At 70.5% G+C, this 227727-nt stretch carries 222 protein-coding genes, 10 tRNA genes, 1 other RNA gene and 1 pseudogene (2 of these 234 running past the window's edge); 155 read left to right on the top strand and 79 right to left on the bottom strand.

All coding sequences use genetic code 11. The features are described from left to right. The 8 genes in view from dnaJ to AYL44_RS05430 are tightly spaced (at most 46 nt apart) and all read left to right on the top strand, a layout consistent with a single transcriptional unit that may run on beyond the window. Positions 1-289, top strand: partial view of a molecular chaperone DnaJ gene (gene dnaJ / locus AYL44_RS05465; RefSeq protein WP_064002187.1) — the final stretch only. 827 nt of this gene lie to the left of the window's left edge; the window shows 289 of its 1116 coding nt (coding positions 828-1116); the start codon falls outside the window, past its left edge; it ends in the stop codon at positions 287-289. 2 nt (positions 290-291) lie between these two features. Then, a complete protein-coding gene (locus tag AYL44_RS05460) occupies positions 292-1029 on the top strand; it encodes a 16S rRNA (uracil(1498)-N(3))-methyltransferase (protein WP_064002186.1) in 738 nt (245 codons plus the stop codon). Positions 1030-1073: 44 nt separating this feature from the next. Continuing rightward, positions 1074-1421: an HIT domain-containing protein gene (locus AYL44_RS05455; RefSeq protein WP_064002185.1), complete on the top strand. Its 348-nt coding sequence runs from the start codon at positions 1074-1076 to the stop codon at positions 1419-1421. A gap of 46 nt (positions 1422-1467) precedes the next feature. Then, a complete protein-coding gene (locus tag AYL44_RS05450; RefSeq protein WP_231872748.1) occupies positions 1468-2496 on the top strand; it encodes a PhoH family protein in 1029 nt (342 codons plus the stop codon). Further along, on the top strand, positions 2493-2960 hold the full coding sequence (gene ybeY / locus AYL44_RS05445; RefSeq protein WP_064002183.1) for an rRNA maturation RNase YbeY: 468 nt from the start codon (positions 2493-2495) through the stop codon (positions 2958-2960). The genes AYL44_RS05450 and ybeY overlap by 4 nt, the downstream gene beginning before the upstream one ends. Beyond that, positions 2957-4279 carry a hemolysin family protein gene (locus AYL44_RS05440; RefSeq protein WP_064002182.1) on the top strand — a complete coding sequence of 441 codons (1323 nt, stop codon included), beginning with the start codon at positions 2957-2959 and terminating at the stop codon, positions 4277-4279. Before ybeY ends, AYL44_RS05440 begins: the two co-directional genes overlap by 4 nt. After that, positions 4276-5172: a GTPase Era gene (gene era / locus AYL44_RS05435; protein ID WP_082886099.1), complete on the top strand. Its 897-nt coding sequence runs from the start codon at positions 4276-4278 to the stop codon at positions 5170-5172. The genes AYL44_RS05440 and era overlap by 4 nt, the downstream gene beginning before the upstream one ends. Before the next feature lie 38 nt (positions 5173-5210). Next, entirely contained in the window at positions 5211-6140 is a 930-nt protein-coding gene (locus tag AYL44_RS05430; RefSeq protein WP_064002181.1) for a quinone oxidoreductase family protein, read from the top strand. 16 nt (positions 6141-6156) lie between these two features. On the opposite strand, the gene AYL44_RS05425 is transcribed toward AYL44_RS05430, so the two are convergent. Then, positions 6157-6783, bottom strand: coding sequence for a hypothetical protein (locus tag AYL44_RS05425; RefSeq protein ID WP_064002180.1), 627 nt, complete (start codon positions 6781-6783; stop codon positions 6157-6159). 185 nt (positions 6784-6968) lie between these two features. On the opposite strand from AYL44_RS05425, the gene leuA reads away from it, so the two are divergent. Then, positions 6969-8729 carry a 2-isopropylmalate synthase gene (gene leuA / locus AYL44_RS05420; RefSeq protein ID WP_064002179.1) on the top strand — a complete coding sequence of 587 codons (1761 nt, stop codon included), beginning with the start codon at positions 6969-6971 and terminating at the stop codon, positions 8727-8729. A 28-nt stretch (positions 8730-8757) separates the two neighbouring features. On the opposite strand, the gene AYL44_RS05415 is transcribed toward leuA, so the two are convergent. Beyond that, entirely contained in the window at positions 8758-9444 is a 687-nt protein-coding gene (locus AYL44_RS05415; RefSeq protein ID WP_064002178.1) for a trimeric intracellular cation channel family protein, read from the bottom strand. A gap of 35 nt (positions 9445-9479) precedes the next feature. On the opposite strand from AYL44_RS05415, the gene recO reads away from it, so the two are divergent. Both recO and AYL44_RS05405 read left to right on the top strand, forming a co-directional pair. Further along, positions 9480-10208 (top strand): DNA repair protein RecO, encoded by a 729-nt coding sequence (recO, locus tag AYL44_RS05410; RefSeq protein WP_064002177.1) that lies wholly within the window; start codon positions 9480-9482, stop codon positions 10206-10208. Continuing rightward, the gene (locus AYL44_RS05405; RefSeq protein WP_064002176.1) at positions 10205-11011 is read left to right on the top strand and encodes an isoprenyl transferase; all 807 of its coding nucleotides are present in this window, start codon (positions 10205-10207) and stop codon (positions 11009-11011) included. The genes recO and AYL44_RS05405 overlap by 4 nt, the downstream gene beginning before the upstream one ends. 2 nt (positions 11012-11013) lie before the next feature. Here AYL44_RS05405 and AYL44_RS05400 read toward each other — a convergent pair whose 3' ends face one another. Next, positions 11014-11580 (bottom strand): hypothetical protein, encoded by a 567-nt coding sequence (locus AYL44_RS05400; RefSeq protein ID WP_064002175.1) that lies wholly within the window; start codon positions 11578-11580, stop codon positions 11014-11016. A 59-nt stretch (positions 11581-11639) separates the two neighbouring features. On the opposite strand from AYL44_RS05400, the gene AYL44_RS05395 reads away from it, so the two are divergent. After that, a complete protein-coding gene (locus AYL44_RS05395) occupies positions 11640-12317 on the top strand; it encodes a DsbA family oxidoreductase (protein WP_064002174.1) in 678 nt (225 codons plus the stop codon). Here AYL44_RS05395 and AYL44_RS05390 read toward each other — a convergent pair whose 3' ends face one another. Next, complete coding sequence (locus AYL44_RS05390) at positions 12318-12812, bottom strand: glutathione peroxidase (RefSeq protein WP_064002173.1); 495 nt, start codon at positions 12810-12812, stop codon at positions 12318-12320. It lies immediately after the preceding gene. Positions 12813-12875: 63 nt separating this feature from the next. Between AYL44_RS05390 and dusB the strand changes: the two genes are divergently transcribed. Genes dusB through dnaG form a run of 3 tightly spaced genes read left to right on the top strand, consistent with a single transcriptional unit; the run spans position 12876 to position 17258 of the window. Continuing rightward, positions 12876-14036 carry a tRNA dihydrouridine synthase DusB gene (gene dusB, locus AYL44_RS05385; protein WP_064002172.1) on the top strand — a complete coding sequence of 387 codons (1161 nt, stop codon included), beginning with the start codon at positions 12876-12878 and terminating at the stop codon, positions 14034-14036. Then, positions 14008-15405 carry a deoxyguanosinetriphosphate triphosphohydrolase gene (locus tag AYL44_RS05380; RefSeq protein ID WP_231872747.1) on the top strand — a complete coding sequence of 466 codons (1398 nt, stop codon included), beginning with the start codon at positions 14008-14010 and terminating at the stop codon, positions 15403-15405. The genes dusB and AYL44_RS05380 overlap by 29 nt, the downstream gene beginning before the upstream one ends. Further along, positions 15405-17258: a DNA primase gene (gene dnaG, locus AYL44_RS05375; protein ID WP_064002170.1), complete on the top strand. Its 1854-nt coding sequence runs from the start codon at positions 15405-15407 to the stop codon at positions 17256-17258. The genes AYL44_RS05380 and dnaG overlap by 1 nt, the downstream gene beginning before the upstream one ends. A gap of 117 nt (positions 17259-17375) precedes the next feature. On the opposite strand, the pseudogene AYL44_RS05370 reads toward dnaG, so the two are convergent. After that, a pseudogene (locus tag AYL44_RS05370) lies at positions 17376-18735 on the bottom strand (DUF222 domain-containing protein). Between the two features lie 277 nt (positions 18736-19012). Between AYL44_RS05370 and AYL44_RS05365 the strand changes: the two are divergent. From AYL44_RS05365 to AYL44_RS05355, 3 genes are all read left to right on the top strand, one after another. Next, positions 19013-19780, top strand: coding sequence for an ATP-binding cassette domain-containing protein (locus AYL44_RS05365; protein ID WP_197471585.1), 768 nt, complete (start codon positions 19013-19015; stop codon positions 19778-19780). Positions 19781-19841: 61 nt separating this feature from the next. Further along, positions 19842-19917, top strand: a tRNA-Asn gene (locus AYL44_RS05360). Positions 19918-20039: 122 nt separating this feature from the next. Continuing rightward, complete coding sequence (locus tag AYL44_RS05355; protein ID WP_064002168.1) at positions 20040-20276, top strand: hypothetical protein; 237 nt, start codon at positions 20040-20042, stop codon at positions 20274-20276. 3 nt (positions 20277-20279) lie between these two features. Here AYL44_RS05355 and AYL44_RS05350 read toward each other — a convergent pair whose 3' ends face one another. Continuing rightward, positions 20280-21035 carry a DeoR/GlpR family DNA-binding transcription regulator gene (locus tag AYL44_RS05350; protein ID WP_064002167.1) on the bottom strand — a complete coding sequence of 252 codons (756 nt, stop codon included), beginning with the start codon at positions 21033-21035 and terminating at the stop codon, positions 20280-20282. 45 nt (positions 21036-21080) lie between these two features. On the opposite strand from AYL44_RS05350, the gene AYL44_RS05345 reads away from it, so the two are divergent. Further along, a complete protein-coding gene (locus tag AYL44_RS05345) occupies positions 21081-21473 on the top strand; it encodes a DUF4406 domain-containing protein (protein ID WP_197471584.1) in 393 nt (130 codons plus the stop codon). A gap of 35 nt (positions 21474-21508) precedes the next feature. Here AYL44_RS05345 and AYL44_RS05340 read toward each other — a convergent pair whose 3' ends face one another. The 3 genes from AYL44_RS05340 to def all read right to left on the bottom strand — a co-directional run bounded on the left by AYL44_RS05340 (position 21509) and on the right by def (position 22846). Next, complete coding sequence (locus tag AYL44_RS05340) at positions 21509-21775, bottom strand: hypothetical protein (protein ID WP_082886098.1); 267 nt, start codon at positions 21773-21775, stop codon at positions 21509-21511. A 100-nt stretch (positions 21776-21875) separates the two neighbouring features. Beyond that, entirely contained in the window at positions 21876-22265 is a 390-nt protein-coding gene (locus AYL44_RS05335) for an ester cyclase (protein ID WP_064002165.1), read from the bottom strand. Positions 22266-22279: 14 nt separating this feature from the next. Next, positions 22280-22846, bottom strand: coding sequence for a peptide deformylase (gene def / locus AYL44_RS05330; RefSeq protein WP_082886097.1), 567 nt, complete (start codon positions 22844-22846; stop codon positions 22280-22282). Between the two features lie 41 nt (positions 22847-22887). On the opposite strand from def, the gene AYL44_RS05325 reads away from it, so the two are divergent. Together AYL44_RS05325 and AYL44_RS05320 are read left to right on the top strand one after the other, a co-directional pair. Next, positions 22888-23967 carry a DMT family transporter gene (locus AYL44_RS05325; RefSeq protein WP_064002163.1) on the top strand — a complete coding sequence of 360 codons (1080 nt, stop codon included), beginning with the start codon at positions 22888-22890 and terminating at the stop codon, positions 23965-23967. Between the two features lie 14 nt (positions 23968-23981). Then, positions 23982-24055 (top strand) — tRNA-Ile (locus AYL44_RS05320). Here the strand turns inward: AYL44_RS05320 and AYL44_RS05315 are convergent. The 3 genes from AYL44_RS05315 to AYL44_RS05305 are packed head-to-tail and all read right to left on the bottom strand — an operon-like array spanning position 24053 to position 24929. Then, positions 24053-24286 carry a hypothetical protein gene (locus AYL44_RS05315; protein ID WP_157532569.1) on the bottom strand — a complete coding sequence of 78 codons (234 nt, stop codon included), beginning with the start codon at positions 24284-24286 and terminating at the stop codon, positions 24053-24055. The two genes, AYL44_RS05320 and AYL44_RS05315, sit on opposite strands and share 3 nt — an antisense overlap. 41 nt (positions 24287-24327) lie before the next feature. Then, positions 24328-24741, bottom strand: a complete 414-nt coding sequence (locus AYL44_RS05310) for a hypothetical protein (protein WP_064002161.1) — start codon at positions 24739-24741, stop codon at positions 24328-24330. Further along, positions 24741-24929, bottom strand: a complete 189-nt coding sequence (locus AYL44_RS05305) for a hypothetical protein (RefSeq protein ID WP_064002160.1) — start codon at positions 24927-24929, stop codon at positions 24741-24743. Before AYL44_RS05305 ends, AYL44_RS05310 begins: the two co-directional genes overlap by 1 nt. 200 nt (positions 24930-25129) lie before the next feature. Between AYL44_RS05305 and AYL44_RS05300 the strand changes: the two genes are divergently transcribed. After that, entirely contained in the window at positions 25130-25633 is a 504-nt protein-coding gene (locus tag AYL44_RS05300; RefSeq protein ID WP_064002159.1) for a DUF3145 domain-containing protein, read from the top strand. Between the two features lie 170 nt (positions 25634-25803). Here the strand turns inward: AYL44_RS05300 and AYL44_RS05295 are convergent, their stop codons facing one another. From AYL44_RS05295 to AYL44_RS05260, 8 genes are all read right to left on the bottom strand, one after another. Then, entirely contained in the window at positions 25804-27042 is a 1239-nt protein-coding gene (locus AYL44_RS05295; RefSeq protein ID WP_064002158.1) for a beta-ketoacyl-[acyl-carrier-protein] synthase family protein, read from the bottom strand. A gap of 50 nt (positions 27043-27092) precedes the next feature. Then, positions 27093-27341 carry an acyl carrier protein gene (locus AYL44_RS05290; RefSeq protein ID WP_036308817.1) on the bottom strand — a complete coding sequence of 83 codons (249 nt, stop codon included), beginning with the start codon at positions 27339-27341 and terminating at the stop codon, positions 27093-27095. Positions 27342-27411: 70 nt separating this feature from the next. Further along, positions 27412-28413, bottom strand: coding sequence for a beta-ketoacyl-ACP synthase III (locus tag AYL44_RS05285; protein WP_064002157.1), 1002 nt, complete (start codon positions 28411-28413; stop codon positions 27412-27414). Then, complete coding sequence (locus tag AYL44_RS05280; RefSeq protein WP_064002156.1) at positions 28410-29327, bottom strand: ACP S-malonyltransferase; 918 nt, start codon at positions 29325-29327, stop codon at positions 28410-28412. Before AYL44_RS05280 ends, AYL44_RS05285 begins: the two co-directional genes overlap by 4 nt. 85 nt (positions 29328-29412) lie before the next feature. Then, complete coding sequence (locus tag AYL44_RS05275; protein ID WP_064002155.1) at positions 29413-30615, bottom strand: PucR family transcriptional regulator; 1203 nt, start codon at positions 30613-30615, stop codon at positions 29413-29415. A gap of 8 nt (positions 30616-30623) precedes the next feature. Beyond that, on the bottom strand, positions 30624-33350 hold the full coding sequence (gene aceE, locus AYL44_RS05270) for a pyruvate dehydrogenase (acetyl-transferring), homodimeric type (protein WP_064002154.1): 2727 nt from the start codon (positions 33348-33350) through the stop codon (positions 30624-30626). Between the two features lie 165 nt (positions 33351-33515). Next, positions 33516-33588, bottom strand: a tRNA-Val gene (locus AYL44_RS05265). Positions 33589-33633: 45 nt separating this feature from the next. Then, complete coding sequence (locus AYL44_RS05260; protein WP_064002153.1) at positions 33634-35115, bottom strand: amino acid permease; 1482 nt, start codon at positions 35113-35115, stop codon at positions 33634-33636. A 106-nt stretch (positions 35116-35221) separates the two neighbouring features. On the opposite strand from AYL44_RS05260, the gene AYL44_RS05255 reads away from it, so the two are divergent. From AYL44_RS05255 to rnpB, 3 genes are all read left to right on the top strand, one after another. Then, positions 35222-35953: a zinc ribbon domain-containing protein gene (locus AYL44_RS05255; RefSeq protein ID WP_064002152.1), complete on the top strand. Its 732-nt coding sequence runs from the start codon at positions 35222-35224 to the stop codon at positions 35951-35953. Beyond that, positions 35950-37674, top strand: coding sequence for a bifunctional 3'-5' exonuclease/DNA polymerase (locus AYL44_RS05250; RefSeq protein WP_419865915.1), 1725 nt, complete (start codon positions 35950-35952; stop codon positions 37672-37674). The genes AYL44_RS05255 and AYL44_RS05250 overlap by 4 nt, the downstream gene beginning before the upstream one ends. Positions 37675-37705: 31 nt before the next feature. Continuing rightward, positions 37706-38070, top strand: an RNA gene (gene rnpB / locus AYL44_RS05245) — RNase P RNA component class A. 16 nt (positions 38071-38086) lie between these two features. Here the strand turns inward: rnpB and ppgK are convergent. After that, positions 38087-38908 carry a polyphosphate--glucose phosphotransferase gene (gene ppgK, locus AYL44_RS05240; protein WP_064002150.1) on the bottom strand — a complete coding sequence of 274 codons (822 nt, stop codon included), beginning with the start codon at positions 38906-38908 and terminating at the stop codon, positions 38087-38089. A 92-nt stretch (positions 38909-39000) separates the two neighbouring features. Between ppgK and AYL44_RS05235 the strand changes: the two genes are divergently transcribed. From AYL44_RS05235 to AYL44_RS05215, 5 genes are all read left to right on the top strand, one after another. Next, positions 39001-39183 (top strand): hypothetical protein, encoded by a 183-nt coding sequence (locus tag AYL44_RS05235; protein WP_064002149.1) that lies wholly within the window; start codon positions 39001-39003, stop codon positions 39181-39183. A gap of 78 nt (positions 39184-39261) precedes the next feature. Continuing rightward, positions 39262-40599, top strand: coding sequence for a type I glutamate--ammonia ligase (glnA, locus tag AYL44_RS05230; protein ID WP_064002148.1), 1338 nt, complete (start codon positions 39262-39264; stop codon positions 40597-40599). Between the two features lie 4 nt (positions 40600-40603). Further along, positions 40604-43585: a bifunctional [glutamine synthetase] adenylyltransferase/[glutamine synthetase]-adenylyl-L-tyrosine phosphorylase gene (locus tag AYL44_RS05225; RefSeq protein ID WP_064002147.1), complete on the top strand. Its 2982-nt coding sequence runs from the start codon at positions 40604-40606 to the stop codon at positions 43583-43585. A 27-nt stretch (positions 43586-43612) separates the two neighbouring features. Continuing rightward, entirely contained in the window at positions 43613-44521 is a 909-nt protein-coding gene (locus AYL44_RS05220; protein ID WP_064002146.1) for a DUF808 domain-containing protein, read from the top strand. A gap of 48 nt (positions 44522-44569) precedes the next feature. Next, positions 44570-44836: a hypothetical protein gene (locus tag AYL44_RS05215; protein ID WP_064002145.1), complete on the top strand. Its 267-nt coding sequence runs from the start codon at positions 44570-44572 to the stop codon at positions 44834-44836. 64 nt (positions 44837-44900) lie between these two features. Here AYL44_RS05215 and glnA (AYL44_RS05210) read toward each other — a convergent pair whose 3' ends face one another. Then, positions 44901-46325 (bottom strand): type I glutamate--ammonia ligase, encoded by a 1425-nt coding sequence (gene glnA / locus AYL44_RS05210; RefSeq protein WP_064002144.1) that lies wholly within the window; start codon positions 46323-46325, stop codon positions 44901-44903. Positions 46326-46456: 131 nt separating this feature from the next. Here glnA (AYL44_RS05210) and AYL44_RS05205 point away from each other — a divergent pair, with 131 nt between their 5' ends. Beyond that, positions 46457-46885 (top strand): RDD family protein, encoded by a 429-nt coding sequence (locus AYL44_RS05205; protein ID WP_064002143.1) that lies wholly within the window; start codon positions 46457-46459, stop codon positions 46883-46885. A gap of 9 nt (positions 46886-46894) precedes the next feature. Here the strand turns inward: AYL44_RS05205 and AYL44_RS05200 are convergent, their stop codons facing one another. After that, a complete protein-coding gene (locus AYL44_RS05200) occupies positions 46895-47605 on the bottom strand; it encodes a DUF4191 domain-containing protein (protein WP_064002142.1) in 711 nt (236 codons plus the stop codon). 117 nt (positions 47606-47722) lie between these two features. Between AYL44_RS05200 and AYL44_RS14525 the strand changes: the two genes are divergently transcribed. Continuing rightward, entirely contained in the window at positions 47723-48997 is a 1275-nt protein-coding gene (locus AYL44_RS14525; protein WP_064002141.1) for a hypothetical protein, read from the top strand. Between the two features lie 14 nt (positions 48998-49011). Here AYL44_RS14525 and sucB read toward each other — a convergent pair whose 3' ends face one another. The 3 genes from sucB to AYL44_RS05180 form a co-directional block, all read right to left on the bottom strand. Continuing rightward, complete coding sequence (sucB, locus tag AYL44_RS05190) at positions 49012-50778, bottom strand: 2-oxoglutarate dehydrogenase, E2 component, dihydrolipoamide succinyltransferase (protein ID WP_064002140.1); 1767 nt, start codon at positions 50776-50778, stop codon at positions 49012-49014. 63 nt (positions 50779-50841) lie between these two features. Further along, positions 50842-52212: a dihydrolipoyl dehydrogenase gene (lpdA, locus tag AYL44_RS05185; RefSeq protein WP_064002139.1), complete on the bottom strand. Its 1371-nt coding sequence runs from the start codon at positions 52210-52212 to the stop codon at positions 50842-50844. Continuing rightward, a complete protein-coding gene (locus AYL44_RS05180) occupies positions 52209-53681 on the bottom strand; it encodes a leucyl aminopeptidase (protein ID WP_064002138.1) in 1473 nt (490 codons plus the stop codon). Before AYL44_RS05180 ends, lpdA begins: the two co-directional genes overlap by 4 nt. An 86-nt stretch (positions 53682-53767) precedes the next feature. Between AYL44_RS05180 and AYL44_RS05175 the strand changes: the two genes are divergently transcribed. The 5 genes from AYL44_RS05175 (at position 53768) to AYL44_RS05155 (ending at position 59003) form a co-directional block, all read left to right on the top strand. Continuing rightward, positions 53768-54697 carry a proteasome assembly chaperone family protein gene (locus AYL44_RS05175; protein ID WP_064002137.1) on the top strand — a complete coding sequence of 310 codons (930 nt, stop codon included), beginning with the start codon at positions 53768-53770 and terminating at the stop codon, positions 54695-54697. Between the two features lie 222 nt (positions 54698-54919). After that, the gene (locus AYL44_RS05170) at positions 54920-56239 is read left to right on the top strand and encodes an RNA polymerase sigma factor (protein WP_064002136.1); all 1320 of its coding nucleotides are present in this window, start codon (positions 54920-54922) and stop codon (positions 56237-56239) included. Next, the gene (locus tag AYL44_RS05165) at positions 56236-56940 is read left to right on the top strand and encodes a coenzyme F420-0:L-glutamate ligase (RefSeq protein WP_064002135.1); all 705 of its coding nucleotides are present in this window, start codon (positions 56236-56238) and stop codon (positions 56938-56940) included. Before AYL44_RS05170 ends, AYL44_RS05165 begins: the two co-directional genes overlap by 4 nt. 2 nt (positions 56941-56942) lie before the next feature. Next, positions 56943-57965: a sugar-transfer associated ATP-grasp domain-containing protein gene (locus tag AYL44_RS05160; protein WP_064002134.1), complete on the top strand. Its 1023-nt coding sequence runs from the start codon at positions 56943-56945 to the stop codon at positions 57963-57965. Positions 57966-57989: 24 nt separating this feature from the next. After that, positions 57990-59003: a sugar-transfer associated ATP-grasp domain-containing protein gene (locus AYL44_RS05155; RefSeq protein ID WP_064002133.1), complete on the top strand. Its 1014-nt coding sequence runs from the start codon at positions 57990-57992 to the stop codon at positions 59001-59003. Positions 59004-59064: 61 nt separating this feature from the next. On the opposite strand, the gene AYL44_RS05150 is transcribed toward AYL44_RS05155, so the two are convergent. After that, positions 59065-59286, bottom strand: coding sequence for a DUF7455 domain-containing protein (locus tag AYL44_RS05150; RefSeq protein ID WP_018186680.1), 222 nt, complete (start codon positions 59284-59286; stop codon positions 59065-59067). A 194-nt stretch (positions 59287-59480) separates the two neighbouring features. Between AYL44_RS05150 and AYL44_RS05145 the strand changes: the two genes are divergently transcribed. Beyond that, positions 59481-61553 (top strand): DNA gyrase/topoisomerase IV subunit B, encoded by a 2073-nt coding sequence (locus AYL44_RS05145; protein WP_064002132.1) that lies wholly within the window; start codon positions 59481-59483, stop codon positions 61551-61553. Between the two features lie 31 nt (positions 61554-61584). Continuing rightward, a complete protein-coding gene (locus AYL44_RS05140; RefSeq protein ID WP_064002487.1) occupies positions 61585-61833 on the top strand; it encodes a DUF4287 domain-containing protein in 249 nt (82 codons plus the stop codon). Between the two features lie 30 nt (positions 61834-61863). On the opposite strand, the gene AYL44_RS05135 is transcribed toward AYL44_RS05140, so the two are convergent. From AYL44_RS05135 to AYL44_RS05125, 3 genes are read right to left on the bottom strand one after another with little or no spacing between them, the layout of a single operon-like run. After that, positions 61864-62505: a DUF4166 domain-containing protein gene (locus tag AYL44_RS05135; protein ID WP_231872731.1), complete on the bottom strand. Its 642-nt coding sequence runs from the start codon at positions 62503-62505 to the stop codon at positions 61864-61866. Next, the gene (locus tag AYL44_RS05130; RefSeq protein WP_231872730.1) at positions 62502-63110 is read right to left on the bottom strand and encodes an SRPBCC family protein; all 609 of its coding nucleotides are present in this window, start codon (positions 63108-63110) and stop codon (positions 62502-62504) included. Before AYL44_RS05130 ends, AYL44_RS05135 begins: the two co-directional genes overlap by 4 nt. Before the next feature lie 11 nt (positions 63111-63121). Next, positions 63122-65575, bottom strand: coding sequence for a DNA gyrase/topoisomerase IV subunit A (locus AYL44_RS05125; RefSeq protein WP_064002131.1), 2454 nt, complete (start codon positions 65573-65575; stop codon positions 63122-63124). Positions 65576-65650: 75 nt separating this feature from the next. On the opposite strand from AYL44_RS05125, the gene AYL44_RS05120 reads away from it, so the two are divergent. Beyond that, positions 65651-66781 (top strand): alkaline phosphatase family protein, encoded by a 1131-nt coding sequence (locus AYL44_RS05120; protein WP_064002130.1) that lies wholly within the window; start codon positions 65651-65653, stop codon positions 66779-66781. A 3-nt stretch (positions 66782-66784) separates the two neighbouring features. Here the strand turns inward: AYL44_RS05120 and sepH are convergent, their stop codons facing one another. Next, the gene (gene sepH, locus AYL44_RS05115; protein ID WP_064002129.1) at positions 66785-67807 is read right to left on the bottom strand and encodes a septation protein SepH; all 1023 of its coding nucleotides are present in this window, start codon (positions 67805-67807) and stop codon (positions 66785-66787) included. A gap of 218 nt (positions 67808-68025) precedes the next feature. Between sepH and AYL44_RS05110 the strand changes: the two genes are divergently transcribed. Continuing rightward, complete coding sequence (locus AYL44_RS05110; protein WP_018186686.1) at positions 68026-68319, top strand: DUF4193 domain-containing protein; 294 nt, start codon at positions 68026-68028, stop codon at positions 68317-68319. A gap of 20 nt (positions 68320-68339) precedes the next feature. Here the strand turns inward: AYL44_RS05110 and AYL44_RS05105 are convergent, their stop codons facing one another. Further along, positions 68340-68810, bottom strand: a complete 471-nt coding sequence (locus tag AYL44_RS05105) for a DUF3093 domain-containing protein (RefSeq protein ID WP_064002128.1) — start codon at positions 68808-68810, stop codon at positions 68340-68342. A gap of 12 nt (positions 68811-68822) precedes the next feature. Between AYL44_RS05105 and dut the strand changes: the two genes are divergently transcribed. From dut to pepN (AYL44_RS05070), 7 genes are all read left to right on the top strand, one after another. After that, on the top strand, positions 68823-69272 hold the full coding sequence (gene dut, locus AYL44_RS05100; RefSeq protein ID WP_197471582.1) for a dUTP diphosphatase: 450 nt from the start codon (positions 68823-68825) through the stop codon (positions 69270-69272). Further along, positions 69269-69853, top strand: coding sequence for a DUF3710 domain-containing protein (locus AYL44_RS05095; protein WP_064002126.1), 585 nt, complete (start codon positions 69269-69271; stop codon positions 69851-69853). Before dut ends, AYL44_RS05095 begins: the two co-directional genes overlap by 4 nt. Then, positions 69850-70629: a DUF3159 domain-containing protein gene (locus AYL44_RS05090; RefSeq protein ID WP_064002125.1), complete on the top strand. Its 780-nt coding sequence runs from the start codon at positions 69850-69852 to the stop codon at positions 70627-70629. The genes AYL44_RS05095 and AYL44_RS05090 overlap by 4 nt, the downstream gene beginning before the upstream one ends. A gap of 42 nt (positions 70630-70671) precedes the next feature. Next, a complete protein-coding gene (locus AYL44_RS05085; protein WP_064002124.1) occupies positions 70672-71313 on the top strand; it encodes an LON peptidase substrate-binding domain-containing protein in 642 nt (213 codons plus the stop codon). Positions 71314-71463: 150 nt separating this feature from the next. Beyond that, entirely contained in the window at positions 71464-74328 is a 2865-nt protein-coding gene (locus AYL44_RS05080) for an aconitate hydratase (protein WP_064002123.1), read from the top strand. Between the two features lie 74 nt (positions 74329-74402). Then, entirely contained in the window at positions 74403-76370 is a 1968-nt protein-coding gene (gene dxs, locus AYL44_RS05075) for a 1-deoxy-D-xylulose-5-phosphate synthase (protein ID WP_064002122.1), read from the top strand. Between the two features lie 28 nt (positions 76371-76398). Continuing rightward, the gene (pepN, locus tag AYL44_RS05070; RefSeq protein ID WP_064002121.1) at positions 76399-78921 is read left to right on the top strand and encodes an aminopeptidase N; all 2523 of its coding nucleotides are present in this window, start codon (positions 76399-76401) and stop codon (positions 78919-78921) included. 57 nt (positions 78922-78978) lie between these two features. Here pepN (AYL44_RS05070) and AYL44_RS05065 read toward each other — a convergent pair whose 3' ends face one another. The 4 genes from AYL44_RS05065 to AYL44_RS05050 all read right to left on the bottom strand — a co-directional run bounded on the left by AYL44_RS05065 (position 78979) and on the right by AYL44_RS05050 (position 84180). Continuing rightward, positions 78979-81120, bottom strand: coding sequence for a 3-hydroxyacyl-CoA dehydrogenase NAD-binding domain-containing protein (locus tag AYL44_RS05065; RefSeq protein ID WP_064002120.1), 2142 nt, complete (start codon positions 81118-81120; stop codon positions 78979-78981). Between the two features lie 11 nt (positions 81121-81131). Next, positions 81132-82337 carry a thiolase family protein gene (locus tag AYL44_RS05060; RefSeq protein ID WP_064002119.1) on the bottom strand — a complete coding sequence of 402 codons (1206 nt, stop codon included), beginning with the start codon at positions 82335-82337 and terminating at the stop codon, positions 81132-81134. Positions 82338-82409: 72 nt separating this feature from the next. Beyond that, positions 82410-83606, bottom strand: a complete 1197-nt coding sequence (locus tag AYL44_RS05055; RefSeq protein ID WP_064002118.1) for a ribonuclease D — start codon at positions 83604-83606, stop codon at positions 82410-82412. Then, positions 83599-84180: a DUF3000 domain-containing protein gene (locus AYL44_RS05050; protein ID WP_064002117.1), complete on the bottom strand. Its 582-nt coding sequence runs from the start codon at positions 84178-84180 to the stop codon at positions 83599-83601. The genes AYL44_RS05055 and AYL44_RS05050 overlap by 8 nt, the downstream gene beginning before the upstream one ends. A 25-nt stretch (positions 84181-84205) precedes the next feature. On the opposite strand from AYL44_RS05050, the gene AYL44_RS05045 reads away from it, so the two are divergent. After that, on the top strand, positions 84206-85426 hold the full coding sequence (locus tag AYL44_RS05045) for an alpha/beta hydrolase family protein (protein WP_064002116.1): 1221 nt from the start codon (positions 84206-84208) through the stop codon (positions 85424-85426). Here AYL44_RS05045 and AYL44_RS05040 read toward each other — a convergent pair. Further along, positions 85398-86102, bottom strand: a complete 705-nt coding sequence (locus AYL44_RS05040; RefSeq protein ID WP_231872729.1) for a dihydrofolate reductase family protein — start codon at positions 86100-86102, stop codon at positions 85398-85400. The genes AYL44_RS05045 and AYL44_RS05040 overlap by 29 nt on opposite strands. A gap of 64 nt (positions 86103-86166) precedes the next feature. Between AYL44_RS05040 and zapE the strand changes: the two genes are divergently transcribed. The 4 genes from zapE to AYL44_RS05020 all read left to right on the top strand — a co-directional run bounded on the left by zapE (position 86167) and on the right by AYL44_RS05020 (position 90078). Then, the gene (gene zapE / locus AYL44_RS05035; RefSeq protein ID WP_064002115.1) at positions 86167-87198 is read left to right on the top strand and encodes a cell division protein ZapE; all 1032 of its coding nucleotides are present in this window, start codon (positions 86167-86169) and stop codon (positions 87196-87198) included. 195 nt (positions 87199-87393) lie between these two features. Further along, entirely contained in the window at positions 87394-88611 is a 1218-nt protein-coding gene (locus AYL44_RS05030; protein ID WP_064002114.1) for an ammonium transporter, read from the top strand. Positions 88612-88873: 262 nt separating this feature from the next. Continuing rightward, the gene (locus tag AYL44_RS05025; RefSeq protein WP_331709478.1) at positions 88874-89329 is read left to right on the top strand and encodes a DUF6098 family protein; all 456 of its coding nucleotides are present in this window, start codon (positions 88874-88876) and stop codon (positions 89327-89329) included. Positions 89330-89400: 71 nt separating this feature from the next. Then, on the top strand, positions 89401-90078 hold the full coding sequence (locus tag AYL44_RS05020) for an MBL fold metallo-hydrolase (protein WP_269454685.1): 678 nt from the start codon (positions 89401-89403) through the stop codon (positions 90076-90078). A gap of 52 nt (positions 90079-90130) precedes the next feature. On the opposite strand, the gene AYL44_RS05015 is transcribed toward AYL44_RS05020, so the two are convergent. Continuing rightward, positions 90131-90203 (bottom strand) — tRNA-Val (locus tag AYL44_RS05015). 160 nt (positions 90204-90363) lie between these two features. On the opposite strand from AYL44_RS05015, the gene AYL44_RS05010 reads away from it, so the two are divergent. The 3 genes from AYL44_RS05010 (at position 90364) to AYL44_RS05000 (ending at position 90660) form a co-directional block, all read left to right on the top strand. Further along, a tRNA-Gly gene (locus AYL44_RS05010) sits at positions 90364-90435 on the top strand. A gap of 55 nt (positions 90436-90490) precedes the next feature. Beyond that, positions 90491-90564 (top strand) — tRNA-Cys (locus tag AYL44_RS05005). A gap of 24 nt (positions 90565-90588) precedes the next feature. Beyond that, positions 90589-90660: transfer RNA gene (locus tag AYL44_RS05000), tRNA-Val, on the top strand. Positions 90661-90750: 90 nt separating this feature from the next. Here the strand turns inward: AYL44_RS05000 and AYL44_RS04995 are convergent. Beyond that, complete coding sequence (locus AYL44_RS04995; protein WP_064002112.1) at positions 90751-91065, bottom strand: hypothetical protein; 315 nt, start codon at positions 91063-91065, stop codon at positions 90751-90753. A gap of 136 nt (positions 91066-91201) precedes the next feature. On the opposite strand from AYL44_RS04995, the gene AYL44_RS04990 reads away from it, so the two are divergent. Continuing rightward, a complete protein-coding gene (locus AYL44_RS04990) occupies positions 91202-91552 on the top strand; it encodes a YnfA family protein (RefSeq protein ID WP_064002111.1) in 351 nt (116 codons plus the stop codon). Between the two features lie 18 nt (positions 91553-91570). On the opposite strand, the gene AYL44_RS04985 is transcribed toward AYL44_RS04990, so the two are convergent. After that, entirely contained in the window at positions 91571-92614 is a 1044-nt protein-coding gene (locus AYL44_RS04985; RefSeq protein ID WP_064002110.1) for an NAD(P)-dependent alcohol dehydrogenase, read from the bottom strand. Between the two features lie 76 nt (positions 92615-92690). Here AYL44_RS04985 and AYL44_RS04980 point away from each other — a divergent pair, with 76 nt between their 5' ends. Together AYL44_RS04980 and AYL44_RS04975 are read left to right on the top strand one after the other, a co-directional pair. Then, a complete protein-coding gene (locus tag AYL44_RS04980) occupies positions 92691-93203 on the top strand; it encodes a glycine cleavage system protein R (protein WP_064002109.1) in 513 nt (170 codons plus the stop codon). A 1-nt stretch (position 93204) separates the two neighbouring features. Then, positions 93205-93861 (top strand): DNA alkylation repair protein, encoded by a 657-nt coding sequence (locus AYL44_RS04975; RefSeq protein ID WP_064002108.1) that lies wholly within the window; start codon positions 93205-93207, stop codon positions 93859-93861. Between the two features lie 2 nt (positions 93862-93863). Here AYL44_RS04975 and AYL44_RS04970 read toward each other — a convergent pair whose 3' ends face one another. After that, entirely contained in the window at positions 93864-95030 is a 1167-nt protein-coding gene (locus AYL44_RS04970) for an SLC13 family permease (protein ID WP_064002107.1), read from the bottom strand. A gap of 155 nt (positions 95031-95185) precedes the next feature. Here AYL44_RS04970 and thrS point away from each other — a divergent pair, with 155 nt between their 5' ends. Further along, a complete protein-coding gene (gene thrS, locus AYL44_RS04965) occupies positions 95186-97195 on the top strand; it encodes a threonine--tRNA ligase (RefSeq protein WP_064002106.1) in 2010 nt (669 codons plus the stop codon). Further along, entirely contained in the window at positions 97192-97743 is a 552-nt protein-coding gene (locus AYL44_RS04960; RefSeq protein WP_064002105.1) for an HIT family protein, read from the top strand. The genes thrS and AYL44_RS04960 overlap by 4 nt, the downstream gene beginning before the upstream one ends. Before the next feature lie 21 nt (positions 97744-97764). On the opposite strand, the gene pdxY is transcribed toward AYL44_RS04960, so the two are convergent. Both pdxY and AYL44_RS04950 read right to left on the bottom strand, forming a co-directional pair. Beyond that, positions 97765-98616, bottom strand: a complete 852-nt coding sequence (pdxY, locus tag AYL44_RS04955) for a pyridoxal kinase PdxY (protein ID WP_064002104.1) — start codon at positions 98614-98616, stop codon at positions 97765-97767. Next, positions 98613-99965 (bottom strand): aminotransferase class I/II-fold pyridoxal phosphate-dependent enzyme, encoded by a 1353-nt coding sequence (locus AYL44_RS04950; protein WP_064002103.1) that lies wholly within the window; start codon positions 99963-99965, stop codon positions 98613-98615. The genes pdxY and AYL44_RS04950 overlap by 4 nt, the downstream gene beginning before the upstream one ends. A 39-nt stretch (positions 99966-100004) precedes the next feature. Here AYL44_RS04950 and pdxS point away from each other — a divergent pair, with 39 nt between their 5' ends. The 10 genes from pdxS (at position 100005) to AYL44_RS04900 (ending at position 110225) form a co-directional block, all read left to right on the top strand. Continuing rightward, a complete protein-coding gene (gene pdxS / locus AYL44_RS04945; RefSeq protein WP_064002102.1) occupies positions 100005-100895 on the top strand; it encodes a pyridoxal 5'-phosphate synthase lyase subunit PdxS in 891 nt (296 codons plus the stop codon). Next, positions 100889-101482, top strand: a complete 594-nt coding sequence (pdxT, locus tag AYL44_RS04940; RefSeq protein ID WP_064002101.1) for a pyridoxal 5'-phosphate synthase glutaminase subunit PdxT — start codon at positions 100889-100891, stop codon at positions 101480-101482. Before pdxS ends, pdxT begins: the two co-directional genes overlap by 7 nt. Positions 101483-101540: 58 nt before the next feature. Next, positions 101541-102305 carry a YebC/PmpR family DNA-binding transcriptional regulator gene (locus tag AYL44_RS04935; protein WP_064002100.1) on the top strand — a complete coding sequence of 255 codons (765 nt, stop codon included), beginning with the start codon at positions 101541-101543 and terminating at the stop codon, positions 102303-102305. Between the two features lie 53 nt (positions 102306-102358). Then, positions 102359-102922: a crossover junction endodeoxyribonuclease RuvC gene (gene ruvC, locus AYL44_RS04930; RefSeq protein ID WP_064002099.1), complete on the top strand. Its 564-nt coding sequence runs from the start codon at positions 102359-102361 to the stop codon at positions 102920-102922. A gap of 61 nt (positions 102923-102983) precedes the next feature. Next, positions 102984-103595, top strand: a complete 612-nt coding sequence (ruvA, locus tag AYL44_RS04925; protein ID WP_064002098.1) for a Holliday junction branch migration protein RuvA — start codon at positions 102984-102986, stop codon at positions 103593-103595. Beyond that, positions 103588-104619, top strand: a complete 1032-nt coding sequence (gene ruvB, locus AYL44_RS04920) for a Holliday junction branch migration DNA helicase RuvB (RefSeq protein ID WP_064002097.1) — start codon at positions 103588-103590, stop codon at positions 104617-104619. The genes ruvA and ruvB overlap by 8 nt, the downstream gene beginning before the upstream one ends. Positions 104620-104695: 76 nt before the next feature. Beyond that, positions 104696-105145, top strand: coding sequence for a preprotein translocase subunit YajC (locus AYL44_RS04915; protein ID WP_064002096.1), 450 nt, complete (start codon positions 104696-104698; stop codon positions 105143-105145). 38 nt (positions 105146-105183) lie between these two features. Continuing rightward, positions 105184-106899 carry a protein translocase subunit SecD gene (secD, locus tag AYL44_RS04910; RefSeq protein WP_064002095.1) on the top strand — a complete coding sequence of 572 codons (1716 nt, stop codon included), beginning with the start codon at positions 105184-105186 and terminating at the stop codon, positions 106897-106899. Further along, entirely contained in the window at positions 106899-107888 is a 990-nt protein-coding gene (secF, locus tag AYL44_RS04905; protein ID WP_064002094.1) for a protein translocase subunit SecF, read from the top strand. Before secD ends, secF begins: the two co-directional genes overlap by 1 nt. Positions 107889-107957: 69 nt before the next feature. After that, positions 107958-110225, top strand: a complete 2268-nt coding sequence (locus AYL44_RS04900) for a RelA/SpoT family protein (RefSeq protein WP_064002093.1) — start codon at positions 107958-107960, stop codon at positions 110223-110225. On the opposite strand, the gene AYL44_RS04895 is transcribed toward AYL44_RS04900, so the two are convergent. The 3 genes from AYL44_RS04895 to AYL44_RS04885 form a co-directional block, all read right to left on the bottom strand. Beyond that, a complete protein-coding gene (locus AYL44_RS04895) occupies positions 110204-110773 on the bottom strand; it encodes a type IV toxin-antitoxin system AbiEi family antitoxin (RefSeq protein WP_231872726.1) in 570 nt (189 codons plus the stop codon). The two genes, AYL44_RS04900 and AYL44_RS04895, sit on opposite strands and share 22 nt — an antisense overlap. Before the next feature lie 75 nt (positions 110774-110848). Then, positions 110849-112102, bottom strand: a complete 1254-nt coding sequence (locus AYL44_RS04890; RefSeq protein ID WP_064002091.1) for a DUF349 domain-containing protein — start codon at positions 112100-112102, stop codon at positions 110849-110851. Positions 112103-112169: 67 nt separating this feature from the next. Next, positions 112170-112496: a hypothetical protein gene (locus AYL44_RS04885; protein WP_064002484.1), complete on the bottom strand. Its 327-nt coding sequence runs from the start codon at positions 112494-112496 to the stop codon at positions 112170-112172. 129 nt (positions 112497-112625) lie between these two features. On the opposite strand from AYL44_RS04885, the gene AYL44_RS04880 reads away from it, so the two are divergent. The 15 genes from AYL44_RS04880 (at position 112626) to nusB (ending at position 126290) form a co-directional block, all read left to right on the top strand. After that, on the top strand, positions 112626-113945 hold the full coding sequence (locus AYL44_RS04880) for a replication-associated recombination protein A (RefSeq protein WP_082886096.1): 1320 nt from the start codon (positions 112626-112628) through the stop codon (positions 113943-113945). After that, positions 113938-114840, top strand: a complete 903-nt coding sequence (locus AYL44_RS04875) for a tetratricopeptide repeat protein (protein WP_231872725.1) — start codon at positions 113938-113940, stop codon at positions 114838-114840. Before AYL44_RS04880 ends, AYL44_RS04875 begins: the two co-directional genes overlap by 8 nt. A 166-nt stretch (positions 114841-115006) precedes the next feature. Further along, positions 115007-115636 (top strand): 30S ribosomal protein S4, encoded by a 630-nt coding sequence (gene rpsD, locus AYL44_RS04870; RefSeq protein ID WP_082886095.1) that lies wholly within the window; start codon positions 115007-115009, stop codon positions 115634-115636. 75 nt (positions 115637-115711) lie between these two features. Continuing rightward, complete coding sequence (locus tag AYL44_RS04865; protein ID WP_064002089.1) at positions 115712-116008, top strand: hypothetical protein; 297 nt, start codon at positions 115712-115714, stop codon at positions 116006-116008. 68 nt (positions 116009-116076) lie between these two features. Then, the gene (alaS, locus tag AYL44_RS04860; RefSeq protein ID WP_064002088.1) at positions 116077-118743 is read left to right on the top strand and encodes an alanine--tRNA ligase; all 2667 of its coding nucleotides are present in this window, start codon (positions 116077-116079) and stop codon (positions 118741-118743) included. Further along, complete coding sequence (gene ruvX / locus AYL44_RS04855) at positions 118740-119192, top strand: Holliday junction resolvase RuvX (RefSeq protein ID WP_064002087.1); 453 nt, start codon at positions 118740-118742, stop codon at positions 119190-119192. The genes alaS and ruvX overlap by 4 nt, the downstream gene beginning before the upstream one ends. 20 nt (positions 119193-119212) lie before the next feature. Next, positions 119213-120571 carry an endolytic transglycosylase MltG gene (gene mltG / locus AYL44_RS04850; RefSeq protein ID WP_064002086.1) on the top strand — a complete coding sequence of 453 codons (1359 nt, stop codon included), beginning with the start codon at positions 119213-119215 and terminating at the stop codon, positions 120569-120571. Beyond that, positions 120571-121401, top strand: a complete 831-nt coding sequence (locus AYL44_RS04845; protein ID WP_064002085.1) for a shikimate dehydrogenase family protein — start codon at positions 120571-120573, stop codon at positions 121399-121401. The genes mltG and AYL44_RS04845 overlap by 1 nt, the downstream gene beginning before the upstream one ends. 4 nt (positions 121402-121405) lie before the next feature. Next, positions 121406-122632, top strand: coding sequence for a chorismate synthase (gene aroC, locus AYL44_RS04840; protein ID WP_064002084.1), 1227 nt, complete (start codon positions 121406-121408; stop codon positions 122630-122632). Continuing rightward, the gene (locus AYL44_RS04835; protein ID WP_064002083.1) at positions 122619-123164 is read left to right on the top strand and encodes a shikimate kinase; all 546 of its coding nucleotides are present in this window, start codon (positions 122619-122621) and stop codon (positions 123162-123164) included. The genes aroC and AYL44_RS04835 overlap by 14 nt, the downstream gene beginning before the upstream one ends. Next, on the top strand, positions 123161-124240 hold the full coding sequence (gene aroB / locus AYL44_RS04830) for a 3-dehydroquinate synthase (protein WP_064002082.1): 1080 nt from the start codon (positions 123161-123163) through the stop codon (positions 124238-124240). The genes AYL44_RS04835 and aroB overlap by 4 nt, the downstream gene beginning before the upstream one ends. Beyond that, positions 124237-124770, top strand: a complete 534-nt coding sequence (locus tag AYL44_RS04825; RefSeq protein WP_064002081.1) for a GNAT family N-acetyltransferase — start codon at positions 124237-124239, stop codon at positions 124768-124770. The genes aroB and AYL44_RS04825 overlap by 4 nt, the downstream gene beginning before the upstream one ends. 9 nt (positions 124771-124779) lie before the next feature. Next, positions 124780-125223 (top strand): type II 3-dehydroquinate dehydratase, encoded by a 444-nt coding sequence (locus AYL44_RS04820; RefSeq protein ID WP_064002080.1) that lies wholly within the window; start codon positions 124780-124782, stop codon positions 125221-125223. A 91-nt stretch (positions 125224-125314) separates the two neighbouring features. Beyond that, complete coding sequence (gene efp, locus AYL44_RS04815; protein WP_064002079.1) at positions 125315-125875, top strand: elongation factor P; 561 nt, start codon at positions 125315-125317, stop codon at positions 125873-125875. A 7-nt stretch (positions 125876-125882) separates the two neighbouring features. After that, positions 125883-126290 carry a transcription antitermination factor NusB gene (nusB, locus tag AYL44_RS04810; RefSeq protein ID WP_064002078.1) on the top strand — a complete coding sequence of 136 codons (408 nt, stop codon included), beginning with the start codon at positions 125883-125885 and terminating at the stop codon, positions 126288-126290. A 115-nt stretch (positions 126291-126405) separates the two neighbouring features. On the opposite strand, the gene AYL44_RS04805 is transcribed toward nusB, so the two are convergent. Both AYL44_RS04805 and AYL44_RS04800 read right to left on the bottom strand, forming a co-directional pair. Further along, a complete protein-coding gene (locus tag AYL44_RS04805) occupies positions 126406-127218 on the bottom strand; it encodes an endonuclease domain-containing protein (protein ID WP_064002077.1) in 813 nt (270 codons plus the stop codon). A gap of 166 nt (positions 127219-127384) precedes the next feature. Next, a complete protein-coding gene (locus AYL44_RS04800; RefSeq protein ID WP_064002076.1) occupies positions 127385-127903 on the bottom strand; it encodes a hypothetical protein in 519 nt (172 codons plus the stop codon). Positions 127904-128011: 108 nt separating this feature from the next. Here AYL44_RS04800 and pyrR point away from each other — a divergent pair, with 108 nt between their 5' ends. The 34 genes from pyrR to AYL44_RS04630 all read left to right on the top strand — a co-directional run bounded on the left by pyrR (position 128012) and on the right by AYL44_RS04630 (position 165905). Next, the gene (pyrR, locus tag AYL44_RS04795; protein WP_064002075.1) at positions 128012-128542 is read left to right on the top strand and encodes a bifunctional pyr operon transcriptional regulator/uracil phosphoribosyltransferase PyrR; all 531 of its coding nucleotides are present in this window, start codon (positions 128012-128014) and stop codon (positions 128540-128542) included. Further along, entirely contained in the window at positions 128539-129510 is a 972-nt protein-coding gene (locus AYL44_RS04790) for an aspartate carbamoyltransferase catalytic subunit (RefSeq protein WP_064002074.1), read from the top strand. The genes pyrR and AYL44_RS04790 overlap by 4 nt, the downstream gene beginning before the upstream one ends. Beyond that, positions 129507-130811, top strand: a complete 1305-nt coding sequence (locus tag AYL44_RS04785; RefSeq protein WP_064002073.1) for a dihydroorotase — start codon at positions 129507-129509, stop codon at positions 130809-130811. Before AYL44_RS04790 ends, AYL44_RS04785 begins: the two co-directional genes overlap by 4 nt. Next, positions 130808-131341 (top strand): hypothetical protein, encoded by a 534-nt coding sequence (locus tag AYL44_RS04780; protein ID WP_064002072.1) that lies wholly within the window; start codon positions 130808-130810, stop codon positions 131339-131341. The genes AYL44_RS04785 and AYL44_RS04780 overlap by 4 nt, the downstream gene beginning before the upstream one ends. Then, positions 131338-132501 carry a glutamine-hydrolyzing carbamoyl-phosphate synthase small subunit gene (gene carA, locus AYL44_RS04775; RefSeq protein WP_064002071.1) on the top strand — a complete coding sequence of 388 codons (1164 nt, stop codon included), beginning with the start codon at positions 131338-131340 and terminating at the stop codon, positions 132499-132501. The genes AYL44_RS04780 and carA overlap by 4 nt, the downstream gene beginning before the upstream one ends. After that, entirely contained in the window at positions 132494-135781 is a 3288-nt protein-coding gene (gene carB / locus AYL44_RS04770) for a carbamoyl-phosphate synthase large subunit (protein ID WP_064002070.1), read from the top strand. The genes carA and carB overlap by 8 nt, the downstream gene beginning before the upstream one ends. Continuing rightward, positions 135778-136641, top strand: a complete 864-nt coding sequence (pyrF, locus tag AYL44_RS04765; RefSeq protein WP_064002069.1) for an orotidine-5'-phosphate decarboxylase — start codon at positions 135778-135780, stop codon at positions 136639-136641. The genes carB and pyrF overlap by 4 nt, the downstream gene beginning before the upstream one ends. Beyond that, positions 136634-137530, top strand: coding sequence for a guanylate kinase (gene gmk, locus AYL44_RS04760; RefSeq protein ID WP_064002068.1), 897 nt, complete (start codon positions 136634-136636; stop codon positions 137528-137530). The genes pyrF and gmk overlap by 8 nt, the downstream gene beginning before the upstream one ends. A gap of 76 nt (positions 137531-137606) precedes the next feature. Beyond that, positions 137607-138446 carry an ABC transporter ATP-binding protein gene (locus AYL44_RS04755; protein WP_064002067.1) on the top strand — a complete coding sequence of 280 codons (840 nt, stop codon included), beginning with the start codon at positions 137607-137609 and terminating at the stop codon, positions 138444-138446. Then, a complete protein-coding gene (locus tag AYL44_RS04750) occupies positions 138443-139465 on the top strand; it encodes an aliphatic sulfonate ABC transporter substrate-binding protein (RefSeq protein ID WP_064002066.1) in 1023 nt (340 codons plus the stop codon). The genes AYL44_RS04755 and AYL44_RS04750 overlap by 4 nt, the downstream gene beginning before the upstream one ends. 2 nt (positions 139466-139467) lie before the next feature. Then, positions 139468-140292 (top strand): ABC transporter permease, encoded by an 825-nt coding sequence (locus tag AYL44_RS04745; RefSeq protein WP_064002065.1) that lies wholly within the window; start codon positions 139468-139470, stop codon positions 140290-140292. Then, positions 140289-142307: an acetate--CoA ligase gene (acs, locus tag AYL44_RS04740; RefSeq protein ID WP_064002064.1), complete on the top strand. Its 2019-nt coding sequence runs from the start codon at positions 140289-140291 to the stop codon at positions 142305-142307. The genes AYL44_RS04745 and acs overlap by 4 nt, the downstream gene beginning before the upstream one ends. 25 nt (positions 142308-142332) lie before the next feature. Continuing rightward, a complete protein-coding gene (locus tag AYL44_RS04735) occupies positions 142333-143670 on the top strand; it encodes an O-acetylhomoserine aminocarboxypropyltransferase/cysteine synthase family protein (RefSeq protein ID WP_064002063.1) in 1338 nt (445 codons plus the stop codon). Continuing rightward, positions 143667-144206 (top strand): CoA-binding protein, encoded by a 540-nt coding sequence (locus AYL44_RS04730; RefSeq protein ID WP_064002062.1) that lies wholly within the window; start codon positions 143667-143669, stop codon positions 144204-144206. Before AYL44_RS04735 ends, AYL44_RS04730 begins: the two co-directional genes overlap by 4 nt. Before the next feature lie 108 nt (positions 144207-144314). Beyond that, complete coding sequence (rpoZ, locus tag AYL44_RS04725; protein WP_064002061.1) at positions 144315-144569, top strand: DNA-directed RNA polymerase subunit omega; 255 nt, start codon at positions 144315-144317, stop codon at positions 144567-144569. 116 nt (positions 144570-144685) lie between these two features. Continuing rightward, positions 144686-145879, top strand: coding sequence for a methionine adenosyltransferase (gene metK, locus AYL44_RS04720; RefSeq protein WP_064002060.1), 1194 nt, complete (start codon positions 144686-144688; stop codon positions 145877-145879). Positions 145880-145883: 4 nt separating this feature from the next. Further along, the gene (locus AYL44_RS04715; protein ID WP_064002059.1) at positions 145884-147833 is read left to right on the top strand and encodes a hypothetical protein; all 1950 of its coding nucleotides are present in this window, start codon (positions 145884-145886) and stop codon (positions 147831-147833) included. An 8-nt stretch (positions 147834-147841) separates the two neighbouring features. Continuing rightward, a complete protein-coding gene (fmt, locus tag AYL44_RS04710; protein ID WP_064002058.1) occupies positions 147842-148774 on the top strand; it encodes a methionyl-tRNA formyltransferase in 933 nt (310 codons plus the stop codon). After that, complete coding sequence (locus AYL44_RS04705) at positions 148771-150126, top strand: RsmB/NOP family class I SAM-dependent RNA methyltransferase (RefSeq protein ID WP_064002057.1); 1356 nt, start codon at positions 148771-148773, stop codon at positions 150124-150126. The genes fmt and AYL44_RS04705 overlap by 4 nt, the downstream gene beginning before the upstream one ends. A gap of 24 nt (positions 150127-150150) precedes the next feature. Continuing rightward, positions 150151-150834, top strand: a complete 684-nt coding sequence (gene rpe / locus AYL44_RS04700; RefSeq protein ID WP_064002056.1) for a ribulose-phosphate 3-epimerase — start codon at positions 150151-150153, stop codon at positions 150832-150834. 52 nt (positions 150835-150886) lie between these two features. Beyond that, positions 150887-151150: a phosphoribosyl-ATP diphosphatase gene (locus AYL44_RS04695; protein ID WP_064002055.1), complete on the top strand. Its 264-nt coding sequence runs from the start codon at positions 150887-150889 to the stop codon at positions 151148-151150. A 46-nt stretch (positions 151151-151196) separates the two neighbouring features. Continuing rightward, entirely contained in the window at positions 151197-152039 is an 843-nt protein-coding gene (gene hisG / locus AYL44_RS04690; protein WP_064002054.1) for an ATP phosphoribosyltransferase, read from the top strand. 1 nt (position 152040) lies between these two features. Beyond that, entirely contained in the window at positions 152041-152805 is a 765-nt protein-coding gene (gene hisF / locus AYL44_RS04685; RefSeq protein ID WP_064002053.1) for an imidazole glycerol phosphate synthase subunit HisF, read from the top strand. Next, complete coding sequence (gene hisI / locus AYL44_RS04680) at positions 152802-153161, top strand: phosphoribosyl-AMP cyclohydrolase (RefSeq protein ID WP_064002052.1); 360 nt, start codon at positions 152802-152804, stop codon at positions 153159-153161. The genes hisF and hisI overlap by 4 nt, the downstream gene beginning before the upstream one ends. Further along, positions 153158-153748, top strand: a complete 591-nt coding sequence (locus tag AYL44_RS04675; RefSeq protein ID WP_064002051.1) for a Trp biosynthesis-associated membrane protein — start codon at positions 153158-153160, stop codon at positions 153746-153748. The genes hisI and AYL44_RS04675 overlap by 4 nt, the downstream gene beginning before the upstream one ends. Positions 153749-153834: 86 nt before the next feature. After that, positions 153835-154062: a DUF6704 family protein gene (locus AYL44_RS04670; protein WP_064002050.1), complete on the top strand. Its 228-nt coding sequence runs from the start codon at positions 153835-153837 to the stop codon at positions 154060-154062. Between the two features lies 1 nt (position 154063). Continuing rightward, positions 154064-154840: an indole-3-glycerol phosphate synthase TrpC gene (trpC, locus tag AYL44_RS04665; RefSeq protein ID WP_064002049.1), complete on the top strand. Its 777-nt coding sequence runs from the start codon at positions 154064-154066 to the stop codon at positions 154838-154840. Continuing rightward, positions 154837-156096, top strand: a complete 1260-nt coding sequence (trpB, locus tag AYL44_RS04660; RefSeq protein WP_064002048.1) for a tryptophan synthase subunit beta — start codon at positions 154837-154839, stop codon at positions 156094-156096. The genes trpC and trpB overlap by 4 nt, the downstream gene beginning before the upstream one ends. After that, a complete protein-coding gene (trpA, locus tag AYL44_RS04655; RefSeq protein ID WP_064002047.1) occupies positions 156093-156893 on the top strand; it encodes a tryptophan synthase subunit alpha in 801 nt (266 codons plus the stop codon). Before trpB ends, trpA begins: the two co-directional genes overlap by 4 nt. Positions 156894-156903: 10 nt before the next feature. Then, positions 156904-157875, top strand: a complete 972-nt coding sequence (gene lgt / locus AYL44_RS04650; protein ID WP_064002482.1) for a prolipoprotein diacylglyceryl transferase — start codon at positions 156904-156906, stop codon at positions 157873-157875. 53 nt (positions 157876-157928) lie between these two features. Continuing rightward, positions 157929-162533, top strand: a complete 4605-nt coding sequence (gltB, locus tag AYL44_RS04645; RefSeq protein ID WP_064002046.1) for a glutamate synthase large subunit — start codon at positions 157929-157931, stop codon at positions 162531-162533. After that, on the top strand, positions 162526-163992 hold the full coding sequence (locus AYL44_RS04640) for a glutamate synthase subunit beta (RefSeq protein ID WP_064002045.1): 1467 nt from the start codon (positions 162526-162528) through the stop codon (positions 163990-163992). Before gltB ends, AYL44_RS04640 begins: the two co-directional genes overlap by 8 nt. A 49-nt stretch (positions 163993-164041) precedes the next feature. Then, on the top strand, positions 164042-165490 hold the full coding sequence (gene pyk, locus AYL44_RS04635; RefSeq protein WP_064002044.1) for a pyruvate kinase: 1449 nt from the start codon (positions 164042-164044) through the stop codon (positions 165488-165490). 148 nt (positions 165491-165638) lie between these two features. After that, positions 165639-165905 (top strand): GlsB/YeaQ/YmgE family stress response membrane protein, encoded by a 267-nt coding sequence (locus tag AYL44_RS04630; RefSeq protein ID WP_064002043.1) that lies wholly within the window; start codon positions 165639-165641, stop codon positions 165903-165905. 49 nt (positions 165906-165954) lie between these two features. Here the strand turns inward: AYL44_RS04630 and AYL44_RS04625 are convergent. Further along, positions 165955-166040, bottom strand: a tRNA-Leu gene (locus AYL44_RS04625). 57 nt (positions 166041-166097) lie between these two features. On the opposite strand from AYL44_RS04625, the gene AYL44_RS04620 reads away from it, so the two are divergent. Both AYL44_RS04620 and AYL44_RS04615 read left to right on the top strand, forming a co-directional pair. Further along, positions 166098-166721, top strand: coding sequence for an ANTAR domain-containing response regulator (locus tag AYL44_RS04620; protein WP_064002042.1), 624 nt, complete (start codon positions 166098-166100; stop codon positions 166719-166721). A gap of 10 nt (positions 166722-166731) precedes the next feature. Beyond that, positions 166732-167244, top strand: coding sequence for a GNAT family N-acetyltransferase (locus AYL44_RS04615; RefSeq protein ID WP_064002041.1), 513 nt, complete (start codon positions 166732-166734; stop codon positions 167242-167244). A gap of 6 nt (positions 167245-167250) precedes the next feature. Here AYL44_RS04615 and AYL44_RS04610 read toward each other — a convergent pair whose 3' ends face one another. Continuing rightward, the gene (locus AYL44_RS04610) at positions 167251-167697 is read right to left on the bottom strand and encodes a PaaI family thioesterase (protein ID WP_064002040.1); all 447 of its coding nucleotides are present in this window, start codon (positions 167695-167697) and stop codon (positions 167251-167253) included. Between the two features lie 83 nt (positions 167698-167780). Between AYL44_RS04610 and polA the strand changes: the two genes are divergently transcribed. The 6 genes from polA to AYL44_RS04580 all read left to right on the top strand — a co-directional run bounded on the left by polA (position 167781) and on the right by AYL44_RS04580 (position 175745). Beyond that, entirely contained in the window at positions 167781-170408 is a 2628-nt protein-coding gene (gene polA, locus AYL44_RS04605; protein ID WP_064002039.1) for a DNA polymerase I, read from the top strand. 31 nt (positions 170409-170439) lie between these two features. Further along, entirely contained in the window at positions 170440-172116 is a 1677-nt protein-coding gene (locus AYL44_RS04600; RefSeq protein ID WP_064002038.1) for a DUF885 domain-containing protein, read from the top strand. A gap of 82 nt (positions 172117-172198) precedes the next feature. Further along, positions 172199-173230 (top strand): LLM class flavin-dependent oxidoreductase, encoded by a 1032-nt coding sequence (locus tag AYL44_RS04595; protein WP_064002037.1) that lies wholly within the window; start codon positions 172199-172201, stop codon positions 173228-173230. A 35-nt stretch (positions 173231-173265) separates the two neighbouring features. Then, positions 173266-174615 (top strand): MFS transporter, encoded by a 1350-nt coding sequence (locus AYL44_RS04590; protein ID WP_064002036.1) that lies wholly within the window; start codon positions 173266-173268, stop codon positions 174613-174615. A 20-nt stretch (positions 174616-174635) separates the two neighbouring features. Further along, entirely contained in the window at positions 174636-175397 is a 762-nt protein-coding gene (locus AYL44_RS04585) for an SGNH/GDSL hydrolase family protein (protein WP_064002035.1), read from the top strand. A 90-nt stretch (positions 175398-175487) separates the two neighbouring features. After that, positions 175488-175745 carry a DUF6458 family protein gene (locus tag AYL44_RS04580; protein ID WP_064002034.1) on the top strand — a complete coding sequence of 86 codons (258 nt, stop codon included), beginning with the start codon at positions 175488-175490 and terminating at the stop codon, positions 175743-175745. Positions 175746-175803: 58 nt separating this feature from the next. On the opposite strand, the gene AYL44_RS04575 is transcribed toward AYL44_RS04580, so the two are convergent. After that, a complete protein-coding gene (locus AYL44_RS04575; protein WP_231872724.1) occupies positions 175804-177117 on the bottom strand; it encodes an MFS transporter in 1314 nt (437 codons plus the stop codon). Positions 177118-177183: 66 nt separating this feature from the next. Here AYL44_RS04575 and AYL44_RS04570 point away from each other — a divergent pair, with 66 nt between their 5' ends. Further along, on the top strand, positions 177184-177486 hold the full coding sequence (locus AYL44_RS04570) for a DUF427 domain-containing protein (protein ID WP_064002032.1): 303 nt from the start codon (positions 177184-177186) through the stop codon (positions 177484-177486). Positions 177487-177498: 12 nt separating this feature from the next. Here AYL44_RS04570 and AYL44_RS04565 read toward each other — a convergent pair whose 3' ends face one another. Then, a complete protein-coding gene (locus tag AYL44_RS04565) occupies positions 177499-179199 on the bottom strand; it encodes a glycoside hydrolase family 35 protein (protein ID WP_064002031.1) in 1701 nt (566 codons plus the stop codon). A gap of 92 nt (positions 179200-179291) precedes the next feature. Between AYL44_RS04565 and AYL44_RS04560 the strand changes: the two genes are divergently transcribed. From AYL44_RS04560 to AYL44_RS04545, 4 genes are read left to right on the top strand one after another with little or no spacing between them, the layout of a single operon-like run. Further along, the gene (locus AYL44_RS04560; protein WP_064002030.1) at positions 179292-180392 is read left to right on the top strand and encodes a substrate-binding domain-containing protein; all 1101 of its coding nucleotides are present in this window, start codon (positions 179292-179294) and stop codon (positions 180390-180392) included. Next, the gene (locus tag AYL44_RS04555) at positions 180389-182431 is read left to right on the top strand and encodes a TIM-barrel domain-containing protein (RefSeq protein WP_064002029.1); all 2043 of its coding nucleotides are present in this window, start codon (positions 180389-180391) and stop codon (positions 182429-182431) included. The genes AYL44_RS04560 and AYL44_RS04555 overlap by 4 nt, the downstream gene beginning before the upstream one ends. Positions 182432-182474: 43 nt before the next feature. Continuing rightward, positions 182475-183944 (top strand): alpha-N-arabinofuranosidase, encoded by a 1470-nt coding sequence (locus AYL44_RS04550; protein WP_064002028.1) that lies wholly within the window; start codon positions 182475-182477, stop codon positions 183942-183944. Then, on the top strand, positions 183941-186202 hold the full coding sequence (locus AYL44_RS04545) for a beta-L-arabinofuranosidase domain-containing protein (protein ID WP_064002027.1): 2262 nt from the start codon (positions 183941-183943) through the stop codon (positions 186200-186202). The genes AYL44_RS04550 and AYL44_RS04545 overlap by 4 nt, the downstream gene beginning before the upstream one ends. An 18-nt stretch (positions 186203-186220) precedes the next feature. On the opposite strand, the gene AYL44_RS04540 is transcribed toward AYL44_RS04545, so the two are convergent. The 5 genes from AYL44_RS04540 to AYL44_RS04520 all read right to left on the bottom strand — a co-directional run bounded on the left by AYL44_RS04540 (position 186221) and on the right by AYL44_RS04520 (position 191962). Then, the gene (locus AYL44_RS04540; RefSeq protein WP_064002026.1) at positions 186221-187531 is read right to left on the bottom strand and encodes a glycoside hydrolase family 27 protein; all 1311 of its coding nucleotides are present in this window, start codon (positions 187529-187531) and stop codon (positions 186221-186223) included. An 18-nt stretch (positions 187532-187549) separates the two neighbouring features. Continuing rightward, positions 187550-188833, bottom strand: a complete 1284-nt coding sequence (locus AYL44_RS04535; RefSeq protein WP_064002025.1) for an ROK family transcriptional regulator — start codon at positions 188831-188833, stop codon at positions 187550-187552. Positions 188834-188865: 32 nt separating this feature from the next. Further along, a complete protein-coding gene (locus AYL44_RS04530; RefSeq protein ID WP_064002024.1) occupies positions 188866-189714 on the bottom strand; it encodes a carbohydrate ABC transporter permease in 849 nt (282 codons plus the stop codon). Then, on the bottom strand, positions 189711-190649 hold the full coding sequence (locus tag AYL44_RS04525; RefSeq protein WP_197471581.1) for a carbohydrate ABC transporter permease: 939 nt from the start codon (positions 190647-190649) through the stop codon (positions 189711-189713). The genes AYL44_RS04530 and AYL44_RS04525 overlap by 4 nt, the downstream gene beginning before the upstream one ends. A gap of 65 nt (positions 190650-190714) precedes the next feature. After that, on the bottom strand, positions 190715-191962 hold the full coding sequence (locus tag AYL44_RS04520) for an ABC transporter substrate-binding protein (protein WP_064002023.1): 1248 nt from the start codon (positions 191960-191962) through the stop codon (positions 190715-190717). A gap of 192 nt (positions 191963-192154) precedes the next feature. Between AYL44_RS04520 and AYL44_RS04515 the strand changes: the two genes are divergently transcribed. Further along, on the top strand, positions 192155-193381 hold the full coding sequence (locus tag AYL44_RS04515) for an ROK family transcriptional regulator (protein ID WP_231872723.1): 1227 nt from the start codon (positions 192155-192157) through the stop codon (positions 193379-193381). A gap of 122 nt (positions 193382-193503) precedes the next feature. On the opposite strand, the gene AYL44_RS04510 is transcribed toward AYL44_RS04515, so the two are convergent. From AYL44_RS04510 to AYL44_RS04500, 3 genes are read right to left on the bottom strand one after another with little or no spacing between them, the layout of a single operon-like run. Continuing rightward, positions 193504-194556, bottom strand: coding sequence for a hypothetical protein (locus tag AYL44_RS04510; protein ID WP_064002022.1), 1053 nt, complete (start codon positions 194554-194556; stop codon positions 193504-193506). Beyond that, positions 194549-194776 (bottom strand): helix-turn-helix domain-containing protein, encoded by a 228-nt coding sequence (locus tag AYL44_RS04505; protein ID WP_064002021.1) that lies wholly within the window; start codon positions 194774-194776, stop codon positions 194549-194551. Before AYL44_RS04505 ends, AYL44_RS04510 begins: the two co-directional genes overlap by 8 nt. Continuing rightward, complete coding sequence (locus AYL44_RS04500; RefSeq protein WP_064002479.1) at positions 194776-195240, bottom strand: DUF2975 domain-containing protein; 465 nt, start codon at positions 195238-195240, stop codon at positions 194776-194778. The genes AYL44_RS04505 and AYL44_RS04500 overlap by 1 nt, the downstream gene beginning before the upstream one ends. Positions 195241-195325: 85 nt before the next feature. Between AYL44_RS04500 and AYL44_RS04495 the strand changes: the two genes are divergently transcribed. After that, entirely contained in the window at positions 195326-196258 is a 933-nt protein-coding gene (locus AYL44_RS04495) for an AEC family transporter (RefSeq protein ID WP_064002020.1), read from the top strand. 13 nt (positions 196259-196271) lie between these two features. On the opposite strand, the gene AYL44_RS04490 is transcribed toward AYL44_RS04495, so the two are convergent. Next, positions 196272-197033: an SDR family oxidoreductase gene (locus AYL44_RS04490; protein WP_064002019.1), complete on the bottom strand. Its 762-nt coding sequence runs from the start codon at positions 197031-197033 to the stop codon at positions 196272-196274. Positions 197034-197169: 136 nt separating this feature from the next. Between AYL44_RS04490 and AYL44_RS04485 the strand changes: the two genes are divergently transcribed. The 4 genes from AYL44_RS04485 (at position 197170) to AYL44_RS04470 (ending at position 199832) form a co-directional block, all read left to right on the top strand. Further along, positions 197170-197640, top strand: coding sequence for an NfeD family protein (locus tag AYL44_RS04485; protein ID WP_064002018.1), 471 nt, complete (start codon positions 197170-197172; stop codon positions 197638-197640). Beyond that, positions 197637-198581, top strand: a complete 945-nt coding sequence (locus AYL44_RS04480; RefSeq protein WP_064002017.1) for an SPFH domain-containing protein — start codon at positions 197637-197639, stop codon at positions 198579-198581. Before AYL44_RS04485 ends, AYL44_RS04480 begins: the two co-directional genes overlap by 4 nt. Next, complete coding sequence (locus AYL44_RS04475; RefSeq protein ID WP_064002016.1) at positions 198578-199351, top strand: glycerophosphodiester phosphodiesterase family protein; 774 nt, start codon at positions 198578-198580, stop codon at positions 199349-199351. The genes AYL44_RS04480 and AYL44_RS04475 overlap by 4 nt, the downstream gene beginning before the upstream one ends. 109 nt (positions 199352-199460) lie before the next feature. Then, a complete protein-coding gene (locus AYL44_RS04470) occupies positions 199461-199832 on the top strand; it encodes an RNA polymerase-binding protein RbpA (RefSeq protein ID WP_064002015.1) in 372 nt (123 codons plus the stop codon). A gap of 3 nt (positions 199833-199835) precedes the next feature. On the opposite strand, the gene lnt is transcribed toward AYL44_RS04470, so the two are convergent. From lnt to AYL44_RS04440, 6 genes are read right to left on the bottom strand one after another with little or no spacing between them, the layout of a single operon-like run. Further along, on the bottom strand, positions 199836-201389 hold the full coding sequence (lnt, locus tag AYL44_RS04465; RefSeq protein ID WP_064002014.1) for an apolipoprotein N-acyltransferase: 1554 nt from the start codon (positions 201387-201389) through the stop codon (positions 199836-199838). A gap of 47 nt (positions 201390-201436) precedes the next feature. Beyond that, the gene (locus tag AYL44_RS04460) at positions 201437-201967 is read right to left on the bottom strand and encodes a gamma carbonic anhydrase family protein (RefSeq protein ID WP_064002013.1); all 531 of its coding nucleotides are present in this window, start codon (positions 201965-201967) and stop codon (positions 201437-201439) included. A 10-nt stretch (positions 201968-201977) separates the two neighbouring features. Then, a complete protein-coding gene (locus AYL44_RS04455; protein WP_064002012.1) occupies positions 201978-203480 on the bottom strand; it encodes an amidohydrolase in 1503 nt (500 codons plus the stop codon). Further along, positions 203477-204121 (bottom strand): FMN-binding negative transcriptional regulator, encoded by a 645-nt coding sequence (locus AYL44_RS04450; protein WP_064002011.1) that lies wholly within the window; start codon positions 204119-204121, stop codon positions 203477-203479. The genes AYL44_RS04455 and AYL44_RS04450 overlap by 4 nt, the downstream gene beginning before the upstream one ends. A gap of 22 nt (positions 204122-204143) precedes the next feature. Further along, on the bottom strand, positions 204144-205136 hold the full coding sequence (locus tag AYL44_RS04445; protein ID WP_064002010.1) for an Fpg/Nei family DNA glycosylase: 993 nt from the start codon (positions 205134-205136) through the stop codon (positions 204144-204146). Next, positions 205136-205672, bottom strand: a complete 537-nt coding sequence (locus AYL44_RS04440) for a ribose-5-phosphate isomerase (RefSeq protein WP_064002009.1) — start codon at positions 205670-205672, stop codon at positions 205136-205138. The genes AYL44_RS04445 and AYL44_RS04440 overlap by 1 nt, the downstream gene beginning before the upstream one ends. Before the next feature lie 124 nt (positions 205673-205796). On the opposite strand from AYL44_RS04440, the gene pepN (AYL44_RS04435) reads away from it, so the two are divergent. The 7 genes from pepN (AYL44_RS04435) (at position 205797) to AYL44_RS04405 (ending at position 213653) form a co-directional block, all read left to right on the top strand. Beyond that, positions 205797-208346: an aminopeptidase N gene (gene pepN / locus AYL44_RS04435; protein WP_064002008.1), complete on the top strand. Its 2550-nt coding sequence runs from the start codon at positions 205797-205799 to the stop codon at positions 208344-208346. A gap of 106 nt (positions 208347-208452) precedes the next feature. Beyond that, the gene (locus AYL44_RS04430) at positions 208453-209367 is read left to right on the top strand and encodes an ABC transporter ATP-binding protein (protein ID WP_064002007.1); all 915 of its coding nucleotides are present in this window, start codon (positions 208453-208455) and stop codon (positions 209365-209367) included. Next, positions 209364-210182 carry an ABC transporter permease gene (locus tag AYL44_RS04425; protein ID WP_064002006.1) on the top strand — a complete coding sequence of 273 codons (819 nt, stop codon included), beginning with the start codon at positions 209364-209366 and terminating at the stop codon, positions 210180-210182. The genes AYL44_RS04430 and AYL44_RS04425 overlap by 4 nt, the downstream gene beginning before the upstream one ends. Before the next feature lie 9 nt (positions 210183-210191). After that, positions 210192-211439 carry a sensor histidine kinase gene (locus tag AYL44_RS04420; RefSeq protein ID WP_231872722.1) on the top strand — a complete coding sequence of 416 codons (1248 nt, stop codon included), beginning with the start codon at positions 210192-210194 and terminating at the stop codon, positions 211437-211439. Then, positions 211436-212098, top strand: coding sequence for a response regulator (locus tag AYL44_RS04415; protein WP_064002005.1), 663 nt, complete (start codon positions 211436-211438; stop codon positions 212096-212098). The genes AYL44_RS04420 and AYL44_RS04415 overlap by 4 nt, the downstream gene beginning before the upstream one ends. A gap of 44 nt (positions 212099-212142) precedes the next feature. Continuing rightward, positions 212143-213207, top strand: a complete 1065-nt coding sequence (locus AYL44_RS04410) for a mechanosensitive ion channel family protein (protein ID WP_064002004.1) — start codon at positions 212143-212145, stop codon at positions 213205-213207. Further along, a complete protein-coding gene (locus tag AYL44_RS04405) occupies positions 213204-213653 on the top strand; it encodes a globin (RefSeq protein WP_064002003.1) in 450 nt (149 codons plus the stop codon). Before AYL44_RS04410 ends, AYL44_RS04405 begins: the two co-directional genes overlap by 4 nt. A gap of 13 nt (positions 213654-213666) precedes the next feature. Here AYL44_RS04405 and AYL44_RS04400 read toward each other — a convergent pair whose 3' ends face one another. After that, on the bottom strand, positions 213667-214341 hold the full coding sequence (locus AYL44_RS04400; protein WP_064002002.1) for a hypothetical protein: 675 nt from the start codon (positions 214339-214341) through the stop codon (positions 213667-213669). 53 nt (positions 214342-214394) lie between these two features. Between AYL44_RS04400 and AYL44_RS04395 the strand changes: the two genes are divergently transcribed. Continuing rightward, a complete protein-coding gene (locus AYL44_RS04395) occupies positions 214395-215267 on the top strand; it encodes an acyl-CoA thioesterase (RefSeq protein WP_064002001.1) in 873 nt (290 codons plus the stop codon). A gap of 6 nt (positions 215268-215273) precedes the next feature. Here the strand turns inward: AYL44_RS04395 and AYL44_RS04390 are convergent, their stop codons facing one another. The 5 genes from AYL44_RS04390 to msrA all read right to left on the bottom strand — a co-directional run bounded on the left by AYL44_RS04390 (position 215274) and on the right by msrA (position 219185). Further along, positions 215274-215753 carry an acyl-CoA thioesterase gene (locus AYL44_RS04390; protein ID WP_064002000.1) on the bottom strand — a complete coding sequence of 160 codons (480 nt, stop codon included), beginning with the start codon at positions 215751-215753 and terminating at the stop codon, positions 215274-215276. Then, entirely contained in the window at positions 215746-217425 is a 1680-nt protein-coding gene (gene ettA / locus AYL44_RS04385) for an energy-dependent translational throttle protein EttA (protein ID WP_064001999.1), read from the bottom strand. Before ettA ends, AYL44_RS04390 begins: the two co-directional genes overlap by 8 nt. 50 nt (positions 217426-217475) lie before the next feature. Continuing rightward, complete coding sequence (locus AYL44_RS14770) at positions 217476-217973, bottom strand: DUF6993 domain-containing protein (RefSeq protein ID WP_231872721.1); 498 nt, start codon at positions 217971-217973, stop codon at positions 217476-217478. A 45-nt stretch (positions 217974-218018) separates the two neighbouring features. Beyond that, complete coding sequence (locus tag AYL44_RS04375) at positions 218019-218492, bottom strand: single-stranded DNA-binding protein (RefSeq protein WP_064001998.1); 474 nt, start codon at positions 218490-218492, stop codon at positions 218019-218021. 168 nt (positions 218493-218660) lie between these two features. Further along, positions 218661-219185 (bottom strand): peptide-methionine (S)-S-oxide reductase MsrA, encoded by a 525-nt coding sequence (msrA, locus tag AYL44_RS04370; RefSeq protein ID WP_064001997.1) that lies wholly within the window; start codon positions 219183-219185, stop codon positions 218661-218663. Between the two features lie 122 nt (positions 219186-219307). On the opposite strand from msrA, the gene AYL44_RS04365 reads away from it, so the two are divergent. Then, entirely contained in the window at positions 219308-219553 is a 246-nt protein-coding gene (locus AYL44_RS04365) for a hypothetical protein (protein ID WP_064001996.1), read from the top strand. Positions 219554-219560: 7 nt separating this feature from the next. Here AYL44_RS04365 and AYL44_RS04360 read toward each other — a convergent pair whose 3' ends face one another. Beyond that, positions 219561-220985, bottom strand: coding sequence for a PLP-dependent aminotransferase family protein (locus AYL44_RS04360; protein WP_064001995.1), 1425 nt, complete (start codon positions 220983-220985; stop codon positions 219561-219563). Between the two features lie 60 nt (positions 220986-221045). Between AYL44_RS04360 and AYL44_RS04355 the strand changes: the two genes are divergently transcribed. The 7 genes from AYL44_RS04355 to AYL44_RS04325 all read left to right on the top strand — a co-directional run bounded on the left by AYL44_RS04355 (position 221046) and on the right by AYL44_RS04325 (position 223683). Continuing rightward, positions 221046-221654 carry a YczE/YyaS/YitT family protein gene (locus tag AYL44_RS04355; RefSeq protein ID WP_064001994.1) on the top strand — a complete coding sequence of 203 codons (609 nt, stop codon included), beginning with the start codon at positions 221046-221048 and terminating at the stop codon, positions 221652-221654. A 27-nt stretch (positions 221655-221681) separates the two neighbouring features. Continuing rightward, positions 221682-221754: transfer RNA gene (locus AYL44_RS04350), tRNA-Arg, on the top strand. 45 nt (positions 221755-221799) lie between these two features. Then, positions 221800-222420, top strand: coding sequence for an oligoribonuclease (gene orn / locus AYL44_RS04345; RefSeq protein ID WP_082886092.1), 621 nt, complete (start codon positions 221800-221802; stop codon positions 222418-222420). A gap of 34 nt (positions 222421-222454) precedes the next feature. Further along, positions 222455-222530: transfer RNA gene (locus tag AYL44_RS04340), tRNA-His, on the top strand. A 34-nt stretch (positions 222531-222564) separates the two neighbouring features. Continuing rightward, complete coding sequence (locus AYL44_RS04335) at positions 222565-222906, top strand: metallopeptidase family protein (RefSeq protein WP_064002475.1); 342 nt, start codon at positions 222565-222567, stop codon at positions 222904-222906. Position 222907: 1 nt separating this feature from the next. Continuing rightward, positions 222908-223198 carry an ATP-dependent Clp protease adapter ClpS gene (gene clpS / locus AYL44_RS04330; RefSeq protein WP_064001993.1) on the top strand — a complete coding sequence of 97 codons (291 nt, stop codon included), beginning with the start codon at positions 222908-222910 and terminating at the stop codon, positions 223196-223198. Further along, on the top strand, positions 223195-223683 hold the full coding sequence (locus AYL44_RS04325) for a DUF2017 family protein (RefSeq protein ID WP_064001992.1): 489 nt from the start codon (positions 223195-223197) through the stop codon (positions 223681-223683). Before clpS ends, AYL44_RS04325 begins: the two co-directional genes overlap by 4 nt. Positions 223684-223690: 7 nt before the next feature. Here AYL44_RS04325 and AYL44_RS14765 read toward each other — a convergent pair whose 3' ends face one another. The 5 genes from AYL44_RS14765 to gatA all read right to left on the bottom strand — a co-directional run. After that, positions 223691-224266: an aminobenzoate synthetase gene (locus tag AYL44_RS14765; RefSeq protein ID WP_064001991.1), complete on the bottom strand. Its 576-nt coding sequence runs from the start codon at positions 224264-224266 to the stop codon at positions 223691-223693. Next, positions 224250-224567 carry a hypothetical protein gene (locus tag AYL44_RS14760; RefSeq protein WP_064002474.1) on the bottom strand — a complete coding sequence of 106 codons (318 nt, stop codon included), beginning with the start codon at positions 224565-224567 and terminating at the stop codon, positions 224250-224252. Before AYL44_RS14760 ends, AYL44_RS14765 begins: the two co-directional genes overlap by 17 nt. A gap of 57 nt (positions 224568-224624) precedes the next feature. Continuing rightward, entirely contained in the window at positions 224625-225881 is a 1257-nt protein-coding gene (gene dinB / locus AYL44_RS04310) for a DNA polymerase IV (protein WP_064001990.1), read from the bottom strand. A gap of 65 nt (positions 225882-225946) precedes the next feature. Next, positions 225947-227461, bottom strand: coding sequence for an Asp-tRNA(Asn)/Glu-tRNA(Gln) amidotransferase subunit GatB (gatB, locus tag AYL44_RS04305; RefSeq protein WP_064001989.1), 1515 nt, complete (start codon positions 227459-227461; stop codon positions 225947-225949). After that, positions 227461-227727: the end of an Asp-tRNA(Asn)/Glu-tRNA(Gln) amidotransferase subunit GatA gene (gene gatA, locus AYL44_RS04300; RefSeq protein WP_064001988.1), read on the bottom strand. 1245 nt of this gene lie beyond the right edge of the window; 267 of the gene's 1512 nt are visible here — the last part of the coding sequence; the start codon falls outside the window, past its right edge; it ends in the stop codon at positions 227461-227463. Before gatA ends, gatB begins: the two co-directional genes overlap by 1 nt.

Raw genomic sequence — 227727 nt, 5'->3', positions numbered from 1 at the left:
CACGAGCGTCACGATCGACTCGCTCGACGGCCCCGTCGACCTCGAGATCCGCCAGGGTGTCCAGGCGGGCGACGAGCTGACCATCCGCGGGCGCGGCATCACCCCGCTCCGCGGCGAGCAGCGCGGCGACCTCCGCGTCGCCGTGCAGGTGGTCACCCCGTCGCACCTCGATCCCAAGTCGCGGGCCCTCGTGCAGGAGCTCGCCAAGCGCACGCGCCCCGCGCCGCCGCACCTCGCCGAGTTCCACCCGGGCCTGTTCTCCAAGCTCCGCGGCAAGTTCAAGCGCTGACCGTGGCCCTGCACTTCCTGATCGAGGATGCCGGTGGCGCCCGCCCGGGCGACGTCGTCCGGCTGACGGGGTCCGAAGCGCACCACGCGGCCGCCGTGCGCCGCATCCGGGTCGGGGAGGGGGTGACCGTGGGCGACGGCCGTGGCCTCTGGCTCACCGGCGCCGTCGCCTCGGTCGCACCGAAGGAGGTCGTCGTCGAGGTCGTCGAGCGGCGGGAGCACCCGGCGCCGTCGCCGCGCACGGTGCTCGTGCAGGCGCTCGCGAAGGGCGATCGCGACGAGCTCGCGGTGCAGGCCGCGACCGAACTCGGCGTCGACGCGATCCTCCCGTGGCAGGCCGCCCGGTCCGTCTCGCGGTGGGACGGCGCGAAGGTCGCCAAGGGCGTCGCGCGCTGGGAGTCGATCGCGCGCGAGGCGGCCAAGCAGGCCCACCGTGCCTGGCTGCCCGAGGTGGCCGACCCGGTCACGACGCGGCAGCTCGCTGCGCACGCGGAGTCGGCACGGATGCTGGTGCTCGAACCCACGGCATCCGCTCCGCTCTCGGGGGTCGACCTCGACGCCGCCGACACCCGCGACGTGCTGCTCGTCGTCGGTCCGGAGGGCGGGATCTCGCCCGACGAGCTCGACGCGCTGCAGGCCGCCGGCGCGACCCTCGTGCGGCTCGGCGACACGGTCCTGCGAACCTCGACCGCCGGTCCCGCAGCGCTCGCGCTGGTCAACCGGGCGCTCGGCCGCTGGTGAGTCGGCACCGGCCAACGCCGGGAGCCGCTGACTAGACTGGGGGGATGAGCGAGTCGTCGGTGTTCACCCGCATCCTCCGGGGTGAGATCCCCTCCGAGATCATCGCGGAGACCGAGAACGCGTTCGCGATCCGAGACATCGCCCCGCAGGCTCCCGTGCACCTGCTCGTGATCCCCAAGAGCGAGCAGTACCGCGACGTCGTCGAGCTCGCCGCGGGCGACCCCGCCCTGCTCGCCGAGCTGGTGGGGCTCGCGAACAGCCTGGCCGCCGAGCACGCCGACGGCGACTTCCGCCTGATCTTCAACACCGGCCCCGGCGCCGGTCAGACCGTCTTCCACGTCCACGCCCACGTGCTGGGCGGCGGGCTCAGCGAAGGGAGCCTCGGTGGCTGACAGCACCGAACCCACCGTCGACCGCATCTACGCGGACGGCGTCGCGATGGTGCAGCTGCTGGGTCCTCAGGACCGCCTGCTGCGCACCGTCGAACGCGAACACCCCGACGTGCAAGTGCACGTCCGCGGCAACGAGATCACGCTCACCGGCGAGGGCGACGCCGTGGCGCGCGCCCGCGAACTCGTCGACGAGCTCATCGGCATGGCGCGGGCGGGGCAAGGCCTCGACCCGAGCGACGTCACCCAGTCGAGCCGCATCCTGCGGGACAACGGCGGGATGCGTCCCTCCGAGGTCCTCGGCGAAGCAATCCTCTCCTCGCGCGGCAAGGTCATCCGTCCGAAGACGCTCGGCCAGAAGGAGTACGTCGACGCGATCGAGGAGAACACGATCGTCTTCGGCATCGGCCCCGCCGGCACCGGTAAGACCTACCTCGCGATGGCCAAGGCCGTCCAGGCGCTGCAGCGCAAGGAGGTCAGCCGCATCATCCTGACCCGTCCCGCCGTCGAGGCGGGGGAGCGCCTCGGATTCCTGCCGGGCACGCTGACCGACAAGATCGACCCGTACCTGCGGCCGCTCTACGACGCGTTGAACGAGATGATGGACCCCGAGCTCGTCCCGAAGCTCATGGCGTCGGGAACGATCGAGGTCGCCCCCCTCGCCTACATGCGCGGGCGCACCCTGAACGACTCCTTCGTCGTCCTCGACGAGGCGCAGAACACGACGCCCGAGCAGATGAAGATGTTCCTCACCCGTCTCGGGTTCGGCACGCGAATGGTCGTCACGGGCGACATCACGCAGGTCGACCTGCCGCAGGGCGCGTCGGGCCTCCGGCTCGTCACGCGGGTGCTCAAGGACATCGACGACATCCACTTCGCGCGCCTGACGAGCGACGACGTCGTGCGCCACACCCTGGTGGGCCGCATCGTCGACGCCTACAGCGCGTACGACGAGGAGAAGCTCGCCGCACGCCGTGAGCGCGACGAGGCGAGCGAGTTCGCGAACCGCGCCGAGCGCCGCGCGGGCCTGCGGCCCGCCGGACCCCGCGACCGACAGCCCAAACGAGGACGATCATGACCATCGAGATCACCAACGAGTCCGGTGTGGAGGTCGACGAGACCGTCCTGCTACGCCTCACCGAGCACAACTTCGCCGAACTGCACGTCAGCCCCGACGCGGACGTCGCGATCCTCCTCGTCGACGAGGGTGCGATGGAGGCGCTGCACGTGCAGTGGATGGACGAGCCCGGTCCGACCGACGTGCTGAGCTTCCCCATGGACGAGCTGCGCCCCGGGACCGAGGAGGCGCCCACTCCTCCCGGGCTCCTCGGCGACATCGTGCTGTGCCCGCAGGTCGCCGAGACCCAGGCGCAGGCGGCGAAGCACTCCACGATGGACGAGCTCATCCTCCTGACGACCCACGGACTGCTCCATTTGCTCGGCTTCGACCACGCCGAGCCCGAGGAGGAGCGCGAGATGTTCGGACTCCAGAAGGAGCTCATCGGCGCGTTCCACTCGAGCGAGCGCCGCCGGCGCGCATGACCGAGATCCTCCTCCTCGTCGCGGCGGGCCTGCTCGTCGCGCTCGGCGGGCTGATGGCCTCGCTCGAGGCCGCGCTCGACGTGACGGGTCGCGCCGACCTCGCCGACCTCGCCGACGAGGCGCGCTCGGGAACGGCCCTGCGGCGGATCGCTGCCGACCCCGACGCCCACCGCACGGCGGTCGTGTTCATCCGCATCCTCGTCGAGACGGCGGCCGCGGTGCTCGTGACGGTCGCGTTCACGCTGATCTTCGACAACATCTGGTGGGCGATGCTCGCCGCCGTCGTCCTCATGACGATCGCCTCCTTCGTCCTCGTCGGCGCCTCGCCGCGCGCCGTCGGGCGTCAGCACGCCAAGGGCTTCCTGCGGTTCTGCGCCCCGCTCATCCGCGGCGCGCGCATCGTGCTCGGACCCCTCGCGCACCTCCTCGTCCTCGTAGGGGACCGGCTGACCCCCGGCATCCACCGGGGTGCTTCGTTCGCCTCCGAGGAGCAGCTCCTCAGCATGGTCGACGAGGCCGCGTCGCAGGACCTCATCGAGGCGGACGACCGCGACCTGATCCACTCCGTGTTCGACTTCACCGATCGGTTCGTGCGCGCCGTCATGGTGCCGCGCACCGACATGGTGACGATGGATGCCGCGGCCACGACGCAGCAGGCGATGACGCTCTTCCTCGACAAGGGCGTCTCGCGCATCCCGATCGCCGACGGCGAGGCCGACGACATCACCGGTGTCGTGTACCTGAAGGACCTCGTCCAGTTCGCCTACCGCGACGAGACCGCGTGGCGCGGCGTGCCGGTCGCGCAGATCGCCCGGCCGGCGGTCTTCGTGCCCGAGTCGATGCGCGCCGAGACGCTGCTGCAGCAGATGAAGCGCGAAGCCGTGCACGTCTGCCTCGTCGTCGACGAATACGGCGGGGTGTCGGGTCTCGTGACCCTCGAAGACCTCATCGAGGAGCTCGTCGGGGAGATCGCCGACGAGTACGACCTGCGCACGAGCGAGGTCACGGACCTCGGCGACGGCCGTTTCCGCGTGAGCACCCGCCTGGGGCTCGACGAGGTCGGCGACCTCTTCGGCATCGAGCTCGAGGACGACGACGTCGACTCGATCGGCGGCCTGTTCGGCAAGGCGCTCGGCAGCGTCCCGGTGCCCGGCGCCCGCGTCGAGCACAGCGGCCTGATCCTGACCGGCGGCACCTCCCTCGGTCGCGGCCGCGGTCTCGCCACCGTGTTCGTCGAGCGCGCCGAGAGCCTGGAGGCCGCCGAGAGCGCCTTCGCACCCACCACCGGAGAGATCCGCGTCTCGCGGGGATCGGAGTGACCGTGACCGACCGTTCCGGTTTCGTGACGTTCGTCGGACGCCCCAACGTGGGCAAGTCGACGCTGACCAACGCCCTCGTCGGCGAGAAGGTCGCGATCACGAGCGACAAGCCGCAGACGACCCGCAAGGCGATCCGCGGCATCCTGAACCGCCCGAGCGGACAGCTCGTCATCGTCGACACCCCCGGCATCCACAAGCCGCGGACGCTGCTGGGCCAGCGCCTCAACGACCTCGTCGAGCAGGTGCTCGGCGACGTCGACGCCATCGGATTCCTCGTGCCGGCCACCGAGAAAGTGGGACCCGGCGACCGGCGGATCGCGGCATCCCTCGACGGATACGGTCGCGCGAAGAAGGTGGCCATCGTCACGAAGGTCGACATCGCGACCCGCGAGGAGATCACCGAGCGCCTCATGGAGGTCGACGCGCTGCGCGAGGACTGGGCCGCCGTCATCCCGCTCTCGGCCGTCACCGACGACCAGCTCGACGTGCTCGCCGACGAGCTGCTGAAGCTCATGCCCGAGGGCCCCGCGCTCTACCCCGAGGGGGTCGTCACCGACGAGAGCGTCGAGGACCGGATCGCCGAGATCATCCGCGAGGCGGCGCTCGACGGCGTCCGCGACGAGCTGCCCCACTCCATCGCCGTGACGGTCGAGGACATCCGGGCGCGCGAGGACAGTGATCTGACCGACGTGTACGCGAACATCGTCGTCGAGCGCGACAGTCAGAAGGCCATCATCATCGGCCGGGGCGGGTCCCGTCTGAAGGACGTCGGGGCGCGGTCGCGAGCGGGCATCGAGCCGCTCGTCGGAGGCCGCGTGTTCCTGTCGCTGCGCGTCCGGGTGGCCAAGGAGTGGCAGCGCGACCCCAAGCAACTGGGGCGCCTCGGATTCTGACCGGCGACGGAGCCGGCAGCTCACGGAAGGACGACGGCATGGCACAGGCATGGTTCGCGACGGGGCCTGAGGGTCTGTCGCAGTGGGAGCTCCGCGAGGTCGAGGTGCCGGCACCGGGCCCCGGCGAGGTGACGATCCGGGTCCACGCCGCCGGGATGAACCCCGCGGATGTGAAGTACCCCACTCGTCCGGGCGCGTCGTTCCCCTTCCCGATCGGGTACGAGGTGTCCGGCGAGATCACCGCGCTCGGTGCCGACACGCGGATCGGCTCGGGCGCGGCGACGGTCGGCGACGAGGTGCTCGCGTTCCGCGTGAGCGGCGGGTACGCGACCGAGCTGACGGTCCCCGCCGAGAAAGTCTTCGCGAAGCCGTCGAACCTCACGCATCCCGAAGCCGCGAACCTGCTCCTGGCCGGTGCGACGGCCGCCGAGCTGCTCGAGCTGAGCGGTGCGCGAAGCGGCGACACGGTGCTGTTCCACGCCGCCTCCGGCGCGGTCGGAGTGAGCTTCCTGCAGCAGGCGGCGATCCGCGGTGTCCGCGTGGTCGGGACGGCGAGCGAGCGGAACGCCGACGTCGTGCGGCGCTACGGCGGCATCCCGATCGCGTACGGCCCGGGCCTCGTCGACCGGGCGAAGGATGCCGCGGCCGGCGCCTCCTTCGTCGCGTCGCTCGACGGGGTGGGGACCGACGAGGCGATTGAGGCCTCGCTCACGCTCGTCGAGGACCGGACCCGCATCATCACGATCGTCCGTCGCGACCTCGAGTCCGAGGGCATCGTCGCGATCGGTGGCATGCTGCGCGCGAGCGCGGCCTTCCGAGACGCCGTCCGCGGCGAGCTCGTCGACCTCGCGCAGCGCGGACTGCTCGAGGTGCCGGTCGCCCGCACCTTCCCGTTCGCCGACGCGGTCGAGGCGGCGCGCTTCCTCATGGAGGGGCACCCGGGCGGCAAGCTCGCGTTGCTGCCGTGACGGAGAGCGACGCCGCTCAGTCGACGGAGCGCAGCGCGGACCGGATGATCACCTTTCCCGGACCGAAGTCCTCGTCCGCGGCGCGCTGCCAGGTCCCGTCGTCCCAGACGACGTCGACGTACACCCAGCCGTCCTGGTCGTACGAACCGAGGTAGCCCGAGCCGAGGGCATCGGGCACGATCGACTGGATCGCCGCCGCATCCTGAGCGGACGCGGCGCCCGCCTTCCCGCCGGTCGGGTCGGGCCGGGCGATCGGGTCGAACAGGGCGAGGGGGACGGGTGCGTCGCGGATGGTGAAGCTCTCGCCGTCGTAGACACCGCGCACGGCGTACGTCCCCCAGGTCGAGCCGCCGGCAGAGGCCGCGTCCGTGAGGCCCTCCCAGGACCATCCGATCAGGGGGATGCCGCTGCACTGCGGCGGCGCGGACTCGGCGACGGCACCCAGGCACAGCGTCGCCGTCGTCCCGTCGTCGAGGACGGTGCCCTGGGCGAGCACCTCGCCGGTCGGGTCCTCCGGTGTCAGCGCGGCGAGCGCGGCTCCGGGAGGCGCAGCGGAGCCACCCGCATCAGCCGCGGCGGCGCAGGAGGTGAGCAGCAGGGTGGCGCCGGCGAGCAGGACGGCGGCGGATCGGCGGAGCGTCATACCGGGAGAGTGTCGGGGCCGCGGCATCCGTCTCGGATGTCGGCGCTTCGGATCGGGGTGTAACGTGTCGGTATGCGCTTCTGCGGCCTCCTTCTTCGTCGCCGCGACGAGTCCTCGATCTAGGACCAACTCGTCGCGGAGGTTGTCGTGGGTCCGCACCAGTGACGAGAGAAGAAGCACCCATCATGCGAAACACCCAGAAGCCCTCCGGCGCCCCGATCCACAAGTACCGCCCGTTCCACGAGCAGATCCGCGTCGAACTGCCCGATCGCACGTGGCCGGGCAGACGCATCGAGGTCGCACCCCGGTGGTGCGCCGTCGACCTGCGCGACGGCAACCAGGCGCTCATCGACCCGATGAGCCCCGAGCGCAAGCGGATCATGTTCGAGCTGCTCGTGAAGATGGGCTACAAGGAGATCGAGGTCGGCTTCCCGAGCGCGAGCCAGACCGACTTCGACTTCGTGCGCCAGCTGATCGAAGAGGACCTCATCCCCGAGGACGTCACGATCCAGGTGCTGACGCAGGCCCGCGACCACCTCATCAAGCGCACGTACGAGTCGATCGCCGGTGCCAAGCAGGCGATCGTCCACCTGTACAACTCCACGAGCGTGCTGCAGCGCGAGGTCGTCTTCCGCACCGACCAGCAGGGCATCATCGACATCGCCCTCGAGGGTGCGCGCCTGTGCCGCGAGTACGAGAAGACGATCCCCGAGACGACCGTCTACTACGAGTACTCGCCCGAGAGCTACACCGGCACCGAGCTCGAGTTCGCCGTCGACGTCTGCAACCAGGTCATCGAGGTCTTCGAGCCGACCCCTGAGCGCAAGGTCATCATCAACCTGCCGGCGACCGTCGAGATGGCGACGCCCAACGTCTACGCCGACTCGATCGAGTGGATGAGCCGGCACCTGGCCCACCGCGAGAACGTCATCCTGTCGCTGCACCCTCACAATGACCGCGGCACCGCGATCGCCGCGGCGGAGCTCGGCTACATGGCCGGGGCCGATCGCATCGAGGGATGCCTCTTCGGCAACGGCGAGCGCACGGGCAACGTCGACCTGGTCGCCCTGGGGATCAACCTGCTGACGCAGGGCATCGACCCGCAGATCGACTTCAGCGACATCGACCACGTCAAGCGCACCGCCGAGTACTGCAACCAGCTGCCCGTGCCCGAGCGGAGCCCCTGGGCGGGCGACCTGGTCTTCACCGCGTTCAGCGGGTCGCACCAGGACGCCATCAAGAAAGGCTTCGAGGCGATGGAGGCGCGTGCCCAGGCGGCGGGCGTCTCGGTCGACGAGATCGAGTGGGCCGTGCCGTACCTGCCGATCGACCCGAAGGACCTGGGACGCTCCTACGAGGCCGTCATCCGGGTCAACTCGCAGTCCGGCAAGGGCGGTGTCGCCTACCTGCTGAAGACCGACCACGCGCTCGACCTGCCGCGCAAGCTGCAGATCGAGTTCTCGGGGGTCGTGCAGGCGAAGACGGATGCCGAGGGCGGCGAGGTCTCGAGCGGTCAGATCTGGTCGATCTTCTCCGACGAGTACCTGCCCGCTGCCGCCGCCGACGAGAAGTGGGGTCGCTTCGAACTGCTGTCGACCCGTACGCAGAGCGACATGTCCGGGGAGGTCGCGCTCGAGGTGACGCTCCGCGACGGCGAGGAGCGCGTCTCGGCGACGGGCGCCGGCAACGGTCCCATCGCGGCGTTCCTGAAGGTGCTGGGCGAGCGCGGTTTCGAGATCTCCCTCTACGACTACGTCGAGCACACCCTGGGCGCCGGCGGCGACGCCCACGCGGCCGCGTACGTCGAGCTGCAGGTCGGTGACCAGCGCCTTTGGGGCGTCGGCATCGACGGCGACATCTCGACGGCGAGCCTGAAGGCGGTCGTCTCGGCGGTCAACCGGGCGATCCGCAGCCGCGTGTCCGAGAGCGAGCTCGCGGGCGTCTGATTCCCGCGCGGTCGCCGTCGGGACCCGATCACGGTCTGATGATCGGGATCGTCGAGGTCTCGACGGCGACTTTGCGCCGGTACAGCGCGCGCTGCTCCGGCAGGGAGATGTCGAACGCGACGGCGAGGACCCGGATGACGGCGGTCACCGCGATGCAGGTGATCGCCGCCGGCACCGCCGCGACGCCGACGACGTCGAGGACGGCCAGGACGGCGCATCCCACCGCCGCAGCGACGGCGTAGAGCGAGCCGACGTGCATCATCGCAACGGGGAGACCCATGAACACGTCGCGCAGCAGGCCGCCGCCGACCGCCGCGCACGCGCCGACGAAGACGGACGGGATGAGGGGGAGCCCGAGCGCCAACGCCTTGGTCGTCCCCAGCGCGCCGAACATGCCGATCGCGACGGCGTCGAGCGCCACGATGACGGCGTTGAGCCGCCGGAAGAGGTTCGCCAGCAGCATCCCGACGAGGGCCGCGGCGGTGACGGTGATGAGGTACCCGTCGCTCTGGAGGGCGACGGGGGTCGTGTTCAGGAGCAGATCGCGGATCATGCCGCCGCCGAGACCCATCACGACGCCGATGATCGCGACCCCGAGCAGGTCGAGTCGGCGCTGACCCTGGAACCCCGAGGCGAACAGGGCGCCCTGTACGCCGCCGAGCCCGACGGCGGTGAGGTCGGCCCAGAGGGGGATGAGGAACTGCGGCTCGGTCACGCCTTCATTGTGCCCGGTCACGGGATAATCGAGGGGTGCCCACTTACCGCGACGAGGTCGTGGTCCTTCGCACCCACAAGCTGGGCGAGGCGGACCGCATCGTGACGATGCTCAGCCGTCGTCACGGCAAGGTGCGCGCCGTCGCGAAGGGTGTCCGGCGGACGTCGTCGAAGTTCGGCGCCCGGCTCGAGCCGTTCATGGTCGCCGACGTCCAGATGTACAAGGGCCGCTCGCTCGACATCGTGCAGCAGGCCGAGTCCCTGGGCGCCTACGGTGCGGACATCGCGACCGATTACGACCGGTACACCGCGGCATCCGCCATGTCCGAGACCGCCGACCGGCTCAACGAGGCCGAGACGACGCCGCAGCAGTACCTGCTCCTCGTCGGCGGGCTCCGCGCCCTCGCCCGCGGCGACCACGCCCCGCGGTCGGTGCTCGACTCGTACCTCCTGAGGGTCATGTCGCTCTCGGGGTGGGCGCCGTCCCTGCGGGAGTGTGCGCGGTGCGGTGCTCCGGGGCCGCACGAGTGGTTCGTCGCGCAGCTGGGCGGCATCGTCTGCTCCGCGTGCGCGCCCACCGGTGCTCCGCGGGTGAGTGTCGAGACCGGCGATCTGCTGCGGGCGCTGCTGGCGGGGGAGTGGGATGTGGTGGATGCCGCCTCGTCCGGCGCCACCGCGGCATCCTCCGGCCTCATCGCCGCCTACGCACAGTGGCACACCGAGCGCGGCATCCGTTCCCTGTCCCACCTGGAGGCGCCTCGGTGAGTCCCAAGCCGTACACGCATCGCGACGCGGTGCCCTATCGACCGCTAGACTGGACCGGGCTGTACCCGCCGGAATTCCCGAAGGGGGCGGTGCCGGCTCACGTCGCGATCGTCATGGACGGCAACGGCCGGTGGGCGAACCGCCGCGGGCTGACCCGGATCGAAGGGCATCGCGCGGGCGAGGAGGTGCTGCTCGACGTCGTCGCCGGGGCGATCCAGGCGGGCGTCAAACACCTCAGCGTCTACGCCTTCTCCACGGAGAACTGGGCGCGCTCGCCCGAAGAGGTGCGCTTCCTCATGGGGTACAACCGCGACGTGCTGCACCGGCGACGGGACCAGCTCAACGAGTGGAACGTCCGCATCCGCTGGGCCGGACGCAAGCCGCGGCTGTGGGGCTCGGTCATCAAGGAACTGCAGTACGCCGAGCAGCTGACGTCCGGCAACACCGGCCTGACGCTGACGATGTGCATCAACTACGGCGGGCGGCTGGAGATCATCGACGCGATGCGGGCGATGGGTGAGGAGATCGCCCGCGGAAAGCTGAAGCCCTCGGCCATCACCGAGAAGACGCTCCGGCGGCACTTGTACGTCTCCGACATGCCCGACGTCGACCTCTTCGTGCGGTCGAGCGGTGAGCAGCGGACGTCCAACTTCCTGCTGTGGGAGGCGGCGTACGCCGAGATGGTGTTCCTCGACACGCTGTGGCCCGACTTCTCGCGGACCGACCTGTGGGGAGCGATCGAGCTCTATCTGTCGCGCGACCGCCGCTTCGGCGGGGCCAAGGACGCCCCGACGTCCACCTGAGGTCAGTCCGCGGCGCGCGCGGCGGGTCCCGCGAGCCAGCGCTCGACCTCCCGCGGATGGCGGAGGCGTACGACGGGCACGTCGTACTCGGCGGCGACCCGCGGCATCCGTTCCCGCCAGGTGCCGTGCGTGCGCATCTCCCACCGCAGGATGTGGTCGGGGTCGCGGAGGACCGTCCACAGGGGAGGCTCGACGTTCCCGTTCCACAGGGGCTGCCGCAGGATGCTGCGCCGCAGGGTGCGTCGCACCAGCCGGGCGCGCGCGATGCGACGGGGGAGGTCGAGCCACACCGCGAGGTCGGCGCGCTCGCCGAGCACCTGCCCGCCGCCCGCGCTGAAGTAGTTCCACTCCGACACCCACCGCTCACCGGCGGCGACGTGGCGCACGTCGTCGAGGAACTCGGGCCGGGGCGTCCAGCCCGGTCCGTGGAAGAGCGAGTCGAGCTCGGTGTACTCGAGATGCCATAGGTCCGCGAGCCGTCGCGCGAGGGTGGACTTGCCCACCCCCGTGGTGCCCGCGATCACGACGCGACGGGGCGGAGCCGGCAGCGGGTCGTCGGCGGAGAGCATCCCGCCAGCCTAGGACGGCGGCGGGAATAGATGCGAGTGCCGGGCGCGTTGCAGGCGATGTGACGGATGCCATCAAGATCGACGTGTGGAGTGACATCGCCTGCCCCTGGTGCTACATCGGCAAGCGCAACCTCGAGACGGGGCTCGCGGCGACGGCGGACGACGCCGACGCCCCCCGCGTGGAGGTGACGTTCCACTCGTACGAGCTGTCCCCGGACACCCCCGTCGACTTCGACGGGAACGAGGTCGACTTCCTGTCGCAGCACAAGGGCATGACACCCGAGCAGGTCAAGCCGATGCTCGACCGGGTGACGGGTGTCGCCGCCGAGGCGGGCCTCGAGTACCGGTTCGACCTGCTGAAGCACACGAACACGGTGAAGGCGCACGAGCTGCTCCACTTCGCGAAGGAGCAGGGTCTCCAGAAGGAGATGACCGAGCGGCTCATGTCGGCCTACTTCACCGAGGGCCGTCACGTCGGTCGCATCGACGACCTCGTGGAGCTCGCCGTCGAGGCGGGACTCGACCGGGAGGCCGCGCGCGACGCGCTGGAGTCCGGCCGCTACCTCGAGGCGGTGCGGGCCGACCAGGCGCAGGCGCAGGCCTACGGCATCCAGGGTGTGCCGTTCTTCGTCATCGACGGCAAGTACGGCGTCAGCGGGGCGCAGCCCGCCGAGGCGTTCGCGCAGATCGCACGTCAGGTGTGGTCCGAGCGCGCGGAGGCGTCGGCCGCGAGCTGATCAGGCCAGCGCGTCCTCGATCGCCGCGATCACCTCGGGCTCGTTCGGCTTGGTCTGCGGACGGAAGCGGTGCAGCTCGCCGTCCCGCGTCACGAGGAACTTCTCGAAGTTCCACATGACGGGGCCCTTCGCGCGCTCCGCGTTCGGGGTCTTCTTCAGCGCCTTGTAGAGCGGAGCGGCGTGCGAGCCGTTCACCCGGATCTTGTCCATGATGGGGAACGTGATGCCCCAGTTGACGGCGCAGTAGTCGAGGATCTCCTCCATCGATCCGGGCTCCTGCCCCATGAACTGGTTGCACGGGAACCCGATGACCTGCAGGCCGCGCTCGCCGTACGTCTTCTGCAGCTCCTCGAGCTGCTCGTACTGCGGGGCCAACCCGCACTTCGACGCGACGTTGACGATGAGGAACGCCTTGTCGCCGAAGTCGCCCAGCGTCGCCTCCTTCCCGTCGGCCGTGGTGAACGGGATGTCGCGGAGGGAGGGGGTTTCGGTCATGTCTCCACGATAGGACGCGCGCCGATCCCGCAAGCGCTCGCCGTCTGGGAGAATGGGAAGGATATGTCCTCGACCCTCGCACCCCCCGCGCCCCTGCGTATCGGGCCGATCACCCTCGACGCTCCCGTCGTCCTCGCACCCATGGCCGGCATCACCAACACGGCCTTCCGTCGCCTGTGCCGCGAGTACGGTGCGGGCCTCTACGTGAGCGAGATGATCACGACGCGCGCTCTGGTCGAGCGCAACGCCACGACGATGCGGCTCATCCGCCACCACGAGTCCGAGACCCCCCGGTCGATCCAGCTGTACGGCGTCGACCCGGCGACCGTCGAGGCCGCGGTCCGGATCATCGTCGAGGAGGATCACGCCGACCACGTCGATCTGAACTTCGGATGCCCCGTCCCCAAGGTGACCCGCAAGGGCGGCGGTGCGGCGCTGCCGTGGAAGACCGAGCTGTTCCGCGAGATCGTCGAACGCGCCGCGAAGGCCGCCGGCGACATCCCGTTGACCGTCAAGATGCGCAAGGGCATCGACTCCGACCACCTGACCTACCTCGAGGCCGGCCGGATCGCCGAAGGCGCCGGCGTCGCCGCCGTCGCGCTGCACGCGCGGACGGCATCGGAGTTCTACTCGGGCCACGCGGACTGGTCAGCGATCGCGAAGTTGAAGGAGACGGTCACGAGCGTCCCCGTGCTCGGCAACGGCGACATCTGGTCGGCGGAGGACGCCCGCCGGATGATGGCCGAGACCGGTTGCGACGGTGTCGTCGTCGGACGCGGATGCCTCGGCCGCCCCTGGCTCTTCGGTGACCTCGCGCGCGAACTCGGCACCGGCCACACCGCTCCGCCCGTCGATGCGACCCTCGGGTTCGTCGCGGCCGCGTTCCGTCGCCACGCGGAGCTGCTGGTCGAGTTCTTCGAGGACGAGGACCGCGGCTGCCGCGACATCCGCAAGCACGTCGCCTGGTACTTCAAGGGCTACCCCGTCGGGGGTGACCTCCGGGCTCGTCTCGCGACCGCGTCGAGCCTCGCGGAGATCGACGAGCTGCTCGCGACGCTCGACCTCGACGCGCCGTACCCCGGCGCCGCCGCGGAGGGTCAGCGCGGGCGTGCGGGCACGCCGAAGCGGCCGGCCCTGCCCGACGGGTGGCTCGACTCGCGCGAGATCGGACACGCGGCATCCACCGCCCTTGCGGATGCGGAGCTCGACACCAGTGGCGGCTGAGTCGGTGGTCGGCGCGAGCGTGGGCATCGCCGCCGGACGTCCCACAGGCTACGACGACCACGACGCCGAGCGTTTCCACGCGGAGAAGCACCGTTCCCTGCGCGACGGGTTCGCCCGTGACCGTGCCCGGGTGCTGCACTCCGCGGCGTTCCGGCGGCTCGCGGCCAAGACGCAGGTGCTGAGCCCCGCGAGCCCCGACGACTTCGCGCGCAACCGCCTCACGCACTCGCTCGAGGTCGCGCAGGTGGGACGCGAGCTCGCGATCGCGTTGGAGCTCTCGCCCGACGTGGTCGACACGGCGTGCCTGAGTCATGACCTCGGGCATCCGCCTTTCGGGCACAACGGCGAGCGGGCGCTCAACGAGTGGGCCGAGGACATCGGCGGGTTCGAGGGCAATGCGCAGTCGCTGCGCATCCTCGCCCGTCTCGAGCCGAAGGTCGTCGACGACGACGGCGAGAGCTTCGGGCTGAACCTCACCCGCGCGAGCCTCGACGCGACCTGCAAGTACCCGTGGACGGCGGATCACGCGATCCCGGATCCCGGAGGACGCCAGAAATTCGGTGTGTACGCCGAGGACGAGGCGATCTTCCGGTGGATGCGGCAGGGCGCGCCCGGCCGCGTGCGGTGCATCGAGGCCGAGGTCATGGACCTCTCCGACGACATCGCCTACTCGGTGCACGACTTCGAGGACGCCGTCCTGAACGGTTACCTCGATCCCCGCCGACTCGCGGATGCCCGGGAGCGCGAGGCGCTGCTGACGGCGATCCAGTCGTGGGTCGGGCTCGGGTTCAGCCGAGATGAACTCGCCGATGCGCTGTACCGACTCGTGCGACTGCCCGAGTGGATGACCGACTTCGACGGCACGCGGGCGTCGGTGGCCCGGCTGAAGAACCTCACGTCCGACTTCATCGGGCGCTTCGCTCGTGCCGCGACGGCGGCGACGCGCGAGCACTACGACACGCCCGCGCTGACCCGCTACCGCGGACGGATGATCGTGCCGCGGGTCATCGAGGCCGAGATGGCGGTGCTGAAGGGCACGATCGGGGCGTTCGTCGTGTCGATCGACGGTCGTAAGGGGCTCTACAAGGAGCAGCGTCGGGTGCTGAAGCGCCTCGCGTCGGCTCTGCTGGAGCGTCCGGAGCACCTCGATCGGGTGCACGCGGTGGACTTCGCGGCGGCATCGAGCGATGTCGAACGCAAGCGCGTCGTGGTCGATCAGGTGGCGACGCTCACCGACCGTTTCGCGATCGAGTGGCACTCGGCTCTGGTCGGGCCCGTGGACCTGCGCGAACTCGGCCTCTGGCCAGCGGGGTCTCGGGTCGTCGCGAACGCGAGCTTCGCCCTTCCCGAGCCGATCGAAGGTCTCTGATGGCCCGCATCCGGCAGTCCGACGTCGACGAGGTGAAGGCTCGGACGAACATCGCGGACATCGTGGGGGAGCGGGTCGCGCTGAAGTCGGCGGGTGTGGGATCCCTCAAGGGACTCTGCCCGTTCCACGATGAGCGCAGTCCGAGCTTCAACGTGCGGCCGCAGGCGGGGTACTACCACTGCTTCGGATGCGGGGAGTCGGGCGACGTCTACTCGTTCCTGCGCGCGATGGACCACCTGTCGTTCACCGAGGCGGTCGAGCGTCTCGCGGGCCGTATCGGATACCAGCTGCACTACGAGGACGGCGGGGCCGCTCCCGAGACCGGCGGTCGGACGCGGCTGTACCAGGCGAACACGGCCGCGGCCGAGTACTTCCGGGGGCAGCTCGCGACGGCGGAGGCCGACGCGGGTCGCCGGTTCCTCGGCGAACGGGGATTCGATGCCGGCGCCGCCGCGCACTTCGGTGTCGGTTACGCGCCGAAGGGCTGGAACAACATGCGGGACGCCCTGCGCGCGCAGGGCTTCACCGACGAGGAGTTGGCAACGGCGGGGCTCGTGTCGCAGGGGCAGCGCGGCGTGTACGACCGGTTCCGCGGACGGGTGGTGTGGCCGATCCGCGACCTCACGGGCCAGACGATCGGGTTCGGCGCGCGGAAGCTGTACGAGGACGATCAGGGCCCCAAGTACCTGAACACGCCCGAGACGCCGATCTACAAGAAGGCGCAGGTTCTCTACGGTCTCGACCTCGCGAAGAAGGACGTCTCCCGCTCGCACCGTGTCGTCGTCGTGGAGGGGTACACCGACGTGATGGCGTGCCACCTCGCCGGGGTGACGACGGCGATCGCGACGTGCGGCACCGCGTTCGGGTCGGACCACATCACGGTGCTGCGCCGGGTGATGGGTGACGACAGTGCCTCTGGCGAGGTGATCTTCACGTTCGATCCGGATGCGGCGGGGCAGAAAGCGGCGTTGCGGGCGTTCTCGGAGGAGAAGCGGTTCGCGGCGCAGACGTACGTGGCGGTCGCGCCGGACGGTCTCGATCCGTGCGATCTGCGGCTCAATCGCGGCGACGGCGCCGTGCGGGCGTTGATGGATGCGAAGGCGCCGATGTTCGAGTTCGTCATCGACCAGAAGCTGGCCGGGTTCGATCTCGGGAGCGTCGAGGGCCGGGTCGGCGCGTTGCGCGCGGCCGCTCCGATCGTCGCGGAGATCCGCGACCCGTCGCTGCGACCGGGGTACACGCGGGTGCTGGCGCGCAAGCTCGGGATGGACCTCGGTGAGGTCACTCCGGCGGTGGAGCGCGCGGCGCGCGGGTCGCGCAGCCCGCGGGAGCCGGAGGCCGCTCCGGTCGAGAGGTCCTCGGATGGAGCGGCTCCGTCGTTGCGGGTGACGGTGGCGAGCCTTCCGCGGACGGCGAGCGTGACCCTCGAGCGGGATGCGCTGATGGGTGTGCTGCAGTACGGGCACGTCATCGACCGGGACGAGGTGGATGCCGCGCTGCAGATCCCGATGGAGCACCCCGCGCTCGACGCGGTGCGCCAGGCGGTCGCCGCTCAGCCGGATCGGTCTCGTGTCGGGTGGTCGACGGCTGCCGTGGATGCGACGCGGGAGCCGTATCGCGGGCTCGCTGCGGAGTTGTTGACGGCGTCGTTCCCGGCGCTGACGGAGGTGGAGGCGACGACGTCGGCGCGTGCGCTGTGCCGTCGGCTTCGGCTGCGGGCGATGGATCGGGAGAAGGCGGAGCTGCTCGGCGCCGTCCAGCGCGTGCCGGCGGACTCCGAGGAGGGTCGCGCGGTTCGGGTCGCGCTGCGGGACCTCGACCAGCGGCGCCGGACGCTTGCTGATCTCGTCTGACGCTTTGTGTTGCCGCGCAGGAAACGCGGGATGGTGGGATGCAGGATGCGCTCTCACCGACACGTCACCCTCAGGCGTGTTCGCTGGGCGCGACGCGCTCTGATTGCCGCGTGATGCTCAGAAGGGTGCGGGTTCCGCTGGTGCGGGTGGCGGTGATGGTGGTGCGGCAGGGGTGAACGCGACGGCCGGTGTCGGTGCGTCTTCTCTGTAGGTCCTGCCGAGGGGTGAGGTCCATTCCAGGACTCCACCCGTGAGTTGTCGCACTCTCCACGCGGTGAATTGCTTCATGGAGTGATGCCGTTGGCACAGATGAGCCAAGTTGGTNNCGGCATCCGGGGAACCGGCAGTGCTGGTCACGGGCTTGCAGGAACCGTCGCATCCCGGACGGTACCCGGTATGAGTCGGCGGAGACCGTGACACCGGTGGTGGGGTCGTGGAACAGGCGCTCCCAGGTATGGGTGCCGCCGGCGAGGGTGCGCGCCGTCGCGGGGTCGATGGGGGAGCGCCCGGCGAGGTCGCAGGGCCCGTCGTCTTCTCCGGTGAGCGTCGCGGCGGGGATGAGCACTTGCACGCGCGCGCGGATCGCGCCCAGCGGCCCGGCGGTGGTGTCGCGGGTGTCATTGAGCGCTGGGGTTCCCGCGAGGAGCAGGTCGGCGAACACATCCGCTCGGACCTGGTCGATGGAGCGCTGGTCGGTGGCGACGATGGCGGCGGCATCTTCGTTGTCGTTGTCGTTGTCGTTGTCGTTGTCGTTGTCGCTGTGCGTCGCGGCGGCTTCCCCGAACGCGACACCAGCCCCGCCGCACGCGGCGGCCCGCTCGTCGCGGGTGTCGATGATCGCGCGCGCCTGCTGCGTGAGCCGGTCGTGGATCCCTTCGGCGATCACCGTCGGGACGGTTGCGACCACGTCGGACATTCCGTCTCGTCCCGGCACGATCCGGACGCACCGCCCAGCGGCAGCCTCCTCGTGCCGTTCCGCGAACGAGCGCGGGTGCATCCGGTGGGCGAGGATCTCCAACTCGCCTCGCACCCGGTTGGGGGTGTCGCGCTCGCACCGTGAGATCGCGACCTGTTCGAACTCGAACCACATCTCTGCGGGCAGACTTGTCCCGGTCTCGACGATCGCGATCGCGTGCCCGCGGATAATCCGCCCTTGCTCCCACGCTTCCACGGTCGTCGGGAAGCCTTCGACCAGAGTCCGCGCCTCACCGATCCGGCGTTGGACGGTCCGATCGGTCACGCGCATGACCCCGCCGACCTCGGCCGCGATCGATCGCAGGGCCATGTCGTGGACCTGCACACGCGCGTTGCGCTGAGCGGTCTGCGCCTCCGCCAACCGCCCTGCATCGGCCAGCGCCCGAAGCTCCCGGATCTGCACGCGCGCCAACTCGACGGCCACATCCCCGACATCAGCGACGATGCCCGCCAAGGCGGCGAGATAGTCCTCGCCACCGGGGGTTTCCGCCGCATCCGTCATACCTGCACTCTGCCAGGGACCTCCGACATCCACCCCGGTGAAACAGGCTCAGAACACGCGTTATGCACACCCCGAGAATGAGAGTCCTCTCATCCTCGTCAGCCGGGCGCGAGCGAATGTCGCGACACCTCACGCCCCCACGCTCGAATGCGTGCGCGGATCACGACGACGACGACACCCCGTGCCCCCCAACCCCCCCGGAACAACGCACCGGACCCGCCGCCCCCGCACCGCCCCGGACTGGCGCCCGCGTCGCCGACGCATGAGGATGGAACGCATGCCTCGAGTGACCGAACCGGATGCCGCCATCTACTGCTCCGACCTGTCGATCGCTCGTGTCTCCGCAGATACGCGTGTCATCGACGGGGTGTCTCTGCGGGTCGCGCCGGGCGAGGTCGTCGCGGTGATGGGCGCGACGGGTTCCGGCAAGTCGAGTCTCGCCTCCTGTCTCGCGGGGGCGGACCACCGCGACCTGCGCATCGTCGGCGGGGTCGGGGAGGTCGCCGGCATCTCCCTTCGTGCACGGGGTCGCGCTCGGCGGGTCCTGACCTATCGCACTGGGCACCTGCGTCAAGGCGCGAACTCGGATCTTCCGGCGCGGCTCACCATCTCGGAGATCGTCGCGGAACCGATCACCGCCCGCGATCGCAAGGTCAACGAGCGCGCCCTCGCGCTGCGGGTCGCCTCGCTGCTCGACGAGTTGCAGCTCCCCATCGGGGCGTCGGAGAAGTACCCCTACGAGCTGAGCTCCGGCATGCGTCAACGCGTCGCGATCGCGCGCAGCCTCGTGCTCGATCCCACGGTCCTCATCGCGGACGAGCCCTATGCGAACCTCGATGTCGACGTCCGGCCCGCCGTCCTCGACGCTCTCCGGCGACGTGTCGACGACGGGATGGCTCTGCTCGTCGTCACGAACGAGCGCGAGCTCGTGGCCGACCTCGAGGCCCAGGTCCTCGTCCTGCGCGCCGGCCACCCGATCGGTGTCGGCCCCACCCTGGACGACGTGCTCTGGACCCCCGACGAAGCGACACGAATCGGCGGCTGATGTCACGAGCACCCCTCGGGCTTTGCTACGATTGTGTGGTTGCCCGGTCGCGGGTGACTGATCCTCGGTAGCTCAATTGGCAGAGCAATCGGCTGTTAACCGATAGGTTCTTGGTTCGAGTCCAAGCCGGGGAGCCATTGAACGAAACCCCCGGTCCCGCCGGGGGTTTCCGCTTTCCCGGTGACGGATGCCGGGCGCGGCATCCGCTCTTCCGAGATGTTTGCTTGCGCGAGGCCCGCAGCGGCCCCATCCTGGAGCCATGAACACCGTCGTCGGAGACTGGAAGGCGTGGAGCTGGGGCGAACGCGCGGGCGTGATCGTCCTCGCCGCCTCCGTGATCCTGCTGGTCTGGGCCGCTTTCCAGTACGGCGCCGGGCACGACGTCGCCTTCTTCGCCCTCTTCGGCGCGCTCGTCGCGGGCATCACCGGGCTCGGCGTCCACGTCGCGTCGCGCGAAGCCCGGTTTCGCAGGCGGGCGCCCTCGCACGAGCGCTGACCCTCAGCGCAGGACGCTGACCCCGCGCCGTTCGAGAGCGGACAGCGTCGTGGCGCCGGCAGCATCCTCCGCGTCGACGATCACCCCGTCGACCGCATCCCACGTCAAAACCCGATACCGCGACGCGGCCCCGATCTTCTCCGCACTGCCGAGGACGAACGTCTCCGCCGCACGACTCGCGAGCGTGCGCTTCATCGCGGCCTCGTCGGCGTCGCCGGTGGTGAGACCGGCGTCCTCGTGGACACCCGTGACGCCGAGCAGGAACCGGTCCGCGGAAACGGTCATCGCCGCCTCCACGGCGGCGGCGCCCGAGGCGACCGCCGAGTGCTTGAACAGGCGGCCCCCGAGGATGATGACCTCGGCCGCGTGGTGCAGCAGCGCGGCCGCCACGGTGGGGCTGTGCGTGATGATCGTGCACTCGCGTCCGAGGTCGAGGGCGCGCACGGCCGCGAGCGCAGTCGTTCCACCGTCGAGGATGACGGTGCTGCCCGGTTCGATCAGCTGGGCCGCGCGCCGCGCGACGCGAGTCTTGCTGTCGGTCGCGACGGTTTCGCGCACCCCGTAGTCCGCGACGGCGGGGGATGCGGGAAGGGCGCCGCCGTACACCCGGACGGCCAGGCCGGCGGCATCCAGTTCGCGGAGATCGCGGCGGATGCTGTCCTCGGAGAGCCCCAGTTCCGCGGCGAGCTCCTTCGCGACGATGCGGCCGTCCGAGCGGAGTCGGTCGAGTAGCAACTGCTTGCGGGTGGCGGCGAGCATTCGCGATCCTTCACGTTTGTGCATGTTTGTGCTTATTCTATCAGCATGACTCCCTCCGACGCACCTCGCCCCCTCCTGATCCTCATCGCCGGCCCGTACGCCTCGGGTACGAACGGGGACCCCGACCTCATGCGGCGCAATCTCGAGCGCCTCGAGCAGGCCGCCTGGCCGATCTTCCGAGCGGGCCACATCCCGATGATCGGGGAGTGGGTGGCGCTGCCCATTCTGCGCAGCGCCGGCGCCGAGGGTCCGCACGATCCCCTGGCCGCGCAGGTCATGTACCCGACGGCCGAGCGACTGCTGCAGCACTGCGACGCCGTGCTGCGCCTTCCGGGCGAGTCCCGAGGCGCAGACCAGGACGTGGCGATCGCGCGGGAGCGCGGCCTCCCGGTGTACACCTCCCTCGCCGAGGTGCCGGGCGTCGCCGTCGCGACCTGACGATGGGGAGCGCGGCGATCACGCCGGGCCTGACCTCACTCGTCGCGGAGCACAGCGCCCGACCACACCCAGCACCGGCGCTCCTGATCGCCCACCCGGAATCGGATCGCCGCGGCCCGGTCGGTCCACATGCACAGATCCGCATCGACGAGCACCGGCTCGGTGCCGAAGCGCACCCACGCCTGCACCCGGGCGGGGCGCGGATCGGTCGTCACGGGCCTGCGGTCCAGATCCAGCTCCTCTTTCGTGAGGGACTGCAGGATGCCGCGCGACGCCACCCGCTGCAGGATGCGGTCGTCCATCCGCGCATCGACGCTCGCCGCGTACCGCCTGTTCGCACCCAACCGGCATCCCTCTCTCCGGCCGACTCCGCGATCGTACGCAGAGCGGCGGACATCGGTGTCAGTCGGTGAGTTGGGCCTGCATGGCCTCGTCGCCCGATCCGGTCACGGCGACCACGCGTCCTGCCGTGATGCGCAGGAACAGGAACTCGGCGACGTTCACGTGTCGGCGCGTCGGCGGGATGCCGCGCCACACCCCGGTGTGAGTTCCGCCGGCGCGCAGGTGCGCGGCGATCCGATCGTCCTCGGCGACCACCTGGATCGTCTTCCACCGCCAGTCCGGGAAGCCGTGGAACAGATCGGCCAGGTCATCGATCCAGGCATCCGCTCCGGCGGGCAGGTGGGCGCGCCGGACACTCGGATCGACAAGATCCCGGATCGCCGCCAGATCGTGCCGGTTGCAGGTGTCGACGAAGTCGCCGAACCACCCGTGCAGCTCCCACGGCTCCATGGCGGGACGGCCGGTCAGGCGTCGAGGTCGTCGACGCCCGGCATCCAGCTCTGTCCGGGCTTGCCCCAGCCGCGCTTGCGGGCGATCTTCTGGGTGGTCTTCCAGTCGGAATCCGACAGGCGGTCGATGTAGAGGATGCCGTTGAGGTGGTCGAACTCGTGCTGCATGATGCGTGCGCGCCAGCCCTCGACCCGGATCTCGACCGGTGCCCCGTCGAGGTCCGTGCCCGTCACCAGGACCGCGTCGGCCCGGCGCAGGGGGAACCGTTCGCCCGGGAAGGACAGGCACCCCTCGGACTCGTCGTCGGGGTCGGGGGAGCCGGGCTCGGGAGGCGTCATCCAGAGTTCCGGATTGATCAGGACGCCCCGCCACGGCTGCCCGTCGTCGTCCTGATACGAGTACGTGTAGATGCGGAGCCCGACACCGACCTGGGGGGCGGCGAGGCCGACACCCGGTGCCGTGTCCATCGTCTCGAACATGTCGGCGACGAGCGTGCGGATGTCGTCGGTCACCTCGTCGACGGGAGCGGCGACGGAATGGAGGACGGGATCGCCCATGATGCGAATCGGAAGTACGGCCACGTCAGAAGCCTAACGAGGCTCGCGCCCGGTATCGTCGAGGCGTGATTCTCCCCGGGACGCCGATCGACGACCTCACCGACGAACTCGTCGGCGTCTTCGGGAACCCGGCGATCCTCATCGGCATCCCGCTCGCGATCATCGGCGCGGTGTTCATGTCGTTCGGGGCGCAGTACCAGCACCGCGGCGTGCAGAAGGTCGAGCAGCTCACCGCGCAGGCGGGCGTCTCCGGCCTGACCGGCGGTCAGCTGCTGCGGCTGCTGCGTCGACCGTCGTGGGTCCTCGGGACCGTCATGCTGGGCCTCGCGATCCTCTGCCAGCTCGCGGCACTGTCCTTCGCGCCGCTGATCCTCGTACAGCCGATCGGTGCGATCTCTCTCGTCATCACCACGCTGCTCAACGCAAGGGTCAGCGGTCACAAGCCGACGCGACGCTCGATCACCTCGATCGCCCTGTGCGTCGGCGGCATCTTCATCTTCGTGACGGTCGCCGCGCTGTACGCGACCGAGCGCCCGATCAGCGACCCGCAGCTGCTGACGGTCCTCTGGATCCTCCTCGGCGTCGTCGTCGTGCTGGGCGTCCTGTGGGTGACCCTCCGCAAGCGGATGCGGGCCCTTTTCTACATCGTCGCGGCCGGCATCGTCTACGGCTTCGTCGCGACCCTCGCGAAGGTCGTCATCAACCGCATCGCCAACGGCGACTTCGAGTGGCTGACGGTCCTGTGCATCGTCGCGCTGCTCGCCGGAACGGCGATGGGTGCCTACTTCGTCCAGACGGCGTACTCGTCGGGCCCCCCGGATCTCGTCATCGCCGGGCTCACGGTGATCGACCCGATCGTCGCGATCGTCATCGGGCTCGCCGTCCTCGACGAGGCGAGCGGTGCGCCGTTCTGGGCGTACATCGGATTCACCGTGGCGGGCGCTCTGGCGATCGTCGGCGTCTTCCAGCTCGCTCGGTACCACCCGCAGGTGATCAGCGACAGCCAGGAGATCCCGATCTCCCGCGGCAGCACCGAGTTCACCGACGGCAAGAAGCCCACGACGGGATCGATCCGGATCACGGAGACCGTCGCGAAGGTCTGGCCGGATCCGCCCGTCAAGGACGAGGAACGACCGAAACGATAGGCTCGTCCTCACAGGGGGCGGTGGCCAAGCTGGTCAAGGCAGCGGGCTCATAACCCGACGATCGTGGGTTCAAGTCCCACCCGCCCTACCGATCACCGCGTTGCACCGCGTCGTAGGACGGCTGACGCAGCGCCTGAAACCACGCGGGCATCCGTGCGCCGGGGATGAGGCGACGACCGGCATCCGCCCTCATCGCGTCCGGATTGTCGGCTGTCCGAAGGTCGACCAGGGCGAACGGATGCCACGGCCCCGTGGGTGTCGCATGCGAGAGCTCCACCCACCACGCCGTCCGACGCAGCGTGCGGTGCAGCTCGGACATCCGCGCGGGTAGACGCGGCCCGAGCGAGCGCGCACGCACCATCACGCGGCCCTGATCTGATCGCTTTCGTACGGCACGAGTGTGCCGTACACGCTCGGCGACGGTCGCAAGCGCAGCAGGAGGGTGAATCTGAGCGGCACGCCGGACCCGGTCGAGGCGAACTCGATGTCGGCCGGTCCCTCGGGCGTCTGCACGCGCAGCGCGAGCCCGATGACGTCGGGCAGCGGCGCCGGGAGTCCGATCGAGCGCGAGAGGCGCCCCTCGAGCGGCTGGCGTTCCCCGGCGGCGGGGTCGTCGATCCAACGGATGCCGGAGCGGGTGTTCCGAGGCATCCAGTGCACCGAGCCGGTCAACGGCAATCCGCGGGGATGGATCGGGCGTGGATGCCGCACCCGTTGCACGCCGAGGAACACGAGGGCGAGTGCGCGGCCGACGACCGCGGATCCTCGCCCCATCAGGGATGCGTGATCGACGGTCCCTGGGGGAAGGGGTCGTCCTCGTCGTCCGACAGGCCGTCGTCCGACACCTCGTCGCCGGCTCGGGCCGCGTCGGCCTTGACCTCGTCGCTCGCGGCGTCGGTCGGCGGCGCGTCGTCGGCGTGGGCGTCGTCGGCGTCGCGGTGGTGAGGGGTGTTCTCGCTCATGATCTTCCTTCCGTCGTGCGGCCACTGTGCCTCTGCACAGGGCAGCGTCCTACGGGGTTGACGGATGACCGGAGCCGTGAGTGTTACACGGTTGTGATTCGACGTCGACGTAGGCGATAATGGCGGCACAACCGGATATCCGGCCAGCACTCTCCATCAGGTCGTAGGGGAAGACGTACCTGAACGAAACGGAGAGATCGATGGCCACACCTCAGGCGCGCGGAGTGATCTTCATCCACTCCGCGCCACGCGCGCTGTGCCCCCACCTCGAGTGGGCGGCCGGGCGTGCCCTCGGGCACGCCGTCAACTTCGAGTGGGCGGACCAGCCCGTCCTCGACGGCAGCCGACGCGCGGAGTTCTACTGGGAGGGACCCGCCGGCACCGGCGCCGCCCTCGCGACCGCCATGCGCGGGTGGGAGCACCTGCGTTACGAGGTGAGCGAGGACCCGACGCCGCGCAGCGACGGCGGCCGGTGGCTGCACACGCCGAGCCTCGGCATCCACTATGCCCAGACGGACTCGGCTGGCAACGTCGTCATCGGCGAGGACCGCCTTCGGTACGCCATGGAGATCGCGGCCGGCGACATCACCGAACTCCAGCGAGAGCTCGACGTCGCGCTCGGCGTCGCCTGGGACGACGAACTCGAGCCGTTCCGTCACGCCAGCGACGACGCACCGGTCGTCTGGCTGCACAAGGTCGGCTGAGACGACCCGTCCCGAGCGGACACTCCACGATCGGACAGGTCTTCAGGCGGGGCAGGAGAGCCTCGACCGGCTTCGGACGGCTTCCCGGAGACCGGGGCGGCCTCGGCCCCGCCTGGATAGAACGACAGACGCCCCCGGTGGCTTCCCGGGGGCGTCTGTCGTGTGTCGGATCAGACCGAGCGGAACGCGACGACGGCGTTGTGACCGCCGAAGCCGAACGAGTTGCTGATGGCCAGCTGGTCACCGTCGCCGAGCGGCACCGCGTCGCCGGACAGGCGGAACGGCACGGCCGGGTCCGGCTCGGTGATGTTGATCGTCGGGGGAGCGACACGGTCGCGCAGGGCGAGCACCGTGAACATCGCCTCGAGGGCGCCCGTACCGCCCAGCAGGTGGCCCGTGGAGGCCTTCGTAGCCGAGACCGGCATCTCCTCGACACGGTCGCCGAAGACGGACTTCAGTGCGACGTATTCGTTCGGGTCGCCGACCGGGGTGGAGGTCGCGTGCGCGTTGACGTGGGTCACGTCGTCCGGCGCGGCATCCGCCATCTCCAGAGCGAGACGGACGGCGCGCGCGGCGCCGGTGCCCTCGGGGTCGTTGGCGGTGATGTGGTACGAATCCGCCGTCACGCCGCCGCCGACGAGCTCGGCGTAGATCTTGGCGCCGCGCGCCTTCGCGTGCTCCTCGGTCTCGAGGATCAGTACGGCCGCCCCCTCGCCCATGACGAAGCCGTCGCGGTCGATGCTGCCGGGACGGGATGCCGTCTCGGGGGAGTCGTTGCGTCGCGAGAGCGCCTGCATCGAGGCGAACGACGCGATCGTGATGGGGTGGATCGCCGATTCGGTACCGCCGGCGATCACGACGTCGGCGAGGCCCGCGCGCATGTGCTCGAGGGCGTTGACGATCGACTCGGTGCTCGACGCGCAGGCGCTCGCGAAGGTGCGGGCGTAGGCGCGGGCACCGAAGTGCAGCGACAGGTTGCCCGCCGCCGCGTTGGGCATGAGCATGGGTACCGTCATCGGCATGACGCGACGCGGCCCCTTCTCGCGCAGGGTGTCCCAGGCATCGAGGAGCGTCCACACGCCGCCGATGCCCGTGGCGAACTCGACGCCGAGGCGCTCAGGGTCGACCTCGGGCGAACCCGCGTCCTCCCAGGCCTCCTTGGCGGCGACCATCGCGAGCTGCGACGACGGGTCGAGCCGCTTGGCGACGGGGCGTTCCAGCACCGTCTCGGGGCGCACCTTCGCCTCGGCGGCGAACGTGACGGGCAGCTGGTACTGCTCGACCCACTCGTGCTCGAGGGTGCGCGCGCCGGACTCTCCGGCGAGGAGGGCGTCCCAGCTCTCGCCGGCGGTTCCGCCGATGGGGGAGGTCGCACCGATGCCGGTGACGAAGATTCGCTTGTTGCTCATGGTTCCCTCGTGCTGCTCCGGTGGGGGCGAACCCCCACCGGACGCGCGGATCAGGCCTGGTTGGACGAGATGTAGGTGACGGCGTCGCCGACGGTCTTGAGGTTCTTGACCTCGTCGTCGGGGATGGTGACGCCGAACTTCTCCTCGGCGTTGACGACGATCGTCATCATCGAGATCGAGTCGATGTCGAGGTCGTCGGTGAACGACTTCTCGAGGGCGACCTCGTCGGACGAGATTCCGGTCTCGTCGGTGATGAGCTCGGCCAGGCCGGCGAGGACCTCGTCGTTGGTGAATGCCATGGGATTTCTCCTTCTGTGGGAATCGGGCCCAGCCGGGCCGGTAGTCAGTTTAGGTGGGGGAGTGCCGTCGTCACGGGAGGACGACGACCTGGGCGCCGAACACGAGTCCGGCTCCGAATCCGATCTGCAGGGCGAGGCCGCCGCTGAGTTCGGGGTGCTCTTCGAGCAGACGGTGCGTCGCCAGCGGGATGGATGCCGCGGAGGTGTTGCCCGTCGTCTCGATGTCTCGACCGATCACGACGGACTCGGGCAGCTTCAGCTGCTTGGCGAACTCGTCGATGATGCGCATGTTGGCCTGGTGCGGCACGAAGGCGGCCAGGTCGTCGGGGGTGATCCCGGCGGCTTCGATGGCCTGCCGTGCGACCTTGACCATCTCCCACACGGCCCAGCGGAACACCGTCGGCCCCTCCTGGCGGAGGGTGGGCCAGGGGGCGAGGCCGTCGCGGAACTCCGTCAGCGTGTGGTTCATGCCCACGGCATCCGCCTTCGAGCCGTCCGAGCCCCAGATGGTCGGACCGATGCCCGGAGTCTCACTCGGTCCGACGACGACCGCGCCCGCGCCGTCGCCCAGGAGGAACGAGATGGAGCGGTCGGTGGGGTCCACGACGTCGCTGAGCTTCTCGGTACCGATGACGAGCGCGTAGTGGGCGGCGCCGGCGCGGATGAGGGCATCGGCCTGGGCGACCCCGTAGGCGAACCCGGCGCAGGCGGCGTTGAGGTCGTAGGCGGCCGCCGGGTTCGCGCCCACGCGGTCGGCGACGATCGCCGAGACCGACGGCGTCTGCTTCGGGTTCGAGATCGTCGCGACGATGACGGCGTCGATCCTGTCGGCCGGGATGCCGGAGCGTTCGATCGCTTCGGCGGCGGCGTCAGCGGCGAGATCGATCGCCGAGGTGTCGGCATCCGCCCTCACACGGGTGATGATGCCGGTGCGCTGACGGATCCACTCGTCGCTGGAGTCGATCGGTTCGATCAGGTCCTCGTTGGGGACGGCGTTCTGACCGCGCGCCGCACCGTAGGAGTAGATGCGGGTGTGGGCGGCGCCGGTCGGCTGGATCAGCTGGGGGGTCATGCGTTCTCTCCGGTCAGGAGGGCGTTCGCGGCGGCGAGGTCCTCGGGCGTCTTCACCGCAACAGACGGTACGCCGCGCAGCCCGCGCTTGGCGAGTCCGACGAGCGTGCCCGCCGGTGCGAGCTCGATGATCCCGGTGACGCCGTTGTCGGCGAACGAAGCCATGCACAGATCCCAGCGGACGGGGTTCGCGACCTGCGCGACGAGCAGATCCAGCGCGGCGCGGCCGTCGGTGACGGTGCCGCCGTCGCGGTTGCTCCACAGCGTGAGGGAGGGATCGGATGCCGAGACGTCGGCCGCAGCCGACCGCAGCGTCTCGACGGCCGGCGCCATGTACCGCGTGTGGAAGGCACCGGCGACCTGCAGCGGGATGACGCGGCTGCCGCGCGGCGCTTCGGCGGCTAGTTCCGCGAGGGCGGGCAGCGCGCCGGCGGCGACGATCTGACCGCCGCCGTTGTAGTTGGCGGGGGTGAGGTCGAGCTCCTCGAGGCGGCCGAGCACCGTGGCCTCGTCTCCTCCGACGACGGCGCTCATGCCGGTCTCCTCGAGCGCGGCGGCCCCGGCCATCGCGCGGCCGCGGATGCCCACGAGGCGCATACCGTCCTCCTCGGTGAGGACGCCGGCGGCGACGAGCGCCGCGATCTCGCCCACGGAGTGTCCGGCGACACCGTCCGGCCGGTGACCGGCAGCGACGAGCGCGCGCCAGGAGAGCAGGCTCGCGGCGACGATGAGGGGCTGGGCGACCTTGGTGTCGCGGATGCGGTCGGCATCCCACTCGGTTCCGGCGGCGACGAGGTCGACCTCGGCGAACGCGGAGTACTGCTCGAGCAGCTCGCGGGTGCCTTCGGTGTCGAGCCACGGGGTGAGGAACCCGGGGGTCTGCGAACCCTGGCCCGGGAAGACGGCGATGATCACGGTTTCCATCCTTGCAAGTTCGAGTCGGACGTGCTGTCGGTCGGCGCACAACAAAGTGCGGATCGTTTGTCTGTGTCGTACAGGATCAGCCGCGGCGCGTCGGGCGCCGGCGGGTCACCTCGGCGCCGATCGAGCCGAGGATCAGCGCCGTCTGGAGGATGAGCGCCTCGCGGGGACCGGTGGCATCCCAACCGATCACGTCCGACACCCGCTTCAGGCGGTACCGCACCGTGTTGGGGTGGACGAAGAGCTCGCGGGCCGTCGCTTCGAGCGAGCGACCATTGTCGAGGTAGCTCCAGAGGGTCGTCACGAGGTCCGTCGAGTGCGCCTGCAGCGGTCGGTAGATCTTGTCGATGAGGGTGGCCTTCGCGAGGGGGTCACCGGCGAGGGCGCGTTCGGGCAGCAGGTCGTCGGCGTCAACCGGCCGCGGCGCGTGACGCCAGGACTTCGCCACCGCGAAGCCGGCGAGGGCGGCACGCGCGCTGATGCCGGCATCCAACAGGGCGGGCGCCGTCGGGCCCAGCACGAGATGACCGCTCCCGAACCCCGGCTCGAGACGCGTCGCGATCTCGGTGAACGGGAGCTCCTCGGCATCCTCCCGGCCCGTCTGGTCGGCCCGCCCGATGACGAGCACGAGGCGCGAACCCTGCACTCCGATGAGGACGTCGACGCCGAGCTTGCGGGCCGTCCGACGCACCTGGTCGACGTCCAGTTGAGGCGGTGTCGTCCCCACCAGGACGGCGACCTCGCCGTGACCGTGCCAGCCCAGCGCCGCGATGCGGCTCGGCAGCTCCTCGTCGGCCTCGCCCGTCAGGATCGAGTCGACGACGAGGGCTTCGAGGCGGGCGTCCCACAGTCCGCGCGCCTCGGCCGCGCGGGCGTAGACGTCCGCAGCGGCGAAGGCGACTTCGCGCGAGTACAGCAGGATGCTCTCGCGCAGTCCGTTGCCCCGTCCGGCGACCCGCTCCTCGGTCGTCTCGACCGTCACCTTGATGAGCTGGAGCGTCTGGGTGAGGCTGATGCTCCGGAGCAACTCGCGCGGCGCCGACGCGAAGACGTCGGCCGCGATCCAGGGCGTCGAGTTCGGGTCGTCGTACCAGTCGACGAACGACGAGATGCCCGACTGGGCGACGAGACCGACGGCCGACCGCCGCCCGGGGGGCATCTCGGCGTACCACGGCAGGGACTCTTCGAGCCTGCGCAGAGTGGTGGTCGCGAGATCACCCGAGATGCGACGGAGCCACGCCAGTGTCTCCGCCTTCTCCTGGGCGGTCGGCCGTTCGGTCATCGCGCGGGTCAGGCTTCGCCGCCCGCGTTGCCGGAGGTGCCGGCGTTGACGTCGTGCAGACGGTACTTCTCGATCGCCTGAGCCGACAGGCCGCGGTCGACGACGCCGTCCTCGGCCAGGGCCTGCAACGTGCGCACGACGATCGACGGGCCGTCGATCTTGAACTGGCGACGGGCCGCGGCGCGCGTGTCGGAGAAGCCGAAGCCGTCGGCGCCGAGCGTCGCGTACCGGCGGGGGATCCACTGGCGGATCTGGTCCTGCACGGCGTGCATGAAGTCGCTGACGGCGACGATCGGACCTTCGGAGTCGCGCAGCTTCTCGGTGACGTAGGCCGTCTTGGGCTCTTCGGTCGGGTGCAGGAAGTTGTGCTCGTCCGCCGCCAGACCGTCACGACGCAGTTCGGTCCAGCTGGTGACCGACCAGACGTCGGCGCTCACGCCCCAGTCCTTCTGCAGCAGCTCCTGCGCCTCGAGCGCCCACGGCAGACCCACGCCCGAGGCGAGGATCTGGGCACGGTGGCCCTCACCCGACCCGGTCGCGACGCGGTGGATGCCGCGGATGATGCCGTCGACGTCGACATCCTCCGGCTCCTTCGGCTGGACGATCGGCTCGTTGTAGACCGTGATGTAGTACATGACGTTCGGGTCCTCGTGCTCCCCGCCGTACATGCGCTCGAGTCCCGACTGCACGATGTGCGCGATCTCGTAGCCGTAGGCCGGGTCGTAGGAGACCGTCGCCGGGTTGGTCGAGGCGAGCAGGTGCGAGTGGCCGTCGGCGTGCTGGAGGCCCTCACCGGTCAGGGTGGTCCGTCCGGCGGTGGCGCCGATGATGAAGCCGCGCGCCATCTGGTCGCCCGCCGCCCACTGGGCGTCGCCCGTGCGCTGGAAGCCGAACATCGAGTAGAAGACGTAGACCGGGATGAGCGGTTCGCCGTGCGTCGCGTAGGAGGTGCCGACACCCGTGAAGGCGGCGAGGGCGCCGGCCTCGTTGATGCCGACGTGCATGATCTGACCCTGCGGGCTCTCCTTGTAGGCCAGGAGCAGCTCGCGGTCGACGGACGTGTAGTTCTGCCCGTTCGGGTTGTAGATCTTCGCGGTCGGGAAGTAGGCGTCCATACCGAACGTGCGCGCCTCGTCGGGGATGATCGGCACGATGCGGTGGCCGAAGTCCTTCGTCCGCAGCAGGTCCTTGAGCAGGCGGACGAACGCCATCGTGGTGGCGACCTCCTGCGTGCCCGAGCCCTTCTTCGGCAGCGCGTAGACGCTGTCGTCGGGGAGGCTGATCGCGGTGTGCGTGCTGCGACGCTGCGGGAGCGTCCCGCCCAGTGCGCGACGACGCTCGACCATGTACTCGATGGTCTCGTCGCCCTCACCCGGGTGGTAGTACGGCGGCTCGTACGGGTTCTCCTCCAGCTGCGCGTCCGTCAGCGGGATGTGCATCTGGTCGCGGAAGAGCTTGAGGTCGTCGAGGGTCATCTTCTTCATCTGGTGCGTCGCGTTGCGCCCCTCGAAGTGCGGACCGAGGCCGTATCCCTTGACCGTCTTGGCGAGGATGACGGTGGGCTGGCCCTTGTGCTCGACGGCGGCCTTGTACGCCGCGAAGACCTTGCGGTAGTCGTGCCCGCCGCGCTTGAGGTTCCAGATCTGTTCGTCGGAGTAGTCCTTGACGAGGGCGGCGGCGCGCTCGTCGCGGCCGAAGAAGTGCTCGCGGACGTACGCGCCGTTCTCGGCCTTGTACGTCTGGAAGTCACCGTCGGGGGTGCTGTTCATGAGGTTCAGCAGCGCGCCGTCGGTGTCGCGGGAGAGCAGGTCGTCCCACTCGCGGCCCCAGACGACCTTGATGACGTTCCAGCCGGCGCCGCGGAAGAAGCTCTCGAGCTCCTGCACGATCTTGCCGTTGCCGCGCACCGGGCCGTCGAGCCGCTGCAGGTTGCAGTTGACGACGAAGGTGAGGTTGTCGAGGCCCTCGTTCGCCGCGACCTGCAGCTGACCGCGGCTCTCGACCTCGTCCATCTCGCCGTCGCCGAGGAAGGCCCAGACGTGCGAGTCGGAGAGGTCCTTGATCCCGCGGTTGGTGAGGTACTTGTTCGTCATCGCCTGGTAGATGGCGTTGATCGGGCCGAGACCCATCGACACGGTCGGGAACTGCCAGTAGTCGGGCATGAGGCGCGGGTGCGGGTACGACGGCAGACCGTGGGGGGCAGCGGATGCCTCCTGGCGGAAGCCGTCGAGCTGCTGGCTCGTGAGACCGCCCTCGAGGAAGGAGCGGGCGTACATGCCGGGGGAGGCGTGGCCCTGGAAGAAGACCTGGTCGCCCCCGCTCTCGTGGTCTGGGCCGCGGAAGAAGTGGTTGAAACCGACTTCGTAGAGGGCCGCCGACGAGGCGTAGGTCGAGATGTGGCCGCCGACGCCGATGCCGGGACGCTGGGCGCGGTGCACCGTCAGCGCGGCGTTCCAGCGAATCCAGCGGCGGTAGCGACGCTCGATCTCTTCGTCACCGGGGAACTCGGGCTCGCTGTCTGCCGGGATCGTGTTGATGTAGTCCGTGGTGGGGACCTGCGGGACATTCAGGTGCAGTTCGCGCGAGCTCTGCAGCAGGCTCAGCATGATCTCGCGGCCGCGGCCGGCGCCCCGGGCGTCGACGAGCTGGCGCAGGGATTCCTGCCACTCCGACGTCTCTTCCGGGTCGCTGTCCTGCGGGCCCTGCGAGTACGGATCCTGATCGTTGACAGTCACAAGAGGCCTTTCGTCGCCTGGCAGATCGTGCCAGGAAGGAGGGTTCGAGCGAGGGCGCGCTTGTTCGCCGCGCACAACTCGCTTGTCCTCAGCCTACCCATTGCGCCCGGCGGCGTTCGCCGTTCGAGACGGCGAGATGAGACAGCGGAGGGCGGATGCCGGGAGTGGGCCCTGCCGGGATCGAACCGACGACATCCACGGTGTAAACGTGGCGCTCTACCAGCTGAGCTAAAGGCCCTGACGGACCGAGTCTACGGGCGGGAGCCGCAGGCCCGGTGCGCCGTCACCGCGCGGTGGGTGCGGTGTAGAGGTCGCCGCCCTTCGCCAGCCGCGAGTGCCGGCGCGAGTACGCGAAGTAGATGACGAAGCCGAGCGCGAGCCAGATGAGGAAGCGCAGCCAGGTCTCGACCGTGAGGTTCAGCATCAGGTAGATGCAGACGACGGCCGACAGGGCGGGCAGCCACGGGTTCAGCGGCACGCGGAACCCGCGCGGCAGGTCGGGGCGACGGCGTCGCAGCACGATGACCCCGACGGAGACGAGGACGAACGCCGACAGCGTGCCGATGTTGACCATCTCCTCCAGCACGCCGACCGGGGTGAGCCCGGCGACCACGGCGACGATGGCCGTCACGATGATCGAGATCACCCACGGGGTCCGGAAGCGGGGGTGCACCTTCGCGAGTCCGCGGGGCAGGAGCGCGTCGCGCGACATCGCGAAGATGATGCGGGTCGCGCCGATCATGAGCGTCAGGACGACCGTCGTGAGCCCGGCGACGGCGCCGGCGGAGATAACGGTGGCCATCCAGGTCTGGCCGTGGAAGGCGAAGGCGTTCGCGAGCGCGGCGGCCGGGTCGAGGTCCTGGTACGGCACCATGCCGGTGACGACGAGGGCGACGGCCCCGTACAGGATCGTGCAGATGACGAGCGAGGCGATGATGCCGATCGGGAGGTCGCGCTGCGGGCGCTTGGTCTCCTCGGCCGTCGTGGCGACGACGTCGAACCCGATGTAGGCGAAGAAGACGAGCGCGGCGCCGGCGAAGATCCCGCCCACGCCGAAGGCGGTCGGCTCGATGCCGGAGAAGAACTGCAGGAGGGGCTGCGTGAGCCCCGACGCCGTCTCGCGCGGCGCGGCATCCGGGATGAAGGGGGAGTAGTTCGCGGGGTTCACGAACAGGAGACCGGCGATGATCACGAAGAGGACGATGAAGAGCTTGACCGCGACGAGGACGAGGTTGACGCGCAGGGATTCCCGGATGCCGAGGGTGATGAGCACGCCCAGAACGACGACGAGCAGCACGGCCATCACGTCGACGGTCCCGCCGTAGCCGATGGCCGCGGGGATCGGTGCGCCGAGCTGTTCCATCAGCGACCCGAGGTAGGCGCTCCACCCCTGCGCCACGACGCTCGCTCCGAGGAACATCTCGAGGATGAGGTCCCACCCGATGATCCAGGCGAAGAGCTCGCCGAGGGAGGCGTAGGAGAAGGTGTACGCGGATCCCGACACCGGGACGGTCGAGGCGAACTCGGCGTAGCACATGGCGGCCAGCCCGCACGCGATGGCCGCGACGACGAAGCTGATGACGATCGCGGGCCCGGCGACCTCGTGCGCGGCGCGCCCGGTCAGGGTGAAGATGCCGGCGCCGATGACGACACCGACGCCGAAGACGGTGAGATCGAGCGCGGACAGCGACTTCTTGAGCCGGAACTCCGGCTCCTCGGTGTCGGCGATCGACTGTTCGACCGTCTTGGTGCGCAGCATGCTCATGCTGATCTCCTCCCGCGCGATTCCGGCACGTCATGCTAGTGCGTCGCGGCATCCCGCTCGTAGCCGACGCCCCGGCGGCCCGTCGGCCGAGGGTAGGTTGGAGGGCGTGAAAGCCAGCTTCGCCGACCAGCGCCGCCTCCTCGATCTCGCCGACGCGGACCTCGCCGCGCAGCAGGCGGAGCACGCTCGCCGCAACCCCGCGCAGGCCGCCCGCGTGAAGGAGCTGCTCGCCGAGCGCGCGACGCACTCGGCCGAGCTCACCCGTCGACTCGGAGCCCGTGACGACGCGAAGGCGGAGCTCGCCCGCATCCAGTCCGACGTCGCCGTCGTCGACGCCCGGACCGCCCGCGACAACGAGCGGCTCGCGTCGACGTCGAGCGCGAAGGACGCGCAGGGGCTCGAGCACGAGATCGCCTCGCTCGCCAAGCGCAAGTCCGACCTCGAGGACGCCGAGCTCGAGGTCATGGAGCGCCTCGAGGAGGCGGAGGCTGCGGTCGCCGCCCAGGAGGCGCTCATCGCCTCGGTCAACGAGGAGGGTGCCCGCCTGAGCGCCGAGGCCAAGGAGGTCGTGGCCGACGCGACCGCCCGCCACGAGGCCGCCACGCGTGACCGCGCCGCGATCGCGGCGAGCCTGCCGGCCGACCTGGTCGCGATGTACGACCGCCTCGCGGCCCGGGGCGTCGGCGCCGGTCTCCTGCAGCACCGCACCTGCGGCGGGTGCCGCATGGTGCTGTCGGGGACCGACCTGAACACCGTCCGCGCGGCGGCCGAGGACGACGTCGTCACGTGTCCCGAGTGCGGCTGCATCCTCGTCCGCGGCGAGGACTCCGGGCTCTGACCGTCCCGGGCGCCTCCGCCGGGGACGCCGTCCCCTGGATCGTGGTGGGGGCCATCGGCGACGGTGTCGCCCTCGTCCCCGTCGCCGCCGACGGATCACGCGGCGACACGACCCACCTCGACAGGCGCGACTTCGCCGAGCGGGTGCGGCGCACGGAGGGCACCACCCGCTGGGTGTGGAGCGACACGACCGCGTGGTACCCGGCCCTCCTCGCGGGAGGCGTCCGCGTCGCGCGGTGTCACGACCTGCGCCTCGCGCACGCGATCCTGCGCGACAGCGCCCGTGCGGTGGCAGCGGACCGCCTGCGCTCCGCGAGGGAGTGGGATGCCGCGGCATCCGTCGTCGATGACGGACCGAGCGCGCTCTTCGACATCGATCCGGGCACGCGCGAGGTGCCCCACGACCTGGACTCGGCCCTGGCGGAGTTCGGACGACAGCGCGAGGTGATCGCCGCGAGCGCGGCGGGGCTGCGCCTGCTGGTGGCCGCGGAGTCGGTGGGTGCCCTCGTCGCGACCGAGATGCACGCGGCGGGCGTTCCCTGGGACGCGGAGGTGCACGACGGGATCCTGACCGGGATGCTGGGGTCCCGGGAACCCGCCGGGCGTCTGCCGGCGCGCATCGAGGCGCTCGGCGCCGAGGTCCGTGCGCTCCTCGGCGACCCCGGTGTCAGCATCGACTCGCAGCCGAAGCTCCTGCGCGCGCTGCACCGCGTGGGGGTCGCGGCGGCGTCGACCAGCAAGTGGGAGCTGCGCGAGTACGACCATCCGGTGATCGCGCCACTGCTCGAGTACAAGCGCCTCATGCGGCTGTTCACCGCGAACGGGTGGGCCTGGCGCGACGAGTGGGCACCCGACGGCCGGTTTCGCCCGGTGTACGTGCCGGGCGGCGTGGTCACGGGACGGTGGGCGTCGTCCGGCGGAGGTGCGCTGCAGATGCCGCGTCAGCTGCGCCCCGCGGTGCGGGCCGACCCCGGATGGTCGCTCGTGGTTGCCGACGTGGCGCAGCTCGAACCGCGGGTGCTCGCCGCGATGTCGCGGGATGCCGCCTTGGCCGACAGTGCGAGGGACACGGACCTCTACGAGGGCATCGTCTCGCGCGGCGTCGTGAGCACCCGGTCCGAGGCGAAGTTCGCGTTGCTCGGCGCGATGTACGGCGCGACGACGGGGGACAGCGGACGACTCGTGCCGGCGTTGCGCCGTGCCTACCCGCGCGCGATGGGGCTCGTCGACGACGCTGCTCGCGTCGGCGAGGAAGGCGGTGTCGTCTCGACGTGGCTCGGGCGCTCCAGTCCACCGCCGTCGCCGGGGTGGCGGGCTCTGCAGAGGAGCGCGGGCGATCCCGATGCGACTGAGGCGGACCGGACCCGTGCCCGCCGCGCCGCCCGTGACCGTGGGCGCTTCACGCGCAACTTCGTCGTGCAGGGGACGGCGGCGGAATGGGCCCTCGCGTGGCTGGGCGACCTGCGTGCGCGCCTCGCGGCGCTGCCGCTCGTCGACGAGGCGGATGCCGCGCCGCGGTCGGGTCCGATCCACGCACGGCAGGCGCACCTGGCCTTCTTCCTGCACGACGAGGTCATCGTCCACACGCCCGCCGCGCACGCGGCGCTCGCGGCCGAGGCGGTGTCGCTCGCGGCCGACGCGGCCACGCGCCTGCTCTTCGGCGACATCCCGTTGGACTTCCGCCTCGACCTGCAGGTGCGGGTCGACGCCGCGAAGGAGTGACCGGCCGGCCGGATAGACTCGACCCCGCGAATGGGTCGGCTGGACGGTCGCGTGGCGCGAGAGCGCACCGAGGAACGTCCGGGCTCCACAGGGCAGGGCGGTGGGTAACACCCACCCGGAGTGATCCGCGAGACAGTGCCACAGAGAGCAGACCGCCCCGGTTCCGACCGGGGTAAGGGTGAAAGGGTGGTGTAAGAGACCACCGGGGTCGTGGTGACACGACCCGCACGGTAAACCTCGCCCGGAGCAAGGTCAGACAGGGGATGCCGACGCGGCCCGCTGAGTCCCCGGGTAGACCGCTGGAGCGGCACGGCAACGTGTCGCCGAGAGAGATGACCGTCCACGGGGTCCGCGAGGACCCCCGGACAGAACCCGGCGTACAGGCCGGCCCATTCGCCCCCCGGACGACGCGTCAGCGCGCGGTGGTGTCAGCCAGGTCGCCGCCCTGCTCGGCCGGCACGTCCTCACGCTCGCCCGCGAGAGCGAGCGCTGCCGCGCCGATGATGCCCGCGTTGTTGCGGTGCACGGCGGGGACGATCTCCGTCTTCAGATCGAGCAGCGGCAGGAACTTGTCGGCGTGCTTCGAGACGCCGCCGCCGACGACGAACAGGTCGGGCGTGAACAGGAACTCGAGGTGGCTGTAGTACTGCTGCAGACGGCCGGCCCAGGCATCCCATTCGAGTTCCTCGCGCTCCATCGCCGAGTAGGCGGCGAAGTGCTCGAAGTCCTTCTTGTGACCGGGGCGGTGCAGGTGCCCGAGCTCGGTGTTCGGCACCAGGACGCCCTTGTAGATCATCGCGGTGCCGATGCCGGTGCCGAGGGTCGTCAGCAGGACGAGGCCGTTGCGGTCCTTCGCGGCGCCGTAGCGCATCTCGGCGACGCCGGCGACGTCCGCGTCGTTGGCGAAGTGGATCTGGCGGCCGAGTCCCTTCTCGAAGAACGCCTCGGCCTCGAAGTCGATCCACGTGTCGGCGACGTTCGCGGCGGACAGGGTGCGGCCGTTCTTCACGATCGCCGGGAACGCGACGCCCAGGGGGACGTCGGCGTCGGTCACCTCGAGCTTCTCGAGCACCTCGCGCACGGCCGTGAGCACGTCGTCGGGTTCGGCGCCCTTGGGCGTCGGGACCTTGATCCGGTCGGTGAGGAGCGTTCCTTGCGAGAGGTCGACGAGGGCACCCTTGATGCCCGTCCCTCCGATGTCGATGCCGACGGCGGTGGTGGCGGTCCCAGTCATGCCTCCGAGCCTACTGCGACCGCGCGATGTGAATAGTAGGATGCCGGGCGCCGCCTTCGTAGGATGAAGCAGACGAGGCCGAGGAGGACCCCATGAGCGACGCCGACAAGTACTGGTACAACCTGAAGACGGGCGAGGTGCAGCAGGGGTTCGAGGTGCCGTCGGCCGATCGGGCCGGCCCGTTCGACACCGCCGAAGAGGCGGCGCGCGCTCCCGAGATCATGCGCGAACGCTCCCGCGCGTGGGCGGCGGAGGACGCGGCCGAAGACGACTGAGGCGCGCCCGCGTCGCGTGAGTGCGGCGCCGTGGCGGACCGATAGTCTTGCAGTCGGCTCGGCACCGGGAAGGATGCGATGGACAAGCAGCGTGACTTCGTTCTGAGGACGATCGAGGAACGGGGGGTCAAGTTCATCCGGTTGTGGTTCACCGATGTGACCGGAACCCTCAAGTCGGTCGCGATCGCTCCCGCCGAGGTGGAGGGCGCCTTCGCGGAGGGACTCGGCTTCGACGGGTCCGCGATCGAGGGTCTGACCCGTTCCTACGAGTCCGACCTGCTGGCCCACCCGGACCCCTCCACGTTCCAGACCCTGCCCTGGCGCGGCGAGATCGACCCGACGGCGCGCATGTTCTGCGACATCACGACCCCCGACGGGCAGCCCGCGGTCGCCGATCCGCGCAACGTGCTCAAGCGCGCCCTCGCCAAGGCGGGGGACGCCGGCTTCACGTTCTACACGCACCCCGAGATCGAGTTCTACCTGCTCAAGTCGTCGTCCTTCGGTCCCGAGGGACCCGAGCCGGTCGACTCGGCGGGCTACTTCGACAACGTCCCCGGCGGCACGGCGCACGACTTCCGCCGCCGCTCCGTGCGGATGCTCGAGGACCTCGGCATCTCCGTCGAGTTCAGCCACCACGAGGGCGGCCCGGGTCAGAACGAGATCGACCTCCGGTACGCCGACGCGCTGGCGACGGCCGACAACATCATGACGTTCCGCACGGTCGTGAAGGAGGTGGCGATCGAGCAGGGCGTCTACGCGACCTTCATGCCGAAGCCCCTCAGCGGCAAGCCGGGCAGCGGCATGCACACGCACATGTCCCTGTTCGAGGGCGACATGAACGCGTTCTACGAGGAGGGCGCGCAGTACCAGCTCTCCAAGACCGGCCGCCAGTTCATCGCCGGCCTCCTGCGCCACGCGAACGAGATCTCGGCCGTCACGAACCAGTTCGTAAACTCCTACAAGCGCCTCTGGGGCGGGGACGAGGCCCCGAGCTTCATCTGCTGGGGCCACAACAACCGCTCCGCGCTGGTGCGGGTGCCGATGTACAAGCCCAACAAGGGCCAGTCGACGCGCGTCGAGTACCGCGCGCTGGACTCCGCCGCCAACCCCTACCTCGCGTACGCACTCATGCTCGCCGCCGGCCTCAAGGGCATCGAGGAGGAGTACGAGCTCCCGCCCGAGGCCGAGGACAACGTGTGGTCGTTGACAGATGCCGAGCGCCGGGCCCTCGGCTACGGTCCGCTTCCCTCGAGCCTCGACCACGCCCTGGAGTACATGGAGGAGTCCGAGCTCGTCGCCGAGACCCTCGGCGAGCAGGTGTTCAACTACGTGCTGCTGAACAAGCGCCGCGAGTGGCAGGAGTACCGGTCGCAGGTCACCCCGTTCGAGCTGCAGAAGAACCTCGAGATGCTCTGAGGCGATGGCCTCCACCGAGCGACGCGCAGCACTCACCGACCTGGCCCGTGCGGGCTTCTCCGACCTCGAGGCATCCTCCGACGCCCTCGACGAGCTGAGCTCCCTCACCGGGATCGACCGCGGCCACCTCGTCGAGAGCGCCCAGCGAGCGGCGGATCCCGACGGCGCGGTGCAGGCGTGCGTGCGGATCGGCCGACGCGATGCCGCCGCCCTGCGCACCGCCATGGACGACGCGGGCGCGGTGCTGTGGTCGCTGCTCGGTGCCTCGTCGGGGTTCGCGGACTTCTTCCTCCGCCACCCCGAGGAGCTCACCCACCTCGTCGGGGCCGGTCGCATGCTCCCCTCGCCGCAGGCGATGCGGGAGGGTCTGCTCGAGGCGATCGGAGCGGATGCCGACGGTTTCGCGTCGGCATCCGATGAATCCGCGTGGGTCGCCCTGCGCGTCCGCTACCGGCGGATCGTCGCCCTCATCGCGGCGTACGATCTCGCCGCGGACGACGCGACCGACGTCCTGCCCGAGGTCGCGGCCGCCCTCGCCGACGCCGCCGGCGCCGCCCTCGACGCCTCGCTGTGCGCGGCGCGGACGCGCGCAGCGGTCGCGATGTTCCCGCGCGAGCAGGTGGCGGCGACGCGGCTGGCCGTCATCGGGATGGGCAAGACCGGGGCCCGCGAACTGAACTACGTGAGCGACGTCGACGTGATCTTCGTCGCGGGTGTCGTCGACGGCGCCGACCTGGCGGAGGGGCGCGCGATCGACATCGCGACCCGTCTGGCCACCCTCACGATGCGCGGCATCTCGGACGTCGAGATCGAACCGCCCCTGTGGGAGGTCGACGCCAACCTGCGCCCGGAGGGCAAGCAGGGTGCGCTCGTGCGGACTCTCGATTCGCACCTTTCCTACTACGCCCGGTGGGCGAAGAGCTGGGAGTTCCAGGCCCTCCTCAAGGCGCGCCCGCTCGCGGGCGACCTGGCGCTGGGGGAGGAGTACTGCGCGGCCGTGCAGCCGCAGGTGTGGACGAGCAGCGCGCGCGAGAACTTCGTCGACAGCGTGCAGCGGATGCGCGAACGCGTGACGGATCACATCCCCGCCGACGAGGTCGCGCGGCAGTTGAAGCTCGGGCCGGGCGGCATCCGCGACATCGAGTTCACGGTTCAGCTGCTGCAACTGGTCCACGGTCTCGCCGACGAGGGGATCCGGCAGCAGAGCACGCTCGGGGCCCTCGTCGCGCTCGTCGGGGAGGGGTACATCGGACGGACGGATGCCGCGGCCTTCGGCCAGCACTACCGCACCCTCCGGGTCATAGAGCACCGACTGCAGCTGCGCCGCCTGCAGCGCACGCACCTCATGCCGACCACGGACGACGAGCTGCGCGTCCTGGCGCGGGCCACGGGCCTCGCCGCCGACGCGGCGGGCATCGGTGCGGTCTGGGAGCGGATCAAGCAGCAGGTACGCGAGATCCACATCCGTCTGTTCTATCGCCCGCTGCTGTCGGCCGTGGCGGCCCTCCCGGCCGAGGAGCAGGGGGCGCTGTCGTCCACGCAGGCGCACGATCGTCTCGCGGCCATCGGCTTCCGCGATCCCGCCGGCACACTCCGCCACATCGGCGCACTGACGAGCGGCCTCAGCCGCAAGGCCACCATCCAACGGCACCTCATGCCGGTGATGATCCGGTGGTTCGCCGACGGCGTCGACCCCGACTACGGGATGGTCTCGTTCCGCCGCATCAGCGAACGCCTCGGCGACACGCCGTGGTTTCTCCGCATGCTCCGGGACTCTTCGGGCGCGGCCGAACGTCTCACCCACGTGCTCTCCGGCTCCCGCTACGCCGCCGACCTCATGGAGTGGATCCCCGAGGCGGTCGCGTGGCTGGATTCGTCCGAACAGCTGCGCCCGAGGTCCGGGTTCGCCCTGCAGCAGGAGGCTCGCGCCATCCAGGCTCGTCACGAGTCGATCGGTGACGCGATGCGGTCGGTCCGTGCGTTGCGGCGCCGGGAACTGCTGCGTCTCGCCCTCGGCGGCCTGCTCGGCGAGTTGACGATGGCCGAGCTCGCCGACGGTCTCACCTCCATCAGCGAGGTGACGATCCAGGCGACGCTGCGGGCCGTCTGGCGGGAGGTCGTGCCCCCCGAGGACGACTCGCTCGATTTCGCGGTGATCGCGATGGGGCGCTTCGGCGGCGGCGAGTTGGGCTTCGGGTCGGATGCCGACGTCATGTTCGTCTACGACCCCAACGGTGTGCCGCCTCAGCGCGCCCACGATCTCGCGCTGAAGATCGTGCAGGGTCTGCGCACGCATTCCGAGGACCACCGCGCCCCGTTCGACCTCGACGCGGGGCTGCGGCCCGAGGGTCGGAACGGACCCATGGCGCGCTCGATCGACGCCTACGCCGAGTACTACCGGCGCTGGTCCCTGTCGTGGGAGGCGCAGGCCCTGCTGCGGGCGAGGGGCGTCGCCGGCAGCGTCAAGCTGATCGCGCGGTTCATGGCGTTGGCGGACGAGGTCCGTTATCCGCTCGATCCCGACCCGCAAGGACTGCGCGAGATCAAACGCATCAAGGCGCGCGTCGAGAACGAGCGGCTGCCGCAGGGGGCCGACCGGTCGCGTCACCTGAAGCTCGGCCCCGGCGGACTCAGCGACGTCGAATGGCTCGTGCAGTTGCTGCAGTTGCAGCATGCCGCGCAGGTCGAGGGTCTTCGCACGACTTCCACGACACAGGCACTCGCGGCGGCGCAGGGCGCCGGATTGATCCCGGATGCCGCAGCCGAGCGACTCTCCTCCGCCTGGTGGCTCGCGAGTCGCCTCCGATCGGCGAATACGCTCCTGTCCGGCCAGACGAGCGACGTGCTGCCGAGCGACCGTGGCAAACTCGACGGGATCGGCCGCCTCCTGGAGTACGAACCGCGCTCCGCCACGCAGGTGGAGGAGGATTGGCTGCGGACCGCGCGGCGAGCCCGTCGTGCCTTCGAGAATCTCTTCTACGGCTGAGCGCCGACCCACCGAAAGGCTTCACCCATGTCCGTTGGACTGCTGGCCGTCGTTGACGACATCCTGAGCGCCGCCCTGAAGGCATCGTCCAAGACTGCGGGCGTCGTCATCGACGACGCCGCGGTGACCCCGCAGTACGTGCAGGGTGTGACCCCGGCCCGTGAACTGCCGATCGTCGGCAAGATCGCCCTCGGCTCGCTGATCAACAAGTTCCTGATCATCATCCCGATCGCCCTCGTCCTGACCGCGTTCGCGCCGTGGGTGCTGCCCTACCTCCTGATCCTGGGCGGCGCCTTCCTCTGCTTCGAGGGTGCGGAGAAGGTCCTCGAGTGGTTCGGGTTCCACCTCCACGCGGAGGAGGAGGCGGAGCGCGATGAGAAGAAGCTCGTGCTGGGCGCCGTCCGCACCGACCTCATCCTCTCGAGCGAGATCATGCTCATCTCGCTGGACAGCCTGGAGGAGGGGCTCGGGATCTGGCAGACCCTCGCCATCCTCGCCGTCATCGGATTCATGATGACGCTGCTCGTCTACGGGGCCGTCGCCTTGCTCGTGAAGATCGACGACATCGGTCTGCGGATGGCGAAGAGCCCGGTCAAGCGCGTCCGCCACAACGGCGCCCGCATCGTGCGGTCCATGCCCGCGGTGTTCCGCGGGATCAGCATCCTGGGGACCGTGGCGATGCTGTGGGTCGGTGGACACCTCGTCCTCGAGAACGTGGGCAAGGTCGGATGGCACTGGACGACCGACCTCCTGCACGGCGTCGAGCACCTGCTCGAGGCTGCCGGTCCGGTCGTGGTCTGGGTCGGCGAGACGCTGGTCTCCGCGATCGCCGGCCTTCTCCTCGGCCTCGTGATCGTCGGGGTGATCATGCTCGTCGGCCGGCTCCGCGGAGGCCACAAGGAGCACCGCGGCAGTTCGTCCGCCTCCGTTCACTGACCTGTCAAGGGGTCCGGCGGCTGCCGTGCGGGGCCGTACCGTCCAGTCATGACCAACGATCAGAACTCCGCTCCGGTCGAGCCCACCGAGGCCACCGACACCGCCCACTCGCAGGACGACCAGATCGATCACGACACCGCGTACAGCCCCGGTAGCGAGACCGAGACGCAGCAGAAGCAGGACGAGCACGTCTCCGACGAGGTCGCGGGCGACATCGACGAGGATCAGGTCCAGGTCGCGCCGGGCACCGGGGGACCCGACGACGTCGGCGAGGTCGAGGTCGACCCCAAGGACATCAACCTCCCCGGGTTCTGACCCGACGACCGCAGACGCGAAAGGCCCGCCGGCGCGATGCCGGCGGGCCTTCACAGTCGGGAGATCAGACCCCGAAGTACAGCTCGTACTCGAACGGGTGCGGACGCGCCGCGATCGGCGTGATCTCGTTCTCGATCTTGTACTCGATCCACGTCTCGATGAGCTCGGGCGTGAACACGTTGCCCCGCGTCAGGAACTCGTTGTCGGCGCGCAGCGCCTCGAGCGAGTCGAGGAGCGAGTTCGGGACCTGCGGGATGTTCTTGGCCTCCTCAGGGGGAAGCTCGTACAGGTCCTTGTCGACCGGCTCGTGCGGCTCGATGCGGTTGATGATGCCGTCGAGGCCGGCCATCATCTGCGCGGCGAAGGCGAGGTACGGGTTACCGGAGGCATCCGGTGCGCGGAACTCGATGCGCTTGGCCTTCGGGTTCGACCCGGTGATCGGGATGCGGATGGCCGCCGAGCGGTTGCCGGCCGAGTAGACCAGGTTGACCGGCGCCTCGTAGCCCTTGACCAGTCGCTTGTACGAGTTGATCGTCGGGTTGGTGAACGCGAGGACCGCGGGGGCGTGCGCCAGCAGACCGCCGATGTACCAGCGAGCGGTGTCCGACAGCCCGCCGTAGCCCTTCTCGTCGTAGAAGAGCGGCTTGCCGTCGAGCCACAGCGACTGGTGCGTGTGCATGCCGGAGCCGTTGTCGCCGAAGAGCGGCTTGGGCATGAAGGTCGCGACCTTGCCCCACTGCTCGCAGGTGTTCTTGACGATGTACTTGAACTTCAGGATGTCGTCCGCCGAGTGCACCATGGTGTCGAAGCGGTAGTTGATCTCCTGCTGGCCGCCGGTGCCCACCTCGTGGTGCGAGCGCTCGAGGACGAAACCGGCCTCGATCAGCTTCAGCGTGATGTCGTCACGCAGGTCGGCGGTCTTGTCGACCGGGCTGACCGGGAAGTATCCGCCCTTGTACGGCGTCTTGTTGGCGAGGTTGCCGCCCTCTTCGGCGCGGCCGGTGTTCCAGGCGCCCTCCTCGGAGTCGACGGAGTAGAAGCTCGAGTTCTGCTTCACCTCGTAGCGGACGTCGTCGAAGATGTAGAACTCCGCCTCGGGGGCGAAGAACGCGGTGTCGGCGATGCCGGTCGACGCGAGGTACTTCTCCGCCTTCTTGGCGACCTGACGCGGGTCCTTGTGGTAGATCTCGCCGGTGCGCGGGTTGTAGATGTCGAAGATCATGACGAGCGTCTTCGCCTCGCGGAACTGGTCGAGGTAGGCCGTCGTGACATCCGGGATGAGCTGCATGTCCGACTCGTGGATGTTCGCGAAGCCGCGGATCGAGGAGCCGTCGAAGAGCTGGCCGACCGTGAAGAACTCCTCGTCGACGGTCGAGGCCGGGATGTTGAAGTGCTGCTGCACACCAGGGAGGTCCGTGAAACGGATGTCGAGGAACTTGACGTCCTCGTCCTTGATGAACGCGAGCACCTCGGAAGAATCTTTGAACATGGAGTCTCCAAGATCGGGTGCGTTGTCGTCGCCCGTCGGATCAGGCGCTCCTCGAACCTATCGGGGTGCAGTTGCCCGGCAGTGTCCCCGATGTTTCGAAGATGTTACGCGGTCCGGATTACGCTGAGACGGTGTCATCGACCCTGCCCGACTACCCCGGCGAACGGCTCGGACGTCCCGCCACCGGCCGCGGCAGCATCGGCCGGCCCGGCCGGCGCATCGGCGCCCTGTTCATCGACTATGCGGCGGCGACGGTGCTGGCGACGGCGTTCTTCGGATACGACCAGTTCGCCCTGCCCGAGAAGGCCGGCTGGACGTTGTTCGCGCCGATGATCGTGTTCGCCGCCCTCCAGATCCTGTTCGTCCCCACGATCGGCGGGAGTCCGGGTCACCGGATCCTCGGGATGCGGGTGGAGCTGGCGCGCGGCGGATGGCCCGGCCTCTGGCGTCCCATCGTCCGCACGGCACTGCTCGTCGTCGTGCTGCCCGCAGTGATCTGGGACGCCGACCAGCGTGGCCTCCACGACAAGGCGGTCGGAACCGTCCTCGTCCGCGGCTGACGCGGCGGCTTACCGGGGTCGCGGAGCGCGGGCGCGCGTCGGGTCGATGCCCTTGGGGATCGGCAGCGACGTCACCGACTGCGACACCGAGTCGATGCGCTTGACGACGGCCGCGAGGGTGGCGCGATCGACGGTCTTGGGCAGCGCCTTGATGGTCTTGGCGAGCTTGGAGATGTGGACGTCGCCCTCGCCCTCGCCGACGTAGAGGACCTCGATGTTGATGCCCGAGGCGACCCGCGCGACCTTCTTGCGCTCGTCGTTCACGAGGCGCGTCAGTCGCCCACGCGCACCCTCTCCGATGATGACGACCCCGCCGCGACCGACGGCCCGGTAGACGGCGTCCTGCGTCCGCGGGTTGACACCCACGGGCATGTCGGACGTCACCCAGCTCCGACCGAGACCGGTCGAGAGGATGTGCCCGGTGGCACCCGGCATCCCATCGAGCTTCTTGTACATGACCCGCGTCGACAGGCGCGTCAGCAGGATCATCGCGAAGAGGAAGCCCATGAGCAGGCCGCTGACACCCCAGAGGATGACGCTCCAGATCTCCACCGGCGGCACGAGGAAGCCGAGGCCGACGCCCAGGGCGACACCGAGGAGCAGGGCACCGATCAAGGCCCACGGCAACCACCGGAACTCGCTCCGGGTGAACGTGTACAGCGAGCGGATCTGGGAGAAGAATCCGGGGCGCTTCTCAGGTGCGGTACTGCGGGATGCCATGTGCTCAGCCTACCTTCGCGGCCCGCGGACTTCTTCACACGTCGTCGGGCGCGGGCGGCTGTCCACAGGTCGTCGGGGCGCAGCCGATGATGGTGGGCGCGGGCGGAGGGTGGAGGAATGGAACCCGTCGCTCTGGACATCCCGCCGGCGCTGCGCGAGCTCACCGCGGCCGAGGCCCCGTTCGCCGGGGTACTGCGCGCCGGTGACCCGCCGACCGTGTGGGTGGACGCCGCTGCCTTCGGCGCCTCGCCCGCGTGGGCGGCGCACGGGGCCGAGCACCTCCTCGCCCCGATGGACGCCGCGGGGACGCCGGAAGGTCCCCGTTTCGTCCTGCCGCACTGTCCCGTCAGGCTCGACGAGGTGCTGACGGACGGCTCGCTCCCGCCGGGTGTCCTCGTCACGCTGGCGGTCAGCGCCCTCCGAGGCGCACGCGAGGCGGACGGACTCGGTGCCGAGGTCGGGCGATGGTGGGTCACCACCGAGGGCAGACCCGTCCTCGCGTTGACCGGCACGCTCGCCTGGCGCGAGGACACCGTCGACCTCCTCCGGCGGGTGGATGCCGCGGACCCGGCGCTGCAGCGAGCACTCGAGAGCGCCGCGGCGGCGATCGGCGACCCCCGGCTCCTGCGCCGAGAGGGCGAGGCGATCGAAGGCGCGTTGTTCGCCGCGGCCGATCCCGAACCGCTTCCGACGGAACGGCGCGAGGACGGGCACCTGCCCAAGAGACGCGAACGCGCCGTGGCTCCGCCGCACGGGAGTGGGAGCGTCGCCGGCACCGTGCGGGCCCTGCTCGCGCGCTTGGTGGACGTGGGGGTCGCCGAGCGGGTCGCGCGCGCGTGGGCCGCGGTCGTCCGTCGCACCCGTGCGACGCCGCGCGTGGGTGATCGGCACGCAGACCGGCCCACGGGGGGACGCCGCCGTGTCCTCCTCGTCGCGGCAGCCGTGGCCACGGCGGTCATCGTCGGGGGCGCCCTGTGGCCGTCAGGGGAGGGGGAGCGCCCGGCAACGGTGGTCGGCGGGTCCGCTGATCCGACGCGCGCGGCGGCGCCGTCGGCATCCGCCTCTCCGGTGCGCGACGAGAATCCTGCGACGGCGGACGCCGCCCGGTCCGATGAGGGGCCGGCGGAGATCGTCGACGCGGCTCGCGGCCTAGTGGACGCGCTGGCTGCCTGTGGTGACGCCGCCTGTCTCGAAAAGCTCTGGGAGGAGCCCGGATCGGCCCGACCGATCGACGCCGCGGGTGGGGACTACGCGGTGGAGGTGGTCGACGAGTACGGCGGTGCCGCGGCCGTCCGGATCGTGACGGCCGAGGTGACCCAGGTGCTCGTCATGGTGCGGGAGGAAAAGCGATGGCTGGTCCGCGAGGTGTACGACCTCGCGGACCAGCCATGATCCCGCTGGGGGTGTCAGACGCCGAGCTGACCCTCGAACTGCGCCGCCTCAAGGCGAGCCTTCACCGCGCTGAGGAAGCGCGCGGCGTCGGCACCGTCGATGACGCGGTGGTCGTAGGACAGCGCCAGGTAGACGTAGGAGCGGACGCTGATCGCGTCCTTCCCGTCGACCGAGACGACTCCGGGACGCTTCACGACGACGCCCGTGCCCAGGATGGCCGACTGCGGCAGGAACACCACGGGGGTGTCGAACAGTGCGCCACGCGAACCGGTGTTGGTGAGCGTGAACGTGCCGCCGGCCAGCTCGTCGGGCTTCAGCTTGTTGTTGCGCGTCCGGTCGGCGAGGTCGGCGATCTCGTGCGCGATCTGTGCGATGTTCTTGTCGCCCGCGTCACGCAGGACGGGCGTCAGCAGACCCCGCTCGGTGTCGACCGCGATCGAGAGGTTCTCGCTCGCGGGGTAGACGATCTGGTCGCCGTCGACGGTCGCGTTGATGATCGGGAACGCCTTGAGGGCTTCGGCGGCCGCCAGCGCGAAGAACGGCAGGAACGACAGCTTGTCGCCGGTCTTCTCGAGGAACGAGTTCTTCACCGAGTCTCGGTAGTTCGCGAGCTTCGTGACGTCGACCTCGACGACCGTCGTCAGCTGAGCGGTCTGCTGCATCGACTCGACGGCACGGCTGGCGAGCACCTTGCGCAGACGCGACATCGCCTGGGTGGTGCCGCGCAGCGGCGAGACCTCCACGGCGGCGGGCGCCGGCGCGGCGGCAGCGACCGGTGCGGACTCGGCCTTGGGGGCCTCGGCGGCCTTGAGGACGTCCTCCTTGCGGATGCGTCCACCGACGCCGCTGCCACGCACGTTCGACAGGTCGACGCCGTGCTGCTGGGCGAGCTTGCGCACGAGAGGAGTCACGTAGGTGACGCCCTCGTCGTCCGACGCCGACTCGGCCGGCGCCGGTGCGGCCGGAGCGGGCTGCTCGGCCTTGGGCTGCTCAGCCTTCGGCTCCTCGGCCTTCGGCTCCTCGGCCTTGGGCTGTTCGGCGGCGGGCGCCTCGCTCTGCGGCGCCGGGGCCTCGGGGGCCTTCTCCTCGGCGGGTGCCGCGGGGGCCGATTCGGCGGGAGCCGCGGCGGCGCCGGATCCGACGCGGGCCAGGACGGCGCCGACCTCGACGGTCTCGTCCTCCTGGACCAGGATCTCGGTCAGCGTGCCGGCGATGGGCGAGGGGATCTCGGTGTCGACCTTGTCGGTCGAGATCTCGAGGAGGGGCTCGTCGACCGCGACGTCGTCGCCGACCTGCTTGAGCCAGCGGGTGACGGTGCCCTCGGTGACGCTCTCACCGAGCTCGGGGAGGACGACGTCCTTCGCGTCGGCGGATGCCGCCGGTGCCGGCGCGGACTCGGCGGGAGCCTCCTGCGGGGCGGGCTCGGCGGGTGCGGACTGCTCAGGCGCGGACTGCTCAGGTGCGGACTCGGCCGGAGCGGACTCGGCGGGCTCGGACTCGGCCGGCGCGGACTCGGCGGGCTCGGACTCGGCCGGCGCGGACGAGCCGTCACCGATCTTCGCGAGCACGGCGCCGATCTCGACGGTCTCGTCCTCCTGCACGAGGATCTCCTCGATGACGCCGCTGACGGGCGAGGGGATCTCGGTGTCGACCTTGTCGGTCGAGATCTCCAGGAGTCCTTCATCGGCCTGGACGGAATCACCGACCTTCTTGAGCCAGCGGGTGACCGTTCCCTCGGTGACGCTCTCACCGAGCGCGGGGAGGACCACGGATGTGCTCATGACTGTGTCTCCTTCAAGAAAGTGCGATGTGCTGTCTAGCTTAGTGTCGCCCGTGCGACGGGGTCAGACGGTATGGAGGGGCTTGCCCGCGAGAGCGAGAAACGCCTCGCCGAGGGCTTCGCTCTGGGTCGGATGCGCGTGGATGAAGGGTGCGATGTCCTCGGGGTGGGCTTCCCATCCGATCGCGAGCTGCCCCTCGGTGATGAGCTCGCCGACGCGGTCGCCGACGAGGTGCACGCCCACGACGGGGCCGTCCACGATGCGGACGACCTTGGCGAAGCCCGCGGTCCCGAGGATCTCGCTCTTCGCATTGCCGGCGAGGTTGAACTCGTAGGCCGCGACGCGATCCCCGTGCGCGGCGCGCGCCTGCTCCTCGGTGAGGCCGACCGAGGCGACCTCCGGGTGGGAGTACGAGACGCGCGGGATGGTCGATTCGGGGACGGCGACCGGCGCGAGACCGGCGATCCGCTCCGCCACGAAGATGCCCTGCTGGAAGCTGCGGTGCGCGAGCTGGAGTCCGGGGACGATGTCGCCCACGGCCCACACGTGGGGGACCGAGGTCTGCAGGTCGTCGCCCACGACGACGAACCCTCGGTCGCGGGTGACACCCGCCTCGTCGAGACCCAGGCCGTCGGTGACGGGACCCCGTCCGACCGCCACGAGGACGTAGTCCGCCTCGACGACGGCTCCGTCCGAGAGCGTGACGGCCACGCCGTCCTCGCGCTGCGAGACGCCCTCGCAGCGGGTCGAGAGGGCGGTCCGGATGCCGCGCTTGCGGTACGCGCGTTCGAGGGCCTTGCTCGATGCGGCATCCTCTGCCGGGAGCAGTCGGTCGAGGGCCTCGACGATGAGGACGTCGACGCCGAGCGAACGCCACGCGCTCGCGAACTCGACTCCGATGACCCCGCCGCCCAGGACGACCACCGAGCCGGGGACGGTGTCGAGCGTCAGCGCGGTCTCGCTCGTGAGCACCCGTCCGCCGACCTCGATCCCCGGGAGCGACCTCGTCTGCGAGCCCGTCGCGAGGATGACATCCGCACCCGCGTACTCGTCCTCGCCGACGATCACGGACCGGTCCGCGCTCAGCCGGCCCTCGCCCGCGACCACGGTGATGCCGCGCGTGGACAGCAGGCTCTGCAGGCCGCGGTACTTCTTGGCGACGATGCCTTCGCGGTAAGCGGTCATCCGCGCCGGATCGAACCCCGTCAGCGAGGCGTCGACGCCGACCGCGGCGGCTTCCCGCACGTGGTCAGCGATCTCCGCGGTGTGGAGGAGCGCCTTGGTCGGCACGCAGCCGCGGTGCAGGCAGGTTCCCCCGACCTTGTCCTTCTCGATGAGGGCGACCTTCTTGCCCAGCTCGCTCGCGCGGATCGCGGCGGCGTACCCGCCGCTGCCGCCGCCCAGGACGACGACGTCGAACTCGTGGCGGCTCATCGGATCTCCGCTTCGAGGAAGGCGAGCAGCGAACGGACCGTCGCCGCCGTGGGTCCCTTGTCGGTCGGGCCGAAGGGCGAGGCCTTGTTCTCGCCGCTGCCCGCGATGTCGAGGTGCACCCACGGGATGCGGGGGGCGTCGGCATCCTCTCCCGTGCGTCCGACGAAGCGGCGCAGGAAGAGCCCGGCGAACATCGTGCCGCCCGCCGGGTCGCCGACCTTGGCGTTGCGGAGGTCCGCGATGGGGGAGTCGAGTTCGTCCTCCATGTGGTCGGGGAGCGGCAGCTGCCATGCGGCCTCACCGGCGGATGCGGCCGCCTCGAGGTAGCGCGCCACGGTCGCGTCGTCGCCCATGACCCCCGTGTGGCGGTTGCCGAGCGCGACGATCACGGCACCCGTGAGCGTCGCGACGTCGACGATGACATCGGGTCGCGTCCGGCTCGCCGCGACAAGCCCGTCGGCGAGGACGAGGCGACCCTCGGCATCCGTGTTGAGGACCTCGACACTCGTGCCGTCGAGCATCCGCAGGACGTCGCCGGGGCGGGTCGCGCGCCCGGAGGGCATGTTGTCGGCGATGCACAGCCACGCGGTCACCGCGATCGGCAGTTCGCGCTGCGCGGCGGCGCGCACCACGGCGAGCGCGGTCGCCGCTCCCGCCATGTCGAACTTCATTCCGACCATGGATGCCGGTGGCTTCAGCGACAGTCCCCCGGTGTCGAACGTGATCCCCTTGCCCACCAGGGCGATGTGGCGGTCGGCGTCCGCGGGGGAGTAGGTCAGGCGGACGAGGCGCGGCGGACGGTCGGACCCCTTGCCGACGCCCAGGATGCCGCCGTAGCCCTGCGCCGCGAGCTCGGTCTCGTCGAGCACCTCGACGTCGACGGGGAGCCCCGCGACGGCCTCGATGGCGCGCTCGGCCAGATCGGCGGGTCCGAGCCACTCCGCGGGGACGTTGACGAGGTCCTTCACGAGGGCGACGGCGGACCCGGTGACGTCGACCGCGCGCAGCTCCTGCGGGTCGACGTCGGCCGACAGGTGCAGGACGACGTGCGAGGCGCGGGTCTTCCCGGGCTCGGAGGACTTGTACCCCTCGAAGCGGTATCCGCCGAGCACCGCCCCTTCGGCTGCGGCGCGCCAGTGCGCTTCGGCGTGCGGGAGGGCGACGGCGAGCCGGGCGAACCCCGTCGTCGTGCGCACGGCGGCACCGACGGCATCCCGGATCGCCTCGGCCGACGGCGCGGAGCCGGTCCCCACGACGAAGAGGGGGACCGCGGTGGAGGCGGGGGCGAAGACCCGGGTCGTGGTCCCGGGGGTGCCGCTGAACCCGATGCCGCGGAGGACCTCCTCGACACCCGGCCAGTCCGCGAGGACCGACGCCGCGTCGTCGAGCGGCGGGAGGGCGAGGATGATCGCGTCGGCACCGCCGTCGCGTGCAGGAGAAGTGGACACGGTCAGCTCGGGGTACGGCATGGACTCCATCCTATGGACGGGGGCGTTCGCTCAGAGCGGGACGGGTGGCGCGCCGCCTGCTTCGGGCGTGCTCCTACAGTGGAGACATGCCCCTGTCTGGTCCCCTCTACGAGCGCATCACGACGGCGCCGCCCGTGCCCGCGGGCCTTCCGCTGGTCGTCGCGTTGACCGGCTTCACGGATGCCGGTTCCGCGGTCACCCGCGTCGTCGACCACCTGCACACCGAGCTCGACCCGCAACCGGTCATCACCTTCAACCCGGACGTGCTGTTCGACTACCGTGCCCGCCGGCCGCTCATCACCTTCAACGGCGACCACCTCGAGGACTACCAGCCTCCCCGCCTCGACCTCGCGCTGGTCCACGACTCGCTGGGTCAGCCCTTCGTCCTGCTGTCCGGCTACGAGCCCGACTTCGCCTGGGAGGCCTTCGTCGACACCGTCGTCGGACTCGCCGAGGGGCTCCAGGTCCGGTCGGTCACCTGGGTGCACGCGATCCCGATGCCGGTGCCCCACACGCGGCCGCTGGGGACGACGGTCAGCGGCAACCGCGCCGACCTCACCGAGGCGCACTCCGTGTGGAAGCCCCGCACCCAGGTCCCCTCGACCGCCGGGCACCTCCTCGAGTACCGGCTCTCGGACGCCGGTGTCTCGGTGTCCGGGTTCGCCCTGCTGGTGCCGCACTACCTCGCGGAGACGGACTTCCCCGCGGCGGCGATCGCCGCGCTCGACAGCGTCTCCGTCGCGACCGGTCTCGTCTTCGACAGCGACACCCTCCGCGAGGAGAACCGGGAGTACCTCGAGAAGGTGGATGACCAGGTCGCGGCCAGTGAGGAACTGACGGCCATGCTCGGCAACCTCGAGAATCGTTACGACGCCTACATGGCGGGCTCGACGCAGGCCCAGCCGATCATCCACACCGGCGATCTGCCGTCCGCCGACGAGCTGGCCGCCGAGCTCGAGCGGTTCCTCGCGAACCGTCCCTCCGGCGACGACGACCGGCGCCCCGGGCTCGGCTGAGTCGCACTCCGCGCCGCCGTGACAGCATCCCGCCGGGGAATGCGCACAAGGTATTCGGTGTTGACACGGGTACGTCCTTCATGCATCCGAGACGTATGAGAGAATGGACGAAATGACCCGTTGTCGGGCCCGTGGAGTCGCTTCCGTGCGAGTCCGGCGGACTTGACAAGGGTCTTACTAGTGTCCGAAACCCGGCGGAGTGCCGTCGGTGAAAGGCGAAACGTGACTTCGAGCACGAGGACCACCCGTACACGCGCGGCCGACACGGTCGACGACGCCGAAGCGGTCGAGCCCGAGGCGGCGACCACCCCGGCGAAGAAGGCTCCGGCTCGCAAGGCCGCGGCGAAGAAGCCGGCCGCGACGAAGGCGTCCCCGGCCAAGGCACGCGCCAAGAAGGCAGCCGACGACGAGGACGAGGACGAAGAAGTCGACGAGGTCGAGATCGACGTCGACGCCGCCGACGACGCTTCGGACGACGACACGAAGAAGGATGCCGAGAAGGCGGACGGCGAGGACGAGGACGAGCCCGCGAAGCCTGCCTTCACCGAGCCGCTCCCGACGGGCGCGATCGTCATCTCGTCCTCGGACGACGACGAGGTCCCGGTCTACTCGACGCAGATCACCGGTGCGACCGCCGACCCGGTCAAGGACTACCTGAAGCAGATCGGTAAGGTCCCGCTCCTCAACGCGGCCGAAGAGGTCGAGCTCGCGATGCGGATCGAGGCGGGCCTGTTCGCCGAGGAGAAGCTCTCGCACATGACGGCGGCCGAGAAGTCGTCGCAGCTGGGTCTCGACCTGCAGTGGGTCGCCCGTGACGGGCAGCGCGCCAAGAGCCACCTGCTCGGCGCGAACCTGCGACTGGTCGTCTCGTTGGCCAAGCGCTACACCGGTCGCGGCATGCAGTTCCTGGACCTCATCCAGGAGGGCAACCTCGGCCTCATCCGTGCCGTCGAGAAGTTCGACTACACCAAGGGCTTCAAGTTCTCGACCTACGCCACCTGGTGGATCCGTCAGGCGATCACCCGCGCGATGGCCGACCAGGCGCGCACGATCCGCATCCCCGTCCACATGGTCGAGGTCATCAACAAGCTGGCCCGCGTGCAGCGGCAGATGCTGCAGGACCTGGGTCGCGAGCCCACGCCCGAGGAGCTCAGCCGCGAGCTCGACATGACGCCCGAGAAGGTCATCGAGGTCCAGAAGTACGGCCGCGAGCCCATCTCGCTCCACACGCCCCTCGGTGAGGACGGCGACAGCGAGTTCGGTGACCTCATCGAGGACACCGAGGCCGTGGTCCCCGCCGACGCCGTCGGGTTCACGATGCTGCAGCGTCAGCTGGAGTCCCTGCTCGACTCACTCAGTGAGCGCGAGGCGGGTGTCATCCGGATGCGGTTCGGCCTCGGCGACGGTCAGCCCAAGACGCTCGACCAGATCGGCGACACGTTCGGCGTCACGCGTGAGCGGATCCGTCAGATCGAGTCCAAGACGATGGCGAAGCTGCGGCACCCGTCGCGGTCGCAGTCGCTCCGGGACTACCTCGAATGAGCGGCGCCGCGAACGAGGGTAAGGAGCTCACGCGAGCGGTCGACGGCGCGACGTACGCCCGGATCCCGATCCGGACGCACGTCGTCATGCCGGGCGAGGACATCGACGAGATCGTCGCGACCTACGCCTCGCCCGAGCTGCAGCCCGGTGATCTGCTGTTCGTGACGGAGAAGATCGTCGCGATCACGCAGGGCAGGTCGTACCTCGTCGAGGACATCGCGCCGCGCCCGCTCGCCCGCTTCCTCTCGCGCTACGTCGTCAAGACGAAGTACGGCATCGGCCTGGGCATGCCCGAGACGATGGAGATGGCGCTGCGCGAATGCGGGACGCCCCGCATCCTGTTCGCCGCCGGCGTTGCCGCGATCACGAAGCTGTTCGGACGACGCGGTGACTTCTACCGGATCGCCGGCGACAAGGCGCGGTCGATCGACGGCCCGACTCCGCACACGATCCCGCCGTACAACAAGGCGGTCGTGCTCGGTCCGAAGGAGCCGGCCGCCGTGGCCGCGCGCCTGAAGTCCCGTCTCGGCGGCGCGTTCGAGGTGGCGGTCGTCGACATCAACGACATCGGTGGCAACATCCTCGGGTCGACGCTCGACAAGGCGGGGGAGCAGCGGCTCGTCCGCATCCTCTCGGACAACCCGCTCGGTCAGGGACACCAGTCCACGCCGCTCGGCATCATCCGTCCGTCGAAGGGTTGACCGTGGGCGCCGTCAACAGGCTCTACCGCCGTGCCCGCTTCTTCGTGCGCCGGGTGGTCAACTTCGACACCGAGCGCGTCCTGCAGTTCGCGCGCCAGTCGGCGCGGCTGTCGAAGGCGCCGCTGTGGTGGGTCGTCGCCGACATGGCGTGGTGCTCGGTCCGCTACGAGACGACGTTCGAGAACTACTCGGAGTGGGACTTCCGCATCCTCAAGGGTCGTGAACGCAAGACGTACATGACCGACCCCAAGTCGTTCCACCTCTCGCGACGCCTGAACGACAACGCGCAGCGGGCGATCTTCGATGACAAGCTCCAGTTCGCCACCCGTTTCGGGCCCGAGTTGGGTCGTGAGTGGCTCGACCTCGGTGAGTCGGATGCCGCGGCCTTCGCCGCCTTCGTCGCCCGTCACCCGCGCATCATCGCCAAGAACCCCGGCGGCGTGGGCGGCAACGGGATCACGCTCGTCGACTCCGCCGACATCGATGACGTCGACGCCTTCCGCGAGCGACTGCTCGCCGACGGTCAGACGCTCGTCGAAGAGGTGCTCGTGCAGCATCCCGACATGGCGGCGCTGTACCCCGGGAGCGTCAACTCGCTCCGGATGGTGTCCTATCTCGATCCCGACGGCGAGGTGCACGTCCTCGCGGGTGTGCTGAAGATCGGCAACGGCGGCGTCATCGACAACTTCAGCAACGGCGGCATGTACACGATGCTCGACGAGCAGGGTCGTGCCCTCCACGCCGCCAGCGACGAGGAGGGGCGCCCCTTCGCCGAGCACCCCGCGACGGGAACACCCATCACCGGGTTCCAGGTGCCGCTCTACGACGAGGTTCTCGAGCTCGTCGACCGGCTCGCGCGTCGCGTGCCTGCCTTCCCGTACATCGGGTGGGACATCGCCATCACGCCCGACGGCCCCGTCGTCATCGAGGGCAACCACAACTCCGGCGTCTTCCAGTCGAAGCCCTCGGTCTCCGGCATCCGTCGCGGTCTGCTGCCCCGCTACCGCGCTGCGATGCGCTTCTGACCGACCCCAACCGAAGGGACCGACATGCGCCGCATCCGCGTCCGCCTGCAGTACCTGATCCGTCGCGCACGCAAGCTCCGCCCGGGCAACCTCGTCGAGTTCGCGCGGACCGTCCAGCGGGTGTCGAAGGCGCCGCTGCCGGTGATCATCGCGGACATGCTGTGGTGCTCGGTGCGCTACGACATGGCTTTCCGCGACTACGCGGTGTGGGACATCCGACTCCTGAACGCGCGTGAGCGGAAGACGTGGATGACGCATCCGAAATCCTTCCGGATCACGAAGATGTACAACACGCCCGAGGGGCGCTCGAAGCTCGAGGACAAGCGCCGGTTCGCCCGCGAGTACGCCGATCTGCTCGGTCGCGAGACGATCGATCTGCGGGACGTCGACGACGCGCAGCTGGCGGCGTTCCTCTCCCGGCACCCGCGTGTGCTGGCCAAGCCCAACGAGGGTCACGGCGGCGGGGGGATCGAGCTCCACGAGGTCGGCCCCGACGTCGACCCCGCGCGGTTCCGGGCCGAGGTGACCGCCCAGGGCCAGACGGTGCTCGACGAGTTCATCGTGCAGCACCCCGAGATGTCGGCGCTGTACCCGGACGCGGTCAACACCGTCCGGCTCATCACGTTCCTCGACAAAGACGACCGTGTGCACCTGCTGGCGGCCGTGCTGCGCATCGGCAACGGCGACGTCATCGACAACTTCGCCTCGGGCGGGATGTTCACGATGCTCGACGACGAGGGCGTCGCGCTGTACCCCGGTGTCGACAAGAACAGCAACGTCTACCGCGAGCACCCCGTGACGGGAACGCCGATCGTCGGATTCCGGGTGCCGCTCTACAGCGAGGTCCTCGATCTGGTCGCCGCCCTCGCCCGTCGGACGCCCGAGGCGCCCTACGCGGGGTGGGACATCGCGATCACCGCGAACGGTCCCGTCGTCATCGAGGGCAACCACAACTCCAGCGTCTTCCAGCCGAAGCCGTCGGCGTCGGGTGTGCGGACGGGCCTCCTCCCGGTGTACCAGGCTGCCGTCGGCTTCTGACCGGCAACGCGAAAGCCCCCTGCATCGCAGGGGGCTTTCGTCGTGATCGGGATGCCGCGGCTCAGACCGACTCGGTCAGGCGGGCGGTCTCGTCGTGCCACGAGGTGGCGACGGCGCGGAGTTTCTCTTCGTACTTGCGGCCGTGGTGGGCGCAGAACAGGAGTTCGCTCCCGTTGACCTCGGCGGCGATGTAGGCCTGGGCTCCGCAGGAGTCGCAGCGATCCATCGCCGTCAGGCGGTGTTCGAGGACGGCTCCGGGCTCGGTGGTGGTCGACGTGCTCATGTCAGGTGCCTCCTCGTACTGCTCAAGACGGGTGAACTGTCACGCAATACAACCACGCCGATGTTGCGGGTATGCCGCCATTGCATGACATTTCGCTGTGCGCGTACGGTATGCGCCCCCTGTGCGTGTCGACCTCATGACGGCGTGTGTGTCGGTCGGCGTCGTGTCGGGGGTGCCGCATACGATGGGAGATCGTGACAGCCGAGTATTCCGCCCATCATCTCCAGGTCCTGGAAGGGCTCGAGGCCGTGCGCAAACGGCCCGGTATGTACATCGGCTCGACCGACTCCCGCGGACTCATGCACTGCCTGTGGGAGATCATCGACAACTCGGTCGACGAAGCCCTCGGCGGACACGGCGACCGCATCGAGATCATCCTGCACGCCGACGGCAGCGTCGAGGTCCGTGACCGGGCGCGCGGCATCCCGGTGGACGTCGAACCGCGCACCGGCCTGACGGGTGTCGAGGTCGTCTTCACCAAGCTGCACGCGGGTGGCAAGTTCGGCGGTGGGTCGTACGCGGCATCCGGTGGTCTCCACGGTGTCGGTGCGTCCGTCGTCAACGCGCTCTCGGAGCGGCTCGACGTCGAGGTCGACCGGGCGGGCAAGACGTACGCCATGTCGTTCCACCGGGGTGAGCCCGGCATCTTCGAGGGCGATTCCCCGTCGTCCGGCTTCCGCCCGTTCGAGAAGTCGAGCGAGCTGCGCGTCGTCGGTAAGGCGGCCAAGGGCGTCACCGGCACCCGCATCCGCTATTGGGCCGATCGTCAGATCTTCACAAAGGACGCAGCGTTCGATCTCAGCGAGCTGGAGCAGCGCGCCCGCCAGACGGCCTTCCTCGTGCCGGGGCTCGAGATCGTGATCGTCGACCAGCGCGCCGCGGAAACCATCGAGACGAGCTACCGCTTCGACGGCGGCATCTCGGAGTTCGCCGACTTCCTCGCACCGGATGCCCCGATCACCGACACCTGGCGTCTCACCGGCACGGGCACGTTCACCGAGACCGTTCCCATCTTGCAGCCGTCGGGTGCGATGGTGCCGACCGATGTGCAGCGCGAGTGCGAGGTCGACATCGCGCTGCGGTGGGGGACGGGCTACGAGACGGTCACCCGCTCGTTCGTGAACATCATCGCGACGCCGAAGGGCGGCACGCACCAGCAGGGCTTCGAGCAGGGCCTCATGAAGACGCTGCGCGGGCAGATCGAGTCGAATGCCCGCAAGCTCAAGGTCGGTGCGAACGACAAGATCGAGAAGGACGACATCCTCGCGGGACTGTCGGCGGTGCTGACCGTCCGCCTGCCGGAGCCCCAGTTCGAGGGCCAGACGAAGGAGATCCTGGGCACGCCGGCCGTCCGCAACATCGTCACGTCGGTGGTCTCGAAAGAGCTCGCCGCCAAGTTCGCCTCGACGAAGCGGGACGACAAGGCGCAGACCGCCCTGCTGCTCGAGAAGGTCGTCTCCGAGATGAAGGCGCGCATCTCGGCGCGCACGCACAAGGAGACCCAGCGCCGGAAGAACGCGCTCGAGTCGTCCTCGCTGCCGACGAAGCTCGCCGACTGCCGGACGAACGACGTCGCCGAGTCGGAACTGTTCATCGTCGAGGGGGACTCAGCCCTCGGGACGGCCAAGCACGCCCGCAACAGCGAGTATCAGGCGCTGCTGCCGATCCGCGGCAAGATCCTCAACGTCCAGAAGGCGTCGATCAGCGACATGCTCTCGAACGCCGAGTGCGCCGCGATCATCCAGGTGATCGGTGCCGGTTCGGGCCGCTCCTTCGACCTCGAGGCCGCCCGCTACGGCAAGATCATCCTGATGAGCGACGCCGACGTCGACGGCGCACACATCCGCACGCTGTTGCTCACCCTCTTCTTCCGGTACATGCGGCCCCTCATCGAAGAGGGTCGGGTGTACGCCGCCGTGCCGCCGCTGCACCGCGTCGTCGTCATGAACCCCGGCTCCAAGCCCAACGAGACGATCTATACCTACAGCGAGCAGGAACTGCACACGCTGCTTGCGAAGCTGACAAAGTCGGGCAAGCGGTGGCAGGAGCCGGTGCAGCGCTACAAGGGCCTCGGCGAGATGGACGCGGACCAGCTCGCGACGACGACGATGGACCGCGCGGGACGCACTCTCCGCCGCGTGCGGGTGCAGGACGCCGAAGTCGCCTCCACCGTCTTCGAGCTGCTCATGGGATCCGAGGTGGCGCCCCGCCGGGACTTCATCGTCACCTCGAGCGAACGGCTCGACCGCGAGCGGATCGACGCCTGACCCAGACTTCCGTCGGGTCTACTCTGTGCGCATGACCTCCCACCGCGTCGTCGCTCCCATGATCGGCCCCGGCGACAAGCCGAAGGGGCCGGCGTCGTACTTCCCGAGCATCGAGAAGACGTATGGGCAGCCCATGCAGCACTGGCTCGACCTCGCGGCCGACGCGCTCGACACGAGGACGCACATGGAGACGGTGGGGCTCCTCAAGGAGGAGCACGGCCTCGGCCACGGCCACGCGAACGCGATCGTCGCCTACGTCAAGGCGAAACTGACCGCCTGACTCAGAGGCGCCGCTCGTGGCGACGCGGCTTCAGATGAGCCGGGGCGTCGGATGCCGGCATCCACTCGCACGTAAAGGACCCTCGGTAGCCGAAAAGAGGTACCCGAAGCGGTCGTTGTCGACGCGAAGGTCGACGTGGAACCGTCCGTCGGTCTCGTCGAACCGCTCGCGGAGAGTCGCGCGGCCGCTGAACAGCATCGGGAAGCGGAAGGCGACCGGCCCCTCGTAGAAGCGCTGCGCGCCGCTGCGCAGGAGGAGTGACCCGTCGGGCTCCGCCGACACGTCGAGGTCCACCGCGAGGTGCTGGTGGGTCCCCAGGTAGTCGACGATCCCGTCGTGCCCTGCCACCATCGTCGCGTCGAAGCGGCGCCTCCTGCCGCGGACCCGGTACTCGCGCACGAAGGTGACCGTCTCCCGTCCGTACGGATCGAGGTAGGGGTAGTTGGCGATGGTGAAGGGGACGTCGGCGCCCACGTCGGGGACGAGGATGTTGCGGAGGCGCCCGATCTGCAGGAACGGCACCGTCCACCACGGGCCGCGCGTGATCTGCGTCATGACCCCGCGTCCCACGCAAGCCATGCCGCCCGTCAGTCCGACGTCGAAACGACGCTGGAGCTGCGGTTGCAGGCGATCGAAGTCCGCTCCCATGGCGGTGCGGAAGAGCGAGGTCATGTCGGCTCCCGAAGGTCGGCGAGGGTGGCGGGGGCGTCGTCGAGCGCGTGCCGGCCGGCGGGTCGACGACCGCACCGCGCCGCGCGAGGTCGGTCCGCGCGCCACCAGGCGAGGACGGCGACGAGGCCCCAGCGCTCCGGGGCGACCCCCGTCTCTGCCCAGATGCGCAGCCGGTCGAAGCTCCATGCCGTGGCCCAACCGAGAAGCGGACGCACGAAGACGTCGGCGGGGCCCCACCCGGGGTCGTAGTCGTACCCCGTCACGAATCGCACCCGGCCGTCGGGGAGGGGGATGTAGCGCCAGTACCCCCGTCCCCGGCGGATCGGTGAGAGCCGATCGGTGGTCGAGAAACGCAGCGCCGACGTCCGGGTGCCGTCGGGCCGCAGGCGCTCACCCAGGCTGACACCCGTGCCCCGCACCGTGTGGAGCGGCGTCCGGCGTTCGTACGTGAACCGCTGCCTCCCGGACGCGTCGGTGTCCGTCGGCTGGATCCGCGAGAATCGGACGTCCCAGCGCGGGTGCAGCTCGGGGTTCTGGGTGAGCGCCCAGAGGTGCTCCATCGTCGCGGCGATGTCGATCTCCACATGGATGCCGCGCCGAGCCACGCCGTGCCGTCTCAGGAGACCGCGGTGCCGATGGCGCCGATGACGGCGTCGAGGGCCTGGCCGGAGGCGTCGCGTTTCGCTCCCGGTTCGGGCAGCTGCCGGACCGAGCCGTCCGCGCCCACGGCGCGGGGGGCATCGCCCACCCAGGCGAGGATGAGCGCGTCCTCGCCGCGCAGGAATCGCTGCGCGCGCACGCCACCGGTCGCACGCCCCTTGGCGGGGAACTCGGTGAAGGCGGAGACCTTCGCGGATCCGGCATCCGTCCCCGGCAGGGCCGCGGTGGATCCGGCGACGGTCGCGACGACGGTGTCGTCGGTCGCGGCTACGGCGGTGAACGCGATCACACGGGCGTCGCCTGCCAGACGGATGCCGGCCATGCCGCCCGCCGAGCGGCCCTGGGGACGCACGGCCGCGGCATCGAACCGCAGCAGCTGGGCATCGGTCGTGACGAAGACGAGTTCGGTCCCGTCCGCCGCGAGCGCCGCCCCGACGACGGTGTCGCCCGGCTTGAGCGCGATGATCTCGACGTCCGGCTTGCCGGCCGGGAGCTCGGTCGCCGCGACACGCTTGACGACGCCCTGCGCCGTGCCCAGCGCGATCGGCGCGTCGGCCGTCAACGGGACGAGGGCGAGCACATGCTCCTTCGCGCCCAACCCGAGGTACTGCGCGGCGCGTGTGCCGGCCGCCAGCTGCACCGAGTTCGCCGGGACCGAGGGGAGGTCGACCGGGGTGAACCGGACGAGGCGTCCGAGCGTGGTCACCGCGCCCAGGTCGCCGCGGGTCGTCGTGTCGACCGCCGACCGGATGGCATCGTGCTTGGATCGGCGGGCCGGCGGCACGATGCCGCCTCCCGGTGCGTCGGGCACCAGCTCGGCGCGCACCATGCGACCGGTCGCAGACAGGAAGACGCGGCAGGGGGCGTCGGCGATCTGCAGATCGGCGGGGGCAGCGGCGCGGCCGCGCGGGGTGACCGGTCCGCCGTTCATGAGCAGGGTGCGGCGGGGCGTGCCGAAGGCCTCGGCCGCGGCATCCAACTCCTTCGCGACCTGACGGCGCAGGAGCACGTCGCTGGCCAGCAGCTCCTCCAGTGCGGCGATGTCGGCCTTCAGGGTGTCGCGCTCGCTCTCGAGCTCGACACGCGAGAACTTCGTCAGCCGGCGCAGGCGCAGTTCGAGGATGTACTCGGCCTGCGGCTGCGAGAGGTCGAACACGTCCATGAGTCGTGTGCGGGCCTGGTCGCTGTCGTCCGAGGTGCGGATCACCTGGATGACCTCGTCGATGTCGAGGATCGCGATGAGGAGGCCCTCGACGAGGTGGAGGCGTTCCTGCTTGCGAGCGAGCCGGTAGCGGCTGCGCCGCGTGACGACCTGGATGCGGTGGTCCAGATACACCCGCAGGAGGTCCTTCAGCCCGAGCGTCTGCGGCTGACCCGCGACGAGGGCGACGTTGTTGATGCCGAACGAGTCCTCAAGCGGAGTCAGGCGGTACAGCTGCTCGAGCACGGCGTTCGGGTCGAAGCCCGTCTTGATGCTGATCACGAGCCGCAGACCGTTGTTGCGGTCGGTGAGGTCGGTCAGGTCCGAGATGCCGGTGAGCTTCTTCGCGGTGACGGCGTCGCGGATCTTTTCCATCACCCGCTCGGGGCCGACCATGTAGGGGAGCTCGGTGACGACGATGCCGGTGCGGCGCGGGCCGAGCGATTCGATCGACGTCTTCGCGCGGGTGCGGAAGGAGCCGCGACCGGTCTCGTACGCCTCCTTGATGCCGTCGAGTCCGACGATGACGCCGCCGCCGGGGAGGTCCGGACCCGGCACGAACTCCATGAGCTCGTCGAGGGTCGCGTCGGGGTGCTCGAGCAGGTGGACAGCGGCCGAGACGACCTCGATGAGGTTGTGCGGCGCCATGTTGGTCGCCATGCCGACGGCGATGCCGGTCGCCCCATTGACGAGGAGGTTCGGGAAGGCGGCCGACAGCACCTCGGGCTGCTGGAACTGGCCGTCGTAGTTCGGGATGAAGTCGACGACGTCCTCGTCGAGGTTCTCCGTGAGTGCGAGGGCGGATGCCGCGAGTCGGACCTCCGTGTACCGCGCCGCAGCGGGACCGTCGTCGAGCGAGCCGAAGTTGCCGTGGCCGTCGACGAGCGGGACGCGGAGGGCGAAGTCCTGGGCGAGGCGGACGAGCGCGTCGTAGATCGCCGAATCGCCGTGCGGGTGGAGCTTGCCCATGACGTCGCCGACGACGCGCGCGCTCTTGACGTGGCCTCGGTCGGGGCGCAGCCCCATCTCCGACATCTGGAACAGGATGCGGCGCTGCACCGGCTTCAGGCCGTCCCGCGCATCGGGCAGGGCACGGGAGTAGATGACCGAGTACGCGTACTCCAGGAAGGACCCCTGCATCTCGTCGGCGAGATCGACGTCCTCGATGCGTTCAACGGCGGGAGGGGGAGGGGGAGTGCGCGATGCCATGGCCTCGATCGGTCTTCGGGAGATGCTGCCAGGGGTCAGGACGGCAGCGTTGCGCCGTGTGGAAGACTGACCCGGATGACTGCCAGCCTACCCGCGGACCCGCCCACGGCCCGGAGCCTCACCGGTGTCGTGCCGCAGATCCTGGCCTCGCTACAGGGGCGCGGCGAGTGGTTCGCGCCGGCACGATCGGCGATCGTCGTCATGGTCGACGGACTCGGTCGATCGAACCTCACCGCCCGCGCCGGGTACGCCCGATTCCTCGCCGGACGCATGACGAAGAAGGATGCCGCGCGCACCGTCTTCCCCGCGACGACGGCGGCGGCGCTCACGAGCCTGCTCACCGGGGAGTCGCCGGGCCGGCACGGCCTCGTCGGTTACCGCGTGCGGGTGCCGGGCACCGACCTGGCACCGAATCAGCTCAAGGGCTGGGAGACCGACGGTCTCGATCCGCTCACGTGGCAGCGCTGCGCGCCGATCCTCGAACGCGAGACCGCAGCCGGGCGACCCTGCTTCGTCGTCTCGTCGCCGCGGTACGCCGCGACCGGGTTCACCCGCGCGCTGCAGCGCGGCGCGGAGTTCATCGGGGCCACGACCATAGCGGAGCGCATGGAGCGCTCCGCGGATCTCGCGTTGCGGCATCCTGGCGCCCTCGTCTACACCTACATCCCCGAGCTCGACACGATCGCGCACGCGCGCGGGTGGGAGAGCGACGAATGGTCGGCCGCGCTGGAGACCGTCGACGCGGCGGCGCGCGATCTCGACACGGCGATGGGCGCCCACGCGGGTGCCGTCGTCACGGCCGACCACGGGGTGGTCGACGTCCCGCGGCACCGTCACCTGCTCCTGCAGGACGGCGATCCGCTGGTGGACGACGTCCGCATCGTGGGCGGCGAGCCGCGCATGCTCCACCTCTACACGGAGGAGGGACGCGCGGACGACGTCCTCCGGCGTTGGCACGAGGCCGAGTCCGGAAGGTCCTGGGTGCTGTCGCGCGACGAGGCGGTCGCGGCGGGCCTGTTCGGCGAGATCGTGGACGCGGAGGTGCTCCCTCGCATCGGCGACGTCCTGGTGGCCGCCCGCTCAGCGGTCGCGTACTACGACGACAGGGAGCCGGACAAGCGGCCGCAAAGCATGATCGGGCAACACGGATCCCTCACCGATCAGGAGCGCGTCGTCCCCATGGTGCGGCTGGGGTCGTTCGCCTGACGCTCAGCCGTCCTCGGTGCGGGCGCCGAAGACGATCTCGTCCCACGACGGCATCGACGTGCGTCCGCGGCGGCGCGTCTGCTCGGCCGGAACCTCGCTCGCCTCGGTCTCGGTGGGTGCCGGCTCGTCCGGGGTGGGCTCCTCGGGCGTCTCGAGCGCGTCGAACAGGGCGACCGGGCTCGACGACCGCTGTTCGGCCTGCTCCGTCGGCATCGGCTCGCGCTGTCCGCGGCGGCGGCGGAGCGCCTCGAGGAGGTCGGCCGTCTCCGCGGAGGTCACCGGGGCGTCCGGGGCACGCTTGATCGCGGCCTGCTGGACAGCCGCCGAGGAGGAGGGGCGATCGTCGGTCGCTTCGGCCGCGCCGTCGGGGGCGACGAGCCCGCGGGGACCGAACGATCCGCTGTCGAACCGTGAGGCATCCTTCTGCGGAGCGGTGTCGAGGGCGCGCAGGCGAGGGATGAGGCCCTCCGGGAGGGAGCCTTGCCGGGAGAGCTGCGTCGCGTCGGAGTTCTGGGGTGCGAGCGAGGATCGGCGGGGGTCGAACGACCACCGCGCGTCGTGCTCGACCTCGCCGACGGTGAACTCGAGCTTCACGGTCCAGCCGTTCTGGTCCTTCCAGCTCGTCCACCGTTCGCCGGTCGCGCCCGCCTCGGCGAGCTTCGCGCGCACGGCGTTGCCGAACGTGGGCTGCGCCCCGGGGTCGAGCTCGCCGCCGATCAGCACGGTCACGGCGAGGGCCTGGTCGACGACGTGCTCGCGCTCGGCGAGGACGGGCCCTTCGAAACGCTGGACGTCCTCGACGCGGACTCCGAGCAGCTGGGCGACGTCCTCAGCCGACATCCCGGCACGGATGTGCGCCTGGATGTCGCGGGGGTTGGGGCGGGCGAGTCGAGGTTCGGCGTCGCGCTGCAGGCGGCGCAACTGCGTGCGCAGCGCCTCGTCGACGGCGAGCGAGAAGCGGTCACCGGCGTCGGTCGCGAGCATGAGGCGACCGTCCTCGGTGCCGATCACTTTGAGCTGTTCCATGCGGACGTCCTCCAGATCCAGCGTGTGCGCCCATGGTGTCACGGCGGGCGCCCGGCGACGGGAATATCCGGGGCGTGCCGCGAGTTTGCGGTGAGGCCCCTCCGAAAGGCGGCGGCGACCCGGCGGCCCATTTGCGATTCACGGGTGCGTGATGCAAACTATGGCCGCCCGAACGGGCCGCACCCACTGCAACACCCCGAAAGTTGAGACGTTCTCGCATGGCCACGGATTACGACGCCCCCCGCAAGACCGAAGACGACAGCGAGTCGATCGAGGCTCTGAAGGAACGCGTCCCGGACAAGATGTCCGGCTCGGTCGACGTCGAGGACTCCGACAACCCGAGCGGTTTCGAACTGCCCGGCGCCGACCTCTCCGACGTCGACCTCGACGTCGTCGTCCTGCCTCCGCAGGAGGACGAGTTCACCTGTGTCGAGTGCTTCCTCGTGAAGCACCGCACCCAGATCGACCACCAGACCTCCATCGGTGCCATCTGCACCGAGTGCGCGGCCTGACCGGCCCCGACCTCCAGGTCTCAGCGACCCCGCTGCGCGCGGGTGATCATCGCCGCCACCCTCTCGGGGGTGCGGGACGAGAACACCCACCGCGCCGTGGGGTCGTCCTCGTCTGCGACGGGAACGCGGACGACACCGTCGATGCCTCCGCGCAGGAGGTGCCAGTCGTCGCGGCGGAGGTCGCTGCCGCGGGCGGCCCGCGCGGCCTCGCCGGCGAGGATCTCGGGCTCGCCGAGGTCGCTGACGGCGATGTGCGCGCGGCCCACGCGGAGCTCGCCGTCGCTCACCGAGACGACCGGAGCGCCGGCGATGAGTGCCGAGACGAGGCCCACGCCGACGGCCAGACCGACCACGAGCGCGAGGGTCGTGTCGATCGGCGCGAAGGTCACCGCGGCCATCGGCGCGCACACCGCGGCACTGACCAGCAGCCACAGCGACGGGCTCAGCCGCTCGCGGTACGAGGGGGGAGCGGAGCGGTCGGTGTTGTGCATTAGCCTCGGGGGGTGATGGATACCGTGGACGTTCCCATTATCTCGGCTCAGGTCCCCGTCTACGCGCACCCGGGCGACGCGGGTGCCGACCTCGTCGCCACGGAGCGGGTCCGACTCGCCCCCGGGCAGCGCGCCCTGATCGGCACCGGCGTGCGCATCGCGTTGCCCGAAGGCTACGTCGCCTTCGTCGTGCCGCGCAGCGGTCTCGCGGCGAAGCACGGCATCACGGTGGTCAACTCCCCGGGCACGGTGGATGCCGGCTACCGCGGCGAGATCAAGGTCACGCTGTTGAACACGGATGCCGCAGAGGCGTTCGACGTCGCGCCCGGCGACCGCATCGCCCAACTCATCGTCATGCCCGTCTCGCGGGCGACCTTCCTCCCCGTCGACGCGCTTCCCGACAGTGTGCGCGGCGACGGGGGATTCGGATCCACCGGCTACACGACAGGACAACCCGCATGAGCGACGAGCTCGCCCCCAAGTCGGCACCGAGCGATCGTGCCAGCAACGGTCCCTTCGACGAGGCGGAGGCCAACCCCGTCCGTCCGTACATCGATCTCGGCGGCGTGAAGGTGCTGCCCCGCGAGGGCCTGAACCTGCGTCTCGAGGTCGAGGAGCAGACCAAGCGCATCGTGGCCGTCGGCCTCGATTACGCAGGCTCTACGCTGCAGGTCCAGCCCTTCGCCGCGCCGCGCTCGAGCGGCCTGTGGGAGGAGACGCGTGAGCAGATCCGACAGCAGGTGCGCCAGCAGGGCGGTCGTGTCGAGGAGCGCGAGGGTCCGCTCGGTCCCGAGCTGCTCGCCGAGGTCCCCGTCGCGGGAGCCGACGGCGCGGCCGGCAAGCGTCTCGCCCGGTTCGTGGGTGTCGACGGTCCCCGGTGGTTCCTGCGCGGCGTCATCGGCGGAGCCGCCGCGAGCGACATCGACGCTGCGGCGCAGGTCGAGGACCTCTTCCGATCGATCGTCGTGGTGCGGGGAGCGACCCCCATGCCGCCGCGCGACCTGATCCCGCTGAAGATGCCCGCCTCTCCCGGCAGCGCATGACCGCGTCGCAGGACCAGGGCGGATCCGACGAGCCCTCGACGCCCCGCCCCGACCTCGTCCCCCCGGCCGCATCCGAGGGTGCGACGGCGTCCGAGCTGCTCGGGCAGGCCCTGGGCGGTGCGGCGAAGCGGGCCGGACTGGATCCGGCCGAGGATGCGACGACCGGTCACGTCGTCTGGCGGGCGATGGGGGGATGGCGCGGCATCGCCGAATCCGTCCTCCCCGGTCTCGTCTTCGTCGTCCTCTTCACCGTCACCGGGCAGGACCTCGTCCTCTCGCTCGTGGCGTCGGTGGGACTCGCGGCCGTGTTCACGATCATCCGGCTCCTCCAGCGGTCGCCGGCCGCCGCCGCCTTCGGCGGTCTCGTCGCGACGGGTGTCGCCGCCGCGCTCGCGCTGTTCACCGGTCGCGGCGAGGACAACTTCGTCCCCGGGCTGATCACGAACGCCGCGTACGGCACCGGTCTGCTGATCTCGGCACTGATCGGCTGGTCGCTCATCGGGCTCGCCGTCGGCTTCCTCATGAACGAGGGCACCGCGTGGCGCGCCGACCGACGCAAGCGTCGTGCCTTCTTCTGGCTCACGATCGCGTGGGCGGCGCTGTTCTACGTCCGGCTGGCCGTGCAGCTCCCGTTGTACCTCGCGGGAGAGGTCGCAGCACTCGGCACGCTCAAACTCGTCATGGGTCTTCCGCTGTTCGCCCCGATGGTCGCCGTGACATGGCTCGCGGTCCGGGCGCTGTACCCGCCGCGTGTCCCGCGCCTCGACGAGAGCTGAGGAACCACCCCACCGGCGCCGCCGGGCTGATTGACTGAGCCCATGGACGCCGTGCCGATGTTCCCGCTGGGAAGCGTGCTGCTCCCGCACACGCCGCTCGCGCTGCGCGTCTTCGAGCCGCGGTACCTCACGATGATCGGGCGGCTGCTCGATGCCGACGACCCGTCGTTCGGGGTGGTCCTGATCGAGCGCGGATTCGAGGCCGGGGGCGGCGACGAGCGCGCGATGCTCGGAACCCTGGCGCGCATCGTCCGGGTCGAGGCGGGCGCGGAGGACCTGTTCGTGATCGCGGTGGGAGGGGAGCGGATCGCCGTCGACAGGTGGGGTGAGGACGACCCGCATCCCGTGGCGGACGTGTCACCGGTCGCGCCGCTCGCCTGGGACGAGGACGTCCTGCCGCTGCGCCGTGAGGTAGAGCGCGTCGTGCGTCGTGTCGCAACGTTGGCTGCGGTCCTCGACGAAGCGCGGTGGGACCCGGATGCCGAGGTGGCCGACGATCCCGTCGTCTCGACGTGGCAGCTGGCCGCCATGGCCCCGCTGGGGGAGTACGACCGGTTCCGCCTGCTGAGTTCCACGAGCGTCGCGAATCTGCTCGAACGGCTGCGCGGGATGTGCCTCGAGGAGGAACCAGTCCTCATCGCCCGGATCGCGGATGCCGCCGACACGGACGACGAGGACGTCTGACACACGTGTCGGACGCGTCCGTGAGGTATCTTGATATCAAGATAAATTTCGCCCGTCACGGTAAGGCAGACCTCACTAGCCGCCGGGACCGGGCGGGGCGAAGATGGGAGGGCCGGCTCACGCCGCGCCCGCCGACGAAGGAGAGCACACGTGTCCACTGTTGACAGCTTCGGTGCGAAGAGCACACTCACGGTCGGCGACACCGACTACGAGATCTTCCGCATCGACACCGTTCCCGGCTACGAGAAGCTTCCGTACAGCCTCAAGATCCTCCTCGAGAACCTGCTCCGCACCGAAGACGGTGCGAACGTCACGAAGGAGCAGATCGAGGCTCTCGGGAACTGGCAGCCCGACGCCGAGCCGAACACCGAGATCCAGTTCACGCCCGCGCGCGTCGTGATGCAGGACTTCACCGGTGTCCCGTGCATCGTCGACCTCGCCACGATGCGCGAGGCCGTGACCGCCCTCGGCGGCGACCCCAACAAGATCAATCCGCTCTCGCCCGCCGAGATGGTCATCGACCACTCGGTCATCGCCGACCTCTTCGGCAGCGAGAACGCCCTCGAGCGCAACGTCGAGATCGAGTACGAGCGCAACGGCGAGCGGTACCAGTTCCTCCGCTGGGGCCAGACCGCCTTCGACGACTTCAAGGTCGTCCCGCCCGGCACCGGCATCGTCCACCAGGTCAACATCGAGCACCTGGCCAAGGTCGTCTACGACCGCACCGTCGACGGTGTGCTGCGCGCCTACCCCGACACCTGTGTCGGCACCGACTCGCACACCACGATGGTCAACGGCCTGGGCGTGCTCGGCTGGGGTGTCGGCGGTATCGAGGCCGAGGCCGCGATGCTCGGCCAGCCCGTCTCCATGCTGATCCCGCGCGTCGTGGGCTTCAAGCTGACCGGTGAGATCCCCGCCGGCGTGACCGCCACGGACGTCGTCCTCACGATCACCGACATGCTCCGCAAGCACGGCGTCGTCGGCAAGTTCGTCGAGTTCTACGGCGAGGGCGTCGCCCAGGTGCCGCTCGCCAACCGTGCCACCATCGGCAACATGAGCCCCGAGTTCGGCTCGACCGCCGCCATGTTCCCCGTCGACGACGTCACGCTCGACTACCTGCGTCTGACCGGTCGCGACGAGCAGACCGTCGCGCTCGTCGAGGCGTACGCGAAGGCTCAGTCGCTCTGGCACGACCCGGCGCGCGACCTCAGCTTCAGCGAGTTCATGGAGCTCGACCTCTCCACGGTCGTCCCCTCCATCGCCGGCCCGAAGCGCCCGCAGGACCGCATCCTGCTCTCCGAGGCGAAAAGCCAGTTCGAGAAGGACATCCTCAGCTACGCGGATGCCGCCGAGGAGGACTCCGTCGAGATCGAGGGCACGTTCCCGGCCTCCGACCCCGGTACCGCCCCGGGTGTCGAGCACGAGACGGTTTCGGCCGAGGGCGTCTCGCACCAGCACGACCACGAGCACGTCCCCTCGATGATCTCGAGCGGTGCCCGCCACGCGGCATCCAAGCCGGTCAAGGTCACGACGCCCGACGGGCAGTCCTACCTCCTCGACAACGGCGCGGTGACCCTCGCGGCCATCACCTCGTGCACGAACACGTCGAACCCGTCGGTCATGATCGCGGCGGGCCTGCTCGCCAAGAAGGCCACCGACAAGGGCCTGAAGCGCAAGCCGTGGGTCAAGACGACGCTCGGCCCCGGCTCGAAGGTCGTCACGGACTACTACGAGAAGTCCGGGCTCGACAAGGCGCTCGAGGCGCTCGACTTCTACACCGTGGGTTACGGCTGCACGATCTGCATCGGCAACTCGGGCCCGCTCATCGACGAGGTCTCGGCGGCCATCAACGAGAACGACCTGGCCGTCACCGCGGTGCTCTCGGGCAACCGCAACTTCGAGGGTCGCATCAGCCCCGACGTGAAGATGAACTACCTCGCGTCGCCGCCCCTGGTCGTCGCCTACGCCCTCGCCGGGTCGATGAACTTCGACTTCGAGACCGACGCCCTCGGAAAGGACGCGGACGGCAACGACGTGTTCCTGAAGGACATCTGGCCCTCGCCCGACGAGGTGCAGGAGGTCATCGACCACTCGATCTCCCGCGAGCAGTTCATCAAGCAGTACTCGACCGTCTTCGACGGCGACGAGCGCTGGAAGAATCTGCCCACGCCCACCGGTCCCGTCTTCGAATGGGACGAGGACTCGACGTACGTCCGCAAGGCGCCGTACTTCGACGGCATGGAGCGCACCCCCGCACCGGTCACCGACATCTCCGGCGCGCGCGTCATGGCGACCCTCGGCGACTCGGTGACGACCGACCACATCAGCCCGGCCGGGAACATCAAGGCGGGCACCCCCGCCGCCCAGTACCTGACCGAGCACGGGGTCGCGCAGAAGGACTTCAACTCCTACGGCTCGCGCCGCGGGAACCACGAGGTCATGATCCGCGGCACTTTCGCCAACATCCGCCTGAAGAACGAGCTCGTGGCCGCCGTCAACGACGGCAAGGTCGTCGAGGGTGGATTCACCCGCGACTTCACGCAGCCGGGCGGCCCGCAGTCGTACATCTACGACGCGAGTCAGAACTACCAGGCGCAGGGCTCGCCGCTCGTCGTCTTCGGCGGCAAGGAGTACGGCTCGGGCTCGTCGCGCGACTGGGCGGCCAAGGGCACCAGCCTGCTGGGCGTCAAGGCGGTCATCACCGAGAGCTTCGAGCGCATCCACCGCTCGAACCTCATCGGCATGGGTGTCGTGCCGCTCCAGTTCCCCGAGGGGGAGAGCTGGAAATCGCTCGGCCTCGACGGCACCGAGATCGTCTCGATCACGGGTCTCGAGCAGCTCAACGAGGGCGTCACCCCGAAGACGGTGAAGGTCGTCGCCGAGCCCAGCGAGTTCTCGCCCGAGGGCAAGCAGACGATCGAGTTCGACGCGGTCGTCCGTATCGACACCCCTGGTGAGGCCGACTACTACCGCAACGGCGGCATCCTGCAGTACGTGCTGCGTTCGCTCGTCTGAGGTCCGTTGTCAAGAGGACCCCGGCTCCGCGTGGAGTCGGGGTCCTCTCGCGTACGGCCACGTAGACTCTGGACATGAGTCTTCTCGAGGGAATTACCGGTCCACGTGACCTCGACCGATTCTCGAGCGAGGAGCTCCACATCCTCGCCGACGAGATCCGGACCTTCCTCGTCGAGAACGTCTCCCGCACCGGCGGTCACCTCGGCCCGAACCTGGGCGTCGTCGAGCTCACGATCGCGCTCCACCGAGTGTTCGACTCGCCGAACGACCCGATCATCTTCGACACGGGGCACCAGTCCTACGTCCACAAGCTGCTCACCGGGCGACAGGACTTCTCGAAGCTCCGCTCCCGCGGCGGTCTCGCCGGCTACCCGCAGCGGTCGGAGAGCCCGCACGACGTCGTCGAGTCCTCGCACGCGTCGAGCTCGCTCAGCTGGGCCGACGGCGTCTCGCGTGCCCTCACCCGCACCGGGCGCAAGGACCGTCACGTCGTCGCCGTCGTCGGTGACGGATCGCTGACGGGCGGGATGACGTGGGAGGCGCTCAACAACATCTCCGACGACAACGACCGCAACCTCGTCATCGTCGTCAACGACAACGGCCGGTCGTACGCGCCGACCATCGGTGGCATGGCCCGCTACCTCAACCGCGTGCGCACCGCCGACAGCTACCAGACGCTGCGTCGCAGCTCCGCGCACGTCTCGCGCCTGTTCGGCCCGATCGGGCGCGCCGTCTACCGCGGTGTGCGCGGCGGCACGCACGGGTTCCTCTCCCGGTTCACGAACAACATCGCGCTCTACTCCAACCTCGACATCAAGTACCTCGGTCCCGTCGACGGGCATGACCTCGACGCGATGGAGGAGACCCTCCGCCTCGCGAAGGAGTACGGCGCCCCCGTCATCGTGCACGCGATCACCGACAAGGGGCGCGGCTTCGAGCCGGCTCGGCGCGACGAGGCCGACCAGTTCCACGCGGTCGGCAAAATCGACCCCGTCACGGGTGAGCCCATCGGAGCATCGGATGCCGCGGCGTGGACCGACGTGTTCGCGGACGCCCTCGTCGACGCCGGCGACCGGCGCGAGGACATCATCGCGATGACCGCCGCGATGCTCCGCCCGACCGGTCTGCAGCCGTTCGCCCAGCGGTTCCCCGACCGCGTGTACGACGTGGGCATCGCCGAGCAGCACGCCGTCGCCTCGGCCGCCGGACTCGCCTTCGGCGGACTCCACCCCGTCGTCGCGATCTACGCGACCTTCATGAACCGCGCGTTCGACCAGGTCATGATGGACGTCGCCCTCCACAAGGCGGGCGTCACCTTCGTCCTCGACCGCTCGGGTGTCACCGGCCCCGACGGCCCCAGCCACCACGGCATCTGGGACCTCGCCATGCTGCAGCTCGTCCCCGGCATCCGTCTGGCGGCACCCCGCGACGGCGAGCGGCTGCGCGAACTGTTCGACGAGGCCATCATGGTCGAGGACGCCCCGACCGTCGTGCGCTTCCCGAAGGGGTCCGTACCCGACGCCCTCGAGGCGATCGAGCGGCTCGAGGACGGTACCGACGTCCTGTACCGCAGCGGTGCGGAGGACGTGCTCCTCGTCGGCATCGGACCCATGGCCCACCTCGCCGTCGACGTCGCCGGACGTCTGCGCGCGCAGGGGATCGGGTCGACCGTCGTGGATCCTCGATGGGCCGTGCCCATCCGCCCCGCGATCGTCGACCTGGCGGCATCCCACCGCCTCGTGATCACGATCGAGGACGGCATCCGCGTCGGCGGCGTCGGCACCCGCGTCCGGCAGGTGCTGCGCGAGGCCGGTGTGTCGACCGCGGTCGATGAGCTGGGGCTCCCCGACGAGTTCATCGACCACGCCAGTCGCGAGCAGATCCTCGCGGATGCGGGGCTCACGGCACCGAAGATCGCGCAGGACGTGGTCGCTCAGGTCCTCGGCACCCGCGTGCCGATCGCCCGGCAATCGACCGACGAGGCGGTGTGGTCCTCGCAGGACGTCGAACTGCGCGGCCCCGCCGACTCCGCTTCGGACTGACGTCGCGCCTGCGTGACAGCATGGAGGGATGCAGACACCGCAGCATCCCGGCGATGAGAACCTGAGTCGAGAGGATGCCGCGGCCCGCGCATCCGTCGTCACGGTCGAGGCGATCGAGGTCGACCTCGACGTGCGATCGGCGTCCGACCCGGCGCGCGAGGACTTCGAGACGCAGAGCATCCTCCGCTTCGACGCGGCGACCTCCGAGACGTGGGTGGACTTCCTGGGCGCGTCGGTCGACGAGGTGGAGATCAACGGGGAGACCCGAGCGGTCGATTGGGACGGCGCCCGCATTCGGCTGACGGGCCTGGCCGAACGCAACACGGTGCGGATCCGCGCGCGCGGCCGGTACAGCCGGTCGGGTGAGGGTCTGCACCGCTTCACCGACCCGGTCGACGGCGCGGTGTACCTCTACACGCAGTACGAGCCGGCCGACAGCCGCCGGGTTTACCCCTGCTTCGAGCAGCCCGATCTGAAGGCGCGGTGGACCTTCCACGTCACGGCCGCGGGCGACGGTGTCGTCCTCTCCGGCGGTGCGGAGACCGGGCGCACCGACGTCGACGGCGGCGTGCGGGTCTCGTTCGCCGAGACGCCGCCGCTCTCGAGCTACGTCACCGCGGTCGCGGTGGGCCCGTATCACCGTGTGGACGGTGTGTGGCGAGGCGAACGCCAGAGCGTCGACCTCGGGGTGCTTTGTCGTGCCTCGCTCGTGGAGCACCTCGACGCGGACGAGATCCTCGACATCACCCGTCGCGGTCTGGACTTCTTCACGAGCGCGTTCGACCAGGACTACCCGTGGGGCAAGTACGACCAGATCTTCGTCCCGGAGTACAACCTCGGCGCGATGGAGAACCCCGGACTGGTGACCTTCACCGAGGCGTACGTCTTCCGGGGAGCGGCGACGGCGGCGCAGCGCGAGGCCAGGTCGAACACGATCCTGCACGAGATGGCCCACATGTGGTTCGGCGACCTCGTGACGATGCGGTGGTGGGACGACCTGTGGCTCAAGGAGTCGTTCGCCGACTTCATGGGGACCCACGCCAACGTCGCGACGGGGCTCCACCCGGATGCCTGGGTCACCTTCGCGAGCCGGCGGAAGGGCTGGGCGTACGTGCAGGACCAGCTGCCGACGACGCATCCGATCGTCGCCGACATCCCCGATCTCGAGGCGGCCAAGCTCAACTTCGACGGGATCACCTACGCCAAGGGCGCCTCAGTCCTCAAGCAGCTCGTGGGCTTCGTCGGCGAGGAGGCGTTCTTCCGCGGAGTGCGCCGCTACTTCGCGGCGCACGCCTACGGCAACACGACGCTGGAGGACCTCCTGGCGGCTCTCGAAGAGGCCTCGGGCCGCGACCTGCGGTCGTGGAGTGCCGCGTGGCTCGAGACGACGGGTCTGCCCACCCTCACGACCGAGCGCGCCCCCCTCGCGGTCGCGCAGGACGTCGCCAGGCCCCATGCCGTCCGCGTCGCGCTCTGGGACGACGAGGGCGGGCGGCTCGTGGCCCGCGGCGACGTCGCCGTCGACCTGTTCGAGGAGCGGACGGTCGTGACCGCCCCCGTCCTGCCCGACGCCGCGTTGGTCGTGGCGAACGTGGATGACCGGTCGTACGCGAAGGTGCGGCTCGACGACCGGTCGCTCGCCGCAGTCCAGGAGGGTCTGTCGACCATGCCGGATGCGGTCGCGCGGGGCGTCGTGTGGGCTGCACTGTGGAACGCCGTCCGGGACGGCGAGCTCGCGGCATCCGTGTATCTCGCCATCGCGGCGCGGCATGCGCCGCAGGAACCGCACCCCGCCCTGCTCGCGGACGTCCTCGCCCACGCGGCCTTCGCGGTCCGCCACTACGTCCCGGACGCCGTCCGTCCCGCGGCGGCGGACGCCTGGCTCGACACCGCCGGGGCCGCGATGGACGCCGCGGCCCCCGGTTCGGACGCGCAGCTCATCTGGGCGCGTGCCGTCGGGGCGGCCGCTGAGCTGTCGGACGGTCGCGCCGAGCTGATGACGGCGATCCTCGACGGGCGGGCCCCGGCTCCCGAGGGACTCGCGCTCGACCCCGACCTGCGCTGGGGGTGGGTGTTCGGACTCGCCGCCTCGGGCCGGGCGGACGCGACACGGATCGAGGAAGAGGCGGCGCGGGATGCCACGTCGTCGGGCCGCACGGCGCGTCTGGCCGCTCTCGCGGCTCGGCCCGAGGCATCCGTCCGTGCCGATGCGTGGCGCGCGGCGTGGGACGACCCGACCCTGACGAACGATCACCTGGACGCGGTCATCCGGGGCGTCCGGGCGGGCGCGAGCCGTCCACTCGTCGCGGCGTTCGACGACGACTACTTCGTCCGGATCCTGCCGGTCTGGCGCTCGCGCAGCATCGAGATCGCGTCGCGTCTCGTGCGGGGGCTGTTCCCCGCCACGGAGGACACCGCGGCGGTCGACGCGTGGCTGGCCGAACATCTGGACGCGCCGGGCTCGCTCCGCCGCATCGTCGTCGAGGAGCGCGACCACCTGGCGCGCGACCTGCGGGTCCGTGCGGCCCAGGCGGTGCTCGAGGCACGCTGACACAGGGGAAGCGGCCCCGGGGATCCACCCCGGGGCCGCTCCCGTCCTGCCGTCCGATCAGGCGATGCCGCGGATCGGCGGGTGGTGGAACGTGTCGCCGAACACCCGCTCGCTGGCGCCCTCCCGGTCGAGGTACGGCGTGGCGCCGCCGTCGATGAAGGGCCACCCCGCACCGAGGATGAGGCAGAGGTCGATGTCCTCGACCTCGGGCACGACGCCCTCGTCGAGCATCAGCTTGATCTCCTGCGCGAGGCCGTCCTGCACCCGGCGGAGGATCTCCTCAGCGGATGCCGGCGTCGACCCGGTCGCCTTCTTCGCGACCTTCTCCGCGGCCTTCGTGAAGCCGGTCACCCGGCCCCCCTTGTCCTTCTCGACCACCGCGTCGAGCGCGGCGAGCTCGTGGAAGTTCTCGTTCGCGTAGAAGCGGTCGGGGAAGGCGCGCACCATCGTGTCCTGCACGTGCGCGGCGACCTTCCAGCCGACGAGGTCGATGAGCTGGAACGGCCCCATGGGCAGGCCCAGCGGAGCGAACGCCTTCTCGACGTCGGCGACCGGGGTGCCCTCGTAGACGGCGCGGGCCGCCTCGCCCATGACCTTGGCGAGCAGGCGGTTGACGACGAAGCCGGGCGCATCGGCGGTCAGGACCGCGTTCTTGCCGAGGCCCTTCGCGACGACGAACGCGGTCGACAGGGCGGCATCCGAGGTCTGCGGCGTCTTCACGACCTCGATGAGCGGCATGACCGCGACCGGGTTGAAGAAGTGGAAGCCGACGAGCCGCTCGGGGTGCGCGAGCTTCGCGCCGATCTCCTCGACCGACAGCGAGGACGTGTTCGTCGCGAGGATCGCGTCCTCGGCCACCACGGCCTCGATCTCGGCGAACACGGCCTGCTTGACGCCGACCTCCTCGAAGACGGCTTCGATGACGAAGTCGCAGTCCGCGTAAGCGGACTTGTCCGTCGTCCCGGTCACGAGGGCGCGCAGCTTGTTGGCGGTGTCGCCGTCGAGCCGGCCCTTCGCCTCGAGCTTGCCGATCTCGTCGTGGATGTACGCGACACCCTTGTCGACGCGCGCCTGGTCGAGGTCCGTGATGAGCACGGGCACCTGCAGCTTGCGCACGAACAGCAGCGCGAACTGGCTGGCCATGAGTCCCGCACCGATGACGCCGACCTTCGTGACCTTCTTCGCGAGAGCCTTGTCGGGCGCACCGACCGGCCGCTTCGCGCGCTTCTGCACGAGGTCGAACGCGTACATGGATGCCGCGAACTGGTCGCCCGTGACGAGCGAGGCGAGCGCCTCGTCCTCCCGCGCGAAGCCCTCGGCCTTGGTGCCGCTCTTGGCCTTGTCGAGCAGGTCCAGAGCCACGTACGGCGACCGGGGCACTGTTCCGATCTTCGACTCGAGCATGCCGCGGGCCATCTTGATCGCGATGGGCCACTTGGTGAGGCGCTCGATCTTGCCGGGGGCGTTCTTACGCTCGACCTTGACGGCGCCGGTGAGGACGTCGTCGGCCCAGCGCAGCGACGATTCGAGGTAGCTCGAGGCGGGGAAGATCGCGTCCATGATGCCGAGTTCGTACGCCTGCTGCGGCTTAAGCACCCGGTTCTGCTTCAGCGGGTTCGAGATGACGACCTCGAGGGCGTTCTCGATGCCGATGAGGTTCGGCAGCAGGTACGCGCCGCCCCAGCCGGGGATGATCCCGAGGAAGACCTCCGGGAGGGCGATCGCCGCAGCCGAGGCATCCACCGTCCGGTAGGTCGAGTTCAGCGCGATCTCGAGGCCGCCGCCGAGCGCGAGCCCGTTCACGAACGCGAACGAGGGCACGCCGAGGTCAGACAGCTTGCCGAGCACGTGATGGCCGAGCTGGGCGATGAGTCGCGCGTTCTCCACCGAACCGACGTTGCTGACCTCGCTGAGGTCGGCGCCGGCGGCCAGGATGTACTGCTTGCCGGTGATGCCGACGGCGTCGATCTCGCCCGCGGCCGCGCGCGCCGCCAGGGTGTCGAGCGTTGCGCCGAGCTCGGTGAGCGTCGCCGGGCCCAGCGTGTTGGGGCGGGTGTGGTCGCGGCCGTTGTCGAGCGTGATGAGGGCGAGGACCTTGCCGCTGGCGAGCGTGATGTCGCGGACGGGGGAGTGGGTCACGACCTCGCTGTCGGAGAGGGCGAGAAGGGGCGAGAAGTCGATCCGGTCGTAGTTCGTCATGGTCGGCTGCCTCACTTCTTCTTCTTGCCGTTGTAGTGCGGGTTCTCCCAGATGACGGAGCCTCCCTGTCCGAGGCCGACGCACATCGCGGTGAGGCCGTAACGGACGTCGGGTCGCTCCGCGAAGTGCGCCGCCAGCTGGATCATGAGGCGGACACCGGATGCCGCCAGCGGGTGCCCGAGCGCGATCGCGCCGCCCCAGGGGTTCACGCGCGGATCGTCGTCGGCGATGCCGAAGTGGTCGAGCAGCGAGATGACCTGCACGGCGAAGGCCTCGTTCAGCTCGAACAGGCCGATGTCGTCGATCGTGAGGCCCGCCTTCTTCAGGGCCTTCTCGGTCGAGGGGATCGGGCCGATGCCCATGATCTCGGGCTGGACGCCCGCGAAGGCGAACGAGACCATCCGCATCTTCGGGGTGAGCCCCAGTTCCTTGACCGCGCCGCCGCCGGCGAGCAGCGACATGGTCGCGCCGTCGGTGAGGGGGGAGGATGTGCCGGCCGTCACGCGACCGTGCGGGCGGAACGGCGTCTTGAGGGCGGCGAGGTCCGCCATCGTCGTCTGCGGACGACGGCCCTCATCCTCGGTCGCCAGTCCCCACGCGCCTTCGGCATCCTTCACCGCGACGGGCACGAGGTCGGGCTGGAACTTGCCGGCTTCGTAGGCGGCCTGGGCCTTGTGCTGGCTCAGCATGCCGAACCGGTCGGAGCGCTCCTTCGTGAGCTGCGGGAACCGGTCGAAGATGCGCTCCGCCGTGACTCCCATGTTGAGGGCGCCGGGATCGACCATCTTCTCGGCGACGAACCGCGGGTTGGGGTCGGCGTTGCCGCCGATCGGGTAGTGCCCCATGTGCTCCACACCGCCCGCGAGCGCGACGTCGTACATGCCGACGCCGATCGCCCCGGCCATCGTGGTGACGCTCGTCATGGCGCCCGCGCACATCCGGTCGATGGCGAAGCCGGGGACCGTCTGCGGAAGCCCCGCGAGGATCGCCACCGACCGCCCCAGGGTCAGCCCCTGCTCGCCGGTCTGGCTCGTCGCGGCGATCGCGACGTCGTCGACGCGCTCAGCCGGGACGTCGGGGTTCCGTTCCATGAGGCCGATCGTCGCCTTGACGGCGAGGTCGTCGGCGCGCGTGTTCCAATACATGCCCTTTTCGCCCGCACGCCCGAACGGGGTGCGCATTCCGTCGACGAAATAGACGTCCGAAAGCTCGGCCACACTGCCTCCAATGATTGGGTTCCCACCCAGCCTAAGGAGGCCGCGATACCGCGAAAATCGGTTGGGTCGAACCTACGAAGCGGTCTCGGATGCCGCGTCGGGCACCTGCACGGAATCGACAAAGGCCGTGGCGATCACCTGTGCAGTCTGTGCAATCTGCCACGGGCGCGCGCCCAGTTCGCCGAGGGCGTCGCCGATCGACTCGGCCGTCACCTCGGCCGGCGGATGCCAGGCCACGCGGCGGAGCAGGTCGGGCGTCAGGAGGTTCTCCGTCGGCATCCCCAGCTCTTCGGCGCGCGCCTCCACGAGAGGCCGGGCGGCCTTCAGGCGCGCGTCCGCCGCGGGGTTGCGGTCGGCCCATGCGCGAGGCGGCGGCATTCCGTCACCCGGGCCGCGCTCGGCGGGCAGGGCGGGATCGGCGCGCCCCGCCTCGATGGCCGCCCACCAGCGGTCCAGCTGGCTGCGGCTCGCGCGTCCCGTGAACTCCTTCACGCGGGCGAGGTCCTGCTTGGTCGCGGGGTCCGCGATGACGGCCGCGACGAGCGAGCGGTCGGGCACGAGCCGGCCCGGAGAGACATCCTCTTCGCGGGCGTAGTCCTCGCGGGCCTGCCACAGCGCTCGGGCGACGGCGAGAGCGCGGCGACCGCGCACCGTGTGGAGCCCGCTCAGCCGGCGCCACGGCTCTTCCCGCGGCGGCTTGGGCGCGCGGGTGCGGACTGCCTCGAACTCCTCCTCGGCGAAGGCGGTCTTGCCCTGTTCGTCGAGTTCGGTCGCCAGGGCGTCGCGGACGTCGATCAGGTGCAGCACGTCCAGCGCGGCGTACTCGAGCCAGCCCTGGGGGAGCGGCCGCGTCGACCAGTCCGCGGCCGAGTGCGCCTTGGCCAGAGTGATGCCGAGCGTGTCCTCGACGACGGCGCCCAGACCCACCCGATCGTGACCGAGCAGTCGGGCGGCGAGTTCGGTGTCGAAGATGCGGGGCGGCTCGAGTCCGGCCTCGCGCAGCGACGGCAGGTCCTGGCTGGCCGCGTGCAGCACCCACTCCTCGTCGCCGATCGCCGCCTGCAGGGCGGAGAGGTCACCGATCGCGGGCGGGTCGAACAGGAACACCTCGCTGCCGCGCCGGTAGACCTGGATGAGGTAGGCGCGTTGCGAGTAGCGGAAGCCCGACGCCCGCTCGACGTCGACGGCCACGGGGCCGTGACCGGCCGCCAGGCGCGACGCTGCGGCCGCCGCCGCATCCAGATCGGCGATGACCTCGTATTCAGCCACGTGTACTCCGCTGTCCGCCGAACACGGCGATGTTCTCCGAACCCGGGGGGAGCCCTGCCAACATGCAGACCAGCTCGCCCCAGGCGTCCATGTGACCGGTCGGATCCCCGTCGGGGGACCACGACGCGCGGAGTTCGATCTGCGCACCGTCGCCCTCGGCGGCCAGCGTCCCGAAACCCTTCGAGAGGGTCTTGGTCGCTGTGCCGGATGCCGCGTGGAACGTCGCTCCACGCGCTGCGAGGGCATCGATCAGCCATGACCAGGCTACGTCGGCCAGCAGAGGATCGGTGCCGATCTCGGGTTCGAGAGGGGCCTGCGCGAAGCAGACGATCCGCCAGGGGCCGCCCCAGGCATCCGGTTCGGAGGCGTCGTGGAGGATGACGATCCGGCCCGTCCCGTAGGGGGATTCGCCGTCGTCGTCCGGACGCACATCGCCCGCGAAGGCGATGGCCTCGGGGGCGAGGGATGCCGGTGCGGCGATCTCGCGCACGACGAAGTCCTCGCGGAAGTGCAGGGCGCGCAACGCGTCGCTCACAGCGAGGAACTCCGGCGTCCCGGTCGGGGGTTCGGTCACGGCGACAGACTAGAGTGAGGGCACCATGAAGGCTTCCAGGCGCGCCGTCCCCGACGCGGCCCGACCCGGGACCGTTCCCACGATGCGCAGTGCCGTCGTCGCGCTCACCACCGCGCTCGTCAGTACGACGGGACTGCTGGCGCTCCTCGCCGGTCGCGTCGCGCGTCGCGTCGTGACGCTCTCCGCGCGAGTGCCGGACACGACCCTCGTCGACGTCGACGTCGCCGCGCAGACCATCACGCTCTCGCGCTCGGCGGACACCGTCCTGCCGGGGCGCTACGGCCTGTTCACCACCGGGACGCAGAGCTACATCAAGCTCGGCACCGTGCTCGCCGCGGGGACGGACACCGTCACCCGGAAGCTCCTCACCCAGATCGACGAGTCGGATCGCCTCGACGCCGCCGCCGCCTTCAGCGGGTGGTACTTCTCCGATCCCGCCGAACTCCACCTCCCGTTCGAGGAGGTCTCGGTCAGCACCTCGCTCGGGTCGTGCCCCGCGTGGGTGTTCCCCGCGGAGGGCGGGAGCGACGTGTGGGCGGTGCACATCCACGGACGCGGTACGACGCGCGCGGAGACCCTGCGTGCCGTGCCGGTCTTCCATGCCGCGGGGATCACCTCGATGCTCACCTCCTACCGCAACGACGCGGACGCCCCGCGCAGTCGCGGGGGGAGTTCGGCACTGGGCGCGACCGAGTGGCGCGACGTCGACCGTGCGATCGGATACGCCCGCCGGGCCGGGGCGCGGCGCATCATCCTCATGGGGTGGTCGATGGGCGGCGCGATCGCGCTGCAGCTGGCGGCGGGATCCGCCCACCGCGACCTCATCGCCGGTGTCATCCTCGACTCGCCCGTCGTCGACTGGCGCCGCGTGCTGACGCATCACGCCGACCTCACCCGCATCCCGCGCCCGCTGACGCATCTCGCCCTCGAGGCGCTGACCCGCCCGTGGGCGTCGTCGCTGACGGGGGCGGGCGACCCGATCCCGTGGGACCGTCTGGACGTTCTCGCCCGGGCGGACGAGCTCGTCGCACCGATCCTGATCCTGCACAGCGCGGCGGACGACTTCGTGCCGCCGGCGGCCTCCCGTGCGCTGCGGGATCGACGTCCCGACCTCGTCACGCTCGACGAGTTCGAGGGGGCCCGGCACACGAAGCTGTGGAACTACGACGAGGAGCGCTGGACCTCGGGCATCCGCGACTGGCTGTCGGCGCGGGGCCTCACCGGCGACGCAGACGCAGGTAACTGAATCCGTCGTCGTCGACGAGCACGCCCGCGGGTGTCGTGTCGACGGCGTCCGCCAGCGGCAGGAACGGTCCGGCGCTCGGGACCAACCGGGGCGCTGCCGTGACGCAGTACTCGTCGACCACGTCGGCCGCGGCGAACTGTCCGGCCAACGACGGGCCGCCCTCGCAGACGATGCGTCGGATACCGCGGTCGGCGAGTGCGGAGAGGATGCCGGGCACCGGCATCCGTCCGTCGTCCAGCCCGACGCGGACGATGGTGACACCGGGCACGGCGCGGGGGGCCGGTGCGTCCGGGGGCAGCAGGAGGAGCACCTGGTCGTCGGGTCCGTCGGCGGCGGGTTCGAGTCGGTGCCCGGCGAGGTCACCCGCTCGCGACACGACCACGAGGCGGGAGCGACGGGGGAGGACGTACCCCTCGGCTCGCACGGTCTGCGCTCCCACGACGACGGCGTCCGCGCCCGCGCGGATGACGCCCAGGATCGCGCGGTCGGCGCGGTTCGTGAGGGTGTCGCTCGTGCCGTCCGGGCCGACGGCCGACCCCGTCAAGGAGGTGATCATGTTGAGGCGGACCCAGGCGTCCGCGGCCGGCGCGTACCGGTCGGCCAACCATGCGCGCCCCTCGGGCGTCGCGGCATCCACCCGCTCCCCGGTCGACGGCAGCACCTCGGTCACCCACACGCCGCCATCCTCGCACGCACTGCGGGCCGCGAACGGGACTGCGCCCGGCGGCTAGGCTGGTCGGGTGCCCCTCACCTCCTCCGGAACCACGCACCTGAGCGAACGCGATCCGAAGGTGAGCGGTGCCGAGATGGTCGCCGCTCTCGTGCCGCCGCCGCAATTCGACGGGGCCACCTTCGAGACCTACCGCGCCGACGAGGCCTATCCCTCCCAGCAGGAGGCCAAGGACCTGCTCGAGGTCTTCAGCTCGGGTCGTGGGGCACCCGCCGCGCGGGGAGGGTTCTTCCGACGCGCCAAGCGCGAAGCGCCGATGAAGCCGGGCGTGTACCTCGACGGCGGCTTCGGTGTCGGCAAGACCCACCTGCTCGCCGCGATCTACCACGCGATGCCGGCACGCCGGAAGTACTTCGGCTCGTTCATCGAGTACACCGCGCTGGTCGGGGCGCTGGGCTATCAGAAGACCGTCGAACTCTTCCGCGGCGCGGACCTGCTGTGCATCGACGAGTTCGAGCTCGACGATCCGGGCGACACGATGGTGATGACGCGACTCATCGCCGAGCTCGTCCCCACCGGCACGAAGCTCGCCGCCACCTCCAACACCCCGCCGAACGCCCTCGGTGAGGGTCGGTTCGCCGCGCAGGACTTCCTGCGCGAGATCCACGCGATGGCGGAGCACTTCCAGACGATCCGGATCGACGGCACCGACTACCGGCAGCGCGCCGTCGACGGTCACGCGGTCGTCCTCGACGACTCCGCCTACGAGAGCGCGATGACGGATGCCGCGGCATCCGCTCTCGTCTCCGATGACGACTTCGGGGCGTTCATCCGACACCTCGCCTCGGTGCACCCGTCGCGGTACATCCGCCTCATCGAGGGGATCGGGACCATCGGCCTGCGGAACGTGGTCGGATTCGACGACCAGTCCGCTGCCCTGCGCTTCGTGGCGTTCGTCGACCGCGCGTACGACGCGCAGATCCCGATCCGCGCCACCGGGACTCCGCTCGATTCCGTGTTCCGCGAGGACATGCTCGCCGGCGGATACCGCAAGAAGTACCTCCGCGCCGTCTCGCGCCTGGTGGCTCTCACCCACTCGTAAGGCGCAGGACGCCTCACTCGCAGAGGCGGGAAACGTGATGTTTACCTGCTCGACCCGCTCGTAACCGGCGCGAAACACGACGCATCCCGCCGCGGAAACTCGACGGCGCCAAACTGATCGCGCCCGACAGCGATGCCTACCCGAATGAACAGGCGCGCCGGGACCGAGTTACACAACACATGAGTGAGGAACTTCATGGACAGCGGAAACCTCGCGTGGTCTGTCGCCGCGACAGCCCTCGTACTCTTCATGACGCCGGGCGTCGCGTTCTTCTACGGGGGTCTCGTCAAGGCCAAGAGCGTCGTGAGCATGATGATGCTCAGCTTCGGCGCCATGGGTCTCATCGGCGTCCTCTGGATCCTCTTCGGGTTCAACATGAGCCTCGGCGGAGGCACGTTCGCCTTCTCCGGTAACCCCTTCGCCGACTTCGGGCTCGCCGCGGCGGACAGCGACACCCTCGTCGGCGCCACGTACGGAGCCACCTTCGCGATCATCACGGTGGCCCTCATCTCGGGTGCGATCGCCGACCGCGCGAAGTTCGGCGCATGGATGATCTTCGCGGGTATCTGGGCCACGGTCGTCTACTTCCCCGTCGCGGCCTGGGTGTGGGGCGACGGCTGGATTTTCAACTGGGGTGACAACACGGGGCTGCCCGGAGTCATCGACTACGCCGGTGGTACCGCTGTCCACATCAACGCCGGTGCAGCCGCTCTCGCCCTCGCGCTGGTTCTGGGCAAGCGGGTCGGGTTCCAGAAGGGCATCCACAAGCCCCACAACGTGCCACTCGTCATGCTCGGTGCCGCGATCCTCTGGTTCGGCTGGTTCGGCTTCAACGCGGGTGCCGAGGGCACCTTCGGTCTGCTCGGCACCGACGACCAGGCCGTGGGCACCATCGTCATCAACACGCTCGGCGCCACCGCCGCCGCGATCCTGGGTTGGACTCTCGTCGAGAAGCTCAAGGACGGCAAGGCGACGTCGGTCGGCGCAGCCTCCGGTGCAGTCGCCGGTCTCGTCGCCATCACCCCCGCGTGCGCCGCTCTGGCGCCGGGATGGGCGCTCCTGCTCGGTGTCATCACCGGCGCGGTCTGTGCCCTCGCGATCGAGCTGAAGTGGAAGCTCGGCTACGACGACTCGCTCGATGTGGTCGGCGTGCACCTCGTCGGCGGTGTCATCGGCACCCTGTACCTCGGCTTCTTCGCGACCGGCACCGGCCTGTTCACCGGTGGTGACGCGGGCCAGCTGATCTCGCAGACCGTCGCCGCCTTCGTGGTCCTCATCTACTCGTTCGTGGTCGCCTTCGTCATCGGCTTCGCGATCGAGAAGACGATCGGCTTCCGGGTGAAGAACGAGGACGAGATCGCCGGCATCGACACCGTCGTCCACGGCGAAGAGGGTTACGCTCTCGTCGACTGATACGCACCACGCACCGAAAGGGCGCCGCGGACGAATCCGCGGCGCCCCTTCCGCGCGTGGGACGGTGTCTTGCGCTCGTCCCGTCTCCCGCCCCGGGTTGGCGGGAAAGCGCATGCCGGTGCTTGCCGACGCGGCCGATGGAGGATGAGAGAGGACGAGGATGTCCCGCATCCGCACGACCACCGCCTAGAGCGGCGTTCAACGAGGATCTCGGAAAGGAACTCGGTCTCGGTACGAAGACCGTCGATGCCGCGGTGGGCGCATTCTTCGCCGAGGCGGAGGTGATCCTCGCCAACTGAGGAACTGCATCGCTGGTCCGCGCCTGGCCGAACTCGCCGCACTCGTGCGTTCCTGCCCAGGCCTCCACGTGCGATGGTCCGAAGGGCCTGGGCAGGATGCGGAGCGCACGAGCATCGACGCCGAGAGCGGGCTCCGATTGCCGGGACTCTCGGTCAATCCTCCGGACGCCGAAGGCTGGTGGACCCGCCCGCTCGAGGATTGGCTCGCGCGCCAGCTGTCGCAGTATCGGCACCTGCAGGACGAGAACCCGGACCGCTTCGCGTGGATCCTGCGGGGTGAGTTCGCCGGTCGGGGTCCCGACTGTGAGCCGCTGCTTTCGAATCCCGAAGCGGTCGCGATCCTCGACGAGCAACTGCTGCAGGAAGCGGAGGACCGCCACCGCGGCGAGTTCGACGCGGGTCGGGGGCCGGAGGGATGAGGACTGCGACGCCCTGGGTCGAGGATCGTCCCGGCTTCTTCCGGATGACAGTGGCGGCCACGAACTGCTAGGTGATCCGGGATGCCGACGGCGTGACACTCGTGGACGCCGGACTGCCGGCGACGGGGAAGGTCCTCGACGCCCTCCTCGGCGACCTGGGCCTGCGACGCCGCGACATAGATGCCGTCCTCCTCACGCACGCGCACTTCGACCACGTCGGGCTCGCCCACGGACTGCGGGCGACGGGGGTCCCCGTGCGTGTTCACCCGGGGGATCGTCGGCTGGCGCGGCATCCGTACCGTTATCGTCCGTCGGTCGCTCGGATCCCGTATCTCCTCACCCACCCCGGCGGGCTTCCTGTGATCGGTCGGATGGCCGTGGCGGGCGCGCTGGCCGTGCGCGGCGTGGAGGCGGAGTCGTCAGTTCCGTCCCGCGGAGTCCTGGACGTGCCTGGCCGTCCCAGCGTTGTGCACACACCTGGTCACACCGATGGGCACTGCGCCTTCTTCTTCGCGACGCGTGGCGTCCTGCTGTCCGGCGACGCGCTCGTCACGCTGGATCCGTATACCGGCAAGCGCGGTCCGCAGATCGTCGCCAATGCGGCGACGAAGGATGCAGCGACCGCGCTGCGCTCCCTCGACGCGCTCGAGGCGACCGAGGCGGGGGTGGTGCTGACGGGTCATGGGGACCCCTGGATCTCGGGGATCGCCTCAGCTGCTCGACGGGCCCGGGCCGTCGGTCCACACTGATCCGGACAAGAGCGAAGCCCCGGTGGTCTGAGACCTGCCGGGGCTTGTTCGGTGGGCGATGCCGGACTCGAACCGACGACCTCTTCCGTGTGAAGGAAGCGCGCTACCAACTGCGCCAATCGCCCGAATGACACTCGGGCCGGTGTCCGAGCATACCGGATCGGAAGGCTCGGACCGAACCGGCGCGGGGGTGCGGGGGATGACACGCGCGGGGCGTGCTCGGTTTTGCACTGGGCCCGGAATCGTCTAATGTTTAACGAGTGCCGGAGAGATCCGGAACGAAATGCGGATGTAGCGCAGTGGTAGCGCATCACCTTGCCAAGGTGAGGGTCGCGAGTTCGAATCTCGTCATCCGCTCGAGTGTGGGGATCTTCCTCCGGGGAGATCGCGTCACGTGGGTCAAACCACACACGGTGGCGTGGCCGAGTGGCTAGGCAGCGGCCTGCAAAGCCGTCCACACGGGTTCGAATCCCGTCGCCACCTCCACTCACAACTCAACAGCCTTCACAGGCGCGATTGGCGCAGCGGTAGCGCGCTTCCCTGACACGGAAGAGGTCACTGGTTCGATCCCAGTATCGCGCACAGACAAACCCCCGGTTCTCCGGGGGTTTTTTGTTGTGCGCGGGCGGCGCTGCGCGGGCCCGAGGCGCCCCGGACCCGCGCAGTGAGGGTTCAGCCGACGGCTGCGACCTGCTCCGTCTCGGGCAGCTCGTGAAGCCCGGCGGGGGAGTTCGCGGCAGCCATCAGGCGCTCGACCCACTCGTGGTTGAGCGGGATGCGGGTGTCGCCCCGTCGGCGGAAGGCGAGACTCGACGCCCGGTTCATCCACACGGTCGTGCGGCCGGTGCCTTCACCCGCGGCGCGCGACCACGTGAAGAGGAAGGCTTCGCCGCGGCGGAGCTTGGCGTAGATGACGGCTTCGATGTGCGCGAGAGTGCGATCGTCGATGTCGAATCGTGTGGTGCTGTTGTAAACGAGGAGTCCCATGGAACCGACCCTGGTCGAGGCGTACAGAAGGGCGGAGCTGCGGTCTCCACGGTCATCCTCTCACCCGCGCGGAGCATCTCCGCGCACCTGCCGGACGTGTCATACGGTCGTCACAGGTCGCTGAGACAATGCGGACATGACCACCGCCCGGATCATCGTCCTGTTCGTCCTCGCCGCCGTCGCCGAGATCGGCGGCGCCTGGCTGATCTGGCAGGCCGTGCGGGAGAACCGCGGATGGTGGTTCGCGCTGCTCGGCATCGTCGCCCTCGGCGCCTACGGCTTCGTCGCCGCCCTGCAGCCCGACGCTCATTTCGGACGGGTGCTCGCCGCGTACGGGGGAGTGTTCGTCGCCGGATCCTTGGCTTGGGGGATCGTCGTCGACGGGTTCCGCCCCACCGTGTGGGACTACGTGGGCTCCGGCGTCGCACTGGTCGGGGCCGCGATCATCATCTTCGCGCCGGTGGTGACCGACGCCGTCGACGGATGATCGCGGCCCCGCGGCCGGTCAGGGGACGATGACCGCGCGCCCCCGCACCTTGCCGGCCGCGAGCGACTCATAGGCCTTCGGGGCGTCGTCGAGGGAGTACCGCTGCACCTCGACCGACACCTGACCCGATCGTGCGAGGTCGAGCACCTCGATCAACTCACTGCGCGATCCCCAGTAGGGGATGCGGACGGCGGCGTCGTAGGCGATGGATCCGAAGCCGATCTGGGCCGTGCCCCCGCCGATCCCGACGATGGTCACGTCGGCGTCGACGGCCGCTGCTCCGACCGCGGTGGCGATGGTCGGGTCCGCGCCGACGAAGTCGAACACCGCATTCGCACCCAGGCCGCCGGTGAGGTCGCGGATGGCGTCGACCGCGTTCTCATCGCTCAGCACGGCGTGATGCGCGCCGACCTCGCGCGCGAGCGCCAGCTTCTCGTCGTTCACGTCCAACGCGATGACCGTCGTCGCCGACACGGCACGCAGGATCTGGATCGCGACGTGCCCGAGGCCGCCCGTCCCGATCACCACGGCGGTCGTGCCAGCGCCGAGCTTCGGCAGCGAGGTCTTGATCGCGTGATACGGGGTGAGCCCGGCATCCGTCAGGGAGACGTTCTTGACGGGGTCCAGATCGCCGAGCGGAACGAGGTGACGGGCGCTGTCGACGATCATGTACTCGGCCATCGATCCGGGTGCGCCGAGGCCGGGAGGCATGATCCCTTCGGATTGCGCGTTCGTGCAGTAGTTCTCCTTGCCCTGCGCGCAGTTGCGGCAGCGCCCGCATCCCCACGGACCGTACACCGCGACGGCGTCGCCGACCTGCAGGTGCTCGACGCCCTCGCCGAGCTCTTCGACGATGCCCGCCCCCTCGTGCCCGAGGGTCAACGGCAGAGGGTACCCCGCGGCGGTGTACTCCTCCTCGCTCAGCCCCATGACGAACTCGTCCGAGTGGCAGACGCCCGCCGCGGTGACCTTGAGCAGCACCTGCCCGGGTCCGGGCGTCGGCTTCTCGATCTCGACGACCTCGGGGTGTGAACCAATGCGCGTGTACTGGAGTGCCTTCATGCGCGGCACGCTACGCCGCATGCGTCTCGCGGCGCATGCCCCTGCGCCGCGGCATCCCGACCGATAGGATCCCGCCATGGCCCACCTCGTGCTCACTGTGGTCGGCGACGACCGTCCGGGACTCGTCAACGCCCTCGCCGAGCAGGTCTCGGCCGCGGGAGGCAACTGGGAGCGCAGCGAGCTCGCCGAGTTGGCCGGCGCCTTCGCCGGCATCGTGCTCGTCTCGATCGACGACGACCGTGAGGCCGACCTCGTCACGGCGCTCGAAGGACTTGATGGGATGCTGCGCGTCACCGTCCACGGCGGACACGTGGCCTCGGTGACCGAACCCGTCGAGCGCGCGATGGAGGTCACCGTCCTCGGCAACGACCGCCCCGGGATCGTGCGCGACGTGACGGCGGCGATCGCCGCCCATGCGCTCAGTATCGACACCTTCCGCAGTCGGACGCTCGACGCGCCGATGGCGGGCGGGACCCTCTTCGAGGCGACGGTCGCGTTCCGCGTGCCGGCCGGAGGGGATGCCGCGCCGGTGACGGCCGCGCTGGAGGAGCTCGCGGGCGAGATCCAGGTGGACCTCACCGTCGCTTGACGTGCACCGCGTCGACGTGATCCGCTCCCGCCTGCGGGCCGCAGCCGACCCGTCCCGCGCGGCCGGCCAGCAGGCGTACATGAAGTCCGACCTCCCGTTCCTGGGCGTGCGGGTGCCGGAGACGCGACGGATCGCGCGGGCGGCGGTCGCGGGGGAGACCGACCCCCTGCGCATCCTCGACGACGCGCGGGAGCTGTGGGATGCGGCATCCCATCGCGAGGAGCGGTACGCGGCCATGATGCTCCTGGCCGTGCCGCCCGCCCGCGCGGACCTGCGGATCGTGCCGCTCGTCGAGCACATGGTGCGGACAGGCCGCTGGTGGGATGTCACCGACGAGCTGAGCGGCCGCGTCCGCGAACTCCTCGACGAGCATCCCCGCGACGGAGACGCCCTCGTCCGCGGGTGGTGTGTGAGCGAGGAGCTGTGGCTGCGACGCCTCGCGATCCTCAGCCAGCTCGGTCGCCGCGAGCGGACGGACCTGCGCCTGCTGACCGACGCGCTCGAGCCGAACCTCCGCGACGGCGAGTTCTTCATCCGCAAGGCCATCGGCTGGGCGTTGCGCGACGCCGCCCGGGCGTACCCGGAGTGGGTGTCCGCCTACGTGGCCGCCCACGCGCTGAGTCCGCTCAGCCGTCGCGAGGCGCTGAAGCACCTCTGAGGTCAGCGCAGCAGCAGAGGGACGGTGGCCGCGGCGACGACGAGGGGAGCCGCGACGAGACCCCACAAGATGAAGCGACGCCACGGCAAGTGCACTCCCGCCGCCACGAGCCGCTGGTGCCAGAGGAGGGTGGCCAGCGACGCCCACGGCGTGATGAGCGGACCGGCGTTCACGCCGATCAGCAGGGCGGCCAGGCGCTCCGGCGTGTCCGCCGTCGATTCGAGCAGCAGATACGCGGGAAGGTTGTCGAGCGCATTCGCGGTCACGAGCGCCGTTCCCGACATCCGCAGCAGGTCGACCGGCGCCGACCCCGATCCGGCCACGGCCGTCGCCAGTTGCCCGGACCCCCACGCCTCGAGCGCGGCGACGGCTGAGAAGAGTCCGGCGGCGAACACGAGCAGCGACCACGGCACGAGCCGCAGCCCCAGCGCCTTCGGCGAGCGCCACGCGAACAGACCGATCAGGGCGAGCGCCGCCACCGTCGCGGGGATCCACGGCTCGATCCCGCTCACGAGCAGCGGCAGCAGGGCGAGGACGATGACGGATGCCGCGACGAGCTGCACCCGGTCGCTCACCTGGGGCGGCGGGGCCGCCGTGAACGAGCCGGCCAGCGAGCGCCGGTGGATGACCCACAGGAGGGCGACGGTCACGAGGACGGCGACGGCGGCGGACGGTCCGAGCAGGAGCACGAACGAGGCCGGATCGGCGGCCCCCGGCATCCGGGCCAGGGCGAGGAGGTTCGTGAGGTTCGACACCGGCAGCAGGAGCGACGCCGTGTTCGCCAGCCACACCGTCGCGAGGGCGAACGGCAGCGGCGGCAGCCCGTTCGCCCGCGCGACGGCGATCACGACGGGGGTGAGGAGGACGGCGGTGGTGTCGAGCGACAGGAACGCGGTGGTCACGATCGCGAGGGCCACGACGAGTGCCCAGAGCAGAGCGGTGCGTCCCCGGGACATCCGGGCCAGCCACGACGCGGTGACATCGAAGACCCCGGCCTTCGCCGCAAGCTCCGCGACGACGGTGACCGCCACGACGAAGGCGAGGATCGGGAGGACACGCTCGGCCACCACGCCGAGCTCGGAGAGGGGCAGGATGCCGGTGGCGACGGCGACGATCGCGCCCACGAGCAGGACGACCCCCGCGAGAGCGAGCTTCACGGCATCCATCATCGCCCTTCCCGGCGGCCCAGTAGACTCGCATGATGCAGAACAGCCGGGTGTCCCACCTCGCCGGCACGCGAACGCCGCGGGCCTGAGCGGGCGGAGCGCGTACAGCGCTCGAAGCTGAGTCACCGTGATCCGAGCCACCTTCTGGAGATCTCCCCTTGTCTGATCCGATCGCCCCGGCGGATGTCGCCCTTCCCGCCGACGGTTTCGCCCTGTTCCCCGACCGCTCCGTCGTCGCGCTCCGCATCCGCGGCGAGCTGAAGGACCTCGCGACGGTCGTCGACTCTCTCGACGGCGTCGAGCCGGTCACCGTGTCGAGTCCCGACGGGCTGAACATCCTGCGCCACTCGACGGCCCACATCCTCGCGCAGGCCGTGCAGCGCGTCCGCCCGCAGGCGAACCTCGGGATCGGGCCGCCGATCATCGACGGCTTCTACTACGACTTCGGCGTCGAGGAGCCCTTCACCCCGGAGGACCTCAAGGCCATCAAGAAGGAGATGGAGCGCATCGTCCGCGAAGGACAGCGTTTCGTCCGCCGCGTGGTCACCGATGACGAGGCCCGCGCAGAGCTCGCTCATGAGCCGTTCAAGCTCGAGCTGATCGGGCTGAAGGGCGGGTCGCAGGAGGCGGCCGAGGGCGCGTCCGTCGAGGTGGGCGCCGGCGAACTCACCATCTACGACAACGTCACCCGCGACGGTGAGACCGCGTGGAAGGATCTCTGCCGCGGCCCCCACGTGCCGAGCACGCGTGTCGCCGGCAACGGCTGGGACCTCACCCGCGTCGCCGGGGCCTACTGGCGCGGCAGCGAGAAGAACCCGCAGTTGCAGCGCATCTACGGCACCGCTTGGCCGTCCAAGGACGAGCTGCGCGCCTACCAGCACCGCCTCGAGGAGGCCGCCAAGCGCGACCACCGAAAGCTCGGCAAGGACCTCGACCTCTTCTCCTTCCCCGAGGAGATCGGGCCCGGCCTCTCGGTGTTCCACCCCAAGGGCGGGATCATCCGGTACGAGATCGAGCGCTACATGCGCGAGAGTCTCCTCGCCAACGGATACCAGGTCGTGAACACGCCTCACATCACCAAGGGCGACCTGTTCATGACGAGCGGTCACCTGCAGTGGTACGCCGACGGCATGTACCCCCCGATGGTGCTCGACGAGGTGGTGGATGCCGACGGCCACGTCTCGCGCGAGGGCCAGGAGTACTACCTCAAGCCCATGAACTGCCCGTTCCACAACTTGATCTTCCGCTCGCGCGGACGCAGCTACCGCGAACTGCCGCTGCGACTCAGCGAGTTCGGCTCGGTCTACCGCTACGAGAAGAGCGGCACGCTCGCCGGCCTTACCCGCGTGCGGGGGATGACACAGGACGACACCCACATCTACGTGACCTCCGACCAGGTCAAGGGCGAGCTCGAGCACAGTCTCGAGTTCGTGCTGAAGACCCTGCGCGACTACGGGCTGAACGACTTCTACCTCGAGCTCTCCACGAAGGAGGAGGGCAACCCCAAGTTCATCGGCGACGACAGCCTGTGGGACGAGGCGACGAAGACCCTGCGGGAGGTCGCCGAGGGTTCCGGTCTCGAGCTCGTGCCCGACCCGGGCGGCGCCGCGTTCTACGGCCCGAAGATCTCCGTCCAGGCGCGGGACGCGATCGGACGCACCTGGCAGATGTCGACGATCCAGCTCGACTTCAACCAGCCCGAGCGGTTCGAACTCGAGTACACCGGTCCCGACGGTGAGAAGCACCGTCCGGTCATGATCCACCGTGCGCTGTTCGGCTCGATCGAGCGCTTCTTCGCGATCCTCCTCGAGCACTACGCTGGGGCCTTCCCGGTGTGGCTCGCCCCGGTCCAGGTCGTCGGCATCCCGGTGGCCGAGGAGTACGGCCCGTACCTCGACGAGATCATCGCTCGTCTGCGCGCCGCGGGCGTCCGCGCCGAGGTCGATCACTCCGACGACCGCATGCCGAAGAAGATCCGCACCCACACGACCCAGAAGGTGCCGCTCCAGCTCATCGCGGGGGAGCAGGACCGTTCGGGGGGCACGGTGTCGTTCCGTTTCCGCGACGGGTCGCAGACCAACGGCATCCCGGTGGATGAGGCGATCGACAAGATCGTCGCAGCGATCTCGGGTCGTCTTCTCGTGAACACGGCCGAGGACCTCGTATGAGCGCCCCCGACGAGGGTCGGGTGGAACCGGCATCCGCTCTCGCGGGCGTCCCGGACGAGTTCCAGCGACTGTGGACCCCGCATCGGATGGCCTACATCCAGGCGGGACCGGAACCCCTCAAGCACGACTGCCCGTTCTGCGCCGCACCCGGCAAGTCGGACGAGGAGGGGCTCATCGTCGCCCGCGGCGAGACGGCGTACGTCCTGCTGAACCTGTTCCCGTACAACTCCGGTCACCTGCTCGTGTGCCCGTACCGCCACTTCGGCTCGTACGACGAGGCGACGCCCGAAGAGGTCGCCGAGATCGGCGCGCTGACCCAGGTGGCCATGCGGGTCCTGCGGAAGGTCGCGAACTGCGACGGCTTCAACCTCGGGATGAACCAGGGCGAGGTCGCCGGTGCGGGCGTCGCCGCGCACCTGCACCAGCACGTCGTCCCCCGCTGGGCGACGGACGCGAACTTTTTCCCGATCATCGCGAAGACGAAGGCGCTTCCCCAACTGCTCGGCGAGGTCCGTCAGTCGGTGGCGGACGGCTGGCCCGTCCTCTGACGAGTCAGCCGCCCGCGGCGGTCAGCGGACCTGGGTAACCTCGAACTGCATCCGCGGGTGGGCGTACGCCTCCTGCGACTCGACGAGCTGCAGTTCGCGAGTGCCCGCGTCGTAGGTGTTCTGCAGCAGGTCGAACACGCTCGAGGTGGTCTTCGCGAGCGCGTCTGCGGCATCCCCGGTCTCGCGGAAGTGGGCGGTGAAGAGGGCGGCGGTGACGTCGCCGGACCCGTTCGCCTTCATCGGGATGTGCGGGGTCCGGACGATCCACGCGCCGTCATCCGTCACGGCGAGCATCTCGATCGTCCCTTCGGGGCGGTCGGGCCGCTCGACGCTCGTCACGAGCACGGTCGACGGTCCCATCGCACGCGCCGCGTCGACGGAGGCGAGGGTCGACTCGAGATCGCCCGGGTCCGTGCCGGTGAGGAAGCCGAGCTCGAACTGGTTTGGCGTGATCAGGTCGGCGGCGGGGACGACCCGCTCGCGGAGGAGGACCGGGATGGCGGGGGCCACGAAGCATCCGCTCTTCGCATTCCCCATGACGGGGTCGCAGGCGTAGATCGCGTTCGGGTTGGCGGCCTTGACGCGCGCGACGGCGTCGAGGATGACGTCGCCGATCCCCTCGCCGCCCTGGTAGCCCGAGAGGACGGCGTCGATCTCGCCGAATGCACCGCGTTCCTCGATGCCGGTGATGACGTCGGCGACGTCCTGCGGGCTGATGAGCGGTCCGCGCCAGGCGCCGTATCCGGTGTGGTTCGAGAAGTTCACGGTGTAGACCGGGTAGACCTCGACGCCGATGCGCTGCAGCGGGAACACGGCGGCGGAGTTTCCGACGTGGCCGTACGCGACGGCGGACTGGATGGAGAGGATCTTCACGGGGCGGTACTCGCTTCCGGTGAGGGCGCGATGGCTCGCGCCGAGGCGGCGACGTCGGCGGCCAGGCGCGCGAGGTCGGTGTCGGACAGATCGTGGACGGTCAGGCGCAGACGGTGGGTCGCCTCGGGGTCGGCGAGGACGAACTCGTCGCCGGGGCGGGCGAGCCACCCGCGACGCATGAGCTGCTCGGCCACGGCGCGGGCGGGAGCGGGGACGCGCACCCACACGCTCAGGCCGTCGCCCGCCGCGGTGGGCAGGCCGAGTCGCGTGAGCTCCGCCGCGAAGCGGTCGTTGCGTGCCCGGTAGTGGCGCGCGGCGCGTTCGACCCCGGCCAGCACGGTGTCGTCGGAGACGAGCGCCAGCACGAGACGTTGCAGCAGGTGGCTCACCCACGTGGAGCCCGGGCTCAGTCGGCGGGCCAGGCGCTCGGCGGTCTCCGGGTCGCTCGCGGTGACGGCGAGGCACATGTCGGGCCCGAGGAACTTCGACACCGAGCGGATGAGGGCCCACCGCCGATGGTCGGGCCCGATGATCGAGTGGTACGGCTCACGGGAGAGCATCGAGAAGTGGTCGTCCTCGATCACGAGGACGTAGGGATGCTGCGCCAGCACGGCGCGCAGCTGCGTCGCCCGTTCGGCGGTCAGACTCACACCGGTGGGGTTCTGCGCGCGCGGGGTGCACACGATGGCGCGCACGCCGGCGTCGAGCGCGGCGCGCAGCCCGGCGACCGTCATCCCCTGGTCGTCGACCGGGATCGGGACCGGCCGGTAACCGCCGATCCGCACTGTGCGGAGGGCCGACAGGAAGCACGGGTCCTCGAGCCCGACGGCGTCGTCGCGGGTGAGGGCGTCGGCGAAGAGGCGCTCGAGCGCGTCGACCGCGCCGCCCGTGATGGTGAGCCGCAGCTCGGCGCGTTCGGGCAGATCCTTCGCGATCCACTGAGACGCCCACACCTCGAGGTCGGGGTCGATCGTCGGTTCGCCGTAGAGGACGGGCCGACCCGCGAGGGTCGACAGCGCATGCGAGGGGTCCGGGATGAGCGCGGGGTCGGGGTTCCCCGTCGCGATGTCGCGGAGGACCGTGTCCGCGGCGAAACCCTCCTGCGGCGGGTCGGAGCGCGGCGCGACGCGGGTGCCGGCGCGGCCGGCGGTCTCGACCGCTCCCGCGGCGGCGAGGAGGCGGTACGCGGCGACGACGGTGTTGCGGTTCACCCCGACGAGGTCGGCGAGCGCGCGGACGGAGGGGAGTGCGGCGCCGGGGGCGAGGTCGCCGCGGTCGATGAGGGCACGGATGCTGTCCGCGATCTCGGCGGCGGTCTCGCCGCCGATCGTCAGGACATCGTCTGCCATGGGACGAGTCTATGTCCGTGTCATGCTAACTTTTGGCCTATGCCAACGAACACGACTGGAACCGCGCGGGTGAAGCGCGGCCTCGCCGAGATGCTCAAGGGCGGCGTCATCATGGACGTCGTCACCGCCGACCAGGCCAAGATCGCCGAGGACGCCGGCGCCGTCGCCGTCATGGCGCTCGAGCGCGTGCCCGCCGACATCCGCGCCCAGGGCGGGGTCGCCCGCATGAGCGACCCCGACCTCATCGACGACATCATCGCGTCGGTCTCCATCCCGGTGATGGCCAAGGCGCGCATCGGGCACTTCGTCGAGGCGCAGGTGCTGCAGGAGCTCGGCGTCGACTACATCGACGAGTCCGAGGTGCTCTCACCCGCCGACTACGTGAACCACATCGACAAGTGGGACTTCACCGTGCCGTTCGTCTGCGGGGCGACGAACCTCGGCGAGGCCCTGCGACGCATCACCGAGGGTGCGGCCATGATCCGCTCGAAGGGTGAGGCCGGTACCGGCGACGTGTCCGAGGCGATGAAGCACATCCGCAGGATCCGGGGTGAGATCGCCGCCCTCGCTGCGCTGCCGAAGGACGAGCTCTACGTCGCGGCCAAGGAACTGCAGGCGCCCTACGAGCTCGTCGCCGAGGTCGCCGAGACCGGCACCTTGCCCGTCGTCCTCTTCGTCGCCGGCGGTGTCGCGACACCCGCGGACGCGGCCATGATGATGCAGCTCGGAGCCGACGGCGTCTTCGTGGGCTCGGGCATCTTCAAGAGCGGCAACCCCGCCGAACGTGCCGCGGCGATCGTCAAGGCGACGACGTTCCACGACGACGCGAAGGTCATCGCCGACGTCTCGCGTGGGCTTGGTGAGGCGATGGTCGGCATCAACGTCTCCGACCTCGCCGCACCGCACCGGCTCGCCGAGCGGGGATGGTGACCGCTCCGCGCGTCGGCGTCCTCGCCCTCCAGGGCGACGTCCGCGAACACACGCGCGTGCTCGCCGAGCTCGGCGCCGACGTCGTCCCGGTCCGGCGGCCGGAGGAGCTCGCGCAGGTGCAGGGGCTCGTGCTCCCCGGGGGTGAGTCGAGTGTCATCGACAAGCTCTCCCGCGCGTTCGGGATGCGAGAGCCCATCCGTTCCGCGATCGCGGAGGGGATGCCGGTGTACGGCACCTGTGCCGGCCTCATCCTCCTCGCTGATCGCCTCGCGGACGGGATCGCCGGGCAGCAGACGTTCGGCGGCCTGGACGTGACGGTGCGCCGGAACGCGTTCGGCGGCCAGGTCGAGTCGTTCGAGACCGAGCTCTCGGTGCCGGCGGTCGGCGAGCCGCCGGTGCGCGCGACCTTCATCCGCGCCCCCGTCGTCGAAGAGGTCGGACCGGCGGCCGAGGCGATCGCCGCCCTCCCCGACGGCAGGGTCGTGGGGGTGCGCCAGGGTGCGGTCATCGGCCTCTCCTTCCACCCGGAGCTCGATGCCGAGACGCGTTTCCACGAGTTGTTCCTTGCGAGCGTGCGCGACGCGTAGCGGCCCCGTGTCGGCACGGTCGTAGACTGGACCCCGCGCTTTTTCCGAGAGGAGTCCCGTGAGCGGACATTCCAAGTGGGCCACCACGAAGCACAAGAAGGCCGTCATCGACGCGCGTCGTGCGAAGTCGTGGGCGAAGCTCATCAAGAACATCGAGGTCGCCGCCAAGCTGGGTGGCGCCGACCTGCAGGGCAACCCGACCCTCTTCGACGCCGTCCTGAAGGCGAAGAAGACCTCGGTCCCGAAGGACAACATCGACCGCGCCATCAAGCGCGGCGCCGGCATCGGCGGCGAGTCGGTCGAGTACACCTCGATCATGTACGAGGCCTACGGACCCAACGGCGTGGCGCTCATGGTCGAGTGTCTGACCGACAACAAGAACCGTGCCGCCGCGGAGGTCCGCACGGCCCTCACCCGGAACGGCGGTACCCTCGCCGATCCGGGATCGGTCGCCTACAACTTCACGCGCAAGGGCGTCATCGTCGTCTCCGGTGAGGGGACGACCGAGGACGACCTCATGATGGCGGCTCTCGAAGCCGGTGCCGAGGAGATCGAGCCGCGGGCCGAGGGCTTCGAGGTCGTCACCGAGGCATCCGATCTCGTCTCGGTGCGCACCGCGCTCACCGACGCCGGCATCGAGTACGACTCGGCCGACGTCGAGTTCGTCCCGAACCTCAAGGTCGAGATCGACGCCGACACCGCGCGCAAGATCTTCCGCCTCATCGACGCCCTCGAGGACAGCGACGACGTGCAGAACGTCTATTCCAACTTCGACCTGACGCCCGAGGTCCAGGCCGAGCTCGAAACCGACGACGAGGACTGACTCCGCAGGCGCGCCGACGAGCGGATGCCGCACCTCCCGCCTAGCGTGGGGGAGTGGCATCCGCTCTTCGCGTCCTCGGCATCGATCCGGGACTCACCCGCTGCGGCGTGGGGGTCGTCGACGTGCGCGCCGATCGGTCGGCCACGCTCGTGCACGTCGGTGTCGTCCGTTCGGCGCCCGATGCGCCGATCGAGCAGCGGCTCGCGAGCATCGCGGGCGGCATCCGCGCGGTGATCGCCGATCACGGGCCGGACGTCGTGGCCGTCGAGCGGGTCTTCGCCCAGCAGAACCGCAGCACCGTCATGGGGACGGCGCAGGCCAGCGGCATCGCGCTGCTGCTCGCCGCCGAGCACGGGCTGCCCGCCGCGACGCACACGCCGTCCGAGGTCAAGGCCGCCATCACGGGGTACGGCAACGCCGAGAAGCTGCAGGTGCAGACGATGGTCGCGCGGGTGCTGCGCCTCGACGCGCTCCCGCAGCCCGCCGACGCCGCCGACGCGCTTGCCCTCGCGCTCTGCCACGCGTGGCGTCGCGGTCCGGCCGCTGGAGGCGCCGCCGCGGAACTCACCCCGGCCCAGCGTGCGTGGGCCGCCGCCGAGAAGGCGACGCGACGCTGAGACCGCACGGCGCAGGTGTGTCGCTCGAACATAGGTCCGAAGGCTCGCCTAGGCTCGGATCATGATCTCCTCGCTGCGCGGCCGTGTGCTGCACCTCGAACCCGACTCGGTCGTCATCGACGTGCACGGGGTCGGTTACGCGGTCGCCGTCACGGCTCAGCACGCGCGGCAGCTCCACCTCGGCGACGAGGTCTTCGTGCACACCTCGATGATCGTCCGCGAGGACGCCATGCTGCTGTTCGGCTTCGAGGACCGTTCCGAACTGGACGTGTTCGGCCATCTGCTCAGCGTCTCGGGTGTCGGACCGAAGTCCGCGCTCGGGGTGCTCTCGGCCCTCACGGTCGATCAGATCGCGACCGCGGTCGCCGATGAGGACGATGCGCCCTTCCGCCGCGTCTCGGGCATCGGCCCGAAGACCGCCAAGCTGATCGTCGTGCAGCTCGCCGGCAAGCTCACCGCGCCGGCCCGGACGACGCCCGGCGTCCCCGCCGCGCAGGGTCTCGGCGTGCAACTGGCGGCGGCGCTCGTCGCGCTGGGGTGGAGCGAGCGCGTCGCGACGGAGACCGCCGAGAACGTCCTGGCCGAGGCGCCCGCGGGCGCCACCGTCCCGGCGCTGCTCAAGCTCGCCCTCGCCCATCTCGGTCCCGCACGAGCGGAGCGCACCGGTGTCTGAGGCCCGCGACCAGCGCCTTCCCGAGGACGAGGGCGAACTCGCCGTCGAAGGCGCGCTGCGCCCGGGGTCGCTCGCCGAGTTCGTCGGTCAGATGAAGGTGCGCGGGCAGCTGCAGTTGCTGTTGGATGCCGCCCGCATCCAGCAGCGTCCGGCCGACCACATCCTGCTGTCGGGCCCTCCGGGGCTCGGCAAGACCACCCTCGCGATGATCGTCGCGCACGAGAGCGAGCGTCCTCTGCGGATGTCGAGCGGTCCCGCGATCCAGCACGCCGGAGATCTCGCCGCCCTGCTGTCGAGCCTGGTGCCCGGCGAGGTCCTCTTCATCGACGAGATCCACCGGATGGCGCGCTCGGCCGAGGAGATGCTGTACCTCGCGATGGAGGACTTCCGGGTCGACATCATGGTCGGCAAGGGGGCCGGGGCCACCAGCATCCCGCTCGATCTCGCTCCCTTCACCCTCGTCGGCGCGACGACGCGGTCGGGAATGCTGCCGAACCCGCTGCGCGACCGGTTCGGCTTCACCGCCCACCTCGAGTACTATGAGCCGATCGAGCTCGAGCAGGTCATCGCCCGTTCGGCGGTGATGCTCGACGTCGACCTGCCGGCGGCATCCCGCGCCGAGATCGCGCGTCGGTCGCGCGGCACACCCCGCATCGCGAATCGGCTGCTGCGCCGGGTGCGGGACTACGTCGTGGTCCACGGCGGCTCCTCGACGCAGGCGACGACGGCGGACGTGTCCGCCGCGCTCGACCTGTACGACGTCGACGATCTGGGGCTCGACCGGCTCGACCGAGCCGTCCTCGACGCCCTCGTACGCCGCTTCCGCGGCGGTCCCGTGGGGCTCAACACCCTCGCGGTGACGGTGGGGGAGGAGGCCGACACCATCGAATCGGTCGTCGAGCCCTACCTCGTGCGCATCGGCTTCATGGGGCGCACCCCCCGCGGGCGCGTCGCGACCCCCGAGGCGTACGCGCACCTGGGCATCCTCCGCCACGACGGGGCGCTGACCCTCGATGACCTATAATCGCTGAAGGCTTCGGCCTCCCACCCTCTTCGCCGCATCGCTGCGGCGTGCCCACCCGAAAGGCGGACACCCGTTCATGTTGCTTCTCTCCCAGCAGAACACCACGCAGGCCACCGGAGGCAACTTCTTCACGGACTACGGCCTGCTCATCCTGCTGGCGGGTCTGCTCGTCTTCATGTTCATCAGCTCGCGTCGTCGCACGAAGCGGATGAAGGAGGAGCAGGAGAAGAAGGCCCTGCAGATGGTGCCCGGCGTGAAGGTGCTGCTCCAGGGCGGCCTCTACGGGACGATCGTCGAGTACGACCCGACCGACCTCTCGAAGCCTGCCCACGTCGAGCTCGCCCCGGGCATGGTCGTCGAGGTCCACAGCCAGGCGATCCTGCGCGCCGTCGAGGAGGAGGAGCCCGTCGTCGATGAGACCGAGCAGGTCCCCGGTGACGACGTGATCGTCTCCCGCGACGAGACCGATGCGGAGATCCGTCCCGTCGACGGTACGCCCGACGCGGACGACAAGCCCAAGGCCTGACCTCCCCGCTCCGGCGGCCCCTCACGAAAGTTCCCTCCGTGGCTTCATCCACTCCCGTCCGCCGCGCGTGGCGCGCTCTGATCGGACTCCTGGCCCTGACGGCCGTCCTCTTCGGTGTGAACGCCGCGGGCGTCTACCTGTTCGAGCGGAGCTCGTGGGTTCCCGAGCTCGCCCTCGACCTGCAGGGCGGCACGCAGATCATCCTGCAGGCGCAGACGGAGGAGGGGGCGCAGCCCACCGCCGACCAGATGCAGCAGGCGGTCTCGATCATCCGCCAGCGCGTGGATGCCTCGGGTGTCGGTGAGACCGACATCACCACGCAGGCGGGCAACCAGATCGTCGTCCAGCTCCCGGGCATCGCCGACGAGGAGACCCGCGACCGCATCGGCCGTTCGGCGCAGATGCAGCTGCGCGCGGTGCTCTACACCGCCGCTCCGACGAACACCTTCATCGGCGACGACGGCAAGGAGACGCCCTACCCGACCCCGGGCCCCTCGCTGAACGCGACGCCCACCCCGTCGCCGACCAACGGCAGCGACCTGTCGTGGGCGACAGAGGAGGTCCAGGCCGAGTTCCTCGCCTACGACTGCGCGAACCCCGCGAACGACGCCGCACAGGAGCCCGCCGACCAGCCGCTCATCACGTGCGACGCCGACGGGTCGGCGAAGTACCTGCTCGGACCGGTCGAACTCGACGGTTCGGCCATCTCGGACGCGACGAACGGCCTCAACTCGCAGAACGGTCAGTGGGCCGTCAACATCGTCTTCGACAGCGCCGGGACGAAGACCTTCGGCGAGATCAGCCAGCGTCTGTTCAACCTGCAGCCGCCGCAGAACCAGTTCGCCTTCGTGCTCGACGGCGAGGTCATCTCCGCCCCGTCGATGAACGCGGTCATCACCGACGGCAAGCCGCAGATCACCGGCAACTTCGACCAGGAGACCTCGAAGACCCTCGCCGATCAGCTCAAGTACGGTGCCCTGCCGCTGAGCTTCGAGGTGCAGAGTAGCAACGCGATCTCGGCGACGCTCGGTTCCCAGCAGCTGCTGATCGGCCTCGTCGCGGGCCTCATCGGCCTCGCCCTCGTCGCGGTCTACTCGCTCGTGGTCTACCGCGCGCTCGGTTCGGTCATCATCGCCTCGCTCGCCGTGATGGGCATTCTGACCTACATCACGCTCTGCATCCTCGCCTGGCGCATGGGCTTCCGCCTCTCGCTGGCCGGTGTCGCGGGCCTCATCGTGACGATCGGCTTCACCGCCGACTCGTTCATCGTCTACTTCGAGCGCATCCGAGACGAACTCCGCGACGGCAAATCGATCACGAGTGCGGTGGAGGACGGCTGGGCACGCGCCAAGCGGACGATCTACATCTCGAAGTCGATCAACATCCTCGCCGCCGTGGTGCTCTACATCCTCGCCGACGCGACCGTGAAGGGCTTCGCCTTCACGCTGGGTCTCACGACCGTCATCGACGTGCTCATCTTCGTGCTCTTCACCCACCCGGTGCTGCAGCTGCTCGCGCGCACGTCGTTCTTCGGGGGTGGGCACAAGCTGTCCGGGCTCGACCCGACCGCGCTCGGCGCGGTGTACCGCGGCCGTGCGCAGTTCCGCGCCCCGGTGGCCGCCGGCGGCAAGTCGCAATCCGAGAAGCGGTCGTCGAGGTCCCGCAGTGAGGCGGTCCGCCGCCAGACGATCGCCGAGCGCAAGCTCGCGCAGCAGAGCGGCGATACCCGCTCCGCAGGGGAGGGGGACGACTGATGCGCTCCATGAACGATTTCGGTAACGACCTGTACACGGGGAAGGTCTCCTTCCCGTTCGTCGGCCGTCGCCGGTTGTGGTTCCTCATCGCCGCGATCCTCGTGATCGGTTCGGCGCTGGTCCCCGTCTTCCGCCCCATCCAGTTCTCGATCGAGTTCACGGGCGGCTCGCAGTTCACCGTCAACGACGTGGCATCCCCGGATCAGTTGCGTGCGACCGACGCGGTGCAGTCCGTCGTCCCGGATGCCGCGACCCGCGTCACGACGGTCGGCGACGACAGCCTCCGCATCCAGACCGACCAGCTCGGCGAGCTCGAGACGCGTGAAGTGACCTCCGCCCTCGTGGAGGCGTTCGACGTCCCGGATGACAGCGTGAGCTCGTCCTTCATCGGTCCGAGCTGGGGTGAGAGCGTCACCCGGCAGTCGCTGTGGGGTCTGGCGATCTTCCTCGTGCTGACGTTCCTGATCCTGGCGCTGTACTTCCGCACGTGGAAGATGTCCGTCGCGGCGATGATCGGTCTCGTCGACGTGCTCGTCGTGACGGTCGGGGTGTACGCCCTGTTCGGGTTCGAGATCTCCCCGGCGGCCGTCATCGGCTTCCTCACGATCCTGTCGTACTCGCTGTATGACACGACGGTCGTGTTCGACAAGATCCGCGAGAACACGTTCGAAGACGGGGAGAAGTCCGGGAGGACGTTCGGCGAGTCGGTCAACCTCGCGGTGAACCAGACGCTCGTCCGCTCGATCAACACGACCGTCGTGGCAGTGCTGCCGACGGGAGCGATCCTCTTCATCGGCGCCCTGTGGCTCGGTGCGCAGACGCTCACCGACATCTCGCTCTCGATCTTCGTCGGAACGATCGTCGCGGCCTACTCCACGCTGTTTGTCGCGGCCCCGCTGTACTCGCTGCTGCGCGAGAACGAGTCCGACCTCAAGGCGCGGGATCAGCGCGTCATCGAGGCTCGTTCGGCCGCCGTCGCCGCGGTCTGACCCGGATGCGCGCGGGCGTAGGATTGTCCTCCAGTTCCACGCGCGTGCGGACAGACGGGAGGCGATCGCATGGCTGAAGCGGTCACCCCGACAGGAACCGCGACCGGGGGCCAGTCGCTGCGCCGGCTCGTACCGCGCATCTTCTCCCGCGCCCCCTCGCGGGACGCGCTCGAGGAGCTCATGCGCACGGTGCGCATGCACCACCCCAAGGGCGACATCGCGATCGTGGAGCGGGCCTACCGCACCGCCGCGAAGGCGCACGCGTCGCAGAAGCGTCAGAGCGGCGAGCCGTACATCACGCACCCCCTCGCCGTCGCGCAGATCCTCGCCGAGCTCGGCCTCGGTCCCCGCGCCATCGCGGCGGCGCTCCTGCACGACACGGTCGAGGACACCGACTACTCGCTCGACCAGTTGACGGCGGATTTCGGCGACGAGGTCGCGATGCTCGTGGACGGCGTCACGAAGCTCGACAAGGTCAAGTACGGCGATGCGGCACAGGCCGAGACCGTGCGGAAGATGATCGTCGCGATGTCGAAGGACATCCGCGTGCTCCTCATCAAGCTCGCCGACCGCCTTCACAATGCGCGCACGTGGGGCTTCGTTCCGCCCGAGAAGGCGGCCAAGAAGGCCCGCGAGACCCTCGAGATCTACGCGCCGCTGGCGCATCGCCTCGGCATCCAGACCGCGAAGAGCGAACTCGAGGACCTCTCGTTCGCGGTCCTGCACCCGAAGCTCTACGCCGAGATCGACTCGCTGGTCAAGCAGCGCACGCCGCAGCGCGAGCAGTACGTGCACACGGTCATCGACGCCGTGGAGACGGACCTACGCGATCTCCGTATCCGCGGTCGTGTCATGGGGCGGCCGAAGCAGCTCTACTCCGTGTACCAGAAGATGGTGGTCCGCGGTCGCGAGTTCGACGACATCTACGACCTCATCGGCATCCGGATCATGGTGAACACCGTCCGCGACTGCTACGCCGTGCTCGGCGCGATCCACGCGCGGTGGACCCCCATCCCCGGGCGGTTCAAGGACTACATCGCCACGCCGAAGTTCAACCTCTACCAGTCCCTGCACACGACCGTGATCGGTCCCGGCGGGCGCACGGTCGAGATCCAGATCCGCACCCACGAGATGCACCAGCAGGCCGAGTACGGTGTGGCGGCGCACTGGAAGTACAAGGAGCAGATCGCCGGCGGCAAGGCCGACTCCAAGGCCATCGACCAGGACATGGCCTGGCTGGCGCACATCTCGGACTGGCAGGCCGAGACGGCCGATCCGGGGGAGTTCCTCGACTCGCTCCGGTTCGAGATCGGTGCGAAGGAGGTCTACGTCTTCACGCCGAAGGGACGAGTCATCGGTCTTCCGGCCGGGGCGACCCCCGTCGACTTCGCGTACGCCGTCCACACCGAGATCGGCCACCGCACTATGGGCGCGAAGGTCAACGGCCGCCTCGTGCCGCTCGAGTCCGAACTCCACTCCGGCGACGTCGTCGAGGTGTTCACCTCGAAGAACCCGGATGCCGGGCCGAGCCAGGACTGGCTGGCGTTCGTCAAGAGCACCCGGGCGCGCAACAAGATCCGCGGCTGGTTCACGAAGGAGCGCCGCGACGAGGCCGTCGAGCAGGGCAAGGACGCGATCGCCCGTGCGATGCGCCGCCAGAACCTGCCGCTGCAGCGTCTGATGAGCCAGGATTCCTTCACCGCGGTGGCCCACCAGTTGCGCTACGAGGACGTCACCGCCCTCTACGCCGCGGTCGGCGAAGGACACGTCTCGACGCAGTCCGTGATCGAGAAGGTCACCGCGCTCGTGCGTTCGGAGGAGGAGGACACCTCCACCGGACCGATCGACCTTCCCGCCGTGGGACGGTCGAAGGCGCCGCGCGGCGGCGACTCCGGCGTGCTGGTGCGGGGTGCTCCCGACATCCTCGTGAAGCTCGCAAAGTGCTGCACGCCGGTGCCGGGAGACGAGATCGTCGGGTTCGTCACGCGTGGCAGCGGGGTCTCGGTCCACCGCGCGGACTGCACGAACGCGGCCGCGCTGCGCGACCAGCCCGATCGGCTGATCGAGGTGTCGTGGGCGCCGACGTCGAAGAGCGTGTTCCTCGTGCACATCCAGGTCGAGGCGCTCGACCGGTCGGGCCTGCTGAGCGACATCACGCGGGTGCTCAGCGAGCACCACGTGAACATCCTCTCGGCATCCGTTCAGACGACCAACGACCGCCTCGCCCTCAGCCGCTACGTCTTCGAGATGGGTGACACGGTGCACCTCGACCGCGTGCTGAACGCCGTCCGCCGGATCGACGCCGTGTACGACGTCTACCGGGTCACCTCGTCCTGACGCCGCCGGAGTTCGGCGGCAGCCGCCCGTTTGTGGTGGACCGGTCCGGCGGTCTCGATCCAGCTGAGCGCATCCGCGAGGAGCTCCGGGCGCCACGCCAAGACGTCGTCGACCAGCTGTGACGGCCCCGCGCCGACGACGGCGTCTCGGACGAGGTCGACGAGGGTGCGCACCGGCGTCGTCACAGCCACGCCGCTGATCGTCTCGACGTCGGAGGCGGGGAGTGCCACGTCGCGGAAGCGGATGCGGGTGTCGACGGGGACGGCGGCCCGCGTCCGGCCGGCACGCTGCAGGGTCTGGATGAGGGGCGGTTCGGGGATCGCCCCGTGCACCCACGCCGCGCTCGCGTGCGTGACGGCCCGGTGGACCCCGGCGACGCCGCGGAACGAGGCCGCGCGCAGTTCGCGCGTCTCGACGGCGTCGGCGGGCATGAACGCCTCGCCGATCTCGACGAGGTCTCCGTCCAGGCGGGCCGCGGTCAACTCGGCGGTCGACAGGCGGTCATCGGTGAAGTAGAGGAACGGCCACATGAGGGCAGTCTGCGACACCGCGCCGAGACGACGACGCCGCGGCGGGACTCTGTGGAGAATCCCGCCGGGGCGTCGGTGCTGTGTCGGAGGCGGTCAGCCGCCGAGGGCGCGCAGCCAGCCCTTGCGGGCTTCGAGGGCGTCCTTCGCCTTGGCGATCGCGGCCTTGTCCTTCGAGGCCTCGGCGGCGGCGAGCTCGTCCTCGAGCTTGGAGATGGCATCCTGGAGCTGGCTCGTCATATCGTTCTGACGCGCCTTCGTCTCGGGGTTGTTGCGCTTCCAGTCCTCGTCCTCGCGCGCCTTCAGCGCGGTCTCGACCTTGCGGAGCTGGTCGTCCAGGCCGCGCTCCGTGTCGCGCGGGAAGACCCGACCGATCTCATCCCACTGGCGCTGGATGTTGGTGAGGAGAGCGCGCGCCTTGCCGTTGTCCTTCTCCTTCGCGACGCCCGCGGCCTCGTCGAGGAGAGCGCGCTTGGCCTCGATCTTCTCCTTGGATGCCTCGACGTCGGCGTTCTCGCGTTCGATGCGCGCCCCGTAGAGCACGTCGCCGGCGGCCTTGAAGCGGGCCCACAGCGCGTCGTCGGCCTTCTTGCCCGCGCGACCGGCGGACTTCCACTGGTCGAGGAGCGTGCGGTAGGCGGCGATGCCGTCCTCACCCTGCGGCGCGAGGGCCTCGGCGCGCTCGACCAGGCGGGTCTTCGCGTCGCGGGCGGCCTTGTGCTGTTCGTCGAGGCTCGAGTAGAACTCGCGGCGGTTCTTGTCGATCACCGCGCGGGCGTCGCGGAACCGCTTCCAGAGCTGCTGACCGACGGCCTTCGGCAGGCGCGGGCCGCTGCTCTGGTGCTCCTGCCAGCGGGCGAACAGGGCGGCCACGTCCGCGGTCGTCTGCTTCCACTGGATGGAGCGGGGGTCCTTCGCGGCGATCGCCTCGATCTCGGCGACGATCGACTCGCGCTCGGCCACCGCGGCATCCACTGCGGCACGCTGAGCCTGGGCCTCCTCGGCGCTCGCCTCGGAGAGGGCGCCTTCGAGCGCCGTCACGCGGGCTTCGAGCGCGGCCAGGTCGCCGACGGCGGCGGCACCGTCCAGGCGCTCCCGGATGGTGCGTGCCGTGGAACGGAGGTCGGATGCCGAGGCGCCGCCGCGACGATGGCGCACTTCGAGGAGCGTCACCTCGGAGGCGAGGTCGGCGAACTTGCGCTCGAAGTAGGCCAGCGCCTCTTCGGGGGTGCCGTCGGGGTACTGCCCGACGACACGCCACTGCTCGCCCTCACGGACGGAAACGGTGCCGTCGTCGTCGACGCGGCCCCACGGCTGGGTCTCGGCGGATTCAGGGGTGGCGGAACTCACGGGGGTCACCTCGTCGGCGGCATGCGCCGCATGGGGGTCGGATTAGTGACTCAGCCTAGTACGGCGGTCACGGGGTCGGAGAGGGGGTCGGCGAGCCCGACGGCGTGGGGGACGGCGTCGGCGACCCGCTCGGTCCCGGGGTGGGCGTCCCGCTGGGGGAGGCGGGCGCGGTGGGTGTCGGCGCCGGCTCCGGCATGCCCGGCCCGAGCGTGTAATAGGCGACCTGCGCACCCAGCAGCGCGGCGATCAGGAGGCCGCCGGCGACGCCCGCGATCAGGTTGTCCCGGCGCCTGCGCTGGATGACGGAGGCGTGGAACCGGCGCCGCGCCTCATACAGTCGGGCTCGCTCGCGCTCCTGCGCGCTGTCGCGCCCCTTGCCCCTGCCCGCAGCCACGGTGATCCTCTCGTCGGCGCCGCGCACGCCCGCGCGGCCATCTGCAGAGTATTCAGTCCCCGGCATCCGTTCCAAACCGGAGACCCGCCGCCTCGGCACGATGTCGGCGGGGGCGGTTAGCCTGGGGGGATGGCCCAGAGTGACGCGCTTTTCCGTGGTGCGACGCCGCTGGCCGTGAGGATGCGGCCCGCATCGCTCGACGAGGTCGCAGGGCAGACGCACCTGTTGCGCCCCGGCTCTCCGCTCGTGGCTCTCGCCGACCCCGGCCGTGCGACGACCGGAGCCGTGTCGGTGATCCTCTGGGGCCCGCCCGGCACGGGCAAGACGACGCTCGCCCAGGCCATCGCGCGGACGTCGGGCCGTCGGTTCGTCGAACTGTCCGCGGTGACCGCGGGCGTGAAGGACGTGCGCGAGGTCATGCAGGAGGCGATGACCCAGCGCGACCTGTACGGGACGTCGACCATCCTGTTCCTCGACGAGATCCACCGATTCAACAAGGCGCAGCAGGACGCCCTGCTGCCCGGCGTCGAGAACGGATGGGTCATCCTCATCGCCGCGACCACGGAGAACCCCTCGTTCTCGGTGATCTCGCCGCTCCTCTCGCGCTCGCTCCTGCTCACCCTGCAGCCGCTGACGGACGCCGACCTCGGCATGCTGATCGACCGCGCCGTGACCGACGCTCGCGGACTCGCCGGGGCCGTCGAGCTTTCGGACGACGCACGTGCCGCGCTGGTCCACCTCGCCTCGGGCGACGCGCGCCGCGCCCTCACCTCGCTGGAGGCCGCCGCGGCCATGGCGGAGCCCGGGGAGGACGCCCCTGTCATCACCGCCGAGCATGTCGCCCAGGCCGTCGACCGCGCTCTCCTGCGCTACGACCGGCAGGGCGACGAGCACTACGACGTCATCAGCGCGTTCATCAAGTCGATCCGCGGTTCGGATCCGGATGCCGCCATGCACTACCTCGCCCGCATGATCGAAGCGGGGGAGGACCCGCGCTTCATCGCGCGACGGCTCGTGATCTCGGCCGCCGAGGACATCGGCCTCGCCGATCCGCAGGCGCTGCAGATCGCGGTCGCGGCCGCCGACGCCGTGGCCTTCATCGGGATGCCGGAGGGCCGCATCCCGCTCGCGGAGGCGACGGCGTACCTGGCGACGACGGCGAAGTCCAACGCGGCGTACAACGCCATCAACGCCGCGATCGCGGACGTCCGCGCGGGCGGCTTCGGGCGGGTGCCGGTGCACCTGCGCGACGCGCACTACGCGGGAGCCAAACGCCTCGGTCACGGCAAGGGCTACGTCTACCCGCACGACCTCGACGTGGGCGTCGCCACCCAGCAGTACCTCCCGGACGAGCTGCGCGGCCGACGCTATTACGAGCCGACCTCGCGCGGCGTCGAGCGTGACATCTTCGCCCGCCTCGAGAAGATCCGGAAAATCCTCGGTGACTGACTCCTGGGAGCGCCGCATCGAGGCCATCTGGGAGGGTGCGGACGACGGGAAGCCGGAGGCGCTGCGATCGGCGATGGCGGACGCCCTCGCCGGGTGCCCGGAGGACGATGCCCGGTGCCTGTTCGAGCGGGCCTCGGTCGAGGACTTCCTCGGGGAGGAGGCGGCCGCCATCCCGCTGTACCGGCGCGCGCTGGATGCGGGACTCCGCCCACCCTTCCGCAGTCAAGCGATCATCCAGCTCGCGAGTTCGCTCCGGAACGTCGGCGATGCCTCGGGGGCGATGGCGGCCCTCAAGGGGATCGATCCCGCCGACCCGCTGTCCTCGGCGGCGGCGGGATTCGAGGCCCTCGCGCTCTACGACGACGACAAGCCCGCGCGTGCCCTGCGGACCGCGCTCGACGCTCTCGCTGACCAGGTTCCCCTCTACGGTCGTGCGCTGCGCGCCTATGCGGCGGACGTCCGCACGCGCCCCCGCATCCGGGTCATCGCCGTCGCGGTGCTGATCCGCGACGGCCACGTCCTCGCCGAGGAGTACGCCGCGACGCCGGCCCGTCCCGTGTTCCTCCGCGCTCCCGGCGGAGGAGTGCAGCCGGGCGAGACCGCCGAGGCCGCCGTCCGCCGCGAGATCGCCGAGGAGCTGGGGGCGACCGTCACCGAGGCCCGCCTCGTCGGGGTGGTCGAGAACATCTTCGACAACGAGGGCCGGCCGGGGCACGAGGTCGCCTACGTCTTCGCGGTCCGGAGCCCCGAGCTGGAGGCCCACCCGCAGGGCGACCGCCTGCCCGTCCTCGACGGCGAGACCACCGTCGGGTGGTACCGCCTCGAGGACGTGTCGGAGAAATCCCTGCCGTTCTATCCGCCCGGTGCCCTCGAACTGGCACGCGGCCGGGGATGATCCGGCCCGTCTGTTAGACTTGACCGGCTCGAAACCGTGTTTTCGGGCATCCTCTTCTCTCTTTCCCACCTTTCGGCGTGCCCCGGCGTGCAGTCCGGAAGGGCGAGAGACGGCGATACGCCCGTGAGCCGTGAAAGACATGGCCACGTCATGGAAGGAAGATTTCGTGGCAACGAAGTCCCAGGACCGCCGCAAGGTGCGCCTCTCGCGCGCCCTCGGCGTCGCACTGACCCCCAAGGCCGCCCGCTACCTCGAGAAGCGTCCCTACGCTCCCGGTGAGCACGGCCGCACCAAGCGTAAGCAGGACAGCGACTACGCCGTCCGCCTCCGCGAGAAGCAGCGTCTGCGCGAGCAGTACGGCATCCGCGAGAAGCAGATGCGCAACACGTTCAACGAGGCCCGCCGCACCGAAGGGCTGACCGGTGAGAACCTCGTCGAGCTCCTCGAGATGCGTCTCGACTCGCTCGTGCTGCGTGCCGGCTTCGCCCGCACCACCGCACAGGCTCGTCAGCTCGTCGTGCACCGTCACATCCTCGTCGACGGCCAGCTCGTCGACCGCCCGTCCTTCCGCGTGAAGCCGGGCCAGACGATCCACGTCAAGCCCAAGAGCGAGGCTCTCGAGCCGTTCCAGGTCGCAGCCGCCGGCGGTCACGCCGAGGTCCTGCCCCCGGTTCCCGGCTACCTCTCGGTCGAGCTCGACAAGCTCCAGGCGCGTCTCGAGCGTCGCCCGAAGCGCGCCGAGGTCCCCGTGACCTGTGAAGTCCAGCTCGTCGTCGAGTACTACGCCGCGCGCTGAGCCAATCTCATCACCGCCAGAAGGGGCGTCGGGTTCACCCGGCGCCCCTTCTGCTTTGCACCTAACATGGATCCCATGAAGAGCGTCCTCTGGTTCCTGCTGGGCATCGCCGGCGGCTTCGTCGTCGCGCACCTGGTCAACAAGGACCCCCGAGGTCAGGAGCTGCTCTCCGAGGTCGATCTCCGGATCTCCGAGTTCACCGACCGGATGGCCGACGCCTACCGGGCGCAGGAAGCGAAGATCGACGGCATCGTCGCCGACGCGAAGGACCTCGCCGCCGACGTCGCGGACGACGTGAAGGATGCCGCTGCCGACCACGTCGACGGCGTCGCCGCCGCCGGGCGCTCGGCCGCAGCGAAGCTCGACGACTGACCACCCCCACATCTCCCGGTCGCGTCCTCGCGGATGCGACCGATCCCGCCTGCAGTTGAGGACACACGATGAAGACCGCTGAGATCGCCCGGCGCTACCTGGACTACTTCGAGAAGAAGGGGCACACGATCGTGCCCTCGGCATCCCTCGTCAGCGACGACCCGGCGCTGCTGTTCACGGTGGCGGGCATGGTCCCCTTCATCCCGTACCTGTCCGGGGACGTGCCCGCGCCCTACAAGCGCGCCGCCGACAACCAGAAGTGCATCCGCACGAACGACATCGAAGAGGTCGGCAAGACTCCTCGCCACGGCACCTTCTTCCAGATGCTCGGCAACTGGTCGTTCGGCGACTACTTCAAGGAAGGCGCGATCCGCTACGCCTGGGAGCTGCTCACGACGTCCGAGGAGGACGGCGGCCTGGGCTTCGACCCGAAGGATCTGTGGGTCACCGTCTACGAGGAGGACGACGAGGCGATCAAGCTCTGGCTCGAGCTCTCCACGCTGCCCGAGGAGCGCATCCAGCGACTCGGCAAGGACACCAACTACTGGACGACCGGTCTTCCCGGCCCGGCCGGCCCCTGCTCGGAGATCTTCTTCGACCGCGGCCCGGCCTACGGCGTCGACGGTGGTCCCGCGACCGACGACGACCGGTACGTGGAGATCTGGAACCTCGTCTTCATGCAGTACGAGATCACGAACGTCCGCTCGAAGTACGAGTTCGACATCGTGGGCGACCTCCCGGCGCAGAACATCGACACCGGCATGGGCCTCGAGCGGGTCGCCTTCATCAAGCAGGGCGTCGACAACATGTACGAGACGGACCAGGTGCGTCCCGTCCTGGACAAGGCCGTCGAGCTGTCGGGCAAGCGCTACGGCGAGAACCACGACGACGACGTGCGCTTCCGCGTGGTGGCCGACCACATCCGGTCCTCGCTCATGCTGCTCTCGGACGGAGTGACACCCGCCAACGACGGCCGCGGCTACATCCTGCGCCGTCTGATGCGCCGCGCCATCCGTTCGATGCGCCTGCTCGGCGTCGACGGTCCGACGTTCGCCGAGCTGTTCGCCGTCTCTCGCGACGCCATGAAGGAGTCGTACCCGATCGTCGAGACCGACTACGCGCGGCTGTCGCAGTACGCCCTCGCGGAGGAGGCGACGTTCCTCCGGACGCTGGCGAGCGGTTCTGAGATCCTCGACACCTCGATCGAGTCCGCGAAGTCGTCTCAGTCGACGTCGCTCAGCGGCTCGCAGGCGTTCCTGCTGCACGACACCTACGGCTTCCCGATCGACCTCACCCTCGAGATCGCCGAGGAGGCCGGGCTCACGGTCGACCGCTCCGGCTTCGACGCCCTCATGAAGGAGCAGCGCGAGCGCGCGAAGGCCGATGCGCGCTCCCGCAAGGGCCAGCTGGCCGACACGAGCGTCTACCGCGACTTCCGTGCGCTGGGCGAGACGGTCTTCACGGGGTACACCGACCTCGAGACCGAGTCCCGTGTGCTCGGCATCCTCGTCGGCGGCGCACCCGCCGACCGCGCCTCCCAGGGCCAGATCGCCGAGGTGATCCTCGCCGAGACCGCGCTCTACGCCGAGTCCGGCGGCCAGGTCGCCGACAAGGGCGTCATCGTCGGCCCGGGCTACGAGCTCGAGGTCCTCGACGTGCAGAAGCCCGTGCCGGGATTGGTGAGTCACACCGTCGAGGTGACGACGGGCGAGGTCGCCGTCGGTCACGCCGCGACGACGGTGGTGGATGCCGCCAACCGCCGCGCGGCCGCGCAGGCGCACTCGGCGACCCACCTCGTCCACGCCGCGCTCCGCGACACCCTCGGCAAGGGGGCGACGCAGGCGGGCTCGCTCAACCGCGCCGGTTACCTGCGTTTCGACTTCTCGTGGGGTCAGGCGCTCTCTCCCGAGACCCGCAGCGAGATCGAGGAGATCGCCAACAACGCGGTCCGCGACGACCTCGAGGTCACGACGCGGGTCCTCTCGCTCGACGAGGCCAAGTCGGCCGGCGCGATGGCGCTGTTCGGCGAGAAGTACGGCGACCGTGTGCGCATGGTCGACATCGGCGGACCGTGGTCGCGTGAGCTGTGCGCCGGGACGCACGTGTCCTCGAGCGCGCAGATCGGTCTCATCAACCTGGTGGGGGAGTCCTCCGTCGGTGCGTCGAACCGTCGTGTCGAGGCTCTCGTGGGTCAGGACGCCTTCCGCGAGCTCGCCGCCGAGCGCGCGATCGTGTCGCAGCTCACCTCGGGGCTGAAGATCCCCCGCGACCAGTTGCCCGCGCGCATCGCGGAACTGCAGGCGAGCCTCAAGGCGGCGGAGAAGAAGATCGCCCAGTTCGAGGCCAAGGCCCTCGGCGAGCGCGTCCCGACGCTGGCGGCATCCGCTGTCCGCGCCGGTGCGCACAGCGTCGTCGCCCAGTCCGTCGGCACCGTCGGTTCCGCCGACGACCTGCGCTCGCTCGCCCTGCAGGTGCGCGAGCGCCTCGGAACCGACGCGGCCGTCGTCGCGCTCGGCGGCGAGGTCGGCGGGCGCCCCGTCGTCATCGTCGCCACGAACGAGGCGGCCCGCGCCGCGGGCGCCAAGGCGGGCCTGCTCGCACGCTCCGCGGCGGGTGTGCTCGGCGGCGGCGGCGGTGGACGCGACGACGTCGCGCAGGGCGGCGGGACGGATGCCTCGGCACTGCCGGCGGCGTTGCAGGGCATCGTGTCGGCGCTGGAGAGCGCGACCGCGTGAGCGGGTTCCGCCGCGGGGTGCGCCTCGGGATCGACGTCGGGCGCGCCCGTGTCGGCGTGGCGCGGTGCGACCCCGACGGTCTGCTCGCCGTTCCGGTCGAGACGGTGCCGCGTGCGGAGACCTCGGTCACCCGCATCGTCGAGATCGCCCGTGAGTACGACGCGATGGAGGTGCTGGTCGGTCTGCCGATCAGTCTCGGGGGAGCGGAGACCGCCTCGACGACCGACGCCCGCGAGTTCGCGATCGCTCTGGATGCCGCGCTGGAGGTGCCCGTGCGCCTCGTCGACGAGCGTCTGAGCACCGTGTCGGCCAACGCCGTCCTCCGGCAGAACGGGCGTTCGCAGAAGTCATCTCGTAGGATTGTCGACCAGATCGCCGCGGTCGTCCTCCTCCAGCAGGCGATCGACGTCGAGAAGAGCACCGGTAACCCGGCCGGTGCGGCGCTGTAGGAAGACGCAGGAGTCCACCGATGCCCGAGACGCCTTCGCGCGACGACCATTCCGGCGCCCCCGCTGACGAGACCGCGACCACCGGCGCCCCCGTGTCCCGGCGCGCCGCGCGTCAGGTTCAGCAGGACGGGACCGGTCCCGCGACGCAGGCGTCCGCTGCGACACCGCCGTCGCGTCCGCAGGCTCCGCCGCGTGCGACGGTGTCCTCGACGGCTCCCATCGACGCTCTCTTCGAGGAGAAGGGCCTGGGTGCGCCTTCGACCGCGTCGAACCGCCACGACCGCGACCGGCGCAAGAGCCGTGTGGCGGCGTGGGGGGTCTTCGCGATCGTCCTCGCGATCCTGGGCGGTCTCGTCGCCGGCGGCTTCTACGTCTGGAACACCTACGAGGACCAGATCCGCGCCGTCATGGGATGGGAGGAGCCCAAGGACTACGACGCGGGTCTCGCCGAGGGCGAGGCGAGCGTCACGATCCTCTCTGGTCAGACGGGCGCCGACATCTCGCGTGCCCTGTTCGACGCGGGTGTCACGAAGACCTCCGACGCGTTCTACTCGTACCTCATCGACAGCGGTGAGGACCCCAACGTCCTGAAGCCGGGTGTCTACTCGCTCCAGCAGAAGATGACCTCCGAGGCGGTCTTCGCGGCCCTCCTCGACCCGGCGAACAAGCAGGAGTACACGGCGCAGCTGCGCGAGGGGCTCACCGTCGCCCAGTCGGTGCCCCGTATCGCCGAGGGCATCGGTCTACCCGTCGAGGACGTCGAGGCCGCCGTGAAGGACCCCGCCGCCTACGGCGTGAAGGCGCAGAGCCTCGAGGGGTGGCTGTTCCCCGCCACCTACACCTTCGATCCGGACGTCACGGCGACCCAGGTCATCCAGGCCATGGTCGACCGCACGGTGAAGGCCCTCGACGATGCCGGCGTCCCCGTGGATCAGCGCGAGCGGATCCTGACGGTGGCGTCGATCATCGAGAAGGAGGCCCGCAAGGAGGACGACTTCTACAAGGTCTCGCGCGTCATCGAGAACCGTCTCGACCCCGCCATCAGCGACACGAGCGGCAAGCTCCAGATGGACTCGACCGCGCAGTACCCGTTCGCGGACCGCGAGGGCGGCACGAGCTCGCGGGCCGAGGAGCTCGAGGACGACAACCCGTGGAACACCTACGTCAACACGGGCCTGCCGGTGACCCCCATCGCCAACCCCGGCGAGCTCGCGATCAAGGCCGCCCTCGAGCCGGCCGAAGGACCCTGGCAGTACTTCGTGACCGTCAACCTCGACACCGGTGAGACCGTGTTCTCGGCGACCTTCGCCGAGCACGAGAAGGCGGTCGCGCAGTACCAGAAGTGGTGCCGGGACAACCCCGACGGAGGCTGCTCCTGATGACGACCGCCCTGGAGGTCTGGGGCGATCCGATCGGGCATAGTTTGTCGCCGGCCATGCACACGGCGGCGTATGCGCTGCTGGGGTGGGACTGGACCTACGGTCGGCGGCGGGTCGACGAGGCATCCTTCGCGGATGAGCTCGCCTCGCTCGGCCCGGAGCACCGCGGCCTCTCGCTCACCATGCCCCTCAAGCACGTCGCCTACGCCGCGGCGGCGCAGCACGACGCCCGGGCGACGCTGACCGGCGCGGCGAACACTCTCGTCCGGTCCGGCTCAGGCTGGCATGCCTTCAACACGGATGCCGGGGGCATCGTCGCCGCGTTGGCGGAGGCCGGTGTCGTGGCCGCCGACCGCGCACGCATCGTCGGTGCGGGGGCGACGGCATCCGCTGCGCTCGTCGCGCTGTCGGAGATCGGCGTGCAGCAGGCGTGGATCGCGGCACGCCGTCCCGCCGCGGCCGCCTCGCTGCAGGACCTGGGGGAGCGGCTCCGGCTCCGCGTCGACGCGGTGCCGCTCGACTCCGCGACTCACGCGTCCGTGGACGTCACGATCGCGACGCTCCCCGGCGGCGTCTCGGTGGACGAGTCCGTCGCGGATCGTCTCGCCGCCGCCGGCGGCGCACTCCTCGACGTCGTCTACGGCCACTGGCCGACGGACCTGTCGCGGGCGTGGGACCGCATCGGCGCGCCCGCGCAGGGCGGGGCGGGGATGCTGCTGCACCAGGCTGTGCTGCAGATCCGCGCGTTCGCCTCGGGCGGCGTCGATCAGCCGCTGCCGCGCGAGGACGAGGTGGTGGCCGTCATGCGCCGCGCGCTCGTGGGAGACTAGAGCAATGCTCCGCGTGCTCACCGCCGGCGAATCCCACGGCCCCGAACTCGTCGCCATCATGGAGGGTCTGCCCTCCGGCGTGCCCGTCTCGCTCGACGCGATCCGCGCCGACCTCGCCCGCCGCAAGCTCGGCTACGGACGCGGCTCGCGGATGAAGTTCGAGGAGGACGAGCTGAACCTCTCCGGAGGCGTGCGGCACGGCCTGTCGCTCGGCAGCCCGATCGCCCTGCGCATCGGCAACACCGAGTGGCCGAAGTGGGTCGAGGTCATGAACCCGGAGCCGGTCGAGCTGACCGAGCGCTCGCGCGGGCGCGGCGCCGCTCTGACCCGCCCCCGTCCCGGCCACGCCGACCTCGTCGGCATGCAGAAGTACGACTTCGACGAGGCCCGCCCGATCCTCGAGCGCGCCAGCGCCCGCGAGACCGCGGCACGCGTCGCGCTCGGCGCGATCGCCCGCGGATTCCTGTCGGAGCTCGGCATCCGCCTCGTCAGCCACACCCTGTCGATCGGACCCGTGCAGGTGCCCGAGGGCTCCGCGCTCCCCGGTCCGGACGACGTCGCGACGCTCGACGCCGATCCGCTGCGCTGCTTCGACCCGCAGACCTCCGAGCGCATGGTCGCGGAGGTGGATGCCGCCAAGAAGGACGGCGACACCCTCGGCGGCATCGTCGAGGTGCTCGCCTACGGACTGCCGCCGGGGCTCGGCTCCCACGTGCACTGGGATCGCCGCCTCGACGGCAAGCTCGCCCAGGCGCTCATGAGCATCCAGGCGATCAAGGGCGTCGAGGTCGGCGACGGATTCGAGACCACGCGCCGCCGCGGATCCGCGGCCCACGACGAGCTCTTCGCAACGGCGGACGGCATCACCCGCGCGTCCGACCGCGCCGGCGGCACCGAGGGCGGCATGTCGACAGGCACCGTCCTGCGCGTGCGCGCGGGCATGAAGCCGATCGCGACGGTCCCGCACGCGCTGCGCACCGTCGACGTCGCCACCGGCGACACCGCCGCCGCGCACCACCAGCGCTCGGACGTCTGCGCGGTCCCCGCGGCCGGCGTCGTCGCCGAGGCCATGGTCGCGATCGTCCTGGCCGACGCCGTCCTCGAGAAGTTCGGCGGCGACAGCGTTCGCGAGACGCGGCGGAACCTCGAGACCTACCTCGCGGCGATCCCCGAGACGCTGAAGACGACCCCCGCGTCAGAGGCGGCGCTGCTCGCGCATGACCTCGCCTGAGCGCCAGGCGATCGTCCTCATCGGCCCCATGGGGGCCGGTAAGACGAGTGTCGGCAAGCGTGTGGCGAAGCGACTGGGCCGCGGCTTCACCGACACCGATGCCGCGATCGTCCGTCAGCACGGCCCGATCGCCGACATCTTCGCGACGCACGGCGAGGGTCACTTCCGCGTGCTCGAGCGCGACGCCGTCGCGGCGGCGCTCGAGACCGGGGGCGTCGTGTCGCTCGGCGGGGGCGCGGTGCTCGACGAGACCACCCGGCAGCGGCTGCAGGCGCACCGGGTCGCCCTCCTGACGGTCGCCCCGCGCGTCGTCGCGCGTCGGCTCGGCGAGGCGGCGACCCGGCCCTTGCTCACCGCGGGCGACGAGACCCCGATCGCCCGCTGGGAGCGCATCTACGCCGAGCGGCGTCCCGTCTACGAGGCGGTCGCCGATGCGACCTTCGACACCTCGTCGGGCCCGCTCGAGAACATCGTGACCGCCATCGCGGAGTGGGCAGCCCCCTCCGCCGACCCCTCCGGAGCACACGAATGAGCCACACCACCATCAGCGTCACGGGAGCGACGCCGTACGACATCCACGTCGGACGCGGGCTCCTCGCCGGTGTCCGCGAGCACCTCGCGCCCACGGTGAAGAAAGTGCTCGTCGTGCACACGCCGCGGCTCGGCGCGAAGGCCGCCGACCTGCGCGAGACGCTCCTCGCCGACGGCACCCTCGAGGTCCTCACGGCCGAGGTGCCCGACGCCGAGGACGGCAAGCGCATCGAGGTGGCCGCCTTCTGCTGGCAGGTCATGGGCCAGGCCGACTTCACCCGCTCGGACGCGGTCATCGGCTTCGGCGGTGGCGCGGTCACCGATCTCGCCGGGTTCGTCGCGGCATCCTGGCTGCGCGGCGTGCAGATCGTGCAGATCCCGACCACCGTCCTCGGCATGGTGGACGCCGCCGTCGGCGGCAAGACCGGGGTCAACACGGCCGAGGGGAAGAACCTCGTCGGCGCTTTCTGGGCGCCGAGGTCGGTGATCTGCGACCTCGACGTGCTCGACACCCTGCCCCGCAACGAGACCGTGGCTGGCTTCGCGGAGGTGGTCAAGGCGGGCTTCATCTGGTTCCCCGAGATCCTCGACATCGTCGAGCGCGACCCCGAGGCCGCCGTCGACCCGACGACGGCGGAGTTCCGCCGCTGCATCGAGCTCGCCATCGAGATGAAGGCGCGCGTCGTGAGCGAGGACTTCCGCGAGGCGGGCCTGCGCGAGATCCTCAACTACGGCCACACGCTCGGACACGCCATCGAGCACGCCGAGCGCTACCGCTGGCGCCACGGCGCGGCCATCTCGATCGGCATGATGTACGCCGCGGAGCTCTCACGTCTCGCCGGCCGCCTCTCCGACGAGGACGTCGCCCGGCACCGCCGCATCTTCGACCTGCTCGGGCTCCCCGTGAGCTACCGCATGGACGGGTGGCAGCACCTGCTCGGCGTCATGCAGCGGGACAAGAAGGCCCGCGGCGGGATGCTGCGCTTCATCGTCCTCGACGCGATCGGCAAGCCGACCGTCATGCAGGCGCCCGACGAGTCGATCCTGTTCGCGGCGTACCAGGAGGTCGCCGGGTGACGGATGCCGTCGTCCGGCGGGTGCGCCTGCAGGAGTGGCGGCAGGTCCGCGATCTCCGCCTGAGGGCGCTGCGCGACCCGGCCGCCCCGATCGCCTTCCTCTCCACCGCCGAGGAGGCGCTCGCCCAGGCCGACGACTTCTGGCAGCAGCGCACCGCGGATGCCGCGATGGGCGAAGACGCCGCGCAGTTCGTCGCCGTCGCGGGGGAGCGGTGGGTGGGCTCGGTGACCGTGCTGCTGCGCGCGGCGGGCTCGACCGACACCCTCGGGCGGACCGTCGACGCGCCTCAGGCCGACCTCGTCGGGGTCTTCGTCGACGCCGATCACCGCGGCCGCGGCATCCTCGACGCACTCGTGGAGGCGGCCGCGGCGTGGGCGGAGGAAGCGGGCGCCAGCGGACTGACGCTCGACGTCCACACCGACAACGCGCGGGCGCAGGCGGCCTACCGCCGGCTCGGGTTCACGCCGACGGGGCTCCGCGTCGACACCGCGGCGGGGCACGAGATCCAGATGCACCGGGCCGCCCGATAGGGTGCTGACGTGTCGACCCGCCGCCTCCTGCTCGTCAACGGACCGAACCTGAACCTGCTCGGCATCCGGGAACCCGAGGTCTACGGCACCGAGACGCTCGCCGACGTCGAGGCTCTGGTCGCCCGGACCGCCGCGGAGTCCGGCTACGAGGTGCGCGCCGTCCAGAGCAACCACGAGGGTGTGCTGATCGACGTCATCCACGCGGCGCGCACCGACTGCGCCGGCATCGTCATCAACCCGGGGGGACTGACGCACACCTCGGTCGTGCTCCGTGACGCGCTCGCGGGCGTCGCGCTGCCCGTCGCCGAGGTCCACATCTCCGACGTGATGGCGCGGGAGACGTTCCGCCATCACTCGTACATCGCCGACGTCGCGGTGGTCCATGTCGTCGGGCGTGGCGTCGCGGGGTACGCGGAGGCCACGCGCGCGCTCGTCGCGCGGCTCGGGGACTGACCGCTTCCCGGGGCGAATGCCGCGGCATCCCGTAGAATCGATCGTCGGCCGCTCTGGCCCCTGAACTCATCGAACGGAAAACCGCACTCTCATGGCATCCACTGCAGACATCAAGAACGGCGTCGTCCTGTCCATCGACGGACAGCTCTGGAGCGTCGTCGAGTTCCAGCACGTGAAGCCCGGCAAGGGCGGTGCCTTCGTCCGCACCAAGCTCAAGAACGTCGTCTCGGGCAAGGTCGTCGACCGCACCTACAACGCGGGCGCGAAGATCGAGATCGAGAACGTCGACCGCCGCGACTTCACCTACCTCTACAACGACGGTGACAGCTACGTCTTCATGGACGTGTCGGACTACGACCAGCTGAGCGTGTCCTCGACGGTCGTCGGTGACGCCGCGAACTACCTGCTCGAGAACCAGCAGGTCCAGATCGCGCTGAACAACGGCAACCCGCTGTACGTCGAGATGCCCGCGTCGGTCGTCCTCGAGATCACCTACACCGAGCCGGGCCTGCAGGGCGACCGTTCGTCGGCCGGCACGAAGCCCGCCACCCTCGAGACCGGCTACGAGATCCAGGTCCCGCTCTTCGTCGAGCAGGGCACCAAGGTCAAGGTCGACACGCGCACCGGGGACTACCTCGGCCGCGTGAACTGACCGACCGATGAGCGCACGGAGCAAGGCGCGCAAGCGCGCCCTCGACATCCTGTACCAGTCGGACATCCGCGGCGACGACCTCGCCGTCACCCTCGCCGCCGAAGCGAAGCGCGCGGCCAGCGAGCCTGCGCGTGAGGCGTCGTGGCTGTACGCCCGCGAGATCGTGGACGGTGTCATCGACACGCAGAGCGAGATCGACGAGCAGATCGTCACGCACGCCCGTGACTGGAAGCTCGAGCGGATGCCGGCGGTCGACCGCGCGATCCTCCGCATCGGCGTGTGGGAGATCCTCCACAACGACGACGTGCCCACGGCCGTCGCGATCGACGAGGCCGTCGAGCTCGCGAAGGAGTTCTCGACCGACGACTCCGGCTCGTTCGTGCACGGCGTGCTCGCCCGCATCGCGCGGAGCTGACACGCGGCATCCGGCGGGCGGCGTCGCTGCGCTCGAGCGGAGATCCGCCTTCGCGAGGACGTTTGCGGCGGCATCCGTCCGCGGGAACGCAGATCTCCACCGGACGGAAGCTCGGTCATGCGAGGTGCAACCCCTGCGCCAGCGCGCGGAGGATCCGATCCTGGACGTCGGGCCACCCGTCCACGACGTCGGCGTACCCGACACGGATCACGGTGTAGCCGTGCAGGGCGAGGAGGGTGTCGTGCGCGTTGTCGGCGTCGCGCTGTGCTCCGACGTGATGGCCTCCGTCGATCTGCAGCACGAGCCTGGCTCCGATGAGGAAGTCGACCCGGTGACCGTGCAGGTACACCTGGGGGTGGACGGTGGCCGGAATCCAGCGGAGCCGGACCGAGACGAAGGCCTCGAGGCCGGAATCGAGGTGAGCACAGGCATCCTCGAGCACGCGCCGCGCGGCCGGACGGAGGGCGTAGCGTCGCATGACCGCCGCGGACACCAGGCCATGCCGCAGCGCGGAGTCCCAGACGGCGAGCGCCTGTTCGAACGGCCGGCACTCCGCGACGATCGCGAGGACGTTCTCGATGGGGTCCTCGAGCGCGCCCGGCACGCGTGCGATCAGCGGCGCGCTCCAGTGGACGCGCGCGCCGCGAGCCGAGACGGCACCGGATGCCGGTGGCGCGCCCACGTGCGGCCGTAGTGAGTCGTCCAGTGTCCAGAGACCGAGCCGCCGCGCCTGCGTGACGCAGGTCAGGACCAGGCCCGCGCGTGCCGCGCTGTATAGAAGCGGATCGGCTCCCTGCTCGGCGACCCAGCCGCGGCGCGGTCGTTCCAGGCCCGCCGTGCCGATCCGATGTCGGGAGAACCCGGCACCCCGAAGATCCGAGGTCCGCACCACGCCGCCGCGGTGCCGCACCCATTCGCGGATATCCATCCGTCGAGCGTGCCCCTATCGCCGCATGCGATCACGCCCACGGGCGTCGTTGTGGGCGAGTGATCCGTCCGTCGCGGGTGTGGAGGGACCCGGGGACCGTCCTCCGAGCGGAGATCGGCCCTCCAGCGGACGACCGGGCCGCCATCGCTCCGCGCGAACGCAGATCTCAGCGCGCGGGGCGGAAGGCGGCGAGCTTCCCGACGCCGCGCCCGGCGCGGTGCACGAGGATCCCCGCCCCGACGCCGATGGCGAGGAAGCAGGCGACGAAGCTCGTGCTCATGAGGACGAGCCCGACCTCGGAGTCCGAGCCGTCGATGGGCAGCACGTCACCGAGGTCGCCGAGGGACATCCCGACTCCGAAGGCCACGCCGAGGTAGGCGGGCAGACCGCAGACGAGCAGCGCGAGGTACGCGAGCGCGACCCACTCCGTCCGGAACACGGGGAACATGATCGCGGCGACGAGGACGGCCGCCGCCAGCGCGACCCCGATGAGCGGGAGGGCGACGGCGTGGGGCGTGAAGACGGGCTCACCGACTGCCTCGGCGGCGACGGCGATCTGGCCGAGCGTCCGCCCCGGCACGGTCGACAGCGGTGTGAGGATCTGGGTGACGACGTACATCAGCTGCGCGTACAGGACGACGAGGACCGTCCCGCTCACCACGATGGTCGTGCGTACAGGTGTCATGTCTTCCCCCGGAGTCATCCTGGCATGCCGAGCGGGCGCACCCCGCTAGACTGGTCGCACACAAGCAACCTTTAACACCGTCCTGTGAGGCGGAGAAGGGAGCGGCGGATGACTTCGCGCATCGTCTTGCACGACAGCGACATCGCCCGCGCACTCACGCGCATCTCTCACGAGATCCTCGAGTCGAACAAGGGCCCCGACGGGCTCGTGCTCCTCGGGATCCCCACCCGCGGCGTCACCCTCGCCGAGCGGATCGCGGCACTCATCGCCTCGTTCACCGGGGCCACCGTCCCGGTCGGCGCGCTCGACGTGACCATGTACCGCGACGATCTGCACCGGAATCCGACGCGCACCCCGCGCCCCACGGAGATCCCCGCCGGCGGGATCGACGCCAAGACCGTCGTCCTCGTCGACGACGTGCTCTTCTCGGGACGGTCCATCCGCGCGGCGCTCGACGCGCTGCAGGACATCGGCCGTCCCGCCGCCGTGCGGCTCGCGATCCTCGTCGACCGCGGTCACCGCGAACTGCCGATCCGGCCCGACTTCGTGGGCAAGAACCTGCCGAGCTCGCGCGACGAGCGCGTCAACGTCCGCCTCGCCGACGTCGACGGGGCCGAGGAGGTGACGATCGCGTCATGAGGCACCTGCTCGACACCCGCACGCTCGGCCGCGCCGACGCCCTCCGCATCCTGGACGTCGCCGAGGACATGCGCGACACGCAGTCGCGCGAGATCAAGAAGCTCCCGACGCTCCGCGGCAAGACGGTCGTGAACCTCTTCTTCGAGGACTCGACCCGCACTCGCATCTCCTTCGAGGCGGCGGCCAAGCGGCTCTCCGCCGACGTCATCAACTTCTCGGCGAAGGGCTCGTCGGTCTCCAAGGGCGAATCGCTCCAGGACACCGCGCAGACCCTGCAGGCGATGGGGGCCGACGCCGTCGTCATCCGCCACGGCGCGTCCGGTGCCCCCCACACGCTCGCGACGAGCGGATGGATCTCCGCCGGTGTCCTGAACGCCGGCGACGGGACGCACGAGCACCCGACGCAGGCGCTTCTCGACGCCTTCACGATCCGCAAGCGCTTCTTCGGCGACGACAGTCGGGGTCGCGACCTGTCGGGCCTGCACGTCGCGATCGTCGGCGACATCCTGCACTCACGCGTCGCCCGGTCGAACGTCTGGCTGCTCACGACCCTCGGGGCGCGCGTCACCCTCGTCGCGCCGCCGACCCTCGTCCCGCAGGATGTGACGGCGTGGCCGGTCACCGTCCTCTACGACCTCGATCAGGCCATCGCCGACGCCCCCGACGCGGTCATGATGCTCCGCATCCAGCTCGAGCGGATGAACGCCGCCTATTTCCCGACTGAGCGGGAGTATTCGCGGCGCTGGGGATTGGATGCCGCGCGGATGGCCGCCCTGCCGACCGATAGCATTGTCCTGCATCCCGGACCGATGAACCGGGGTCTGGAGATCTCCGCCGACGCCGCCGATTCGCCACGATCGACCGTTCTCGAACAGGTCGCGAACGGGGTGTCGGTGCGCATGGCGGCGCTCTACCTGCTCCTGGCGGGGGAGCGGTCCACGAACCACGCACAGGAGGAGGCCCGATGAGCGAGACCATCCTCGTCCGCGGAGCGCGGATCGACGGCGGCATCGCCGCCGACATCCTGATCCGGGACGGCGTCATCGCCGAGCTGGGGTCCGGACTCAGCGACGCCGGGGCGCGCTCGGTGGATGCCGACGGTCTGATCGCGCTGCCAGGACTCGTCGACCTGCACACCCACCTCCGCGAACCCGGCTACGAGGCGTCCGAGACGATCCTCACGGGATCGCGCGCGGCGGCCGCGGGCGGGTACACGACGGTGTTCGCCATGCCGAACACCTCGCCGGTCGCCGACACCGCCGGGGTCGTTGAACAGGAGCTCGCCCTCGGCGAAGCGGCGGGCTACGTCCACGTGCAGCCGATCGGTGCGGTCACCGTCGGCCAGAAGGGCGAGCGCCTCGCCGAACTCGGCGCCATGGCGTCCTCGCGTGCGCGTGTCCGCGTCTTCAGCGACGACGGCTTCTGCGTGTTCGACCCGCTTATCATGCGGCGCGCACTCGAGTACGTGAAGTCCTTCGACGGCGTCGTCGCCCAGCACGCGCAGGACCCCCGGCTCACCGAGGGAGCGCAGATGAACGAGGGCACCGTGTCGGCCGAGCTCGGACTCACCGGGTGGCCGGCCGTCGCCGAGGAGTCGATCATCGCTCGCGACGTCCTGCTCGCCGAGCACGTCGGGTCCCGCCTGCACGTCTGCCACCTCTCCACCGCGGGATCGGTCGACCTCATCCGGTGGGCGAAGAAGCGCGGCATCCAGGTGACCGCCGAGGTCACCCCGCACCACCTGCTGCTCACCGAGGACCTCGTCCGCGGGTACGACCCGCGCTTCAAGGTGAACCCGCCGCTGCGGCGCGACGAGGACGTCCTGGCCGTCCGCGAGGGCCTCGCCGACGGCACGATCGACATCGTCGCGACCGACCACGCGCCGCACCCGGCCGAGGCCAAGACGTGCGAGTGGCAGGCCGCCGCCAACGGCATGGTCGGACTCGAATCGGCGCTCCGCGTCGTTCACGCCGCCATGATCGAGACCGGCCTGCTCGAGTGGGCGGACGTCGCCCGGGTCATGTCCACCGCGCCGGCCCGCATCGGCCGGCTCGCCGACGCCGGAACCCCGCTCGCCGTCGGAGCCCCGGCATCCCTCACCCTGTACGACGCCGCCCCGGTCCGCGTCTTCGGCACGGATGACCTGCGCGGCCGCAGCGTCAACTCGCCCTACGTCGGCAGGGAACTGCCGGGCGAGGTGCGCGCGACGTTCTTCCGCGGCCGTCAGACCGTGGCGGACGGCGCGGTCCTCGACGAGGTCGCCCCGTGAGCCGCGAGGCCGCCGGCCTCATCATGGCGGCGGTCGCGGCGCTCCTGATCCTCGCAGGTCTCATCGCATGGCGACGACGATCGCGGCGGGATGCGGGCCTGACCGCCCCCGTCGGCGAGGCACCCGCCGGCGCGACGACACGACTGCAGTCCGAGGGACTGTACGTGGCGACGACGCGTCACGACGAGCCGCTCGAGCGGCTCGCCATCCGCGGGCTGGCCTTCCGATCGCGCGTCGACGTCACCGTCACCGACCGCGGAGTCGCGCTCGACCTCACCGGCCAGCCGCGGGTCTTCCTCGCGGCGGACCGCCTGGTCGCCGCAGGGCAGGCCACCGTCGCGATCGACCGAGTGGTCGAGCGCGACGGGCTCGTCCGCGTCGCGTGGACCACGCCCGAGGGCACCCTCGTCGACAGCTACCTCCGCCCGCAGGACACCTCGGCCCGCTCGCTCGCCGACGCGATCGCCGGGATCCTCCCCGCCACCCCCACTCCCACCTCCCCCCAGCAGACTCCCGGAAGCGACGCATGAGCATTCAGAGATTCCAGGCTCCCGAACCCGCCGTCCTCGTCCTCGAAGACGGTTCCCGCCACCCCGGTCACGCCTATGGCGCGCGCGGCACCACCCTCGGCGAGGTCGTCTTCGCCACCGCGATGACCGGTTACCAGGAGACGATCACCGACCCGTCCTACGCGGGTCAGATCGTCCTGCAGACCGCGCCCCACATCGGCAACACCGGCATGAACGGCGAGGATCACGAGTCGCGCCGCATCTGGGTGTCGGGCTACGTCCTCCGCGACCCGTCGCGCATCGTCTCGAACTGGCGCGCCGACCACTCGCTGGAAGACGCCCTCGTCCGCGACGGCATCGTCGGGATCAGCGGCGTCGACACCCGCGCGGTGACGCGTGTGCTCCGTTCGGCCGGCTCCATGCGTGGCGGCGTCTTCTCGGGGGATGCCGCATCCCTCACCGACGACGAGCAGCTGCGCATCGTGCGCGAGGCGCCCGAGATGAGTGGGCAGAACCTGTCCGCCGACGTTTCGGTCGCCGCCGCCGAGGTGACCCCGGCGGTGGGGGAGAAGATCGGCAACCTCGCGATCCTCGACCTCGGCGTCAAGCAGGCCACCGTGAACAACCTCGCCGCCCGCGGGTTCGAGGTGCACGTGCTGCCGCAGTCGATCACGTTCGCCGACATCCAGGCGATCGACCCGGTGGCGGTCTTCTACTCGAACGGCCCCGGCGACCCCGCGGCATCCGACCGTCACGTCGCGTTGCTGCGCGAGGTGCTGGATGCGCGTCTGCCCTTCTTCGGCATCTGCTTCGGCAACCAGCTGTTCGGCCGCGCTCTCGGCTTCGGTACGTACAAGCTGCCCTTTGGGCACCGCGGCATCAACCAGCCCGTCCTCGACAAGACGACCGGTCGCGTCGAGATCACGGCGCACAACCACGGGTTCGCCGTCGACGCGCCCATCGAGGGCGTCGTCGACAGCCCGAACGGCTACGGCCGCGTCGAGGTGAGCCACGTCGGTCTCAACGACAACGTGGTGGAGGGCCTGCGCGCCCTCGACCTCCCGGCGTTCAGCGTGCAGTACCACCCCGAGGCCGCCGCCGGCCCGCACGACGCCAACTACCTCTTCGACCGCTTCCGCGACCTCGTGATCGCCACTCAGGAGACGACCCAGAATGCCTAAGCGCGACGACATCAACAGCGTCCTCGTCATCGGATCGGGCCCGATCGTCATCGGTCAGGCCTGCGAGTTCGACTACTCCGGCACCCAGGCGTGCCGGGTCCTGCGCGAGGAGGGCGTGCGCGTCATCCTCGTGAACTCCAACCCCGCGACCATCATGACCGACCCCGACTTCGCCGACGCCACCTACGTCGAGCCGATCACCCCCGAGGTCATCGAGACGATCATCGCCAAGGAGAAGCCCGACGCGATCCTGCCGACCCTCGGCGGCCAGACGGCGCTCAACGCCGCGATGGCGCTGCACGACCGCGGCATCCTCGAGAAGTACGGCGTCGAGCTCATCGGCGCGAAGGTCGACGCCATCCGCAAGGGCGAGGACCGCCAGGTCTTCAAGGAGCTCGTCCTCGAGTCGGGGGCGGATGTCGCCCGCAGCGTCATCGCGCACACGATGGACGACCTGCTGGCCGGCGCCGCCGAGCTCGGCTACCCGCTCGTCGTGCGCCCGTCCTTCACGATGGGCGGCCTGGGCTCCGGGTTCGCGTACGACGAGGAGGACCTCCGTCGCATCGGCGGCGCGGGCCTGCGCGACTCTCCCACGACCGAGGTGCTCCTCGAGGAATCGATCCTCGGCTGGAAGGAGTACGAGCTCGAGCTCATGCGCGACACCGCCGACAACACGGTCGTCGTGTGCTCGATCGAGAACGTCGACCCGGTCGGCGTGCACACGGGCGACTCGATCACCGTGGCGCCGGCGCTGACGCTGACCGACCGCGAGTACCAGAAGCTCCGCGACATCGGCATCGACATCATCCGCGCCGTCGGCGTCGACACCGGTGGCTGCAACATCCAGTTCGCCGTCGACCCGCAGACCGGCCGCATCATCGTCATCGAGATGAACCCGCGTGTCTCGCGCTCGTCGGCCCTCGCCTCGAAGGCGACCGGCTTCCCGATCGCCAAGCTCGCCGCGAAGCTCGCGATCGGCTACCGCCTCGACGAGGTGCCCAACGACATCACGAAGGCGACGCCGGCGAGCTTCGAGCCGACGCTCGACTACGTCGTCGTCAAGGTGCCCCGGTTCAACTTCGAGAAGTTCCCCGCCGCCGACACGACGCTGACGACCACCATGAAGTCGGTGGGTGAGGCGATGGCGATCGGCCGCAACTACACGACCGCCCTGCAGAAGGCGCTGCGCTCGCTCGAGAAGCGCGGCTCGAGCTTCCACTGGGGTGCCGAGGAGCGCTCAGTGGAGGAGCTCCTCGAGATCGCGAAGACCCCGACCGACGGCCGGATCGTCGTGCTGCAGCAGGCGCTGCGCAAGGGCGCGACGCTCGAGCAGGCGTTCGAGGCGACGGCGATCGACCCGTGGTTCCTCGACCAGATGATCCTCATCAACGAGGTGGCCGAGTACATCCGCGAGGCCGACGAGCTGGTCGAGGACGTCCTGCGCCTCGCGAAGGACCACGGCTTCAGCGACGCCCAGATCGCGGAGATCCGCGGCCTCAGCGAAGCGGAGGTGCGCGGCATCCGTCACGGCGTCGGACTGCGCCCGGTCTACAAGACCGTCGACACGTGCGCGGGGGAGTTCCCGGCCCTCACGCCGTACCACTACTCCTCGTACGACCGCGAGACCGAGGTCACGCCGAGCGAGGGCTGCAAGGTCGTCATCATCGGCTCGGGCCCGAACCGCATCGGCCAGGGCGTCGAGTTCGACTACTCGTGCGTCCACGCGTCCTTCGCGCTGTCGGATGCCGGATTCGAGACCATCATGGTCAACTGCAACCCCGAGACGGTCTCGACCGACTACGACACGAGCGACCGGCTCTACTTCGAGCCGCTCACGCTCGAGGACGTCCTCGAGGTCCTGCACGCCGAGGCGCAGTCGGGCGAGATCGTCGGCGTCGTCTGCCAGCTCGGCGGTCAGACCCCGCTCGGACTCGCGAAGGGGATCGAGGCCGCCGGCTACACGATCCTCGGCACGAAGCCCGCCGCGATCGACATCGCCGAGGAGCGCGAGCAGTTCTCGCAGCTGCTCGACCGGGCGGGACTCATGGCGCCGCGCCACGGCACGGCCACCGACGAGGCGGGCGCCATCGCGATCGCCGAGGAGATCGGGTACCCCGTCCTGGTGCGCCCGAGCTTCGTGCTCGGCGGGCGCGGCATGGAGATCGTCTACGACACCGAGAGCCTGCGCGACTACTTCGTCCGCATCGCCGACCAGGCGATCATCCGCGAGGACGCGCCGCTGCTCGTGGACCGCTTCCTCGACGACGCCGTGGAGATCGACGTCGACGCGCTCTTCGACGGCGAGCAGCTCTACATCGGCGGCGTCATGGAGCACCTCGAGGAGGCCGGCATCCATTCCGGCGACTCGTCGTGCACCCTGCCGCCGATGTCGCTCGGACGCGGCGAGATCGACCGCGTGCGCACCGCGACCCACGCGATCGCCGAGGGCGTCGGGGTGCGGGGCCTGCTGAACGTGCAGTTCGCGGTCTCGGCCGGCGTCCTGTACGTCATCGAGGCCAACCCGCGCGCGTCGCGCACCGTGCCGTTCGTGTCCAAGGCCCTCGGCATCCCGATGGCCAAGGCCGCCAGCCGCATCATGGCGGGCGCGTCGATCGCCGAGCTCATCGCCGAAGGCCTCCTGCCCGAGCAGGACGGCTCGCGCGTCCCGCTCGACGCCCCCGTCGCCGTGAAGGAGGCCGTGCTGCCGTTCAAGCGGTTCCGCACCGCCGACGGCCGCACGGTCGACTCCGTCCTCGGCCCCGAGATGCGCTCGACCGGCGAGGTCATGGGCATCGACCGGGACTTCCCGACGGCGTTCGCGAAGAGCCAGGCCGCGGCGTACGGCGGGATGCCGACCTCGGGCACCGTGTTCCTGTCGGTCGCCGACGACGACAAGCGCGCCGTCATCCTGCCCGCCCACCGGTTGCAGGAGCTCGGCTACACGCTCATCGCCACCGAGGGCACGGCCGAGATCCTCGCCCGCAACGGCATCCGGGTGGAGGTCGTCTCGAAGTACTCCGAGACGCAGGACTCCGGTGAGTCGAACGTCGTCGACCTCATCAACGCGGGCGAGATCGACATCGTCGTGAACACGCCCTCGGGCGGCATCGCCCGCGCCGACGGGTACGAGATCCGCGCCGCCGCCGTGGCCGCCGACAAGGCGCTGTTCACGACGATGGCCGTCCTCGGCGCCGCGGTGTCCGCGATGCCGGTCCTCCGCGAGGGCTTCGCGGTCCGGAGCCTCCAGGAGTACGCCGCCGACCGGAAGGCGACGGTGTGACCTCATTCGGTTCACGGCTGGCCGCGGCGGTCGACGCCCGCGGCCCGCTGTGCGTCGGGATCGACCCCCACGCGTCCCTCCTGGACGCGTGGGGGCTCCCGGCATCCGCTGCAGGCGTCCGCGAGTTCGGCCTGCGCGTGGTGGATGCCGCCCGCACCCGCGTCGGCGTCGTGAAGCCGCAGGTGGCGTTCTTCGAGCGCTACGGCTCCGCGGGCTACGCCGCCCTCGAGGAGGTCATCGGCACGGCGCGCGCCGCGGGCCTCGTGGTGATCGCCGACGCCAAGCGCGGCGACATCGGCACGACGATGGACGGCTACGCCGAGGCGTGGCTCGCAGCCGGATCCCCGTTGGAATCGGATGCCGTGACGGTCAGCCCGTACCTCGGCCCGGACTCCCTGCGCGGCACGATCGCGACCGCCGTGCGTGCGGGCAAGGGCGTCTACGTCCTCGCCGCCACGAGCAACCCCGAGGCGGCCGGCCTCCAGTCCGCCGAGGTCACGGCGGTCGATGCGGAGCGCGGCCAGACGGTGGCCGACTGGGTCGCCCAGCGTGCCGGAGCCGCGAATGCCTCTGTGGTCGTCGGAGACGACAGGTTCGGGCCGGTGGGGTTCGTCGTCGGGGCTACAGTGGAACGCGCCGACCTCGGACTGTCGGATGCTTCGTTGCACCGCGCATCGATCCTCGCCCCGGGGTTCGGCGCGCAGGGTGCCCGCCTGCGCGACCTCACCGAGCGGTTCGGTCCGCTCGCACCGCAGGTGCTCGCCAGCGCGAGCCGCAGCATCCTCGGTGCGGGTCCCAACGGGATCGGCGCGGCCATCGACACCCACAACTCCGAACTCCAGGACCCACGACATGCCTGACTCCCGCACCCCTCCCGAGGTCGACCGCGCCGCCGCATCGCGACGCGCAGTCGCGGCACGCCGCGAGCGTGCCGCGCTCAAGCGCGACGTCTCGACGCGCGTCATCAGCCCGCAGGACCTCCTGCGACGCGCGTGGGCCGAGCCCCAGTCCGCGGCGGCCGCCATGCGCGTCACCGAATTCCTGACCGCGATCCCCGCCATCGGCGAAGGCAAGCGCGACCGCATCCTCGCCGACCTCCAGATCGCACCGGTGAAGAAGATCGGCGGTCTCGGCATCCGTCAGCGCCAGGTGCTGCAGGAGTACCTCGACCGCCGCCTGCCCGAGCCGCGGGCGCGCGCCGAGCGCAGCCGGCTGATCGTCCTGGCCGGCCCGACCGCGGTCGGCAAGGGCACCGTCGCCGCGCACATCAAGGAGCACCACCCCGAGATCCTGCTGTCGGTCTCGGCCACGACGCGGCCGCCCCGACCGGGCGAGGTCGAGGGGGAGCACTACTTCTTCGTCGACGATGCCGAGTTCGACCGGATGGTGCGCGACGGCGAGCTCCTCGAGCACGCGACGGTCCACAACGCCTACCGGTACGGCACGCCGCGCCGTCCCATCGACGCCGCCCTCGCGGAGGGCCGTACGGTCCTCCTCGAGATCGACCTGCAGGGCGCGCGTCAGGTGCGCGCCGCGGCGCCGGACGCGACGCTCGTCTTCCTCCTGCCGCCGAGCTGGGACGAGCTCGTGAACCGCCTCGTGGGGCGGGGCACCGAGGGCGAGGAGGAGCGCGCACGGCGCCTCAAGACGGCGCGCGTCGAGCTGGCTTCCCAAGGCGAGTTCGACTACCGCGTCGTGAACGACGACGTCGCCCGGGCTGCCGCCGAAGTGGCGGACCTCGCCCGCTGACGCCCGCCGGGAACGGTTCGTTTCAGACCGTTACAGCCGATGAGGCGGGACGGCGGCGGTCCGGAAAGCTGGACGCATGTCCACCGTCCTGACCGCCACCGCGCCTGCGTCGCCTCCCGCCGCGGCACCCGGGGCGGTGTCGCTCGCGGGTGTGGAACGCACCTTCGCCGGCGCGAACGGCGCGGTCCCGGTGCTCCGCGGCGTCGACCTGACGATCGACCCCGGGGAGATCGTCGCCGTCGTCGGTCCCTCCGGGTGCGGCAAGTCCACGCTCCTGCGTCTGCTGGCGGGGCTCGACACCCCGACTGCGGGGTCGGTGACCGTCGACGGCACGCCGCTCCGCGACACCGACGAGCGCACCGCCGTCGCCTTCCAGGAGCCGCGCCTGCTGCCGTGGCGCAGCATCGCCGAGAACGTCGAACTCGGGATGCCGCGCGGCACCGCGCGCGCCGCGACGAGAGCCCGCGTCGCCGAGCTGCTCGACCTCGTGGGTCTGACCTCCGCCGCGACGCGTCGCCCCCGCGAGGTCTCGGGCGGGATGGCGCAGCGCGCCTCACTCGCTCGTGCCCTCGCCCGCGGACCCGAGGTGCTGCTGCTCGACGAGCCGTTCGGCGCCCTCGACGCGCTCACGCGGCTGCGCATGCAGGACCTCCTCCTCGACATCCACTCCGCCGAACCGACGACCGTCGTCCTCGTGACGCACGACGTCGAGGAAGCGCTCTACCTCGCCGACCGCGTGCTGCAGCTGCGTGCGATCGACGCCGGATCCCCGGAATCCTCGATCGCACGCGTGATCGAGGTCCCCGGCATCCGCCCCCGTGACCGCGCCGATCGCGGCTTCACGGACCTCCGCGCCGAGCTCCTCGACGGACTCGGCGTCGACACCCACCGCTCGACCCCTCAGGAGACCCGATGAGCACCGTCATCCGCCGCACCGCCCCCACGATCGTCGTGGCGGGAGCGGTGATGCTCATGGCCACGGGGTGCCTCGCCGGCGAGAACGCCGCGTCCACCTCCGAGAGCACGGGGGAGTGGTCCACCGACACGCTGTCGATCGACTTCGCGACCTACAACCCGCTGAGCCTCGTCGTGAAGGACCAGGGCCTCATCGAGAAGGCGCTCGGCGACGACGTCGACGTCGAGTGGACGCAGTCCGCCGGGTCGAACAAGGCCAACGAGCTGCTGCGCGCCGGTTCGCTCGACGTCGGCTCCACGGCCGGCTCCGCCGCGCTGCTGGCCCGCGCCAACGGCTCGCCGATCAAGGTCATCGACGTCTACTCGCAGCCCGAGTGGTCGGCGCTCGTCGTCGGCCCCGACAGCGACATCACCTCGATCGCGGACCTGAAGGGCAAGAAGGTCGCGGCGACCAGCGGCACCGACCCGTACTTCTTCCTGCTGCAGGCGCTCGAGACGGCCGGACTCGGCGTCTCGGACGTCGAGGTGCAGAACCTGCAGCACGCCGACGGCCGCTCGGCCCTCGACGGCGGATCGGTCGACGCGTGGGCCGGTCTCGACCCGATCATGGCGGCCGCCGAGGTCGAGTCGGGCGACAAGCTGATCTACCGGAACGTCGACTTCAACTCGTACGGCTTCCTCAATGCGACCGAGGAGTTCCTCACCGACCACGCCGACGTCGCGCAGGTCGTCGTCGACGCGTACGAGGAGGCCCGCGAGTGGGCTCTGGCGAATCCCGACGAGACCGCGGCGCTCCTCGCCGAGGTCGCCGGGATCGACCCCGCCGTCGCGACCACCGTCATCTCCGAGCGCTCGAACCTCGACGTCAGCGGCATCCCCGGCGACGCCCAGTTGGCGGTCCTCGAGAAGATCGCTCCGGTGCTCGTCGACTCCGACGCGGTGACCGGTGGGCAGGATGCCGTGGATGCGGCGCTCGACACGATCATCGAGTCGACGTTCGCTGAGAAGGCCGCGGGCTGATCATGACGGCCTCCGCAGAGGCGACCTCCACCGCCGCGGCGCCCTCGGGCGCGGCGGCGGTGCGGCCGTTCTGGTCTCGCACGAGCGTCCGCGTCGTGGGCGGTCTCGTCGTCCCCGTCGCCCTCCTCGCCCTGTGGCAGGCGGTGACGGCGTTCGGGGTGATCCCGACCTATCGCCTGCCCGCGCCGGTCGACGTCCTGAACGCGGCGGTGGGGCTCGCCCAAGACGGCACCTTGTGGCGCCACATCGCGATCTCGGTGCAGCGCGTGCTCCTGGGCTTCGCGGTCGGGTCGGTCGTGGGCCTTGCCGTCGCCGCGGTCGTCGGGCTGACTCGTTCCGGGGACGTCCTGCTCAGCCCGATCCTCGCGGGGTTCCGCGCGATCCCGTCGCTGGCCTTGGTGCCGCTCCTGCTGTTGTGGATGGGCATCGGCGAGGAGCCGAAGGTGACGCTGGTGGCGATCGGTGCGTTCTTCCCGGTCTTCACGACCGTCGCGGGCGCCCTCCGCCATGTCGATCCGCACCTCGTCGAGATGGCGCGCTCGTTCGGTCTCCGCGGGTGGGAGCTGCTCCGCACGGTCCAGCTGCCGGCGACCGTCCCCTCCCTCGTCTCGGGTCTGCGCCTGGCGCTCGCGCAGGCGTGGTTGTTCCTCGTCGCCGCGGAGCTCATCTCCGCCTCGATGGGTCTCGGATACTTGCTCACCGATTCGCAGAGCACAGGACGCGTCGACCGCATCTTCCTGGCGATCGTGATCCTGGCGGGCCTCGGGGTGCTCTCGAACGCGCTCGTCACTCTGCTCCAGCGCCGTGTCCTGCGGAAGTGGTCATGACTTCGACGACCGCAGACGACGAGCTGCGCCTCGTCGAGACCCGCGCCTACCCGGCGCCGCCCACGTTCGCCGCGCAGGCCAACGTGACCGCCGATGCGTACGGGGAGGCTGCCGCGGATCCCCTGGCCTTCTGGGAGCGTGCCGCCCGGCGCCTGGACTGGACGACCCCCTGGCACACCGCGCTCGACTGGCAGCCCCCCGCCCGCTCCGACGACGGCACACTCGCCGTCCCGGTCGCCCGCTGGTTCGACGGGGGCACCCTGAACGTCGCCGTGAACTGCGTCGACCGTCACGTCGCCGCCGGTCGCGGCGACAAGGTGGCCCTGCACTTCGAGGGTGAGCCCGGCGACCGCACGACCGTCACCTACGCCGATCTGCTGCGCCGCGTCTCCCAGGCAGCGAACGCGCTGGAAGGGCTCGGCATCGGTCCGGGCGATCGCGTCGTCGTCTACCTGCCGGTCCTCGTCGAGACGGTCGTGATCGCGCTCGCCTGCGCGCGCGTCGGAGCGGTGCACTCGCTCGTGTTCGGCGGGTTCTCGGCCGAGGCCCTGCGGTTCCGCCTCGAAGACACGGGCGCGAAGCTGCTCGTCACGAGCGACGGGCAGTTCCGCCGCGGGGGAGCGGTCGAGGTGAAGTCCGCCGCCGACACCGCGGCTGCGGGACTTCCGGCCCTAGAGCACGTGCTGGTCGTCCGGCGCACCGGCGACGAAGTCGCGTGGACCCCGGGTCGCGACGTCTGGTGGCACGACGTGGTCGACACCGCGCCGTCCGTCCACGTGGCGCCGGCGTTCGAGGCGGAGCATCCGCTCTTCATCATCTACACCTCCGGCACGACGGGCAGGCCAAAGGGTCTCGTGCACACCTCGGGCGGGTACCTCGCGCACGCGAGCTGGGCGCACTGGGCCCACTTCGACGCGAAGCCCGACGACGTGCACTGGTGCACCGCCGACCTCGCCTGGGTCACCGCGCACACCTACGAGATCTACGGCCCGCTCTCGAACGGTCTCACGCAGGTCATCTACGAGGGCACCCCCGATGCGCCGCACCGCGAGCGTCATCTCGAGATCATCGAGCGCTACGGGGTGACCGTCTACTACACGGCGCCCACCCTCATCCGCACCTTCATGACCTGGTTCGGCGACGCGCTCCCCGCGGGCCACGACCTGTCGAGCATCCGCCTGCTCGCCACCGTGGGCGAGGCGATCAACCCCGCCGCGTGGGTGTGGTTCCGTCGCACGTTCGGCCGCGACGAGGTGCCCGTCGTCGACACGTGGTGGCAGTCCGAGACCGGTGCGGCGATGATCGCCCCGCTGCCCGGCGTCACGACCCTGAAGCCCGGCTCCGCGACCGTCCCGCTGCCGGGGATCGACGCGGCCGTGGTGGATGCCGAGGGCCGCGAGGTCCCGCCGGGACGCTCGGGCACGCTCGTCGTGCGGCGGCCCTGGCCGGGCATGGCGCGGACCGTCTGGGGGGACCCGGACCGCTACCGCGACGCGTACTGGTCGGCCTACGCCGGGCACGGGGAGTACGGCGGCTACTACGTCGCGGGGGACGGTGCGACCCGCGACACCGATGGCCACATCCGCATCCTCGGGCGACTCGACGACGTCGTGAACGTCTCCGGGCACCGCCTGTCGACGATCGAGATCGAATCGGTCCTCGTGGCGCACGAGACGGTGGGCGAGGCGGGCACGACGGCTGTCGCCGATCCCGTCACCGGCCACGCGGTCGCGGCTTTCGTCGTCGCGTCCGGGGCGGGGGAGCCGGATGCCGCCGACCTCCGCGCGCACGTCGCGCGCGAGATCGGGCCGGTCGCCAAGCCCCGCCATGTGGTCGTCGTCCCGGACCTGCCGAAGACCCGTTCCGGCAAGATCCTCCGCCGCCTGCTCGCCCAGCTGTGGCAGGCGGAGCAGGACCGCCGTGCCGGTCGCGAGCCCGCGCCGCTCGGCGACACCACGTCGCTGCAGAACCCCGACGCCGTCGCAGAGATCGCCGCCGCCCTCGCCGCGGCCTGACACGCGGCATCCCGAGAGAGAAGACATGACCGACGAACACCGCTTCGGCTTCCGTACCCGCGCCCTTCACGCCGGAGGGACCCCGGATGCCGCCACCGGCGCCCGCGCCGTGCCGATCTACCAGACCTCCTCGTTCGTCTTCGACGACGCGACGGATGCCGCGAACCTCTTCGCGCTGCAGAAGTACGGCAACATCTACTCCCGCATCGGCAACCCCACCGTCGCCGCGCTCGAGGAGCGCCTCGCCTCGCTCGAGGGCGGGATCGGCGCCGTCGCGACGGCGTCGGGCATGAGTGCGGAGTTCATCACGTTCGCCGCCCTCGTCGGCGTCGGCGACCACGTCGTGGCCTCGGCGCAGCTCTACGGCGGAACCGTGACGCAGCTCGACGTGACGCTCCGCCGCTTCGGCGTCGACACCACGTTCGTCGCCTCGAGCGATCCGGCCGACTACGCCGCGGCGATCCGGCCCGAGACGAAGGTCCTCTACGTCGAGACGATCGGCAACCCGTCGGGCGAGATCGCCGACATCGAGGGTCTCGCCGAGGTCGCTCACGCGGCCGGCATCCCGCTCGTCGTCGACTCGACCCTCGCGACCCCGTATCTCGCCCGGCCGCTCGAACACGGCGCGGACATCGTCATCCATTCGGTCACCAAGTTCCTCGGCGGGCACGGCACCACCCTCGGCGGCGTGGTCGTCGAGAAGGGGACGTTCGACTGGGGCAACGGGAAGTTCCCGCAGATGACCGAGCCGGTGGCCTCCTACGGCGGCATCCGCTGGTGGGACAACTTCGGCGAGTACGGCTTCCTCACCAAGCTCCGCACCGAGCAGCTCCGCGACATCGGTGCGGCGCTCAGCCCGCACTCCGCGTTCCTGCTGCTGCAGGGCGTCGAGACCCTGCCGCAGCGCATCGACGCGCATCTCGCCAATGCGCGCATCGTCGCCGAGTGGCTGGACTGCGACCCCCGCGTCTCGTTCGTGACGTGGGCGGGGCTTCCCGGTCATCCGCACCATGCACGGGCGCAGAAGTACCTGCCGCTCGGACCGGGGTCGGTCTTCGCGTTCGGCGTGAAGGCGGGCGACGGGACGTCGACCGAGGCGGAGCGGGTGGCCGCGGGACGCCGCGCCGGGGAGGCCGTCATCGACGCGCTGCAGCTCGCCTCTCACCTGGCCAACATCGGCGACGCGCGGACCCTCGTCATCCACCCCGCCTCGACGACGCACCAGCAGCTGAGCGCCGAGCAGCTCGTCGCCGCCGGCGTCCCCGCCGACCTCATCCGCATCTCGGTCGGTCTCGAAGACCCCGAGGACATCATCTGGGACCTCGATCAGGCCCTCACCCGAGCCACAGGAGTCAGCCGATGAGCGACGCGAACGCGTGCGCCCTGCCCGCACCCGCCGGGCACCACCCCGCCCGCCGCACGTGGCCCGCCGCCGGCGCGCAGGAACGGTTCGAGATCCTCCGCCGGGCGAAGACGGTCGCGATCGTCGGCGCCTCCGATAACCCGGCGCGGGCGAGCTACTTCGTCGCGACCTACCTGCGGGGGAGCTCGCCGTACGACGTGTACTACGTCAACCCGCGGGCCACCGAGATCCTCGGGCAGCCTGCGTACGCCTCGCTCGCCGACCTCCCCGTCGCCCCCGACATCGTCGACGTGTTCCGAAAGCACGACGACCTGCCCGGCGTCGCGCAGGAGGCGGTGGATGCTGGCGCCTCGACCCTCTGGCTGCAGCTCGGCTCGTGGCACGAGGGAGCCGCGAAGATCGCCGCCGGCGCGGGACTGTCGGTCGTCATGGACCGCTGCGTCAAGATAGAGCACGCGCGCTTCCACGGCGGGCTGCACCTCGCCGGGTTCGACACCGGAGTGCTGAGCTCGAAGCGGCAGCTGCTCAGCCGGTGACAGCCCGCGCGGCGGAACCACCGCGCGCCCTGTAGACTGGCGGGATGCCGCGCCGCGCACACGCGCGTCCGTGCAGTCTTCTCGCCTCACCGATCCTGGAGGACCACCATGGCCAACCGTGACCAGGGCATCATCGACCCGCCCATCGACGCACTGCTCGACAAGGTCGACTCGAAGTACCAGCTCGTGATCTACGCATCCAAGCGTGCGCGTCAGATCAACGACTACTACTCGGACCTCCACGAGGGCAACCTCTTCGACAACGTGGGCCCCCTCGTCGACTCGAACGTCGAGGACAAGCCCCTCACGATCGCCCTCCACGAGATCCACGAGGACAAGCTGCGCCTGCGCGCGGCCGAGTGACCTCGACGTCATGACCCGGGCGCCACACGGCGTCATCCTCATGCCCGCGAATCCCCCATGTCGGGGACCGCGGGCATGATGGTTTCCACACCCCCGATCCGCCCTCTGGAGGACCGATGACCGCGCTGCGCCTGTTCACGTCGGAGTCCGTGACCGAAGGTCACCCCGACAAGATCTGCGACCAGATCTCCGACAGCATCCTCGACGCCCTGCTCGAGCTCGACCCCGGCAGCCGCGTCGCCGTCGAGACCCTCGTCACCACGGGGCTCGTCCACGTCGCGGGCGAGGTGCGCACCGACGGCTACGTCGACATCCCCGGGATCGTCCGTCGCGTCGTGAACCGCATCGGCTACACCTCGTCCGAGACCGGCTTCGACGGCGACTCCTGCGGCGTGACGGTCTCGATCGGCGAGCAGTCCGGCGACATCGCCGCGGGTGTCGACAACGCGCTCGAGCACCGCGAAGGCGGTTCGGTGGACCCCGTCGACGCGCTCGGGGCGGGTGACCAGGGCATCATGTTCGGCTACGCCACGAACGAGACGCCGCAGTACATGCCGACCGCGATCTGGACGGCGCACCGCCTCGCCGAGCGGCTGACCGACGCCCGCCGCAGCGGCGCCCTGCCCTTTCTCCGTCCCGACGGCAAGACGCAGGTGACCCTCGGGTACGACGGCACGACGCCGCGCACCGTCGACACCGTGGTGCTGTCGACGCAGCACCACCCCGACATCTCGCTGCCGGCGCTCCGCGCGGCGGTCCAGGCCGAGGTCATCGACCCCGTCCTCGCCCAGACGGGGCTCGACGTCTCGGACGTCCGGTACGTCATCAACCCGGCAGGCCCCTTCGTCGTCGGCGGCCCGAAGGGCGATGCGGGCCTGACGGGACGCAAGATCATCATCGACACCTACGGCGGCGCCGCCCGACACGGCGGCGGGGCGTTCAGCGGCAAGGACCCGTCCAAGGTCGACCGTTCGGCGGCGTACGCGATGCGCTGGGTCGCCAAGAACGCGGTCGCGGCGGGTCTGGCCGATCGTCTCGAGGTGCAGGTGGCGTACGCCATCGGCCGCGCCGCGCCGGTCGGGCTCTACGTCGAGACCTTCGGCACCGGTCACGTCTCCGATGAGGCGATCACGGCCGCGATCCGCGACGTGTTCGACCTGCGCCCCCAGGCGATCATCGACGACCTCGACCTGCTGCGTCCCATCTACGCGCAGACCGCCGCGTACGGGCACTTCGGGCGCGAACTCCCCGAGTTCACCTGGGAGCGCACCGACCGCGTCGACGCGTTGCGGGCCGCCGCCGGTCTCTGACCCCGTGATCGACGTCGCGCGGGTCCTCATCGACTCGCCGCTGCCGCAGCTCGACCGGCTCTTCGACTACGCCGTCCCGAGCGCCCTCCGGGAGCACGTCCGCCCGGGCGTGCGTGTGAAGGTGCCGCTGCGGAGCGCCGGACGCGTGGTCGAGGCCTGGGTCATCGAGCGCGCCGAGGTCGAGCCGGGCGGGAGACCGCTGTCCGAGGTGGCCTCGGTCGTCTCCCTCGTCCCGATCCTCCCCGACGGGCTCTACCGGCTCGCCCGACGCGTGGCGGACCGCGCCGCCGGCTCGGCGAGCGACATCCTGCGTCTGGCTGTCCCCAAACGGATGGTGCGCGCAGAGAAGGCGTGGGTCGCAGCCGAGCCCCCCGCGCCGCCGACGGTGGACCCGGATGCCGCGACCCGCGCACGCGCGGTGGCATCGGCGTACCCCGGGCTCGCCGATGCGGTACTCGCGGGGGAGCGGCTCGCGGTGGATGCGCCCCCGCATCCCTCGCCCGGGCAGCTGCGCGGCGCGTGGGCGGATCTGCTCGCGTCGCTCGCGACCCTCGTCCTGGACGGCGGCCGGAGCGCGCTCATCGTCGTGCCGGACCACCGCGACCAGTCGCAGGTCCTGGAGGCGCTCGCGGCGCTCGTGCCGGCGGACGCCGTCATCCGCGACGACGCCCGGCGGTCGGGACCGGAGAGGTTCGCGACCTACCTCCGGATGCTGAGCCCCGCGCCCTGCATCGTGGTGGGCAACCGGTCGAGCGTCTACGCCCCGGCCCACGACGTCGGTGCGGTCCTCCTGTGGGACGACGGCGACCCGCTGCTCGCCGAGCCGCTGAGTCCCGGGGTCCACGCCCGCGATGCGGCGCTCGTGCGGCAGGAGGAGGAGCATTCCGCCCTCGTCTTCGCCGGTCACACCCGCACGACGGACGTCGAACGCCTCGTCCAGCTCGGCTGGGTGCGGGAGGTGCCCGCGCAGCGCCGCGTCAGCCCGCGGGTCGTCCTGTCGGCCACCCACGAGGCCGAGTACCGGGGCGCCCGCGTGCCGTCCGCGGCCTTCGCCGCCGCGCGCGAAGCCCTGCAGCACGGTCCCGTGCTCGTGCAGGTCGCCCGTCCGGGGTACTCGCCCGTGCTCGTCTGCGCCGAGTGCCGTCACCCGGCGCGGTGTCGACACTGCGCGGGCCCGCTCCGCGCGCGCCGGCCGGGAGCCACCCCGGACTGCGGCTGGTGCGGCCGGTCGGCGCCGAACTGGACCTGCGCGAACTGCCAGGGGACGCGGTTCCGGATGGCGTCGTCGGGCAGCGAGCGCACCGCCGACGAGCTCGGGCGGGCGTTCCCCGGCATCCGGGTCGTCGTCGCCGACGGCGATCACCCCGTCGCGTCCGTCGACGCCCGTCCCGCCCTCGTCATCGCGACGCGGGGCGCGGAGCCGCCCGCCGAGGGCGGGTACCGCGCGGTGATCCTCCTGGACGGCGACAAGATGCTCATGGCCGAGCAGCTGCGCATCGGCGAGTCGTGCCTCCGGTGGTGGTCGAACGCCGCCGCCCTCGCGGCGCCCGGCGCGCCGGTCCACCTCGTCGGGGTCACCGGTCCGGTCGCGCGTGCGCTGGCAACCTGGACGCACGCGGCCTACGCCCGCGCGGAACTGTCCGATCGGGCGCCGCTGCTCATGCCGCCGACGGTCCGGGTCGCCGCCGTCGAAGGGGCCGCGGCATCCGTCGACCGCGCCCTCGCCGAGCTGCGCGAGGAGGTTCCGGGCCTGGGCCCCCTCAGCGTGCTGGGGCCGGTGCCGACCGACGACGGCGCGCGTGCGCTCGTGCGGGTCGACTACGCGCACGGGCGCGCGGTGGCCGAGCAGCTGCGGGCCTCGGTCGTCGCCGACGCCGTCCGCGGCCGACGGCGGGGTCCGGGGCCGCGGACTACACTCAGGGTTCGGCTCGATGTGCCCGAGCTCGATCTGTGAGGACCTGAATGCGCGTCGTTTTCGCCGGAACCCCCGAACCGGCCGTCCCCTCGCTCCGCGCCCTCGCCGCCTCGTCCCACGAGATCGTCGGCGTCGTCACCCGTCGCGACGCCCCCGTCGGACGCAAGCGCGTGCTGACGCCGTCCCCCGTAGCGGTGGCGGCCGAGGAGCTCGGACTGACCGTCGTCAAGGCCGACCGGCTCGACGAAGCGGCGACCGCCGAGATCGCCGCCCTCGGCGCGGACCTCGGTGTCATCGTCGCGTACGGCGGTCTCGTGCGGGAGCCCCTGCTCTCGACGCCCCGGCACGGATGGATCAACCTGCACTTCTCGCTCCTCCCCAAATGGCGCGGCGCCGCGCCGGTGCAGCACGCGCTCATCGCGGGCGACCGGGTGACGGGCGCCAGCGTGTTCCAGCTCGTCCCGGCCCTGGATGCGGGCGACGTGTACGACGAGCTGCGCTACGACGTCCCGCGCGGGGCGACCGCGGGTGACGTGCTCGCCGACCTGGCGATCTCGGGTGCTCAGCTGGTGTCCCGCGTCGTCGACGCGATCGAGGACGGCACCGCCGCCCCGACCCCGCAGCAGGGGGAGCCGACGCTCGCCCCCAAGCTCACGCAGGCGGACGGCGCCCTAGACCTGACGCAGCCCGCCGACCGGGTGGTCGACCGTTTCCGCGGGACGACCCCCGAACCCGGCGCGCACCTGTCCGTCGCCGGCGCACGTGTGAAGATCCACGCGGCCCTGCGCGGTCCCGACACCGGCCTCGAAGTCGGCCGGCTCGCCCTCGTCGGCCGTGACGTGCTCGTGGGGACGGGGAAGGGGACGCTGCTCCTGCGCACCGTGCAGCCCGCCGGCAGGGGCGCCATGCCCGCCGCGGACTGGTGGCGTGGCCTCCGGTCCGACGATCCGCGCGCCGACCTGCCGGGGGAGTCGTCGTGACCGCCGCGCGCGACGTCGCGTACACCGTCATCCACGCGGTCGGTGCGGAGGACGCCTACGCCAACCTCCTGCTCCCGCGCGAACTCGAGCGCGCCCGGCTGTCGACGGCGGATGCCGCTCTCGCCACCGAACTCACCTACGGCACGCTCCGCCGGGTGGGCACCTACGACGCGATCATCGAGATCGCCGCGGCACGCCCGGTCTCGGGCATCGATGCCGCCGTCCTGGACGCGCTGCGGCTGGGGGCGCATCAGCTGCTGGCGACGCGCGTCCCCGCGCACGCCGCGGTCCACGAGACGGTCGACCTCGTGGGGCGCGTCGCCGGACGTCGTGCGACGGGTTTCGCGAACGCCGTCCTCCGCCGCGTGTCCGAACGGGACGCGGACGAGTGGCTGTCGCGTATCGAGGATGCCGCCCGCTCCGACGACGAGCGGCTGTCGGTGCGCTACGCCCATCCCGTCTGGATCATCCGCTCCTTCCGACGCGCCCTCGCCGCGGAGGGTCGCGAGGCGGAGCTGCTCGACCTGCTGGCGGCGGACAACGCCGCTCCGACGGTGACGCTGTCGGCCCTCCCGGGCGTGGGCGAGATCCCGGCGGACGCCGATCGCACGCCGTTCTCGCCGCTGGGCTTCCGGCTCGCCGGCGGCGACCCCGATCGCATCGTGCGCGCCTCGGGCGGTGCCGTGCGCGTCCAGGACGAGGGGTCCCAGCTCGCCGCCCTCGCGCTGTCCCGTGCTCTGCCCGTCCGCAAGGGCGAGCGCTGGCTCGACCTGTGCGCCGCTCCGGGCGGCAAGACGGCGGTCCTCGCGGCCGAGGCGGCCGCGCACGACGCCCGGCTCGAGGCGAACGAGCTCTCCCCGGCACGTGCGCGACTGGTGCGCCAGTCGGTCGCCGCGGTCCCGCTCGAGGTGCCGGTGTCGGAGGAGGACGGCCGCACGCGTGCCGGCAGGGGGGTCTACGACCGCATCCTCGTCGACGCGCCGTGCACCGGACTCGGTGCCCTCCGTCGGCGCCCCGAGGCGCGGTGGCGCAAGGCCCCCGCCGACGTCCCCGAGCTGACGCAGTTGCAGACCGAGCTCCTCACCGCGGCGGTCGACGCGCTCGCTCCCGGCGGGGTCGTCGCCTACGTCACGTGCTCCCCGCACCTGGCCGAGACGGCGGGTGTGGTCGCCGAGGTGGAGCGTCGTTTCGGCGCCGGGCTCACCCAGCTCGACGCCCGCGCGGTGCTCCGTGAGATCTCGGGCGGCGACATCGATCTCGCCGCACCGGCCGACGGTTCCGGTCGAGCGCAGCTGTGGCCGCACCGTCACGCGACCGACGCCATGTCGATCTGGCTGCTGCGCCGTTCGTGACCCTGCAGGAAAGGCGCCGGGATAATGGCTGACGTGGCCGACTCCGACGTACGCATCAACCCCAGCATCCTCGCCGCCGACTTCGTGAACATGCAGGCGGAGCTCGCCCGCATCGCGTCGGCCGACTTCGTCCACGTCGACGTCATGGACAACCATTTCGTGCCGAACCTGACGTTCGGCCTGCAGATGGTCGAGCGCATCCAGGCGACCAGTCCCGTGCCGCTCGACGTGCACCTCATGATCAGCGACGCCGACCGGTGGGCGCCGGGCTACGCCGAGATCGGCGCGGCATCCGTCACCTTCCACCTCGAAGCGGCCGCCGAACCCGTCGCGCTCGCGCGGCGCCTGCGTGACATCGGGGCGCGCGCCGGTGTCGCCGTGAAGCCGGCGACCCCCGTCGAGCAGCTCTTCGACGTGCTCGACGAGTTCGACCAGATCCTCGTGATGACCGTCGAGCCCGGCTTCGGCGGGCAGAGCTTCATGGCCGACCAGATGCCGAAGCTCCGTCGCCTGGCCGACGAGGCGCGCCGGCGCGGGTCGCAGGTCTGGTTGCAGGTCGACGGCGGTATCGGCGAGTCGACCATCGCGCAGGCGGCGGAGGCCGGGGCCGACACGTTCGTGGCGGGCTCCGCGGTGTTCGGCGCCGAGGACCCCGGCGCGGCGATCCGCGCCCTCCGGTCGGCCGCGGCATCCGCTCACCGGCACTGACGGCCTCGTCACGGGAACCGGCCCGCGGCGCCGTGCCGGTACCCTGGAGGGTGTGAAGACCTTCGACGGACTGTTCTCCGAGCTGACCGAGACGGCGCAGACCCGTCCCGAGGGATCCGGAACCGTCGCGCAGCTCGACCGGGGCGTCCACGCGATCGGCAAGAAGATCGTCGAAGAGGCAGCCGAGGTCTGGATGGCCGCCGAGTACCAGTCCGATGCCGAGACGGCCGAGGAGATCTCGCAGCTGCTGTACCACCTGCAGGTGCTGATGCTCGCGAAGGGGCTGACGCTCGAGGACGTGTACCGACATCTCTGATCGGTCCCTCCCGCCGTCCGCACACCTCCACACCGAAAGACGTTCCATGCTGCGCATCGCCGTCCCCAACAAGGGCATGCTCGCCGAGACCACGGCGGGGATGCTCGCCGAAGCCGGGTACACCGGCCGACGCGACCCCAAGGACCTCCACGTCATCGACCCCGTCAACGACGTCGAGTTCTTCTACCTCCGTCCGAAGGACATCGCGACCTACGTCGGCTCCGGCGCGCTCGACGTCGGGATCACCGGCCGCGACCTGCTGCTGGACGCCCGGATGCCGGGGGCCCGCGAGATCGAGCAGCTCGGCTTCGGCGGTTCGACCTTCCGTTTCGCCGGTCCTCCCGGACGCTTCACGGAGCTCGCCGACCTCGACGGTCTGCGCGTCGCGACCGCCTACCCGGGCCTCGTCGACGGCTACCTCGACGAGCACGGCGTGGCTGTGGACCTCGTGCCCCTCGACGGTGCGGTCGAGTCCGCTGTGCAGCTGGGTGTGGCGGATGCCGTCGCCGACGTCGTCTCCACCGGCACGACGCTCCGGCAGGCCGGGCTCGAGATCTTCGGCCCCGTCCTGCTCGAGTCCGAGGCGGTCCTCATCGGCGCCCCGACCGAGGCGCCCGGCACCGAGACGCTGCTGCGGCGCCTGCGCGGCGTGATGGTCGCCCGCCGCTACGTGCTCATCGACTACGACCTGCCGGCGCACCTCGTCGACCAGGCGGTCGCGCTGACACCGGGCATCGAGTCCCCGACGATCTCGCCGCTGCGCGACCCGGAGTGGGTGGCCGTGCGCGTCATGAGCCCGCGCAAGACCGTGAACCAGGTCATGGACGCGCTGTACGAGATCGGCGCCCGCGCGATCCTCGTGACGGCGATCCACAACGCGAGGCTCTGACGTGTCGCTCGTCTGCCGGGTCATCCCGTGCCTCGACGTGGCCGCCGGCAAGGTCGTGAAGGGCGTCAACTTCGAGAACCTGCGCGAGATGGGCGACCCCGTCGAACTCGCCCGCCGGTACTACGAGCAGGGTGCGGACGAGATCACCTTCCTCGACGTCACCGCGACCGTCGACGCGCGCGACACGACCTACGACGTCGTGCAGCGCACCGCCGAGCAGGTCTTCATCCCACTCACGGTCGGCGGCGGCGTGCGCTCGGCCGAGGACGTCGCCCGCCTCCTCGGCGTCGGTGCCGACAAGGTCGGCGTGAACTCGGCGGCCATCGCGCGGCCGGAGCTCCTCGGCGAGATCGCCGACCGGTTCGGCGCGCAGGTGCTCGTCCTGTCGCTCGACGTCAAGCGCGCCCCGCACACTGCCTCCGGGTTCGCCGTCACGACCCACGGCGGCCGCACCCTGACCGACCTCGATGCGCTCGCCTGGGCGCGCGAGGCGATCGAGCGCGGTGCGGGCGAGCTCCTCGTCAACTCGATCGACGCGGACGGCACGAAGGACGGTTTCGACCTCGAGCTCGTCGCTCTCATGCGCGAGGTCTCGTCCGTGCCCGTGATCGCCTCGGGCGGTGCGGGCGACGCGGCCCACTTCGCCCCGGCGATCGAGGCCGGCGCCGACGCGGTGCTCGCGGCATCCGTCTTCCACTCCGGACAGCTGACCGTCGGCGACGTGAAACAGGCCCTCGCGGCCTCGGGCGTGGAGGTGCGGCGATGACCGGATCGATCGACGAGCGCATGGCGCGGGTCGTCTACAACGCGGACGGGCTGGTGCCCGCGATCGTGCAGCAGCACGACACGCGCGAGGTCCTCATGCTGGGGTGGATGGATGCCGAGGCCCTCCGCCGCACGCTCACCGAGGGTCGCGTGACGTTCTGGTCGCGGTCGCGGCAGGAGTACTGGCGCAAGGGCGACACCTCCGGCCACGCGCAGTTCGTCCGCGGCGTGCGCCTCGACTGCGACGGCGACACCCTGCTCGTGAGCGTCGAGCAGGTCGGGGCCGCCTGCCACACCGGCGACCGCACGTGCTTCGACGCCGACGACCTCGACCCCGTGATCGGCGAGTTCTCGTGACCGAGGCCACCGCGCGCCGGATGCGGCTGTCCGCCGTGCTGGCGATCCTCCTCGGCGGCGCGGTCGGCACCATCGGGTCGACCCAGACCTGGCTGAACGCGACCCTGAACGACGGCTCGCAGCTCGCGGTCCCGGTCCCCGGCGCCGACGCGCTGGCGGTGCTCGCGCCGCTCAGCCTCGCCGCGCTCGCGCTCGGCCTCGCGCTCACGATCGTCGGGCGTGCGCTCCGCTACGTCTTCGCGGTCGTCGCGATCGGCCTGGGGGCGGGGCTCGGCTGGGGCTCGTACCGCATCGCAGCGGAGCAGCCCATCGACGCCGTCGCAGGGCCGGTGACGGACGCCACGGGCCTCAGCGGCGCGCAGGGCATCTCCGGCATCGTGTCCGGGATCACGGCGACGCCCTGGCCCGGCGTGACGGCCGCGGCATCCGTCCTCATCGTGCTGGGCGGGGTGGTCGTCCTCGCGACCGCGCACCGGTGGAGCGCCGGCGGCCGCAAGTACCGCACGACGCGGGCCGCGGGGACCGGCCCCCGCGACAGCATCGATTCCTGGGACGACCTGTCCCGCGGTGAGGATCCGACGAGCTGACGCGTCCGGGGCGGGGGAGGGTGCCCGCCCCGCTAGACTGGTGGTGCGGCTCCGGTCGCCCCCGAACCTGCATGCGAAGGAGAACAATGAGCGGCATCGAGGACCCCGGCCACGGACACTCCCCGGCGGCATGGACGACGGTCGTCATCATGCTCATCGCCCTGACGATCGGCACCGTCTTCTTCTTCCTCGAGATGCCGATCATGGTCTGGCTCTCGGTCGTCCTGCTGGTCATCGGCCTCATCGTCGGCTACATCATGACCAAGGCGGGCTACGGCGTCGGCGGATCCAAGACCGTCTCGAAGCAGCACTGACGTGCTCGCCGACCTGACGGCCGGCGCGGTGGAGGATGCACGGGAGCGGGAGACCGTCCGCCCCCTGGCCGTGGTGGAAAAGCTCGCGCTCGCGCAGCCTGCCGCCATCGATGCGCTGGCCGCCCTCGCCCCTGCCGACCGCGTCAAGATCATCGCCGAGGTCAAGCGTGCGAGCCCGTCGCGCGGTGACCTCGCCGAGATCCCCGATCCCGCCCTGCAGGCGCGTCGCTACGAGATCGGGGGAGCGTCCGCGATCTCGGTGCTCACCGAGGGGCGCAAGTTCAAGGGTTCGCTCGCCGACCTCGAGTCGGTACGGGCGGCCGTCACCCTCCCGGTGCTCCGCAAGGACTTCATCGCGACGCCGTACCAGGTGTTCGAGGCCCGCGCCGCCGGCGCCGACCTCGTCCTCCTCATCGTCGCCGGTCTCGAGCAGCGCGTGCTGGCCGAGCTGTACGACCTCGTGGTGGAACTCGGCATGACGCCTCTCGTCGAGACCCATTCCGCCGAAGAGGTCGCGCGAGCGAACGACATCGGCGCGCGCCTGGTGGGCGTCAACGCCCGCAACCTCTCCACCTTCGAGCTCGACCGGGACCTCTTCGGCCGGCTCGCTCCCGAGCTGCCGGACGGCGTCATCAAGATCGCCGAGTCCGCCGTGCTCTCACCCGCCGACGTCGCCCACTACCGCGGCGCCGGCGCCGACGTCGTGCTGATCGGCGAAGCGCTCGTCACGAACGACCCCGTGTCGACGCTCGCCGCCTTCCTGGAGGCAGGCTCATGAGTCTTCGCGCAGTGAACGGTCCCTTCTTCGGCGAGTTCGGCGGGCGGTACATGCCCGAGTCGCTGATCGCGGCGATCGACGAGCTCACGGCGGTCTACGAGGACGCGAAGGCCGACCCCGCCTTCGCGGCCGAGTTCGCCCGCTTGCTGAACGTCTACGCGGGGCGGCCCTCCGCCCTCACCGAGGTGCCGCGCTTCGCCGAGCACGCCGGCGGCGCACGCATCTTCCTCAAGCGCGAGGACCTCAACCACACCGGGTCGCACAAGATCAACAACGTGATCGGCCAGGCGCTCATCACCCAGAAGCTCGGTAAGAAGCGGGTCATCGCCGAGACCGGCGCCGGCCAGCACGGCGTCGCCACGGCGACCGCCGCCGCGCTTTTCGGCTTCGAGTGCACGATCTACATGGGCGAGGTCGACACCGAGCGCCAGGCCCTCAACGTCGCCCGGATGCGGCTGCTGGGCGCCGAGGTCGTGCCGGTCACGACCGGCTCCCGCACCCTCAAGGACGCCATCAACGAGGCGTACCGCGACTGGGTCGCCTCGGTCGAGACGACCAACTACATCTTCGGCACCGCCGCGGGCCCGCACCCGTTCCCGGCGATGGTGCGCGACTTCCAGAAGGTCATCAGCGAGGAGGCGCGTCAGCAGCTCCTCGACGAGACCGGCCGCCTCCCCGACGCCGTCATCGCGTGCGTCGGCGGCGGGTCGAACGCGATCGGCATGTTCGACGCGTTCCTCGACGACGAGGGCGTCGCGCTGTACGGCGTGGAGGCCGCCGGCGACGGCGTCGACACGCCGAAGCACGCGGCTTCCATCGAACGCGGCCGTCCCGGCATCCTCCACGGTGCGAAGACCTTCGTCCTGCAGGACGAGGACGGGCAGACGACCGAGTCGCACTCGATCTCCGCCGGCCTCGACTACCCGGGCGTGGGGCCCGAGCATGCGTGGCTCGCGAGCATCGGCCGCGCGCAGTACATCCCCGCGACCGACACCGAGGCCATGGAGGCGCTGCGCCTGCTGAGCCGCACCGAGGGCATCATCCCCGCGATCGAGTCGGCGCACGCCCTCGCCGGCGCACTCCGCATCGGCCGCGAGCTCGGTCCGGACGCGATCCTCGCCGTCAACCTGTCCGGCCGCGGCGACAAGGACATGGACACAGCCGCGCGCTGGTTCGAGCTGTACGACGCCGACAAGGAGCCCGTCGAGGTCCCCGCCGACCCCGAGCACGGCAGCGGCGAAGGGGTCGAGCTGTGAGCTCGCGCGTCGCGGCCGCGATCGCCGCCGCCAAGGAATCCGGCCGCGGCGCGTTCGTCGGCTACCTCCCGATCGGGTACCCCGACCTGCAGACGAGCATCGACGCCGCCGTGGCCCTGGCCGACAACGGCGCCGACATCCTCGAGCTCGGCCCGCCCTACTCCGACCCCGTCATGGACGGCGTCGTCATCCAGGAGGCCACGCAGGCCGCTCTCGCGGCGGGCTTCCGCTTCCGCGACACGTTCACGGCCGTCCGCGCGATCGCCGAGCGCGTCGACGTGCCGATCGTCGTCATGACGTACTGGAACCCCGTGTTCCAGTACGGCGTGGACCGGTTCGCCGACGACCTCGCCGCCGCCGGCGGAGCGGGACTCATCACCCCCGACATCACGCCCGACGCGGCGGCCGAGTGGATCGCCGCCTCCGAGCGCACCGGGCTCGATCGCATCTTCCTCGCGGCGCCGTCCTCGACCGACGAGCGCATCAGGATGATCGCCGAGCACTCCACCGGCTTCGTGTACACCGTCTCGACGATGGGCATCACGGGGGAGCGGACGGAGTTGGATGCCGCGGCCCGCGCCCTCGTCGATCGCCTGCGCGCGCACGGCGTCGAGAACGCCTGCGTCGGCATCGGCATCTCGACGGCCGACCAGGTCGACGGGGTCCTCGACTACGCCGACGGCGCCATCGTGGGCACCGCGCTCGTGCGCGCGCTCCGCGACGGCGGTGTGGACGGCCTCGCCGCCACGACCCGTGAGCTGTCCCGCGGCGCAGGACCGCGTCCGGGCACCGCGTAGACTCGCCGTCGTGACTTCTGCAGCCCTCTCCGTCGTCGCGAGCATCCCCAGCCCGCCGATCAGTTCGTTCCAGCTCGGCCCGCTGACGATCCACTTCTACGCCCTCTGCATCCTCGCGGGCATCGTGGTGGCCACGTTCTGGACCAACCGCCGTCTGACCAAGCGCGGCGCGGAGCCGTGGGTCGTCATCGACATCGCGCTGCTCGCGGTGCCGCTGGCCATCATCGGCGCACGCATCTTCCACGTCCTCACGCACCCGGGGTTCTACTTCGGCGAGGACAAGGACCTGTGGGCGATCTTCCGCATTTGGGAGGGCGGCATCGCCATCTTCGGCGCCCTCATCGGCGGCGCCGTGGGTGCGTGGCTCGGCTGCAAGTGGAGCGGCATCCGCTTCTGGACCTTCGCCGACGCGCTCGCGCCGGCTCTCCTGCTGGCGCAGGCGTTCGGCCGCTTCGGCAACTGGTTCAACCAGGAGCTCTACGGCCTGCCCACCGACCTGCCGTGGGGCCTGGAGATCACGTACCCGAACCCGGCCTGGCCGGCGGGTCTGCCCGAAGACACCCTCTTCCACCCGACGTTCCTCTACGAGGTCATCTGGAACGTCATGGGCGTGATCATCATCGCCGCGGCCGGTCGCCGTTTCCGTCTGCAGTGGGGCCGGTTGTTCGGCCTGTACCTCGTCTGGTACTCCGCCGGCCGCATCGTGTGGGAATCCATCCGCATCGACCCGAGCGAGGTCTACCTGGGGCTCCGCACCAACGTGTGGGCCGCGATCCTCGGCGTCGTCGTGGGTCTGGTCATCATGATCGTGCAGAAGCGCCGCCACCCGGGCTTCGAGCCGTCGCCGTACCAGCCGGGGCGCGAATGGACTCCTCCGGGCGCGGTACACTCGCAGGGAACCGATGACTTCGTCGACGTGAGCGCACCCCCCGCGTCCGAAGAATCCTCCGACTCGGCCACAAGCTCAGTCACCACCCGATAGCACCGCAGGGCCGACGTCGTCCCAGGTTGAGCACCCATGTGAGGACGGTAGGCATGCCCTCGAGCTCCCGTCACGAAGACACCACGACCCGGTCGGCCGGGACGATCACCGGTGGTTCGTTCCCTGCGAAGCAGGGGATGTACAACCCGGCGTTCGAGAAGGACGCCTGCGGTCTGGCGATGGTCGCGACGCTGCGCGGCGAGGCGGGCCACGACATCGTGGACCTCGCCCTCACCGCGCTGCGCAACCTCGAGCACCGCGGCGCGATCGGGTCGGATGCCGGTACCGGTGACGGCGCCGGCATCCTGACGCAGATGCCCGACGCGTTCCTGCGCGCGGTGGTCGAGTTCGACCTGCCGCCCGTGGGGGAGTACGCCGTGGGTCTCGCGTTCCTCCCGACGGACCACGACGAGCGCGCCGCCCAGAAGAGCGCGATCGAGGCGATCGCGCAGAGCGAGGGCCTCACCGTCCTCGGGTGGCGCGTGGTGCCGACGGCCGACGAGAACCTCGGCAAGCTGGCGTTCCACGCCCGTCCGGCCTTCGAGCAGCTGTTCGTGTCGCGGCCGGCGGTCGGAGACGCGCCGGCGCTGTCGGGCATCGCGCTCGACCGGCGGACCTACCGCCTTCGCAAGCGCGCCCAGCACGAGCTGGACGCGTACTTCGTCTCCCTCTCGAGCCGCACCCTTGGCTACAAGGGCATGGTCACGACCCTGCAGCTCGAGCCGTTCTACCCGGATCTGCAGGACGAGCGGTTCGCGACCGAGCTCGCCGTCGTCCACTCGCGGTACTCCACCAATACGTTCCCGTCGTGGCCGCTCGCGCAGCCGCTGCGCATGCTGGCGCACAACGGCGAGATCAACACCGTCAACGGCAACCGCAACTGGATGCGGGCGCGCCAGTCGCAGCTCGAGTCCGAGCTGCTCGGCGACATCCGGCCGCTCCTGCCGATCTGCAGCCCGGGCCAGAGCGACTCGGCCTCGTTCGACGAGGTGCTCGAGCTGCTGACGCTGACCGGGCGCAGCCTGCCGCACGCCATCATGATGATGGTGCCCGAGGCCTACGAGAAGCAGGCCGACATCCCCGCCGACCTGCGCGCCTTCTACGAGTACCACTCGATGCAGATGGAGCAGTGGGACGGCCCGGCCGCCCTCATCTTCACCGACGGCTCCCTCGTGGGGGCGACGCTCGACCGCAACGGTCTGCGTCCGGGTCGGTGGACCGAGACCACCGACGGATTGGTCGTCATCGGCAGTGAGACCGGTGTGCTCGACTTCGAGCCCGAGCGCATCAAGCGCCGCGGCCGGCTGCAGCCCGGGCGCATGTTCGTCGTCGACACGGCCCAGGGGCGGATCGTCGAGGACGACGAGATCAAGCGCGACCTCGCCACCCTCCACCCCTGGCAGGAGTGGCTCGACGAGGGGCGCGTGCGCCTCAAGGACCTTCCCGAGCGCGAGCACATCGTGCACCCCATCGCCTCGATCACGCGCCGTCAGCGCACCTTCGGTTACACCGAGGAGGAGGTCCGCATCCTCCTGACGCCGATGGGCCAGACGGGTGCCGAGCCGCTGGGAGCGATGGGCTCCGACACCCCCATCGCCGTCCTCAGCGAGCGTCCCCGCCTGCTGTTCGACTACTTCGTGCAGCAGTTCGCCCAGGTGACGAACCCGCCGCTGGACTCCATCCGCGAAGAGGTCGTCACCTCGCTCGGGCTGGGCCTCGGTCCCGAGCGCAACCTCCTGGCATCCGGACCGGACCACACGCGTGTCATCACGCTCGACTTCCCGGTCATCGACAACGACGAACTCGCGAAGCTGCAGAACATCGACCGCGCCCTGCCCGGTCGGCGCTCCATCACGATCCGCGGTCTCTACCGCGCCGACGACGACGCGGACTCGCTCCGTGCGCGCCTCGACGAGATCAACGCCGAAGTGGATGCCGCGATCGCCGACGGCGTCGAGTTCATCATCCTCAGCGACCGCGACTCGACCTCGGACCTGGTTCCGATCCCGTCCCTGCTGACGCTCTCGTCGGTGCACCACCACCTCATCCGCAACGAGAACCGCATGAAGGTCGGTCTCGTCGTCGAGGCGGGCGACGTCCGCGAGGTGCACCACGTCGCGACCCTGATCGGCTACGGCGCGTCGGCGGTCAACCCGTACCTCGCGATGGAGACGGTCGAGTACCTCGTCCGCGCCGGCTACATCACGGGTGTCGAGCCCGAGAAGGCCGTGCGCAACCTGATCTACGCGCTCGGCAAGGGCGTGCTGAAGATCATGTCGAAGATGGGCATCTCGACGGTGTCCTCGTACGCGGGTGCGCAGGTCTTCGAGGCCGTCGGCCTGTCGCAGGAGTTCGTCGACACCTACTTCACCGGCACCGAGACGAAGCTCGGCGGCATCGGCATCGAGGAGATCTCGCGCGAGAACCTGGCCCGTCACGAGTTCGCCTACCCGGCGGACCAGGCCGCCCGTGCGCACGAGCGGCTGTGGACCGGTGGCGAGTACCAGTGGCGTCGCGACGGCTCGCCGCACCTCTTCAACCCCGATACGGTCTTCCGTCTGCAGCACGCGACGCGGACCCGTCGGTACGACATCTTCCGCGAGTACACCCACCTGATCGACGAGCAGGCCGCCGAGCTCAAGACGCTCCGCGGACTGTTCCGCCTCAAGACCGGGGTGCGTCCGGCGGTGCCGATCGACGAGGTCGAGCCGGTGTCCTCGATCGTCAAGCGCTTCTCGACGGGCGCGATGAGCTACGGCTCGATCTCGAAGGAGGCGCACGAGACCCTCGCGATCGCGATGAACCGTCTCGGCGCGAAGTCCAACACAGGTGAAGGCGGCGAGGACGTCGATCGTCTGCTCGACCCCGAGCGGCGCAGCTCCATCAAGCAGGTCGCGTCGGGACGATTCGGTGTCACGAGCATGTACCTCACGCACGCCGACGACATCCAGATCAAGCTCGCCCAGGGCGCCAAGCCCGGCGAAGGCGGTCAGCTGCCCCCCGGCAAGGTGTACCCGTGGATCGCCCGCACGCGCGGCGGCACCCCGGGTGTCGGCCTGATCTCGCCCCCGCCGCACCACGACATCTACTCGATCGAAGACCTCAAGCAGCTCATCTTCGACCTGAAGCGCGCCAACCCGTCCGCGCGGGTGCACGTCAAGCTCGTGAGCCAGTCGGGCATCGGCGCGGTCGCGGCCGGCACCGCGAAGGCGCTGGCCGACGTCATCCTCGTCTCCGGTCATGACGGGGGGACGGGCGCGAGCCCGCTCAACTCCCTCAAGCACGCGGGCACCCCGTGGGAGCTCGGTCTCGCCGAGACGCAGCAGACGCTGATGATCAACGACATGCGCGGCCGCGTCGTCGTGCAGGCCGACGGTCAGCTCAAGACGGGGCGCGACGTGCTCATCGCCGCGCTCCTGGGCGCCGAGGAGTTCGGTTTCGCGACGAGTGCGCTCGTGGTGGAGGGGTGCATCATGATGCGCGTCTGCCACCTCGACACCTGCCCCGTCGGTGTCGCGACGCAGAACCCCGAGCTGCGCAAGCGCTTCACGGGCAAGGCGGAGCACGTCGTCAACTTCATGGAGTTCATCGCCCAGGAGGTCCGCGAGTACCTCGCCGAGCTCGGCTTCCGCTCGATCGACGAGGCCGTGGGGCACACCGAGGTCCTCGACGTGCAGCCCGCCGTCGACCACTGGAAGGCGCACGGCCTCGACCTGTCGCCCGTCCTGCGGGGTCCCGCCTTCTCCGACGACGCACCGCGACGCCGGGTGCAGGAGCAGGAGCACGAGCTCGAGGAGCACTTCGACGTCGCCCTGCTCGACCGGGCGCGCGACGTCGTCGAGCACGGCGGCCACCTGACGATCGACCTGCCGGTGCGCAACACCGAGCGCGCCGTCGGCACGATGCTCGGACACCACGTCACCAAGGTGCACGGCGAGAACGGTCTGCCCTCCGGCACGATCGAGGTCAACCTGACCGGTTCGGCGGGGCAGTCCTTCGGCGCGTTCCTCCCCTCGGGGATCACGCTGCGCCTGGAGGGCGACTCGAACGACTACGTCGGCAAGGGACTCTCCGGCGGCGAGATCGTCGTCCGGCCGCCGCGTGCGGCGACCTTCGACGCATCGAAGAACGTCATCGCCGGCAACGTCATCGGCTACGGTGCGACGCGGGGCTCGATGTTCCTGCGCGGCGTCGTCGGCGAGCGGTTCCTCGTCCGCAACTCCGGCGCGACCGCGGTCGTCGAGGGTGTCGGCGACCACGCCCTCGAGTACATGACCGGGGGACTCGCCGTCATCCTCGGACCGACCGGGCGCAACCTCGGCGCGGGCATGTCGGGCGGTTCGGCCTACATCTACCGACTCGACCGTGCGCTCATCAACCGCGAGGCGCTCGCGACCGGCGAACTCGAGCTGCTCGAGCTCGGTGCCGGCGACGTCGAGATCCTCCGCGACCTGCTGAGCCGTCACGCCGAGGAGACCGGATCGGACCTCGCCGAGCGACTGCTCGCGAACCTCGACACCGAGGTCGCGAACTTCACTCGGGTCCTGCCGCGGGATTACGCGGCCGTTCTGAAAACCCGCCAGGAGGCGGCCGCCGAGGGGCTCGACCCCGACAGCGACGTCGTCTGGACCCGCATCCTGGAGGTGACCGGTGGCTGATCCGAAGGGCTTCCTCAAAGTCACCGAGCGCGAGCTGCCGCCGCGCCGGCCCGTTCCCGTCCGCATCATGGACTGGAAGGAGGTGTACGAGCAGGGCGACCAGGCCGTGCTCCGCCGACAGGCCGGACGCTGCATGGACTGCGGCGTGCCGTTCTGCCACCACGGATGCCCGCTCGGCAACCTCATCCCGGAGTGGAACGACCTCACCTGGCGGGGCGAGGGTCGTGCGGCCATCGAGCGGCTGCACGCGACGAACAACTTCCCCGAGTTCACGGGTCGACTGTGCCCGGCCCCCTGCGAGAGCGCGTGCGTGCTCGGCATCAACCAGCCGGCCGTCACGATCAAGCAGATCGAGGTCTCGACGATCGACGAGGCCTTCGCCAACGGCTGGGTCGAGGCCGAGCCCCCCGGGCGCCTCACCGGCAAGACGGTCGCGGTCGTCGGCTCGGGGCCAGCGGGTCTCGCCGCCGCTCAGCAGCTGACGCGCGCGGGTCACACCGTGGCCGTGTACGAGCGCGACGACCGCATCGGCGGTCTGCTGCGCTACGGCATCCCGGATTTCAAGATGGAGAAGCGCCACCTCGAGACGCGCCTGCGTCAGATGCGCGACGAGGGCACCCGTTTCCGCGCCGGGGTCGAGATCGGCAAGGACCTGTCGTGGGCGGACCTGCGCGCCCGCTACGACGCGGTCGTCGTCGCCACCGGCGCCACCGTGCCGCGCGATCTGGCGATCCCCGGTCGTGACCTCGACGGCGTGCACTTCGCCATGGAGTACCTCGTCGAGTCCAACAAGGCCGTCGCGGGCGACCAGGTTCCCCACCAGATCCACGCCGAGGGCAAGCACGTCGTCGTCATCGGAGGTGGCGACACCGGTGCGGACTGCATCGGCACCGCTCACCGCCAGGGCGCGCTGAGCGTCACGAACCTCGCGATCGGCAAGCAGCCGCCGGAGTCGCGCCCGGACCACCAGCCGTGGCCCATGATGCCCACGATCTTCGAGGTCGCCTCGGCGCACGAAGAGGGCGGCGAACGCTCCTACCTCGCCTCGACGGTCGAGTTCCTCGGCAACGAGGCGGGCGAGGTGCGTGCCCTCCGCGTGGCCGAGACCGAGTTCGTCGACGGCCGCCGCGTCCCCAAGAGCGGGACCGAGCGCGAGATCCCCGCCGACCTCGTCCTCATCGCGATGGGCTTCACCGGCCCCGAACGCACCGCCCTGGAGGAGCAGCTCGGCACCGTGTTCGACACACGCGGCAACGTCGAGCGCGCCGATGACTGGCAGTCGACCGCCCCGGGCGTGTTCGTGGCGGGGGATGCCGGGCGTGGCCAGTCCCTCATCGTCTGGGCGATCGCGGAGGGACGCGCGGCCGCTTCGGCTGTCGACGAGTACCTCATGGGGTCGACCAGCCTCCCGGCGCCGGTCCGTCCGACCGACGTCGCGATCGGTCTCCCGCACGCCTAGGCTGGAACCGATCCCAGATCCCGAATCACTACCCGACGGAGCTATTTCTGTGAGACGCGCGAAGATCGTCGCCACGCTGGGTCCCGCCACCGAGAGCTATGAGATGGTCCGCGCGATCATCGACGCCGGTGTGGACGTGACCCGCTTCAACCTCAGCCACGGCGACTACGCCGACCACGACGCCCGACTGGCCAACGTCCGGAAGGCGTCGGACGACGCCGGCCGTGCCGTCGCCGTCCTCGTGGACCTTCAGGGACCGAAGATCCGTCTCGGTCGCTTCGCCGAAGGCCCCCACTTCCTCGCCGTGGGCGACGTTTTCAAGATCACGACCGAGGACATCGCCGGCACGAAGGAGATCGTCGGCACGACCTTCAAGGGTCTGCCCGACGACGTGAAGAAGGGCGACTTCCTCCTGATCGACGACGGCAAGGTCCGCGTCCAGGTCACCGGTGTCGAGGGCCCCGTCGTCACGACGGAGGTCATCGTCGCGGGCTACGTGTCGAACAACAAGGGCATCAACCTGCCCGGTGTCGCCGTCAACGTCCCGGCTCTCTCCGAGAAGGACGAGGCCGACCTCCGCTGGGGTCTGCGCGCCGGTGCCGACATCATCGCCCTCTCGTTCGTGCGCAACGCCGCCGACGTGACGCGCGTGCACGAGATCATGGCGGAGGAGGGACGCAAGGTTCCCGTCATCGCCAAGATCGAGAAGCCGCAGGCGGTCGACGCGCTCGAAGAGATCATCGACGCATTCGACGGCATCATGGTCGCCCGCGGCGACCTGGGCGTCGAGCTCCCGCTGGAGGCCGTGCCCATCGTGCAGAAGCGCGCGGTCGAGCTCTGCCGCCGCATGGCCAAGCCCGTCATCGTCGCGACGCAGATGCTCGAGACGATGATCGAGAACCCGGTCCCCACCCGCGCCGAGACGAGCGACGTGGCCAACGCCGTCCTCGACGGTGCGGACGCGGTCATGCTCTCGGGCGAAACGAGCGTCGGCAAGCACCCCGTCGGTGTCGTCGAGACGATGGCCCGCATCATCGACGCGACCGAGACCCACGGGCTCGAGCGCATCCCGCCGCTGACGGCTAAGCCGCGGACGCAGGGTGGCATCATCACCCTCGCCGCGAACGAGGTCGCGGAGTTCGTCGAGGCGAAGTACATCTGCCTGTTCACCGAGTCCGGCGACACCGCCCGCCGCATGTCTCGGCTGCGCCCCGGCATCCCGATGCTGGCGTTCACGATCGACCCGGCGATCCGTCGCCGCATGGCGATCACGTGGGGCATCCAGTCGGCCCTCGTTGAGCATGTGGCACACACGGACCTCATGTTCCTGCAGGTCGACGACTACTTCCTCTCGCGCGGCCTCCTCGAGGAGGGTGACAAGGTCGTGGTCATCTCCGGTTCCCCTCCCGGAATCATCGGGGCGACCAACGACATCCGCATTCACAAGATCGGCGACGCCGTCCACGGCAAGGCACCGATCTACAAGGCGGAGAGCTGACGTCTCACCGTCGTCGGAAGCGGGCAGTCCTTCGGGGCTGCCCGCTTCTTAGCACTCGGGATGCCACGGCGGAAGGCCTCCGGCCGGAGATTCCGGCGGGCGTAGGGTCGGGCGGCAGGTAGTCACCACCCGATCGCAGGAGGTCATCATGGGGTTCTTCGGTTTTCTGATCCTGGGGCTCATCGCCGGCGCCATCGCCAAGCTGATCCTTCCGGGCAAGCAGGGCGGGGGCTGGTTCGTCACGCTCATCCTGGGCGTCGTCGGAGCGCTTTTGGGAGGGTGGCTGGGCAGCGTGCTGTTCAACGCGCCCCTCGAAGAGTTCTTCAGCATCCAGACGTGGCTGCTCGCCATCGGCGGCTCGCTCATCGTCCTGCTGATCTACGGCCTGATCGTCGGCCGTCGTCGGACCACCTGACGACGCGGAGAACACGGAACGGCGCCCCTGCGGGGGCGCCGTTCCGCTGTGGTGCCGGTGGTGGGAGTCGAACCCACACGCCCTTTCGGGCAACCGAGTTTGAGTCGGTCGCGTCTGCCATTCCGCCACACCGGCGCGAGCCTCAACGACGATACCGCAGGATGGCGGGTCGCCCTGGCCTAGGATGGACGGGTGACTGAGCAGGAACCCTCCACCGCCCCCCAGGCTGCCCCGGCTCCCCGACGCGTCGTCGTCGCGGAGGACGAGTCGCTGATCCGCCTCGACATCGTCGAGATCCTGCGTGACAGCGGCTTCGACGTCGTCGGCGAGGCGGGCGACGGTGAGACCGCCGTCCAGCTGGCCACCGAGCTGCGTCCCGACCTCGTCATCATGGACGTGAAGATGCCGATCCTCGACGGCATCAGCGCGGCGGAGAAGCTCAGCAAGAACCACGTCGCCCCCGTGGTCCTCCTCACGGCCTTCAGCCAGAAGGAGCTCGTCGAGCGGGCGAGCGAGGCGGGCGCCCTCGCGTACGTCGTGAAGCCGTTCACCCCGAACGACCTGCTGCCGGCCATCGAGATCGCCCTCGCGCGCTACGAGCAGATCATCACGCTCGAGGCCGAGGTCGCCGACATGGTCGAGCGCTTCGAGACCCGCAAGCTCGTCGACCGCGCCAAGGGACTGCTCAACGAGAAGATGGGCCTGTCCGAGCCCGAGGCCTTCCGCTGGATCCAGAAGGCGTCGATGGACCGCCGACTGACCATGCAGGACGTCGCCAAGGCGATCATCGAGCAGCTCGCGCCTAAGAAGTCCTGACGCGGTCGCCGTGATCGACGAGTTCGATCTCCCGGCCGACCTCGCCTCCCGTCGCGGGCCGATCACCCTCCGCAGTGCGGAGGAGGGCGACCTCGACGCGATCATCGCGCTGCTGTCGGACGACCCCGTCAGCGCGGGTCGCGGCGACGTCGCGGCATTCGACGATCGCCCGCTCTACCTGCGGGGGCTGCGGCGCATCCTCGCCGCGGAGGGCAACGACCTGCTCGTCGTCGCGCGCGAGGGTCGCATCGTGGGGACGATGCAGCTGACCGTGGTGCCGGGCATGGCGCGACGGGGGAGTACTCGCCTCATGATCGAGGCGGTGCGTGTCGCCGGCGCGGAGCGCTCGGGCGGGATCGGAGCCGCGATGATGACGTGGGTCACCGAGGTCGCGGCGCGTGCGGTGGGCGCATCCCTCGTCCAGCTCACCTCGGATGCCGCCCGCACCGAGGCGCACCGGTTCTACACGCGGCTGGGCTTCGTCGACTCGCACATCGGCTTCAAGTACCCCGTCTCGCGCTGAGCCGGGTCAGGATGCCGGCCGGTCCCGCACCATGTTGGTGATCCGGACCGTCGAACACCGCCTGCCCCGGTCGTCGGTCACCACGATCTCGTGGACCGTGAGGCTGCGGCCGAGATGCAGCGGGGTGCACACGCCCGTCACCCAGCCCTCCGTCGCGGAGCGGGTGTGGGTTGCGTTGATGTCGATGCCGACGGCGAGGCGGCCGGGTCCCGCGTGCAGGTTGGCGTGCATCGATCCGAGCGATTCGCCGAGCACGACGTAGGCGCCGCCGTGCAGGAGACCGACGGGCTGGGTGTTGCCGGCCACCGGCATCCGTGCCACCGCCTTCTCGAGGGTGAACTCCACGAGCTCGATCCCCATCTTGTCGGCGAGGGCGCCGAGGCCGCGGTCCTTCGCCCAGCTCAGGCCGTCGCCGGCGGGGAGGGCGTCGGGGGAGGGGGCGTTCTCGGACATGGCTCGGACCTCGGCTTCGGGTGGCTCCGACCCGGCGCCGATGCGGGGGAGTCGATGTCGCACGCCCGAACTAGGCTGGCTGGGTGAGCGACTCCGTACAGCCTACTCTGCTCGTCGTCGACGGCCACTCGCTGGCCTACCGGGCGTTCTTCGCGCTCCCGGTCGACAACTTCTCGACCAAGGACGGCCAGCACACCAACGGCATCTACGGCTTCCTGTCGATGTTCGTGAACCTCGTGAAGGCCGAACGTCCCACGCACCTCGCGGTCGCGTTCGACACCTCGCGGCAGTCGTTCCGCACCCGCGTCTACGAGGAGTACAAGGCGAACCGGTCCGAGTCGCCGGCCGAGTTCAAGGGGCAGATCCCGCTGCTGCAGGACTGCCTCGCGGCGATGGGCGTGCCGGTCCTCACGAAGGAGGACGTCGAAGCCGACGACATCCTCGCGACGCTCGCGACCCAGGGGGTCGAGAGCGGCTTCCAGGTGCTCGTGTGCTCGGGCGACCGCGACACGATCCAGCTCGTCACCGACGACGTGACGCTGCTCTACCCGAGCGTGCAGGGGGTCTCGCAGCTGAAGCGCTACACCCCGGACGCCGTCGTCGAGAAGTACGGCCTGCCGCCCGAGAACTACCCCGACATCGCGGCGCTCGTCGGCGAGACGAGCGACAACCTCCCCGGCGTCCCGAAGGTCGGCGAGAAGACGGCCGTCAAGTGGCTCACGCAGTTCGGGTCGCTCGACGAGCTGCTGAACCGCGCGGACGAGATCAAGGGGGTCGTCGGCGGCAACCTCCGCGAGCACCTCGACGATGTCCGCCGCAACCGTCAGCTCAACGCCCTCCTGCGCGACGTCGAGCTCGAGCTCACCCCGCAGGACCTCGCCGTCCAGCCCATGGACACGCAGGCGGTCCGCGACATCTTCGCCCGCCTGGAGTTCCGGACTCTCCTGCCGCGCGTCTTCGACGCGTTCGGTGCGGACGCGGAGCCGCCCGCTCCCGAGGTCGCGGCCCCCGAACCGCAGGAGACGGATGCCGCGACCCTCGCGGCGTGGCTGGCGGAGCAGACCGGCGAGCTCGCCCTCACCGTCGCGGTCGCCGGCGGGCTCCCGACCCGCGTCGGCGTCGCGACGACGGACGCGGTGCGCGAGACCGCGTGGGATGAGTCCGCCCGCACGGCGCTCGCCCCGTGGCTCGAGGGCGAAGCGCCGAAGGTGATGGTCGACGCGAAGTCGCAGGTGAAGGCGCTGCGCAGGGCGGGCGTGCGCCTCGGCGGGCTCGCGTTCGACGTCCTCCTCGCCGGGTGGCTGCTGCGGCCGAGCCTGCCCGACAAGAACCTCGCCGACCTCGTCGACCGCTACCTGGACGAGAAGCTCCCCGAGGCCGACCCGTCGCAGCTGGTGCCCGAGACCGAGGGCGCGACCCCGGGTCAGCTCGCCTGGTTCGCCCTGCGCGTCGCGGCCGCAGAGCGCGCGGAGCTCCCGGCATCCGTCTCCGCGGTGCTGACCGACATCGAGCTCCCGACCCTCGACGCCCTGGCCGACATGGAGCTCGCGGGCGTCTCGGTCTCCCGCGACAAGCTGTCGGGTTTCTCGGGTGAGCTCGCCGCCCGCGCCGACGCGATCGCGCAGGACGCGTACGCGATCATCGGGCGCGAGGTGAACCTCGGCTCGCCGAAGCAGTTGCAGGAGGTGCTGTTCGACCAGCTCGAACTGCCGAAGACCCGCAAGACCAAGACCGGGTACTCGACGGATGCCGCGGTCCTCGCCGACCTGCAGGACACGAATCCGCACCCGTTCCTCGGCCTGCTGCTGCAGCACCGCGAGGCCACGAAGCTGCGCCAGATCATCGAGTCGCTGACGGTCGGTATCGCCGACGACGGCCGCATCCACACGACCTACGTCCAGACCGGCAGCCAGACGGGGCGGCTCTCGAGCACGGATCCGAACCTGCAGAACATTCCGATCCGCAACGAGGAGTCGCGCCGGATCCGCGCGGCGTTCGAGGTCGGGGCGGGGTACGAGACCCTTCTGACGGCCGACTACTCCCAGATCGAGATGCGCATCATGGCGCACCTGTCCGGCGACCCCGGCCTCATCGAGGCGTTCAACTCGGGCGAGGACCTGCACCGGTTCGTGGGCGCCCGCGTGTTCGGCGTCGAGCCCGCCGAGGTGACGGCTCCGATGCGCACGAAGGTCAAGGCGATGTCGTACGGGCTCGTCTACGGCCTCAGCGCGTTCGGGCTCTCGAAGCAGCTGCGCATCGAGCAGTCCGAGGCGAAGCAGCTCATGCTCGAGTACTTCGCGCGGTTCGGCGCCGTGCGGGACTACCTGCGGTCCTCCGTCGAGCAGGCCCGCATCGACGGGTACACCGAGACGATCTTCGGTCGCCGTCGCCCGTTCCCCGACCTGACGAGTCCCAACCGCGTGCTCCGCGAGAACGCCGAGCGGGCGGCGCTCAACGCTCCCATCCAGGGCAGCGCTGCGGACATCATGAAGATCGCCCTCGTCGAGATCCACCAGGACCTCCTCGATCAGGGCCTCGGCTCACGCGTGCTGCTGCAGATCCACGACGAACTCGTCGTCGAGGTGGCCACGGGGGAGTGGGATGCCGTGGAGCAGATCGTCCGCACGCGCATGGGCGACGCGGCCGACCTCTCGGTGCCGCTCGAGGTGCAGATCGGCCGGGGCGGCGACTGGGACGAGGCGGCTCACTGACGCGGAGCGTGCGACGCTCTACGCTCGGAGGATGACCGACGCACAACGCACGCCCACTCCGATCGACACGATCGCGGACCGCTGGGTGGACACGCTGGCCGAACTATCCCCGAGCCTCGCGACCTACATCGGGCGCACGGAGCACAACGGCCGACTGGACGACTACTCGCCCGCCGGGCACGAGCGTCTGGCCGCCGCTGCAGCCGAGACGCTCCGCGCGCTCGACGCCGCGGACGCGGTCGACGACGTCGACGAGGTCACGAAGATGGACCTCTCGGCCGAGCTGGGGCTCCACCTCGACCTCCACGCGGCGAAGTCGCACCTGCGCGACCTGAACGTCATCGCGTCGCCGTCGCAGGACATCCGCTCCGTCTTCGATCTGATGCCGACCGACACGGTCGACGACTGGTCGGTTGTCGCCACCCGCCTCGCCGCCATCCCGGGGGCCCTCGCCGGTTACGTCGAGACCCTCCGACAGGGCATCTCGGATGGTGTCGTCCCGGCGCAGCGGCAGGTCCGGGAGGTCGTGACGCAGATCGCGCGCTACACGAGCGACACGGGCTTCTTCGCGTCGTTCGTCGGTGAGGCCGCGCCCGCCGAAGGACACCTCCCCGCCTCGCTGGCCCGCGACCTCGCCGACAACGCCGGCGCCGCGCGGGTCGCCTACGATCAGCTCGCCGCGTTCCTACGCGACGAGCTGGTGCCCGTCGCGTCCGAGACCGACGCCGTCGGCCGGGAGCTCTACGCCCTGCACTCCCGCAGCTTCCTAGGCGCGACGATCGACCTCGACGAGACCTACGAGTGGGGTGTCGAGGAGCTCGCCCGCATGGTCGCCGAGCAGGAGGCCATCGCGAACGAGATCAAGAGCGGCGCCACCGTCGAGGAGGCGGTCGCCTTCCTCGAGCAGGACGAGAGCCGCAAGCTCCACGGCACCGAGGCGCTGCAGGCCTGGATGCAGGCGACCAGCGACCGGGCCGTCGAGGAACTCGGCCGCACGCACTTCGACATCCCCGAGCCGATCCGTCGCCTCGAGTGCATGATCGCCCCCACGAACGAGGGCGGTATCTACTACACCGGGCCCACCGACGACTTCTCGCGGCCCGGGCGCATGTGGTGGTCGGTCCCCGAGGGCGTCGACTCGTTCGACACCTGGCGGGAACTCACGACCGTGTACCACGAGGGCGTCCCCGGGCATCACCTGCAGATCGCCCAGGCCGTCTACAACCGCGCAGAGCTCAACTCGTGGCGCCGACTCCTGGCGGGCTCGAGCGGCCACGCCGAGGGCTGGGCGCTCTATGCCGAACGCCTGATGGCCGAGCTCGGCTACCTCGACGACCCGGCCGACCGTCTCGGGATGCTCGACGGTCAGCGGATGCGCGCCGCCCGTGTCGTCCTCGACATCGGCGTGCACCTCGGCAAGCCGCGTCTGGACGGCACCGGGGTGTGGGATGCCGACTACGCGCTCGAATTCATGCGTCGCAACGTCAACATGTCGGACGAGTTCATCCGCTTCGAGGTGAACCGGTACCTCGGCTGGCCCGGCCAGGCCCCGTCGTACAAGGTCGGCCAGCGTATCTGGGAGCAGATCCGCGACGAGGCGGCGCAGCGCGGGGGCGCCGACTTCGATATCAAGCAGTTCCACATGCGGGCACTCCGCCTCGGCGGCGTCGGTCTCGACACGTTGCGGGCCGCTCTGCGCGACGGCTGAGCGACGGGGACAGACGAACGGGGATGCCGGGAATAGCCGGCATCCCCGTTATCGTTCATTCAGCTGAATGAAAGGGGCGGACATGACCGCAGTGGAGCTGGGCCTCGACACCTTCGGGGACATCACCGTCGACGAGCGGGGCGAGCGCGTGTCGGGCGCGCAGGCGATCCGCAATTTGCTGGCGCAGGCGGAACTCGCCGATCAGGTGGGGGTCGACTTCATCGGGGTCGGGGAGCACCACCGCGCCGAGTACGCCGTCTCGAGCCCCGAGATCGTGCTGTCCGCGATCGCCGCGCGCACCGAGCGGATCCGGGTCGGGACGGCCGTGACCGTCCTCTCCAGCGACGACCCGGTGCGCGTCTACGAGCGCTTCGCGACGCTCGCGGCGATCTCGCAGGGGCGCGCTGAGGTGATCCTCGGGCGCGGGTCGTTCATCGAGTCGTTCCCGCTCTTCGGCTTCGACCTGTCGGACTACGAGACGCTCTTCGAGGAGCGGCTCGAGCTGTTCTCGCTCCTGCGCCAGGAGAAGCCGGTGACGTGGCAGGGGACGACCCGCCCCGCACTGCAGCAGGCGGACGTCTTCCCCAAGACCGAGGCGGGGATCCGCGCCTGGGTCGGCGTGGGGGGATCCCCCGAATCGGTGATACGCACCGCGCGCTACGGGTACGGCCTCATGCTCGCCATCATCGGCGGCCCGGCCGCGCGCTTCCGCCCGTACGTGGACCTCTACCACCGCGCGATCGGTGAACTCGGCACCGTGGCGCAGCCCATCGGCATCCACTCTCCCGGCCACATCGCCGACACGGACGAACAGGCGTGGGAGGAGGCGTACCCCGGCTTCGAGGCGCAGAACAACACGATCGGCCGCGACCGCGGCTGGCCGCCCTACAGCCGGATGCGCTTCCAGCACGAGATAGGACCCGAGGGATCGATCTACGCCGGCTCGCCCGAGACCGTCGCCCGGAAGATCGCCGACACGGTGAGGACCCTGGGGGCCGGCCGCTTCGACCTGAAGTACGCCAACGGCACCCTGGGCCACGACAAGCTCATGCGCTCGGTCGAGCTCTACGGCACGAAGGTCATCCCGCTCGTGCGCGAGATGCTCGGCGAGTGACCCGGGCGCGGCCCCGGCCCTCGTACGATGCAGGGATGACCGCGACCTCGACCGGCACGCCGACCGCCCGACTCGATCGGCTGCCGTTCACGCGCACCCACCTGCGCGTCCTCACCGGATCGGGAACGGGCTGGGCGCTCGACGCGATGGACGTCGGGCTCATCTCCTTCGTGATCGCGGCCCTCGTGGACCAGTGGCAGCTGACGACCTCGCAGACGTCGTGGATCGCGTCGGCGGGCTTCGCGGGCATGGCGATCGGCGCCACCGTCGGCGGACTCCTCGCCGACCGCATCGGACGCCGCTCCGTCTTCGCGCTGACGCTGCTCGTCTACGGCATTGCGACGGGCGCGAGTGCGCTCGCGGGCGGTCTCGTCGCGCTCATCGCGCTGCGGTTCGTCGTCGGCCTCGGTCTCGGCGCCGAACTGCCCGTGGCGAGCACCTACGTGAGCGAGTTCGCGCCGGCACGGATGCGGGGGCGCATCATCGTCGTGCTCGAGGCGTTCTGGGCGGTCGGGTGGACGGCCTCCGCGCTCATCGGGTACCTCGTGATCCCGACGGCCGCGGAAGGCTGGCGGTGGGCGCTCGCGATCGGCGCGATCCCCGCGGTGTACGCGCTCGTCGTGCGCTGGGGGCTGCCGGAGTCGCCGCGCTGGCTCGCCTCTCGCGGGCGGACGGCGGACGCCGAACGCGTCGTGGCGGGGCTCGAATCCTCTCCCGCGGTGTTCGGACGCCTCGCTCCGGCTGCGGCCGACGCCGTCGAGGTGCCGGCGGCACCCGCCACGACCGTCGCGATGCGGCTGCGGGGACTCTGGGTGCCGGGATTACGCCGGCGCACCGCTGCGCTGTGGGCGGTGTGGTTCTGCGTGAACTTCTCCTACTACGGCGCGTTCATCTGGATCCCGACGCTCCTCGTCTCGCAGGGGTTCGGTCTCGTGCGCAGCTTCGAGTTCACCCTGATCATCACGCTCGCCCAAGTACCGGGGTACGCGGTCGCCGCCTGGCTCATAGAGGTGTGGGGCCGCCGCGCGACTCTGTCGGTCTTCCTCGCGGGTTCCGCGGTCGCGGCGATCGTGTTCGGCCAGGCCACGACGGTGCCCATGATCCTCGGGGCCGGGATGGCGCTGTCCTTCTTCAACCTGGGCGCGTGGGGCGCTCTGTACGCCGTCACCCCCGAGACCTATCCGACCTCGCTGCGCGCGACGGGTGCGGGCTGGGCCGCCGGCATCGGCCGGATCGCCTCGATCCTGGCGCCGCCGGCCGTCCCCGCGCTCCAGGCGATGGGCGGCGTCCCGGTGGTCTTCGTCGTCCTCAGCGCGTTCTTCGCCGTCGCCGCCGCGGCGACGTGGGGGCTCGCCGAGTCCCGCGGGCGGAGCCTCGCCGAGTGAGCGCGTCCTACGCTGGAGGGATGCCGCAGGACATCCGCTACGTCGCGATCGGGGACTCGTTCACGGAGGGTGTCGGCGACGAACTGCCGGACGGGAGCGTCCGCGGCTGGGCGGACCTCGTGGCGCAGGGCTGGGCGGATTCCCGCGGCGCAGCGATCTCGTACGCGAATCTGGCGATCCGCGGCAAGCTCATGCAGCCGATCGTCGAGGAGCAGCTCGAGCGCGCGCTCGCCCTCCGGCCGACCCACCTGTCCTTCAACGGCGGCGGCAACGACATGCTGCGTCCGCGCACGCCGATCGCGCGCATCGCCGACGCGTTCTCGCACGTGCTCCGCCGCTGCGACGAGGAGGGCGTCACGATGATCGTCCTGTCGGGGGCGAATCCGTCCGCGCAGTTGCCGCTGGCGGGCCTCATCCAGCGCCGCGGCGACGAACTCTCGCGGGCGGTGACCGACCGCATCCGCGGACGCGACGACCTGGTCGTCGCGTTGAACTGGCCCGACCGCGAACTCTCGGATCCGTCGTTCTGGTCGGCGGACCGGCTGCACATGAACGCGCGCGGGCATCATCGCGTCGCTGCGCGCGTGCTGGAGGCGCTGGGCGAGCGGCCCCCGATCGAGTGGTGGCGGTTGGAGGAGGATGACACGGCGGTCGCCCTCGGTCGCGGCCGGTACTTCCGCGAGCACCTCGGGCCCTGGTTGCGACGCCGGCTGACGGGCACGTCGTCGGGAGACGGACGCGAGCCGAAGTTCGCGGAGTGGCTGACGGTCGAACCGCGCTGAAACCGGATTCGACCGTCCTGTCAAGAGCATCCAGGATCTTTGCAGCATCCGGGATGATCGGAGCACACAGCCTAGAAAGGGAGTGTGCGCATGAGCATCGGAACCGGAATCGTGCTGTTCGTCATCGGGGCCATCCTGGTGTTCGCCGTCAATGTCGACGTCCAGTACGTCAACCTCGACATGATCGGCTACATCCTGATGGCCGCCGGCGCTGTCGTCTTCATCATCGGTCTCGTGCTGATGCTGCGGCGGCGTTCCAGCGAGTCGACCGTCCGAACGGTCGACCCTGTTGCGGGGGAGCGGGTCACCCGCTCCGAGACGCGCACGTCGGGAGACGGCACGTACTGACGCGTGACAGACCTCGAAGGCCCGTCCCCCAGGGGGCGGGCCTTCGTCGTGCGGGCGGTCACCGGCGCGGTCGGCGGGGCGGGTCCATCCCGAGGTGGATGCGGGTGCGCCGCCGCTCGATGCTGATGAACGTCGCGCCGACGAGCCACAGCGGGATCTGGACGAGGAAGGCGATGCGGAAGGCCTCGAGCCGGTAGGTGTCGGGGGTGCCCGCACCCTGGAGGTCGAGGACGAGGCCGATCGCGAAGATCGCCAGCAGCGCGGCGAGGAAGCCGCCGGCGTTCGTCACGCCCGTCGCGGTGCTGAGCCGGTGGGACGGATTGTGGGTGCGGGCGTGGTCGAAGGCGATCATCGACGCGGGCCCTCCCATCGCCAGCGCGACGAGGAGGACGATCAGCAGCCAGAGGGGCGCGGGGCCCGGCCACAGGATGACCGCCGACCACGCCGCGAACTGGAAGCCGACGGCCGGCAGGACGAGCGCGCGGGAGCGCCGGTGCGGGACGCGTCGCGAGAGCTCGCCAAGGACCGGGCCGAGGGCCATGCCGGCGAACACGTAGAGCGAGGCGAGGGCGCCCGCCTCGGCGACGGTCCGCCCCTCGCCCGCCGTCAGGTACGGGAACCCCCACAGCAGGATGAACGCCGTGCCCGCGAAGGGGGTCGTGAAGTGCGACCAGAACGCGAGACGGGTGCCCGGGTGCGCGAGGGCGGCGCGGATGCCGACGCCGGTGTCGATCGTCGACGTCACCACCCGGATCGCCCCCGTGTCGGTGTCGACGCTGACGTCGCGCGCGAGGTCCGGCGGACGGTTGCGGACGAGCGCGAAAACGAGGACGGCGAACAGGACGCACAGTCCGGCGATGCCACCGAAGGTGACCGACCAGGAGGTCGCGTGGAGGATCGTCGCGATGGGGATGACGGCGACGAGCTGACCCGCTTGACCCAGGATGCCGGTGAGCTGCACCATGAGCGGTCCGCGCTGCGCGGGGAACCACGTCGCGACGAGGCGAAGCACACCCGGGAACACCGCCGCATCCCCCGCACCGAGGAGCATGCGCGCGACGATGGCGACACCGACGCTGGGGGAGAGGGCCATCGTCAGCTGACCGATGGCCATGAGGATCATGCCGGCGGTCATGATCGGACGCGAGCCGAAGCGGTCGAGGAGGATGCCGACGGGGATCTGCATCCCGCCGTAGACGGCCAGCTGGACGACCGCGAACAACGACAGGGTCGCGGCATCCGCCTGGAACCTGTCCGCTGCGTCGACGCCGACCGCGGCGAGCGAGGTGCGGTTGGTGACGGCGAGGACGTACGCGGCGACGCCGGTGCCCCAGATGATCCATGCGCGCACGCCCGGACCGGTTCGACTCACCCCGCCCACGCTACTCTCCGGCGGGCGTACGCTGGCTCCACCCCACCTGGGCGAACGGAGGACGACATGAAGGCCACCATCGGCGACACCGTCATCGCGGAGGCGGACGACGACCAGATCATCCGCATCGAGGGGAACGCCTACTTCCCGCCCTCCTCGGTGAAGGACGGCGTGCTCGTGGAGAGTCCGACGCCGTACACGTGTCCGTGGAAGGGCGAGTGCCAGTACTTCCACATCGAGGCGGGCTCCGAGCGCCTCGCCGACGGCGCCTGGTCGTACCCGAACCCGTACCCGTCGGCGTTCGACCGGGTCGGTGCGGACTTCTCGGGTTACGTCGCCTTCTCGCCGGGGGTCACGGTCGGCGCCTGACGCCGACCCCGTTCACTCGTGCAGCGGGCCGAGCTCGGCGGCGCTGACGAACCGGGCGGTGACGGGGAGCGGCTGCTCGAGCTCGATCACCGTGAGCGTGTTGCGGCCCGCACGCGTGACCGGGGCGGGCACGTAGAGCGTCCGCTGCGGTCCGTTCGACCAGTACCGACCGAGCAGGAAGTCGCCGACGAAGACGTACCCCTTGCCCCATCCCGTCGTGTCGAGGAACAGGTCGGAGGGGGCCTCCAGGTCGAACGCGCCCTCCGAGACCAGCAGCTCGGGGGCGGCGGCCGCCTCGGCCAGCAGGACCGGCGTGGTCCGCCACTGCGCCTGCTCGACACCGTCGATCGTGACCGGCCCGATGAGTCCCTTCGCCTCGCCCAGACGGTCGTCGTAGTTGACGCGTCCCTGTTCCTCGACGAGGAGCGAGAGCCGGCTCCCCGCGGGGAGGCGCAGGGCGTGCTCGTGTCGCGTGCGCGACAGCGTCCCGACACGGATGCCGTCGACCGACACCCAGGCCTGGTCCCGGACCTCGCCCACCTCGAGCACGCCGCCGGCGAAGCCGTCCGGAAGCTCGGTCTCGTAGCGCAGGAGCGTGCCGGTGTGCCCGAGGTCCTCGAAGGTCGCGAGGCCGTCGACGGGCGACGGGATGGCCGCCGCGTGCGGCGCCGCGGTCAGGTCGACGGTGAACTCCGGTCGGGGCGAGCCCGCCGCCGGCGTCTCGGAGGGGACCGGTGCGTACTTCGCGATGACCTCGCGGAAGGCGTGGAACTTCTCGGTCGGGTCGCCCGCTTCATCGAGCGGGGCGTCGTAGTCGTACGACGTCGTGATCGGCAGGTAGCGGCCCTTGTCGTTCGCGCCGTTGGTCGTCCCGAAGTTGGTCCCGCCGTGGAACATGTAGATGTTCACCGAGGCGCCGGCGGCGAGCAGGTCCTCCAGCTCGCGCGCGGCGGTCGCGGCATCCGTCGTGTGATGCTGACCGCCCCACCAGTCGAACCATCCGTCCCAGAACTCCGAGCACATGAGCGGGCCGGTCGGCTGGTGCGCGCGGAGGGTCGCGAGCCGCTCCTGCGCGCGCGAGCCGAAGGAGCCGGTGAGGTGCAGGCCCGGCAGGGAGCCGGCGGCGAGCATGTCGTCCTCGGGCTGGTCGACCGTCGTGAGGGGGACCGTGATGCCCGCGTCGCGCGTCACGCGGACGAGTTCGGCGAGGTAGTCCTTGTCGGAGCCGTAGGCACCGTACTCGTTCTCGATCTGCACGAGGATCACGTTGCCGCCGCGGTCGATCTGACGGGGGGCGACGATGCGGTAGACGCGACGCAGGTACGTCTCGAGGGCGGCCTGGTAGGCGGCATCCGTCCGACGCAGGCGGATGCCGGGGGTCGCCGTCAGCCACGTGGGCAGGCCGCCGTTGTGCCACTCGGCGCAGATGTACGGGCCGGGACGGACGATCGCGTGCATCCCCTCGGCGGCGACGAGGTCGAGGAAACGTCCGAGGTCGAGTCCGTCGGATTCGCTCCACTGCCCCTCGACTGGTTCGTGCGCGTTCCACGCGACGTAGGTCTCGATCGTGTTGAGCCCCATGAGCCGCGCCTTGCGGATGCGGTCGGCCCAGTCGCCGGGGTGCACCCGGAAGTAGTGCAGGGCGCCCGAGATGACGCGGTGCGGCCGGCCGTCCAGCAGGAAGTCGCGGTCGCCGATGGCGAAAGTGCTCATGTGATCTCCGCTCGGGGCCCACGGTCCGGGGGTCCGGCACTCGTGTGGTGGGGGTGCCCAGTCGCTGCGTGAACTGCTATGTTTACGCAATCATGTCGCTTCAGCGTAGCACGCGACCGGGTTCCGACACGGGTGTCGACACCCCCGTCGTCGAACCCGCGGCCCGCCGCGGCGGGACCCCGCACGGCGTCCCCACGCAGGCCGACGTCGCCCGTCACGCCGGCGTCTCGGCGCAGACGGTCTCGCGGGTCGTGACCGGCGCGGCGCGCGTCGACGAACCGACGCGCGAGCGGGTGCTCGCGAGCATGCGTGAACTCGGATATCGGCCCAATCGGGCCGCGCGCGCCCTGCGCTCGGCCCGGTACCGCAGCATCGGCGTGGTCATGAGCGACCTGACCTCCTACGGCAGCGTGCGCACGTGGGAGGCGATCTCGCGCGCCGGCGCGGCCTCCGGCTACGCCGTCGCGCTCGTGCCGACCGCGCGGTTCGACCGGCGCGCGGTCGCCGAGGCGATCGAACGCGCGCGCGACCAGGCCGTCGACGGCCTCGTCATCGCGATCGGCGACCACCTCTCGGCGGGGGAGGACCTGCCCCTGCCCGACGACCTCCCCGTCGTCGTGGTCGACGCCTCGGCACTGGCCGACCGCTCCTTCGTCGACACCGATCAGACGATGGGCGCCGGTCAGGCGGTGGCCCACCTCCTTGAACTCGGCCACGGCACGGTCCACCATGTCGCCGGTCCCGCGAGCTCGTACTCCGCGGTGCGCCGCGAGGACGGCTGGCGCACGGCGCTGACCGCGGCCGGGCGCGACGTGCCGCCGCTCGAGCGGGGCGACTGGAGCGCGCAATCGGGGTACGCGGCGGGATGCCGGTTGCGCGGACGCGCCGAGGTGACCGCGGTCTTCGCGGCGAACGACCAGATGGCGCTGGGGGTCCTCCGCGCCCTCCATGAAGCCGGCGTCCCGGTGCCCGATCGGGTCAGCGTCGTCGGGTTCGACGACATGCCCGAGGCCGCGCAGTTCTGGCCGCCGCTCACCTCCGTCCACCAGGAGTTCGACGAGGTCGGCCGCGCGGCCGTCGACGTCCTCCTCTCACGCATCGACGGCAGCACGGCGGTGCGCCGCCTTCTCGTCCCCACCCGACTGGTCGTGCGCGGCAGCACGGCCCCCGCTCCCCGAAAGGCGACGCCATGACGTTCCACTCCTCCGGCACCGGTGTGCTCTGGCGCGGTGACGGCCAGACCGTCTCGATCGAGGCGTGGGGACGCGGCGTCCGCGTCCGCGCCTCGCTCGGCCCCATAGACGAGGCGCCGGGCGCGCTCGTCGAGGTGCCGGACACCCACGCCGACGTGTCGATCGACGGCGCCGTCGCGACCGTCGCGGCCGGCGGGGTGCGCGTCGTCGCGACGCAGGACGACTACAACGACTGGTCGACCGGGTTCCACACGACCCGGCTGCGACTGCGGGTGGAGGATGCCGCGGGCCGCCTCCTCTTCGAGGAGATCACCGACGGCGGCGCGCTCAAGCTCGCCGCGCGGGAGTTCCGACCGGGCGAAGGCGGGGACCATCGTCTGCGGCTGAGCCTCGCGACGCCCGCCGACGAGCACCTCGTGGGCATGGGGCTGTACCAGCAGGACGTCGTCGACCTGAAGGGCGCGGTGCTCGAACTCGCCCACCGCAACTCGCAGACCTCCGTCCCGTTCGTCGTCTCCAGCGCGGGCTACGGCTTCCTCTGGAACCTGCCGGCGATCGGGCGAGCCGTGTTCGGACTGAACCGGACGGAGTGGGAGGCCGAGAGCGCCACCCAGTTCGACTGGTGGGTGTGCGCCGACCCGCGCCCCGCGCAGATCGCCGCGGCCTATGCCGAGGCGACGGGTCACGCGCCGATGATGCCGGAGTACGGCCTGGGGTTCTGGCAGTGCAAGCTCCGCTACTCGACCCAGGAGGAGCTGCTGGGCGTCGCGCGCGAATACCGGCGCCGCGGCATCCCGATCGATGTGATCGTGGCCGACTTCTTCCACTGGCGCTGGATGGGGGACTGGCGCTTCGAGGAGGAGTACTGGCCCGACCCGGCCGCGATGACCGCGGAGCTGCGCGAGCTCGGGATCGAGCTCATGGTCTCGGTCTGGCCGCAGGTGGCGCCCGAGTCAGAGAACTTCGCCGAACTGCGCGACGGCAACATGCTGGTGCGCACCCGGCGCGGCATCGACGTGCAGTACTACTTCGACGGCCAGTACACGCGCTTCCTCGACGTCACCGAGCCGCGGGCGCGGGAGTTCCTCTGGCAGAAGCTCGCCGAGCACTACGGCGCCTACGGCATCTCGGCGTTCTGGCTCGACGAGGCCGAGCCCGAGTACGGGGCGTACCACTTCGAGAACTACCGGCTCGCCGCCGGGCCGAGTGCACAGGTGGCCAACCTGTACCCGCGCGAGTTCACCCGCGCGATCGCCGACGGCCTGCGCTCCGAGGGCAACGATCAGCCCGTCTCGCTCGTGCGTGCGGCGTGGGCGGGTTCGCAGCGCCACGGCGCCCTCGTCTGGTCCGGTGATGTCCACTCCACCTTCGACGACCTGCGCGCGCAGATCGCGGCGGGTGTCCACATGGGGGCCGCCGGCATCCCGTGGTTCACGACCGACATCGGCGGTTTCACGGGGGGCGACGTCCGCGAGCCCGCCTTCCACGAACTGCTCGTGCGCTGGTTCCAGTTCGGCGCGTTCAGCCCCGTCATGCGGCTGCACGGCGACCGCGTCCCCGGCACCCGGATCGTCGACCGCAACGGGGTCGCCCGGGTCGGCACGGGTGCCGACAACGAGGTGTGGAGCTTCGGCGAGGAGATCGAAGCGGTGCTGGTGGCCTACATCCGGCTCCGCGAGGACCTGCGCGACTACACGCGCCAGGCGATGGTCGACGCGCACCAGCAGGGCGCGCCGGTCATGCGCGGCATGTTCTTCGAGTTCCCGGACGACGAACGCGCGTGGACGACCCCCGGCCAGTACCTCTTCGGTCCCGACATCCTCGTCGCGCCGGTGACGGTCCCCGGTGCGACGCGGTGGGACGTCTACCTCCCCGCCGGCGCGGAGTGGACCGATGCCCGCACGGGCGAGACCCACACCGGCGGCGCGATCGTCACGGTCGACGCGCCGCTCGCGTCGATCCCGGTCTTCCACCGCGGCGGACGTGTCGGCGACGCGCTCGCGCGCCTCGCCGACCTGCCCCACCTGACCCTGTCCTGACCCCGGCCCGACCCCCTGAGACGACTCGACGGAGAGCACACCCATGAGCATCATCACCGCGACCACCCGCGCCCATCGCATCGACCGCCGCATCTACGGACAGTTCGCCGAGCACCTCGGTCGCGGCATCTACGAGGGTCTGTGGGTGGGTGAGCAGAGCGACATTCCGCACAAGAACGGGCTCCGCACCGACGCCATCGCCGCCCTGCGCGAGATCAAGGTGCCCGTCGTCCGCTGGCCCGGCGGCTGCTTCGCCGACGAGTACCACTGGCTCGGCGGCGTCGGCCCCGCTGAAGGGCGCCGCGCGATGGTCAACACCCACTGGGGCGGTGTGGTGGACCCGAACACCTTCGGCACGCACGAGTACTTCGAGCTCCTCCACCAGCTCGACGCCGAGGCCTACGTCAACGGCAACGTGGGTAGCGGCACGGTGGCAGAGATGCAGGACTGGATCGAGTACATGACCCTCGACAAGCACACCCCGATGGCGGAACTGCGCCGGGCGCACGGGCGTGAGCAGCCGTGGAAGCTGCAGTTCTTCGGGGTCGGGAACGAGAGCTGGGGATGCGGCGGCAACATGCTCCCGCTCCACTACGCGAACCTCTACCGGCAGTACCAGACGTTCGTGCGCGACTACGGCGACAGCCACGTCGCCAAGGTCGCGTGCGGCGCCAACGCCGACGACTACGAGTGGACCGAGGTCCTCATGGCCCGCGCGGCCGGCCACATGGACGCGTTGAGCCTGCACTACTACACGCTCCCGACGGGCGAGTGGGACGTGAAGGGTGCGGCGCTGAGCTTCGACGACGCCGCGTGGTATGACACGATCCACCGCACGCGGATGATGGACACCCTGCTGCGGCGGCACGGCGAGATCATGGACCGGCACGATCCCGCGCGACGCGTCGGCCTGTTCGTCGACGAGTGGGGGACCTGGTACGACGTCGAGCAGGGCACGAACCCCGGCTTCCTGTACCAGCAGAACACGATGCGCGACGCGATCGTCGCGGCGGTGAACTTCCACATCTTCCACCGCCACGCCGCCCGGGTGCGGATGACGAACATCGCGCAGATGGTCAACGTCCTGCAGGCGATGCTGCTCACCGACGGCCCGCGCATGGTGAAGACGCCGACCTTCCACGCGTTCGGGCTCTACGTCGACCACCAGGACGCCGAGTTCGTGGCGACGACGGATGCCGCGGGTCGGGTCGAGGGCCCCGCGGCGGCGCACCTCGACCACACCGTGAGCGTCAAGGACGACGTCTACACCGTCAGCGTCGTCAACTGGGACCTGAACGCCGAGTCTGAGCTCGTGCTGCGGTTGCCCGAGCGCATCGGCGAGGTGGTGGGGGCACGCATGCTGCACGCGGCGGCATCCGCTCACAACACCTTCGACGAGCCCGACGCCGTCGCCCCGGTCGACTTCACCGGGACCGTCGTGCAGGGGTCCGAGCTGCGTCTCGCCGTGCCGCCGCGCAGCATCGTGACGGTCCGCGTCCGGGCCGCGGGGTGACGTCGACACGCGGGGGAGCGGAACCGTTCCCGCTCTCCGCGGTGACGCTCGCGCCCGGGCCCTTCGCGCACGCCCAGGAACTCGCGCTGCGGTCGGCGCTGCAGCTGGACCCCGACAGGCTGCTCGCGCCGTTCCGGCGTGAGGCGGGTCTGCCGACGGGGCCGGGCTACGGCGGCTGGGAGTCCGACGGTCTCGACGGCCACACGCTGGGTCACGTGCTCAGTGCGCTGGCTGCGCACGCGGCGAGCGGATCCGCCGCGGCGCGCGAGCGCATGGAGGTGATCGTGGGCGGACTCCGGGAGTGTCAGCTCGCGCTCGGCACGGGCTACCTCGGCGGTGTGCCGGACGGGGTGTCGTTGTGGCAGGAGATCGCCGACGGGCGCGTCGAGGCGCAGACGTTCGACCTCGGCGGGCGGTGGGCGCCGCTGTACAACCTGCACAAGACCCTCACGGGTCTGATCGACGCGGTCGTGTACGCCGGCTCGGCGTCCGCCCGCGTCGTCGCGGCGGACTACGTCGCGTGGTGGGTGCGCACCTTCGCGTCCCTCTCGGATGCCCGTGTCGAACAGGTGCTGCGCACCGAGCCGGGCGGACTGGCGGCATCCTTCGCCCGGTGGGCGGATGCCGCCGGCGACCCCGCGGCCATGGATCTGGCCCTGCGGCTCGCCGTCGATTCCTTCCTCGAACTGCTCGCGGCGGGTCGCGACCCGCTCGACGGGCTGCACGCCAACGCGCACATCCCCCTCGCGGTCGGGTACGCGGTCCTCGCGCGGCTCGGCGCGCCCGCCCGCTACGGCCGGGCGGCCGAGACGTTCTGGCGGAGTGTCGTCGGCCATCGCACGACCGCGATCGGCGGCGACAGCGTGCGCGAGCACTTCCCGCCGCGCGACGACTGGTCGAGCATGTTCACGGCGCGCGAGGGGCCCGAGACCTGCAACACCGTGAACATGGTGGAGCTCGCCCGCGAGATGTACCGCCGGTCGGGGGACCCCGCGCACCTCGCCTACATCGACCGGGCGCTCAGCGCGCACCTGTTGTCGGCGCAGCATCCCGAGCACGGCGGCATCGTCTACTTCACCTCCCACCGTCCCGGCCACCATCGCGTCTACTCGCGTCCCGAGACGGGGTTCTGGTGCTGCATGGGGACGGGGCTGGAGGCGCCCGCTCGGTACGCGCTGTCGGTGTTCGGACGCGCGCCGGGCCGCATCGACGTGCAGCTGCTCATCGCGGCGCGCGTCCACGACGAGGGCGTGACCGTCGAGGTCGAGAGCGCCCGTCCGTTCGGCGACGACGCCGTCGTCACCGTGACCGCGGCGTCCCCTCGCCACCTCGCGGTGCGCGTCCGTGTGCCCGAAGGCGTCGTGCCCGGGGCCGCCGTCGCGCGCATCGACGACGACGTCGTCCGCCCGTCGTCCGACGGGTGGTTCGAGTTCGACCGCGAGTGGCGCGGACGCACCGCGATCGAGCTGGAGCTGCCGCCCCTGCTGCGCTGGGAGCACCCTGCGGGCGACGAGGGGTGGGGGTGGATCGTCGACGGACCCCGCGTGCTCGCCGAGCGCCTCGCCGGTCCGGCCGTCGACCCGCTCGGGACCGACGCGCGCATGGGGCACATCGCCCGGGGTGCGCTGCTCCCGCTCGCCGAGGCGCCGATCCTCGCTCCCGAGGACCTGGTGGCCGCTGAGCGCCGCGACGGTTTCGTCGTGGTCCTCGGCGAGACGTCCGCGCACCGCGAGGTCGTGCTCGAGCCGTTCGCCGCCCTCCACGACGACCGGTACATCCTCTCGTTCCCGGTCGCTTCGGAGCGGGATGCCTCGCGACGCCGCGCGGAACTCGCGGCGGAGGACGCGCGGTCCGACGCCCTCGAGGGCCGCACGCTCGACGCGATCTCCTTCGGGCAGCAGCAACCGGAGTCCGATCACGGACTCACCCTCGTCGACTCGGAGTCGGGTTACGACGAGGGCACCCACTGGCGTCGGTTCCGCGGCGAGGGCGCGTTCACCCTCCAGGACTGGGGCGCGTCCGCCGTGGAGCTCCGGATCGCGTGGCTGCGTGACACCGCTCCGCGCAGGCTGACGGTGTCCCTCGACGACGAGGTGCTCGTGGATCGCCTCGTCGATCCGCAGGACGAGCCGCTGCTCGATCTGGACCTCGGCGCATACGCGGACGGCCGGGTGCAGTGGCAGCTCGCGGTCGGTGGTGGTGAGGAGACCACGCCCCGGCTGACCGAGGTCAGACTGATGAGCGCGCGGCTCGGTTAGCCCGAGCCGCGCGCCGCGTCATCCGTCGTACCGCCAGAACACGCAGCCGTGCGGCGGAAGGACCACGTCGAAGGCCGCGGAGTCCGGCGCAACGCCGCGGACGGTGGTGTCGCCCGTGCGTCCCGGCCGGGGGAGCACCGGCCGGTCGGTCCACACGTCCGTCACGGTGCGGGGCGAGGGCCCGAACCCGAGGTCCCGCGCGTCGACGGTCGCCGTCAGCGGTGCGTCGGTGGTGTTCACGCCCGCGATCCACGTCGTGTCGCCGCCGACCGCGCGCCACAGCACGAGCCCGTGCTCGCGCCGGATCTCGCCGCTGTGCTGCGCCCGTGTCAGCAGGTCGGCGATCGCAGGGGAGCGCAGCATCCCGATGGTCGCGGGGTCGGTCGAGGGCAGGTCGCCCCCGAACATGAGCGGGGAGCGCGCGATCGTCCAGAGCGTCAGCAGCGATCGTCTCTCGTCGGGAGTGAGCGCGTCCTCGCGCGGCTCGCCGCGTTCCGCGCGGATGCCGATCCGGCCGAGGGGCAGCATGTCGGCATCCGGCCAGGCGCCCCGCTCGGCATGCGGTGCCCACCGGGCCATCCGGGCGAGGTTGTCCGCGACGTCCTCCCACCGGTCCCAGACGTCGTCGCAGATGCGCCACATGCTCGCATGCTCGGCGAGGTGCTCGAGGTGGGCGGCGGACAGGTCGCGGCCGGGGGAGAGGCTCAGCACGATCTCGCGGTCGACGCCGGCGACCGCCTCGCTGTAGGCGGTGATGTCGCGCTCCTGGTACGGCCACAGCATGTCGTCGGCCTTGATGAGGTCGACGCCCCACTCCGCGTAGAGGGAGACGGTCGAGCGGTAGTACCCCGCGGCATCCGGGTGGGCGTGGTCGATCCCGACGAAGTGCGGGTTCCACTCGCAGTCGTTGGCGGGGTCGGCGAGGGCGGACAGCGGCGTCGCGGTGCCGTGGAGGACGAGGCCCTGCGCGATCGCCCGCCGCGGGATCCCGCGCATGACGTGGAGCCCGAACTTCAGCCCCAACGCGTGGATCTGCTCGGCCAGCGGCCCGAACCCGGCGCCGCCCGCCGACGAGGGAAAGCGCACCGGATCGGGATGCAGCCGTCCGGACGCGTCGAGGTGCAGGCGGGCGTCGTCGTTGTAGCCGTGCTCACGCGCGTCGGGGTCGGCCCAGTCGGCGTCGACGACGACCGTGTCCCATCCGGCATCCCGCAGGTGCTCGGCCATGAAGCGCGCGTTCGCGAGGACCTCCGCCTCGGTGACGGTCGTGCCGTAGCAATCCCAGCTGTTCCAGCCCATCGGCGGGCGATGCGGGCGTGCGAGGACCATGGGTCTCCTGTCGTGTGGTCAGCCCGCGACGGGCTGAGGGGCGGATGCCGCCGGTGCCGGCACGGTCACCACGGGAACGGCGGGCGGGTCGAGGCGCGGCCGGGTGCGGCGTGCAAGGGCGCGGGTGTCGAGGTGGTGCTCGAAGGCCAGGACGGCCATCCCGGTGGCGACGCTGTTGACGCGCACCGGCGAGACGTCGAGGGCCAGGCGCGCGGCGGTCAGCTCCGGCGCCCGCTCGGCGAGCGCCGCGCGGGTCGCGGGCAGCAGCAGGTCGCCGAGCGCCCACGCGGTCCACCCGGTGAGGGTCAGCACCTCGGGGTTGAGCACGGCGACGATGTCGGACAGCGCGATCCCCAGGTAGCGCGCCGTGCGCGAGAGGGTCTCGGCCACCGCGGGGTCGTCCGCGGCCTCGCCGAGTCCCTGGACGAAGTCGCGCTGGTGCAGTCCGAGGAGGTCGTGACCGTCGGCGACGTCGTGGAGGGTCTGCCGGATGCCGGGCACCCCCACGTACGCTTCGACGCATCCGCGGCGGCCGCACCGGCACGGGCGTCCGTCGAGCTCGAGGACGGTGTGCCCCCATTCGCCGGCGCTGCGGGTCGCGCCGCGCAGAACCCGTCCTTCGACGATGATGCCCGCACCCACGCCGGTCCCGAGGTTCACGACCACGGCCGTCGAGCGTCCGCGCGCCGTGCCGAACCACACCTCGGAATGGCCGACGGCCTGCAGGGGGTTCGCGGTCACGAGCGGGCTCGGCAGGTGCGGGCGCAGGCGGTCCTCGAGGTCGCGGATGTGCGTCGCCCACGCGGGGGTCGAGGCGATGCGACGGGGGTCGGTCGACGTGAGACCGGGAAGTCCGAGACCCGCCCCGAGAAGATGATCCGGGTGGCGACCGCTGCGCTCCATCGCCTGCGACACGGCCTGCAGCACGGCGTCGGCGATGAGGTCGGTCGATGCCCAGGCCTCGTCGACGTCGACGTTTGCGGCCCCGATCTCGGTGAGGGCGGCGTCGAAGACGACCGCGCGGATGTAGGTCTCGGCCACGTCGATGCCGAGGAGCGCCCCGCCGGCGCCGTCGATGCGCAGGAGCGTGGTCGGTCTCCCCGCGCCGCCGTTGTCGATCCCGGCATCCGCGATCAGACCGTCTTCGCGCAATTCGGTCACGAGGTTCGAGACGGTGGCCGCGCTCAACCCGGTCGCCCGCGCGAGGTCGGTGCGCGTCGCCGTGCCGCCCACGGCGAGAGCCCGGACGAGCTCCCGCCGTGAGGCGTCGCGGATCTCACTCGACGAGCGCGTGCGGGTCATGGTCGTCGTGCGTCCCGGGCCCGAGCCGGGGCTCAGGCGCCACCGAGGCCGGTCTCGGCGACACCGCGCAGCAGCCAGCGCTGCAGCAGGATGAAGACGAGCAGGACGGGGATCGACGCGAGGAAGCCGGCGGCGAAGAGCCCGGTGTAGTCGAAGGTCTGCGCCGTGATGAACGACGAGAGGTAGACCTGCACCGTGAGGGCTCCGAAGCCGGTTCCGGCCACGACGAGCGGCCAGAGGAAGGCGTTCCACGCCCCGAGGAATCCGAGGACCGTCAGCGCCGCCGCGAAGGTGAGCGAGTTCGGCAGCACGACCCGCAGGAACGTGCCGATGTAGCCGAGCCCGTCGAGCTTGCCGGCTTCCTCCAGTTCCTTGGGGAAGGACAGGAAGAACTGCCGGAACAGGAACACGTTGAACGCGGTGAACAGCGTCGGCACGACGATGCCCTGCAGCGTCTCCGTCCAGCCGAGCCACGACACGATGAGGTAGTTCGGCAGGAAGGTGGTGGCGCTCGGGATGAGCAGCATCGTCACGGTGACGGCGAGCAGGAACTTCGAGGCGCGGTTCGGGATGCGGGCGAGCCCGTACCCGGCGAGGGCGCCGATCACGATCTGCCCGACCGTCATCGAGACGGCCATGATGGTGGAGGTGATGAGCGACTGCCCGAACCTTTCGTCGGCGAAGATCTCCGCGAACTTGCCCCAGTTGGGGTCGGCGGGCCACCACACGAACTGCTTCGACGTGACGTCCGACGGCTGCGAGACGGCCGTCTTCACCATCACGTACAGCGGCAGCAGGAACAGGATCGCGAGGATGACGAGGACGACGTAGCGCAGCGCCAGTTCGACGCGACGGCGTACGGGGTTTCCGACGACGGTCACGAGGCACGCTCCTTTCGTGCGCCCCGGCGGGGCGTCTTCGTCTCATCCGCAGCGCCGAATCCGAAGAACCGGGACTGCAGCAGGGCGACCAGCACGACGACCGCGGTCACCACGAACGCCCCGGCGGCACCCTTGCCGTAGTCCAGCTGCTGGAACGACAGGTTGTAGATGTACAGCAGAGGCGGACGCACGGAGGGGATCGTGCGGACGAGGTTGTAGAACTCGTCGAAGGCCTGGAAGGCGGCCACCAGCAGGAGCAGCATGACGGCTGCCGTGGTCGGACGCAGCTGCGGCCAGGTGATGGCGAAGAACCGACGGGGTCCGCGGGAGAGACCGTCGAGGGCTGCCGCTTCGTACAGCGTGTCGGGGATCCGCTGCAGGCCTGCGATGAACAGCAGCATGTAGAAACCGACCTGCAGCCAGAGGCGCACGCTGACGATGACGACCCAGTAGTAGGGCGATTGCGTCAGCCAGGCGCTGACCGGCTCGAGGCCGAGCGCCTGCAGCATGGCGTTCGCGACCGAGGAGGTCGACCCGCTGAAGATGCCGAGCTTCCAGATGAGCGAGGCGATCACGTACGAGAACGCCGTCGGCAGGAAGAACACGGAGCGGAAGAACGCCCGTGCGACCGGCAGGTTGGCCACGAGCATCGCCAGCAGCAGCGACACGATCAGCGTGGTGGGGACGACGAGGATCGCGAAGATCGTGAACGACAGGAGCGACGAGAGGAAGCTCGGGTCGGTCAGCAGGGCGACGTAGTTGTCGAACCAGACGAAGTCCGTCGGCGTGATGGTCGCGACGGCGCGCGTGAAGCTCAGGTAGAAGCCCCAGAACAGCGCGATGATGCTGAAGATCACCAGGCCGATGAAGAAGGGTCCGACGAAGAGCCAGAACGCACGGCGGGTGCCGCGGATCGGGCGACGCCCGCGCGGCACGGAAGGCGGGGGAGTGGGCCGGTGGCCCGGGTCTGAGACCCGGGCCACCGGAGGCGTGAGCTGAGTCACTGCAGCGTGTCCAGCATGCCCTGCATCGTGGACTGCGCGGCCGACAGCTCGGACTTCGCGTCGGCGCCGTCGACGACGATGCGGGTGACCGCGTCGGTCAGGGCCGTGCTCATCGCGGGCGTGTAGTACGGGCCGCCGGTCCAGCCGTATTCGGTCGTCAGGTCGACGATCTGCTTGGCGACACCGTCACCGAGGGTCTCGGCCTGCTCGCGGGCGTCCTTCAGCGGCGGGATGTGGAAGCCGTACTTGGTGCTGAACTCGATCTGCCAGTCGGTGTCCTCGATCCACTGCTTCTTGGCGATCTCCTTGGCCTGCTCGATCTTCCCGGACTTGCCGGCGACCACTTCGTTCCACTGGGAGACACCGACGATGGGCTGGCCGCCGTCGAGCGCGGGCACCGGGAAGGCGGCGACGTCGTCGCCGAGCGCTTCCTTGATGGCCGGGATGGCCCACAGACCCTGCCAGCTCATCGCGACGTCACCGGCGATGAAGGACGTCGGGTCCCACCAGTCGGTCGGTGCACCCATGAGCAGCGAGCCGGAGTCGTACAGCTCGTGTGCGGAGGTCAGCGCCTCGGCGAGCTCGGGCGACTCGAGCGAGACCTTCGTGTTCTCGTCGTCGATGATGCCGCCGGGGGCTGCCGGGGGCAGGTTGGCGGCGAGGATGCCGGCGCCGCCGTCGTTGCCGAGGAACAGGCCCTTGTGATCGGCGTTCGTCAGCTTCTTCGCGGCCTCGACGAGCTCGTCCCACGTCTCGGGGACCTCGACACCGGCCTCCTTGAACATGGAGGGGCGGTAGATGAACAGCTGGGCGTCCGTGATCATCGGGATGCCGTAGTACTTGCCGTCGATCGTCACGGGCTTGAGCGCGATCGGCAGGATGTCGTCCTTGATGGGCTCGACCAGGTCGGTCAGGTCGGCGTACTGGCCCTGACGCGCGGCCTCGACGTTGATCGCGTTGTACTCGAAGAGATCGATGCCCTTGCCGGAGGCGAGGAGGGCGTTCACACGCTGCGCGTAGTCGCCTTCGACCCACTGCAGGTCGATCTTGGCGTCCTTGTAGTCGTCGGCCCAGCGGTTGACCGCCTCCTGGACGCCTTCCTCACCGTACTGGTGGTAGAACTGCGTGATCGGGCCGTCGGCACCTCCGCCGCCGCTGTTGCTGGAGCAACCGGAGATCAACAGCGCCGATGCGCCGAGGAGTGCTGCTGTGACTGCGAGCTTGCGTCGCGTGGGTGATGTCATCCTTCTCGCCTCTCTGCGGGATGGTGACGGCGATACGGGAATCCGATCGGTCCGCCGTCGCACCGATCGCCCTTAATCTAATGCTTAAAAGAAGGGGTGGTCTACCCCCAATCAGATAACGGTTCGGACTCTGGCAGTATTCAGGCAGACATCCGCGCGGGATCGGAGGCGGATGCGGAAGAGGGAACCGTCGTGGGGAAGAGATCGTCGCGTGACATCCGCAGCGAGTCGCGGCTCGACGTCCTGCATGCGCTGTTGTCGGCGGGCACCTCGACGCGCGGCGAGCTCGCGCAGGTGACCGGGCTCAGCATCGCGACGGTAGCCACGATCGTGCAGGAGCTCCGGGGGGAGGGTCTGGTGGCGGATGCCGGCAGCTCCGCCCTCGGCGCCGGTAGACCCACCACGATGCTGCGCGTCAACGGCGACCGCGGCCGCATCCTGGGCATCGACGTCGCGGAGACATACGTCCGCGCGATCGTCTTCGACGCCGCGCTCGAGCAGGTGGGGTCGGTCGAGGTCCCCATGGACGAGTCGTTGCCGTCGGTCGGCAGCGTCACCGAGAGCATCGTGCGCGCCGTCGACACCGCCCTGAGCGAGACGGGTGTCGACCGCGCCCACGTTCTGGGGGCAGGTGTCGCACTGCCGGGTCTGATCAGTGCGGAGGAGTCGGCGGATGCCGTCGCCCCGCGCTGGGCGGCGCGGAACGTCGAGGTTCTGCACCGGCTGCGCGAGCGCATCGGGCTGCCGCTGGTCGTCGAGAACCCGCTGAAGGCGATCGCGACGGCGGAACTGTGGTTCGGGCGCGGGCGCACGGCCTCATCGATGGTCATCGCGAACCTCGGGACCGGTGTGGGCGCCGGCATCGTGCTGGAGGGCAAGATCCTGCGCGGCGCGACGCACAGCGCGGGGGAGTGGGGGCACGCGGTGCTCGTGCTCGACGGGAGATCCTGCCGCTGCGGCCGCTTGGGGTGCGTCGAGGCGTACGTCGGGGCCCCCGGCATCCAGCAGACCCTCCGTGAGATCGCACCGGATCACGAACTGGCCCGCGTGCCGCAACGCGAGTTCATCGTCGGGCTCGCGCGCACGCACCGCGAGTCCGGGGGAGATCCGGTCGTCGAGGAGGTGCTCGAACGGACCGCGCACTACCTCGGCGTCGCACTCGGCGACCTGGCGTCGATCATCGACCCCGAGGTGATGATGTTGACCGGATGGACGGCGTGGGCCCTCGGCGACGATCTCGTGGATCCCACGAAGGCCGAGCTGCAGCGGCGGGCGCCCGCCGGTGCGACGACGGGAGTCGAACTCGGCGTGTCGACCGTTCGCGGTAGTTCGGTCGCCATCGGCATGGCGACCCTCGCGTTCGAACGCTTCCTCGGTGACGTCGGCCTGTCGACGACCCGTCTTCCGCTCGCTCTGTAGCGCGTCGACGCGTCCTCAGTGCTCTCAGCGGAGGAGCGCGGGGCCGAGCGTATGTGTGATCACCGAGTTGACATAATGTGCATTATCGGATGTATGGAGCACACCGCTTCGCACCGGACGGTTCACTCCGTCGTCTCACCGGCGTCCGGTGCGGGCAGGCACGGTGTCGTGATCGAGAGGTGGATCAGACGGTCAATCGTCGATCGGTCGCTGATTCTGAGCGCCACGCCGGAGTCGGGATCGAATCGGATGTCGGTCTGTATCGCCCGGTCGGCGGCGAAACCAGCGGCATCCCACGTCGCAAGGATGCGTGCGAGGGCCGCCGCGTTGTCCGAGGTCGCGAACTCGGCTGACACCGTCGACTGCATCGAGTCGGCGTCGCACGCTGTCCTCGTCGGGGCGACCGGCGCCCAGGGATCCCCGTCCGCATCCGTTGCACCGGGAACGACGTTCTGCGTCTGTCGATACATGTCCGCCATGACCTTCTCTGCGTCCGGGAGGCTGAGCGGCGGCTTCGGAGTCGGCGTCGGCGCAACCGGGCTCGGAACGTAGGCGGGACGCGACAACCCGCACGGTCCGTACACGTCCTCGTACGGCGTGAGGATCAGACGGGAACTCCCATCGATCGGACCACCCGCACCCGAGGCGTAGGACACGCGGAGCACGTGATCGACGAGGGATGCCGTGTATGCACCGTCATGGAACGGCGTGGCAGCGGGACCGGTCGGTGTCGAGCCCTGAGCCGTCGCGATGACACCGTCCACGAGATAAACGGCACCCGCTCCGCCGCCGTACGATTCCGTCTCCCGCACGACGTACCCCGTGTCGCAACCCTCGTCGTCGATGATGGGCGAAACGTGGCTCGTCTCCAGCGTTGCGAGCATGGCAACCGCGCCGGCGACGACCACCGCCACCGTCGCCGCGAGGCACGCGAAGATCACCCCGGCGCGCGCGAGCGGATGACTGACGCGGATGCTGAAGGCGAACACCGCCAGGTCCCCGCAGCCGATGAGGGCGAGCACGACCGTAAGCTGCCACGAATCGAGCGTTCCCACCAGGACGATCCTGTGCGGGTCATCCGTCACGGCAGCGACGACGGCGATGGCGACGAGGATGAGAACGGCGAGGATGCCCGTCGCCCAGCGGACGACGACAGCGGGGCGCACGTCACTCACCCGGGGGCGTTGACATCTCCGGTTCCCAGCGCAGCAGGTCGCCGGGCTGGCACTCCAGCACCTCGCACAGCGCATCCAGGGTGGTGAAGCGCACCGCCTTCGCGCGACCGTTCTTCAGGACGGCGAGGTTGGCCGGCGTGATGCCGATGCGTGCGGCGAGGTCCCCGACGGCCATCTTCCGCCGTGCGAGCATGACGTCGATGTCGACGATGATCGGCATCAGACGACCTCGTCCAGCTCGGTGCGCATCTCGATCGCCTTGCGCAACAGCGAGCGCATGACGACCACGACGAGCGCGACTCCCCCGGTCGCCACGGCGGCTCCGTAGATCAGGCCGACGACACCCGGGGCGACGTCTCCGGGCACGAGCAGCGTGGCGAGGCCAGCGGTCAGGACGGCGGCGACCGTGATTGCACCGATCACGATGTCGACGAAGCGGAAAGCACCGACAGAGAAGACAGCCTCCGCGGCGGCCATCGAGACGAGCCGCCAGATGCAGACGGCGACGACCTGCAGGCACACGACCCAGAGTGCGAGGATCGAGACGGCGGCCACCCGCCACGCGATCGATGCGGTCTCGAGGTCCCGCCAGATCGCGGGAAGGATGCCGACCTGCACGAGGATCGAGCCCACGAGGGATGCCACCAGTGCCGTTCGGAGCGTCAGGATCGTTGCTGTGCTCATCATCGCCTTCCGATCTCTATCTATCGAAAAACGATAGCTGCTCCCCCGATCCCCCGCAACGGGAGACCCGCCCTAGGCTCGAAGGGTGCTCGCAGTTCTCACGGGATTCGTCGTCATCGGCGTCGCCATCGCCGTGGGCTGGGTCATCGGACGCATCGACCTCCTCGGGCCGACCGGCGGTCAGGTCCTCAGCAGACTGACGTTCTTCGTCCTGAGCCCGTTCCTACTTTTCGTCGTGCTGTCCCAGGCGGACGTCCGCACGCTCTTCTCGTCCCTGCTCCCGGTCTCGGCGATCGCTGCGGTCGTCATGTTCGCGATCTATGTACTCGTCTCACGCCTCATCTGGCGACGAGCGGCCGGAGAGGTGCTGATCGGCGCCCTCTCCGCAGGTCAGGTCAACTCGAACAACATCGGCATCCCGCTGTCGTTGTACGTCCTCGGCAGCGCGGCGTTCCCCGCACCCGTCATCCTCTTCCAGCTCCTCGTGCTCACGCCGATCACGATGGCGATCTTCGAGGCGCTCACCTCCCCCACCGGGCGGCGTCCCTGGCCGATCCTGCGGCGGACGATCACCAACCCGATCGTCGTCGGCTCGCTCCTCGGCACGATCGTGTCGGCGACCGGCATCCCGCTCCCGCCGATCGTCCTCGACCCGCTGCAGCTGGTCGCGAACGCCGCGGTCCCGATCCTGCTGATCAGCTACGGCATCTCGCTCAACGGTCAGCGCGTGCTGGGGACGACGGGACGACGCCGCGACATCCTGCTGGCGAGCGGACTCAAGCTGCTCGCCATGCCGGCGGTGGCATGGGTCGTGGCGGCGCTGCTGTTCCGCCTCTCCCCCGCCGAGGTCCTGGTCGTCACCGTGCTCGCGGCGCTCCCGACCGCGCAGAACGTCTTCAACTACGCGCAGCGGTACGCGACGGGAAGGACCATCGCGCGCGACACCGTCTTCCTGACGACGATCGGATGCGTCCCCGTGCTGTTCCTCGTGGTGCTGCTGCTGGGGCCTTCGGCCTGACCGGCCGGCGGTGTCAGGCGCCGAAGGAGCTGGTGTCGCCGATGAGACGCGTGTGGTCGGCCGGGATCGGCTCGACGGCGGCCCGGGCGACCTCGGCGGCGAACTCCGCGACGTTGTAGAGCTTGCCGGCGCTCTCGCGCCGCTCCGCGATCGCGCCGGGGTTCGCGCGCTCGAGCAGGGTCGCCGTGATCGTGCCCTCGATCATGTCGCCCGAAACGACGACGAACTCGACGCCCTTCTCGGTCAGGGCCGGGATCCGCTCGCGGAGGGCGTCCTCGCCGGCGCGCTTGGAGCGAGCGACCGGCTCGTACTCGGGCATCGTGGGAGTCGTCTCGATGAAGTGCGCCTGGTGGCTCGTCACGAACACGACCCGGCTGCCTTCGGACATCAGCGGCAGCGCAGCTTCGAGGGCGCCAACCTGCGCGTCGCGGTTGAGCGTCAGCGCGTAGTCCTCGGCCATGCCGCCTTCCATGCCGCCGGAGGCATTGAGCACGAGGAGGTCGAGGGAACCGAAGCGTTCCTTCACCGCGACGAACATCTCCGAGACGGATGCCGGATCCGTGAGGTCCGCGCCGACCGTGAGCACGTCGACTCCGAGGCCGCGCAGCTCCGTCGCGAGCTTCTCGGCGCGCGGTGCCTTGTTGCGGAAGTTGATGACGACGTTCGCGCCCGCCTGCGCGAGGTAGCGGGCGGTGTCGGCGCCGATCCCGCGGGACGATCCGGTGACGAGGGCGGTCTTGCCGGTCAGGGATGCGGCGGGAACGGGCTGCGACATGGGGACTCCTGCGGGGTGCTCGGCGGGTGCACGAGACGGACGGGACGGGGTCGAGCCTATCAATCGAGGGCGGTTCGGCCTGGCCGTCGACCCCGGTTGGTAGGGTGCGAGGACACGCTCACCGAAGGAGCCGACGATGTTCCCCGATCTCATCCAGTACCTGTGGATCGGTTGGCTGGTGCTCGCGGTCCTCTTCGTCATCATCGAGCTGCTCACCCTCGAGTTCACGTTCCTGATGCTCGCCGCCGGCACCCTCATCGGCGGCCTCGGCGTGAACCTCGCCGGAGGGGTGTGGTGGCTCCAGGTGCTCGCCGCCGCCGCGGTGTCGGCGCTCCTCCTCTTCACGATCCGCCCGCTCCTGCTGCGCGCCCTGCATCGCTCCAGCCAGCACGTCCCGACCAACGTCGACGCGCTCACCGGGATGTCGGCGCGGGTGGTCTCCGCCTTCGTCGACGGCGACGGATCGGTCAAGCTCGACAACGGCGAGACCTGGACCGCCCGTCTGCTCGATGCCTCGGCATCCGTCATCCCGGGTCAACGTGTGACCGTCACCGCCGTCCGCGGCGCCACCGTCGTGGTGGCACCCGAAGAAGGGAACCTCGCATGACCCTCCCCGCCCGCGTCGACGTCGGCGCGTTCGTCGGCCAGATCTTCGTCGTCGTCCTCCTGGTCGTCGTCGCGATCTTCGTCGTCGTCGTCCTGTTCCGCTCCATCCGGATCATCCCGCAGGCGTACGCGGGTGTCGTAGAGCGGTTGGGTCGCTATCAGCGCACCCTCTCCCCCGGCCTGAACCTCCTCGTTCCCTTCATCGACCGGCTCCTCCCGCTGGTGGACATGCGCGAACAAGTGGTGTCCTTCCCGCCGCAGCCCGTCATCACCGAGGACAACCTGGTCGTCTCCATCGACACGGTCGTCTACTTCCAGGTGACCGATGCGCGCGCGGCGACGTACGAGATCAACAACTACCTCGGTGCCGTCGAGCAGCTCACGACGACGACGCTCCGCAACGTGGTGGGTGGTCTGAACCTCGAAGAGGCCCTCACCAGCCGCGACAACATCAACACGCAGCTGCGTGTCGTCCTCGACGAGGCGACAGGCAAGTGGGGCATCCGCGTCTCGCGCGTCGAGCTGAAGGCGATCGATCCGCCCGTGTCCATCCAGGACTCCATGGAGAAGCAGATGCGCGCCGAACGCGACCGGCGTGCCGCGATCCTCACCGCCGAGGGGTCCAAGCAGTCCCAGATCCTCGAAGCGGAGGGCCGTCGGCAGGCCGAGATCCTCCGGGCCGAGGGTGACAAGCAGGCAGCCGTCCTCCGCGCTGAGGGCGAGGCCCAGGCGATCCAATACGTCTTCGACGCGATCCACAAGGGCGACCCCGACGAGAAGCTGCTCGCCTACCAGTATCTGCAGACCCTGCCGAAGATCAGCGAAGGGGCGTCGAACAAGCTCTGGGTCATCCCCAGCGAGTTCACCGATGCCCTCAAGTCGTTCAGCACCGCGTTCGGCGGACCCGCCCGGCCGACGGACGGGACGACAACGGCACCATGACGCATCCGTGGTTCCTCGGTGAGGAGGCCCCCCGGGTACTCGCCCATCGCGGGTTCGTGCCGCCGGACTCCGAGCAGGTCGTCGAGAACTCCGTCGCCGCTCTCGCCGCCGCCCGCGCGACCGGCACCGTCTACCTCGAGTCCGACTGCCACGTCACCGCCGACGGCGACGTGATCCTCTTCCACGACGACGATCTGCGACGCGTCACCGGAGACCCCCGCCCCGTCGCGACCGTCCGCACCCGCGAACTCGTCGAGATCATGTCGACGCGCGGCGGCCTCGCCGTGCTGCCCGACGTCCTCGACGCGTTCCCGGACGCGCGGTTCAATCTGGACGTGAAGGCGGATGCCGCGGCCGAACCCGTCGGCAGGCTCACCGCGCGCGAGTCGCACCGCGTGCTCCTCACGAGCTTCTCGGACGCCCGCCGCGCTGCAGCCCTCACTGCGGCCCGCGCGCGGGGTGGTGAGCCGGCGACGTCCGCGGGGTCCCGCACGCTCGCGCGGGTGCTGGCGGCTGTCACGGCCCGACTCCCCCGCCTCGCGGCGCGGCACCTCGAGGGGCTCGACGCGCTCCAGATCCCGGAGCGTCATCGCGGCATCCGGATCCTGTCCCCGCGCCTCATCGACGCCGCGCACGCGGCGGGCGTCGAGGTGCACGTGTGGACCGTCGACGACCCCGCTCGCATGCGCCATCTGTGGGACATGGGCGTCGACGGCGTCGTGACCGATCGGACCGATGTCGGCGTCTCGACGAGGTCATCTCGCGTATAACCGGCGGTCCTGGAGATCGGCTGTGAATAGCACACTCGTTGAGGTCTTCTCGGATGATCCGCACAGGTGAGTTCGTTATACCTGAGGACGACGACGAGAGGACCACACAATGGCAGATCGCAGCCTGCGCGGCATGCGTCTCGGCGCTTCGAGCCTACAGAGCGAAGAGGGCGTCGTGTTCGTGGAGCGCACCAACCACACCTACGTCTGCACCCAGTGCGAGCGCGAGACCGTTCTCACGTTCGCGGCAGACGCCGAGGTTCCCGAGGCCTGGGAGTGCCGCACCTGCGGTTCCGAGGCCGTTCGACGCATCGGCGACACCGTCGCCGTGGTCGACCACTCCGGTGACAAGGCCGCCCGCACCCACTGGGACATGCTGATGGAGCGTCGCACCATCCCCGAGCTCGAGGAGCTCCTGGAGGAGCGGCTCGCTCTGCTGCGCGCCCGTCGCGGCGGCAGCTCGGACAAGCTGAGCGCCTGACCCTCACACTCCAGCGGCGTCGTCCTCTTCGGACGGCGCCGCTTTTGTGCGCCGACGGGCGAGGATCCCGAGCAGGACGAGCATCGGAAGCGCCGACCACCCCAGCAGCCACTGGAGGGCCGGACCGAGGACGACCGCGGGGGTGAGCCCGGAGCGCAGCGGCACATCGACCAGGAGCGCCCCCGCCGTGTCGGCGGCGAGGCCGTCGATGACGGAGCCGTCCGGGGCGATCACCTGGCTGGTCCCGACGGTGGAGATGTTGACGACCGAGCGGCCCGTCTCGATGGCGCGCATGCGGGCGAAACCGAGCTGCTGCACGTTCTCGTCGGTCCCGCGGAAGTCGGCGTTGTTCGTCTGGAACATGTAGACCTCGGCGCCGTCGCGCGCACCGTCCCAGATGACGTCGTCGTAGATCACGTCGAAGCAGATGGCGAGGCCGACGCCGACCCCGTTCACGTCGAAGAAGGGCGGGTTCGTGCCCGGGGTGTACTCGCGCTGGATGAGTCCGATCAGATCGGGAGCGAGCGCCTCGAAGAACCATCGGTCGGGGACGTACTCCCCCATCGGGACGGGATGCGTCTTGTCGTGAAGTGCGAGCGGGTTCTCCGCGCCGGCCTGCCACAGCATCGAGGTGTTGTAGATCTTGTCGCCGCGCTCGGTCGCGGCGTTCACCAGGAGCGGCGCGTCGACCTGGGTGAAGAGGTCGTCGAGCGCATCGGCGATGGAGGAGTTGTTGATCGGGTCGGCGTCGACGCCTCCCTCCGGCCACAGCAGGAGGTCGAGGTCCTGGCCGATCAGGGGCTGCGTGGCGGCGAGCTGGGCGCGGAAGACGGCGTAGGGCTCGCGCTGGTCGAAGTACCCCGACGGGCCGTTCCCCTGCACCGCGCCGACACGCATCGTCCCGGCATCCGTCGTCGGGAACTGCGGTACCAGCAGGAGAAGGGCGGCGGCGACGGCCGCGGGCACCGCGAGCCGTACGCGACGCCACACCCGCAGGCGGACGGCCTCGATGACGGCGGCCGTCAGGAAGACCATGACGAAGGTCAGGCCGCTCACGCCGAGCCACGAGGCCAGCTCGGCGAGCGGACCGTCGGACTGACTCATCCCGAGCCGCGCCCACGGGAACCCCGTGTAGGGCCACGATCCGACGAACTGCTCGCGCGCGGTCCACGCCGCGGCCACGAGGGCGGGCAGGGCGGTGACACGCGCCCACCGGCCGGGTAGCACCTTCGGCAGCCATCGGTACGCCAGGGTGATGACGACCGCGCCCACGGCGTTCAGCACCGTCTCGACCCCGGCGAGGGCGAACCACGGGACTGGGCCGAGGTAGCGGGTGATCCATGCGATGTGCAGCAGGTAGAAGGATGCCGCGAACGCCGCACCGACGGCGACCGCACCCCACGCGGACCGGCCGATGAGCGTCACCAGGGTCATCGCCGCGCCGACGAAGGCGAGCGGCCAGATCCCGATGTCGGGGAAGGCGAGGTCTAGGACGGCGCCGCCGGCGACCGCCACGGGCAGGGCCAGCCAGAGCGGGAGGAGGGGGCGGTCGCGCACGGAGGAAGCCTAGATGAGACCCGCTATGGCGACGCTGAGGAGCCGCCTCACGCCGCGTCGCCGTGACGGGCGGAGTGGTCGAGGTAGATCGCGGCGTTGCGGAGGATCCCCGCCCGCTCCTCCGGGGTGAGGGGGCGACGCACCTTCGCGGGGACTCCCGCGACCAGCGAGCCGTCGGGGATGACGGCGCCCTCGAGCACGACCGCTCCCCCGGCGATGAGGCATCCCGCACCGATGACCGCGCCGGAGAGGATCACCGAGCCCATCCCGACGAGGGTGCCGTCGCCGATCCGGCAGCCGTGGACGACGGCGTTGTGGCCGATCGAGACGTCCTCCCCCACCTCGACACCGTGATCGGCGTCGACGTGGACGGCGACGCCGTCCTGCACGTTGCTGCGGGCACCGATCGAGATCGGCGCACTGTCGCCGCGGAGGACCGCGTTGTACCAGACGCTCGCGCGGTCGCCGAGGGTGACCGCGCCGACCACGCGCGCGCCGGCGGCGACGAAGGCGGTGTCGGCGACCTCGGGGGTCGCCTCGAGGAGGGCGAGCAGGGTGGCCTGGTCGGACACGGTCATCGGGGTCTCCTCAGGGGGCGATGTGGGTGAGCCGGCCCGCGACCGTCGTCGCGCCCACGCGTGTCGCGCGGAGCGACGCATCGTCGGCGGCGAGAGGATCGCGGTCGATCAGGGCGAGGTCCGCGGTCAGGCCGGGCTCGAGCGCACTCCCGGTGGCGGAGCCGCCCGCCGTCGACGCCGCTAGGGCGGTCGCCGCGTCGAGACCCTGCTCGGGGCGCCACGGGGAGCGTCCCCCGCGGGTGCGGTGGACGGCGGCCGCCATCGCGGCCCACGGGTCGAGCGGCGACACCGGAGCGTCCGATCCGAACAGCAGGTTGGCCCCCGAATCGGCGAGGGCGCGCAGCGGGTACGGCAGAGCGGTCTGCGCCGCCCACACCGAATCGGTCAGGTCCCGGTCGTCGACGGCGTGCTCGGGCTGCACGCTGGCACCAACGCCGAGTCGGGCGAAGCGCGGGATGTCGGCGTGCGCGACGAGCTGAGCGTGCTCGATCGTGCCCGTGGCGCCGGTGAGGGCGAAGGCGTCCAGGGCGTGCGAGTTCGCGACGTCGCCGATCGCGTGGATCGCGCAGGAGAGCCCGGCGCCGGCGGCCCGGATCATGAGCTCCACCAACTCGTCGGGAGCCACCGTCAGGACACCCGTGTTGTGCGGATCGTCGGGATACGGATGCGAGCACGCGGCGGTCCGCGTGCCGAGGGAGCCGTCGGTGATGACCTTCAGGGAGCCCATGCGCACCAGCCCGAGCGGGTCGACGGCGTCGCCGGTGGCCAGTCCGACAGCGATCGCGCGATCGAGGAGGTCGGGGTACACGCCGAACGAGACGCGCAGGCTGTCGAAGCCGGCGTCGAGGCGCCGGGCCCAGGCATCCGCGTTCCACGCCATGTCGAGGTCGACGATGCCCGTCACGCCGCGGGCGGCGGCACGGTCGAGGGCGTCCCGCACGAAGCGGTCAGCGACGGCGGGATCCACGTCGTTGAGCCGGCGCGAGATCTCGAACGCCGGTCCTTCGCGGAGGATGCCGTCCGCGGTCGGGGCGATCGACTCGCGGCGGAACGCGGCGCTGTTCAGCCAGACGCTGTGGACGTCCGCGTTGATGAGGTACGTCGGGACCTCGCCGGTGTGCTCGTCGAGCAGACGGAGCGAGGGGGCGTCGGGCCACAGGGCGTCGCGGAAGCCGGTGCCGACGCGTCGTCCGTCGTCGAGCACGGGAGAGTGCCCCATGACGGAAGCCGCCTGCACCGCATCCGTCACGTCGCCGAGCGGCGTCCGCTGCGCGACGAGGGCCCACTGCACGGTGTGGACGTGGTGGTCCCAGAGCCCCGGGACGAGCCATCCGCCGTCGCCCTCGACGACCACGCCGCGGCGGGGCAGCGCACCGGCCGGGGCGATGTCCGCGATGACGCCGCCGCGCAGGTGCACGTCGACCGGCGCATCGCCGAACGGGTCGACCCGACCGGCGCCGGTCAACCGGACACCGGCGATGACGTCGACCTGCTCGCCGCGCGACGCCGTCACGAGCGTGCCGCCCGGATCGCGTCGTGGGTGCGTCGCATCTCGTCGGCCAGACGCGGATCCGCGTACGGGCTGCCATCGGCGTCGAGGCGGTCGATGATCGTGTCGACGACCTCGTCGGGACGGTTCTGGCTGAGCTTGCGCTTGGCCGTCACGTGCGTCGGGGTCAGTCGGAAGCCGACCGTGCCCTTCTCGAGCCGGCGCACGAACTCGTCGTCGTTCGGGGCCTCCCACATGCGACGGGGCTGCGGCATCGACCGCTCGAACCGGTCGACGAGACGGTCGAGGACAGCGAGGTTCTCCTCCGCCGAGAGGATCTCGGGTACACCGCGCAGGTGCACCGAGACGAAGTTCCAGGTGGGGACGGCGGGGCCGTCGCCGTACCAGCCGGGCGAGATGTATCCGTGCGGACCCTGGACGACGACGAGGATCTCGGCCTCGCCGAGGCCGTGGATGAGGTCGTCCGGGCGTCCGACGTGCCCGACGATCGTCAGGTCCTCGCGTGTCGGGTCGAGCAGGACCGCGTAGTGGGACGCCACCAGTCCCGCCTCGGTGTCGCTCACGATCGTGACCCAGGGGTTCTCGTCGATCACGCGGCGGAGCTCGGCGGCATCCGTCATCGTGAAACTCGGGTTCTGCCTCACCGTGCGCCCTTCCCGCGCCGCATCACGCCTGGCACCGCGGGCACCAGTACAGCTTCCGCGCGGCCATCTCCTCGAGGACGATCGCCGTGCCACACACACGGCATGGGAGCCCGGCGCGGTGATAGACCCAGTGGCGGTCGTCGCGGTGCGCCATGGCACGGCGGTACGCCTCCGGGTCGAGGTCGTCCATCGTCATCATCTGGCCGGTCTCGACACCGATCGCGAGCAGGCGCACCCAGTCCCGCCACAGCCCCCGCACCGTCTCCTCGGGCACGTTGCGCGCCGGCGTGTGCGGGTTGAGGTTCGCGCGGAAGAGCAGCTCGGCCCGATAGACGTTCCCGATCCCGCTCACGACCTTCTGATCCATCAGCACCTGGCCGATGGGCGTCGGCTTGCGCCGGACGGCGGCGACGAAACGCTCCTCGCCCTCCGTCACGTCGTCCACCAACGGGTCGGGTCCGAGTGCGGCGACGGTGGCGAGCATCTCGTCCACCGTCTGCAGCTCGCACGCCGTGGGGCCGCGCAGGTCCGCGCAGGTCGACGCGGTCAGCAGTCGCAGGCGCACCTGCCCGACGACGGGCGGCGGCCATTCGGCATCCGTCGTCTCGTCGAGTCCGCGGGTCTGCTCGCTCATCCGCACCGCGCCGCGCGCGCGACGGGGAGCTCCGATCGACGACAGCGAGTTCTCGCCCGCGTCGTCGTAGACCGGATCGACCCCGCGCTGGTTCGTCTGCCCCATCCGTCCGTTCGCCGACGCGATGGTGGGGTCGAGGAGGATCTCGCCCGCGAAGTCCCACGCGCCGTAGATCCCGAGGTGCACCCGCAGCCACACGTCCGCATCGAACTCGAGGAACATCTGCTTGCCGACCGCGCGCACCTGCGTGGGGGTCCGGCCGTCGAGGACGGCGGCGCCCTCCGCGAAACGTCCCTGCGGGCTCGACGCGGCGACCGGGCGCCCGACGAAGTTGCGGTCGAACTGACGGGCGATGCGGTGGACGGAATGACCCTCGGGCATCAGCCCGCTTCCGGGTCGAAGGTCTCCGAGGCGTCGAGCACGTCGGGCTTCGCGGCGCGCGGATCGGCCTCGAGGGTGCCGTCCGTCTCGTACGCCGCGAGCTGCGCGATGCGACGCGCGTGACGCTCCTCCCCCGGGAACGGGGTCGCGATGAAGCGGTCGATGAACCCGACGGCCTCGTCGAACGTGTGCTGACGCGCGCCGATCGCGATGACGTTGGCGTCGTTGTGCTCGCGCGCGAGTTCGGCCGTCGCGATGTTCCACACGAGGGCCGCGCGGATGCCGCGCACCTTGTTCGCGGCGATCTGCTCGCCGTTGCCGGAACCGCCGAACACGACACCGAGCGTCGGGATGCCGCGCGCCTGGTCCTCGGCGACCGCCTGGGCCGCGCGGATGCAGAAGGCCGGGTAGTCGTCGAGGGGGTCGTAGGCGACGGGACCGTGGTCGACGACGTCGTGACCGGCTTCGGCCAGGTGGTGCTGCAGGCGGGTCGAGAACTCCATGCCCGCGTGATCGGTCGCGATGTGGATGCGCATGTGACGATTCTAGGGAGGCGGATCCCCCGTTCCGGCGAGTCGTCGGCGTAGGCTGGGACGGTTGCCGTCGGCGCCAGCAGCGCCTGTCCACGGCACCCCACCCTCACCCCTGGGAGACACGAACGTGCCTGGAGAGAACCTCACCCGTATCGAAGCGCAGGAGCGCCGCGCGACCGTCGAGACGCACGCGTACGACGTCGCCCTCGATCTGACCACCGGTGACGAGGTCTTCGCGTCGCGCAGCGTCATCCGCTTCGCCGCCACCGCCGGCGCGTCGACCTTCGTCGACCTCATCGCCCGGACCGTCCGCGAGATCACGCTCAACGGTCGCTCGCTCGACCCCGCCGCGGTGTACGCCGATTCGCGCATCGCGCTCGAGGGACTCACCGACGAGAACGAACTCGTCGTCGTCGCCGACTGCGAGTACACGAACACCGGCGAGGGCCTGCACCGCTTCGTCGATCCCGTCGACGGCGAGGTCTACCTGTACACGCAGTTCGAGGTGCCGGACTCGCGTCGCGTCTTCGCGGTCTTCGAGCAGCCCGACCTGAAGGCCACGTTCCGCTTCACCGTGACGGCTCCCGACGCGTGGAAGGTGGTCTCCAACTCCCCCACGCCCGAGCCGCAGCCCGCAGGCGACGGGGTTGCGACCTGGTCGTTCGAGCCGACGCCGCGCATCTCGTCGTACATCACGGCCCTCGTCGCCGGTCCGTACGAGCAGGTGTTCTCGGAGCTCACGAGCTCGGACGGTCGCACGATCCCGCTCGGCGTCTACGCGCGTAAGAGCCTGTGGCAGTACCTCGACGCCGACTACGTCTTCGAGAAGACCCGCCAGGGCTTCGCCTACTTCGAGGACAAGTTCGGCGTTCCCTACCCGTTCGCGAAGTACGACCAGCTGTTCGTGCCCGAGTTCAATGCGGGCGCCATGGAGAACGCCGGCGCCGTCACGTTCACCGAGACCTACGTGTTCCGTTCGAAGGTGACGGATGCCGTCAAGGAGCGCCGCGTCGTCACGATCCTCCACGAGCTCGCGCACATGTGGTTCGGCGACCTCGTCACCATGAAGTGGTGGAACGACCTCTGGCTGAACGAATCGTTCGCCGAGTGGGCGTCGACCATCGCCACGGCGGAGGCGACGGAGTGGACCGAGGCGTGGACGACGTTCAACGCCATGGAGAAGACCTGGGCGTACCGTCAGGACCAGCTCCCCTCGACGCACCCCGTCTTCGCCGAGATCAACGATCTCGAGGACGTGCAGGTCAACTTCGACGGCATCACGTACGCCAAGGGCGGATCCGTCCTCAAGCAGCTCGCCGCCTGGGTGGGCATCGAGGCGTTCTTCGCGGGGGTGTCGGCGTACTTCCAGAAGCACGCGTGGGGCAACACCGAGCTCAGCGACCTCCTGGTCGAGCTCGAGAGCACGAGCGGGCGCGAGCTCACCACCTGGTCCAAGAAGTGGCTCGAGACGGCCGGCGTCAACACGCTCGCTCCCGAGATCCGCGTCGACGGCGACGGTGTGATCACGCGCTTCGCGATCGTCCAGACCGCCCCGGCCGACTACCCGACGATCCGCCCGCACCGCCTGGGAGTGGGCTTCTACACGCTGCAGGGCGAGGAGCTCGTCCGGACGCACCACCTCGAGCTCGACGTCGACGGCGACCTCACCGAGGTTCCCGACCTCGTGGGGCACCGGCAGCCGGACCTCGTGCTGCTGAACGACAACGACCTCGCGTACGCCAAGATCCGCCTCGACGAGAAGTCGCTGCGCACCGCCACGGCGCACCTCAGCAAGATCAGCGACCCGCTCGCCCGCTCGCTCGTCTGGGGCGCGGCGTGGGACCAGACGCGTGACGGAGAGGCGTCGGCGACCGAGTACCTCGACCTGGTGCTGCAGAACATCGGCACCGAGACCGAGTCGACCACCGTGCGCACCACTCTCGCCCAGCTGCAGCTCGCCGCGAACTCCTATGTGGACCCGGCGACCCGGGACGCCGCTCGTGAGCGCGTCGCCGAGGGCCTCTGGGCACTCGCGCAGGATGCCGAGGCCGGCAGCGACAGCCAGCTGCAATTCGTCACGGCGTACGCGTCGGCGGCGTCCACCCCTGCTCAGTGGGAGCGCGTCGCGCAGTTGCGCTCCGGCGCGCAGGAGCTGCCCGGACTCGAGATCGACGCCGACCTCTCGTGGGCGCTCCTCGTGTCGCTCGCCGCCGGCGGAGTCGTGTCCGCCGCGGAGATCGATGACGCCCTGGCGGCCGACAACACCGCGAAGGGCGGCGAGTTCGCCGCACAGGCGCGGGCGGCGCTCCCGTCGGTGGAGGCCAAGCGCGCCGCCTGGCAGTCCCTCGTCGACAGCGCCGACCTGCCCAACACCGTGGTGCGTTCGGCCGCGGCCGGATTCGTGCACCCCGCGGGCGTGCCCGCGCTCCGCGAGTTCGTCGACGCGTACTTCGACATGCTGCTGCCGGTGTGGGAGTCGCGCACCTACCAGATCGCGCAGTACCTGATCGTGGGGCTGTACCCGGCTCCCCTCGCCGATGCCGCCCTGCGTGACGCCACGCGCGGCTGGCTCGCCGAGCACCGGGACGCGCCCGCTGCCCTCCGACGCCTGGTGAACGAGAACCTCGCCGGCGTCGAGCGTGCGCTCTCCGTGCAGGAGCGCGACCGCCAGGACTGAGCCGTAGGACACACGAGGGGGCGTCGTACCGTGGTACGACGCCCCCTCGTCGATATCGCCCTCACGGGGGACGCGGCGGACGCATCCGCTCCGTAACGTCGAGGTCATGATCGTTGCAGAAGGCCTCACGAAGAGGTACGGAGACAAGACCGCCGTCGACGGGATCGACTTCGCCGTCCAACCCGGCAAGGTGACGGGATTCCTCGGCCCGAACGGCGCCGGGAAGTCGACGACGATGCGCATGATCGTCGGGCTCGACCGGCCCACGGCCGGCCGGGTCACCCTGGACGGACGCGAGTACCGGTCGATGCGCTCGCCCTTGACGGAAGTCGGCATCCTCCTCGACGCGAAGGCGGTCCACACCGGCCGCAGCGCGCGCAGTCACCTGCGAGCCATGGCCGCGACCCACGGCATCCCGCGTTCGCGTGTCGACGAGGTGATCGAGATCACGGGTCTCCAGAGCGTCGCCGGCAAACGCGCCGGCGGGTTCTCGCTCGGCATGGGCCAGCGCCTCGGGATCGCCGCCGCCCTGCTCGGCGACCCGCGCACCCTCATCCTCGACGAGCCCGTCAACGGACTCGACCCCGAGGGTGTCCGCTGGGTCCGGCAGTTCGTGCGAGCACAGGCCGCCGAGGGGCGGACCGTCCTGCTGTCGAGCCACCTGATGAGCGAGATGGCGCAGACGGCGGACCACGTCATCGTCCTGGGTCGCGGGCGCGTGCTCGCCGATGCGGGCATCGATGAGATCGTGCGCGCCTGGACCCGGGCCACGGTGCTGGTGCGCTCCCCGCGCGCCGCCGAGCTCGCGAACGCACTGGCCGCCGCGGACGTGACCGTCTCATCCGGTGCCGACGGCGTGCTCGAGGTCACCGGCCTCACCGCCGCGGCGATCGGCGACACGGCCGCCCATGCCGGCATCCCGCTCCACGAGCTGACTCCCCGCAGCGGGTCGCTCGAAGACGCCTACCTCGCCCTCACCGAGGGTGCCGTCGAGTACCAGACCAAGGAGGTCGCGCGATGACCGCCGTCGCCCCGCCCGCTCCCCTGACCCGTCAGACCTCCGCCCCGGGTCACCCGTCGGCCCGGCTGTCGCTCGGTCGCCTCGTGCGCAGCGAATTCCTCAAACTCTTCACGCTGCGCTCGACCTGGTGGTCCCTGGGCATCGCGGCCCTTCTCACCGTGGGACTTGCCGCGATGGTCGCCGGTGCGTCGTCGAGCTTCGGTCCTGGGTTGAGCCCCGTCGCCGCCATCACCCTGCCCGTCCAGTTCACGATGCTCGTGGCCGGCATCCTGGGCGCCATGGCGATCACCGGCGAGTACTCGACCGGGATGATCCGCTCGACCATCACGGCGGAGCCCCGCCGTGGTCGGGTGCTCGTGGCCAAGTCCGTCGTGATCGCGACGACCCTCGCCCTGCTCGCGGCCGTGACGTCGGCGATCGCCGGGCTCGTGATCATGCCGATCCTCGGCGCCGACGCCTACGCCTGGGGCGACGCGAAGGAGCTGTGGCTGCCGCTGCTGCTCAGCGTGCTGGCCATGGCCACGTTCGGTCTGCTCGGCCTCGGGTGGGGGTTCATCATCCGCAACGGTGCCGGGGCGATCGCGACGACCGTCGGCATCCTGTTCGTCCTGCCCCTCGTGCTGCAGGTGTTCATGCTGTTCGGCGAGTCGTGGCAGTGGATCGTCGATCTCGGCCGTTGGCTGCCGGGCAACGCGGCCGCGGCGCTCACGGATCTGGACGGAGAGGTCTTCTGGCCCTCTCTCGCCGCGACCGTCGCCTGGCCCGCGGGCGCCCTGCTCCTCGGCTGGGCCGTGCTGCGCACCCGCGACGCGTAAGGTCATCGGGTGATCACCGGAAGCCGTGGCGACGCCTCTCCCGAGGCCGAGCCGCGGCTTCCGCGTCCGCCGGGGATCCTGCGACGCTACTGGGCACGGCATCCGCTGTTCGCCGACATCCTCGTCACCGTCGTGTGCCTCCTCGTATCCACGATCCCGGTGATCGCGACACCGGTCCTGCCTGAAGGAGTCGGAACCAATTCGCGCGAGTGGCGACAGGTGCTGCCGGCGCTGAGCATCGTCGTCGTCCTCGGTTGCCTCGCTCTGCTCCTTCGTCGGCGATACCCGCTGATCGTCTTCGCGAGCTCGTACGTCGTGGCGCTGGCCTACATGTTCGCGCCGGCGCCCATCAACGGCCCGCTCCTGCTCGTCGCCACGTACTCCGTCGCGGTTTACGTCAGTTCCCGCGCCGCCCTCGTCGGCGTCGCGATCGGGATGGCGGTGCTCGCCAGCGCCGGATTCGTTCTCACCGCCACCGGCGTCAGCTCGACGACCGTCGTGTGGGGATCGCTCGTGAACGAAGCCCTCAACGCAGTGATCGGCGGTCTCATCGGAGCTAACGTCGGTTCACGGGCGCGCTACGTGACGGCGCTCATCGACCATTCGCAGCGTCTGGTCGTCGAACGCGATCAGCAGGCGCAGCTCGCCGCCGCGGCCGAGCGCGAGCGGATCGCCCGCGAGCTGCACGACATCGTCGCCCACTCGCTGACGGTGATGGTCGCGCTGGCCGAGGGGGTGGCCGCGTCGAAGGATGCCGCGCAGGCCCGTCCCGGTGCGGAGGCGATCTCGGCGACGGGTCGCGAGGCGCTCCGCGACATGCGGGCGACCCTCGGCGTCCTGCGGGACGCGGATGCCGCTCCCCTCGCGCCTCTCGTCCGTGACACGACGGCGGAGACGGTCGCCTCCGCCCGCGCTGCGGGCTTCGAGACGCACCTCACGGTGGTGGGCGAGCCCGACGTGCCGACGGCGACGCGGTTGGCGGTGTCGCGGATCGTCCAGGAGGGCGTGACCAACGTGCTGCGCCATGCCCGTGCGGCCACCCGCATCGACGTGGACATCCGGTACACCGACGAAGGAGTCACGGTCTCGGTCGTCGACGACGGCCTGTCCGCCCCGATACCCTCGGCGGCGGGAGGCTTCGGCCTCCAGGGGGTGCGCGAGCGCGTCGAATTCGCGGGCGGCACCGTGACGGCCGGCCCCGGCGAGCAGCGAGGATGGACGGTGCGGGCGTGGCTGCCGCGGGAGGAGCAGGGATGAGCGAGCGACCGATCCGCGTGGTCATCACCGACGATCAGTCCCTCATCCGCCTGGGGTTCCGGATGGTGCTCGAAGCCGCCGACGACATCGAGGTGGTCGGCGAGGCCGCGGACGGAGCCGCGGCCGTCGACGCCGTCGCCGCGCTCGCGCCCGACGTCGTCCTGATGGACGTGCGGATGCCGGGGATGGACGGCATCGAGGCGACCCGCCGCATCCGTCGCGATCATCCCGGCACCCGCGTGCTCGTCCTGACGACGTTCGACCTCGATGAGTACGCCTTCGGCGCGCTCCGCGCCGGTGCCGGCGGCTTCCTTCTGAAGGATGCCGAGCGGGAAGAGCTCGTCGCGGCCGTCCGGGCGGTCGCTGCAGGCGAGGCCACGCTCTCGCCCCGCGTCACCCGCCGGATGATCGAGCTGGTCACCGCAGGAGGGCGACCGCACCCCGAGCCGCACCGGAGCGCCGCATTGACGGCCCGCGAGCAGGAGGTGCTCGACGCGATGGCGCGCGGGCTCACGAACGCGGAGATCTCCGCGGCGCTGTTCCTCGGCGAATCCACCGTCAAGACGCACGTCGGGCGGATCCTCGCCAAGCTCCCGGCGCGCGACCGGGTGCACGCTGTGCTCATCGCCCACGGGCTGGCGGACCCGGCCGACTCCTGACGCGTCTCAGGCCGGTCCGGGACGGGCTCGATAGGATCGGTGGGATGAACGGAACGGGTGCTGTCGACTGGGAGACCGTTCGCGACGGCTTCCTCCGCTTCCTCGTCGATGCGGGCTGGAACATCCTGTGGGTGGCGGTCACCGTCGTGGTGGCCCTCGCCGCGTCGTGGCTGATGCGACGGCTCATCGCCCGCGTCGTGGACCGGATCGTGACGGGCGCCAAGTCCCGCGCGGCCGCCGAGGACACGCGCGCGATCGACATGTCGCCGCTGGCGCGGGTCCGGATCGTCCAGCGCACCCGCACGCTGGGATCGATCCTCACCAACATCGTCAACGTGGCGATCGTGATCGTCGCGGTGCTCACGATCGTGTCGATCATCAACCAGGGGGTGCTCGGCTCCTTCGCCCTGCTGTCCGCGGCCATCGGTGCGGGCTTGGGCTTCGGCGCGCAGAACATCGTCAAGGACGTCCTCAACGGCATCTTCATCGTGGCCGAGGACCAGATCGGCATCGGCGACGTCGTCGATGTGGGACTCGCGACCGGCATCGTCGAGTACGTGAGCGTCCGCGTCACTCACGTGCGCGACGTCAACGGCACGCTCTGGTTCGTCCGCAACGGCGAGATCACCCGCATCGGCAACATGTCGCAGGGCTGGGCGCGCGTCGTGATCGACGTCGGGGTCCCGGCCGATGCCGACATCGACGCCGTCGAGGACGCCATGCTCACCGCGGCGAAGGATCTCGTCCGCGAACCGAAGTGGCGTACGCGCATCATCGACAAGCCCGAGATCTGGGGGCTCGAGTCGATCGACGGCGACACCCTCGTGACGCGTCTCGTGCTGAAGACCCGGCCGAACGCGAAGGACGACGTCTCGCGTGCGCTGCGCAAGCGCCTGAAGTCGGCGCTCGACACGCTCGGTGTGCCGCTCCCCCAGCTCCAGTCCACCCTGCTCGAGGGTGCGGACGCCGTGCAGAGCATCCGCGGAGCGAACCCGCCCAAGACCAAGCCCCAGCAGGTCGCTCCGGCTACTCCGCCGCGGCTGGCGTGGCGGCCGAAGAAGCGCGGGCGCACCGACGGGGACGCACCCGAGGGGAGCTCGGCTCCGTGAGCGAGACCGTGAGCTTCTACGACGAGGTCGGCGGGCACGACGTGTTCCAGCGCATCGTCGACGTGTTCTACCGCGAGGTCGCCGCGGACGACGTGCTCCGACCCATGTACCCGGAGGAGGACCTCGGTCCCGCCGCCGAACGGCTGCTGCTCTTCCTCGAGCAGTACTGGGGCGGTCCGACCACCTACGGCGAGACGCGCGGCCACCCGCGGCTGCGGATGCGTCACGCGCCGTTCCACGTCAACCCGGACGCCCGGGACCGCTGGCTGCGAGCTATGCGCATCGCGGTCGACGAGGCTCACCTGTCGCCGCTGCACGAGGCGACGCTGTGGGACTACCTCCAGCGTGCCGCCCACGCCATGGTGAACACCTTCGAGCCGACGGGCATCGGACCGACCGCGAAGCCGCACGGCGGGTCGACGCTGCCGGTGCGTCCCGAGTCCTGAGCCCGTCGTCCGCTCAGCGGATGCCGGTCGCGCGCACGGCGGTCAGCCCCGTCGGGTTGCCCGCCCGGACGAGGACGTGACCGCGGGGCAGCGTCACGCGTGTCCACGTGCCGGTCCGGAGGACGGATGCCTCGCCTCCCGCATCCGGTCCGAGGAACCCGAGTGCGTCGGCTGCGAAGGCGACCCCGGCGATGAGCCCGTTCAGCTCGGTGTCCTCGGCGCCCCAGACGGCGGCGCGGACGGTGCGGACGAGGTCCTCCCCGGGGGACGCGGGGAGCGCACGGGCCACCTCGTCGACGCCGCGACGCACGGCGCGCGCGAGGTTCTCGACCGGCACTGGATCGCGCGGCACCCATCCGCTGCGCGGCGGGGAGATGCCCGCCCACGCCGCCGAGACGCCGCTGTCGGGCAGGGCGACACGGGTGGCGTCGTCGCCCGCGCGGAGGGCACCGGCATCCACCACCAGATCGCAGGCGAGCTCGGGGTCGATGCGCAGGAACCGCATGCCGAGCACCGTCGGGGTGTCCTCCCCGAACCCGCGCGGCGAGAGCGGGGCCGCGGAGACGGCGAGCGTGCCGGCGGCGGCGCGGAGGCGGACGGCGGGATCGCCCAGTCGGGCGGCGCGTCCGGCGAACGTGAGGAGGTCTGCCGCCGAGCGCGGGTCGGGGAAAACGAGCTGCGGGGCCATCCGACCTAAACTACCAACCGGGCGCCGCCTCGGGTCGCCCGGGAGGGGACGCTGTGCGCGAATCGGATCACGTCGACGGTTTGCTGGCGGTGTTGGATCTCGCGTCGAGCGATGCCCGCACGACCGAGGACATCTTCACCGGGGTCTCGCAGTCGATGCCGCTCGGCCGGGTGTTCGGCGGGCAGGTCCTCGCACAGGCGGTCATCGCCGCGGAGCGCACCGTCGAGGACGATCGCGCCGCCCACTCGATGCACGGCTACTTCCTGCGGCCGGGTGACTCGACGCGCGGGATGACCTTCTCCGTGGACCGCATCCACGACGGCCGGTCGTTCTCGACCCGCCGCACCCAGGCGTTCCAGGAGGGCGTCCCGATCTTCTCGATGATCGCGTCGTTCGAGACGGACGCCACGGGGCTCGAGCACCAGGACGAGATGCCGGCGGGCGTCCCCGGACCCGAGGACCTCTCGGACGACGCGGTGCTCGCTGGACTCCACCCGATGAGCAAGCGGCACTTCGACCAGAGTCCCATCGAGGTGCGTCACGTCGAGCAGCCCCTCTACGCGACGGCGGGCGAGGAGAAGGTGGCGCAGCAGTCCGTCTGGGTGCGCACCCGCGGAGACCTGCCCGACGACCCGCGCCTGCATCGGGCCGCCCTCGCCTACATGAGCGATCTCACGATCCAGGAGTCGGTGCTGCGGGCGCACGGCACGTCGTGGTCCACCCCGGGCCTCAAGGTCGCGAGCCTCGACCACGCGATGTGGTGGCACCGCCCGGCGCGGGTCGACGAGTGGCTGCTGTACGTGCAGCAGTCGCCGAGCGCGCAGGGCGGTCGCGGGCTCGCGACGGGCCGGATCTTCTCCCGCGACGGTCAGCTGGTGGCCTCGGTCGCGCAGGAGATCATGATCCGGGTGCCCGCACCCGAGTGAGCCGCCTCAGCGGCGTCCGAGCGGCGGCAGCGGTTCGCCGAGGTAGGGCTCCCAGGCGGCACGCGTCTCGGGCGACAGCCGCACGGGGCGCCCGGTGACGGCATCCACCTGGACGATGACGGTGGATGCCCGTGCGTACAGCGTGCGCGGTTCGTGGCCCTCGGGCGTGAAGACCTCGTAGTGCACCTCGGCGCTCGATCCGCCGATCTTGCCGAACCACATCTGCACGTCGATCGGGTCCCGCTGGTACGGCACCGGCGCGAGGTACTCGATCTCCTGCCGCGCGATGAGCGTCAGCTGCGCCGCGCCGTGGCTCGCGTCGATGACCGCGGTGGGCACGGCGCGCTCGGTGGCGCCCGGCATCCAGAAGGCGCGGACGCGCGCCTCCTCGAGGAGCTTCAGCATGGACGCGTTGTTGACGTGGTTGTACGCGTCCAGGTCCCCCCACCGGAGGTGGATGGGGACCCGGATGCGGGCGTCAGTCACGCGTCAGCTTGCGGTAGGTCGACTTGGCCGGGTTGGCGGCATCCGCCCCCAGTCGTTCGACCTTGTTCGCCTCGTACGCCTCGAAGTTGCCCTCGAACCAGTACCACTGGTCGGGCTTCTCGGCCGTGCCCTCGTAGGCGAGGATGTGCGTCGCGATGCGGTCGAGGAACCACCGGTCGTGGGTGATGACCACGGCGCAGCCGGGGAACTCGAGCAGGGCGTTCTCGAGCGAGCTCAGGGTCTCGACGTCGAGGTCGTTCGTCGGCTCGTCGAGGAGGAGCAGGTTGCCGCCCTCCTTGAGGGTGAGAGCCAGGTTCAGGCGGTTCCGCTCACCACCGGAGAGCACCCCGGCCTTCTTCTGCTGGTCCGGGCCCTTGAAACCGAACTTCGACACGTAGGCGCGCGAGGGGATCTCGGTCTTGCCGACCGTGATGATGTCGAGCCCGTCCGAGACGACCTCCCACAGCGTCTTGTTGGGGTCGATGTTGGCGCGCGACTGGTCGACGTAGCTGATCTTGACGGTCTCGCCGATCTTCAGGTCGCCGCCGTCGAGGGGTTCGAGACCGACGATCGTCTTGAAGAGGGTCGTCTTGCCGACGCCGTTGGGGCCGATGACGCCGACGATGCCGTTCGGCGGCAGGCTGAAGCTGAGCCCGTCGATGAGCGAACGGTCGCCGAAGCCCTTCTGCAGCTTCTTCGCCTCGATGACGACGTTGCCGAGGCGGGGCCCGGGCGGGATCGTGATCTCCTCGAAGTCGAGCTTGCGCGTGCGCTCGGCCTCGGCGGCCATCTCCTCGTAGCGGGCCAGGCGCGCCTTCGACTTGGTCTGGCGGCCCTTGGCGCTGGAGCGCACCCAGTCGAGCTCGTCCTTCAGGCGCTTGGCGAGCTTGGCGTCCTTCTTGCCCTGGATGTCGAGGCGCTCGGCCTTCTTCTCCAGGTAGGTCGAGTAGTTGCCCTCGTAGCCGATGAGGCGCCCGCGGTCGACCTCGGCGATCCATTCCGCGACGTTGTCGAGGAAGTACCGGTCGTGTGTGATGGCGATGACGGCGCCCTTGTAGGCCTGCAGGTGCTGCTCGAGCCAGAGCACGCTCTCGGCGTCGAGGTGGTTGGTGGGCTCGTCGAGGAGCAGGAGGTCCGGCTTCTGGAGCAGGAGCTTGGCGAGGGCGACGCGGCGCTTCTCACCACCGGACAGCGGCGCGATGGCGGCGTCGGCCGGCGGGGTGCGCAGGGCGTCCATGGCCTGCGCGAGCTGGGAGTCGAGGTCCCAGCCGTCGGCGGCGTCGATCTCCTCCTGCAGGGTGCCCATCTCGGCCAGGAGCGCGTCGAAGTCGGCGTCGGGGTCCGCCATGAGGGCGGAGATCTCGTTGAAGCGGTCGAGCTTGGGCTTGATCGCCACACCGTCCTGGATGTTCTCGAGGACCGTCTTGGACTCGTCGAGCTCGGGCTCCTGCATGAGGATGCCGACCGAGAAGCCCGGGGAGAGCTTCGCCTCGCCGTTGGACGGGGTGTCGAGGCCCGCCATGATCTTCAGGATCGTCGACTTACCGGCACCGTTGGGGCCGACCATGCCGATCTTGGCACCGGGCAGGAACGCCATCGTGACGTCGTCGAGGATGAGCTTTTCGCCGACGGCCTTGCGGGCGCGGACCATGGAGTAGATGTATTCGGCCATAACGACCCAAGTCTACGGGCGACGCTTCGCCCTGCGGCACCGCGGAGCGGTCACCAGTCGATCGGGCGGGTCTCCCCTACCAGGCACTCCCCCTCGGGAAGCCCCGGCATCACGAGCGCCGTCGGGCCCGGCACGGACGGACCGACCTGCCCGACGAGGCACTCGTCCTCGATGCGCACCGAGAACTGGATGCTGTCGGCCGGAAGGCCGACGGACGTCTCGTCGAAGGTGACCTGCATGGCGTCCTTCGCGAACCCCGCGGCGACGAGCGCGTCGACGTAGTCGCGGCCCTTCACGGACTTCGATCCGCTCCACACCTCATCCATGACGGAGGTGAAGGTCGGCAGAAGCGCCTCCGCCGAGCCGTCCGCGGGCCCCGGGGTCCCCGTGGGCGTGGGGCTCGCCGACGACACCGACGGCGAAGGGGATGCCGGCTCGGAGGCACGCGGCGCCGCATCCGGCGCGCACGCGACGAGGGACACGGCCACGGCGGGGGCGAGCGCGATGAGGAGCAGGCGGGTTCCCCGCGGGGACTGGTGTCGGCGCACGGGCCAGAGTCTAGGGCGTGCGCCCTCCGAGCCGGCTGGGTCCCCTCAGAACGGCGTCGCGACCGGTTCGGGGCGGTCGACGCGGTCGTCCGCGGAGTCCGCGACCGGCCCGGCCGGTGCCCACTCGGCATCCGCCTCGGTCGGTCGGGCCTCCTCCCGCGGCCGACTCGTTCCGGTGAAGACGGTCGTCCCGAACGCGAGGTCGTGCCCGACGGCGAGAGCGTCGATCTCGGCATCCGTCCCCGACTTCTCCCCGGCCTCCCACCGCTTGATCGCGAGGGTGCCGAGCACGACGACGCGCTGTCCCCGTCGGACGGAGGCGGCCACGTGCTCGCCGAGGGCGCGGAACACCGACACCCGGTACCAGCTCGTGTGTCCGTCGACCCACGCGCCGGCCTTCGCGTCGTACCGGCGTTCGGTGCTCGCCACCCGCAGGGAGACCACCGGTGTGCCGTCGGGCAGCCGCCGGAACTCGGGGTCCGCGCCGACGTTGCCGACGATCGTGATGTGATCCTTCATTGCGACTCCTTGAGAGGTCGGGGGCACGGCGTGCCCGGATGATGCTCCGACGCCCGCGTGCCCGGCGGGCGTCGGAGCCCCCTCAGAATCGGGCCGGAACCGCACGCACGAACGCCTCGGCCCCCGACCGGTGGAACCGATTGGGGGCCGAGGCGTTGTGGAGGAGGCTCAGCTGCGGGCGTACTCGCCGAACCGCGCCCGGACCTTATTCACCTTCGGGACGGCGACGGCGAGGCAGTAGCCCTGACCGGGGTTCTTCGCGAAGAAGTCCTGGTGGTAGTCCTCGGCCGGGTACCACTCCGTCAGCGGCTCCATGGTGGTGACGAGTCCGCCGCCCCACCAGTCGGCGGCGCGCTCGGCGGCACGCTCGAACGTCTCGCGCTGCGCGTCGTCGGCGGGGAACATCGCCGACCGGTACTGGGTGCCGACGTCGTTGCCCTGGCGGTTCAGCTGCCGCGGGTCGTGCATCGTGAAGAACGCATCGAGGATGACGTCGGACGGGATGATCTCCTCGTCGAAGGTCACCTTGACCGCCTCGGCGTGCCCGGTGGTCCCGGTGCACACCTGCTCGTAGGTCGGCGACGGCACCGATCCGCCGACGTATCCCGACTCCACCGAGACGACTCCGTTGAGAGCGCGGTAGGCGGCGTCGAGACACCAGAAGCAGCCTCCGGCAAGCACATAGGTCTGCATGCGAGACCTTCCTTTCACTGTTGGATCGTCACCGGTGACAACGCGCGCGACGGCTGCGCTGTTCCCCGAGGGAGGAGTGTCGGAGGCCGAGCGTACCGTGTGGACCCGTCGGAGGAGGGACCATGAGCACCATCGCAGCGAGCACCGCCCACCGGCTCCGTGCATACCGGTTGGTCACGGTGTCCGACCGCGTGGCGCGTGTCGTCGACGGGTCGGGGCGCGTGATCGGCCACGTCGCACGGACCGGTGACGGTGACGGATGCCGCTACCGCGCCCGACGCTACCGCGCCGCGGCGGGCGGGTTCGTCGACGTCGGGGAGTTCTGGCGCGTCGAGGACGCCGTCGCCGCCCTCCACGACTCCCGCTGACGGTCGTTCAGACGATCGCGGCGACCGCTTCGCGCTCCTCGACGGGGTGGAGCGCGGTGCGACCGGTCACCTCCGGCCACACGCGCGCCAGCACGGCGACAGCCTGACGGATCTGCTCCGCCGGTGCGGTGAAGGGCAGGCGCAGGTGTCCGTCGTAGCCGCCGTCCACCGAGAAGCGCGGACCCGCCGAGAGGAGCACCCCCTCGCGACGAGCCGCCAGGACCAGGCCGCCGCTGCGCGGCGCGTCCAGCCCGACCCAGAGCGAGACACCGCCACGGGGCACCGGCACCGACCAGGTCGGCGCCATCTCGCGCAGCGCGGCGACGGCGGCATCCCTCCCCCGTCCGAGCAGCTCCGCCCGCTGGGGCAGGATCTCGTGCATCGAGCGGACCAGCCGCGTCGCGACGGCCTGCTCGAACTCCGCCGTCCCGAGGTCCCGCCGCGGCCGCGACGCGACGAGGCGGCGGACGAACGCCCGCTCGGCGCGCACCCATCCCACACGCAGTCCGCCCCAGACCGTCTTGCCGAGGGAGCCGATCCGGACGGCGCGCGGGCCGAAGTCGAGCGCCGCGGGGGTGTCGCCGTCGATGGAGAGCTCCGCCGTCGTCTCGTCGATCACGAGCACGGTGCCCGCGCCGTCGGCCGCGGCGCGGAACGTCGCCGCATCTGCCGTCGTCATGCTCCGACCTGTCGGATTCTGGAACCACGGCATGAGGTACGCGAGGGTGGGCCGGGCACGGCGGAAGGCCTGGACCGCGCGGTCGAGGTCCCAGCCGTCCTCCACGGTGACCGGGGTCCCCGTCACCCTTGCGCCCGTCGCCTTGATCGCCTCGGTCGCGTGCGGGTAGGTGGGCGTCTCGAGCAGCGCCGTCGTGCCCGGACGCAGGAGGGCGGAGGTGACGAGATGGATGGCGTGCTGGCCTCCGTTCGTCACCAGGATCTCGTCGGGAGCAGTCGGGAGGCCGCGCATCGTGTACCGGTCCGCGATCGCCGTGCGCAGCTCGCTGCTGCCGACGATGTCGTAGCCCGGTCGGCCGACGAGGGATGCCGCATCGGCACCGACCTCTGCGATGATCCCCGCGAGCCCGGGCCACGCAGCAGGACTCGCCTGCTGCAGGTCGATGCCGTCCCCGTCGTCGAAGACCCGGCCCGTCCCGCGGCGCACCTGCGGGAGCGTCACGCTCCCCGATCCGCGGGTGCTCTCGATGTGACCGCTGTCGCGCAGGGAGCGGTAGGCGGCGGCGACGGTCGCGCGGCTGAGTCCGAGGGTGACGGCGAGCTCCCGCTCGGCGGGAAGAGCGGTGTTGGCCGGGATGCGGTTGTCGAGGCAGAGCAGTCGGATGCCGTCGGCGAGGGCTTCGTAGGTGGGCGTCCGCGTCCGCCAGCCGCCGAGGGCGCTGGCGAGGGTCCGGGCGCCGATTCGAGAGTCCATGGTCCACCGATCCGAGATTGGACTGTGTGCAGGAGGCCAATCGTACGCTGGAATGGACTCATGACCCTCCGCCTCGTCCGTCTCGTCGTCGGCCTCGCTCTCTTCGGCATCGGATGCGCCGTGCTCGTCCAGGCCGGCATCGGCCTCGACCCCTGGACGGTGCTCGCCGAGGGACTCGCGCTGCAGACCGGGATCGGCATCGGCTGGATCGTCGTCCTCACCGGCGCCCTCGTCCTGCTGGCGTGGATCCCGCTCCGTCAGAAGCCCGGGATCGGGACGATCGCGAACATCCTCGTCGTCGGGACGGTCATGCAGGGCGCGCTGGCCGTGATCCCCCCGGTCGGGAACTACCTCTGGGGTGTCGTCGTCTTCCTCCTGGGCATCGCGCTCATCGCCGCCGCATCCGGGATCTACCTCGGGGCCGACCTCGGGCCGGGCCCTCGGGACGGACTCATGACGGGGCTGCACGCCCGCTTCGGCTGGCCGATCTGGGTGTGCCGGTTCGCGGTCGAGGGCAGCGTGCTCGTCACCGGCTGGCTCCTCGGCGGCACGGTCGGGCTCGGGACCGTCCTGTTCGCCGTCCTCATCGGCCCCGGCGTCCACCTCGCGCTCGACCTGTCGGCACGCTGGCGGGCCCTGCGCGTGCGCCGAGCGACCATCGCGGTCTGAGCGGTAGCCTGGGGAACGAGCATCCTTCCCTCCATAGCTCAGTGGACAGAGCGAGCGGTTTCTACCCGCCAGGTCGGGGGTTCGAATCCTCCTGGAGGGGCTCCGAGTCGCCGTGACCACGCCGACTCCTGTGGGAGGAGACCACGTGTCAGCTGCGGAGAACGACCGCCTCGTCTGGATCGACTGCGAGATGACGGGCCTCGACCTGTCGGTGGACGAGCTCGTCGAGGTCGCCGTCGTCATCACCGACTTCGACCTCCGCGTGCTCGACCCGGGGTTCCAGATCGTCATCAAGCCGGACGACTCAGCCCTCGCCCACATGAACGACTTCGTCACGAAGATGCACGAGAGCTCGGGGCTGCTGACCGAGATCCCGAACGGCGTCAGCCTCGCCGACGCCGAGTTCCAGGTGCTCGAGTACATCCAGCGCTTCGTGCCCGAGGGCAAGGCGCCGCTGGCGGGCAACACGATCGGCACGGACCGGATGTTCCTCGCCCGCTACATGCCGCGTGTCGACCGGTGGCTGCATTACCGCAACGTGGACGTGTCGAGCGTGAAGGAACTGGCCCGGCGCTGGTACCCCCGCGCGTACTTCAACGCCCCCGCGAAGGACGGCGGACACCGCGCCCTCGCCGACATCCGCGAGAGCATCCGCGAACTCGCGTACTACCGCGAGACGGTCTTCGTCGCCGCCCCCGGACCGACGAGCGACGACGCGCGGAGCGCCGCGGCCGCGACGGTGTCATCGTTCGCCTCGGGTCTGTAATACACTTGTGTGGTTGCCCGGAGACGGGCACATGGTGGGTATAGCTCAGTTGGTAGAGCACCTGGTTGTGGTCCAGGGGGTCGCGGGTTCGAGTCCCGTTACTCACCCCATGCTTTCCCCTCATGAGGCGCGATCGTGATCGAGATGGATGCCGAGGCCTTCGAGGACCTCGTGGCGTCCGAACTCGACGCCCTGCCCGATGAGATGGTCGCCGGTCTCGACAACGTCGTCTTCGTCGTCGAGGACCGTCCCGAGGACGGATCCCTCGATCTGCTCGGACTGTACGACGGCCTCGCCCTGACCGAGCGCGACCGGTACGGAATGGGGGATCTCCCCGACCGCATCATCGTCTACCGCGAGCCGCACCTGGATGCGTGCGACGACCTCGATCAGCTGCGCGACGAGGTGCACACGACACTCGTGCACGAGATCGCCCACTTCTACGGGATCGACGACACACGACTGCACGAACTGGGATGGGCGTGACATGAGCATCGCGAGCCCCGACCTCGACGAACAGGTCGACCTGCAGGCATCCACCTCGGGTCCCTGGCAGACGGTCGTCTGGAACGACCCGGTGAACCTCATGAGCTACGTCGTCCACGTCTTCCGCGAGTACTTCGGGTACTCCCGTGAGAAGGCGCACCGGTTGATGCTGGCGGTCCACCACGACGGGCACGCCGTCGTGGCCGAAGGGTCGCGGGAGCAGATGGAACTCCACGCGCAGGCGATGCACGATTACGGACTCTGGGCGACGGTGCGCGAGGCCGGCTCGTGACCGGTCGGCGAATCACCCTCGAGCTCACGCTGCTCGAGGCGGCGCACCTGTCGGACCTTCTCGCGCAGTTCGAGGAGGTCGTGGCCGAGCGCGACGCTCGCGATCCCGCCGTCCGCCGGCTCGTCCCCGATGCCTACCGCGACGACGCCGACGCAGCCGCGGAGTTCCGCCGGCTCACGCAGGACGACATCCTGGAGCGACGGCTGACGGATGCCGGGGTGGTGCGCGCGTCGCTGCGCCGGGACGGACGCGACCTGGACCCCGCGGAGCTCGACCGCACCCAGGCCGAGGACGCGCTGGTCGTCGAGCTGACGCCGGAGGTCGCCGGCGCGTGGCTGCGGACCCTCGCCGCGCTGCGGCTCGTGCTCGCGGAGCGACTCGGCGTCACCGGCGAGGACCACGACGGCGACGGGGATCCGCGCTTCGGGGTTTACGAGTGGGTCGGGTACCGACTCGACGTGCTCGTCCGCGCCCTCGACGGTTGAGGCCCGGTCAGGGCAGCGGCACGACGATCCGGGCGAGTTCGGCCGGTCGGTTCTCGCGCAGGTGCGCGTCCTCCTGCGCCGCCCACCGCTCCCAGTGCGGGCGATAGGCGTCGCCGTCGCGGGCGAGGGCGCGCGTCTTGCGCGCGACATCCGGTGCGTCCAGCCAGACCGTGATGTCCGCGAGAGCGGCGGATGCCGCGGTGAGGACGCCGGCCCCCTCGACAATGATCACCGGGGCGGGGTCCACCGTCGCGTGACGTCCCGACGGTCTGTCGCGGGACCAGTCCCACAGCGGCCATCGAGCGGCCTCCCCGCGCCGGAGCGGCGTCAGGACCCGTTCGTGCACGATGTCGGTCGCCGCCCGCAGGCCGTCCCACCCCGGATAGACGTCATCGAGCCGAACGACGGCCGCATCCGGGAACCGCGCGGCCAGCGTGTCGGCGAAGGTCGATTTGCCAGCACCCGAGCGTCCGTCGATCAGGACGAGAACCGGGACGCTGGGCGCCGCGTTCACCGCGTCGGCGACCCGCTTGATCCCCGCCGCGGCCGCAGTGGTGAGGGAGGAGTCAGCGGGTGAGGGCACGGATGACGCGGCTGAGCGCCCGTCCGGCGACCCACACGAAGGGGATCCCGACGGCGAGGAGCGACACGAGGTTCGGCTCGAACCGCAGGTCGTCGCCCTTGCGGATGTAGGCGCCGACCGGGATCGCGGCACCGCCGCCACCACCGCCGCCGCCGTTGGGGTCCTCCCCCGCGCCGAAGCCCGACCAGGTGAGGGCGACGGGGATGAGCCGGATGCCGTCGACGTCCTGCTGCTCGCCGTAGACGCTCGTGACACCGAGGGACGCGAACTGCTTGCCGAGTTCGAGAGGGAGGTTGGCCATGACGACCACGCTAGCCGGTCGCACGGTCGCGCACAGGGGCTTGCGCGTGACGCATCCTCACTCCTGCACCGGTCGCGGGTTGGTCGGCAGCGCATTGACGTCGCGTCTCGGGCCGAGTGTGCTCGCCCGCGTCACGGCGCCGCGCCCGAAGCGCGAGCGCGCGTCGTCGAGCGCGGCGTCGACGCGGCGCCACTCGGCATCGTCGTCCCACAGTGCGAGGCCGCCCACCCCGTCGGTGGTCAGCTTCTCGCCGCGGACGCCGATGAGGCGCACGGGTTGCACGAGGTCGATCTTCGAGAAGAGATCGAGGGCGACGTCGCCGATGCGTTGGCCGACGTTGGTGGGCTCGGGGACGCTCACCGACCGCGACAGCGTCGTGAAGTCGGAGAACCGCACCTTCACCGCGATCGTGCGGGCCTCCCAGCCGCCCGCGCGGAGGCGGCTCGCGACCCGGTCCGACAACCGCCGGAACTCGCTCCGCAGCGTCGCGACGTCGGACACGTCCTCGAGGAAGGTCTCCTCGTGACCCACGCTCTTCTCGGTGTGCTCGGTCTGCACGGACCGCGGATCGATCCCGCGGGCCAGCTGCGACACCCGTGCCCCCATCGCCGGTCCCAGCGCCCGGTCGAGCACGCCCCGGGGCGTGTTCAGGATGTCCGACACCATCCGGATGCCGCGGGCCTCGAGCGCCTCGGCTGCTTTCGGTCCCACGCCCCACAGCGCGCCCACGGGCCGCGCCGCGAGGAACGCCTGGGTCTCCGACTCACTGACGATGAGGAGGCCGTCGGGCTTCGACACGGTCGAGGCGATCTTGGCGACGTGCTTCGTGGCCGCGACGCCGATGCTGCACGTCAGTCCGGTCTCGTCGAGCACGCGACGCCGGACCATGCGGGCGATCTCGCCGGGACTCCCCCACAGCCGGCGCGCGCCGCTCACATCGAGGAACGCCTCGTCGATCGAGAGCGGCTCCACGAGCGGGGTGACGTCGCGGAAGATGGCCATGACCTTCTTCGACAGCTCCGAGTAGCGCTCGAACCGCGGCACGACGACGATCGCCTGCGGGCACAGCTGCAGGGCGCGGCCGACCGACATCGCGGAGCGCACGCCGAAGCGCCGAGCCTCGTACGAGGCGCTCGAGACGACGCCGCGCCCCTCCATGCCGCCGACGATGAGCGGCTTGCCCGCCAGGGAGGGGTCGTAGAGGACCTCGACCGACGCGTAGAACGCGTCCATGTCGACGTGGAGGATGCGGGTGCCGGTGTCGTCGGCGCCGTCGGGCGAGACGATCCGCCCCGTCCCGTCACCGCGTCCCATACCTCCATTGTCGACGATGCCGCCGACACCGGTACGGATCCGGTGCCGACGGCATCGTCAAGGCGTCACTGGCCGGCGCGCTCCAGGATGAGCTCGCGGACACGGGCGGCATCCGCCTGGCCCTTCATCGCCTTCATGACCGCACCGATGACGGCGCCGGCGGCCTGGACCTTGCCGTCCTGGATCTTCGCGAGCACGTCGGGCTGGGCGGCGAGGGCCTCGTCGATCGCGGCGATGAGCGCCCCGTCGTCCGAGACCACGGCGAGACCGCGGGCGTCGACGACCTCCTGGGGCGTGCCCTCCCCCGCGATGACGCCTTCCAGGACCTGGCGGGCCAGCTTGTCGGTGAGGGTGCCGGCATCCACCAGCTTCTGCAGCTGCGCCACCGACTCCGGCGACACGAGGGCGGCGGGCTCGGTGCCCTGCGCGTTCGCGATGCGGGTGATCTCGCCCGTCCACCACTTGCGGGCGGATGCCGGTGACGCGCCGGCGGCGATCGTCGCCTCGACCTCGGCGAGCAGCCCGCCGTTCGCGACGTCCTGGAACTCGAGGTCGGTGAACCCCCACTCCGCCTTCAGCCGGCGCCGGTACACCGCCGGAGCCTCGGGGAGCGCCGCGCGGAGCTCTTCGATCAGCTCTGCGGACGGCTCGACGGGGAGCAGGTCGGGCTCGGGGAAGTAGCGGTAGTCGTCGGCATCCGACTTGGGACGACCCGGCGAGGTGCGTCCGGTGTCCTCGTGCCAGTGCCGCGTCTCCTGGGTGATGGTGCCGCCGGCGGCGAGGATCGCGGCCTGCCGCTGGATCTCGTAGCGCACGGCGCGCTCGACCGAGCGCATCGAGTTGACGTTCTTCGTCTCGGTGCGGGTGCCGAGCTTCTCCTGTCCGCGCGGGCGCAGCGAGACGTTCGCGTCGCAGCGGAGGTTGCCGCGCTCCATGCGGGCCTCGGAGATGCCGAGCGAGCGCACGATGTCGCGGATCGCGGCGACGTAGGCCTTGGCGACCTCGGGGGCGCGGTGCTCCGTGCCGAAGATCGGCTTGGTGACGATCTCGACGAGGGGAACGCCGGCGCGGTTGTAGTCGACGAGCGAGTACTCGGCACCCTGGATGCGACCGGTCGCGCCGCCCATGTGGGTGAGCTTGCCCGCATCCTCCTCCATGTGCGCGCGCTCGATCGGCACGACGACGACGTCGCCGCCCTCGAGCTCGATCTCGACGCTGCCCTCGAAGGCGATGGGCTCGTCGTACTGCGAGATCTGGTAGTTCTTGCCGAGGTCCGGGTAGAAGTAGTTCTTCCGCGCGAACCGCGACGACGGCGCGATCGAGCAGCCGAGGGCGAGGCCCAGGCTGATCGAGTACCGCACGGCCGTCTCGTTGACGACGGGCAGCGACCCCGGGAGCCCCATGTCGACGGGCGCGACGAGCGTGTTGGGCGCCGCGTCGTGGTTCGCCTCGTTGGCGGGGTTGCCGGCGGGCGAGAACATCTTGGTCTCGGTGTTGAGCTCGACGTGGACCTCGAATCCGAGGACGGGCTCGAACAGCTCGAGCGCCTTGTCGAAGTCCATCAGCGCGTCCTTGGCCATCAGCGGGCTCCTCCGAGGATCGGGGCGCGGTCCAGGATCGGACCGCCCCAGCTGTCGACGAGCAGCGCCTCGAGCGCCGCCCCCACGCGGTACAGGCGCGCGTCCTCGCGGGCGGGAGCGACGAACTGGATGCCGACGGGCAACCCGTCCTCTGCCGCGAGGCCCGAGGGGATCGAGATGCCGGGGACGCCGGCGAGGTTGACCGGGATGGTCGTGACGTCGTTGAGGTACATCTGCAGCGGGTCGTCGAGCTGCTCGCCCAGACG

The organism is Microbacterium oleivorans (genome assembly GCF_001644225.1).
GTDB classification, from domain to species: Bacteria; Actinomycetota; Actinomycetes; order Actinomycetales; family Microbacteriaceae; genus Microbacterium; species Microbacterium gawkjiense.
This window is presented reverse-complemented; position numbering and strand designations above follow the sequence as displayed.

Bases quoted from the DNA above. Each gene is read 5' to 3' on its own strand.
- AYL44_RS04805 (WP_064002077.1), bottom strand. From the start codon at position 127,218: ATGGATATCCGCGAATGGGTGCGGCACCGCGGCGGCGTGGTGCGGACC.
- AYL44_RS04985 (WP_064002110.1), bottom strand. From the start codon at position 92,614: ATGAAGGCACTCCAGTACACGCGCATTGGTTCACACCCCGAGGTCGTC.
- AYL44_RS04445 (WP_064002010.1), bottom strand. From the start codon at position 205,136: ATGCCCGAGGGTCATTCCGTCCACCGCATCGCCCGTCAGTTCGACCGC.
- AYL44_RS04590 (WP_064002036.1), top strand. From the start codon at position 173,266: ATGACCGCGACCTCGACCGGCACGCCGACCGCCCGACTCGATCGGCTG.
- AYL44_RS04375 (WP_064001998.1), bottom strand. From the start codon at position 218,492: ATGAAGGATCACATCACGATCGTCGGCAACGTCGGCGCGGACCCCGAG.
- AYL44_RS04755 (WP_064002067.1), top strand. From the start codon at position 137,607: ATGTCCACCGTCCTGACCGCCACCGCGCCTGCGTCGCCTCCCGCCGCG.
- AYL44_RS05300 (WP_064002159.1), top strand. From the start codon at position 25,130: ATGGCCACACCTCAGGCGCGCGGAGTGATCTTCATCCACTCCGCGCCA.
- AYL44_RS04670 (WP_064002050.1), top strand. From the start codon at position 153,835: ATGAGCGGCATCGAGGACCCCGGCCACGGACACTCCCCGGCGGCATGG.
- AYL44_RS04360 (WP_064001995.1), bottom strand. From the start codon at position 220,985: ATGGACTCTCGAATCGGCGCCCGGACCCTCGCCAGCGCCCTCGGCGGC.
- glnA (WP_064002144.1), bottom strand. From the start codon at position 46,325: ATGTTCAAAGATTCTTCCGAGGTGCTCGCGTTCATCAAGGACGAGGAC.
- AYL44_RS04745 (WP_064002065.1), top strand. From the start codon at position 139,468: ATGACGGCCTCCGCAGAGGCGACCTCCACCGCCGCGGCGCCCTCGGGC.
- AYL44_RS05430 (WP_064002181.1), top strand. From the start codon at position 5,211: ATGGCACAGGCATGGTTCGCGACGGGGCCTGAGGGTCTGTCGCAGTGG.
- AYL44_RS05400 (WP_064002175.1), bottom strand. From the start codon at position 11,580: ATGCTCTCCGCCGACGACCCGCTGCCGGCTCCGCCCCGTCGCGTCGTG.
- AYL44_RS04565 (WP_064002031.1), bottom strand. From the start codon at position 179,199: ATGAGCACTTTCGCCATCGGCGACCGCGACTTCCTGCTGGACGGCCGG.
- efp (WP_064002079.1), top strand. From the start codon at position 125,315: ATGGCATCCACTGCAGACATCAAGAACGGCGTCGTCCTGTCCATCGAC.
- AYL44_RS05220 (WP_064002146.1), top strand. From the start codon at position 43,613: ATGTCCGTTGGACTGCTGGCCGTCGTTGACGACATCCTGAGCGCCGCC.
- AYL44_RS04475 (WP_064002016.1), top strand. From the start codon at position 198,578: ATGACGCATCCGTGGTTCCTCGGTGAGGAGGCCCCCCGGGTACTCGCC.
- sepH (WP_064002129.1), bottom strand. From the start codon at position 67,807: ATGGAACAGCTCAAAGTGATCGGCACCGAGGACGGTCGCCTCATGCTC.
- pdxS (WP_064002102.1), top strand. From the start codon at position 100,005: ATGCCAACGAACACGACTGGAACCGCGCGGGTGAAGCGCGGCCTCGCC.
- AYL44_RS04610 (WP_064002040.1), bottom strand. From the start codon at position 167,697: ATGTCCGAGAACGCCCCCTCCCCCGACGCCCTCCCCGCCGGCGACGGC.
- AYL44_RS04425 (WP_064002006.1), top strand. From the start codon at position 209,364: ATGACCGCCGTCGCCCCGCCCGCTCCCCTGACCCGTCAGACCTCCGCC.
- AYL44_RS04735 (WP_064002063.1), top strand. From the start codon at position 142,333: ATGACCGACGAACACCGCTTCGGCTTCCGTACCCGCGCCCTTCACGCC.
- AYL44_RS04865 (WP_064002089.1), top strand. From the start codon at position 115,712: ATGAAGAGCGTCCTCTGGTTCCTGCTGGGCATCGCCGGCGGCTTCGTC.
- AYL44_RS04535 (WP_064002025.1), bottom strand. From the start codon at position 188,833: ATGACCCGCACGCGCTCGTCGAGTGAGATCCGCGACGCCTCACGGCGG.
- AYL44_RS05215 (WP_064002145.1), top strand. From the start codon at position 44,570: ATGACCAACGATCAGAACTCCGCTCCGGTCGAGCCCACCGAGGCCACC.
- trpB (WP_064002048.1), top strand. From the start codon at position 154,837: ATGAGTCTTCGCGCAGTGAACGGTCCCTTCTTCGGCGAGTTCGGCGGG.
- AYL44_RS05345 (WP_197471584.1), top strand. From the start codon at position 21,081: ATGACTCCCTCCGACGCACCTCGCCCCCTCCTGATCCTCATCGCCGGC.
- AYL44_RS05110 (WP_018186686.1), top strand. From the start codon at position 68,026: ATGGCCACGGATTACGACGCCCCCCGCAAGACCGAAGACGACAGCGAG.
- AYL44_RS05140 (WP_064002487.1), top strand. From the start codon at position 61,585: ATGACCTCCCACCGCGTCGTCGCTCCCATGATCGGCCCCGGCGACAAG.
- AYL44_RS05105 (WP_064002128.1), bottom strand. From the start codon at position 68,810: ATGCACAACACCGACCGCTCCGCTCCCCCCTCGTACCGCGAGCGGCTG.
- AYL44_RS04485 (WP_064002018.1), top strand. From the start codon at position 197,170: ATGTTCCCCGATCTCATCCAGTACCTGTGGATCGGTTGGCTGGTGCTC.
- carA (WP_064002071.1), top strand. From the start codon at position 131,338: ATGAGCATTCAGAGATTCCAGGCTCCCGAACCCGCCGTCCTCGTCCTC.
- gmk (WP_064002068.1), top strand. From the start codon at position 136,634: ATGCCTGACTCCCGCACCCCTCCCGAGGTCGACCGCGCCGCCGCATCG.
- AYL44_RS04730 (WP_064002062.1), top strand. From the start codon at position 143,667: ATGAGCGACGCGAACGCGTGCGCCCTGCCCGCACCCGCCGGGCACCAC.
- AYL44_RS04990 (WP_064002111.1), top strand. From the start codon at position 91,202: ATGACCACCGCCCGGATCATCGTCCTGTTCGTCCTCGCCGCCGTCGCC.
- AYL44_RS05315 (WP_157532569.1), bottom strand. From the start codon at position 24,286: ATGTCCGAGCTGCACCGCACGCTGCGTCGGACGGCGTGGTGGGTGGAG.
- dnaG (WP_064002170.1), top strand. From the start codon at position 15,405: ATGGCCCGCATCCGGCAGTCCGACGTCGACGAGGTGAAGGCTCGGACG.
- AYL44_RS05095 (WP_064002126.1), top strand. From the start codon at position 69,269: ATGAGCGACGAGCTCGCCCCCAAGTCGGCACCGAGCGATCGTGCCAGC.
- AYL44_RS05120 (WP_064002130.1), top strand. From the start codon at position 65,651: ATGACTGCCAGCCTACCCGCGGACCCGCCCACGGCCCGGAGCCTCACC.
- AYL44_RS05065 (WP_064002120.1), bottom strand. From the start codon at position 81,120: ATGACGAACTACGACCGGATCGACTTCTCGCCCCTTCTCGCCCTCTCC.
- rpe (WP_064002056.1), top strand. From the start codon at position 150,151: ATGGCTGACGTGGCCGACTCCGACGTACGCATCAACCCCAGCATCCTC.
- AYL44_RS04430 (WP_064002007.1), top strand. From the start codon at position 208,453: ATGATCGTTGCAGAAGGCCTCACGAAGAGGTACGGAGACAAGACCGCC.
- AYL44_RS05455 (WP_064002185.1), top strand. From the start codon at position 1,074: ATGAGCGAGTCGTCGGTGTTCACCCGCATCCTCCGGGGTGAGATCCCC.
- AYL44_RS04585 (WP_064002035.1), top strand. From the start codon at position 174,636: ATGCCGCAGGACATCCGCTACGTCGCGATCGGGGACTCGTTCACGGAG.
- AYL44_RS04630 (WP_064002043.1), top strand. From the start codon at position 165,639: ATGGGGTTCTTCGGTTTTCTGATCCTGGGGCTCATCGCCGGCGCCATC.
- dusB (WP_064002172.1), top strand. From the start codon at position 12,876: ATGTCCTCGACCCTCGCACCCCCCGCGCCCCTGCGTATCGGGCCGATC.
- AYL44_RS05425 (WP_064002180.1), bottom strand. From the start codon at position 6,783: ATGACGCTCCGCCGATCCGCCGCCGTCCTGCTCGCCGGCGCCACCCTG.
- AYL44_RS05125 (WP_064002131.1), bottom strand. From the start codon at position 65,575: ATGGCATCGCGCACTCCCCCTCCCCCTCCCGCCGTTGAACGCATCGAG.
- AYL44_RS04880 (WP_082886096.1), top strand. From the start codon at position 112,626: ATGGCCCAGAGTGACGCGCTTTTCCGTGGTGCGACGCCGCTGGCCGTG.
- rpoZ (WP_064002061.1), top strand. From the start codon at position 144,315: ATGGCCAACCGTGACCAGGGCATCATCGACCCGCCCATCGACGCACTG.
- gatB (WP_064001989.1), bottom strand. From the start codon at position 227,461: ATGGCCAAGGACGCGCTGATGGACTTCGACAAGGCGCTCGAGCTGTTC.
- AYL44_RS04980 (WP_064002109.1), top strand. From the start codon at position 92,691: ATGGCCCACCTCGTGCTCACTGTGGTCGGCGACGACCGTCCGGGACTC.
- AYL44_RS04470 (WP_064002015.1), top strand. From the start codon at position 199,461: ATGGCAGATCGCAGCCTGCGCGGCATGCGTCTCGGCGCTTCGAGCCTA.
- AYL44_RS05225 (WP_064002147.1), top strand. From the start codon at position 40,604: ATGGCCTCCACCGAGCGACGCGCAGCACTCACCGACCTGGCCCGTGCG.
- AYL44_RS05450 (WP_231872748.1), top strand. From the start codon at position 1,468: ATGGTGCAGCTGCTGGGTCCTCAGGACCGCCTGCTGCGCACCGTCGAA.
- AYL44_RS05045 (WP_064002116.1), top strand. From the start codon at position 84,206: ATGAAGGCTTCCAGGCGCGCCGTCCCCGACGCGGCCCGACCCGGGACC.
- dxs (WP_064002122.1), top strand. From the start codon at position 74,403: ATGAGTCTTCTCGAGGGAATTACCGGTCCACGTGACCTCGACCGATTC.
- AYL44_RS04600 (WP_064002038.1), top strand. From the start codon at position 170,440: ATGACCGACGCACAACGCACGCCCACTCCGATCGACACGATCGCGGAC.
- AYL44_RS04365 (WP_064001996.1), top strand. From the start codon at position 219,308: ATGAGCACCATCGCAGCGAGCACCGCCCACCGGCTCCGTGCATACCGG.
- AYL44_RS05310 (WP_064002161.1), bottom strand. From the start codon at position 24,741: ATGGGGCGAGGATCCGCGGTCGTCGGCCGCGCACTCGCCCTCGTGTTC.
- AYL44_RS05165 (WP_064002135.1), top strand. From the start codon at position 56,236: ATGAGCGGCGCCGCGAACGAGGGTAAGGAGCTCACGCGAGCGGTCGAC.
- AYL44_RS05090 (WP_064002125.1), top strand. From the start codon at position 69,850: ATGACCGCGTCGCAGGACCAGGGCGGATCCGACGAGCCCTCGACGCCC.
- AYL44_RS04900 (WP_064002093.1), top strand. From the start codon at position 107,958: ATGGCTGAAGCGGTCACCCCGACAGGAACCGCGACCGGGGGCCAGTCG.
- AYL44_RS04400 (WP_064002002.1), bottom strand. From the start codon at position 214,341: ATGGCCCCGCAGCTCGTTTTCCCCGACCCGCGCTCGGCGGCAGACCTC.
- AYL44_RS05440 (WP_064002182.1), top strand. From the start codon at position 2,957: ATGACCGAGATCCTCCTCCTCGTCGCGGCGGGCCTGCTCGTCGCGCTC.
- AYL44_RS04555 (WP_064002029.1), top strand. From the start codon at position 180,389: ATGACGTTCCACTCCTCCGGCACCGGTGTGCTCTGGCGCGGTGACGGC.
- AYL44_RS05350 (WP_064002167.1), bottom strand. From the start codon at position 21,035: ATGCTCGCCGCCACCCGCAAGCAGTTGCTACTCGACCGACTCCGCTCG.
- AYL44_RS05260 (WP_064002153.1), bottom strand. From the start codon at position 35,115: ATGAGCATGCTGCGCACCAAGACGGTCGAACAGTCGATCGCCGACACC.
- leuA (WP_064002179.1), top strand. From the start codon at position 6,969: ATGCGAAACACCCAGAAGCCCTCCGGCGCCCCGATCCACAAGTACCGC.
- gltB (WP_064002046.1), top strand. From the start codon at position 157,929: ATGCCCTCGAGCTCCCGTCACGAAGACACCACGACCCGGTCGGCCGGG.
- AYL44_RS05200 (WP_064002142.1), bottom strand. From the start codon at position 47,605: ATGGCATCCCGCAGTACCGCACCTGAGAAGCGCCCCGGATTCTTCTCC.
- sucB (WP_064002140.1), bottom strand. From the start codon at position 50,778: ATGAGCACATCCGTGGTCCTCCCCGCGCTCGGTGAGAGCGTCACCGAG.
- AYL44_RS05365 (WP_197471585.1), top strand. From the start codon at position 19,013: ATGCCTCGAGTGACCGAACCGGATGCCGCCATCTACTGCTCCGACCTG.
- AYL44_RS04950 (WP_064002103.1), bottom strand. From the start codon at position 99,965: ATGGCAGACGATGTCCTGACGATCGGCGGCGAGACCGCCGCCGAGATC.
- AYL44_RS04480 (WP_064002017.1), top strand. From the start codon at position 197,637: ATGACCCTCCCCGCCCGCGTCGACGTCGGCGCGTTCGTCGGCCAGATC.
- ppgK (WP_064002150.1), bottom strand. From the start codon at position 38,908: ATGACTGGGACCGCCACCACCGCCGTCGGCATCGACATCGGAGGGACG.
- AYL44_RS05155 (WP_064002133.1), top strand. From the start codon at position 57,990: ATGCGCCGCATCCGCGTCCGCCTGCAGTACCTGATCCGTCGCGCACGC.
- carB (WP_064002070.1), top strand. From the start codon at position 132,494: ATGCCTAAGCGCGACGACATCAACAGCGTCCTCGTCATCGGATCGGGC.
- msrA (WP_064001997.1), bottom strand. From the start codon at position 219,185: ATGCAGACCTATGTGCTTGCCGGAGGCTGCTTCTGGTGTCTCGACGCC.
- AYL44_RS05175 (WP_064002137.1), top strand. From the start codon at position 53,768: ATGCCCCTGTCTGGTCCCCTCTACGAGCGCATCACGACGGCGCCGCCC.
- AYL44_RS04800 (WP_064002076.1), bottom strand. From the start codon at position 127,903: ATGACACCTGTACGCACGACCATCGTGGTGAGCGGGACGGTCCTCGTC.
- AYL44_RS05150 (WP_018186680.1), bottom strand. From the start codon at position 59,286: ATGAGCACGTCGACCACCACCGAGCCCGGAGCCGTCCTCGAACACCGC.
- ettA (WP_064001999.1), bottom strand. From the start codon at position 217,425: ATGGCCGAATACATCTACTCCATGGTCCGCGCCCGCAAGGCCGTCGGC.
- AYL44_RS04335 (WP_064002475.1), top strand. From the start codon at position 222,565: ATGGATGCCGAGGCCTTCGAGGACCTCGTGGCGTCCGAACTCGACGCC.
- AYL44_RS05305 (WP_064002160.1), bottom strand. From the start codon at position 24,929: ATGAGCGAGAACACCCCTCACCACCGCGACGCCGACGACGCCCACGCC.
- AYL44_RS04750 (WP_064002066.1), top strand. From the start codon at position 138,443: ATGAGCACCGTCATCCGCCGCACCGCCCCCACGATCGTCGTGGCGGGA.
- glnA (WP_064002148.1), top strand. From the start codon at position 39,262: ATGGACAAGCAGCGTGACTTCGTTCTGAGGACGATCGAGGAACGGGGG.
- metK (WP_064002060.1), top strand. From the start codon at position 144,686: ATGACCGCGCTGCGCCTGTTCACGTCGGAGTCCGTGACCGAAGGTCAC.
- AYL44_RS04415 (WP_064002005.1), top strand. From the start codon at position 211,436: ATGAGCGAGCGACCGATCCGCGTGGTCATCACCGACGATCAGTCCCTC.
- AYL44_RS04970 (WP_064002107.1), bottom strand. From the start codon at position 95,030: ATGATGGATGCCGTGAAGCTCGCTCTCGCGGGGGTCGTCCTGCTCGTG.
- AYL44_RS04410 (WP_064002004.1), top strand. From the start codon at position 212,143: ATGAACGGAACGGGTGCTGTCGACTGGGAGACCGTTCGCGACGGCTTC.
- AYL44_RS04500 (WP_064002479.1), bottom strand. From the start codon at position 195,240: ATGAGCACAGCAACGATCCTGACGCTCCGAACGGCACTGGTGGCATCC.
- AYL44_RS04460 (WP_064002013.1), bottom strand. From the start codon at position 201,967: ATGACCGTGTCCGACCAGGCCACCCTGCTCGCCCTCCTCGAGGCGACC.
- AYL44_RS05285 (WP_064002157.1), bottom strand. From the start codon at position 28,413: ATGACCCCCCAGCTGATCCAGCCGACCGGCGCCGCCCACACCCGCATC.
- hisG (WP_064002054.1), top strand. From the start codon at position 151,197: ATGCTGCGCATCGCCGTCCCCAACAAGGGCATGCTCGCCGAGACCACG.
- AYL44_RS04355 (WP_064001994.1), top strand. From the start codon at position 221,046: ATGACCCTCCGCCTCGTCCGTCTCGTCGTCGGCCTCGCTCTCTTCGGC.
- AYL44_RS05355 (WP_064002168.1), top strand. From the start codon at position 20,040: ATGAACACCGTCGTCGGAGACTGGAAGGCGTGGAGCTGGGGCGAACGC.
- alaS (WP_064002088.1), top strand. From the start codon at position 116,077: ATGAAGACCGCTGAGATCGCCCGGCGCTACCTGGACTACTTCGAGAAG.
- fmt (WP_064002058.1), top strand. From the start codon at position 147,842: ATGCGCGTCGTTTTCGCCGGAACCCCCGAACCGGCCGTCCCCTCGCTC.
- AYL44_RS05180 (WP_064002138.1), bottom strand. From the start codon at position 53,681: ATGCCGTACCCCGAGCTGACCGTGTCCACTTCTCCTGCACGCGACGGC.
- acs (WP_064002064.1), top strand. From the start codon at position 140,289: ATGACTTCGACGACCGCAGACGACGAGCTGCGCCTCGTCGAGACCCGC.
- aroC (WP_064002084.1), top strand. From the start codon at position 121,406: ATGCTCCGCGTGCTCACCGCCGGCGAATCCCACGGCCCCGAACTCGTC.
- AYL44_RS05085 (WP_064002124.1), top strand. From the start codon at position 70,672: ATGGACGCCGTGCCGATGTTCCCGCTGGGAAGCGTGCTGCTCCCGCAC.
- AYL44_RS04995 (WP_064002112.1), bottom strand. From the start codon at position 91,065: ATGGGACTCCTCGTTTACAACAGCACCACACGATTCGACATCGACGAT.
- AYL44_RS04540 (WP_064002026.1), bottom strand. From the start codon at position 187,531: ATGGTCCTCGCACGCCCGCATCGCCCGCCGATGGGCTGGAACAGCTGG.
- hisI (WP_064002052.1), top strand. From the start codon at position 152,802: ATGACCGGATCGATCGACGAGCGCATGGCGCGGGTCGTCTACAACGCG.
- dinB (WP_064001990.1), bottom strand. From the start codon at position 225,881: ATGGGACGCGGTGACGGGACGGGGCGGATCGTCTCGCCCGACGGCGCC.
- AYL44_RS04580 (WP_064002034.1), top strand. From the start codon at position 175,488: ATGAGCATCGGAACCGGAATCGTGCTGTTCGTCATCGGGGCCATCCTG.
- secF (WP_064002094.1), top strand. From the start codon at position 106,899: ATGCGCTCCATGAACGATTTCGGTAACGACCTGTACACGGGGAAGGTC.
- AYL44_RS04595 (WP_064002037.1), top strand. From the start codon at position 172,199: ATGACCGCAGTGGAGCTGGGCCTCGACACCTTCGGGGACATCACCGTC.
- AYL44_RS04490 (WP_064002019.1), bottom strand. From the start codon at position 197,033: ATGTCGCAGCCCGTTCCCGCCGCATCCCTGACCGGCAAGACCGCCCTC.
- AYL44_RS04790 (WP_064002074.1), top strand. From the start codon at position 128,539: ATGAGGCACCTGCTCGACACCCGCACGCTCGGCCGCGCCGACGCCCTC.
- AYL44_RS14760 (WP_064002474.1), bottom strand. From the start codon at position 224,567: ATGGCCAACCTCCCTCTCGAACTCGGCAAGCAGTTCGCGTCCCTCGGT.
- AYL44_RS04550 (WP_064002028.1), top strand. From the start codon at position 182,475: ATGAGCATCATCACCGCGACCACCCGCGCCCATCGCATCGACCGCCGC.
- AYL44_RS05275 (WP_064002155.1), bottom strand. From the start codon at position 30,615: ATGACCGAACGGCCGACCGCCCAGGAGAAGGCGGAGACACTGGCGTGG.
- clpS (WP_064001993.1), top strand. From the start codon at position 222,908: ATGAGCATCGCGAGCCCCGACCTCGACGAACAGGTCGACCTGCAGGCA.
- nusB (WP_064002078.1), top strand. From the start codon at position 125,883: ATGAGCGCACGGAGCAAGGCGCGCAAGCGCGCCCTCGACATCCTGTAC.
- ybeY (WP_064002183.1), top strand. From the start codon at position 2,493: ATGACCATCGAGATCACCAACGAGTCCGGTGTGGAGGTCGACGAGACC.
- AYL44_RS05295 (WP_064002158.1), bottom strand. From the start codon at position 27,042: ATGAGCAACAAGCGAATCTTCGTCACCGGCATCGGTGCGACCTCCCCC.
- pepN (WP_064002121.1), top strand. From the start codon at position 76,399: ATGCAGACACCGCAGCATCCCGGCGATGAGAACCTGAGTCGAGAGGAT.
- AYL44_RS04915 (WP_064002096.1), top strand. From the start codon at position 104,696: ATGTTGCTTCTCTCCCAGCAGAACACCACGCAGGCCACCGGAGGCAAC.
- pyrR (WP_064002075.1), top strand. From the start codon at position 128,012: ATGACTTCGCGCATCGTCTTGCACGACAGCGACATCGCCCGCGCACTC.
- AYL44_RS04960 (WP_064002105.1), top strand. From the start codon at position 97,192: ATGAGCGCCCCCGACGAGGGTCGGGTGGAACCGGCATCCGCTCTCGCG.
- AYL44_RS05390 (WP_064002173.1), bottom strand. From the start codon at position 12,812: ATGACCGAAACCCCCTCCCTCCGCGACATCCCGTTCACCACGGCCGAC.
- AYL44_RS05380 (WP_231872747.1), top strand. From the start codon at position 14,008: ATGCGGAGCTCGACACCAGTGGCGGCTGAGTCGGTGGTCGGCGCGAGC.
- pdxT (WP_064002101.1), top strand. From the start codon at position 100,889: ATGGTGACCGCTCCGCGCGTCGGCGTCCTCGCCCTCCAGGGCGACGTC.
- lpdA (WP_064002139.1), bottom strand. From the start codon at position 52,212: ATGAGCCGCCACGAGTTCGACGTCGTCGTCCTGGGCGGCGGCAGCGGC.
- AYL44_RS05235 (WP_064002149.1), top strand. From the start codon at position 39,001: ATGAGCGACGCCGACAAGTACTGGTACAACCTGAAGACGGGCGAGGTG.
- AYL44_RS04505 (WP_064002021.1), bottom strand. From the start codon at position 194,776: ATGCCGATCATCGTCGACATCGACGTCATGCTCGCACGGCGGAAGATG.
- AYL44_RS05340 (WP_082886098.1), bottom strand. From the start codon at position 21,775: ATGGACGACCGCATCCTGCAGCGGGTGGCGTCGCGCGGCATCCTGCAG.
- AYL44_RS04440 (WP_064002009.1), bottom strand. From the start codon at position 205,672: ATGCGCATCCACATCGCGACCGATCACGCGGGCATGGAGTTCTCGACC.
- AYL44_RS04560 (WP_064002030.1), top strand. From the start codon at position 179,292: ATGTCGCTTCAGCGTAGCACGCGACCGGGTTCCGACACGGGTGTCGAC.
- AYL44_RS04570 (WP_064002032.1), top strand. From the start codon at position 177,184: ATGAAGGCCACCATCGGCGACACCGTCATCGCGGAGGCGGACGACGAC.
- ruvA (WP_064002098.1), top strand. From the start codon at position 102,984: ATGATCTCCTCGCTGCGCGGCCGTGTGCTGCACCTCGAACCCGACTCG.
- AYL44_RS04785 (WP_064002073.1), top strand. From the start codon at position 129,507: ATGAGCGAGACCATCCTCGTCCGCGGAGCGCGGATCGACGGCGGCATC.
- AYL44_RS05030 (WP_064002114.1), top strand. From the start codon at position 87,394: ATGGACAGCGGAAACCTCGCGTGGTCTGTCGCCGCGACAGCCCTCGTA.
- AYL44_RS14525 (WP_064002141.1), top strand. From the start codon at position 47,723: ATGGAACCCGTCGCTCTGGACATCCCGCCGGCGCTGCGCGAGCTCACC.
- AYL44_RS04520 (WP_064002023.1), bottom strand. From the start codon at position 191,962: ATGACATCACCCACGCGACGCAAGCTCGCAGTCACAGCAGCACTCCTC.
- aroB (WP_064002082.1), top strand. From the start codon at position 123,161: ATGAGCCACACCACCATCAGCGTCACGGGAGCGACGCCGTACGACATC.
- AYL44_RS05135 (WP_231872731.1), bottom strand. From the start codon at position 62,505: ATGACCTCGCTCTTCCGCACCGCCATGGGAGCGGACTTCGATCGCCTG.
- AYL44_RS04835 (WP_064002083.1), top strand. From the start codon at position 122,619: ATGACCTCGCCTGAGCGCCAGGCGATCGTCCTCATCGGCCCCATGGGG.
- AYL44_RS05290 (WP_036308817.1), bottom strand. From the start codon at position 27,341: ATGGCATTCACCAACGACGAGGTCCTCGCCGGCCTGGCCGAGCTCATC.
- AYL44_RS04845 (WP_064002085.1), top strand. From the start codon at position 120,571: ATGACGACCGCCCTGGAGGTCTGGGGCGATCCGATCGGGCATAGTTTG.
- AYL44_RS05335 (WP_064002165.1), bottom strand. From the start codon at position 22,265: ATGGAGCCGTGGGAGCTGCACGGGTGGTTCGGCGACTTCGTCGACACC.
- mltG (WP_064002086.1), top strand. From the start codon at position 119,213: ATGCCCGAGACGCCTTCGCGCGACGACCATTCCGGCGCCCCCGCTGAC.